Source organism: Halapricum salinum, from assembly GCF_004799665.1.
In the GTDB taxonomy this organism is placed as follows: domain Archaea; phylum Halobacteriota; class Halobacteria; order Halobacteriales; family Haloarculaceae; genus Halapricum; species Halapricum salinum.
In genome coordinates, this window is sequence record NZ_CP031310.1 from 1126476 (window position 1) to 1343007 (window position 216532).

Annotated in this window: 243 protein-coding genes, 3 tRNA genes, 1 other RNA gene and 1 pseudogene (2 of these 248 only partly in view); 116 read left to right on the forward strand and 132 right to left on the reverse strand. The window is 65.2% G+C overall.

All coding sequences use genetic code 11. The features are described 5' to 3' along the window. Window positions 1–559 carry the 5' portion of a TrmB family transcriptional regulator sugar-binding domain-containing protein gene (locus tag DV733_RS05585; RefSeq protein ID WP_049994196.1) on the reverse strand. It extends 182 nt beyond the left edge of the window, so only the first 559 of its 741 coding nucleotides appear in the window; the start codon lies at window positions 557–559; the stop codon falls past the left edge of the window. 166 nt (window positions 560–725) lie between these two features. On the opposite strand from DV733_RS05585, the gene DV733_RS05590 reads away from it, so the two are divergent. Next, window positions 726–2168: a methyl-accepting chemotaxis protein gene (locus DV733_RS05590; protein WP_049994197.1), complete on the forward strand. Its 1443-nt coding sequence runs from the start codon at window positions 726–728 to the stop codon at window positions 2166–2168. 69 nt (window positions 2169–2237) lie between these two features. Further along, window positions 2238–3623, forward strand: a complete 1386-nt coding sequence (locus DV733_RS05595) for a phosphoglucomutase/phosphomannomutase family protein (RefSeq protein ID WP_049994198.1) — start codon at window positions 2238–2240, stop codon at window positions 3621–3623. Between the two features lie 10 nt (window positions 3624–3633). Here the strand turns inward: DV733_RS05595 and DV733_RS05600 are convergent, their stop codons facing one another. From DV733_RS05600 to samp2, 3 genes are all read right to left on the reverse strand, one after another. Further along, complete coding sequence (locus DV733_RS05600) at window positions 3634–4014, reverse strand: GNAT family N-acetyltransferase (RefSeq protein ID WP_049994199.1); 381 nt, start codon at window positions 4012–4014, stop codon at window positions 3634–3636. Further along, window positions 4014–4505, reverse strand: a complete 492-nt coding sequence (locus DV733_RS05605) for a peroxiredoxin family protein (protein ID WP_049994200.1) — start codon at window positions 4503–4505, stop codon at window positions 4014–4016. The genes DV733_RS05600 and DV733_RS05605 overlap by 1 nt, the downstream gene beginning before the upstream one ends. 107 nt (window positions 4506–4612) lie before the next feature. Next, complete coding sequence (gene samp2 / locus DV733_RS05610; protein WP_049994201.1) at window positions 4613–4813, reverse strand: ubiquitin-like small modifier protein SAMP2; 201 nt, start codon at window positions 4811–4813, stop codon at window positions 4613–4615. Between the two features lie 385 nt (window positions 4814–5198). Here samp2 and DV733_RS17855 point away from each other — a divergent pair, with 385 nt between their 5' ends. Then, entirely contained in the window at window positions 5199–8279 is a 3081-nt protein-coding gene (locus DV733_RS17855) for a replication factor C small subunit (RefSeq protein WP_049994202.1), read from the forward strand. On the opposite strand, the gene DV733_RS05620 is transcribed toward DV733_RS17855, so the two are convergent. The 6 genes from DV733_RS05620 to DV733_RS05645 all read right to left on the reverse strand — a co-directional run bounded on the left by DV733_RS05620 (window position 8280) and on the right by DV733_RS05645 (window position 15173). Beyond that, a complete protein-coding gene (locus tag DV733_RS05620; RefSeq protein WP_079979439.1) occupies window positions 8280–8702 on the reverse strand; it encodes a type II toxin-antitoxin system VapC family toxin in 423 nt (140 codons plus the stop codon). Next, entirely contained in the window at window positions 8684–8935 is a 252-nt protein-coding gene (locus DV733_RS05625) for an AbrB/MazE/SpoVT family DNA-binding domain-containing protein (protein ID WP_049994204.1), read from the reverse strand. The genes DV733_RS05620 and DV733_RS05625 overlap by 19 nt, the downstream gene beginning before the upstream one ends. An 88-nt stretch (window positions 8936–9023) precedes the next feature. After that, entirely contained in the window at window positions 9024–11147 is a 2124-nt protein-coding gene (locus DV733_RS05630) for a hypothetical protein (protein WP_049994205.1), read from the reverse strand. A 68-nt stretch (window positions 11148–11215) separates the two neighbouring features. Further along, window positions 11216–13363 (reverse strand): alpha-amylase family glycosyl hydrolase, encoded by a 2148-nt coding sequence (locus DV733_RS05635; protein ID WP_049994206.1) that lies wholly within the window; start codon window positions 13361–13363, stop codon window positions 11216–11218. Between the two features lie 42 nt (window positions 13364–13405). Beyond that, window positions 13406–14005: a hypothetical protein gene (locus DV733_RS05640; RefSeq protein ID WP_049994207.1), complete on the reverse strand. Its 600-nt coding sequence runs from the start codon at window positions 14003–14005 to the stop codon at window positions 13406–13408. Then, window positions 13998–15173 (reverse strand): DUF3179 domain-containing protein, encoded by a 1176-nt coding sequence (locus DV733_RS05645; protein ID WP_049994208.1) that lies wholly within the window; start codon window positions 15171–15173, stop codon window positions 13998–14000. Before DV733_RS05645 ends, DV733_RS05640 begins: the two co-directional genes overlap by 8 nt. A gap of 149 nt (window positions 15174–15322) precedes the next feature. On the opposite strand from DV733_RS05645, the gene alaS reads away from it, so the two are divergent. Beyond that, the gene (gene alaS, locus DV733_RS05650; RefSeq protein WP_049994209.1) at window positions 15323–18160 is read left to right on the forward strand and encodes an alanine--tRNA ligase; all 2838 of its coding nucleotides are present in this window, start codon (window positions 15323–15325) and stop codon (window positions 18158–18160) included. Between the two features lie 55 nt (window positions 18161–18215). On the opposite strand, the gene DV733_RS05655 is transcribed toward alaS, so the two are convergent. Both DV733_RS05655 and DV733_RS05660 read right to left on the reverse strand, forming a co-directional pair. Beyond that, window positions 18216–18962, reverse strand: coding sequence for an MBL fold metallo-hydrolase (locus DV733_RS05655; RefSeq protein ID WP_049994210.1), 747 nt, complete (start codon window positions 18960–18962; stop codon window positions 18216–18218). 40 nt (window positions 18963–19002) lie between these two features. Further along, window positions 19003–19767: a histidine kinase gene (locus DV733_RS05660; protein ID WP_049994339.1), complete on the reverse strand. Its 765-nt coding sequence runs from the start codon at window positions 19765–19767 to the stop codon at window positions 19003–19005. A 98-nt stretch (window positions 19768–19865) separates the two neighbouring features. Here DV733_RS05660 and DV733_RS05665 point away from each other — a divergent pair, with 98 nt between their 5' ends. Further along, window positions 19866–20645, forward strand: coding sequence for an alpha/beta fold hydrolase (locus DV733_RS05665; RefSeq protein WP_049994211.1), 780 nt, complete (start codon window positions 19866–19868; stop codon window positions 20643–20645). A gap of 111 nt (window positions 20646–20756) precedes the next feature. After that, window positions 20757–21464: a type 1 glutamine amidotransferase gene (locus DV733_RS05670; protein WP_049994212.1), complete on the forward strand. Its 708-nt coding sequence runs from the start codon at window positions 20757–20759 to the stop codon at window positions 21462–21464. Between the two features lie 4 nt (window positions 21465–21468). Here the strand turns inward: DV733_RS05670 and DV733_RS17065 are convergent, their stop codons facing one another. Beyond that, window positions 21469–21609 carry a hypothetical protein gene (locus DV733_RS17065; RefSeq protein WP_154019529.1) on the reverse strand — a complete coding sequence of 47 codons (141 nt, stop codon included), beginning with the start codon at window positions 21607–21609 and terminating at the stop codon, window positions 21469–21471. 35 nt (window positions 21610–21644) lie between these two features. Then, the gene (locus DV733_RS05675; protein ID WP_049994213.1) at window positions 21645–22154 is read right to left on the reverse strand and encodes an HPP family protein; all 510 of its coding nucleotides are present in this window, start codon (window positions 22152–22154) and stop codon (window positions 21645–21647) included. Window positions 22155–22467: 313 nt separating this feature from the next. Between DV733_RS05675 and DV733_RS05680 the strand changes: the two genes are divergently transcribed. Both DV733_RS05680 and DV733_RS05685 read left to right on the forward strand, forming a co-directional pair. After that, the gene (locus DV733_RS05680) at window positions 22468–23328 is read left to right on the forward strand and encodes a hypothetical protein (RefSeq protein ID WP_049994214.1); all 861 of its coding nucleotides are present in this window, start codon (window positions 22468–22470) and stop codon (window positions 23326–23328) included. A 71-nt stretch (window positions 23329–23399) separates the two neighbouring features. Beyond that, complete coding sequence (locus tag DV733_RS05685; RefSeq protein ID WP_049994215.1) at window positions 23400–24572, forward strand: acyl-CoA dehydrogenase family protein; 1173 nt, start codon at window positions 23400–23402, stop codon at window positions 24570–24572. Window positions 24573–24587: 15 nt separating this feature from the next. On the opposite strand, the gene DV733_RS05690 is transcribed toward DV733_RS05685, so the two are convergent. Further along, window positions 24588–26348, reverse strand: a complete 1761-nt coding sequence (locus tag DV733_RS05690) for a glycoside hydrolase family 13 protein (protein ID WP_049994216.1) — start codon at window positions 26346–26348, stop codon at window positions 24588–24590. 123 nt (window positions 26349–26471) lie between these two features. Here DV733_RS05690 and DV733_RS05695 point away from each other — a divergent pair, with 123 nt between their 5' ends. Beyond that, window positions 26472–27215, forward strand: a complete 744-nt coding sequence (locus DV733_RS05695) for a creatininase family protein (RefSeq protein WP_049994217.1) — start codon at window positions 26472–26474, stop codon at window positions 27213–27215. Between the two features lie 31 nt (window positions 27216–27246). Here the strand turns inward: DV733_RS05695 and DV733_RS05700 are convergent, their stop codons facing one another. From DV733_RS05700 to engB, 5 genes are all read right to left on the reverse strand, one after another. Further along, window positions 27247–27651, reverse strand: a complete 405-nt coding sequence (locus tag DV733_RS05700) for a DUF5790 family protein (RefSeq protein WP_049994218.1) — start codon at window positions 27649–27651, stop codon at window positions 27247–27249. Between the two features lie 55 nt (window positions 27652–27706). Continuing rightward, entirely contained in the window at window positions 27707–28762 is a 1056-nt protein-coding gene (locus DV733_RS05705; RefSeq protein WP_049994219.1) for a DUF7544 domain-containing protein, read from the reverse strand. Between the two features lie 59 nt (window positions 28763–28821). Next, window positions 28822–29163 carry a dihydroneopterin aldolase family protein gene (locus tag DV733_RS05710; protein ID WP_049994220.1) on the reverse strand — a complete coding sequence of 114 codons (342 nt, stop codon included), beginning with the start codon at window positions 29161–29163 and terminating at the stop codon, window positions 28822–28824. A 39-nt stretch (window positions 29164–29202) separates the two neighbouring features. After that, window positions 29203–29571 (reverse strand): rhodanese-like domain-containing protein, encoded by a 369-nt coding sequence (locus DV733_RS05715; protein ID WP_049994221.1) that lies wholly within the window; start codon window positions 29569–29571, stop codon window positions 29203–29205. A 381-nt stretch (window positions 29572–29952) separates the two neighbouring features. Then, a complete protein-coding gene (gene engB, locus DV733_RS05720) occupies window positions 29953–30570 on the reverse strand; it encodes a GTP-binding protein EngB (protein WP_049994222.1) in 618 nt (205 codons plus the stop codon). Window positions 30571–30630: 60 nt separating this feature from the next. Between engB and DV733_RS05725 the strand changes: the two genes are divergently transcribed. Then, on the forward strand, window positions 30631–30936 hold the full coding sequence (locus DV733_RS05725) for a hypothetical protein (protein WP_049994223.1): 306 nt from the start codon (window positions 30631–30633) through the stop codon (window positions 30934–30936). 5 nt (window positions 30937–30941) lie between these two features. On the opposite strand, the gene DV733_RS05730 is transcribed toward DV733_RS05725, so the two are convergent. Then, window positions 30942–31967, reverse strand: coding sequence for a LamG domain-containing protein (locus DV733_RS05730; RefSeq protein WP_049994224.1), 1026 nt, complete (start codon window positions 31965–31967; stop codon window positions 30942–30944). An 86-nt stretch (window positions 31968–32053) separates the two neighbouring features. Here DV733_RS05730 and DV733_RS05735 point away from each other — a divergent pair, with 86 nt between their 5' ends. Then, window positions 32054–33337 (forward strand): TIGR00341 family protein, encoded by a 1284-nt coding sequence (locus DV733_RS05735; protein ID WP_049994225.1) that lies wholly within the window; start codon window positions 32054–32056, stop codon window positions 33335–33337. A 195-nt stretch (window positions 33338–33532) separates the two neighbouring features. On the opposite strand, the gene DV733_RS05740 is transcribed toward DV733_RS05735, so the two are convergent. Further along, a complete protein-coding gene (locus tag DV733_RS05740) occupies window positions 33533–34588 on the reverse strand; it encodes an NOG1 family protein (RefSeq protein ID WP_049994226.1) in 1056 nt (351 codons plus the stop codon). A 95-nt stretch (window positions 34589–34683) separates the two neighbouring features. On the opposite strand from DV733_RS05740, the gene DV733_RS05745 reads away from it, so the two are divergent. From DV733_RS05745 to DV733_RS05755, 3 genes are all read left to right on the forward strand, one after another. Next, window positions 34684–35013, forward strand: coding sequence for an ASCH domain-containing protein (locus tag DV733_RS05745; RefSeq protein ID WP_049994227.1), 330 nt, complete (start codon window positions 34684–34686; stop codon window positions 35011–35013). A gap of 71 nt (window positions 35014–35084) precedes the next feature. Next, a complete protein-coding gene (locus tag DV733_RS05750; protein ID WP_049994228.1) occupies window positions 35085–35279 on the forward strand; it encodes a cold-shock protein in 195 nt (64 codons plus the stop codon). A 128-nt stretch (window positions 35280–35407) separates the two neighbouring features. Further along, a complete protein-coding gene (locus DV733_RS05755) occupies window positions 35408–35722 on the forward strand; it encodes an ASCH domain-containing protein (RefSeq protein ID WP_049994229.1) in 315 nt (104 codons plus the stop codon). 89 nt (window positions 35723–35811) lie between these two features. On the opposite strand, the gene hisE is transcribed toward DV733_RS05755, so the two are convergent. Continuing rightward, on the reverse strand, window positions 35812–36102 hold the full coding sequence (gene hisE, locus DV733_RS05760; RefSeq protein WP_049994230.1) for a phosphoribosyl-ATP diphosphatase: 291 nt from the start codon (window positions 36100–36102) through the stop codon (window positions 35812–35814). Between the two features lie 88 nt (window positions 36103–36190). On the opposite strand from hisE, the gene DV733_RS05765 reads away from it, so the two are divergent. Continuing rightward, entirely contained in the window at window positions 36191–36856 is a 666-nt protein-coding gene (locus tag DV733_RS05765) for a hypothetical protein (RefSeq protein WP_136342289.1), read from the forward strand. Here the strand turns inward: DV733_RS05765 and pdxT are convergent. Both pdxT and DV733_RS17635 read right to left on the reverse strand, forming a co-directional pair. Continuing rightward, window positions 36832–37410: a pyridoxal 5'-phosphate synthase glutaminase subunit PdxT gene (gene pdxT / locus DV733_RS05770; RefSeq protein WP_049994232.1), complete on the reverse strand. Its 579-nt coding sequence runs from the start codon at window positions 37408–37410 to the stop codon at window positions 36832–36834. The two genes, DV733_RS05765 and pdxT, sit on opposite strands and share 25 nt — an antisense overlap. 103 nt (window positions 37411–37513) lie before the next feature. Further along, window positions 37514–37636, reverse strand: coding sequence for a hypothetical protein (locus DV733_RS17635; protein ID WP_257217575.1), 123 nt, complete (start codon window positions 37634–37636; stop codon window positions 37514–37516). A 113-nt stretch (window positions 37637–37749) separates the two neighbouring features. Between DV733_RS17635 and DV733_RS05775 the strand changes: the two genes are divergently transcribed. Next, entirely contained in the window at window positions 37750–38751 is a 1002-nt protein-coding gene (locus DV733_RS05775) for a PrsW family intramembrane metalloprotease (protein WP_049994233.1), read from the forward strand. 13 nt (window positions 38752–38764) lie between these two features. On the opposite strand, the gene DV733_RS05780 is transcribed toward DV733_RS05775, so the two are convergent. Beyond that, a complete protein-coding gene (locus DV733_RS05780) occupies window positions 38765–39388 on the reverse strand; it encodes a riboflavin synthase (protein WP_049994234.1) in 624 nt (207 codons plus the stop codon). Window positions 39389–39494: 106 nt separating this feature from the next. Between DV733_RS05780 and DV733_RS05785 the strand changes: the two genes are divergently transcribed. Next, window positions 39495–39740, forward strand: coding sequence for a DUF7533 family protein (locus DV733_RS05785; protein WP_049994235.1), 246 nt, complete (start codon window positions 39495–39497; stop codon window positions 39738–39740). Here DV733_RS05785 and DV733_RS05790 read toward each other — a convergent pair whose 3' ends face one another. From DV733_RS05790 to DV733_RS17640, 5 genes and pseudogenes are all read right to left on the reverse strand, one after another. Continuing rightward, window positions 39741–40169 carry an Hsp20/alpha crystallin family protein gene (locus tag DV733_RS05790; protein ID WP_049994236.1) on the reverse strand — a complete coding sequence of 143 codons (429 nt, stop codon included), beginning with the start codon at window positions 40167–40169 and terminating at the stop codon, window positions 39741–39743. Window positions 40170–40236: 67 nt separating this feature from the next. Continuing rightward, window positions 40237–41043: a prephenate dehydratase gene (gene pheA, locus DV733_RS05795; protein WP_049994237.1), complete on the reverse strand. Its 807-nt coding sequence runs from the start codon at window positions 41041–41043 to the stop codon at window positions 40237–40239. A gap of 41 nt (window positions 41044–41084) precedes the next feature. Further along, complete coding sequence (locus DV733_RS05800; RefSeq protein ID WP_049994238.1) at window positions 41085–41402, reverse strand: hypothetical protein; 318 nt, start codon at window positions 41400–41402, stop codon at window positions 41085–41087. A gap of 205 nt (window positions 41403–41607) precedes the next feature. After that, window positions 41608–42141, reverse strand: coding sequence for an HTH domain-containing protein (locus DV733_RS05805; RefSeq protein WP_049994239.1), 534 nt, complete (start codon window positions 42139–42141; stop codon window positions 41608–41610). 213 nt (window positions 42142–42354) lie between these two features. After that, window positions 42355–43375 (reverse strand): annotated as a pseudogene (locus tag DV733_RS17640) (cation:proton antiporter). Here DV733_RS17640 and DV733_RS05815 point away from each other — a divergent pair. Beyond that, window positions 43374–43751 carry a Rid family detoxifying hydrolase gene (locus tag DV733_RS05815; protein ID WP_049994242.1) on the forward strand — a complete coding sequence of 126 codons (378 nt, stop codon included), beginning with the start codon at window positions 43374–43376 and terminating at the stop codon, window positions 43749–43751. The pseudogene DV733_RS17640 and the gene DV733_RS05815 overlap by 2 nt on opposite strands. Next, window positions 43748–43945, forward strand: coding sequence for a hypothetical protein (locus tag DV733_RS05820; protein ID WP_049994243.1), 198 nt, complete (start codon window positions 43748–43750; stop codon window positions 43943–43945). The genes DV733_RS05815 and DV733_RS05820 overlap by 4 nt, the downstream gene beginning before the upstream one ends. Here DV733_RS05820 and DV733_RS05825 read toward each other — a convergent pair. Continuing rightward, window positions 43942–44751 carry a DUF4097 family beta strand repeat-containing protein gene (locus DV733_RS05825; protein ID WP_049994244.1) on the reverse strand — a complete coding sequence of 270 codons (810 nt, stop codon included), beginning with the start codon at window positions 44749–44751 and terminating at the stop codon, window positions 43942–43944. The two genes, DV733_RS05820 and DV733_RS05825, sit on opposite strands and share 4 nt — an antisense overlap. A gap of 74 nt (window positions 44752–44825) precedes the next feature. Then, entirely contained in the window at window positions 44826–46193 is a 1368-nt protein-coding gene (locus tag DV733_RS05830; protein ID WP_049994245.1) for a restriction endonuclease, read from the reverse strand. Between the two features lie 531 nt (window positions 46194–46724). On the opposite strand from DV733_RS05830, the gene DV733_RS05835 reads away from it, so the two are divergent. Then, window positions 46725–47213: a type II toxin-antitoxin system death-on-curing family toxin gene (locus DV733_RS05835; protein WP_049994246.1), complete on the forward strand. Its 489-nt coding sequence runs from the start codon at window positions 46725–46727 to the stop codon at window positions 47211–47213. A 25-nt stretch (window positions 47214–47238) separates the two neighbouring features. Beyond that, window positions 47239–47379, forward strand: coding sequence for a hypothetical protein (locus tag DV733_RS17270; protein WP_170178689.1), 141 nt, complete (start codon window positions 47239–47241; stop codon window positions 47377–47379). 361 nt (window positions 47380–47740) lie between these two features. Here DV733_RS17270 and DV733_RS05840 read toward each other — a convergent pair. Beyond that, a tRNA-Arg gene (locus DV733_RS05840) sits at window positions 47741–47815 on the reverse strand. Between the two features lie 88 nt (window positions 47816–47903). Between DV733_RS05840 and DV733_RS05845 the strand changes: the two genes are divergently transcribed. Then, the gene (locus DV733_RS05845) at window positions 47904–48314 is read left to right on the forward strand and encodes a CoA-binding protein (protein ID WP_049994247.1); all 411 of its coding nucleotides are present in this window, start codon (window positions 47904–47906) and stop codon (window positions 48312–48314) included. Here DV733_RS05845 and DV733_RS05850 read toward each other — a convergent pair whose 3' ends face one another. Next, window positions 48315–48611 (reverse strand): DUF5798 family protein, encoded by a 297-nt coding sequence (locus DV733_RS05850; protein WP_049994248.1) that lies wholly within the window; start codon window positions 48609–48611, stop codon window positions 48315–48317. A gap of 192 nt (window positions 48612–48803) precedes the next feature. Here DV733_RS05850 and DV733_RS05855 point away from each other — a divergent pair, with 192 nt between their 5' ends. The 3 genes from DV733_RS05855 (at window position 48804) to DV733_RS05865 (ending at window position 50017) form a co-directional block, all read left to right on the forward strand. Beyond that, a complete protein-coding gene (locus tag DV733_RS05855) occupies window positions 48804–49202 on the forward strand; it encodes a DUF7548 family protein (protein WP_049995637.1) in 399 nt (132 codons plus the stop codon). Between the two features lie 45 nt (window positions 49203–49247). Next, window positions 49248–49559: signal recognition particle sRNA (gene ffs / locus DV733_RS05860), an RNA gene on the forward strand. 221 nt (window positions 49560–49780) lie between these two features. Next, window positions 49781–50017, forward strand: a complete 237-nt coding sequence (locus tag DV733_RS05865; RefSeq protein WP_136342291.1) for a hypothetical protein — start codon at window positions 49781–49783, stop codon at window positions 50015–50017. Window positions 50018–50062: 45 nt separating this feature from the next. Here the strand turns inward: DV733_RS05865 and DV733_RS05870 are convergent, their stop codons facing one another. Beyond that, window positions 50063–50251 carry a hypothetical protein gene (locus DV733_RS05870; protein ID WP_136342292.1) on the reverse strand — a complete coding sequence of 63 codons (189 nt, stop codon included), beginning with the start codon at window positions 50249–50251 and terminating at the stop codon, window positions 50063–50065. 55 nt (window positions 50252–50306) lie between these two features. Here DV733_RS05870 and DV733_RS05875 point away from each other — a divergent pair, with 55 nt between their 5' ends. Next, window positions 50307–50690 carry a DCC1-like thiol-disulfide oxidoreductase family protein gene (locus tag DV733_RS05875; protein ID WP_049995634.1) on the forward strand — a complete coding sequence of 128 codons (384 nt, stop codon included), beginning with the start codon at window positions 50307–50309 and terminating at the stop codon, window positions 50688–50690. 15 nt (window positions 50691–50705) lie between these two features. Here DV733_RS05875 and DV733_RS05880 read toward each other — a convergent pair whose 3' ends face one another. Then, window positions 50706–50891 (reverse strand): DUF7836 family putative zinc-binding protein, encoded by a 186-nt coding sequence (locus tag DV733_RS05880; protein ID WP_049995633.1) that lies wholly within the window; start codon window positions 50889–50891, stop codon window positions 50706–50708. A 150-nt stretch (window positions 50892–51041) separates the two neighbouring features. Here DV733_RS05880 and DV733_RS05885 point away from each other — a divergent pair, with 150 nt between their 5' ends. Continuing rightward, on the forward strand, window positions 51042–51698 hold the full coding sequence (locus DV733_RS05885; protein ID WP_049995632.1) for a zinc ribbon domain-containing protein: 657 nt from the start codon (window positions 51042–51044) through the stop codon (window positions 51696–51698). Between the two features lie 28 nt (window positions 51699–51726). Here the strand turns inward: DV733_RS05885 and DV733_RS05890 are convergent, their stop codons facing one another. The 3 genes from DV733_RS05890 to DV733_RS05900 all read right to left on the reverse strand — a co-directional run bounded on the left by DV733_RS05890 (window position 51727) and on the right by DV733_RS05900 (window position 53231). Further along, the gene (locus DV733_RS05890) at window positions 51727–52623 is read right to left on the reverse strand and encodes a mechanosensitive ion channel family protein (protein WP_174876513.1); all 897 of its coding nucleotides are present in this window, start codon (window positions 52621–52623) and stop codon (window positions 51727–51729) included. Further along, a complete protein-coding gene (locus tag DV733_RS05895) occupies window positions 52620–52868 on the reverse strand; it encodes a YhbY family RNA-binding protein (RefSeq protein WP_049995659.1) in 249 nt (82 codons plus the stop codon). Before DV733_RS05895 ends, DV733_RS05890 begins: the two co-directional genes overlap by 4 nt. Before the next feature lie 75 nt (window positions 52869–52943). Further along, entirely contained in the window at window positions 52944–53231 is a 288-nt protein-coding gene (locus DV733_RS05900; protein ID WP_049995631.1) for a ribonuclease P protein component 4, read from the reverse strand. A 106-nt stretch (window positions 53232–53337) separates the two neighbouring features. Between DV733_RS05900 and DV733_RS05905 the strand changes: the two genes are divergently transcribed. Both DV733_RS05905 and DV733_RS05910 read left to right on the forward strand, forming a co-directional pair. Beyond that, on the forward strand, window positions 53338–54396 hold the full coding sequence (locus DV733_RS05905) for a glycosyltransferase family 4 protein (RefSeq protein ID WP_049995630.1): 1059 nt from the start codon (window positions 53338–53340) through the stop codon (window positions 54394–54396). Window positions 54397–54422: 26 nt separating this feature from the next. Further along, window positions 54423–55550, forward strand: coding sequence for a glycosyltransferase (locus tag DV733_RS05910; protein ID WP_049995629.1), 1128 nt, complete (start codon window positions 54423–54425; stop codon window positions 55548–55550). Between the two features lie 11 nt (window positions 55551–55561). Here the strand turns inward: DV733_RS05910 and DV733_RS05915 are convergent, their stop codons facing one another. Further along, window positions 55562–56719: a M48 family metallopeptidase gene (locus DV733_RS05915; protein ID WP_049995628.1), complete on the reverse strand. Its 1158-nt coding sequence runs from the start codon at window positions 56717–56719 to the stop codon at window positions 55562–55564. A 132-nt stretch (window positions 56720–56851) separates the two neighbouring features. Between DV733_RS05915 and DV733_RS05920 the strand changes: the two genes are divergently transcribed. The 3 genes from DV733_RS05920 to DV733_RS05930 all read left to right on the forward strand — a co-directional run bounded on the left by DV733_RS05920 (window position 56852) and on the right by DV733_RS05930 (window position 58706). Continuing rightward, entirely contained in the window at window positions 56852–57106 is a 255-nt protein-coding gene (locus DV733_RS05920; protein ID WP_049995627.1) for a hypothetical protein, read from the forward strand. 54 nt (window positions 57107–57160) lie between these two features. After that, on the forward strand, window positions 57161–57847 hold the full coding sequence (locus tag DV733_RS05925; protein ID WP_049995626.1) for a helix-turn-helix domain-containing protein: 687 nt from the start codon (window positions 57161–57163) through the stop codon (window positions 57845–57847). Window positions 57848–57914: 67 nt separating this feature from the next. Then, the gene (locus tag DV733_RS05930; RefSeq protein WP_049995625.1) at window positions 57915–58706 is read left to right on the forward strand and encodes an alpha/beta fold hydrolase; all 792 of its coding nucleotides are present in this window, start codon (window positions 57915–57917) and stop codon (window positions 58704–58706) included. Window positions 58707–58737: 31 nt separating this feature from the next. On the opposite strand, the gene DV733_RS05935 is transcribed toward DV733_RS05930, so the two are convergent. The 3 genes from DV733_RS05935 to gatC are packed head-to-tail and all read right to left on the reverse strand — an operon-like array spanning window position 58738 to window position 60975. Next, window positions 58738–59373 (reverse strand): hypothetical protein, encoded by a 636-nt coding sequence (locus DV733_RS05935; protein WP_049995624.1) that lies wholly within the window; start codon window positions 59371–59373, stop codon window positions 58738–58740. A gap of 42 nt (window positions 59374–59415) precedes the next feature. After that, window positions 59416–60696: an Asp-tRNA(Asn)/Glu-tRNA(Gln) amidotransferase subunit GatA gene (gene gatA / locus DV733_RS05940; RefSeq protein ID WP_049995623.1), complete on the reverse strand. Its 1281-nt coding sequence runs from the start codon at window positions 60694–60696 to the stop codon at window positions 59416–59418. After that, a complete protein-coding gene (gatC, locus tag DV733_RS05945; RefSeq protein WP_049995658.1) occupies window positions 60697–60975 on the reverse strand; it encodes an Asp-tRNA(Asn)/Glu-tRNA(Gln) amidotransferase subunit GatC in 279 nt (92 codons plus the stop codon). 260 nt (window positions 60976–61235) lie between these two features. Between gatC and DV733_RS05950 the strand changes: the two genes are divergently transcribed. Next, window positions 61236–62207: a transcription initiation factor IIB gene (locus DV733_RS05950; protein ID WP_049995622.1), complete on the forward strand. Its 972-nt coding sequence runs from the start codon at window positions 61236–61238 to the stop codon at window positions 62205–62207. A 34-nt stretch (window positions 62208–62241) separates the two neighbouring features. Further along, window positions 62242–62712, forward strand: coding sequence for an NUDIX hydrolase (locus tag DV733_RS05955; protein ID WP_049995621.1), 471 nt, complete (start codon window positions 62242–62244; stop codon window positions 62710–62712). Between the two features lie 20 nt (window positions 62713–62732). On the opposite strand, the gene DV733_RS05960 is transcribed toward DV733_RS05955, so the two are convergent. The 6 genes from DV733_RS05960 to DV733_RS05985 all read right to left on the reverse strand — a co-directional run bounded on the left by DV733_RS05960 (window position 62733) and on the right by DV733_RS05985 (window position 68125). Continuing rightward, window positions 62733–62912 (reverse strand): hypothetical protein, encoded by a 180-nt coding sequence (locus DV733_RS05960; RefSeq protein WP_049995620.1) that lies wholly within the window; start codon window positions 62910–62912, stop codon window positions 62733–62735. Between the two features lie 38 nt (window positions 62913–62950). Then, window positions 62951–64144 carry an iron-containing alcohol dehydrogenase family protein gene (locus tag DV733_RS05965; protein ID WP_049995619.1) on the reverse strand — a complete coding sequence of 398 codons (1194 nt, stop codon included), beginning with the start codon at window positions 64142–64144 and terminating at the stop codon, window positions 62951–62953. Further along, on the reverse strand, window positions 64141–65097 hold the full coding sequence (locus tag DV733_RS05970; RefSeq protein WP_049995618.1) for a ring-cleaving dioxygenase: 957 nt from the start codon (window positions 65095–65097) through the stop codon (window positions 64141–64143). The genes DV733_RS05965 and DV733_RS05970 overlap by 4 nt, the downstream gene beginning before the upstream one ends. Window positions 65098–65151: 54 nt before the next feature. After that, entirely contained in the window at window positions 65152–66021 is an 870-nt protein-coding gene (locus tag DV733_RS05975; protein ID WP_049995617.1) for a carbohydrate kinase family protein, read from the reverse strand. Next, window positions 66018–67010, reverse strand: coding sequence for a ribose 1,5-bisphosphate isomerase (locus DV733_RS05980; protein ID WP_049995616.1), 993 nt, complete (start codon window positions 67008–67010; stop codon window positions 66018–66020). Before DV733_RS05980 ends, DV733_RS05975 begins: the two co-directional genes overlap by 4 nt. A gap of 155 nt (window positions 67011–67165) precedes the next feature. Next, complete coding sequence (locus DV733_RS05985) at window positions 67166–68125, reverse strand: transcription initiation factor IIB (RefSeq protein ID WP_049995615.1); 960 nt, start codon at window positions 68123–68125, stop codon at window positions 67166–67168. Window positions 68126–68423: 298 nt separating this feature from the next. On the opposite strand from DV733_RS05985, the gene yjjX reads away from it, so the two are divergent. Continuing rightward, complete coding sequence (gene yjjX / locus DV733_RS05990) at window positions 68424–68936, forward strand: inosine/xanthosine triphosphatase (RefSeq protein ID WP_049995614.1); 513 nt, start codon at window positions 68424–68426, stop codon at window positions 68934–68936. On the opposite strand, the gene DV733_RS05995 is transcribed toward yjjX, so the two are convergent. Beyond that, window positions 68933–70801, reverse strand: coding sequence for a flippase-like domain-containing protein (locus DV733_RS05995; RefSeq protein ID WP_136342293.1), 1869 nt, complete (start codon window positions 70799–70801; stop codon window positions 68933–68935). The genes yjjX and DV733_RS05995 overlap by 4 nt on opposite strands. A gap of 115 nt (window positions 70802–70916) precedes the next feature. On the opposite strand from DV733_RS05995, the gene DV733_RS06000 reads away from it, so the two are divergent. The 4 genes from DV733_RS06000 to DV733_RS06010 are packed head-to-tail and all read left to right on the forward strand — an operon-like array spanning window position 70917 to window position 73645. Then, complete coding sequence (locus DV733_RS06000) at window positions 70917–72074, forward strand: DHH family phosphoesterase (RefSeq protein ID WP_049995612.1); 1158 nt, start codon at window positions 70917–70919, stop codon at window positions 72072–72074. 31 nt (window positions 72075–72105) lie between these two features. Beyond that, on the forward strand, window positions 72106–72297 hold the full coding sequence (locus DV733_RS06005) for a hypothetical protein (protein ID WP_049995611.1): 192 nt from the start codon (window positions 72106–72108) through the stop codon (window positions 72295–72297). A gap of 37 nt (window positions 72298–72334) precedes the next feature. Beyond that, window positions 72335–72502, forward strand: a complete 168-nt coding sequence (locus DV733_RS17275; protein ID WP_170178690.1) for a hypothetical protein — start codon at window positions 72335–72337, stop codon at window positions 72500–72502. A 54-nt stretch (window positions 72503–72556) separates the two neighbouring features. Next, entirely contained in the window at window positions 72557–73645 is a 1089-nt protein-coding gene (locus DV733_RS06010) for an aldo/keto reductase (protein WP_049995610.1), read from the forward strand. Between the two features lie 12 nt (window positions 73646–73657). On the opposite strand, the gene DV733_RS17280 is transcribed toward DV733_RS06010, so the two are convergent. After that, window positions 73658–73828 carry an HVO_0758 family zinc finger protein gene (locus tag DV733_RS17280; RefSeq protein WP_170178691.1) on the reverse strand — a complete coding sequence of 57 codons (171 nt, stop codon included), beginning with the start codon at window positions 73826–73828 and terminating at the stop codon, window positions 73658–73660. Window positions 73829–73940: 112 nt separating this feature from the next. Between DV733_RS17280 and DV733_RS06015 the strand changes: the two genes are divergently transcribed. Next, on the forward strand, window positions 73941–75113 hold the full coding sequence (locus DV733_RS06015) for an MFS transporter (RefSeq protein WP_049995609.1): 1173 nt from the start codon (window positions 73941–73943) through the stop codon (window positions 75111–75113). Between the two features lie 62 nt (window positions 75114–75175). Then, window positions 75176–76276 (forward strand): glycosyltransferase family protein, encoded by a 1101-nt coding sequence (locus DV733_RS06020; RefSeq protein WP_049995608.1) that lies wholly within the window; start codon window positions 75176–75178, stop codon window positions 76274–76276. Between the two features lie 4 nt (window positions 76277–76280). Here DV733_RS06020 and DV733_RS06025 read toward each other — a convergent pair whose 3' ends face one another. Then, entirely contained in the window at window positions 76281–76841 is a 561-nt protein-coding gene (locus tag DV733_RS06025; protein WP_049995607.1) for a DUF192 domain-containing protein, read from the reverse strand. 83 nt (window positions 76842–76924) lie between these two features. Between DV733_RS06025 and DV733_RS06030 the strand changes: the two genes are divergently transcribed. The 4 genes from DV733_RS06030 to DV733_RS06045 all read left to right on the forward strand — a co-directional run bounded on the left by DV733_RS06030 (window position 76925) and on the right by DV733_RS06045 (window position 79801). Beyond that, window positions 76925–77389, forward strand: coding sequence for a DUF7109 family protein (locus DV733_RS06030; protein ID WP_049995606.1), 465 nt, complete (start codon window positions 76925–76927; stop codon window positions 77387–77389). Window positions 77390–77456: 67 nt separating this feature from the next. Next, complete coding sequence (locus DV733_RS06035) at window positions 77457–78056, forward strand: NUDIX hydrolase (RefSeq protein WP_049995605.1); 600 nt, start codon at window positions 77457–77459, stop codon at window positions 78054–78056. A gap of 2 nt (window positions 78057–78058) precedes the next feature. Beyond that, window positions 78059–79162 carry an NAD(P)/FAD-dependent oxidoreductase gene (locus DV733_RS06040; RefSeq protein WP_049995604.1) on the forward strand — a complete coding sequence of 368 codons (1104 nt, stop codon included), beginning with the start codon at window positions 78059–78061 and terminating at the stop codon, window positions 79160–79162. Between the two features lie 99 nt (window positions 79163–79261). Then, window positions 79262–79801 (forward strand): metal-dependent hydrolase, encoded by a 540-nt coding sequence (locus tag DV733_RS06045; protein ID WP_049995603.1) that lies wholly within the window; start codon window positions 79262–79264, stop codon window positions 79799–79801. Window positions 79802–80023: 222 nt separating this feature from the next. On the opposite strand, the gene DV733_RS06050 is transcribed toward DV733_RS06045, so the two are convergent. The 3 genes from DV733_RS06050 to DV733_RS17285 all read right to left on the reverse strand — a co-directional run bounded on the left by DV733_RS06050 (window position 80024) and on the right by DV733_RS17285 (window position 81204). Next, entirely contained in the window at window positions 80024–80341 is a 318-nt protein-coding gene (locus DV733_RS06050) for an RPA12/RPB9/RPC11 RNA polymerase family protein (protein ID WP_049995602.1), read from the reverse strand. A gap of 193 nt (window positions 80342–80534) precedes the next feature. Further along, window positions 80535–80987: an Hsp20/alpha crystallin family protein gene (locus tag DV733_RS06055; RefSeq protein ID WP_049995601.1), complete on the reverse strand. Its 453-nt coding sequence runs from the start codon at window positions 80985–80987 to the stop codon at window positions 80535–80537. Window positions 80988–81045: 58 nt separating this feature from the next. Further along, a complete protein-coding gene (locus DV733_RS17285) occupies window positions 81046–81204 on the reverse strand; it encodes a DUF7559 family protein (RefSeq protein WP_170178692.1) in 159 nt (52 codons plus the stop codon). A 122-nt stretch (window positions 81205–81326) separates the two neighbouring features. Between DV733_RS17285 and DV733_RS06060 the strand changes: the two genes are divergently transcribed. The 4 genes from DV733_RS06060 to DV733_RS17290 all read left to right on the forward strand — a co-directional run bounded on the left by DV733_RS06060 (window position 81327) and on the right by DV733_RS17290 (window position 83992). Beyond that, entirely contained in the window at window positions 81327–82115 is a 789-nt protein-coding gene (locus tag DV733_RS06060) for a DUF429 domain-containing protein (RefSeq protein WP_049995600.1), read from the forward strand. A gap of 187 nt (window positions 82116–82302) precedes the next feature. Beyond that, window positions 82303–82437 carry an AbrB/MazE/SpoVT family DNA-binding domain-containing protein gene (locus DV733_RS06065; protein WP_004059453.1) on the forward strand — a complete coding sequence of 45 codons (135 nt, stop codon included), beginning with the start codon at window positions 82303–82305 and terminating at the stop codon, window positions 82435–82437. 5 nt (window positions 82438–82442) lie between these two features. Continuing rightward, window positions 82443–83786, forward strand: a complete 1344-nt coding sequence (locus tag DV733_RS06070) for an RNA-guided endonuclease InsQ/TnpB family protein (protein WP_049995599.1) — start codon at window positions 82443–82445, stop codon at window positions 83784–83786. Between the two features lie 59 nt (window positions 83787–83845). Then, the gene (locus DV733_RS17290; protein WP_170178693.1) at window positions 83846–83992 is read left to right on the forward strand and encodes a hypothetical protein; all 147 of its coding nucleotides are present in this window, start codon (window positions 83846–83848) and stop codon (window positions 83990–83992) included. 104 nt (window positions 83993–84096) lie between these two features. On the opposite strand, the gene DV733_RS06075 is transcribed toward DV733_RS17290, so the two are convergent. Beyond that, complete coding sequence (locus DV733_RS06075) at window positions 84097–85053, reverse strand: L-lactate dehydrogenase (RefSeq protein WP_049995598.1); 957 nt, start codon at window positions 85051–85053, stop codon at window positions 84097–84099. Window positions 85054–85119: 66 nt separating this feature from the next. Continuing rightward, window positions 85120–85263, reverse strand: a complete 144-nt coding sequence (locus DV733_RS17295) for a hypothetical protein (RefSeq protein WP_170178694.1) — start codon at window positions 85261–85263, stop codon at window positions 85120–85122. A gap of 107 nt (window positions 85264–85370) precedes the next feature. Here DV733_RS17295 and DV733_RS06080 point away from each other — a divergent pair, with 107 nt between their 5' ends. From DV733_RS06080 to DV733_RS06095, 4 genes are all read left to right on the forward strand, one after another. Beyond that, window positions 85371–85553 (forward strand): hypothetical protein, encoded by a 183-nt coding sequence (locus DV733_RS06080; protein WP_049995597.1) that lies wholly within the window; start codon window positions 85371–85373, stop codon window positions 85551–85553. Between the two features lie 70 nt (window positions 85554–85623). Next, window positions 85624–87309: a potassium channel family protein gene (locus DV733_RS06085; protein WP_049995596.1), complete on the forward strand. Its 1686-nt coding sequence runs from the start codon at window positions 85624–85626 to the stop codon at window positions 87307–87309. 57 nt (window positions 87310–87366) lie between these two features. Continuing rightward, on the forward strand, window positions 87367–88257 hold the full coding sequence (locus DV733_RS06090; RefSeq protein ID WP_049995595.1) for an NAD(P)H-binding protein: 891 nt from the start codon (window positions 87367–87369) through the stop codon (window positions 88255–88257). A gap of 29 nt (window positions 88258–88286) precedes the next feature. After that, a complete protein-coding gene (locus tag DV733_RS06095) occupies window positions 88287–88994 on the forward strand; it encodes a DUF7530 family protein (protein WP_049995657.1) in 708 nt (235 codons plus the stop codon). Window positions 88995–89000: 6 nt separating this feature from the next. On the opposite strand, the gene DV733_RS06100 is transcribed toward DV733_RS06095, so the two are convergent. Further along, the gene (locus DV733_RS06100) at window positions 89001–89348 is read right to left on the reverse strand and encodes a thioredoxin family protein (RefSeq protein WP_049995594.1); all 348 of its coding nucleotides are present in this window, start codon (window positions 89346–89348) and stop codon (window positions 89001–89003) included. Between the two features lie 97 nt (window positions 89349–89445). Here DV733_RS06100 and DV733_RS06105 point away from each other — a divergent pair, with 97 nt between their 5' ends. The 3 genes from DV733_RS06105 to DV733_RS06115 all read left to right on the forward strand — a co-directional run bounded on the left by DV733_RS06105 (window position 89446) and on the right by DV733_RS06115 (window position 94777). Further along, window positions 89446–90072 (forward strand): TetR/AcrR family transcriptional regulator, encoded by a 627-nt coding sequence (locus DV733_RS06105; RefSeq protein ID WP_049995593.1) that lies wholly within the window; start codon window positions 89446–89448, stop codon window positions 90070–90072. Between the two features lie 217 nt (window positions 90073–90289). Beyond that, window positions 90290–92596, forward strand: coding sequence for a hypothetical protein (locus tag DV733_RS06110; protein WP_049995592.1), 2307 nt, complete (start codon window positions 90290–90292; stop codon window positions 92594–92596). Window positions 92597–92740: 144 nt separating this feature from the next. Then, the gene (locus DV733_RS06115; RefSeq protein WP_049995591.1) at window positions 92741–94777 is read left to right on the forward strand and encodes a tail fiber domain-containing protein; all 2037 of its coding nucleotides are present in this window, start codon (window positions 92741–92743) and stop codon (window positions 94775–94777) included. Window positions 94778–94795: 18 nt separating this feature from the next. Here DV733_RS06115 and DV733_RS06120 read toward each other — a convergent pair whose 3' ends face one another. After that, window positions 94796–95671, reverse strand: a complete 876-nt coding sequence (locus DV733_RS06120; RefSeq protein ID WP_049995590.1) for a ZIP family metal transporter — start codon at window positions 95669–95671, stop codon at window positions 94796–94798. Window positions 95672–95869: 198 nt separating this feature from the next. Here DV733_RS06120 and DV733_RS06125 point away from each other — a divergent pair, with 198 nt between their 5' ends. Continuing rightward, window positions 95870–96922, forward strand: a complete 1053-nt coding sequence (locus DV733_RS06125) for an NAD(P)-dependent alcohol dehydrogenase (protein ID WP_049995589.1) — start codon at window positions 95870–95872, stop codon at window positions 96920–96922. Between the two features lie 133 nt (window positions 96923–97055). Then, on the forward strand, window positions 97056–97502 hold the full coding sequence (locus tag DV733_RS06130) for a pyridoxamine 5'-phosphate oxidase family protein (protein ID WP_049995588.1): 447 nt from the start codon (window positions 97056–97058) through the stop codon (window positions 97500–97502). Here DV733_RS06130 and DV733_RS06135 read toward each other — a convergent pair. Beyond that, entirely contained in the window at window positions 97489–98415 is a 927-nt protein-coding gene (locus DV733_RS06135) for a calcium/sodium antiporter (RefSeq protein ID WP_049995587.1), read from the reverse strand. The two genes, DV733_RS06130 and DV733_RS06135, sit on opposite strands and share 14 nt — an antisense overlap. An 88-nt stretch (window positions 98416–98503) precedes the next feature. Between DV733_RS06135 and DV733_RS06140 the strand changes: the two genes are divergently transcribed. The 6 genes from DV733_RS06140 to DV733_RS06165 all read left to right on the forward strand — a co-directional run bounded on the left by DV733_RS06140 (window position 98504) and on the right by DV733_RS06165 (window position 102910). Then, entirely contained in the window at window positions 98504–99370 is an 867-nt protein-coding gene (locus tag DV733_RS06140; RefSeq protein ID WP_202594331.1) for a DUF6159 family protein, read from the forward strand. 44 nt (window positions 99371–99414) lie between these two features. Further along, on the forward strand, window positions 99415–100056 hold the full coding sequence (thiE, locus tag DV733_RS06145; protein WP_049995586.1) for a thiamine phosphate synthase: 642 nt from the start codon (window positions 99415–99417) through the stop codon (window positions 100054–100056). A gap of 42 nt (window positions 100057–100098) precedes the next feature. Next, window positions 100099–100941: an RAD55 family ATPase gene (locus tag DV733_RS06150; RefSeq protein ID WP_049995585.1), complete on the forward strand. Its 843-nt coding sequence runs from the start codon at window positions 100099–100101 to the stop codon at window positions 100939–100941. A gap of 84 nt (window positions 100942–101025) precedes the next feature. After that, a complete protein-coding gene (locus DV733_RS06155) occupies window positions 101026–101970 on the forward strand; it encodes a hypothetical protein (protein ID WP_049995584.1) in 945 nt (314 codons plus the stop codon). Beyond that, window positions 101967–102551 carry a hypothetical protein gene (locus DV733_RS06160; protein WP_049995583.1) on the forward strand — a complete coding sequence of 195 codons (585 nt, stop codon included), beginning with the start codon at window positions 101967–101969 and terminating at the stop codon, window positions 102549–102551. The genes DV733_RS06155 and DV733_RS06160 overlap by 4 nt, the downstream gene beginning before the upstream one ends. A 35-nt stretch (window positions 102552–102586) precedes the next feature. Next, window positions 102587–102910 (forward strand): transcription factor S, encoded by a 324-nt coding sequence (locus tag DV733_RS06165; RefSeq protein ID WP_049995582.1) that lies wholly within the window; start codon window positions 102587–102589, stop codon window positions 102908–102910. On the opposite strand, the gene DV733_RS06170 is transcribed toward DV733_RS06165, so the two are convergent. Further along, complete coding sequence (locus tag DV733_RS06170; protein ID WP_049995581.1) at window positions 102911–103117, reverse strand: hypothetical protein; 207 nt, start codon at window positions 103115–103117, stop codon at window positions 102911–102913. Window positions 103118–103194: 77 nt separating this feature from the next. Continuing rightward, entirely contained in the window at window positions 103195–104460 is a 1266-nt protein-coding gene (locus tag DV733_RS06175; protein ID WP_049995580.1) for a magnesium transporter, read from the reverse strand. Window positions 104461–104559: 99 nt separating this feature from the next. On the opposite strand from DV733_RS06175, the gene DV733_RS06180 reads away from it, so the two are divergent. Further along, the gene (locus DV733_RS06180) at window positions 104560–105315 is read left to right on the forward strand and encodes a hypothetical protein (RefSeq protein ID WP_049995579.1); all 756 of its coding nucleotides are present in this window, start codon (window positions 104560–104562) and stop codon (window positions 105313–105315) included. Here DV733_RS06180 and DV733_RS06185 read toward each other — a convergent pair whose 3' ends face one another. Beyond that, window positions 105316–107553 carry an alpha-amylase family glycosyl hydrolase gene (locus DV733_RS06185; RefSeq protein WP_049995578.1) on the reverse strand — a complete coding sequence of 746 codons (2238 nt, stop codon included), beginning with the start codon at window positions 107551–107553 and terminating at the stop codon, window positions 105316–105318. Between the two features lie 78 nt (window positions 107554–107631). Beyond that, window positions 107632–108066 carry a hypothetical protein gene (locus DV733_RS06190; protein WP_049995577.1) on the reverse strand — a complete coding sequence of 145 codons (435 nt, stop codon included), beginning with the start codon at window positions 108064–108066 and terminating at the stop codon, window positions 107632–107634. A 95-nt stretch (window positions 108067–108161) separates the two neighbouring features. Here DV733_RS06190 and DV733_RS06195 point away from each other — a divergent pair, with 95 nt between their 5' ends. Further along, window positions 108162–108677, forward strand: a complete 516-nt coding sequence (locus DV733_RS06195) for a YkgJ family cysteine cluster protein (RefSeq protein WP_049995576.1) — start codon at window positions 108162–108164, stop codon at window positions 108675–108677. Between the two features lie 6 nt (window positions 108678–108683). On the opposite strand, the gene DV733_RS17495 is transcribed toward DV733_RS06195, so the two are convergent. Continuing rightward, complete coding sequence (locus tag DV733_RS17495; protein ID WP_049995575.1) at window positions 108684–109832, reverse strand: sensor histidine kinase; 1149 nt, start codon at window positions 109830–109832, stop codon at window positions 108684–108686. A 165-nt stretch (window positions 109833–109997) separates the two neighbouring features. On the opposite strand from DV733_RS17495, the gene DV733_RS06205 reads away from it, so the two are divergent. Both DV733_RS06205 and DV733_RS06210 read left to right on the forward strand, forming a co-directional pair. Further along, window positions 109998–112007, forward strand: coding sequence for a MutS-related protein (locus DV733_RS06205; RefSeq protein WP_049995574.1), 2010 nt, complete (start codon window positions 109998–110000; stop codon window positions 112005–112007). Between the two features lie 88 nt (window positions 112008–112095). Beyond that, complete coding sequence (locus tag DV733_RS06210) at window positions 112096–112500, forward strand: spore germination protein GerW family protein (protein ID WP_079979581.1); 405 nt, start codon at window positions 112096–112098, stop codon at window positions 112498–112500. A 39-nt stretch (window positions 112501–112539) separates the two neighbouring features. Here the strand turns inward: DV733_RS06210 and DV733_RS06215 are convergent, their stop codons facing one another. After that, on the reverse strand, window positions 112540–114762 hold the full coding sequence (locus DV733_RS06215; RefSeq protein WP_049995573.1) for an ATP-dependent DNA helicase: 2223 nt from the start codon (window positions 114760–114762) through the stop codon (window positions 112540–112542). 105 nt (window positions 114763–114867) lie between these two features. Between DV733_RS06215 and DV733_RS06220 the strand changes: the two genes are divergently transcribed. Further along, window positions 114868–116082, forward strand: a complete 1215-nt coding sequence (locus DV733_RS06220; protein ID WP_049995572.1) for a DUF7537 family lipoprotein — start codon at window positions 114868–114870, stop codon at window positions 116080–116082. A 21-nt stretch (window positions 116083–116103) separates the two neighbouring features. Here DV733_RS06220 and DV733_RS17645 read toward each other — a convergent pair whose 3' ends face one another. Together DV733_RS17645 and DV733_RS06230 are read right to left on the reverse strand one after the other, a co-directional pair. Further along, on the reverse strand, window positions 116104–120294 hold the full coding sequence (locus tag DV733_RS17645) for an intein-containing Cdc46/Mcm family DNA replicative helicase (RefSeq protein WP_049995571.1): 4191 nt from the start codon (window positions 120292–120294) through the stop codon (window positions 116104–116106). Between the two features lie 755 nt (window positions 120295–121049). Continuing rightward, window positions 121050–121685, reverse strand: coding sequence for a helix-turn-helix domain-containing protein (locus DV733_RS06230; protein WP_049995570.1), 636 nt, complete (start codon window positions 121683–121685; stop codon window positions 121050–121052). A gap of 176 nt (window positions 121686–121861) precedes the next feature. On the opposite strand from DV733_RS06230, the gene DV733_RS06235 reads away from it, so the two are divergent. Then, the gene (locus DV733_RS06235) at window positions 121862–122098 is read left to right on the forward strand and encodes a hypothetical protein (RefSeq protein ID WP_049995569.1); all 237 of its coding nucleotides are present in this window, start codon (window positions 121862–121864) and stop codon (window positions 122096–122098) included. A 24-nt stretch (window positions 122099–122122) separates the two neighbouring features. Here the strand turns inward: DV733_RS06235 and hemL are convergent, their stop codons facing one another. From hemL to DV733_RS06265, 6 genes are all read right to left on the reverse strand, one after another. Further along, entirely contained in the window at window positions 122123–123457 is a 1335-nt protein-coding gene (gene hemL / locus DV733_RS06240) for a glutamate-1-semialdehyde 2,1-aminomutase (protein WP_049995568.1), read from the reverse strand. A 379-nt stretch (window positions 123458–123836) separates the two neighbouring features. Further along, window positions 123837–123918, reverse strand: a tRNA-Ser gene (locus tag DV733_RS06245). Between the two features lie 122 nt (window positions 123919–124040). Then, window positions 124041–124940, reverse strand: a complete 900-nt coding sequence (locus DV733_RS06250) for an acyltransferase (RefSeq protein ID WP_049995567.1) — start codon at window positions 124938–124940, stop codon at window positions 124041–124043. A gap of 73 nt (window positions 124941–125013) precedes the next feature. Continuing rightward, on the reverse strand, window positions 125014–126117 hold the full coding sequence (locus DV733_RS06255) for a DNA topoisomerase IV subunit A (RefSeq protein ID WP_049995566.1): 1104 nt from the start codon (window positions 126115–126117) through the stop codon (window positions 125014–125016). After that, the gene (locus DV733_RS06260) at window positions 126114–128537 is read right to left on the reverse strand and encodes a DNA topoisomerase VI subunit B (protein WP_049995565.1); all 2424 of its coding nucleotides are present in this window, start codon (window positions 128535–128537) and stop codon (window positions 126114–126116) included. Before DV733_RS06260 ends, DV733_RS06255 begins: the two co-directional genes overlap by 4 nt. Window positions 128538–128609: 72 nt before the next feature. Next, entirely contained in the window at window positions 128610–129920 is a 1311-nt protein-coding gene (locus DV733_RS06265) for an amidohydrolase family protein (protein WP_079979580.1), read from the reverse strand. 301 nt (window positions 129921–130221) lie between these two features. Here DV733_RS06265 and DV733_RS06270 point away from each other — a divergent pair, with 301 nt between their 5' ends. Next, a complete protein-coding gene (locus DV733_RS06270) occupies window positions 130222–131409 on the forward strand; it encodes a sensor histidine kinase (RefSeq protein WP_049995563.1) in 1188 nt (395 codons plus the stop codon). Between the two features lie 73 nt (window positions 131410–131482). Continuing rightward, window positions 131483–132121 (forward strand): zinc ribbon domain-containing protein, encoded by a 639-nt coding sequence (locus DV733_RS06275; protein ID WP_049995562.1) that lies wholly within the window; start codon window positions 131483–131485, stop codon window positions 132119–132121. A 30-nt stretch (window positions 132122–132151) separates the two neighbouring features. Here DV733_RS06275 and DV733_RS06280 read toward each other — a convergent pair whose 3' ends face one another. Further along, complete coding sequence (locus DV733_RS06280; protein WP_049995561.1) at window positions 132152–133606, reverse strand: MATE family efflux transporter; 1455 nt, start codon at window positions 133604–133606, stop codon at window positions 132152–132154. 197 nt (window positions 133607–133803) lie between these two features. Here DV733_RS06280 and hjc point away from each other — a divergent pair, with 197 nt between their 5' ends. After that, window positions 133804–134331 carry a Holliday junction resolvase Hjc gene (hjc, locus tag DV733_RS06285; protein WP_049995560.1) on the forward strand — a complete coding sequence of 176 codons (528 nt, stop codon included), beginning with the start codon at window positions 133804–133806 and terminating at the stop codon, window positions 134329–134331. Between the two features lie 94 nt (window positions 134332–134425). On the opposite strand, the gene DV733_RS06290 is transcribed toward hjc, so the two are convergent. Then, on the reverse strand, window positions 134426–135061 hold the full coding sequence (locus DV733_RS06290) for an SWIM zinc finger family protein (protein WP_049995559.1): 636 nt from the start codon (window positions 135059–135061) through the stop codon (window positions 134426–134428). A gap of 157 nt (window positions 135062–135218) precedes the next feature. Here DV733_RS06290 and DV733_RS06295 point away from each other — a divergent pair, with 157 nt between their 5' ends. Further along, window positions 135219–135422, forward strand: coding sequence for a DUF7472 family protein (locus tag DV733_RS06295; RefSeq protein ID WP_079979579.1), 204 nt, complete (start codon window positions 135219–135221; stop codon window positions 135420–135422). A 9-nt stretch (window positions 135423–135431) separates the two neighbouring features. Here DV733_RS06295 and priL read toward each other — a convergent pair whose 3' ends face one another. From priL to DV733_RS06310, 3 genes are all read right to left on the reverse strand, one after another. Continuing rightward, on the reverse strand, window positions 135432–136511 hold the full coding sequence (gene priL, locus DV733_RS06300; RefSeq protein ID WP_049995558.1) for a DNA primase regulatory subunit PriL: 1080 nt from the start codon (window positions 136509–136511) through the stop codon (window positions 135432–135434). 84 nt (window positions 136512–136595) lie between these two features. Next, window positions 136596–137207, reverse strand: a complete 612-nt coding sequence (locus DV733_RS06305) for a DUF7139 domain-containing protein (protein ID WP_049995557.1) — start codon at window positions 137205–137207, stop codon at window positions 136596–136598. A 322-nt stretch (window positions 137208–137529) separates the two neighbouring features. Beyond that, window positions 137530–138414: a CBS domain-containing protein gene (locus DV733_RS06310; protein ID WP_049995654.1), complete on the reverse strand. Its 885-nt coding sequence runs from the start codon at window positions 138412–138414 to the stop codon at window positions 137530–137532. Between the two features lie 79 nt (window positions 138415–138493). Here DV733_RS06310 and DV733_RS06315 point away from each other — a divergent pair, with 79 nt between their 5' ends. Genes DV733_RS06315 through DV733_RS06325 form a run of 3 tightly spaced genes read left to right on the forward strand, consistent with a single transcriptional unit; the run spans window position 138494 to window position 141689 of the window. Further along, window positions 138494–139546 (forward strand): molybdopterin-dependent oxidoreductase, encoded by a 1053-nt coding sequence (locus tag DV733_RS06315; RefSeq protein WP_049995556.1) that lies wholly within the window; start codon window positions 138494–138496, stop codon window positions 139544–139546. A gap of 42 nt (window positions 139547–139588) precedes the next feature. Beyond that, on the forward strand, window positions 139589–140557 hold the full coding sequence (locus tag DV733_RS06320) for a carbohydrate kinase family protein (protein WP_049995555.1): 969 nt from the start codon (window positions 139589–139591) through the stop codon (window positions 140555–140557). Window positions 140558–140609: 52 nt separating this feature from the next. Next, window positions 140610–141689, forward strand: coding sequence for a hypothetical protein (locus tag DV733_RS06325; RefSeq protein WP_049995554.1), 1080 nt, complete (start codon window positions 140610–140612; stop codon window positions 141687–141689). A gap of 22 nt (window positions 141690–141711) precedes the next feature. On the opposite strand, the gene DV733_RS06330 is transcribed toward DV733_RS06325, so the two are convergent. The 4 genes from DV733_RS06330 to DV733_RS17300 all read right to left on the reverse strand — a co-directional run bounded on the left by DV733_RS06330 (window position 141712) and on the right by DV733_RS17300 (window position 143026). Beyond that, window positions 141712–141924 (reverse strand): hypothetical protein, encoded by a 213-nt coding sequence (locus DV733_RS06330; RefSeq protein WP_049995553.1) that lies wholly within the window; start codon window positions 141922–141924, stop codon window positions 141712–141714. Between the two features lie 122 nt (window positions 141925–142046). Next, window positions 142047–142120: transfer RNA gene (locus DV733_RS06335), tRNA-Lys, on the reverse strand. 34 nt (window positions 142121–142154) lie between these two features. Next, the gene (locus DV733_RS06340; RefSeq protein WP_049995552.1) at window positions 142155–142832 is read right to left on the reverse strand and encodes a DUF7119 family protein; all 678 of its coding nucleotides are present in this window, start codon (window positions 142830–142832) and stop codon (window positions 142155–142157) included. Between the two features lie 50 nt (window positions 142833–142882). Next, the gene (locus tag DV733_RS17300; protein WP_170178695.1) at window positions 142883–143026 is read right to left on the reverse strand and encodes a hypothetical protein; all 144 of its coding nucleotides are present in this window, start codon (window positions 143024–143026) and stop codon (window positions 142883–142885) included. Between the two features lie 310 nt (window positions 143027–143336). Between DV733_RS17300 and DV733_RS06345 the strand changes: the two genes are divergently transcribed. The 4 genes from DV733_RS06345 to DV733_RS06355 all read left to right on the forward strand — a co-directional run bounded on the left by DV733_RS06345 (window position 143337) and on the right by DV733_RS06355 (window position 146213). After that, window positions 143337–143675 carry a hypothetical protein gene (locus DV733_RS06345; RefSeq protein ID WP_049995551.1) on the forward strand — a complete coding sequence of 113 codons (339 nt, stop codon included), beginning with the start codon at window positions 143337–143339 and terminating at the stop codon, window positions 143673–143675. Between the two features lie 90 nt (window positions 143676–143765). Beyond that, entirely contained in the window at window positions 143766–145535 is a 1770-nt protein-coding gene (locus tag DV733_RS06350) for a nitrite/sulfite reductase (protein ID WP_049995550.1), read from the forward strand. A gap of 163 nt (window positions 145536–145698) precedes the next feature. Then, window positions 145699–145821 (forward strand): hypothetical protein, encoded by a 123-nt coding sequence (locus DV733_RS17650; RefSeq protein WP_257217576.1) that lies wholly within the window; start codon window positions 145699–145701, stop codon window positions 145819–145821. Further along, window positions 145821–146213 (forward strand): hypothetical protein, encoded by a 393-nt coding sequence (locus tag DV733_RS06355; protein WP_049995549.1) that lies wholly within the window; start codon window positions 145821–145823, stop codon window positions 146211–146213. The genes DV733_RS17650 and DV733_RS06355 overlap by 1 nt, the downstream gene beginning before the upstream one ends. Window positions 146214–146217: 4 nt before the next feature. On the opposite strand, the gene DV733_RS06360 is transcribed toward DV733_RS06355, so the two are convergent. Further along, on the reverse strand, window positions 146218–146589 hold the full coding sequence (locus tag DV733_RS06360) for a hypothetical protein (protein ID WP_049995548.1): 372 nt from the start codon (window positions 146587–146589) through the stop codon (window positions 146218–146220). A 243-nt stretch (window positions 146590–146832) separates the two neighbouring features. On the opposite strand from DV733_RS06360, the gene rpl18a reads away from it, so the two are divergent. From rpl18a to DV733_RS06380, 4 genes are all read left to right on the forward strand, one after another. Beyond that, complete coding sequence (gene rpl18a / locus DV733_RS06365; protein WP_049995547.1) at window positions 146833–147006, forward strand: 50S ribosomal protein L18Ae; 174 nt, start codon at window positions 146833–146835, stop codon at window positions 147004–147006. Further along, the gene (gene pfdA, locus DV733_RS06370) at window positions 147003–147482 is read left to right on the forward strand and encodes a prefoldin subunit alpha (RefSeq protein WP_394346230.1); all 480 of its coding nucleotides are present in this window, start codon (window positions 147003–147005) and stop codon (window positions 147480–147482) included. The genes rpl18a and pfdA overlap by 4 nt, the downstream gene beginning before the upstream one ends. 7 nt (window positions 147483–147489) lie before the next feature. After that, on the forward strand, window positions 147490–148779 hold the full coding sequence (gene ftsY, locus DV733_RS06375; RefSeq protein ID WP_049995546.1) for a signal recognition particle-docking protein FtsY: 1290 nt from the start codon (window positions 147490–147492) through the stop codon (window positions 148777–148779). A gap of 322 nt (window positions 148780–149101) precedes the next feature. Further along, window positions 149102–150106 carry an arsenic resistance protein gene (locus DV733_RS06380; RefSeq protein ID WP_049995545.1) on the forward strand — a complete coding sequence of 335 codons (1005 nt, stop codon included), beginning with the start codon at window positions 149102–149104 and terminating at the stop codon, window positions 150104–150106. Window positions 150107–150358: 252 nt separating this feature from the next. On the opposite strand, the gene DV733_RS06385 is transcribed toward DV733_RS06380, so the two are convergent. The 3 genes from DV733_RS06385 to DV733_RS06395 form a co-directional block, all read right to left on the reverse strand. After that, complete coding sequence (locus tag DV733_RS06385; protein ID WP_049995544.1) at window positions 150359–150994, reverse strand: bifunctional 4-hydroxy-2-oxoglutarate aldolase/2-dehydro-3-deoxy-phosphogluconate aldolase; 636 nt, start codon at window positions 150992–150994, stop codon at window positions 150359–150361. A gap of 35 nt (window positions 150995–151029) precedes the next feature. Next, window positions 151030–151881, reverse strand: coding sequence for a hypothetical protein (locus tag DV733_RS06390; RefSeq protein ID WP_049995543.1), 852 nt, complete (start codon window positions 151879–151881; stop codon window positions 151030–151032). Between the two features lie 83 nt (window positions 151882–151964). Continuing rightward, on the reverse strand, window positions 151965–152339 hold the full coding sequence (locus tag DV733_RS06395) for a cupin domain-containing protein (protein WP_049995542.1): 375 nt from the start codon (window positions 152337–152339) through the stop codon (window positions 151965–151967). A gap of 61 nt (window positions 152340–152400) precedes the next feature. On the opposite strand from DV733_RS06395, the gene DV733_RS06400 reads away from it, so the two are divergent. Then, the gene (locus DV733_RS06400) at window positions 152401–153807 is read left to right on the forward strand and encodes a signal recognition particle protein Srp54 (protein WP_049995541.1); all 1407 of its coding nucleotides are present in this window, start codon (window positions 152401–152403) and stop codon (window positions 153805–153807) included. 78 nt (window positions 153808–153885) lie between these two features. Next, window positions 153886–154398: a GNAT family N-acetyltransferase gene (locus DV733_RS06405; RefSeq protein ID WP_049995540.1), complete on the forward strand. Its 513-nt coding sequence runs from the start codon at window positions 153886–153888 to the stop codon at window positions 154396–154398. An 87-nt stretch (window positions 154399–154485) separates the two neighbouring features. On the opposite strand, the gene DV733_RS06410 is transcribed toward DV733_RS06405, so the two are convergent. Genes DV733_RS06410 through DV733_RS06420 form a run of 3 tightly spaced genes read right to left on the reverse strand, consistent with a single transcriptional unit; the run spans window position 154486 to window position 157465 of the window. Further along, window positions 154486–155232, reverse strand: coding sequence for a universal stress protein (locus DV733_RS06410; protein WP_049995539.1), 747 nt, complete (start codon window positions 155230–155232; stop codon window positions 154486–154488). A gap of 2 nt (window positions 155233–155234) precedes the next feature. Next, window positions 155235–156674, reverse strand: coding sequence for an APC family permease (locus tag DV733_RS06415; RefSeq protein WP_049995538.1), 1440 nt, complete (start codon window positions 156672–156674; stop codon window positions 155235–155237). Window positions 156675–156733: 59 nt separating this feature from the next. After that, complete coding sequence (locus tag DV733_RS06420; protein WP_049995537.1) at window positions 156734–157465, reverse strand: FAD-dependent oxidoreductase; 732 nt, start codon at window positions 157463–157465, stop codon at window positions 156734–156736. A gap of 182 nt (window positions 157466–157647) precedes the next feature. Between DV733_RS06420 and DV733_RS06425 the strand changes: the two genes are divergently transcribed. Then, the gene (locus DV733_RS06425; protein ID WP_136342294.1) at window positions 157648–157992 is read left to right on the forward strand and encodes a hypothetical protein; all 345 of its coding nucleotides are present in this window, start codon (window positions 157648–157650) and stop codon (window positions 157990–157992) included. Between the two features lie 46 nt (window positions 157993–158038). Here the strand turns inward: DV733_RS06425 and DV733_RS06430 are convergent, their stop codons facing one another. The 4 genes from DV733_RS06430 to DV733_RS06445 are packed head-to-tail and all read right to left on the reverse strand — an operon-like array spanning window position 158039 to window position 160507. Next, window positions 158039–158668, reverse strand: a complete 630-nt coding sequence (locus DV733_RS06430) for a DUF1641 domain-containing protein (RefSeq protein ID WP_136342295.1) — start codon at window positions 158666–158668, stop codon at window positions 158039–158041. A gap of 2 nt (window positions 158669–158670) precedes the next feature. Next, a complete protein-coding gene (locus tag DV733_RS06435) occupies window positions 158671–159813 on the reverse strand; it encodes an NAD(P)/FAD-dependent oxidoreductase (RefSeq protein WP_049995534.1) in 1143 nt (380 codons plus the stop codon). A gap of 39 nt (window positions 159814–159852) precedes the next feature. After that, window positions 159853–160095, reverse strand: a complete 243-nt coding sequence (locus DV733_RS06440) for a sulfurtransferase TusA family protein (RefSeq protein WP_049995652.1) — start codon at window positions 160093–160095, stop codon at window positions 159853–159855. A gap of 10 nt (window positions 160096–160105) precedes the next feature. Then, window positions 160106–160507 (reverse strand): DsrE family protein, encoded by a 402-nt coding sequence (locus tag DV733_RS06445; RefSeq protein ID WP_049995533.1) that lies wholly within the window; start codon window positions 160505–160507, stop codon window positions 160106–160108. 139 nt (window positions 160508–160646) lie between these two features. On the opposite strand from DV733_RS06445, the gene DV733_RS06450 reads away from it, so the two are divergent. Together DV733_RS06450 and DV733_RS06455 are read left to right on the forward strand one after the other, a co-directional pair. Continuing rightward, window positions 160647–161225, forward strand: coding sequence for a magnesium transporter (locus DV733_RS06450; protein WP_049995532.1), 579 nt, complete (start codon window positions 160647–160649; stop codon window positions 161223–161225). Between the two features lies 1 nt (window position 161226). Beyond that, on the forward strand, window positions 161227–161790 hold the full coding sequence (locus DV733_RS06455) for a magnesium transporter (RefSeq protein ID WP_049995531.1): 564 nt from the start codon (window positions 161227–161229) through the stop codon (window positions 161788–161790). A 3-nt stretch (window positions 161791–161793) separates the two neighbouring features. Here DV733_RS06455 and DV733_RS06460 read toward each other — a convergent pair whose 3' ends face one another. The 3 genes from DV733_RS06460 to DV733_RS06470 form a co-directional block, all read right to left on the reverse strand. Then, window positions 161794–162135, reverse strand: coding sequence for a hypothetical protein (locus DV733_RS06460; RefSeq protein WP_049995530.1), 342 nt, complete (start codon window positions 162133–162135; stop codon window positions 161794–161796). 165 nt (window positions 162136–162300) lie between these two features. Beyond that, window positions 162301–163044, reverse strand: a complete 744-nt coding sequence (locus DV733_RS06465; protein WP_049995529.1) for a DNA polymerase sliding clamp — start codon at window positions 163042–163044, stop codon at window positions 162301–162303. A gap of 44 nt (window positions 163045–163088) precedes the next feature. Continuing rightward, window positions 163089–164156 (reverse strand): lysylphosphatidylglycerol synthase transmembrane domain-containing protein, encoded by a 1068-nt coding sequence (locus tag DV733_RS06470; protein WP_049995528.1) that lies wholly within the window; start codon window positions 164154–164156, stop codon window positions 163089–163091. Window positions 164157–164244: 88 nt separating this feature from the next. Between DV733_RS06470 and DV733_RS06475 the strand changes: the two genes are divergently transcribed. Continuing rightward, complete coding sequence (locus tag DV733_RS06475; RefSeq protein ID WP_049995527.1) at window positions 164245–165582, forward strand: sulfatase family protein; 1338 nt, start codon at window positions 164245–164247, stop codon at window positions 165580–165582. Window positions 165583–165597: 15 nt separating this feature from the next. Here DV733_RS06475 and DV733_RS06480 read toward each other — a convergent pair whose 3' ends face one another. The 3 genes from DV733_RS06480 to DV733_RS06490 form a co-directional block, all read right to left on the reverse strand. Then, on the reverse strand, window positions 165598–165921 hold the full coding sequence (locus DV733_RS06480; protein ID WP_136342296.1) for a hypothetical protein: 324 nt from the start codon (window positions 165919–165921) through the stop codon (window positions 165598–165600). 734 nt (window positions 165922–166655) lie between these two features. Next, window positions 166656–167168: a hypothetical protein gene (locus tag DV733_RS06485; RefSeq protein ID WP_049995525.1), complete on the reverse strand. Its 513-nt coding sequence runs from the start codon at window positions 167166–167168 to the stop codon at window positions 166656–166658. Further along, window positions 167161–167841, reverse strand: a complete 681-nt coding sequence (locus tag DV733_RS06490; protein ID WP_049995524.1) for a nucleotidyltransferase domain-containing protein — start codon at window positions 167839–167841, stop codon at window positions 167161–167163. Before DV733_RS06490 ends, DV733_RS06485 begins: the two co-directional genes overlap by 8 nt. Before the next feature lie 168 nt (window positions 167842–168009). Here DV733_RS06490 and DV733_RS06495 point away from each other — a divergent pair, with 168 nt between their 5' ends. Beyond that, on the forward strand, window positions 168010–168801 hold the full coding sequence (locus tag DV733_RS06495) for a 23S rRNA (uridine(2552)-2'-O)-methyltransferase (protein WP_049995523.1): 792 nt from the start codon (window positions 168010–168012) through the stop codon (window positions 168799–168801). Window positions 168802–168845: 44 nt separating this feature from the next. Beyond that, complete coding sequence (locus DV733_RS06500; protein ID WP_049995522.1) at window positions 168846–169391, forward strand: type IV pilin; 546 nt, start codon at window positions 168846–168848, stop codon at window positions 169389–169391. Window positions 169392–169394: 3 nt separating this feature from the next. Here DV733_RS06500 and DV733_RS06505 read toward each other — a convergent pair whose 3' ends face one another. The 5 genes from DV733_RS06505 to DV733_RS06525 all read right to left on the reverse strand — a co-directional run bounded on the left by DV733_RS06505 (window position 169395) and on the right by DV733_RS06525 (window position 174086). After that, window positions 169395–170243: a ribose-phosphate diphosphokinase gene (locus tag DV733_RS06505; RefSeq protein ID WP_049995521.1), complete on the reverse strand. Its 849-nt coding sequence runs from the start codon at window positions 170241–170243 to the stop codon at window positions 169395–169397. Between the two features lie 63 nt (window positions 170244–170306). Further along, window positions 170307–171497, reverse strand: coding sequence for an MFS transporter (locus tag DV733_RS06510; RefSeq protein WP_049995520.1), 1191 nt, complete (start codon window positions 171495–171497; stop codon window positions 170307–170309). Window positions 171498–171548: 51 nt separating this feature from the next. After that, the gene (locus DV733_RS06515) at window positions 171549–172361 is read right to left on the reverse strand and encodes an HVO_0234 family beta-propeller protein (protein ID WP_049995519.1); all 813 of its coding nucleotides are present in this window, start codon (window positions 172359–172361) and stop codon (window positions 171549–171551) included. Window positions 172362–172453: 92 nt separating this feature from the next. Continuing rightward, on the reverse strand, window positions 172454–172927 hold the full coding sequence (locus DV733_RS06520; protein WP_049995518.1) for a GNAT family N-acetyltransferase: 474 nt from the start codon (window positions 172925–172927) through the stop codon (window positions 172454–172456). 145 nt (window positions 172928–173072) lie between these two features. After that, the gene (locus tag DV733_RS06525; RefSeq protein ID WP_049995517.1) at window positions 173073–174086 is read right to left on the reverse strand and encodes a phosphotransferase family protein; all 1014 of its coding nucleotides are present in this window, start codon (window positions 174084–174086) and stop codon (window positions 173073–173075) included. 177 nt (window positions 174087–174263) lie between these two features. Here DV733_RS06525 and DV733_RS06530 point away from each other — a divergent pair, with 177 nt between their 5' ends. After that, window positions 174264–174413, forward strand: a complete 150-nt coding sequence (locus DV733_RS06530) for a 50S ribosomal protein L40e (RefSeq protein WP_079979578.1) — start codon at window positions 174264–174266, stop codon at window positions 174411–174413. Here the strand turns inward: DV733_RS06530 and DV733_RS06535 are convergent. From DV733_RS06535 to DV733_RS06545, 3 genes are all read right to left on the reverse strand, one after another. Beyond that, window positions 174410–175744 carry an FG-GAP repeat protein gene (locus DV733_RS06535; RefSeq protein WP_049995516.1) on the reverse strand — a complete coding sequence of 445 codons (1335 nt, stop codon included), beginning with the start codon at window positions 175742–175744 and terminating at the stop codon, window positions 174410–174412. The two genes, DV733_RS06530 and DV733_RS06535, sit on opposite strands and share 4 nt — an antisense overlap. Window positions 175745–175810: 66 nt before the next feature. Beyond that, the gene (locus DV733_RS06540) at window positions 175811–176683 is read right to left on the reverse strand and encodes a CheF family chemotaxis protein (RefSeq protein ID WP_049995515.1); all 873 of its coding nucleotides are present in this window, start codon (window positions 176681–176683) and stop codon (window positions 175811–175813) included. Window positions 176684–176736: 53 nt separating this feature from the next. Continuing rightward, complete coding sequence (locus DV733_RS06545; protein WP_049995514.1) at window positions 176737–177348, reverse strand: MBL fold metallo-hydrolase; 612 nt, start codon at window positions 177346–177348, stop codon at window positions 176737–176739. A 116-nt stretch (window positions 177349–177464) separates the two neighbouring features. On the opposite strand from DV733_RS06545, the gene DV733_RS06550 reads away from it, so the two are divergent. The 4 genes from DV733_RS06550 to DV733_RS06565 all read left to right on the forward strand — a co-directional run bounded on the left by DV733_RS06550 (window position 177465) and on the right by DV733_RS06565 (window position 180315). After that, window positions 177465–177644: a DUF5786 family protein gene (locus DV733_RS06550; RefSeq protein WP_049995513.1), complete on the forward strand. Its 180-nt coding sequence runs from the start codon at window positions 177465–177467 to the stop codon at window positions 177642–177644. A 1-nt stretch (window position 177645) separates the two neighbouring features. Continuing rightward, on the forward strand, window positions 177646–178200 hold the full coding sequence (locus DV733_RS06555; RefSeq protein WP_049995512.1) for an endonuclease dU: 555 nt from the start codon (window positions 177646–177648) through the stop codon (window positions 178198–178200). A gap of 39 nt (window positions 178201–178239) precedes the next feature. Further along, entirely contained in the window at window positions 178240–178818 is a 579-nt protein-coding gene (locus DV733_RS06560; RefSeq protein ID WP_049995511.1) for a uracil-DNA glycosylase, read from the forward strand. A gap of 411 nt (window positions 178819–179229) precedes the next feature. Then, entirely contained in the window at window positions 179230–180315 is a 1086-nt protein-coding gene (locus DV733_RS06565; protein ID WP_049995510.1) for a geranylgeranyl reductase family protein, read from the forward strand. Window positions 180316–180357: 42 nt separating this feature from the next. On the opposite strand, the gene DV733_RS06570 is transcribed toward DV733_RS06565, so the two are convergent. Genes DV733_RS06570 through phnG form a run of 9 tightly spaced genes read right to left on the reverse strand, consistent with a single transcriptional unit; the run spans window position 180358 to window position 187838 of the window. Continuing rightward, the gene (locus tag DV733_RS06570; protein WP_136342297.1) at window positions 180358–181026 is read right to left on the reverse strand and encodes an HAD family hydrolase; all 669 of its coding nucleotides are present in this window, start codon (window positions 181024–181026) and stop codon (window positions 180358–180360) included. Next, a complete protein-coding gene (locus DV733_RS06575; protein WP_237560540.1) occupies window positions 181023–181856 on the reverse strand; it encodes a sugar phosphate isomerase/epimerase family protein in 834 nt (277 codons plus the stop codon). Before DV733_RS06575 ends, DV733_RS06570 begins: the two co-directional genes overlap by 4 nt. Beyond that, window positions 181853–183022: an alpha-D-ribose 1-methylphosphonate 5-triphosphate diphosphatase gene (locus tag DV733_RS06580; RefSeq protein ID WP_049995509.1), complete on the reverse strand. Its 1170-nt coding sequence runs from the start codon at window positions 183020–183022 to the stop codon at window positions 181853–181855. The genes DV733_RS06575 and DV733_RS06580 overlap by 4 nt, the downstream gene beginning before the upstream one ends. Further along, window positions 183019–183756, reverse strand: a complete 738-nt coding sequence (locus tag DV733_RS06585) for a phosphonate C-P lyase system protein PhnL (RefSeq protein WP_079979577.1) — start codon at window positions 183754–183756, stop codon at window positions 183019–183021. Before DV733_RS06585 ends, DV733_RS06580 begins: the two co-directional genes overlap by 4 nt. Then, window positions 183757–184578 (reverse strand): ATP-binding cassette domain-containing protein, encoded by an 822-nt coding sequence (locus tag DV733_RS06590; protein WP_049995508.1) that lies wholly within the window; start codon window positions 184576–184578, stop codon window positions 183757–183759. Continuing rightward, window positions 184575–185717, reverse strand: a complete 1143-nt coding sequence (locus DV733_RS06595; RefSeq protein WP_237560539.1) for an alpha-D-ribose 1-methylphosphonate 5-phosphate C-P-lyase PhnJ — start codon at window positions 185715–185717, stop codon at window positions 184575–184577. The genes DV733_RS06590 and DV733_RS06595 overlap by 4 nt, the downstream gene beginning before the upstream one ends. Then, on the reverse strand, window positions 185710–186825 hold the full coding sequence (locus tag DV733_RS06600; protein WP_049995507.1) for a carbon-phosphorus lyase complex subunit PhnI: 1116 nt from the start codon (window positions 186823–186825) through the stop codon (window positions 185710–185712). The genes DV733_RS06595 and DV733_RS06600 overlap by 8 nt, the downstream gene beginning before the upstream one ends. Next, window positions 186826–187398, reverse strand: a complete 573-nt coding sequence (gene phnH / locus DV733_RS06605; protein WP_049995506.1) for a phosphonate C-P lyase system protein PhnH — start codon at window positions 187396–187398, stop codon at window positions 186826–186828. Further along, window positions 187395–187838, reverse strand: coding sequence for a phosphonate C-P lyase system protein PhnG (gene phnG, locus DV733_RS06610; RefSeq protein WP_049995505.1), 444 nt, complete (start codon window positions 187836–187838; stop codon window positions 187395–187397). The genes phnH and phnG overlap by 4 nt, the downstream gene beginning before the upstream one ends. 277 nt (window positions 187839–188115) lie before the next feature. Here phnG and DV733_RS06615 point away from each other — a divergent pair, with 277 nt between their 5' ends. From DV733_RS06615 to DV733_RS06630, 4 genes are read left to right on the forward strand one after another with little or no spacing between them, the layout of a single operon-like run. Further along, window positions 188116–189126 carry a PhnD/SsuA/transferrin family substrate-binding protein gene (locus DV733_RS06615; protein WP_049995504.1) on the forward strand — a complete coding sequence of 337 codons (1011 nt, stop codon included), beginning with the start codon at window positions 188116–188118 and terminating at the stop codon, window positions 189124–189126. A 27-nt stretch (window positions 189127–189153) separates the two neighbouring features. Next, a complete protein-coding gene (locus tag DV733_RS06620) occupies window positions 189154–189963 on the forward strand; it encodes a phosphonate ABC transporter ATP-binding protein (RefSeq protein ID WP_049995503.1) in 810 nt (269 codons plus the stop codon). Then, window positions 189960–191057 (forward strand): PhnE/PtxC family ABC transporter permease, encoded by a 1098-nt coding sequence (locus DV733_RS06625; protein WP_237560538.1) that lies wholly within the window; start codon window positions 189960–189962, stop codon window positions 191055–191057. The genes DV733_RS06620 and DV733_RS06625 overlap by 4 nt, the downstream gene beginning before the upstream one ends. A gap of 2 nt (window positions 191058–191059) precedes the next feature. After that, a complete protein-coding gene (locus DV733_RS06630; RefSeq protein ID WP_049995502.1) occupies window positions 191060–191725 on the forward strand; it encodes a DapH/DapD/GlmU-related protein in 666 nt (221 codons plus the stop codon). Window positions 191726–191839: 114 nt separating this feature from the next. On the opposite strand, the gene DV733_RS06635 is transcribed toward DV733_RS06630, so the two are convergent. Next, window positions 191840–192340, reverse strand: a complete 501-nt coding sequence (locus DV733_RS06635; protein ID WP_202594330.1) for an arsenate-mycothiol transferase ArsC — start codon at window positions 192338–192340, stop codon at window positions 191840–191842. 203 nt (window positions 192341–192543) lie between these two features. Here DV733_RS06635 and DV733_RS06640 point away from each other — a divergent pair, with 203 nt between their 5' ends. Together DV733_RS06640 and DV733_RS06645 are read left to right on the forward strand one after the other, a co-directional pair. Then, a complete protein-coding gene (locus DV733_RS06640; protein ID WP_049995500.1) occupies window positions 192544–192918 on the forward strand; it encodes an ArsR/SmtB family transcription factor in 375 nt (124 codons plus the stop codon). Further along, the gene (locus tag DV733_RS06645) at window positions 192918–194144 is read left to right on the forward strand and encodes an MFS transporter (RefSeq protein ID WP_079979576.1); all 1227 of its coding nucleotides are present in this window, start codon (window positions 192918–192920) and stop codon (window positions 194142–194144) included. The genes DV733_RS06640 and DV733_RS06645 overlap by 1 nt, the downstream gene beginning before the upstream one ends. A 39-nt stretch (window positions 194145–194183) precedes the next feature. On the opposite strand, the gene DV733_RS06650 is transcribed toward DV733_RS06645, so the two are convergent. The 3 genes from DV733_RS06650 to DV733_RS06660 all read right to left on the reverse strand — a co-directional run bounded on the left by DV733_RS06650 (window position 194184) and on the right by DV733_RS06660 (window position 196358). Then, window positions 194184–195299: an aminotransferase class V-fold PLP-dependent enzyme gene (locus DV733_RS06650; protein WP_049995499.1), complete on the reverse strand. Its 1116-nt coding sequence runs from the start codon at window positions 195297–195299 to the stop codon at window positions 194184–194186. Between the two features lie 141 nt (window positions 195300–195440). Then, window positions 195441–195866 carry a low molecular weight phosphatase family protein gene (locus DV733_RS06655; RefSeq protein WP_049995498.1) on the reverse strand — a complete coding sequence of 142 codons (426 nt, stop codon included), beginning with the start codon at window positions 195864–195866 and terminating at the stop codon, window positions 195441–195443. 102 nt (window positions 195867–195968) lie between these two features. Then, complete coding sequence (locus tag DV733_RS06660) at window positions 195969–196358, reverse strand: ArsR/SmtB family transcription factor (RefSeq protein ID WP_049995497.1); 390 nt, start codon at window positions 196356–196358, stop codon at window positions 195969–195971. 341 nt (window positions 196359–196699) lie between these two features. Between DV733_RS06660 and arsD the strand changes: the two genes are divergently transcribed. From arsD to DV733_RS06690, 6 genes are all read left to right on the forward strand, one after another. Continuing rightward, entirely contained in the window at window positions 196700–197026 is a 327-nt protein-coding gene (arsD, locus tag DV733_RS06665; RefSeq protein ID WP_049995496.1) for an arsenite efflux transporter metallochaperone ArsD, read from the forward strand. Further along, window positions 197027–198952 carry an arsenical pump-driving ATPase gene (arsA, locus tag DV733_RS06670; RefSeq protein ID WP_049995495.1) on the forward strand — a complete coding sequence of 642 codons (1926 nt, stop codon included), beginning with the start codon at window positions 197027–197029 and terminating at the stop codon, window positions 198950–198952. Further along, window positions 198949–199317, forward strand: coding sequence for a halo-CC-star protein HcsL (gene hcsL, locus DV733_RS06675; RefSeq protein WP_049995494.1), 369 nt, complete (start codon window positions 198949–198951; stop codon window positions 199315–199317). Before arsA ends, hcsL begins: the two co-directional genes overlap by 4 nt. Beyond that, window positions 199308–199496: a halo-CC-star protein HcsS gene (gene hcsS / locus DV733_RS06680; protein WP_049995493.1), complete on the forward strand. Its 189-nt coding sequence runs from the start codon at window positions 199308–199310 to the stop codon at window positions 199494–199496. The genes hcsL and hcsS overlap by 10 nt, the downstream gene beginning before the upstream one ends. A 225-nt stretch (window positions 199497–199721) precedes the next feature. After that, on the forward strand, window positions 199722–200411 hold the full coding sequence (locus DV733_RS06685) for a hypothetical protein (RefSeq protein WP_049995492.1): 690 nt from the start codon (window positions 199722–199724) through the stop codon (window positions 200409–200411). 106 nt (window positions 200412–200517) lie between these two features. After that, on the forward strand, window positions 200518–200742 hold the full coding sequence (locus DV733_RS06690; RefSeq protein ID WP_202594328.1) for a hypothetical protein: 225 nt from the start codon (window positions 200518–200520) through the stop codon (window positions 200740–200742). A gap of 17 nt (window positions 200743–200759) precedes the next feature. Here the strand turns inward: DV733_RS06690 and DV733_RS06695 are convergent, their stop codons facing one another. Then, entirely contained in the window at window positions 200760–201617 is an 858-nt protein-coding gene (locus tag DV733_RS06695) for a PhoU family transcriptional regulator (RefSeq protein ID WP_049995490.1), read from the reverse strand. Window positions 201618–201761: 144 nt separating this feature from the next. Here DV733_RS06695 and DV733_RS06700 point away from each other — a divergent pair, with 144 nt between their 5' ends. Next, window positions 201762–202775, forward strand: coding sequence for a phosphate uptake regulator PhoU (locus tag DV733_RS06700; RefSeq protein WP_049995489.1), 1014 nt, complete (start codon window positions 201762–201764; stop codon window positions 202773–202775). Here DV733_RS06700 and DV733_RS06705 read toward each other — a convergent pair. Both DV733_RS06705 and DV733_RS06710 read right to left on the reverse strand, forming a co-directional pair. Beyond that, window positions 202748–203743 carry a glycine cleavage T C-terminal barrel domain-containing protein gene (locus DV733_RS06705; protein WP_049995488.1) on the reverse strand — a complete coding sequence of 332 codons (996 nt, stop codon included), beginning with the start codon at window positions 203741–203743 and terminating at the stop codon, window positions 202748–202750. The two genes, DV733_RS06700 and DV733_RS06705, sit on opposite strands and share 28 nt — an antisense overlap. Window positions 203744–203803: 60 nt before the next feature. Continuing rightward, a complete protein-coding gene (locus DV733_RS06710; RefSeq protein ID WP_049995487.1) occupies window positions 203804–204073 on the reverse strand; it encodes a DUF7553 family protein in 270 nt (89 codons plus the stop codon). A 107-nt stretch (window positions 204074–204180) separates the two neighbouring features. Here DV733_RS06710 and DV733_RS06715 point away from each other — a divergent pair, with 107 nt between their 5' ends. Then, window positions 204181–205488, forward strand: a complete 1308-nt coding sequence (locus DV733_RS06715; protein ID WP_049995486.1) for a phosphoribosylamine--glycine ligase — start codon at window positions 204181–204183, stop codon at window positions 205486–205488. Here the strand turns inward: DV733_RS06715 and DV733_RS06720 are convergent, their stop codons facing one another. Both DV733_RS06720 and DV733_RS06730 read right to left on the reverse strand, forming a co-directional pair. Continuing rightward, the gene (locus DV733_RS06720; RefSeq protein ID WP_049995485.1) at window positions 205489–206862 is read right to left on the reverse strand and encodes an ATP-binding protein; all 1374 of its coding nucleotides are present in this window, start codon (window positions 206860–206862) and stop codon (window positions 205489–205491) included. Window positions 206863–207035: 173 nt separating this feature from the next. Next, window positions 207036–207332, reverse strand: a complete 297-nt coding sequence (locus DV733_RS06730; RefSeq protein ID WP_049995484.1) for a hypothetical protein — start codon at window positions 207330–207332, stop codon at window positions 207036–207038. 181 nt (window positions 207333–207513) lie between these two features. On the opposite strand from DV733_RS06730, the gene DV733_RS06735 reads away from it, so the two are divergent. Together DV733_RS06735 and DV733_RS06740 are read left to right on the forward strand one after the other, a co-directional pair. After that, window positions 207514–209316 carry an L-aspartate oxidase gene (locus DV733_RS06735; protein WP_049995483.1) on the forward strand — a complete coding sequence of 601 codons (1803 nt, stop codon included), beginning with the start codon at window positions 207514–207516 and terminating at the stop codon, window positions 209314–209316. A 118-nt stretch (window positions 209317–209434) separates the two neighbouring features. Beyond that, window positions 209435–209704 carry a DUF7571 family protein gene (locus tag DV733_RS06740; RefSeq protein ID WP_049995482.1) on the forward strand — a complete coding sequence of 90 codons (270 nt, stop codon included), beginning with the start codon at window positions 209435–209437 and terminating at the stop codon, window positions 209702–209704. Window positions 209705–209760: 56 nt separating this feature from the next. On the opposite strand, the gene DV733_RS06745 is transcribed toward DV733_RS06740, so the two are convergent. Genes DV733_RS06745 through DV733_RS06760 form a run of 4 tightly spaced genes read right to left on the reverse strand, consistent with a single transcriptional unit; the run spans window position 209761 to window position 214268 of the window. Further along, window positions 209761–210846, reverse strand: a complete 1086-nt coding sequence (locus DV733_RS06745) for an NADH:flavin oxidoreductase/NADH oxidase (RefSeq protein ID WP_049995646.1) — start codon at window positions 210844–210846, stop codon at window positions 209761–209763. A gap of 43 nt (window positions 210847–210889) precedes the next feature. After that, window positions 210890–211780: a bisanhydrobacterioruberin hydratase gene (gene cruF, locus DV733_RS06750; protein ID WP_049995481.1), complete on the reverse strand. Its 891-nt coding sequence runs from the start codon at window positions 211778–211780 to the stop codon at window positions 210890–210892. Further along, window positions 211773–212657 (reverse strand): prenyltransferase, encoded by an 885-nt coding sequence (locus DV733_RS06755; protein WP_049995480.1) that lies wholly within the window; start codon window positions 212655–212657, stop codon window positions 211773–211775. Before DV733_RS06755 ends, cruF begins: the two co-directional genes overlap by 8 nt. A gap of 57 nt (window positions 212658–212714) precedes the next feature. Next, complete coding sequence (locus DV733_RS06760; RefSeq protein WP_049995479.1) at window positions 212715–214268, reverse strand: phytoene desaturase family protein; 1554 nt, start codon at window positions 214266–214268, stop codon at window positions 212715–212717. 133 nt (window positions 214269–214401) lie between these two features. On the opposite strand from DV733_RS06760, the gene DV733_RS06765 reads away from it, so the two are divergent. After that, window positions 214402–215259 carry a ZIP family metal transporter gene (locus DV733_RS06765; RefSeq protein WP_049995478.1) on the forward strand — a complete coding sequence of 286 codons (858 nt, stop codon included), beginning with the start codon at window positions 214402–214404 and terminating at the stop codon, window positions 215257–215259. Window positions 215260–215874: 615 nt separating this feature from the next. Here the strand turns inward: DV733_RS06765 and DV733_RS06770 are convergent. Continuing rightward, the gene (locus DV733_RS06770; RefSeq protein ID WP_049995477.1) at window positions 215875–216348 is read right to left on the reverse strand and encodes a DUF7384 family protein; all 474 of its coding nucleotides are present in this window, start codon (window positions 216346–216348) and stop codon (window positions 215875–215877) included. Between the two features lie 165 nt (window positions 216349–216513). On the opposite strand from DV733_RS06770, the gene thiD reads away from it, so the two are divergent. Next, window positions 216514–216532: the start of a bifunctional hydroxymethylpyrimidine kinase/phosphomethylpyrimidine kinase gene (thiD, locus tag DV733_RS06775; RefSeq protein WP_049995476.1), read on the forward strand. 1289 nt of this gene lie beyond the right edge of the window; 19 of the gene's 1308 nt are visible here — the first part of the coding sequence; the start codon lies at window positions 216514–216516; its stop codon lies off the right edge, out of view.

Sequence of the window (216532 nt, forward strand, 5' to 3'; positions counted from 1 at the left end):
CCCAGGTGTCGTCTTCCTCGGCAGGTGCTTCTCGAACGTCCGCATCGAAACCAATCTTGTTCTCTTCGCGGAGATGCAGCGTCGCGTTCAGAGCCGCATCCCGGAGATTGGCACACTCGTAGGGTAGGTCTCGCGCGGGCGTGACGTAGACTTCCTCGCCGTTGTCCCACTGCTGGGACATGAACTGCAACATCGCCATCCCGTAGAGACGCTCGGTATCGTACTCCAGGCCGACGACGTCTTCCTCCTCGTCGGGCTCTAACAGCTGGCCGACGACGCCGCGCTCGTGGTCGACGCTGACCATAGTATCGAGTTCCTGCTCCCACGCCCGGACCAGCGTCGCCGTGGTCTCGTAGTCGTACTCGGCAGCCGCCTCGGGGTCGCTATACAGACAGAGCGCGATGAACGTGCCGCTCTGATAGCACTGTTCGAGGCTGTCCTCGATCCGCTCTAACATCTTCGGCTGGGTCGCGATCAACACCTCGCTGTTGGCCGACTCCAGCTGTTCGCGGACACTGCGCACCAGCGCGTCGTTCGTCGTGAGTTGGTCGACTTTCATTCCGCGGATACGCTCGCCTTCTCCGAGCGAACGAATAAGCGTTGCCGTGCCAGTATCGATTCTGGTTCCCGCCCCGGTGCTGACCGGCCGACAATCAACGACCACCGCCGATCAGACCTGATAATCACGGACACGCTTTATGTATGGTGGCGTGCAACGTCCGCCAATGGCCGCGAGCACTGGACGGGTTCTGGTCGTCTGCCGACCGGACAACGAACGGGAGGTCCTCGAGACGATCGAACCGGCGACGGGCACGGTTCCGGTCGAGACCGTCTCGTCGATCCCCGAGGCCGAATCGGCTCTCGAAACGGGACAGGTCACCTGTATCGTCTCCTTCATCGAAGTCAGAGACGAGCGGGGCAACGAGTGGATCAGCGGGATCAAATTCTACGAACGGGTCGCCGACCGCGAAGAGAACGTCCCGTTCGTCCTCATCTCCGAGACGGGCAACGAAGACATCGTCGAGACCGCTCTCGACGCGGGAGTTTCGAACCTCGTCCGGCCCTGGCCGGGCGAGCGCGCCGAGCGCGACCTCACCGAGGCCGTCGAGCAGATCGTCACCCGGCGGCGGATCTTTACGACTGTAGACGCCGTCACGCAGGGCAACCTCGACGTCCGCGTCGACGCCTCGGATCTGGAAGGGGACTTCCGGGAGATCGCGATGGGGATCAACCGGATGATCGACTCCATCCAGGCAGACGTCAACCGCCGCGAGGACGTCGCACACGATCTGGAAGGGTCGATCCAGGAGCTTCGCTCGCGATCTGAACAGGTGGCCGACAGCTCCGCGGAGATCACCGACGCGACCGAGGACATGACCACGCGGATCGAACAGGCCAACGACGAGGTCTCGACGCTGTCGGCGACCGTCGAAGAGATCGCCTCGACCTCCGACGAGGTCGCGAAGACCAGCGAACAGGCCGTCGACGCCGCCGACACCGGCCAGGAGTCCGCCGAGAGCGCCATGGACGCCATGGAGAACATCGACGAAGCCGCCACCGAAGTCGCGGAAGACGTCCGCAGCCTCCAGCAGCGCGTCGACGAGATCGACGAGATCGTCGAGTTGATCAACGACATCGCCGACCAGACCAACATCCTCGCGCTGAACGCCAACATCGAGGCCGCACGCGCCGGCGAGGCCGGCTCCGGGTTCGCCGTCGTCGCCAACGAGGTCAAGAACCTCGCGATGGAGGCCCAGGACCACGCCGAGACGATCGAGCGGATGCTCGACGGCGTCCAAGAAGACACCGAGACCACCGTCGAGAGCCTCGAAGAGGCGACCGACGAGATCGAGACGGGCGTCGAAGAGGTCGAGTCGACGATGGACGCCCTCGACGAGATCGCCGAGACCATCAGGGACGCGACCACCGGGATCGAAGAGGTCGCGAGCGCGACCGACGACCAGGCGGCTTCGGCCGCGGAGGTCGCCTCGATGATGGACGACATCGCCGAGATGGCCGACGAGACGGCCGACGAGATCCGCGAGATCGCCGACGCAAACGGCGAACAGGTCCAGGAGATCGGCCAGATCGAACAGTCCATGCGACGGCTCGTCGAGGACGAGCAGGCGGAGAGCGAAGCCCGCGTCAGTGCGGGAACGACGGATTAGGCGGCAGGTGGGGGTGGGTCACGGGCCAGTGACGGCAGCTTTTTGCTCGCGGACGGAGCACGTCTGAGTATGGGAGACGACGCTGACGCGATCACGTTCGGGACCGACGGCTGGCGGGCGACACTGGACGTCTTCACCGAACCGCGGGTCCGGATGGTGGGACAGGCCGTCGCGACGTACCTCGAAGAGACGGGTCAGGACGCGCCCGTCGCCGTCGGCTACGACGCACGCGAAACCTCGCGCGGCTTCGCCGAGGAACTCGCGCGAACGCTGGCGGGAAATGGCTTCGATGTCCTGTTGAGCGCCGAGGACTGCCCGACGCCCGTGGTAGGCTGGACCGTCCGCGATCGGGACCTCGCGGGCGCGCTGATGGTCACGGCCAGTCACAACCCACCGGAGTACAACGGCGTGAAGTTCGTGCCTGACGAGGGCGCACCCGCCCTGCCCGAGGACACCGATCGGTTGGAAGACCTGCTGGCCGAACCCGATCCCGTCGACGAATCGGAGTACGGCACGATCACCGAGGAGGATCTGGTCGAACCCTATCTCGAACACGCTCTCGAGTACGTCGATACCGACCTCTCGGGGCTCACAGTCGCCTACGACGCCATGCACGGCAGCGGCCGCGAGGCGACCCCGGACCTGCTCGAACGCGCCGGTGCCGAAGTCACCGAACTTCGCTGTTCGCTCGACCCCGAGTTCGGCGGGACGCCGCCCGAACCCGAGGCCGAACGCCTCGAAGAACTGATCGACACAGTCCAAGCCGGCGAGGCCGATCTGGGGATCGCCAACGACGGCGACGCAGACCGGATCGCCGTCGTCACCCCCGAGGCGGGATTCCTCGACCCGAGCCTCCAGTACGCAGTACTGTACGACTACCTGCTCGAAGACGACTCGGGACCCGCAGTCCGAACGGTCTCGACGTCCAGTATCATCGACAAGGTCGCGCGCGCCCACGGCGAGGAAATCGTCGAGACCGCCGTCGGCTTCAAGTGGGTCGCCCAGGCCATGAAAGAGCACGACGCCCTGATGGGCGGGGAAGAATCGGGTGGATTCGGCCTGACCGACCACCTGCGAAACAAAGACGGCGTCCTGATCGGGCTGCTGGCCGCTGCCGCGGAGGCCGAACAGTCCTTCGACGACCGGATCGCCGCGATCCACGACGACCATGGAAAAGTCCACCAGGACCGCATCAGCGTCGCGTGCCCGGACGATCGCAAGCAGCCCGTTCTGGACGAGCTCGACGGCTCGCTGCCCGAGATCGTCGCCGGCGCGGAGGTGGACCGGATCAACACCGTCGACGGCTTCAAGATCACCTTCGTCGACGACAACTGGCTGCTCATCCGACCCAGTGGTACGGAACCCAAACTCCGGGTCTACGCCGAGGCCGACTCACTCGACCGCGTCGAAGAACTGCTCGAAGCAGGGCGCGAACTGGTCGAGCCGCTGGTCTGATTCGGTTCTGTTATTCGACTATCCATACGCCTCGGTAGCGCTCGGCAGTCACGGGTTCAATCTCGAATCCCAGCGACTCGTAGAACGGCCGCACGCGATCACCAAACTCGGCGACTGCGCGGTCGTTGCGGTTCAGCAGTGCCTCGACCAGCGCCGTGCCGATCCCCTGGGCCTGCCGGCGCTTGCGCACGGCGATCGCTTCTATTCGAACGCCCGACTCCGCGGGTACGCAGACCGCAGCCCCCAGCAGTCGTCTCTCCTCGACGGCGACGACCGCGCAACCACTCGCGACGCTCTCGCGGGCCAGCTCACGGTCGGTTTCGAGTGCAGCGGCGTCGAGCACCTGCAAGACGTCGTCGATATCGTCGCGAGTCGCCGTCCGGGTCTGCATTACTGTGCCTCGTCGATTCGGTCCAGAAAGTCGTCGATACTCGGTCGGTCGAACGTCGAGCGACCGCTGTGGGTCCAGACGATCTCAGGGTCGTCGCGAACGTCGAGCAGGACGGCCTCGGGCATCCGGCCCAGGAAGTCACTCCACTTGCCCAGGATACCGAATCGGACGGGCTGATCGTAGGCGTCGCCGACGGTCGCCTCGGGATCGGCCAGCAACGGGAAGGGGAGGTCGTACTGAGCCTGCCAGGTCGCGACCTCCTCGGGGGAGTCGGGGACGATCGAGACGACGGCCGCATTTCGAGATCGAAACTCCTCGTAACGATCCCGGACCTGCCGGACCTGCTTGCGGCAGTTCGTACAGTAGTAGTCGCGCTGGAGCAACACGAGCAGGAAGTCGAGGTTCTCCGCGGCGACGAACTCGCCGAAGGTGAACGGATCGGGGCCCGAACCGACGTTCGGGAGGCTCACGTCGGGAAGTGGGGGCGACATCGGCTTTCTCTAGCGGCCCCGGATACAAGATCCTTAGCCGCCCTGGACCAGTCGCACCAGTGCGGCTGCCTTAGCCGCCCTGGACCAGTCGCACCAGTGCGGCTGCCTTAGCCGCCCTGGACCAGTCGCACGACCCGGACTTCCTCGACCTCGACCGGCTGGTCCTCGGGGACTGGACGGCCGTCGACCATGAACGACACCTGGTGCTGGCTGTAGTCGGTCGGCTCCAGCAGGTCGGCGTAGGTCGCCTCGTCGTCGACCTCGATCTCGTAGGTCGTGTCTCCGATCACGTCGACGGTCACGCGCATGGATAGACGGTACGCACGAGCAGGTATGAGCGTGTCGCTGGCTCGCGGATCGTCCCTCCCCGCTCGCCCGTTTCGAGACGCTCCCTCTGGTCGCGTCTCGCTACCTCGCGGGTCGTCCCTCCCCGCTCGCACGTTTCGAGACGCTCCCTCTGGTCGCGTCTCGCTACCTCGCGGGTCGTCCCTCCCCGCTCGCACGTTTCGAGACGCTCCCTCTGGTCGCGTCTCGCTACCTCGCGGGTCGTCCCTCCCCGCTCGCACGTTTCGAGACGCTCCCTCTGGTCGCGTCTCGCTACCTCGCGGATCGTCCCTCCCCGCTCGCTCGCCCCGAGGACTCCCTGCGGTCGTCCTCGCGGGCTTTATACCCAACCGGGGCCTCACCTCGACCATGAGCGAGGCCGACTCTGAGTCGCGGGCGGGCCGGGAGGAAGTCTGGATCGAGAAGTACCGCCCCCAGCGACTGGCAGACGTCGCAGGCCACGAAGGAATTATCGAGCGCCTGCAAAGCTACGTCGACCGCAACGACCTGAGCCACATGTTATTTTCAGGTCCAGCAGGTACTGGAAAGTGTATCAAAGGTGAAACGCCAGTACTGACGAGTACAGGACTTTCGCGAATCGAGGACGTCGTCGGCGATTCCGACGGTTTCGAGTCTGCCCCATCGTCTCTTCGTGTCCTCTCACTCAGAGACGACGGCGAGTTCGAATACACATCACCCTCTCACGTCTACAGTGACTCGACTGAGACTAGTATCAAAATCACCAGCAGAGACGGTGCGGACGTCACCACTACTCCCGAGCATCGGTATCTGGTACTCGACAACGACGGCCTCTCGTGGCGTCAGGCCGCCGACCTCGACGAGGGTGATCGGATCGTCCGCCCGCTTCGAGCGCCACTCCCCGAACCGAAATCGGAGCTCGATTGGATCTCTGCAATGGACGGTGAACGGACACTCATCCACCTCACAGAGGAGTTCGCACAACAATACGAGATTCCGCCCGAAGAACAGTTCGTCGGCCAGAAGAAAACGATCGTCCGAGGACTGCGATCCGGACAGGAGCCAGCGACGATCGCAGCCGGCTCGGAGATAACCCGCAAGTATGCCACCGCGGTCCGGCGTCGGGTCGACTCGTCAGTGTTCGACGCACAGAACACTATCTGTTCGCTGTCGTATCTCCGCGATCTCGACGTCTCGCGCTCGGATCTCGAATCCAACGTCGTCGCGATCCAGCGTGTCTCGCCGTCGAACGGCGAGCGATCGCCGCCGGTCGCTCCAGTCTGGGAGGTGACGCCCGAACTCGGGGAGTTCCTCGGACTCGCAGTGAGTGAAGCTCGGATCGAGAGCGGGCGCATCAAGTTCTACAACACGGACGATCGACTGCTCGACCGCTTCGAGTCACACGCGGAGACACTCTTCGATCTGGAACCGAAGCGGGGAACACAGAAAGAGGTCCCGTACGTCAGCGTCAACACACGGTCGCTCACGGCGTTCCTCGAATCGTGTTTTGACGTCTTCGCTTCGAAAATGGGTACCCAGGACGCTATCGGAAGCCGATTTCTCCGTGCGGACGCAGAGACGAGAGCGGCCTTTCTCCGCGCAGTGTTCGATTCCGAGGCATACGTATCCAGCAATGGGATCATCGAACTCACGCAGAAAGACGGCGACCTGATCACGCTACTGTCGTACTTGCTTTCCGGGTTCGGGATTCCGAGCCGTCGGAAATCCGAACACAAGCGTGCCACCAACGGATCCAATACCGACCGCGAATACGAGACGTTGCTCGTGTCCGGTGCGTCGCATCTCGCGCGGTTTGAAGACGAGATTGGGTTCTCTATCGACGAAAAACGTGAGACGCTGGCCCACCACGCGTCAAAATCCGGGAACCCGAACCACGACACGATGCCGGTCCAGACAGCGGTCGAGGAACTATGTGCAGAACTCAACCTGTCGAAATCGGAATTGGTCCCGAAGTCGCTGAACCCGGAAACGCCCGGCCGGGAGCTGTATCGAGAGGTTCTCGACGATGTCGTCGACGCCGCCTCAGAACGACTCGAAGCCGCACAGGAAGTCAAACGCTCACTTGCCGCGGTGCGGTCGGAGGTTCAGCGTGTCTCTGCAGTTCCAGCGCAGTGGTCGCAGTCACGAACGGGGCTCACAAGCGAGTCGACGAAGTCGGTCGTGGCCGAGTCCACAGGTGTCAGTGCGTATCGGCTCGGAGAATACGGTGCGGGTGAACGGACTCCGTACGCGAATCGAACACTCAGTCTCCTCGACGAACTCGAAGCGGCAGCAGTTCCGGATATCGAGCGAGTAAAACAGACGCTTCGAGAGGCAGTCGAGTCACTCTCGATAGAATACAACACAATCGCTGAGGGGACCCACTTCCGTGGGACGGACGTCATCAACCTCCTCAATAACGACGATCACGCGGTGAAATCTCTCACCCGGTTCGAGACCGTCGCAACCCGAATCGACGAGGTTGCGTCCGAGATGTTGTCGACGAAGGGGATCGAATTACTCTCGGTGCTCGATACACTCGCGACATCCGAACTGTACTTCGACGAAGTGACCGACGTGGAGATCGTGGAGGAATCGACGCAGGTCTACGACCTCACGGTGCCCGATCATCGTAACTACATCGCTGGAGCAGTCCCGACGGTCATGCACAACACGACCTCCGCCATGGCCATCGCCAAGGAACTCTACGGCGAGGACTGGCAGGACAACTTCCTCGAACTGAACGCCTCCGACCAGCGCGGGATCGACGTCGTCCGGGATCGGGTCAAGAGCTTCGCCCGCACGTCGTTTGGCGGCTACGAGTACCGAATTATCTTCCTCGACGAGGCAGACGCGCTTACGTCTGATGCGCAAGCAGCGCTCCGCCGGACGATGGAGCAGTTCTCGAACAACGTCCGCTTTATCCTCTCGTGTAACTACTCCAGTCAGATCATCGATCCCATCCAGTCGCGCTGTGCCGTCTTCCGGTTCTCGCCGCTGGGCGACGAGGCGATAGAGGAACAGGTCCGCCGGATCGCAGAGGCCGAAGACATCGAAGTGACCGAGGACGGCGTCGACGCGCTGGTCTACGTCGCCGGTGGCGACATGCGCAAGGCGATCAACGGCCTGCAAGCGGCGTCGGTGACGGGATCGATCGTCGACGAGGACGCCGTCTTCGAGATTACCTCGACCGCACGCCCGGAAGAGATCACCGCGATGGTCGAGAAGGCCATCGATGGCGACTTTACCGCCGCGCGCTCGGATCTCGACACGCTCCTCACCGACCAGGGAATCGCCGGCGGGGACGTGCTCGACCAGATCCACCGCTCTGTCTGGGAGTTCGACGTCGACGATCGGGCCGCCGTCCGGATTCTGGACCGCGTCGGCGAGGCCGACTACCGGATCACCGAAGGTGCGAACGAGCGCATCCAGTTAGAAGCACTGTTAGCGTCGCTAGCGCTGGACGAGTGATCAGTGGACGACTGTCTCGATTTCCTGAACGGATTCGAAATCAGCGTCGCCCGTGTGGAGTGCAGTGCAGTCGAGTAACCCGGCTGTGGCGATGTGGATCGCGTCAGCATAGGAGAGTTCGTTGTCGCGGCGCTCGTAGTATTTTGATCGAAGCCGGGACGCGTACAACGAAATCTCTGCGGACACGGGGACGATGTGGATCGCATCGAAGTCTTCGATCGCACTCGTGACAAGATCCGCAGTCGTTCGGTCGACCTCTCGGCTGAGGATGTAGTCGATCTCCGTCAGTGCGATCGTCGACACTGCACCACCATCGGCCAGTGCGTCGTCGATGCTCTTGCGCGCACCTGTCCACTGGTCACCCCGAAGTCCATACTCCAGCCAGACCCACGAGTCGAGATAGATCACGGGAGACGCTTCCACTGTTCTCGCTCTCGTTCGATCAACTCCTGGGCGTTTAGTTCGAGCGACGCCGCACGCTGCTGTGCCGCATCGAGTCGATCCATCGGCTCAGCCGGCACACCGACGAGACGCACACCCCCCTCCTCGTCGAAGCGGAACAGGACTTTCTCGCCCGGCTCGATGTCGAGCTGCTCGCGAACCTCTTTGGGAATCGTGAGTTGTCCCTTGCTCGTGACGGTTGCTTCGTATGACATTCGCCAATTCTCCTTACGAAAAATTTTCTCGCATTCTATATAAACCCTCGCTGGCGGTCTGCAGTAGAGCTATCGGCGGGACTGCTCGTCACTCGCAATCGCCAACGCCGTCCCTGGTGCTCAGCAGCGCGGCGGCCAACCAGATGGCGAGTCCCGCGGCCCCAGCACCCAGACCCGGGCCGCTCCCCTGCCCGCTCGGACCCGTCGTCCTCGGTTCGGAGAACGTCTCAGTGGGCGTAGTGGTCGACGTGACCGTGCCGACCCGTACTGCCGTCCTCGTCTCACCGACGCCGACTTCGGAGCTACCCGCCGCGTCCAGCGTGACGGTCGTCGTGACCTCGGTTGTGGAGTCGCTGCCGAGGACGACGATCACCGTACCGACCCGGCGACCGTCGACGGTGATCGGCATGGTCGCCCTGGCTGGCCGCTCGGCCGGATTGTTGATCGTCGCAGTGACCGACACCGTCGCGCCCGGATCGACCGACTGTGGCGTCACGGAGACGGACTCGACGGTCACGTTCCGGACGGGCTCGACGACCGCGACGGACAACTGTGCGGTCGGATTGTTGCCGAAGACGGCGACGAATCGATTCGTCGACCCGACGGAGACGTCGAACGGATGGGTCCACGTCCACCCAGCCGGGAGATATCCCGAGACGCGCCGTCTGTCCGCCGCCTCGCGAGGCGTCGTCCGGAAGGTGACGTCGTACTCGCCAGGTGCGTCGCCGTCGTTGCGGACGACCCCGTCGACGACCAGTCGCTCGCCGGGGAGCAACTGCAGCGGCGATCCCTCGGCGGTGAGATTCCGCGTCCAGTTCGGGCCGACGGCCCGTGGATTCCGAAATTCGTACTCGAACCGGGCCGTCTCGTAGCCGAAGCGGCGTTCGTGGACAGACTGTGTCCACGGCTCCGGAGTCGCTGTCGTCGTGACGTACCGTCGGGCCGCCTCGCCCACGCCGGGTGAACTCACGTTCGCGACCGCCCGGGCGAACGTCTCAGCGTCGACAGTGCCGTCGTGTCGCTGCAATCGTCGAATCGCGTCGGCGAGCGTGTGGTCGCCGTCGCTGGCGGCGCGGATCCGCAGGTCGAGTCTCCCCAGTACGAGCGCGCCCTTCTGGTAGTCCGACTCGTAGTTCCAGGTGCTTCGATTGGCGAGCCGGACGCTGGTGTGGGTGGTCCCCTGTTCGAGCGTCGACCGGAACTCGTCGAAACCGATCAGCCGCTGGCGAAGCGAGGCCTCGGCCGCGTAGTAGGTCGCCAGCGCCTCGGTGAGCCAGGCCATGCTCCGGCCTGTGGCGATCGACTCGCGGGTGTGGACGTACTCGTGGATCCAGACGTTGCCGGCCGTCCGGACTCGCGCGCTGTCCCGGACCCAGAACGTCCGCGGCCCGGTCGCCGTCCCCGATATCGCCCAGTCTACTGTCGAGGGTGCGACCAGCCCCGTGACAGTCTCGTCTCGGCCGCCGATCCTGATCTCCCGGGAAGCGTTAGTCAGCGTCTCGAGCACGCGTCGCGGATCGTCGGCCATTGCCGCCGCCAGCGGGACGACCAGCCGGATGGTCTGGTCGCCAGCCCACGTCTCGTAACTGCGGTACGGCCCGAGATAGACGAAGCCGTCTGTCACGACACCCTCGCCCGCGACTGTGTAGGACTCGACGACAGCCGTCTGTCCGTGTCTGATGCGCGTGACGCCGGGTGCGTAGCTCACGGGCGCACGCGGCGGCGAGAGAATCGCCCACTCGCCCGTGTCTGCCGCCGTGACGCCCGCCCCGAGGAACGCGTCAGTCGACTCGTTGACAGCCAGATGATAGGTGAAACTCGGCCGGTCGGTCCGGCCGTCCCAGCGGTACTCGTCGCCGCGCCGTTCGAACCCCTCGGTCTCCAGCACCGTCACCGCCTCACGGGAGTCGATCCCGAGTAATACCACGTCGTCGGGATTCCTGACGGTCGCCTCGACAGTGATAGTGCCGGTGTTGTCGGGCGCGACTGAGAGCTCCATCTCGACGTGGAGTTCGTTCTCGGCCTGACCCGTCGTCGCGACAGGTGACGACCACTGTCGATCCGCCGCCGCTGTCGCCGGGGGCTGCTGGTCGACACCCGACAGCGGTTGCTCGGACGGCCGGATCGCTGCCCCGGCTGGCAGGGCCGCGCTCGCGAGTATCCCTACGACGAAGACGGCCAACAGGACGCGACTACCCGGACGCCGCTCCATAGCCTCACGATACCGGGCCGGCTGCCATCAACCTCTCGGTGGCCTCACTGGCGAAGCGACCCACGCGCTCACGCCGCCAGGACGACCGCGTTTGCGACCGAAATCGTCGTCCCCTCGGCGACCGGCTCGCCGGTGACGAGGTCGGTTTCGCCGACGGGCCCGGAGAGTTCGACCTCGGCCGTTCCCTCGCCGAAGTGCAGGACGACGACGAGTCGCTGCTCGCCGTCGTCGCGGGCAAACGCCGTCACGCGCTCGTCGTCGCCCACACTGACGTCGCAGTCGACGGCTTCGACCGACCCGTCGACCAGCGCCGCCGTCGACGCCCGGAGGTCGATCAGCGACTTAACTCGCCGCGAGAGTGCGCGGTCGCCGTTCACCCAGTTCATGTCCGCTCTCGTCTCCCGGAGACCGGTCTCCTGGCCGTAGTAGACCATCGGAACGCCCGGGAGCGCGAACGTCGCCGTCACCGCGGCGACGAGTGCGTCGCGGCCGCACTCCTCGACGTAGCGGTCCTCGTCGTGATTGTCGACGTAGCGCATGGGGACGTAGTCCTCTCGGATTCCGTCGACAGCGGGGCTCTCCGCAACGTCGAGCAAATCGTCGGCGGGCCGCTCGCCGCGGCCAATCTCCCGCAGCCCGTAGTAGTGGCCGGTGTCGTAGTGCAGGTCGAACTCCAGTTCGCCGTAGTGAGGGTCCCGCGGGACGGTTTCGTCCAGCAACAGAAAGTCGCCATCGACGGCGCTGTGTTCGGTCTTGACGCGCTGGCGGACCTCTTTCCAGAAACCGTGAGGGACGCCCCAGGCGACGTCACACCGGAAGCCGTCGACCGTGTCGGCCCACTCGTCGACGATGTCGAGAACGTGCTCGCGGACGGCCAGGGAGTCGTAGTTCAGGTTGGGGAGCGTCCACCAGTCGAAGTAGTGGTCGTAGACCCGTTCGACATCGCCGGTCGACTGCTCGCGTACGTCCTCAGAGACGAACGCATCGTCGGCGTCGACCCAGGTGAACCAGTCATCGTACTCGGCCACGCCACGGGCGCTCTGCTGGAAAGCCGGGTGCTCGCGGGAGGTGTGGTTGATCACCAGATCGAACAGGACGTGAATTCCCGCGTCGTGACACGAGTCGACGAACGACTCGAAGTCCGCCCGGGTCCCGAGATCAGGCGCAACGTCGAAGTAGTCGACGATGTCGTAGCCGTGCGGGCCGTGCTCGGCGTCCTCGCCCTGGGCCGCGCTCCGGGATTCGAGGATGGGCGTCAGCCAGAGCACGTCGATCCCCAGCCACTCCAGATAGGGGACCCGTTCTTCGAGGCGCTCGAACGTGACGCCCGAATCGCCGACGAACGAGCGGACGTAGATCTCGTACATCGTCGCGCCGTCGAGCCACTCTGGCGGTTCGTTCGGCCGGGCGACACTGCCATCGGATTCGATCCGGACGGTGTCGCTGACGCCGGGGCGCTCGCCGACTGTCACGGCGTGGACTCGCAACTGATCGTCGACGGCGTCGAGCGAGCAGCGTGCCTCGTGGCCGTCGACTGTGAGGCCGTCGCCGGACGCCTCACTCGCGCTGGCCGAGGCGCATAGCGCCTCGCGATCCCGGTCGTCCACGTAGAACTCGACGTCCAGATCCTCGGGGTCGGCGTCGCTGTGCGGTCCCGGCATGGCATCGGCCTCGATCACGATCTCCTCGTCGTCGGCGCTCGATTCGACCCTCGCGTCGAGTCGAACCCGGGGTCGTTCGGGACCGTCGACGACGATGCTCCCCCAGTCCCCACCCATGAAGTCGTCGCCGACGGTGATCGCGTAGTTGTATCGGCCCGGCGACACGTCGTCCTCGTAGACGTAGGTGTCGTCGATCAGTTCGGGCTCGAGTTCGCCCACCCGAAAGTCGTTGAACGTCGTCGTCACCCACACGTCCCCTGGATCGTGCTCGGGCAATTCGGCGGCGTCGTATTCCAGACGAAACGGGCGGGTGACGTCTTCGAACGCCCGAACGGTGAGTTCGTGCGTGCCGTCCGGAGCGCCGAGTTCGAGGCGATAGACGCCGGGTTCGTCGGGCACGAGGTGTTCGACCGCGCTATTGCCGACGGTCGCCTCGCTGTCGTCGGGGCGCTCGGCGATCGACCAGGCGAAGTCGGCGTCGGACTCGGGTCGTCGGGGCGCGAGTTCCACGTCGTCGCCGACGGTGACGAACCGCGGGGGGCCGGGATGGTGCATATCCGTAGCTGTCCCCTCGGACACTTACCTTTTCCTCGACGATCAGCCGGCCGGGTTCGGCTCGAACTGCCGGCCGACCAGCACGAGACTGCCGAGCAACAGCAGGACCGACAGCGGAAGCAGGAACTCGAACAGCGTCAGCATGGTACTGGAGGCCTGAATCCCGAACGCGAGGAAGACGACCGGGCCACAGCAGGCGCTGCCCGACAGGAGCGCCGGCACCGACGCGACCAGCGGCGTCGAGCGCTCGCCGATCCCACAGGAAGCGGGCTGGCGCCAGACGAGCGTCGTCAGCGCCATGTTCAAGCCGACGAGGACGGCGACGCCCAGTCCGATGACGGTGTTGAACGAGAACAGGTAGGTGAGCGGACCCAGTCGGACGCGCGCGACCGGCCGATAGGACAGCGGCCCCAGCGCCGGCTCGAAGAACTTCGAGAGCGGGTCCGCGACGACGAAGACATCCCAGCCGCCCAGGCCCGGCGCGAGGTGGCCGAGCGCGTAGAGATACGCCAGCAGGTAGCCGACGGAGGTCACCACCAGCACAGCGAGCCCGTCCCGCCTCCCTAGTGCTGCGCCGAGACCGGCCCGCGTCCGCGAGAGTGCGCCGGGCACGGCGCTCGGGGGAAGGGCGTGCTCAGGCATAGACGGTGGTCCAGGGGTAGAAGCCGCTCCAGGCGAACCACATCGCGTCGAAGGTGTGGATGCGTTCGAGCGGCAGCGCGTCCGGGTCGTACGCTTCGCCATCCCCGGCTCCCGTCTCTCGAACCGTCTCGCCCGCGTGCTCGAATGACAGTTCCTCGGGGTTTCGATAGACGTAGCCCGTGTCGAGTCGCGGGTCTGAGACCGCGAGAACGGGCGTCTCACAGAGCCGTCCCTCCATCAGTCGCTCGTCGAGCAACCGTTCCTTGCGGAACGCGACGGCCCCGCGGGGCGTTCGAGCACCCAGGAAGACCTCTTTCGGGTGGAAGCGGTCGTTCTCGTTGAGCTCGGGAAAGAGCGTGTTCTCGCGCACGTAGTACCCATTCTTGGGGTTGTACGCGCCATAGGGATCCTGGGCGTAGTTGCGCGCGGAGCCCGTCTCGGTCGTGAGCACGCGCGTGTCTGGATACGCGCTCCGCCACTGCTCCCAGGTCGTCCAGACCACGCGGAACTCCCGCAGCGAAACGGCCGGCGGGTCCTCGTTCCAGGGTCCCGGAATCGCCGTCGCCAGAACCTGCGGCCACCACGCCTCGCTCGCCCGATCGTACATGATCAGGTTGTTGTTGATCAGCCGGCCCGAGACGCCGAAGGTCGTCTCACCGCGTTCGAACCCCAGTACCGTGCCAGTCAGCGGGCAGTAGGTAACCGCGACCGGATTCCCGGCGATCCGGTCGTTGACGATCTCGTGATGGACGAGGATGTTCTGCGGATAGGCCTTCGCCTCGCCGTCTCGTGCGAGTCCGAAGACCGGATCGCCGTCATCGAGGAAGTCGATCCCGTCGACGCCCGCAAACTGGGGGTCGTCGATCGCGGGGATGCCGTCCTTCGAGGGGCCGCCGTGAGTGGCCTCCGACCGCAGTGCCGACGGGTCGAGTGGCAACGGAAGGGGATCGGTGGCTGTCGGGACTGCCACGTCGCTGGCAGCGCCGACCGTTCTGGGCTCGACACAGCCGTTCTCGTCGCTCGCCGTCGGCCCGTCGCCGTTCCCCCCGCCGTTCCCGTTCTCCCCGCCGGGGTCGTAGTTGCCCCCGCCGCTGTCGCCGGTCCCGCAGCCGGCGAGTGCGCCAGCCCCGGCGACCGCGAGGTACCGCCGTCGCGTGAGTCGGTTCATCGTCTGTACTGAGGGCGAGCGCGAACCTAAGCGTTCAGCGGCCGTGCGAACGTGACACACGATCACAGGCACACGAGAGCGCGCCAACGGGGCACACGCGAGCGCGCCAACGGAACTGATTTAGGCGCGGGCGGGGCAAGAATACGCTAATGAGCGACCTCAGCGAGGAATACCGGCTCGACTATTTCGAGGAGCACGGGTTCCGACGCGCCGAGTGTCCGGAGTGTGGGGATCACTTCTGGACGCTCGACCCCGAGCGTGAGACCTGCGGCGAACCGCCCTGTGAGGAGTACAGTTTCATCGACGACCCCGGCTTCGAGGAGGACTTCGAACTGGGCGAGATGCGCGAGGCGTTCCTCAGCTACTTCGAGGACCGCGATCACACCCGTATCGACCCCTACCCCGTCGCCGCGAATCGCTGGCGCGACGACGTCCTGCTCACGCAGGCGTCGATCTACGACTTCCAGCCGCTGGTCACGAGCGGGACGACTCCGCCGCCGGCCAACCCCCTCTGTATCAGCCAGCCCTGCATCCGGATGCAGGACATCGACAACGTGGGTAAGACGGGCCGGCACACCATGGCCTTCGAGATGATGGCCCACCACGCGTTCAACGCCAAAGAGGAGGTCGGCGACGAGTACGCCTACGAGGGCGAGGTCTACTGGAAAGAAGAGTGTGTCCAGTACTGTATCGAGTTGTTCGAGGAGCTGGGTGCCGACCCCGCCGACGTGACGCTGATCGAGGACCCGTGGGTCGGCGGCGGCAACGCCGGGCCGGCCTTCGAGGTCATCTACAAGGGCGCCGAACTGGCGACGCTCGTGTTCATGCAGTTCGAAGAGGATCCCGACGGCGACTACGAGATCAAGGGTGACACCTACTCCGAGATGGACACCTACATCGTCGACACCGGCTACGGCCTCGAACGCTGGACCTGGGTCTCCCAGGGCACTCCTACTGTGTACGAGGCGGTCTACCCCGATATGATCGACTTCCTCACCGACAACGCCGGGGTCGATCTGAGCGACGAAGAGGAAGCCATCGTCCACGACGCCGCCCGTCTGTCCGGCAATCTCGACATCGACGACGTCGACGACGTCGAAGCTGCGCGCGGCGACATCGCCGACGAACTCGGCGTCGAGGTCGAGTCCCTGCGTGACCTCGTCGAACCGCTCGAAGACGTCTACGCCATCGCGGATCACTGCCGCACGCTGGCGTACATGCTCGGGGACGGCATCGTCCCGAGCAACGTCGGGTCGGGCTATCTGGCGCGGATGGTCCTCCGCCGGACCAAGCGGCTGGTCGACAACGTCGGCGTGGACGCACCGCTTGACGAACTGGTCGACATGCAGGCCGAACGGCTTGGCTACACCAACCGCGACACGATCCGTGACATGGTTCGGACGGAAGTCGAGAAGTACAGGGAAACCCTCGACCGCGGGAGCCGCCGCGTCCGCCAGCTGGCCGAGGAGTACGCCGAGAAAGGTGAGCCGATTCCCGTCCGTGAGCTGATCGAGCTGTACGACTCCCACGGCATCCAGCCGGACATGGTCGAAGAGATCGCCGCAGAGCACGCCGTCGCCGTCGAGACGCCGGACGACTTCTACTCGCTCGTGGCCGAGCGACACGGCGGTGGGCAGGCCTTCGAGGAGGAGGACGGACTCGGGTACGCCGACCGCATCGCCGAACTCCCCGAGACTGACAAGCTCTACTACGACGACCAGCAGCGCACCGACTTCGAGGCAGTCGTCCTCGAAGTGTTCGAGCGTGACGACGAGACCTTCGACGTCGTGCTCGACCAGACGATGTTCTACCCCGAGGGCGGTGGCCAACCCCCGGACCACGGGACCCTCTCGACGGACGACGTCACCGCCGAAGTGAGCGACGTCCAGATCTACGACGGCGTAGTCGTTCACACCACCGACGAAGACCCCGGCAAGGGCGAGTTCGTCCGCGGGCAGATCGACGCGACGCGACGCCGTCGCCTGATGCGACACCACACCGCCACGCACGTCGTCATCCACAGCGCCCGGCAGATCCTCGGCGAGCACATCCGGCAGGCCGGCGCCCAGAAGGGCACCGAGTCGGCGAGAATCGACGTCAGCCACTACGAGTCGATCACGCGCGAGGAGGTCAAAGCGATCGAACACCGCGCCAACGACCTCGTCATGGACAACATTCCCGTCAACCAGTCGTGGCCCCACCGCCACGAGGCCGAGGAGGAACACGGCTTCGACCTCTACCAGGGCGGGATCCCGCCGGGCGAACAGATCCGCCTCATCCAGGTCGGCGAGGACGTGCAGGCCTGCGGTGGCACGCACGTCGCCCGCACTGGTGACATCGGCGCGATCAAGATTCTCAATACGGAGCGCGTCCAGGACGGCGTCATCCGGATCACCTTCGCCGCGGGCGACGCCGCTGTCGACGCGACCCAGCGGACCGAAGACGCCCTTTACGAGGCCGCCGAGACGCTCGACGTCAGTCCCGAGGAAGTCCCCGAAACCGCCGAACGGTTCTTCGAGGAGTGGAAGGCCCGCGGCAAGGAGATCGACGACCTCAAAGAACAGCTCGCGGAAGCCCGCGCCAGCGGCGGCGCGGACGCCGAAGAAGTCGAGGTGGCGGGGACGACGGCAGTGATCCAGCGGATCGACGCCGACATGGACGAACTCCGCGCACAGGCCAACGCCATCGTCGAACAGGGATCGATCGCCGTGCTCGGCGGCGTTGCGCGCAGCGCAACGGGCAGTGCGAGCGGGACGGAGTCCGGCGAGCAGGAGGGTGCGGACGGCGCGACGTTCGTCGTGGCGGTGCCCGACGGCGTCGAGGTCAACGCCGGCCAGGTCGTCGGCGAACTCGCGGGGCGGGTGGGCGGCGGCGGTGGCGGCCCGCCCGATTTCGCCCAGGGTGGCGGCCCCGACGCCGAGAAGCTCGACGACGCGCTGGCCGAGGCGGGAGAGATTCTGCAGGGACTGACCGCCTCCGAAGAGTAGCGGGATTCTGAGCGCCGCGCGGAACCTCGAAGCGAAGAGCCTCCGAGAGAACGGTCTACTGCTCGTCCAGCACTACGGGCACTCCGGACGACGCCACGTCGGCCGCGAAGGCCTTCGAATCGATCTCCTGGGTCGAGAAGGTGTTGTAGTGCACAGGCAAGACGAGCCGCGGATCGATCGTCGCCGCGAGTTTCGCAGCCTCGTGGCGGTCCATCGTGAAGCGCTGGCCGATCGGCGGACAGAACAGCGAGCAGTCGATCGTTCGATGGCCGGGCAGGACATCGGTATCGCCGGGGTAGAGCACCCGCGTCCCGTCGACGTTCAGAACGTAGCCACAGCCGAAGCCCTCCGGATGATAGGGCGTGCCGTCGGGACGCGTGTTCGGCCCGTCCTCGACGTTGTAGGCGGGGATCGACCACACTGTCACGTCGCCCACTTCGAGCGAATCTTTCGTGCCGACTCGGCGAATCTCGTAGGGCAGTTCTTCGAGCGTCGGGAGGTCTCGACCCGGGGCCTGGGCGTCGATACCCTCGTAGGCAACGATCGTCGCGTCCTCGCTGGCGACACGTTCGATGCCGTCGGGGTCGTAGTGGTGGATGTGCGTGACGACGACGACGTCGCCGTCCTGGGCGCGGTAGTCGCGACTCGGTGGGTGGCGAATGTCTTCTGAGTCGGGTTCCCACTCGCCGGTGAGGACGCCGTAGCGGCCAGGATCGATGTAGACGACGACGTCCTCGGCAGCGAGTCGCAAGGTGGCGTAGCCGAGCCAGTCGACGGTGAGACCCTCGTGTCGGACCGTCATTGTACACGATACAGGCTCGCAATCACATAAGTCGGCTGTTTCACTCGACGTACGTCCGGTCGATGTATGCCAGCACGTCGTCGACGACGGCCGCCTCGAAGGTCCAGAACCCCTCGTACTCGTTGTCCCCGGTCTCGACGGCGACCAGTGCGGCCTTGCGATCGTCGTCGCCGTCACCGTCGTGGACGACGAACCACGTGTTGGGTATCTCGCCGTCATCACGAGCGTGGATAGTCACGTCCTGGCCGAAGGGATCGTCCCAGTCACCGTGGCCGTAGACGTGGACGTCGACGCCACGATCGACTAGCTGGCGGTAGGCTTCGGTCGTGCCGCGCTCGTCGGTGATCCGGGAGAGTTCCTGAAAGCCGGTGTGGAGGACGCCACCGCCGGTCTCGTGAGCCATCGCCTCGACGTGGCGGGAGATGTGGATCAACAGGAACTTGCGCTTGCCGGCGACCGAGAAGGTGACCTCGTCGAGATTGGCGACCACGTCGGGCGTGTCGATGTCCTCCAGCGTACGGGTGCCGGTGACGTACAGATCGGAGTTGACCATCAGCAGCGACCGTTCGACGTCCTGCAGCGGCGAGGTCGCGATCGCCGGCTGCTGCTCGTCGTGAAGGAGCATCACGTCGGCCGGCCCGGCCGGATCGCCGCTCGTCTCGGTGACCTCGACCGAGTCGGCGTCGAACATCGACTCGACCATCCGCTGGATCGGGTCGACCTCCGCGCGATTGATCACCGTGAGAGACTTCTCACGGTCCTCGACCCGGTCGACGAACCTGGCGAAACTGTCCGCACGAACCATGCGCGAGTAGGTCGACGACTCGGCCATAAATATCTTCGCCGCCGAATCTCGCTTACGAAACCGGAATTCACAGGGTCGCCGCCCATCTATCGCCAGACATGCCGACCGCACACAACGGCGACGTCGCGCTCCACTACGCGACCGCCGGCGATGGCGAGCCGATCGTCTGCTGTGGAGCCGCCGGCCTCGGAGCCTGGCAGTGGAGCTATCTCACGACGCCGCTGGCCCGCGAACACGAAGTCGTGGTGTGGGACTACCGCGGGACAGGCGACTCCGACGCGCCCGGCGGCGAGTACACCTTCGAGGACCTCGTGGGCGATCTGGACGCCGTCTGCAGCGACCACGGCGCCCGATCGATCCACCTCCTCGGCGCCGGACTGGGCGGGATGGTCGCCGTCGAGTACGCCCGCCGGTCGGGCCGGGTCGAGTCCCTCGGGCTGGTCGGGACGCCGATCTCGGGCGCAAACGTCGATCGCGACGCGCTCGAACGCTTGCGGGCACCCCGGGACGACTCCGACGCCCTCCGCGAGTCGCTCCGAGCCGGACTCACGCCCGAGACGATCGACGCCTATCCCGAGGAGATCGACCGGATCGTGGGCTGGCGACGCGAGGACGACGCCTCACAGGTGGGGTGGGACGGCCAGGTGGCGGCCATGCTTGCCGGCGACCTCGACGATCTGTACGAAGTGACGACGCCGGCGCTGGTCTTCGAGGGCGTCGCGGATCGGATCGTCGACCCCGGAACCGGCGAGCGACTCGCGAACGAACTCCCGCGCGGGGAGTACCGCCCGGTCGAGAGCGGCCATCTCGTCCACGTCGAGGAGCCACAGGTCGTCGCCGACGAACTGCTTTCGTGGCTCGACGCCCAGCGAGAGTGAGCACTGGCCGGCCCGCACGACTGCGGGCGTTCTCGGCGTCGCATCCGAGAGCACGGCAGGTACTGCCGCCGGCTGGAGGGTTTTTCAGTGGGGAAGACATTGCAGTGAGTGATGAGTCGCCCGCGAATCGCGTTGCTCAACGCCGCCCACGACGGGGCCGACAACAGCCGGAACTTCCGGCGGGAACTCGACGCCGAGGTCGTCGAGTTCGACGTCGTTTCCGGTGAGCTTCCCGACGGCTTCGGCTTCGACGCCGGGGTCGTCACGGGCTCGCGAGCCTCCGTCTACTGGGACGAACCGTGGATCGCCGACCTGCAATCGTGGGTCGGCGAGGCGATCGACCGCGATCTATCCTTCCTGGGCGTGTGTTTCGGCCACCAGTTGCTTGCGGACGTCTGTGGCGGCACTGTCGAGGCGATGGGCGAGTACGAGATCGGCTACCGGACCGTCGAACACCGCGGCTCGCGGCTGTTCGAGGGGGTCGATTCGGAGTTTACGGTCTTTACGACCCATTCGGACAGTGTGGTCGAACTCCCGCCTGGCGCGGAACTGCTGGCCGAAAACGACTACGGCGTCCACGGCTTTCGCAAGGGCGAGGTGTACGGGGTCCAGTTCCACCCCGAGTACGACACCGCCACTGCCGAATCAGTGACCCGTGGCAAGGACCTCGATCCCGAGCGCAAACAGCGCGTGCTCGAGGGAATCGATCCCGCGACCTACCGACGGGCCTGTGCGGCCAAGCGGTTGTTCGAGAACTTCGTCACGATCGTCGACGAGCGGACGGTGACCGCTGCGCCTCGTGCTGCGGCCGACGATTGAGGGCCTACCGGTTGTAGATCGCGAACGCGAACGGGAGCGACGCGAACAGCGTGATGATCCCGAAGATCGGTGAGAGCAGTAGCACGAAGAGGTTCATCACGGCGACGATCCCCAGCGCGAGGAGTTTCTGGCCGAGCGAGAGCATACGTCCAGACCCACGAGACAGTCAGATGAAACTTTCTATTCTCCCGGCTGGACTCGCGTGCCGAGCGGCCGAAGTGGCTGGGTGAGCCTGTGTGCCACCAGCAACGACGCGACGGCGAGGACGATGACCACACCCTCGATCGGGGTGGTGAGCAGGCCGAGCGAGACGATCAACGTCGTCGCACAGGCGGGCGGATGTCGGGTGTCGGTCGCGACCATCCCGACAGCGGTCAGCACGAGTGCGAGCGAACCGCTGGCGACCAGCGCGAGCGCGGCCGTCGACCCGCCGACCCTCGTCGCGACGGCCCCGTCGGCCAGCAGGTGGTAGGTCGCCATCCCGGCCAGCACGCCGATCGCGTGCCCGCCGAGGACGCGCCGTGGCGCCGCCGTCGCCGAGTCGGGAGACATCGCGAGGACGAACGCCGACGGGCCGAGACTCGGGAACAGAAACGGCAACCCCGTCAGATAGACGAACGCACCGGGGACGACCAGGAGTGCACCACTGGTCGCTCCGACCGACAACGACGCGGACAGTCGCTCGTTCATCACTCCTGGTCTGTCGAGTCCGACCGAAAAGCCCGTCGGATCGGATCGGGACGAGTTCTCTCAAACGACCGATTTCGGGCCGCCACAGCCCGCTATCTCGCCCTTCCGATTCGATCAGTCGGTCGGATAGACGACCAGGAGACTGCCCTTCGACAACTCGTTTCGACGCCTCTCCCACGGATGGTCGACGATCAACGCCGAAGACGTGAGATCGACAACCGCCCCTCGAAGGGGACACGTCGTTTCGGCTCGACGTCCCTCTCGGCCAGCAAACTTACTTTACTGATGCCCGAGACGTCATGCACGAACGATCATGAGCGACGAGGACGAGACAACCCATCCTTTCGAGGAGGCGGCGGGAGACACAGACGACAGTGACGACACCGATCCGATCGGGAGCGCCACGGTCGAATCCGACGACGAGACCGATCCGATCGACGACACCGACATGACAGACGACGGGGAGACCGGGGGAATACAGACGAAATCCGACAGCGACGACGACCGCGAACGCGAACTCGAAAAGTGGGAGGACCGGCTCGATCAGCGTGAAGAAGGGCTGGATCTCCGGGCCGAGAAGCTCAAAGACCGGGCCGAGGAGCTAGACCAGCGCGAGGCCGACATCGAGACCGAGCGTGCGAACCTCGAAGACTGGCGCGCTGACCTCGACGACTGGGAAGCCCAGCTCGAACAGCGCGAACAGGATCTGGACGACCGAGAGGCGGCGATCCGCGAACGCGAGACTGAACTGGCCGAGCGTGCGGCCGACCTCGACGAGAAAGAACAGACGCTACACACCTACGTCAGTGACAATCTCGGCGACGTCGACGCGAAGATAACCGACGCCGTCCGTGAGTCGATCGGCCGGGCCATGCAGGACATCGAACCCGGCAAAGCCGAGGTCGACCAGGAGTCGGTCGATCAAACTGTCTCCTCGGCGATCGACTCGGCGATGGCCGACCACAAGAAGGGGCGGTTCGGTACCCCCGGCAACGTCGTCTTCGGGCTGCTCGGGCTGGCGCTGGTCGCCGGTGGCGTCTCGGTCGTCTTCCTGGCCGAGTCCGCGAACCTCACTTCGCTGTTCGCGGAACCGATGTACAACTACGGGGCTGCCGCCGCGCTCGTGCTCGTCGGACTCGCCGTCAACATCACCGCTGCCGCCGGCCGTCTGTGAGGACGTGACTACCAGTGGGTGACCGTCGCTGCCGGCGGGACAGTTTTGGTCCGTGATACCCATGTACAGGTATGCTCGACTACCTCGACCTGCAGGCCGATCTCTCGGGCGAAGATCAGATGATCCGCCACACCGCCCGGGAGTTCGTCGCCGAGCACGTCACCCCCGATATCGGGGCGCTCTTCGAGGACGGTCGATTCCCCGAGACGCTCGTCACACGGATGGGCGAGTTAGACTTCTACGGCCCGAACCTGGACTGGGGCGACCTCCCGAACGTCTCCGAGACCGCGTATGGACTCCTGTTACAGGAACTCGAAGCCGGTGACTCGGGCGTGCGCTCGATGGCCAGCGTCCAGGGCGCGCTCGTGATGTATCCCATCCACGAGTACGGCAGCGAGGCCCAGCGCGAACGCTGGCTCCCGGATCTCGCGTCGGGAGAGGCCGTCGGCTGTTTCGGCCTGACCGAACCCGAGCACGGCTCTGATCCGGCCAGCATGGAGACCACGGCGACGCCGGACGGTGACGGCTTCCGGCTATCGGGAACCAAGACCTGGATCACCAATTCGCCGATCGCGGACGTGGCGCTCGTTTGGGGGCGGATCGACGACGACGCAGATCGAGACGACGCCGGCGAGATCCGCGGCTTCCTCGTCGAGACCGATCTCGATGGTGTGGAGACGCCCGCGATCGATGGCAAGCTCTCGATGCGCGTCTCCGAGACCGGTCAGATTCACCTCCAGGACGTGTTCGTTCCCGCTGAGGCGATGCTGCCGGACGTGCAGGGGATGAAGGGGCCGCTATCCTGCCTGACGCAGGCCCGCTACGGCATCGCCTGGGGCGCAGTCGGGGTCATGCGCGACTGCTTCGAGACCGCTCGCGAGTACGCGACCGACCGCGAGCAGTTCGACCGCCCGATCGCCGCGACGCAACTCCAGCAGGAGAAGCTGGCGGAGATGGCGACCAAGATCACGACGAGCCAGACGCTCGTGTTCCGTCTCGCGGAATTGAAAGAACGGGGCGACCTCCGGCCACAGCAGGTGTCGATGGCCAAACGCCAGAACGTCCGGGCCGCACGCGAGGTCGCCCGGACGGCCCGCGAGATGCTCGGCGGCAACGGCATCACGACCGACTACTCGCCGATGCGCCACCTCGCGAACGTCGAAACAGTGTACACCTACGAAGGGACTCACGACATCCACTCGCTGATCCTCGGCGAGGATCTCACCGGGTTCTCGGCGTTCTGATGGGGCTTCGGGCGGCTACTGGGTCCGGTAGACTCGGGCTTCCCAGGGATCGAGCTCCAGTGGCTCCGCGTGGCCGTCGCCGTTGGTCCTGTCGTGGGTGTCGAGGACAAGTGAGGGCTCGGGTCCGAGATCCAGCCCGCCGACCGTCGCCGACTCGCTCGACCAGTTGAGCACCACGACGGCACGCTGCTCGCCGAGGGTACGCTCGTAGGCCCACACTCTGTCGTGGTGAGGGACCAGCAGGCCGTACTCGCCGTAGACCAGCAGGTCCGAGTCGCTCCGGAGGTCGATCAGGTCGCGGTAGTGATGCCACACGGAGTCGGGATCCTCTCGGGCGGCTTCGACGTTGATCTCGGTGTGGTTGGGGTTGACCGCGAGCCACGGCTCACCGTCGGTGAAGCCCGCCTGCGCGTCGTCGCTCCACTGCACGGGTGTCCGAGCGTTGTCCCGACAGCGGTAGCGGACGATGTCTTTCACGCGCTGGAACCCCTCATCTTCCAGGGCGACCCGTTCGAGTTCGGTCAGCGACCGCGAGCGAGCGTCGTCGAGGATGAACCGGATTCGCCCTCGTGTCTCGGCGTCGCGGATCTGGTCGATCCGCTCGAAGGGAAAGTTCGTCATCCCGATCTCGTCGCCCTGCAGGAGGTAGGGGGTCCCCTGCAACGTGAACAGAAAGGTCGCGAGCAGTTTCGCGGATTCGCGGCGATAGTGCTGGGCGTCGCCCCAGCGAGAGACGATCCGAGGCCAGTCGTGGGTCCCGAGGAAGATCGTGTTCCAGGCCTCGCTATCTTCGAGTTCGCGCTGCCAGCGCGAGATGACGTCCCGCAAGTCCCCGACCGACCAGTCGCCGACCTCCCACCAGCCGCCGTCCGAGCGGAAGTCGAGCATCATGTGCTCGTAGTGAAAGACCATGCTCATCCCGCCGTTGTCGGGGTGGCAGAATCGCTTTGCTCGTTCTGGGTCGGCGTCGATACACTCCCCGACGGTCATGGCGTCGTAGTTGCCGTAGGTCTCGTCGTGGAGTTCGTCGAGGTAGTCGTGGACTCGCGGCCCGTTGGTATGGTGTTCCATGCCCGTCCAGCCGCCGGGGTGGCCGTCGGGCAACTCGGGATTCTTCGAGATGAGGTTGATCACGTCCATCCGGAAGCCGTCGATACCCTTCGAGAGCCACCAGTCGACCATGTCGTAGACGTCTCCTCTGACCTCCGGATTCTCCCAGTTGAGGTCGGGCTGTTTCGAGTGAAAGAGGTGCAGGTAGTACTGCCCGCGGTCGACGTCGTAGGTCCAGGCCGGCCCGCCGAAACTGGAGGTCCAGTTGTTCGGGAGGCCCCCGCCCGTGGAGCGCCACCAGTAGTAGTCGTCGTAACCGTCTTCGCCGCGCTTCGACTTGGCGAACCACTCGTGTTCGTCGGAGGTGTGGTTCACGACGAGGTCCATGATGAGGCGCATGTCGCGGTCGTGCATCCCCTCCAGCAGTTCTTCCCAGTCGTCCATGCAGCCGTATTCGTCGTGGATGGCCCGGTAGTCACGGATGTCGTAGCCGCCGTCGACCTGCGGGGAGTCGTAGACAGGGTTGAGCCAGACGACGTCGACACCGAGGTCGTCAAGGTAGTCCAGTTTCTGGATGATACCGCGGATGTCGCCGATCCCGTCGCCGTTCGAATCGTTGAAACTCCGGGGGTAGATCTGGTAGACGAATCCTTCTTTCCACCAGGCGCGTTCCTCCTCGGGGACGAGGTCGGTCGGTCGCGTGCCCGAATCGGGCTCGGTCGCCATACACTCGTCACGCAGAGCAGCGGTAAATATGGTCGGCTTACTGTCGATAGTTCGATCCTACCGCTCGTCGAAGACACGGTCGGAACCGGCCGGACTTTTGTCGGCGGCCCCGGTAGCACGACCATGCACCTCGCGGAGGCCACCTGGACCGACGCCGACGACCTGGAGACCGACCTCGCGCTCCTTCCAACTGGGAGCACCGAACAGCACGGCCCTCACGCCCCGATGGGGACCGACGCACTCAGTGCCGAGACGATCGCGAGCGAGGCCGCCGCCCGATTCGACGGCGAGGTCGTCGTCGCGCCGACCGTTGCCGTGGGCGTCTCCGAGGAACACCGCCACTTCACGGGCTCGCTGTGGGTCAGCGAGGACACCTTTCGATCCTACATCCGCGACACCGTCGCCAGCCTCGCCAGTCACGGCTGGGAGCGCGTGGTCGTCGTCAACGGCCACGGCGGCAACACCGACGCGCTCCGGGAGGTCTGCGGGGCGATCACCCGGCAGGACGACGCCTACGCCGTTCCCTGGACGTGGTTCGACGCGCTCGACTTCGAGGAGTATGGAGTCGACCTCGGCCACGGTGGCCCGGCCGAGACGGCGTTCGTCCAGGCTGTGCGGTCCGACCTCGTGCGAGAAGAGCGGTTCGACGAGGCCGCCACGGGCGCGGGCGACGCCTTCGGGGAGTTCGAGCAGGGGTCGAATCTGGCCTACGACTTCGCGGAGTTTTCCGAGACCGGCAACATCGGCGATCCGTCCGATGGCGACGCACAGCTGGGCGAGCAGTTGCTCGCGGACGCGACCGAGTCGCTGGTCGCGCTGCTGGAAACCGTCAGCGAGCGCGATCTGACGCGGCCGGCCCACCGCTGAGTTGGGCGCTGTCCAGTCGTCGCGGCGAGGATCAGTCCTCGTCGTCGTCCGCGGCGTCTTCGAGGGCGCTCTTGATCGCCGGGATCGTCCCCGTGAGGTCGCCGACGGCCTCGTGAGCGTCCTCGATGTCTTCGATCAGGTCTTCGACCTCGGCGATTGCGTCCTCGAGGTCGTCGGCGTCCTCGAAAGCGTCGGCACGCTTGCCCATGGTGTACCACTTCTTGGCGTCGCGCAGGGCGCCTTCTGCGTCACCGACGTCCAGGGCGTTCTTCAGGCCGTTGAGCACGCCCAGCGTGTTGTCGGCGTCGGTCTCCCAGACCGAATCGGCGTCCGGGAGCGCGTCACGCGCTTCGTCGAGGCTGTCCTCGACGTCGGCTCGCATGTCGCTCGCGGCCTCGTCGAACAGTTCGTCGTCGTCGAGCGTCGCCTGGCTCATACTGTGCGATTCGACACCACGCACCCTAAAGGATTGCCCGAAAGTGAAAGTGAAATCAACCCGATGGGGTGCTGTCGAATTCGTCCTCGATCGGGGGTCGGATCTCGCCCAGCACGTCGAAGTCGGACTCGACGTCGCCGACGAACAGCAGCGCGAAGTAGCGGTGGAACGACTGGATCGGGACGTACACGAGCGCGCTGACCAGCGCGACGGCGAGGAAGAACACCAGTGCGAGCACGACGATCCCGGCGACGACGGGAGCGGTGAGCGTTCCGTTGAGGATCGCACCCAGCCCGAACAGAAGGCCGACGATGACGAACGGGATAGCCAGCACGACCGCGACGATGGCGATGGCGATGCCCCCGGCGATCGACGTGGCGATCCGCAGGCCAAAGGCGAGAATCACGTAGACGGCGTACTGCTTCCACTCGGCTTTGATCGTCGGCCAGAGGTGGCTCCAGCCCGCGAGGACGCCACACTCCCGGGCCAGCATGACCGGCACGACGAACTCGGTGGTGAAGCCGTGGATCAACACCAGCGGGATGCCGAAGACGATCCCCGCGAGTACGAGCAGGCCGATCCCGACCGCGATCTGTGAGCCGGTGATCGTCGGATCGCCCCCATCAAGAAGGGTCGTGATCGGCTCCCAGAACAACGCCAGTGCGAGCCCGACGAAGACGGCGAGCACGACGAACAACAGCGCGAGTCGGAACGACAGCAACCGGAGTCCGCGGCCCCTGTGCCGGCCGAAACCGCGGCGGATCGAGAGCGACTGCTCGCCCAGCGCTTCGACGAACACGAACTCCATGGTCGAACCGATCCAGGCGAAGACGAGCCACACCAGAAACAGTACCACGGCGATACCGGCCAGGAGGGCGATGATTTCGCCGGGGATCGACGGCACGTCGACGGAGGTGCCGGTGCCGGGGACCGACGCAGCCGTCGAGGGACCGTTCGAGACCGACGTGCCGACGTTGCCGCCGCCCGAACCCAGGCCGAGGAAGAACACGACGACGGCCAGCCGTGCCCACAGCCCGAACTCGAAGGGAAACAGCAGCGATCGCGTCAGCGAGACGGCGTCGTCGATCCGCTCGATTGCATACCACGCCATATTGGTCCTGCGAGCGCCTGCCTAAAAAAGACCGACCGCGAGTTTCCCGGTGTGAAACGCTACTCGACCCGGTCGAGCGCCATCAGCGGATACCCATCGTCCATCTCCATCCGTGCGACGACCTCGCTGTCCTCGTAGTCGACGACGATCTCCACCTCGGCGAACCGGCCCGTGAACTCGGTGTAGTCTGCCGGTCCCTCCGAGAGGGCGGCTTCGAGTTCCTCGCGCCGGATCTCGACCGTGACGGCCTCGCAGTAGGGCTGGTTCTCGATGGCTTCTTCCATCGCGGTCGCCAGCGAGTCCGCACTGTCGAGACTGATCGGCGTGCCGGCGAACTGGTGGTAGAGCGATCCGAACTTGATCCCGGCCTCGAAACAGGCCTGCTCGGCGTCGGTGGGCATACCGTCTCTCTGTCGGCGGCGTCTAATATGTGTGCCGTCCTACCGGAGCTTCCAGAGCAGCGATCTGAGTTTGTAGCTCAGTGATCCGTTCTGGTAGCCGCGCCAGCCGCTCATCCCCCCGCGAAGCGTGGCCGCGTCGTAGCCCTCACCGTCGAGCAGCCGCGTGGCTCGCTTCGCGACGATTCCCATCTTGCAGACGACGACCACGTCTCGGTCGCCCGGGATCTCGTCCAACCGCGCTCGCAACGTGGACTCGTCGCCGCTCCGCAGGTCGTCGTAGACGGGGACGTTGCTGCTCCCCTCGATCGCACCGGCCCGATAGTTCGATTCGGGGCGGATGTCCAGCACGAACGGGTCCTCTCCCGAAGCGAGACGGTCGTCGAGTTCGTCCGGACGGAGTTTGCTCATCAGTTCGATGTTGGAACGGACGGGCAAAACCGCGGTGGTTCGGCACTGGTCCAGAGAAGTGGCGCACGCTGTCGGCTGTCCGGGCAGCCGACAGCAGCGTGCGAGGGATGAGTCCACAACCATAGGGAGTGGACGAATCGGCTGGGGAGGCGTGTGGCGGTCGCGGTGCTGTAGCGGTGCGGGAGTCGCCAGCGTACGCGCCGCAGGCGCGTTTTTCCGTCAGAGCGAAGCTCTGACGACGTTCACGTCGTTGCACTCCGTGAACCCCCGGAATCGCCCTGAGAAGGCGATTCCGGCCTTTTTCCCCAAGTTTTTCGGCCGATGGGTTCCCGCAGCGAGCGTCGTGGCGCTCGCGAGGAAACCCGAGGCCGAAAAAGTGGTTCAGAAGAACTTGAACAGATCGTCCCGATTCGCTTCGTGCAAGTGTTCACGAACGGCCTCGTTCAGGGCCGCGATGTTGCCGCGCTTGGCCGAGATGGGTGCGATGGTGTCTTGCCACTGCTTCCAGGGGGGATACATGCCGAGTCGCTCGGCGAGGTCGTTCAGCCGGTCGTCCTCGTCGTCGACCTTGTCCATCTTGTTGACGGCGACCACAGGAGAAACGCCGACGTCCTGCAAGAAGTGGAACATCTCGACGTCGTGGGGGATCTCGTCCTCGCCCGAGTGGCGGTCGATGATGTCGATCACACTTTTTCCGTCGACGACGAGAATCCCCACCAGAATCTTCTCGGCGTTCGATTCGACGTAGCGTACCACGTCGGTCTTGATATCTTCGCGGACGTCCTCGGGGACGCCTTTCATGAAGCCAAAGCCCGGCAGGTCGGTCAGGACGAAGTCCTCGCTGGTCCAGTCGTAGTGGTTGGGCGACCGGGTCACGCCGGGGCGCTGACCCGTATTAAAGGTGTGGCCAGTGAGTTCGCGCATCAGGGTGGACTTGCCGACGTTCGACCGCCCGAGGAGGACGACTTCGGCGTCGCGGTCCGGCCGCGTCTCGAACATACCCATCCTAACCCGTCGAGAGCGAAAAGACTGTCTTGTTGGGCTTCGAGGCCCGAGACGATGTCGCTCGGTCGGACCATCGGCTACGGCCTGCTCGCGCTCGTCGACGCAGTCGTCGCGACGGTCGTCGCGGTCTTTCTCAGCGGGTTCGGCCTTCTCGGTGTCGCACCCAGCGCCGAGTCTGCGGTCACGATCGCTCTGGGGATCGGTGCGGCGACGTTCGTGGCGACGCTGCTGGCGAGCACGATCAGCCACTACCGCGGGGGCAAACCCTTCGCGTTCACCCGACTCTCGAAAGTCGTCGTGAAGTACACCCTCTTCTATTCGCCGTGGGTGGTCTGGCGGCGCCGCAATCAACGTCGCTGACCCGCTTACTCCATCGCCGTCGTCAGCACCCGGACTTCCTCGTCGTCGAAGGCAGTGTAGTAGAGTCTGATCTCGTCGATCTCGCCGTCGAGATAATCGCCGTCGAACTCGACGTCCTTGCCGATCGTCAGGTCGCCCATGCTGATCTCGCCGCTGTAGTCGCCGGTGCTCGCCTTCTCGCCGTCGACGTAGAGGGTGTGTTCGCTCCCGTCGAACGTCCCGACGAGGACCTGGCGCGTCCCCGCTTGCGTTCCGGTCCCAAAGATCTGTTCGTCCTGATTGCCACCCGCTTTGTCGACGCTGAAGACGGGACTGTAGTCGTCGCCGGCGGAACAGGTCCCGCTCGGGACCTGTGCGTTCGAGCACGGTTTCAACTCGACCAGCCAGTTGTCGTCGGCGCTCTTGTGCTCGAGCAGTTCCTGTTTCTGGCTCCCGTCGTCGGTCCGGTAGGTGACGGCGACGGTAAACTGATCGACGCTGTCGACCGGTGTATCGAAGTCGTCGACGGCCACGTAGTCGCCCGACCCATCGAACGCGAGTGAACGTGCCTGCCACGCGGGATCGCCCTGCAGCGCGCCGTCGTTGCCGTTGCCCGAGCGATCGACCAGAGTCGGCCCGCTCCCGGCCCCGAACGTGTAGTACGCGATGAAGTTGCCGATCTCTTCGCGGTCGTCGATCGCTCTGTCGACCAGCACCGACTGCTCGCCGTCTCGCGAGACGACAGCGAGGCGGTCGCCGGGGGCGGTCGGGACCAGGACGGATTTCCCCGCAGATCCCTCGTCGAAGGTCGCGACCGGGCGGCCGTTCAACTGCACGGAAACGTCAGTCCCGATAGCCGTCGCGGTCATGCGGAGGCCGACCGGCGTCTGTTCGTACTCGAACGACGCCTCCGCGGTGGGTGCGCCGACACCGTCGAGAAACGTCAGCGACAGCGTTACCAGGACGACGCCGATGACGATCGCGACGCCGACGAGCAGGACGTTGCCCACTACTGGGGTCACGGCTCGATCGTCACCGGTGGCGAGAGTCATCGACTCGTCAGTATGCGCTCCGATCGAATAAAGACTCTCTCCACTGACCCGTCGGTTATTTGCCCGCGCCGGCCGATCCAAAAGGCGTGCGACTCCTGCAGGTGACCATCCCCGCGGGCAAGCGCCAGGCCATCGAGCGGGCGCTCGACGACGAGGGCGTCGACTACGTGCTGACCGAGGAGACCAGCAACCGGGAGTACACCGCCGTCGCGTACGTCCCGGTCCCGACCGCTGCCGTCGAGCCGGTGCTGGAGCGGTTGCGCGAGGCCGGGCTGGACGACCAGGCCTACACCGTCATCGTCGAGGCCAACACAGTCATCTCCCAGCACTTCGAGGAACTCCAGGACCGCTACGCCGAGGAGGAAGACGAAGAGCGGATCGCTCGCGAGGAACTCCGCTCGAAAGCCGGGGAACTGGTCCCCAGCAGGGTCAACTACGTCCTGTTGACGATGGTCAGCGCGATCATCGCGACGGCCGGCCTGCTGCTGGACTCGCCGGCGGTCATCGTCGGCTCGATGGTAATCGCGCCGCTGATCGGCCCGGCAATGGCCGCCAGCGTCGGCACCGTCCTCGACGAACACGACCTGTTCACGCAGGGGACGATCCTGCAGGTCGGCGGGCTCGTCCTGGCGGTCGCCAGCGCCGCCGTGTTCGCGTTTCTGGTCCGGACTGGACTGTTGATTCCACCGGGTACTGAAATTACGGCGATCCCCTCGATCCGCGAGCGTCTCCTGCCGGATTTCCTCTCACTGGCGGTCGCGCTCGGGGCGGGAATCGCCGGCGTCGTCAGCCTGACAGCGGGCGTCTCGACGGCACTGGTCGGCGTCATGATCGCCGTGGCGCTCATCCCGCCGGCCGCCACGGTCGGAATCGGGATCGCCTGGGGCCAGCCGATGGTCAGCCTCGGTGCGGGGATCCTGACGCTAGTCAACGTCCTCTCGATCAATCTGGCGGCCATCGCGCTGCTGTGGTATCGCGGCTACCAGCCCAGCGAGTGGTTCAAGATTCGTGGTGTGCGCCAGACGGCGCTGCGCCGCGCGGCCTTTCTCGTCGCCTCGATCGCGCTGCTGTCGGTCTTTCTTGGTGTCGTCACCTACGACTCCTACCAGCAGGCGACGACCGAGCAGACCATCGACGACACCGTCGCCCAGACGCTCGCCGAGTACGATGACGCGAGCTACGAGTCGCTCCGAATCGACTACTCCGAGGGCGTCGTCCTCCGTGAGCCACGGCAGGTCGTCGTCACCGTCGGGCTCCCGCCGGACGGCACGCCACCGGATCTCGCCAGCAAGCTCGACGCGCGGATCGAAGCCGCGATCGACGCCGAAATCACGACAGACGTCCACTACGTCACCGTCCAGTCGGCGTGAACTACCCCACCCTACTTCGCTCACCGCAGACGCGGTTCGCTCGTTGAGGGTAGCGTGGGACCTCGGTCCCACGGACCATGCGAACGGGCCTGCGGCCCGTGAGCAGATGGGGCTTTGATGTGGACTCCCGGCGATTAGTCAGCAGGCTCCACCTCGAAAACGCTGAAAATCGATTCGGTGCAGCTATTCTGACCGCTACTCTTCGAAAGGAAGTTCGGGCTCGTAGTCGATGGCGTCGACTGCGGCGTGCAGCACGGTCTGGACGTTCTCGTCTTCGGTGACGCTCATGTAGTAGTCGGCCTCGACTTCACGCGAGCGGTCGGCCTTGTTGCAGACCGTCAGCACGGGCGCCTCGTCGAACTGCTTGACGAGCGCGTCGCGGAGTTCGAGTTGGACTTCGATGGGGTAGCCACACTCCCCGCTGGCGTCGACGAGGACCAGCACGCAGTCGGCCAGGTGCTCCAGTGCACTCACGGCCTGGCTCTCGATCTGGTTGCGATCCTCCGGCGGGCGGTCGAGCAGCCCTGGCGTGTCCACGAGCTGATAGCGAACGTGGTCGCGCATCGCGGACCGGTCGGTCCGCGCTGATTCGGCGGACAGGTCCGCCCCCTCGAAGTGCCCGACGTTGATCTCGGTAGTAGTAAAGGGGTAGGAGTTGATCTCGTTGCTCGCGCGCGTCACGCTGTTGACGAACGACGATTTCCCGACGTTGGGGTAGCCCGCGACGACGATGGTCGGCTCGTCCGGTTTGATGTCCGGGAGGTCACGCAGGGCCTCGCGCGCCGCCGCGATAGCCAGCAGCGAGTCTTCGACCTGTTCGACGACGTCCGCGAGTCGTGCGAAGGCCTGCTTGCGGAGTTTGCGTGCGTGATCGACGTCGTTGGCGTTGCGGAGCTTGGAGTGATATTCGCCGCGGATGTCGGCACACTTCCGGGAGGCCCAGGTGACCTCCGAGAGGTGCTGGCGGAGTGCGCCCGTTCCACGCTTTTCCTCGTTGCCGATGGCCGTCTCCCCGGCGATGACGGCGTCGGCGAGATCGGTATAGAAGGGGTCCAGATCGTCGAAGTCCGGCCACTCGGTGACGACGTTTTCCAGATTATCCGAAAGGATGTTGGCGGCGGTCTGGAGCATCGACGACTGGGCGTCGAAGCCCTCCTTGGCCCGCCCGGCACGGGAGGCCCGCGAGAAGGCTTTGTCGACGAGTTCCGACGATCGCGGGGTCGTCGGGAGGTTCTCGAACGGTTGGCTCATTGGCCACTCCTACCGGGCCAGGCCGGAAAAGGACCGCGAAACGGGCGCGCGAGCGGACAGAAACGATTTTTCCCCCGCGCCGGTAACGCCCGGACATGGCTCAGCACGACGTCGACGATATCGTCCCGCCCGGGCTAGTACAGCGACGCGTCATGATGGGGCGAGTCAGCCAGGTCCATCGCCCCGACCGGCCTGCCGAGGAAGGCGACATCTTCGAGATCAACGGCGCGACCTACGAGATCACCGACGTCACCGAACGGACAGTCTCGGATGTCGGGATGGGTGACGCCCGGACGGAGGCGGCCAGTTCGCTCGGGGAATTCCGCGAGCGAATGGTGATGATCGACTCCGACTTCGAGTGGGTCCCCGACAGCGTCCTGTATCGCTACCAGTTCAAACGGAAGCTCCCGAGCGACGAGGACTAGGCCGGTCCGGTGGTCGTGGTAACGCGACACTCGCAAGCCTTACATATCCCCCGCTCTTCCAGACAAAGGCAATGGCAACCGGTACGGTTGATTTCTTCAACGACACAGGCGGTTACGGTTTCATCGAGACTGAAGACGCGGACGAAGACGTTTTCTTCCACATGGAGGACGTTGGCGGTCCGGACCTCGAAGAAGGACAGGAGATCGAATTCGACATCGAGCAGGCCCCCAAGGGTCCGCGCGCGACTAACGTCGTCCGACAGTAGATTCGCACTATCGCTTCACGGCGATTCCGTTTTTATCGACGCCACAGGTGAGAGCGACAGCGCTGTCCACCCGGACGGTCGCTGCCGCGGAGCCATCGCTTTTGTCGACGCGGCCCGAACAATCGGCCATGACTCACCGAGACGCGACCGAGATTCTCCCTGGCGAGCACCTGATCGAGAAGGTCCACAGCGGCGAGATCACGCAGATGCACCGCGGGCAGGCCTACGCCGAGGAGGGCGACACTTTCGACATCGACGGCGATACCTTCGAAGTGACCGACGTGACCGAGCGGACGCTGGGCGATCTCACCGACGAAGACGCACAGCGCGAGGGGTCGCCTGATCTCGAGCACTACAAGAAACGTCTCCAGCACGCCCACGACACGTTCGAGTGGGACGACGACAGCGAGGTCGTTCGGCATCGGTTCGAGCGAGTGGAGTGAGACCACTTTTTACTCCTCGGGTGGCCTCGCTCCCGTCCGGTGAAACGTCCCGCTTTTCGAGATTCCTCGCTCTGCTCGGAATCTCGTTATCACCGTCGCTCAGCCAACTCCGCCCGCAGATCCTCCAGATCCATGTCCTTCATCGACAGCAACACCAGCATGTGATAGACGATGTCGGCACTCTCGTAGGCGATCTCCTCGCGGTCGTCGTCTTTGGCGGCGAGGACGAGTTCGGTCATCTCCTCACCCAGTTTTTCGAGGACCGCGTTCTCGCCTTTCTCGTGGGTGAACAGCGAGGTCGTATAGGAGTCTTCAGGGAGGTTCTCCTTGCGGTCCTCGATCACCGCGAACACCTCGTCGAGCACGTCTGCGTCAGTCATACCCGGGGCGAGGTGGCGGGTGGACAAAAACCCCGTCAGTCCGTGATTCCACAAAGAATTTAGCCGTGCTTGTCGGCCCGTGAACACGATGGCTCCGAGTCGCTCCCGTCTCGTGCTGGCATGTGGAGTGCTGGTACTCCTGACTTCGGTGGGGGCCGCCGCCGTCGACGGCCAGGCCAACGCGTACGGGTTTCGAGCGCAGCCGGACACGACTGTCAGTCACTCGGAGGCGTCCCAGCCAGTCGAGACGTATTCGTTCGAGTCACTCTCCCCGGAGACACAGGCGGTGGTCCGGCAGGCCATCGGAGACGATTCATACACACTCGTCACCGTCTCGGATCCTCCATCGGAGTTTACCTATCTCACTGATTACAGTTCGTCTGAGCGCGGCGACTACCACATCCGCTATCAGGGGCAGGTGTACCATCTGACCGCCAGCAACTACGGCAGTCTGTTTCGGTTCTTCCGCTCTCTCATTACTATTCTCGTCCCCGGTGTCGTGGTCGGACTCCTGCTGGTCGGTCTCAGAGGGTTGACGAAGGGAGCGACGCACTCACTGGTCATCGAAGGCGGTGCGATCGGTCTCGGACTCGTCGTGTCCGTCCTCAACGTTCGGTGGGTGGTCTCGCTGACTCGCGTCGACCCACTTCCAGAGCCCGCGCTCTGGGAGAGTCACCTCGTCGCAGCGTTGCTGCTCTCGCTCGGAGTCTGCTGGATTCTACTTCGCGCTCACTCGAAGAAAGCCAGATCGTGAATCCGCGAGTCGCCCGTCAGTTCGGGGTGGAAGGAAGTCCCGAGAACGGGCCCGTCCCGAACGGCGACCGGGCGGCCGTCCCACGAGGCCAGCACGTCAGCGTCGCCCACCTCGTCGATGACGGGCGCGCGGATGAACACCGCGTGGAAGGGGTCGTCCAGTCCGTCGACATCCAGGTTCGCCTCGAAGCTGTCCTTCTGCCGGCCGAAGGCGTTGCGCTTGACGCTCACGTCGAGCAGATCCAGGGTATCGACGCGGTCGTCGTTGGCGTCGCTCGAACAGACGATCAGGCCCGCACACGTGGCCAGAATCGGCTTGCCGGCCTCGACGTGCTCCTGGATCTCGGGGGCGATCCCCTCCCGATGAAGGAGCCGCGAGATGGTCGTCGACTCGCCGCCCGGGATCGCCAGCAGATCACAGTCCGGGACGATCCCCGACTGGCGGATCTCGACGACCTCGGCCGTCTCGCCGTGTGACTGTGCGGCCGATTCGATCGCCCCGGCGTGCTCGCTGACGTCGCCCTGTACGGCCACGACGCCGGCTGTGAGACTCATTGGCGGCCCTAGCCGACCGACTGCGAAAAATGGCTCGTTCCGCTCTGTCCGCCCCGCGGGGTCGAGACTGCTACTCGTCCGGCTGAATTGCCGACCGAGACTTCTAGTCGTCTGCCGCGGTCGGTTCGCCCGACGCAGCCGTCTCGATCGCCGCCTCGTCCTCGTCGTCTTCGGGCCCCGGCGGTGCCGAGTACATCATTCCGCGACTGGCGCTGTAGCGTGTCATTGCCTCCACTGGGCCCGTCACGTCACATAAACCCACCCCTGAAATACATAATGTTCTTTAGCCACATACTAGGGCGGGCAAAGTCATTAGGGTCGAGGGTCCGTGGTCGGTACATGGACAGACGGCGGGATCCGGTCCAGGCGCGAAACGACGAGGGGCTCGATCTGTACGACGTCGTCGACTGGGAGCAGCGGACGGCACTTGACTCGCTCGCGGTCGCGCTCCACCGGGCGATTCTCTACACGGCGCGGGCGTTCGTCGTCGTGCTCGCGCTGTTCATCCTGCTCGGCGAGGTCGCGCTGGGGACGCTCGGGAGTCTGACCGAGCCCTGGATCGGGACGCTCGTGGTGCTGTCGGCCGTCCCCGCGCTCGGATTGGCGGTGTTCGTCTGGCGGACCGACATCACGACACCAGAACCGCTGTCGCTGCTCGTCGGGACCTTCCTGCTCGGCGTGCTCTTTGCGGGCTTCGCCGGCGTGCTCAACTCGATACTGCCGGACATCTTCGCCTCGTTCGGGGTCGAACTCACGCTCGTCGCCTTCTTCTTCCTGGTCGTCGGGCCCGTCGAGGAGTTCGTGAAGCTCCTGGCCGTCCGGCTCTATCCCTTCAGAGACGACCGCTTCGACGCCGTCATCGACGGTGCGGTCTACGGTGCGGTCGCCGGACTCGGCTTCGCGACGATCGAGAACGCGATCTACATCACGCGTAACATCGCGGCAGCGGGCGGGGCTCAGAACGTCATACTGGCCGGGACCGGAATCTCTACCGTGCGCGCGATGGCCGGGCCGGGCCACGTCATCTACTCCGCGTTCGCGGGCTACTACCTCGGGCTCGCGAAGTTCAACCCCGACGACGCCGGCCCGATCGTCCTCAAGGGACTGCTGATCGCTGCGGTCCTGCACGCCAGTTACAACACGATGACGCTGTTCGCGCCGGATCTGTTCGCCGACCTCGCGGGAACGAACTGGTTCGGCGGCTTCCTGCTGTTCGTGATCGTCTTCGACGGCGTCTTCGGCTACCTGCTCTACCGGAAACTCCAGGCCTACCGGCTGGCGTACAAACGCGTCCACGACCAGCTCCAACCCCGGTCCGAGCCGACCGAGTTCGACGCCTGACTCGACTTCCGCGCTATTCCTCAGCCGCGCGCTCGACCCAGCCCGGCTGCTGGTCGTCGGCTTGCAACATCCGCTCGACGTACTTGGCCATCACGTCGACCTCGACGTGGACCGGATCGCCGACCGACTTCTCGCCCAGCGTCGTCACGTCGTAGGTCTCGGGGATGATCGCCACCTCGATCGAGTCGTCGTTGCGGGCGGCGATCGTCAGCGAGATGCCGTCGATCGCGATCGACCCCTTCTCGACGAGGTACCGGTCCTGTCCGTCGGGAACCGAGAAGGTAAAACGCCAGTCGTCGCCCACTTCCTCGATGGCGAGAATCTCGGCCGTCGCGTCGACGTGACCCTGCACGAAGTGGCCGTCGAAGCGCCCGTCAGCCGGGAGCGCACGTTCGAGATTGACGCCGTCACCCTCCGAGATCGTCCCGAAATACGTCCGGTCGAGCGTCTCCTCGGCCAGGAACACCGAGAACCAGCCCTCGCCGAAGTCTTCGACAGTGAGACACGCGCCCTCGACGGCGATCGACTGTCCTTCAGTCAGTCCCTCGAACGGCGCGTCGATCCGGAGGCGGCGGCCGCCTGCCTGATCGTCGATTGCCGATACCGTGCCCGTCGTCTCGACGATACCTGTGAACATGTCCGCTCCTTCGAACCGCTGGGGCGAAAGGGTTCCCGTTCGATCCCGGAGAGTGAGAACGGCTCACGACGCTGGGCTTTTGTCCCTCGGTGGCCAACTCCGGGCGATGGCGCAGGGAATCTTCGATACGTTCCAGCAGATGGGCGCGATCTTCATCGCAGTTATGCTCGCGCTCCCGGGAGTGGACTTTCTGCTGTTGCAGGGCGAGCCAGCCACCGGAGCGGCGCTGCTCGGACTCGCTGCCGTCGTCCTGCTGGTCTCGAAGTACGTCTCGACGCCCGGCGACGCGGCCGGCGGGCTCGGCCAGCGGATCGTCGGCTGGGTCGTGAAACCGCCCGAAGACGACGACTAGCTACTCGACCGGGATCGACCGACTGTCCTCGTCGGGCGTCTGTTTTGGCAGCGTCACAGTGAGGACGCCGTTGTCGTAGCCGGCGCTCGTCTCCCCGTCTTCGACCGCGTCGGGCAGTGAAATCGTCCGTTCGATCGACTCCTGCGTTCGCTCACGCCGGACGTAGACCCCTTCTTCTGTCTCTTCAGTTTCGCTCTCGCGCTCTGCGTAGAGGTGGAGCGTCCGCTCGTCGTTCAGCGTCACCTCGATATCGTCTGTCTCGTAGCCCGGCAGGTCGGCGACGACGACGATCGCGTCGCCCTCGTCGCGAACGTCGACGGCGATGGCCCCCATACTCCCGAGTTCGACCGGGTCGAACTCGGCGAACTGGTCGCTCAGACGGTCGAACATCCGCTCGATGTCGTCGAAGGGATTGGATCTAGATGTCATACCTGGGTGACAGTACGACGGCCCGGAACTTACTGTTTGTGGCGAGAGGACAGAATTCGGGTGTCGACTACGAGACGACGTGTTCGGTGTCGTACGATCCCAGCCGCTTGACCCAGCCGTCTTCGGCCAGGGCTTCGATCTCTGCGAGTGCGCCCTGGGTCCGATCCTCGTAGAGCCCAGCTTGAAAGTCGACGTGGAAGACGTAGTCGCCGAGACGCTCGCCGCTCGGACGAGATTCGAGTCGCGAGAGGTTGATGTCACGCTCGGCGAACGGCTCCAGCAGTTTGAGCAGGAGACCGGGATAGTCGGAGTTGGGATAGATGACGATCGAGGTCTTCCCACCGGCCTCCGAGCGGTCGCTGGCGGGGCCGATCGCGACGAAGCGGGTCGCGTTGGAGGTCTGATCCTGGATGTCCTCGGCGAGTACCTGGAGGTCACCCTGGACGTTGTCGGGGTGGGCGATCGCGGCAATCGAGGGGTCGTCGAGCGCGCGCTGGACTCCGCGAGCAGTGGAGGCGACAGCTTCGAGTTCGACGTCGGGGTAGTGTTCGTCGAGGTAGCCCCGGCACTGCGCGAGCGCCTGGGCGTGGCTGGCGATCGTCTCGAAACTCTGGTCGTGAGCCAGCAGCGCGTGGCGGATCGGCGTGATGATCTCGCGGACGACCGCGACGTCGTACTCGGCGAGGGCGTCGAGGCTCTCGGTGACGCTGCCCTCGATGCTGTTCTCGATGGGGATGACCCCGCGGTCGTACTCGCCGTTGGCGACCGCCTGGACGATCTTGGTGACCGACTCGGTGAAGGCGATGTCCTCGGAGACGGCCGTCGCCGCGCGGTGTGAGTAGGTCCCGCTCGGCCCGAGCGTGAGCGTCTGCATACCCCTCGATACCTCGGCTCACGTGAAAAACCACCCGGTGTCTACGCGGTGAGCAACACGATCCCCGCGAGTGTCATGTAGAGACCGACGAGCCCCCCGACGAGTCCGATCACCAGCAGCACTCTCTCGGAGAGATCCGGCGTCGACAGCCGATCGGAGTCAGTCACGACGAGTCCGCCGATCGCGACCAGCGTCGTCCCCATGACGAGCTGGATCAGCGACAGCGTCGGGAGCTGCGAGCCGTTGACGAACTGTCCCAGGCCGTAGCAGACGTTTCCGACACCCAGAACGAACACGCCAGCACCGTAGACGAACCGCGGCGAGAATCGATCGGAGAGTCGCCCGTCCGGGAGTGCCATATCTGCGGATGTCGCGGGCCAATCATAAATCCCGACTGTTCCAGTTCGCCTCCGCGCTCACTCGACGGCGTAGCCCCCTCTGGCAGAGCGGCCGTCGATCAGGGGTTGCCAGTGGCTACCGGACGGCAGGCGCGCGGAAAAGTGCTGTCTCGTCGTTCGAGACTGGTGGAGCCGGCCCAGTGTTCGGTTCTCAGTGTTCGGGTTCTCAGTGTTCGGGTTCTTCGACCGGCGCGCGCATGTCGTCGATGACCAGCACGAGCACGTTGTTCGTCTCGTCTTTGCCGTCGATCGTGCCGATGATCTGCAGCTTCGACGATGGGGTCGGACCGGCAGTGATCGTATCGCCCGGCTCGAACTCCGCCATCGACCCGCGGAGGTAGATCTCCGCGCGGCACTTCTCGGGGTGGTGGACGCTCGTGAGATTGATCTCGGTCACGTTGGCGTCTTCGACGTACTCGTTGTTGTGATAGAGCGCGACTTCGGCAGCCTTCTCGATATCCTGGATCTCCAGGGCGTCGTAGGCTTTGGCGGTCGGCTTGTAGCCGCCTTTCGGACCGGGGACGCCTTCGACCAGCTGCAGCGCCTTGAGGCTCTGCATCTGGTTGCGGATCGTCCCCGCACTGCGACCGATCTCGTCGGCGATCTTCTCGCCTTTGACCGCGCTGTCGCTCTCGCGGTAGCTGTTGACCAGTTCCTGCAGGATCGTCTGCTGACTCGTGGTGAGTTCGATTCCCGACATGGTTGGTAGTTCCTAGCTCCAGACCGACGGCCTAAACTGTTGTCGTCTCCAGGCGAGCGTCCCGACACGACCTGCGTGGTGCTATTCGAACCCCTGATCGTTGTCTCGCTACACTCGATAAATTGCTATTCGCGATATAGAATCATCGACGACAGAACAGTAGCGTCGAAACCGAGTCTGCACTCCGCACGAGTATCGTCCCGAGGATGCTCGTCACCAGCACGTACCTGACCGTGAACGCGGGGATTGTCTCCAAGAGAGCGGGGGGTCGTCCCAGCAGTGGCAAGGAACGCCGCGATGACGAGCGAGAACTCGCCTCGCGGTGTGAGCGCACAGCCGAAGCGAATCGATCGGTGCCTGTCCAGTCCGTAGGCGCGGCCAGCGAGGAATCCACTCCCCCAGTTGTCCCGACGTGGTCACGACGCTGGCGACGAGCACGAACCCGAGTACGTCGGCCACTACTCCGGGATTGGTCTGCAAGCCGACCACGAGAAAGAACATCGCGGCGAAGAGGTCCCGGACGGGGACGGCGAGTCGTTCGGTGTGGCTGGTTCGACCGAAGGCCGTTCCGACCAGAAACGCGGCGACGGCCTCGCTCACGCCGACCGTCAGCCCAGCGCCGGCGACGACAGCACCGACACCGAGCAAGAAGAGCTCGGCCGAGTCCGTGGTGAACAGCCGCCCCAGCACACCAGAGCCATAGTACGCCGCAGCGAGCAGTACCACCAAAAAGAGGACCGACTGGGCGATCGAGAACGCGACCGCCGACGAGAAAGACCGACAACACCGCGAACCCCAGGGCCGTCAGGATGTCTTCGATGACGATCACGCCGAGGATCTCGTCGCTCTCGGGGTTGGCGATCAACTCGAGATCGATGAGTGACTTCGCGATGCTGACCGTCGAGGAGTTGAACACGATGAGAGCGATGAACGCGGCCTCCAACCACGTGAAACCGAACGCCAACCCCAGTGCGAAACCGACCGGCAAGCTGATCCCGACATCCATCGCGCCGGCGCGGGCGAACCCGACGCGGTTCGAGAACAGCTGGTCGAGACTCAACTCCAGCCCGACGAAAAACAGCAGCAGGACGACGCACAGATCAGCCAGCACCTGAACGAGACCAGCGTTCTCGACGACAGGCACATTGTATATCGCAAATATTGATTTATCGAAGGTGTGCGTGCGTTCGAGGGGACAGAGTTTTATATCGCTGCCGGACGCCCTGTAGGGCATGAAACGGATCGTTTCGACCGACGACGCACCGGCCGCGGTCGGCGCGTACAGCCAGGCGACCGAAACTGACGACCTGATCTTTACCGCGGGGCAGATCCCGCTGACGCCCGACGGCGACCTGCTCGACCACACCGACGTCGACGTCCAGACCGAGCAGGCGCTGGAAAACGTCCAGGCTATCCTTTCGGAGGCAGGCGCGGGCATGGACGACGTCCTGAAGGTCACCGTCTACATGACCGACGTCGAGAAGTTCGAGGCGATGAACCAGACCTACGAGACGTTCTTCGAGAGCGAGCCGCCGGCCCGCAGTGCGGTCGAAGTGGCGGCTCTCCCGAAGGAGGTCGACATCGAGATCGAGGCCGTCGCGACGAAATGACGCCCGACCGAAAGCGAGCGTTGCTGTGGGGCGTGATCGGGGCGCTGGCGTTTCTCGTCCTGTTGCAGGGCTACGAGCTGTTGGCCGACCGCCGGGTCGACTGGCTCGTGAAGTTTGGGGTCGCGCTGGTCGTCGGCGTCCTCGCCACCGGGACGACCCGGCTGTTGCAGGGTCGGGTCCCCACGCAGTCCTAGAGCGGGCGCACTCTGACGTCGCCGTTAGTCGAGACGGCGGTGAGTTCGTCGCCGCCCGATCCGAGCGTCCCCCGGATGCGCCTGGAGCGATCGACCGACCGTTCGAAGTCCAGGCCGCTGACGCCCACGTCGCCGTTGGTGGTCCGAAGCTCGACCACCGCGTCGAGGTCCTCGGGGACGGCGACCCGGACGTCGCCGTTCGTGGTCTCGATTCGCGTGTCCCCGCGGATCGACGGGATAGCGACGTCGATGTCGCCGTTGATCGTCCGCGCCCCATCGAGTCCAGTGATCGAGCGAGTGGTGAGGTCGCCGTTGCCCGAGTGAAGCGTGAGGAAGCCGTCGACGCCGTCGGCGCGGACGTCGCCGTTGGTCGTCCGAAGCGTGGCATCGCCCGAGATATCGACGACCTGGACGTCGCCGTTGTCGGTGCGGACGCTGTCGACGGGCACGTCCGCGGGCAGATACAGTGTCAGGTCGACGCTGACGCTCTGGCCGGGCGGCGTGTCGTCGATCGTCTCGACGTGAAACTGTTCGTCTTCGACGCCCGTTCGGACCGTGACTTGGTCGAACAGGTCGGCCCCGTAGCGGGTCGACTTGCGGATCTCCAGGGTCGCGGTGTCGCCGCCACCGTCTTCGATCCTGACGTCGCCGTTGCGGTTCGTGACCCGAAGCGGCGCCCCTGCGGGGATCGATACCTCGTCGCTCGTCTGCTCAGATTCCAGGACGCCCGGGAAGGCACAGCCAGCGAGCCCGGTCGCGGCGGCTCCGCAGGCGAAGAGGACGTGTCGGCGATCGGGATCGACCATGGTGGCGGTTCGTCTGAAGTGGTCAAAGGTGTTGTCCTGGGGGTCGTAGACGGCCGAACAGTAGTCGCTCCGTACTACACGAGCCCGACTTGCATGAGGACGAACAGCAACACGAGCACTACCGCGACAGCACTGCCCGCCACGAGCGGCGGGTTCTCCATCGCCTTCTCGTGGGCGGCCATCTGTTCGTACTCGCGGCGGAACTGCTCGCGATTCCGTTCGTCGTAAAAGTACTTCCGTTTCAGCGCGAAGCGCTCGGTCACCGCACAGCCCGTACAGATCGGCTCCTGCTCGACACGCTCGGTCTTGGTGTGGCTCTCGCAGTTGATCGACCCGCAGTTCTCACAGAAGGTGTAGGTTTCACCCTGATCGCTCGTCTCACACTGCACACACTCCCTGATCCCGTCTTCGATCGTCGTGTGCGACGGGCCGGCGACGTAGCACTCGTAGGGGTAGCGGTACTCCCCGAGCTGGGCTTCGATAGACACCTTCGGGACGTATACCGGATCGATCGACTGGACCGAGATATCCGACTGTTTGGGCTCGCAGATCTTCTCGTAGTCGACGTTGTTGTCACCCGTGTAGTGGACCGTGTTGGTGTATCGATCCCGTAGCTCGTCGACTACCCAGTCCTTGTATTCTGTTTCAGTCCTGTCGAAGTGCTCGACGTCGACTCTGTCGAACCGCTGCTCGAACGCCTCGGCGTCCATGTCCACGGCCTGGGCTCGGTTGTTGCGGACGAGACGATCCACCGACGAGGAGAGGGTGGTCGGTCGACCGCGATCACCGGCGATCGAGATGTCCGCCGTCGTGTCGATGTCGTGGATCACGCCGACGCTCGTCTCGAAGGTGGCGTCGACCGCCGCCGAGACCTCCAGCGTCGGTTTGAACACCGCCTCGCAGTGCGTGTCGCCGATCTGCTGTGGATCGAGGTTGTCGATCTCGCGGAACGCCTCGAGAGCCGGTTTGTCCCGCGGGCCGGTCGGATGAGTCGGGCGGAGCGTCTCCTCGCAGATCACTTCGATCCGGCCGTTGTAGAGGTCGAGTCCGATCTCCTCGCCGATCTCCCGCAGGTCCGTCCCGTCGAGCAGTTCGATACTCCCGTCGTCACCGCCACGCTGGAGGTCTGCGGCGTATTCTGTGGCCGGATTGGTGAACGTGCCAGTGGTCACGACGATGCCGCGGCGCGGCCCGTCGTAGTCGAACGTCGACACGGCCGAGTGGAGTTTCTGGATCACTGGCCGGCCGACCCGCGTGGTGTGTTTACACTCGACGACGACCGCGCGCGTCTGCCCGTCGACGTGCTCTTCCATGATGATGTCCCGGCCTTCGTCGGCCGTCTTCGAGGCCTGGCGGACGTTTTGATAGCCGAGATTCCGAAAGACGTCCTCCATCAGATCCTCGAATTCGAAGCCCGAGAGGTCGTCCAGCAGTTGCGCCATCGCTATCGCACCTCAGTTCCGCAAAGTGAGATTGATCGGCCAGTACCGCAGTTGGGGGGAACGCCAGCCATACTGCGTGATCGTATGAGGCTGTCGACATAACTGTGCAGGAGCGATTTCTCGAACTGAAAGACCGCGTGGGGGCGTCGTCTTCGTCCCTGCCGTTTGCCGGATCTGCGGGAGTTCGACGTCGAAATTGTATCAACGGAATCGCCAGAAGCCGCAGTTTGGGACGACCTTGTGTCAGTCTCAGCGGCCCGTCGCCGAAATCCTGTATCATCCGAATCTGTGAACAACAGCACTTCTACTGGACAAACAGGATTGTAACCGATTCGGGCTGCAAGGAAATGGCGCTGGAGGATTTGCGAGCGACAGAACATGGGCGCTGGAGACTCTGGTTCGCGACGCGAACGAACTGACCTCTGAGACGTGAGGCGGTCACATTCGGAAGGTCTGAAAATCGGGATTCGACGTGGTTTCTGCGTCGTTCATAGCAAAGACTACACCGGTCCGGTATCGATAATAAGTTGCATGGCAGACTCGTTGTGGTATCCGTCAGTTGAAGACGTTCTCACCATCCACGACGACATCGTTTCGGAGTATCCCGATACTCATCCCGGCGTGGCGAACCGCGGGGACATCGAATTCGCGCTGGACTACATCGAGGAGGGGAGCTTCGATGCGGCACCGGAGACGATTCACGAGAAGGCATTTCATCTTCTTCGGCTCCTCGTTGCGAATCATCCTTTCGTCGATGCGAACAAACGTACCGCGCTCAACACTGCGGCCGTGTTCTATTTCCTCAATGGCTATCGGTTCGAGTACGACGACGAAATCAGAGAGATTCTGAAACGACTCGGTATCGACGAGGCGACCGTCGATGAGAAAAGAACTATCGAGTATCTTCGGTCTCATACAAAAGAGCTGGACCTGATAGGCGAAATCGAAGACTGGCGCGAGGACCTCATTCAGTACGGACTAGAACAGTTGAACGACGATCTGTCGGACCCGAACGATTAACCGCGCTCAGGACATCTACTCGGATATGGCCACTGAAGAAGGGGCAGAGTCCGCTTCTCCGCTCGACGAAGTGATGGAGGACATCCGTCGGGAGTTAGTTCGGCGTATCGCAACGGCCGATCGAGAGTCGAACCGAGACATCTACGACGCGCTCGAAAACGAGTAACTCGTACCCTTCGACCTGTATCTCCATCCTCTCTCGTGGCTTCTGCCTCAACTGCCTCTATTGACTCGATAGTCGCCACGAAGAGCTTCAATCGACGGTTGATTTTCTCCGATCAGACCAGTTTGGCTGTACGCGAACCCAGGTGGAACCCACTCGGAGATTCGACGATCGAACGAAAGCAACCCCATTGCGGTCTCGACGAGATCCGCGCCGCCGCTGTATTGCGGTTTGTGGGGCAAAAAGCCGATATGGGCGCTGGAGGATTGTGAACCCTACTGCGAGACTCGCTAGCGCTCGTCTCGCGTGGTTCAAATCCTCGCGGTATACTTCTCGCTCCTCACGTTCGTTCGTTGCAGAGAAGTGGGCGCTGGAGGATTTGAACCCCCGACAGCTTGGTCCGAAGCCAAGTACTCTGTCCAGACTGAGCTAAGCGCCCTGCACTCCTTTGTTACCCACGTTCCGGTTTAAACAACTCGGTTCGATCCGGCAGCATCTTTTTGCACTCGCTGGCCGTTTCTTTGGGTATGCCTGTCACAGACGACGAAGGACTGAGAGAGATCCTCGACAGCGACACCATCGCCGTCGTCGGCTGCTCGACCTCACCCGGGAAAGCCGCCCACGACATCCCGAAGTACCTGCTGGAGCACGGCTACGACGTCATTCCAGTCAACCCCTTCGCCGACGAGATCTTCGGCCGCGAGGCCTACGACTCACTGGCGGACGTTCCCGACGAGATCGACATCGTCGACGTGTTCCGGCCGAGCGAAGAGGTCCCCGGAATCGTCGACGCCGTACTCGAACGCGAGGACGTCGAGACGGTGTGGCTCCAGTTGGACATCACCGACGACGAATCGGGCGAGCGCGTCGAGGAGAGCGGCCGGACGTTCGTTCAGGATCGCTGCATGAAAGTCGAACACCAGCGTCTTCGCGGGTAGTTACTCGGCGGTCGCGGTCCCGTCGCTGGCGCTCTCATTCTCGTCAGCAGCGATATCCTCGATGTTGGCGTCGGCGATGATCGAGTCGACGTCGAGGTCCTGTTGTTCGGCCAGTGCTTCCAGCAGCGCACGCTGTTCGGCCAGATCGCGCTCGATGCCGTCGACTTGCTTGCTCGTCGACTCGACCTCGTTGCGGAGCTGAGAGAGCTGTTCGCGCAGCTCGTTCATCTTCTGGTAGCTGTCTTCGGCGAGCGAGGCGACCTTCTGGAGCTTTTTCGCAGTGCCTCCGAGTCCCATAGGCGAGTATTGACGGTGGGGTGTTGTGGGCGTTGCGGTGTCGGCCGCGACTGAACGAGCGGTGCGAATACGGCGGACTCGCCGGGAGTGAGCAAACCCGGAAGGGTTTGCGATGGTCGGCGAGGCCGCGACTGAACGAAGTGAAGGAGCGGACTCGCCGGGATTAAGACCCACGCCGCCCGAGCACCGACTATGGAACGCTCGCGTCGGATCGCGCCGCTTGTCGGGATCGTGGCCTGTCTGCTCGTCCTCGGCGTGCTGGCAGTGCCGTACGCGCTAGCGGACGCGGCGACGGTCAGACTGTACTACGATTCGGGGATGTTGCACCCGCTCGTGGCAGGCCTGCTCGCGACAGTCTCGATCATCGTCTTCGCTGCTGGCCGCCAGGAGCGGACCGATCCCGAACTCGCGGCGGGCGTGACGCTGACGTTCGGGCTGTTCACGGTCTTTCTGGCGCTCGCGTGGGCGCTGACCGTCCGCGTCGACGTCGCGGGGCCGGAACTCGCAGAGCATCGATGGGCGCTGGTCGCCGTTGCCCTCGGGGTCCCCGGGGCTGCGGCGTGGTACGCGCGCTCGCTCGGTCTGCTTTGAGTCGGGTCGTGCCGAAAGACCCTTACGTTGCACCCGGCTACGAGAGGATGGACTAGGTCGGGCGGTTAGGCCCCGCTCGTACTCCCGCACTATGGTCTTTAGCGGGGGCCGAACCCGGGGGCGTCCGGTCTGACGGGCGCGGACCCCGCAAGCTAACGTGGAAGCCTCGTCCGACGGGGGTAGCGGTCCACGGGAGTTCACCTGCAGGGGTGATCTGCCGTGGTTTACCGCGGGCAATCCGCCAGGCGCGGAAGCGAGCAGCGGACCCGCGGACACCTGCCGCTCGTCGGGTCGCGGGGTGGAGGAGGCGCGCGGGACTATCCGTGCTCGAACGCCGGGCAATCCCGTTGTCCACCCATTCATACTGATTCGCGAGACGCCGAGCGTAGCGAGGGGTCTCGGATGTGCGAGCGGCGATGGAAGAGCCGCGAGATAGCGTGATTCCGAACAGCGTGAGGAATCTCGGAAATCGAACGGTGAGCGACAGCGACCCGTGAGCAGCGACACGAGAGGCACAGCTGCCCGAATAGCAGTTTTTTTGATAGAGAACCGTGTATACAGGAGTGGCAGGGGGTACCATGAAACAGTACATCTCGTATCAATTAACAGGGGTAGTGTCGTTCCTGGTGGTGTCGATCATAGCGTTCGCCGCCAGCGGCGTCTTCGGGAGTGGGTACACCGCGGGGCTGGTCTTCGGCTTCGCGATCGGGCTGGCAGTCGCGCTGTTCGAGTACGGCGTCGTCGTCGAGACGGAAGTCCGATCGAGCGGTTATCCCGACGCGATCAAGCGGAAGATCGATCAGGTGTTTGAGTAGTGACGTGGTTCCGAACGAAGTGAGCGTCTCGGAAAGAGCGCTCGCTCATCCACGTACGCGCCAGCCGGCGTAGCACAGGCCGGCGAAGCCGTGGACGGCGACCAGTGCGCCGAACAGCCAGGCAGTGCTCCCGAGGGTGAACAGCGTCGAGAGCCACAGCCCAGCGACGAGCAGGCAAGCGCTCGCGACGAGGAGCAGGGCGTGGCGGTTCACACGCAGTGGTGGGACGGCCATCGACACGGGTGTTGCGGTCGAAGGGTTAGTGATGGGTGGGTTCTTAGGGACGGGTATGAGCGAGGCTACGCTCGTCTACGATGACGACTGCGGGTTCTGCACGTGGTGGGCGGACTACATCGCCGAGCGATCGGACGTCGAACTGGTCGGCTTCTCGGAGCTGACCGAGGAGTTGCTCGCGCAACTGCCCGAGGACTACGAGGAGTGTGCCCATCTGGTCGTCGACGACGAGGTCTACTCCTGTGGCGAGTCGATCGAACAGGCGCTCGGCCGGTCCGATCTCGGAGTCGACTTCGAGCCGCTGTTTCAGTTCTGCCGGCAGTTCGACGAGTACTCGCGGTTCCGTGAGTGGGCCTACCGCGAGGTCGCAGACCGCCGAAGCCTCTGGGGAAAGATCATCTCGAAGGACCCGCCGGCCCGGTCGAACAGCCGGGAGTGACCGACAGCCAGGCAATCAGGACTCGTAGAAGTCCCGGAGTATCTCTAGCCCGCGTGCGGTTTTGGTGAATTCGGCAGTCGGACGGACAGCGTCACAGTGGTCACAGACGAACGACTCGTCCGGTTCGGGGAGGTCGGCCGGCGTCGCTTCCCACGACTCGTTACATTCGGGACACTGCAGTGGAATCCACGACTCCTGCATGCGTGAGCGTCGTGGGCCACGCCGCATGAAGATTGGGGCTACAGTCTTTGGCACTCCCTCGTACGTCCCTCACTGGTCCACGGACGCTGGCGTACTCGACACAGCGACCGTCTTTATGTGTCGTGGGGGGGAATCACACACTAGCGTGCCATGAGCATCGACGAGGCGGACCCGCGCTGCCCGGAGTGTGGCGAGCCCATCGGACAGACGGCGACCTACTGCATGCACTGCTCGGCCGACCTGACCGACTACCAGGAGACGGTCGAGGACGACGAGCTGTCGTGGGACGGCACCGACGGCGAGTCGGGCGACGATGGGACGACGACCACGGACGCTGTCACCGAGAGCGCCAGCGGCGTCGCCGACGCAGCGGGCATCGGGACCGAGGACGGACAGATTCTCGATCCCGATGGGTTCGTCGACAACACGCTCACGGTGATCGTCGGGATCCTCGGCGGGATCGTCGTCGGGTTCGTCGGGACGATCGTGTTGGTCGCGCTCACCGAGAGCGGCTGGGCGCTGCTGTTCGGACTGATCGCGTGGCTCGGGTCGACGGCCTATCTCGTCCGGCGGCGGACGGTTCAGGGTGCGGTCTCGAAGACCGGCTACGCGGTCGCGCTCGTGCTGTTGCTCGTCCCGGTGATCGCACTCAGTCCGGTGTTACAGATCGACGGCGGGCTCGAAAGACGGGGCGAGTTCTTCGGAGCGATGTTGCTGTTCGTGCTGATTCCGGCGCTGTTTTCGACCGGTATCGGGTGGGTCGCCGGGAAGTTCGTGCCCGAGAATCGCGGGGGCAGTGAAGGCTGAAAAACGGTCTCGAAAAACGACGGCGCGATCAGTCGTCTGCCTGGGCGACGGCCTCGTAGCCCTCGATATCCAGCGAACCGCCGATCGTGCGGTTCGGGTAGGGGATGTTGATGTCTTCGGCGTCGAAGCGCTCTTTGACCGACTTGACGTACTCGGCTTTCGTCTTCACGAAGTCCGACCGCGAGGGATTGTCGATCCAGATGCGCGATTTGAGACCGACCGACGAATCGCCGAGCTCGGTCAGTCGAACGGACGGCGCGGGGTCGTCGAGGATGTCCTCGTGCTTTTCGGCTTCCTCGATGATGATGTCGGTCGCTTTGTCGATGTCGTCGTCGTAGCCGATGCCGAACAGGAACTGCAGCCGAAGCTGATCCTTCGCGACGGGGTTTTTGATGACCCCGCTGGTGAGGTTGGAGTTCGGAACCGTCAGCAGTTCGTTGTCGAAGGTTCGGACACGAGTGACACGAAGGCTGATGTCCTCGACGACGCCGGAGTTGCCGTCCCACTCGATCCAGTCGCCGAGACGGAACGGTTTGTCCGTGTAGATGAACACGCCAGCGACGAAGTTGGCGATGACGTCCTGCATGGCGAACCCGATCGCCAACGTGGCGGCGGCGGCGATGGTCGCCAGCGACGTGAGGAAGTTGCCGTACCCGGCCACGCCGAAGGCGACTGCGATCGCCGCGAAGACGATCAGGATCGATGTCACCTTGCGGATCGGCGTCCGGGCGTGTTCGTCGAGTCCGCGCCGTTTGAGCACGCGACTGACCAGCGGGAGGACGATCGCTTTCCCGGCGAGATACAACACGAAGAAGGCGATGACGAACGTGATCGCCGAGCCCAGTGGGTTCGCGATTCCCACGTCCAGGCCGGCGTCGACGAGTGCGTCGGCGACGGGGCCGTTGGTGACCTGCAGCGGTATCATCGCTTGAACACTCCCGTGTGGCCGCGCGTCTGGACGACCTCGGCGTTGGCGAGGTCGGCGAGTTCCTCGGCCAGTTCCTCGGTCGTCGTCCCGCCACGCGATGACCGCAGGAACTTGACTTTCACCAGATCAGTGTTGTCGAGCTGGTCGGACAGTTCGTCGGCGACGGATTCGACGCCGCCTTTACCGACCCGGAGTGTCGCGTCCAGGTCGTGAATCTTGCGCTGTTGATCAGCGTCTGTCATGTACTCGTTCATCTCTCGGGGACGGTTTAGAGTCTTCGGCCCAAAGAGTTAGGGCGATTTCTTTACTCCTACTGTTCAGTCGTACCGATAGCGAGCCTGCGCGCCGCAGTCACACGTCACGACGACGTGACCGTCCTGAGTGCGGATGCGGGCGTTCTTTCCCGGGATGAAATAGGCGTCGCAGGCGTCGCAGGTGAACCGATCGAATTTTTTGGGGAGCGAGAGCCGGTTGCGCTCGGCGACCCGCCGGGCGCGACGGACGTACTCGCGAGCGCGGTCGTGGTTGCCCTCGCGCGCAGCAGCCGCTGCACGCTCGTGGAGGACCTCGATCCGCTCGCGCGCGATCGTCTCGCTCGATCCCATCTACCCGACCGTTCTCGACCGGACGGGTTAGACGTGTCGTTCGGATATCGCTCGCTCTGCCCGAGATTCCGACAGCACTAATTTCCCGGGTGGCGAGCCACAGAGTGTGCGCGTCCTGAACTATCTGGAACTCGAAGGTCGACTCGACCGAAGTGGGATCAGCACGTCGGTCGACCACCAGCGCGCCGCGCTGGAACAGTCAGAAGCGGACGTGACCTATCTGACGACGCCGTGGTACGGCGGCGACATGAAGCTGGCGGCGATCAACCGTGTCGCCCACGGCCAGGGTCTGGCGAGCTTCGACATCGCTCACTGCAACATGATCGGGCCGGGCAGCGCCCTCGTCGCCCGCCAGGCTCGCAAAAAAGACATCCCGCTCGTCCTGCACGCTCACGTCACCAGCGAGGACTTCGCCGAGAGCTTCCGCGGGTCGAACCTGCTGGCGAAACCGTTGCGGCGCTATCTGCGGTGGTTCTACTCGAAGGCCGATCTGGTGCTCTGTCCCAGCGAGTACACCAAAGAGACGCTGGAAGCCTATCCGATCGACGCGCCGATCCGGCCGATCACCAACGGGATCGACCTCGAATCGGTGGCGGGCCACGAGCAGTTCCGCGAGGAGTATCGCGAGCGCTACGACCTCTCGGGGATGGTCGTCTTCGCGGTCGGCAGCGTCTTCGAGCGCAAGGGCCTGACGACGTTCTGTGAACTCGCCCAGCAGACCGACTACGACTTCGCGTGGTTCGGCGAGTACGACGGGAGCCTCCTGGGCTCGCGCACGGTCCGCAAGTGGACGAAGAACCCGCCGGCAAACGTCACGTTCACGGGCTGGGTCGAGGACAAGCGTGGAGCGTTCGCCGCCGGCGACGTCTTCTGTTTCCCCTCGAAAGTCGAGAATCAGGGACTCGTCGTTCTGGAGGCGATGGCCTGCGGGAAGGCAGTCGTTCTGCGGGACATCCCCGTGTTCCGGGAGTACTACGAGGACGGCCACGACTGCCTGCTCTGTTCGAGCGAGGCGGAGTTCCGCGATGCGCTCCAGCGACTCGAATCGAACCCCGACTTGCGCGAGCGCCTGGGAAAGAACGCCCGGGAGACGGCCGAGAACCACAGTTTAGAGCGTGTCGGCGAGGAACTGATCGACGCCTACGAAGAAGTCGCAACAACTTAAGTACCGCTCGTTCAATCGTTGGACGAATGGGGACACCAACGGTCGCCGCGTTCACGGACACCTATCTGCCGACGGTCAACGGCGTGACCTATACCGTCAAGTCCTGGCGGGAGTGTTGGGAGAAACGTGGCCACGAGATGGACGTCGTCTACCCGGGCGGTGACGAGTACGATCCGAGTGACGGCGAGTATCCGGTCCGGAGCGTTCCGTTTCCGTTCTACGAGGGGTTTCGAATCGGCGTCCCACAGGTTCCGGACGCGGTCGAAGACGCCGACATCGTCCACTCACACACGCCCTTCGGCGTCGGGTTGAGCGGGTTGCGTCTCTCCCGCTCGGAGGACGTGCCGCTGGTCGCCTCTTATCACACGCCGACGAGCGAGTACGCCGAGTACATCTCGTTCAACGGCGCGATCGAGCGCACTGTCAGGCGGTGTGCCGAATCCTACGAACGGTGGTTCCTCGAACAGACGGATCTGGTCGTCGCCCCGAGCGAGCGCACGCGCCGGCACGTCGTGCAGGAGGTCGGCGTCGACACGCGCGTCGCGGTCGTCCCGAACGGCGTCGACATCGACCGCTTTCAGCCGGTCGACACTGCCGCGTTCCGCGACCGGTACGACCTCGGCGACGGCCCGCTGGTCGGCTACACCGGCCGCCACGGCTACGAGAAGTGCCTGCCCGACATCGTCGCCGCGACCGAAGACATGGACGTGACGGTCGTCTTCGGCGGGGACGGGCCCGCGCGTGAGGATCTGGAGGCTCGCGCACGCAAAGCCGACCTCGATATCCGGTTCCTCGGCTTTCTCGACCGCGAAGAGTTGCCGGCGTTCTACTCGGTGCTCGACGTCTTCGCGTTTCCCAGTCCCGTCGAGACACAGGGGCTGGTCGCGCTGGAGGCCAACGCCTGTGGGACGCCCGTCGTCGGCGTCGACAGCGGCGCGCTCTCGGATACGATCGAAGACGACGCGACGGGCTATCACTACCCCCGTGGCGACATCGACGCCTTCGGTGAGGCGATCCAGCGGGCACTGGACGACCGCGAACGGCTCAGCGGGACCTGTCTCGACAGCCGCGAGCAGCTCAGCGTCGAACACTCGGTCGATCGGCTCGAAGAGCTCTACGACTCCGTGCTCGAACGGACGGCAATCGCCCCGTAGCGGCCCGTTTCTCAGCGTTCCATCCGCGACTGCCGCTCACGTAGCGCCGCGATCCGCTCGTCGGGCGCGGGATGTGAGCCCGGCAAGAGTCGATCACACAATCGGTCCCACCGTCGCTGGAGTCGGCCGAGACGGTCGTCCGGGAGGTCCTCGTCGGTCGCATCGAAGGCGTACGGAAGGACACACAGTTCTCGCACGCCCGTCTGGGCGGCCCGGAGGTCCGTCTCGGGCCGCGGGTCGGTCGTCAGCGTTTCGAGTGCATTCGCCAGTGCCGCTGGCGAGCCGCTGATCGCGACGCCGCCGGCGTCGGCAGCGTACTCGCGGATTCGCGAGAGCAACCGGTAGCAGGCCGTGCTGGCGAGATAGAGAGTAGCTGCGATCGGTACGGCGACGACCGCAAACACCAGCAGCGGGAGCTCAACCTGTGGCGCGCCGTAGGTCTCCTCGGCGTCGAGATCCCAGAGCCAGTTGAGGAGCATCGAATGGCGGAGCGAGCGGCCCATGCGGGCGATGAACTGTTCGCTCACCGTCGGCAGGAACGCCGCCGCGGTCATCACGAAGGCGTCGCCGTTCTTCAGATGGGCGAGTTCGTGCGCCAGGACCGCGTCCAACTGCTCGCCGTCGAGAGTATCGAGCAATCCTGTCGTTACGAACAACGTCCGCTCGCCGGGCCGACTCGCGACGTAGCTGTTGGGCGTGTCGGTGTGGACCAGCCGAATCGTCGGCGGTGCGAGGTCTGCGGTCTGGGACAGACGCGCCACGCGCTCGCGGACGGGATGGTCCGCAGACGGTTCGGTCACCTCGACCGTCTCGCTCTCGTCGTCCTCGTCGTCGCTGCGGTCGGCCAGCACGACGTTCTTCAGCGACTTCTCCGGGCCGATGTTCCCCTCGGTGACGTCCCGTAGCGTCAGCCGGTAGCCGAACACCGACTGGACGACCAGCGTCAGCGGCGTCCCGACCGCCAGCACGAGCCACAGCGGGACCAGGTCGAACTGTAGCGACCACAACCCGAAGTGGGCGAACTGAAAACTCACCAGCGGCAACAGCCAGACGGCTACGTGCCCGAGGACGTACACCGCCGCGACGAAGACCACGTCGAACGCCAGCAACACCGCCGCGAGTGCGACGATTCGCAGACGATGCCGGAGAGTGGAGGGCTGGAACGACATCGTGTGAACTGTCTCACGACGAAATCAAAAACGTGTCGGATATCGTGATCGTAGACGGTGGTGGAGAGACAGCAGCCACGTCACAGGGTGGAACCGGGAAACTCATACCAGTTGGTGTCGATAGCGTGACGTATGGAGGGTGGCCCGAACGCGCTGACCCGGGTCGGGGCCTGGGGACAACTCGCCGCGATCACGCTCGCAAGTGTCGGCTGGGTCGTCGGCTCGACAGCAGTGCTCTATCTGGCCTGCGGCGGGTTTCTCCTCGTCACAGTCGCCGGAATCGCCGGGATCGTCGAGGCCGAGTCGATTCCGGTCCACGGGCCGGTCATCTATCCGTTCGTGGTTCCGGGGTTCGTCCCGCTCTATCACTTCGCGATGCAACTGTAGGTCGCCGTCTCGGCGACCAGAACTTCCAAGCATGGGGGCAAAAATGACGAACACATGGGACTGGTCGCCGAGTTCGCCATCCACTGCCCGGCACTGCCGCTGACCGAGATTGCGGCCGCCGTCCCCGGGGCAGACGTCGTCGTGGAGCTGCAGTACAACCACGGGCGACGCCCGCTGTTCGTCACGCACGTCACCCACGACGACCCCGCCCCGGTCGAAGCGGCCTTCGACTCCAGTGAGTTCGTCGCCGAGTACGTCCTCGTCGGCCGGGCCGGCGAGACGCGGCGCTACCAGATCGAACCCGCGCTCTCGCTGGCGGAAACGCTGGGCGACGCCCTCGAGGATCTGGACGGCCTGCGGGCGCTCGCCACGGCCGAAGCCTCGATCGACCGCATCCAGGTCACTCCGGAGGGGTGGATCCAGTCGGGCTGGTTCGCCGACCGCGCGGCGTTCGACGACTTCCGGGCGTTCTGGCAGGCCGAGGCCGGTTTTACGTTGCGGCGACTTACCCGCGACGGCGACCCCGAACCCCCGGGCGAGGGCCTGACCGACCGCCAGCAGGAAGCGCTGCGGACGGCCTACGAGATGGGGTACTTCGAGATCCCCCGAACCGCGTCGCTGGAGGCGGTCGCCGCCGAACTCGACATCTCGGCGTCGTCGCTCTCGGAACGGCTCCGGCGAGCCCAGACGCAGATCATCGAGACGAGCGTGGCCTCGACGTGGCCGCCGTTGCCCGACTAGTACTTAAGCGGCCGGACGACTGAGAGACAGTCGAATCCCGGCGGCCGTCCAACTCAGAGATCCAGTCATGCAGACAGTCACTGCCGCAGACGGCACACGTACCGCATACGAGACACACGGCGACGGCCCACCCCTCGTACTCCTCTATGGCGGGGGCGGCCGGCGCTTCTGGGACCCGATCGTCCCTGCTTTCACCGACGAGTACACCGTCGTCGTCCCGGATCGGCGAGAACACGACGAGGGCGCGCCAACGGAGGGGTACATCCAGCGCGAAGTTTCGGACGTCGAGGCCGTCATCGACGCCGTCGACGGGTCGCCCGTGCTGTTCGGCCACTCCTTCGGCGGCCTCAAAGCGATCGAGACCGCCCGCGTCGCCGACGTCCGGGCGGCTGTCGCCTACGAGCCCGCCTACCTCGTCGGAGAGTACCGCCAGCAGGCCGACCTCGCGGCGCGAATGCAGGAACACCTCGACGCGGGCGAGCCCCGCGAGGCGATGAAACTCCACCTGAAGGAGGTCATCCACGGCGGCGACATCGCGGACTTCGATTCGTGGCTCGAAGCCTGGGACGGCTGGCCCGAGGCCGCCCGGAACGCCGAGCACGCCGTCCGGATGGACCGCGCACTCGAACAACACGAGCTGGCCGATCCGCTGGACGTCGACGCCCCGGCGCTGTTGCTCGCCGGCAGCGAGGGACCGTCACACCTCCGAGACAGCGTCCGGACAGTCCACGACCGCCTGGCGCACAGCCGGTTCGTCGAGTTCGACGGGCTGGGCCACCTCGGGCCGGTGACAGGGGCAGAGCGCGTCATCGCGGCAGTCGAGTCGTTCCTCGGAACGAGTCCAGACCTGACGAAGTAGCGACCGGACTCGTGGCGTCGCTGCCCGGCCCTCAGCTGTCGATCTTTCCGTCGAGGTACTGGAGTTGTCGGGCCAGCACGTCCACTTTGTCGGCGTTCGCCCCCCAGGCCCCGTAGAACCAGACCCGGTAGAGGTGCAGCGTCAACCCGTCGACCTCTGTCGTCGTCAGTTGCAGTTCGTGGGGACCGCCTTCGGACTCACCACCGAAGTACTCCAGCGCACCCTGATAGGTCTTCACGCCGAAACAGACGACGTGATACGCGGGCTGGTCGAGCAACGCCAACTGTGACAGCAGCAGGTCGGCGTCATCGTCGGTAACCGTCACTGTGTCGGCGTTCGGTTCGACCTCGTCGACGAGGTCGGTCATGTACCCGCCCCAGAGCCGGCCCAGTTCGGCGTCCTGGACGAACTCCTTGAGCCGATAGTCGTAGTGCTGGCGCGTCGGTGCGTGGAAGTTCTGGAAAGGCGCGTCGAGGTCCGCTGACCGGTTCAGGCCCACGAAGACGACGTCCGGCGTCAACGCGGCTCGGTGGATCTCGAAAAACGACAGCAGGTCTTCAGGCGTCGCCTCGACACACTCCTCCTCGGGGAAGCGGTCGTCCCAGAGAGCCCAGCTGGCCCACGGATAGGACTCGGCGATCCGACCCAGGGTCTCGCTGTCGATCATACGTCACTCTTGACCGCGAGATGCCGTAGTAGTTGGCCGTCCTCAGGCCAGCGCACTCCCCGCCCGGATAATCTCTCTCTCGCCGAACGCCGGCCCGACGATCTGCAATCCAACTGGGAGACCGTCGTCGGTTTCACCTGCGGGCACCGAGATCGCCGGGAGGTTCGCGAGGTTGACGGGAGTAGTATTGGCGTCCGCGAGATACATCGTCAGCGGATCGTCCAGACTCTCGCCGCGTTTCATCGGCGGGACGGGCATCGTCGGCGACGCGAGGACGTCGGCCTCCCCTAGTGCCTCGTCGAAGTCCTGTTTGATCCACGCGCGGGCGTCCTGGGCCTGTTTGTAGTACTTGTCGTGATAGCCCGCAGAGAGGGCATACGTGCCCAGGAGAATCCGGCGTTTGACCTCCTCGCCGAAGCCTTCTTCGCGCACTTTCGCGAACTCCTCGTTCCAGTTGCCCTCGTACTCGGGCGTCGGTCCGTAGCGCACGCCGTCGAACCGCGCGAGATTCGAGGAGGCCTCGGACATGGCGATCACGTAGTAGGCCTCGACGGCGTGCTCCAGGGATTCCATCGACACCTCGTGATAACTCGCACCCTGGGCTTCGAGGTCGGCGATGGCGTCCCAGAACGTCTCGACGACCGCCTCGTCAGCCCCGTCGAGCAGTTCCGTCGGGACACCGATGTCGAGTCCGTCGACGTCGCCGTCGGCGGCCTCGGCCAGACCCGTGCCGACATGTTCGTCGAAGTCCCGAGTGGTCGCGTCGTGATCGTCCTGTCCGGCGATCACGTCCAGCAGCTCGGCGGCCGCCTCGACGGAGGTTGCGATGGGGCCGATCTGCTCCAGGCTGTTGGCGTAGGCGATCAGGCCGTATCGGGAGACGAGCCCGTAGGTCGGTTTGATCCCGACCACGCCGCAGAAGGCGGCCGGACAGCGGATCGACCCGCCCGTGTCGGTCCCGAGCGCGAGGTCTGCTTCGCCCGCGGCGACTGCTGCGGCCGACCCCCCCGACGAACCACCGGGGACGTGCCCTTCGGCGGCAGGATTCTCGGTCGGGCCGAACGCGGAGGTCTCGGTCGTGGTCCCCATCCCGAACTCGTCCATGTTGGTCTTGCCGGGGATGGTCGCGCCGGCCTGTTTCAGGCGCTGGACGACCGTCGCGTCGTAGGGCGGGACGTAGTCTTCGAGCATCGCCGACCCGCAGGTCGTCCGCACGCCCGCAGTGGAGATGTTGTCCTTGACGGCGACGGTCTTCCCTGCGAGGGGGCCCTCGCCGCTTCCCTCGATGGCCTCTCGCGTGACGAAGGCGTTGTAGGCGCTCATCTACGACACCTTGGGCCCTTTGAAGTAGCCCTCTTCGCTCTCGGGGGCGTTCTGGAGGGCCTCCTCCTGGCTGAGACAGTCGTGCGTCTCGTCGGGGCGCATCACGTTCACGAGGTCGGCCTCGCTCTCGACTTCGGGCACTTCTTCGAGGGCCTCGAAGGCCGCGAGGATCTCGCCGAACTGGTCGGTGAACCGCTCGACTTCCTCCTCGTCGAGGTCGACCCGCGCGAGATCGGCGACGTGGCGGACCTCCTCGGGATCGACGGCGGATTCGCTCATGTCTGTCGCGAAGGCAGGCCCAGCGGTAAGGATTTCGATGCCGCCCGTGTCAGCTTTCGATCGGTCGTGCAGAATCGACACACAAACACCGATCTTCGACTTGCGTTCCTGACGAACGAGATCCATCGAACGGAACATCGATTTCCGAAAGTGGAAATGACTTTTTGGCTAGCCAAAGATTTAAGTCGCCGGGTCCACAACACAATTACGAAGTCAGGTAATTCTTCGGGCGCGTGCCCGTTGCGTACCCTCCAAAACCAATGACAGACACGACCATCAGACGTCACGAGCGCACCAGCGAGCGAGAGGAGTCCACCGACGAGCAGGCGAACGAGGAGTTGGTCTGCCCGGAGTGTGGTGGCAAGCTTGCAAGCGACTCCGAGCGCGGCGAGACAGTCTGTACCGAGTGTGGTCTCGTCGTCGAGGAAGACGAGATCGATCCCGGGCCGGAGTGGCGTGCGTTCGATTCGAAGGAGAAAGACCAGAAGTCCCGTGTCGGTGCACCCACCACGAACATGATGCACGACAAGGGGCTGTCGACCAACATCGGCTGGCAGGACAAAGACGCCTACGGCAACTCACTGTCCAGCCGCCAGCGCGAGAAGATGCAGCGGCTGCGCACCTGGAACGAGCGTTTCCGCACGCGCGACAGCAAAGAACGGAATCTCAAGCAGGCACTGGGGGAGATCGACCGCATGGCCTCGGCGCTCGGTCTCCCGGAGAGCGTCCGCGAGACGGCCTCGGTCATCTATCGCCGCGCGCTCGACGAGAATCTGCTCCCCGGGCGCTCGATCGAGGGTGTCGCCACGTCGTCGCTGTACGCCGCCGCCCGTCAGGCCGGAACCCCCCGGAGCCTGGACGAGATCAACGGTGTCTCCCGGGTCGAGAAAGACGAGATCGCTCGGACGTATCGCTACGTGGTTCGGGAACTCGGGCTGGAAGTGGCACCCGCCGATCCCGAGAGCTACGTGCCGCGCTTTGCGAGTGATCTCGAACTGAGCGAGGAGGTCGAGCGCCGCGCTCGCGAACTCCTGAGCACGGCCAAGCGCCAGGGTGTCCACTCGGGCAAGTCCCCGGTCGGACTGGCCGCTGCGGCGGTCTACGCCGCCTCGCTGCTGTCCAACGAGAAGGTGACTCAGAACGAGGTCAGCGAGGTCGCCAACATCTCGGAAGTGACGATCCGCAACCGCTACCACGAGCTGCTCGAAGCCGAGGACGACGTCCCCGCCTAGGAACGTTTTTGCCGCCGCAAGCGCAGGCCGCGGTATGGAGACGACTCGGCACTTCGTCGCGACAGTGTACGTCGTCAGCGACGGCGCCGTCGCGCTACACGACCACGACAAACTCGACATGTGGCTGCCGCCCGGCGGCCACATCGACCGCGACGAACTCCCCCACGTCGCCGCCAGACGCGAAGTCCGCGAGGAGATCGGCCAGGACGTCGACCTGTTGGCACCCGAGGGTGACCTCTCCTCGCCGACCGTCGAATCGATCCCCGAGCCACAGCACTTCCTGCTCGAAGACATCAACACCTGTGACGGCGAGGTCGGCCACCAGCACATCGATTTCGTCTTCTATGGCCGCGCCGAGAGCCAGGAGATCGATCCCGGGCCCGGCGAAGCGCCACCGGAAGCGTGGGAGTGGTTCAGTCCTGCGGAGTTGCGGGACAGTCGCGACCGACTCGAACCGGACGTCGTCGAGATCGGCCAGCGCGCGATCGAAGCCGTCTCGGAGTGAGGCAGTGGGCGCGACTTCGACTAGCTGTCCATCACGAGGATTCGACCGAAGATCGCGACGCTGGCCATGAACAGCCCGCCGAAGATGACGTACAGCAGTACTTTCAGCGCGAACGGCAGCGGCATGAAGAACGTCGCCAGTGCCATCAGCAGCGCTGCCACCCCAGCCGCGGCCCCGAAGACGACGATACGCGGTGCCATCTGCTCGTGAGTGTGCGGGCTGGGCGTATCAATCTATCTCAATAGGCGTTTTCGAGCACGCCCGCAATCTCCTCGACTGTGGGTTCGAATCCCGGCGGCGCGTTCGCCGCAAACGAGTCAGCCAGGATCGATCGCGCGACCCCCTCGAACTCCTCCGGTTCGGGTCCCTCGACGTCCCGAAGTCGGGTCGGCAATCCGAGCGCGTCCCGAATCTCGATCACGCGCTCGACCACCGCCGTGGCCAGCTCGGCGGCATCGCCCACACCCAGACTCTCGGCCAGTAAGCCACGGCGGGCATCGACCTGTGCAAAGAGGTATTCGAGGACGTGCGGCGCGATGACGGCGTGGGCCGCGCCCTGCTGGACCGGGTAGGTGCGGGTCAGCCCGTGACCGAAGGCGTGGATGAGAGACATCTTCACGCCGTCTGGTCGCCAGATGCCGTACTGGACGAGCAGCAGGCCCTCGACCACGGGTTCGAGTGCGGCGGCGTCGACTGCCCCGTCTTCGAACGCCTGCAGACCGTGGGCCAGCAGTTCGAGCCCGCGCCCGGCGGTCGCGTCGGTGATCGGCGTGGCGTTCGCGGCGTAGAGGGTCTCGATGCCCTTGTCGAAGCCGTTCATCGCCGAGGCAGCCAGTATCGATTTCGGGGTCGTCGCGACCAGTTCGGGGTCGGCCAGGACGGCCCGCGGCATCAGTTTCGGGTCGGAGATCCCGCCGCTCGCGGCCGAATCGACCAGCCCCGAGGCGGGATCGGCCGTGACACCCGCGCCCTGTGAGAGGTCTGCTCCCGCCAGCGTCGTCGGGACGGCCACGACCGGGGCGGGGTCGTCGGGAACGCTGATCGTCCCCGTCTCCACGAGTTCGTCGGCCACCGTCTGGATCGCGCGGTCGTCGCCGGCCAGGATAGCCGTGAGCTTCGCGACGTCCAGACTGGAGCCGCCGCCCAGACCGACGAGCACGTCGGCATCGTGTGTGCGATAGGATTCGACCGCGGCCGCGGCCGTAGCCAGCCGTTTCTCGGGCGTCGTCTCCGCGAAGACGCCCGCGAGTCGCTCACCCAGGCCCTCCGTGACGGGATCGATCACTGTCGGTGTCGAGCCGACGGTCGAGCCACAGACCACCAGCGCGCGCTCGAAGCCCTGGCTGGCGAGTTCGGCTTCGAGATCGCCGATACAGCCCCGGCCGGCACGAATCACGCCCGGCTCGTACGCGAAGCGAAAGCGCTCACTCATGAGCGCTCAGTACCCCGGGGCGGATCGAACGGCGGGAGTTGGGCTTCGATCTCTCCGCGTTCGTCTTCGAGCCAGTCGGGCAAGACGAGCCGCGATCCCAGTTCGGCGACGTCCTCGTCAGCGGTAAATCCGGGGTCGGGCGTCGCGAGTTCGAAGAGGATACCGCCGGGTTCGCGGCAGTAGACCGACTGGAAGTAGGTGCGGTCGATGACGCGACTCGACCGGAGGTCGTGGTCGGCGAAGTCGCCGCGCCACTCCGCTTCGGCGTCAGTATCGGGCGCTTCGAAGGCGACGTGGTGGACCGTCCCGACGCCCATCCGACCGCGTGGCTGGTTCGTCTCGACGAGGTCCAGCGGTTGGCTGCCGGCGGGCGTCCGGTAGCGCCGCCGGTCCCCAGCCTCGGCGTCGAGTCCGTATCCCAGTACCTCGGTGAGAATCTCGTGGGTCGGCTCGAAGGTCTCCACTGCGAGGGTCACGCTGTGGAAGCCGCGCAGTTGATGCTCGGCCGGGACAGGGCTGTCCTCCCAGGCGACGGTGTCGGCGTCGAGTGCCGACTCACTGGCGATCAGTTCGAGACCGATCCCGTCCGTGTCCGCGAACGCAAGCACCGGCTCGTCGAATCTGGTCGTCTCCTCGACGTCGACGCCGCGTTCGTCGAGGCGGTCGCGCCAGTACACCAGTGACTCGGGTCGAATACGGTAGGCAGTCGCGGCGGTCTGGCCCGCGCCGAACTCGCCCTGACGGCCCGTCTCGCCCCAGGGAAAGAACGTGATGTTCGTTCCGGGTGTGCCAACACCGTCACCGAAATAGAGGTGGTAGGTCCCGGTGTCGTCGTGATTGACAGTCCGTTTCACCAGGCGCAACCCGAGCGTCTCGACGTAGAAATCGGCGTTTCGCTGGGGATCGCCCGCGATCGCCGTCACGTGATGGAGGCCAGAGGTCGTGGGAGACATACTCGGCCTTCGCGTTCCAGCGTGGAATGGTTTGGCTGTCGTGGCCGCACGCGGTCACTCCTGGTCGACCGAAAGCATCGCCTCGACGTCGTCCCAGGAGAGGTACAGCCGCGCGCCCAGTGTCCGGGCCGCAAGCGCGCCGCAGGCGTTGGCGACCGCCAGTGCCTGCGCTGTCGTGCGGTCCTCCCGAGCGGCCAGAAACCCGGCAGCGAAGGCGTCGCCCGCACCCGTGGTGTCGACCGGCTCGACCGGAAAACCGAGGTGAGAGACGGTCGTGGCGCCTTCGCGGACCTCCGCACCGTCGGCTCCGTGTTTGACCACGACCGTCCGGACGCCATCGAGGAGTCCCTCGCTCTCGACAAGGTCGGCCTCGCGGTCGTTCACGAAGAGACAGTCGGTCAGTTCGACGACGGGATCGTAGGCACGATCTGCGATCCGTCGCCCGGGATCGAAACTCACCGACACGCCGGCTTCGACCGCTGTCTCGGCCAGTTCCAGCGCCGTGGCCGGCCGCTGATTCGTGAGGTGGAGATGATCGGCCCCGCGGATCGCCGCGACGTCGACGTCGTCCACGGAGTAGTGTTCGTTCGCGCCCTCGTTTCCCAGCACCATCACCTCGCCGCCCCGGTCGACGACGAGGTATTTTACTGTCGTCTCGCCTTCGGCCACCTCGACGAGGGCTGTCTCGACGCCGAGGGCGTCCATCTCCCGGCGGACGAGGTGGCCGTGCTCGTCGACGCCGACACTGCCGATCAGCGTCGTCTCGACGTCGAGCCCTGCCAGCACGGCCGCGGCGTTCGAGGCGCTGCCGCCGCCGGCCTGGCGCTGGCCCGTGATCCGGGCCTCGCCGTCGGCCTCGGGCAGGCGGTCGACCTGCAACGTGACGTCCCAGTTGACGTGGCCGGCACAGACGATCCGGGTCACGGATCGGTCCCCGCATCGGATCCAGTAGACCGTCGATCCGCTGGTTCGGCCCAGGGCTCGGTCGTCCCCTCGCCGAAGAGTTCGCGCATGAGCGTGACGATACTCTCGGGCGGGAACTGCCCGTGCTCGGTGACGATCGCGTCCAGATAGCGCGGCGGCGTCACGTCGAAGGCGGGATTGTCGACGGCGATCTCGCCGATTGCCCCGCGCTGTTCCTGACTGATCACCTCCGATTCGTCGCGCAGCTCGATCTCGACGGTGTGGCCCGTGAGCGTGTCGGGGTGGAGTTTGATCGTCTGAGCGGCGACGACGATCGGCGTCCCGCGGTCGCGGGCGTTGACCGCCAGCCCGGACGTCCCGATCTTGTTGACGACGCTGCCGTCGGCGGCGATAGCGTCCGCGCCCACCATGACGTGATCGACGTCGTTGAGGTAGCGACGCGCCGCCGAGTCGACGATCAGCGTCACGGGCACGTCCAGGTCCCGGAGGCGCTCGGCAGTGATGTGACCCTGATTGCGAGGGCGGGTCTCCTTGACCACGGCGGTCAGTTCTTTGCCCTGCTCGCGGGCGGCTTCGACACACGCCAGGACGTCCGTCGAGTGGCAGTGAGTCATGATACAGTCGCCGTCGCGCAGTCGATTCGCCCCGACCTGCCCGAGGTCGTCCTGCGCGCGATCGAGTTGCGAGCAGAAGGCGTCGGCGGCGGCGAGCGTCGATTGCCGGAGTGCCTCGACGGTCTCGCCCTCGACCCGCCGGAGGACGTACCGGAGGGCGTTGGGCAGCGAGACGGCCGTCGGGCGCGTATCCAGCAGGTGTCGAGCCGCGGCCCGGAGTTCGGCCCGAAACGCTGCGGGCGTCTCGGCGTCGCTCTCGCGGGCCTGGGCCCGGAGCGCGTCGGCGGCCGCGTCGGCGATGGGTGCTGCGCCGCGTGTCTCCATCGCCGCGATGTCGGCGGCGACCGCCTCGACCGTCGGATGCACGTCTGCCATGCCAGTCACGTAGGGGACCGACTGGCAAAAGTGTGTGACTGATAGTGATTACTGTAGGTCTGTTCCGGATTGGCCACACACCTTCGTGCGGTCATACCGGTAAATCGCTACAGTAAGCACTATGAATCGCTGTGACAGGCGGAAAAACAGCGGGGTCAGGCCATCGCGATGCCCTGCTCGGCTTCGAGCAGTTCGTGATAGCGATTGCGGATGGTGACCTCGGAGATGTCGGCGACCTCCGAGACGGCGGCCTGCGTGGTCTTCTCGTTGGTGAGCAGCGAGGCGGCGTAGACCGCCGCGGCTGCGAGACCGACCGGGGATTTCCCCGAGTGGACGCCCTTCTCTTTGGCGTTGGTCAGCAGTTCGCGAGCGCGGTGCTCGGCCTCCTCGCTCAGTTCGAGATCACTCGCGAAGCGCGGGACGTAGCTCTCGGGATCGGCCGGCTTGACTTCCAGCCCGAGTTCGCGGACGACGTAGCGGTAGGTGCGGGCGATCTCGTCTTTTTCGACGCGGGAGACCTCGGTAATCTCGTCCAGCGACCGGGGAACGCCGGCCTGGCGCGCGGCGGCATAGACGGCGGAAGTCGAGACGCCCTCGATCGAGCGACCCGGCAAGAGGTCCTCGTCGAGCGCGCGACGGTAGATGACCGAGGCCGTCTCGCGGACGTTCTCGGGCAGCCCGAGCGCCGAGGCCATGCGGTCGATCTCCCCCAGTGCCTGCTTGAGGTTGCGCTCTTTGCTGTCGCGCGTGCGGAAACGCTCGTTCCACTTGCGCAGGCGCTGCATCTTCTCGCGCTGGTTCGACGACAGGGAGTTGCCGTAGGCGTCCTTGTCACGCCAGTCGATGTTCGTACTGAGTCCCTTGTCGTGCATCATGTTCGTGGTGGGTGCACCGACGCGGCTTTTCTCGTCTTTCTCCTTCGAATCGAACGCACGCCATTCGGGGCCGCGGTCGATCTCGTCGGCGTCGACGACCAGTCCGCAGTCGTCACAGACCGTCTCGCCGCGCGCGTCGTCGGTGATCAGCCGGCCGCTGCACTCCGGACAGCTGAGGTCGTTCTGTTCGTCTGTCTCCTCTTCTACGTTTCGTGCTCGGGTTCGTGTTGTTTCGCTCATGGTGGTGGCTCCGAGGGCGGACGCTATCCGGGCAGGAATTCCCTGGAAAAACCCGGACGCTCGTTGGCTGACCAATCGGTTAGTCGCAACCCTATAAATCAGTTTCGGTATCTACAGCTGTAGTGGTGCTCTCGGCCGTTATCGTGATGTTTGGTGTCGGGTAACATGCTATTGAAATAGGAGCCTAATTATAGAGCCGGGGGCTGATAGTGGTTACTGTCGGTCTGTTCCACAGCGACCGCCCGACTCCGGACGGTCGTAGCGGTAAATCGCCACAGTAATCACTATGAGACGGAGTATGGAGGTCGCAGTCGGGAGCACGAATCCGGTGAAGGAGCGGGCAGTCGAGCGCGCGCTCGCCGGCAGGGCAGCGAGCGTGCAGGCTCTCGCCGTCGAGTCGGGCGTCGCCGAGCAACCCCGGGGTCGGGCGGAGACGATCGCGGGCGCGGACAACCGGGCGCGGCGTGCGCTGGCGACGGTCGAGGCCGACCTGGGCGTCGGCATCGAAGGCGGCGTCGCGACCGTCGAGGCGGTGGACGGGCACTTCCTGATCATGTGGGCGAGCGTCACCGACGGAGAACGACTCGAACGCGGTGGCGGTCCCTCCATCAGACTCCCCGAGTCGATCGCCGACCGAATCCGCGCGGGCGAGGAACTCGGCCCCGTACTCGACGACGTGCTCGACACCAGCGGTGTTGCGACCGAGCAGGGCGCAGCCGGCGTGCTGACTGATCGAATCGTCGATCGGGAGTCGTCGCTGGTCCACGCTGTGGCGGGTGCGCTCGGTCCGTTTCTCACCGAACAGTACTAGTCCTGCCCGGCGGCGGCCTCGACCTCACTGGCGTCGCGGCTCTCTTCTACCGCAGTAGTGAGCGAAACGTTGAGCCAGGCCATCGAAACGAGGCCGCCGGCCAGCGTCACGAGGTTCTTGACGGCGTGGTCGACGATGGCGACGCTGATCGCCAGCGCGCCACCGAGCGGCGTCAGCCCGACGACGATGATCGCGAACGCGCCCTCGTACAGCCCGAGACCTGCAGGCGTGAGCGGCAGCACCTTCGCGAGGTTGCCGACGCTGACCGCGAAGAAGGCCACACCGAGCAGGAACGGCGTGAGTTCGACGCCGAAGGCGGCGAGCACGACGACCGCAGTGAGGACGTCGATAGTCCAGATCAGCAGGCTCGTCGCCCCGACCAGCGCGAACGCCCGGCGGTCGCTGGCCACCGTCTGCACGTCGCCGGTGAAGCGTTCGATCACGCCCGCCACGTAGTCGGCGTAGGCGTCCGAACTCAGCCGGGAGACGGTCGCCCGGACGTAGTTGCGCTCGCTACGCGCGCTGAGGACGATCACGACCGTCGCGAGCACGGCGGCGACGCCGACGCCCGCCGCGACCAGCATCGCCGTCTGCCCGGCGGCGACGCCGACGCCCGCCGCGACCAGCATCGCCGTCTGCCCGGCGGCTTCCTGGCCGCCAGCCAGTTCCGCACCACCGATCGCCGACTGAATCTCCGCCGGTGACATCGTGATTGCCATGCCGACGACGACAGCGCCCGCGAGAAACGCGATCGTCAGCAGATCGAAGACGCGTTCGATCGCCAGCGACGCGAAGCCCGATGGATAGGGGACTGACCGACGTGCTTTCACCACGTACGCGCGAACGGCGTCGCCGAGCCGTGCCGGGAAGACGAGGTTGCCGGTCTGACTGATGAATATCGCACCCGTCAGGAACGCAGGGTCGGAGCGATACCCGAGTTTCGAGAGGATGTCCCGGTAGCGAAGTCCGCGAAGCGGCCAGGAGGTGACGTAGACGACTGCGGCGAGCGCGACCAGCGCGAGATCCGCGTCCTGCATGTAGCCCCAGACCTCGCCCGGATCGAGGTAGGTCGTCATGAGCAGGAGGGCGACGAACACCAGCAGGGTGCCGGCGGCGATGCTCACCCGGCGGTCGATCCGCGGGCTGACCGCCACCTGCCACCAGGTGCGGACGATCTGGCTGCCCATCCCGAAGACGTCCCGGACGAGATCGACTTTCGAGTCGCCCTTGGGCGCCCACTCGACGGGGAACTCCCTGACGTCGTAGCCCGCCCGCTGGGCGCGCACGAGCACCTCGGTGTCCCAGAACCAGTGGTCGTCCTCGACATCGTCGAGGAGGGAGAGTAGCGCGTCGCGGTCGAAGGCCTTGAAGCCACACTGGTGATCCTGGAGGTCCGAGCGCAGGAAGAGTCGGACGAGCGTGTTGAACCCCTTGCTCGGGATGTCGCGTTTGGCCGGCCGATCGGCGGCCTCGCCGGGGAGCAGGCGCGACCCCGTCGCGACGTCGTACCCCTCGGTGCGGACGCTCTCGACGAGTTCTTCGAGATGTCGCATATCGGTGGCGAGATCCGTGTCGAAGTAGACCAGCGTCTCGCCGCGGGCCTGGTGGAAGGCGTATTCGAGCGCGCCGCCGCGGCCGAGGCGCTCGTCGCTGTGGACGTGGCGGACGCGGTCGTCCGCCTCGGCCATCCGGCTCGCGATCTCGGGTGTGCGGTCGTCACAGCCGTCCTCGGCGACGATCACCTCGAACGAGCCTGCGGGGAGAAAGGTGGCGAGCGTCTCGAGCGTGATATCGACAGTTCGCTCGATGGTGTCCTCCTCGTTGTACGCCGGGAGGACGACGCTCACCTCGACCGCACGGGTCATGACACCTACTAGCGGCGACGCGAGGTAAGAAGTTTCTGTTTGGTCAAAACGGAGTTTGATCGGCTGCGCCTGCACAGGGGAACCTTCTTTGTGATCCGGGAATCACCTACAGCGTATGTCAGTTCGGGCCGCCGGTAGCGTCGTCGTTCAGATCGACGCTATCGGGGGATTCGTCGGCGAGCAGCCCCTTGTCGTCGCGGCCGCCCTCCTCGCAGTCGCCCTCCTGGCTGGCGTGGGCGTGTGGGGACTCAGTCGACTGCGCCGGTCGGCCGGCGAGCGCTTCCAGCGGCTACTGGGTGCCCACGACGCGGTCACGGTGTTGATGCACCCGAATCCGGACCCCGACGCGATGGCCTCGGCGATGGCCGCCTCGGCGCTGGCCGAAGACGCCGGCGTGACGACGACCATCCAGTATCCGGGGCAGATCCGCCACCAGGAGAACCGCGCGTTTCAAACTGTGCTCGACCAGAACTTCGAACAGATCGAGACCGCGGGCGACCTCGCCGATGGGGCAGTCGTCCTGGTCGATCACAACGAGGCCAGAGGATTCCCCGGCGCCGACGGGATCGATCCGATCGCCGTCGTCGATCACCACCCGGGCGAGGGAGAAGGCGAGTCGTTCACCGACGTCCGCGACGACTACGGCGCGTGTGCGACGATTTTCAGCGAGTACTTCGACGACCTCGGCTGGGAGCCCAGCCACGACGAGCGGAAGCTGACGCCGATCCTGGCGACGGGGATGCTCTACGGAATCCAGTCGGACACCAACCACCTGACGAACGGGTGCTCGCGCGCGGAGTTTCAGGCCGCGGCGTACCTCTACGGCGGGATCGACGAGGACGTCCTCGACCGGGTCGCAAACCCCGAGGTCGACGCCGAAGTCCTGGAAGTCAAAGCCCGGGCGATCACCAACCGCGAGGTACGCAATCCCTTCGCCGTCAGCGACGTCGGTGAGGTCGGCAACGTCGACGCGATCCCGCAGGCTGCCGACGAACTGCTCCGTCTGGAGGGAGTGACGGCGATCGTCGTCACCGGTACCTGCGACGGGACGATCCATCTCTCGGGCCGGTCGCGTGACGACCGGGTCCACATGGGCAAGGCGCTGAAGGCCGCGACCGAGGGAATTCCGATGGCCGAAGCGGGCGGTCACGCCCGGATGGGTGGCGGTCAGCTCTCGGTGGATCACATGGAGGGGATCGGGCCCGGCGACGGCGTCTCCTTCGAGGAGTTCACCGAGCGGCTGTTCGAGGCGATGACCGGCGAGTTGCAGTAAGGATTTTGTGTCACCCCGCCGGAACGACAGTATGGTCCACTGCCCTGAATGTGACGCGACCTTCCAGACCCCCGAGGACGTCGTGTTCGTCGACACTGACTCTTCGCTGGGATTCATCTCGGCCTCGAAGCGCTACTACACGATGGAGTGTGCCCACTGCGGCGCGGTCATCGGCAGCGGCGTCGCCGGCGCGAAGTCCAACGCCGGCGGCGGCGCGACCTGACCAAAAACATTTCAATCCACCGACCACACCACCGCATATGGCACACTGCCCTGAATGTGACGCGACCTTCCAGGCCCCCGAAGACGTCGCGTTCGTCGACATGGAATCGGAGACGAAGATTTTCGGCGCCTCGAAGCGATTCTACATAGTCGCCTGCGACCACTGCGGCGCGGCCATCGGCGGCGGCGTCGCCGGCGCGATGTAACCGAATCTCGACTCGATAACACGTCCTTTTCCCCTCCGCGCGCCAACGAGGAGTATGGCGACCTACGAGGGAACCTGGGCCTATCGCGACCGCTTTCACGAGGACTTCGCCCGCACCTACTTCCGACCGTTCGGCGACTTCGCGCTGTCGAGTATCGGCGTCGGCACCTATCTGGGCGACCCCACAGACGAAGCCGACGAGCAGTATCACGAGGCCATCGTGACGGCCCTCGAATCGGGCGTGAACGTCATCGACACGGCGATCAACTACCGCTGTCAGCGCAGCGAGCGCGTCGTCGGCGCGGCCATCGCGGACAGCGAGAGTCAGCGCGACGAGGTGTTCGTCGCGACCAAGGGCGGGTTTCTGCCCTTCGACGGCTCACAGCCCGACGATCCCGGGCGCTACCTCCACGAGAAGTTCGTCGACTCCGGGCTCGTCGACCGTGACGACCTCGCGATGGGCCAGCACTGCATCGCGCCCGACTACATCGACGCGATGGTCGACCGCTCGCTGGACAACCTCGGCCTCGACAGCGTGGATCTGTACTACGTCCACAACCCCGAGACACAGTTGGAGGTGCGCTCTCGTGAAGCGGTCTACGACCAGCTCGAAGCCACCTTCGAGGTGCTCGAACGCCGCGCGAACGACGGCGATCTGGGGGCCTACGGCCTGGCGACGTGGGAGGCGTTTCGAGTTCCCGAGGGCGACGATAGTTATCTCTCGCTGCCCGAAATTCTCACGCGAGCCGAGCAGGCGGCCGCGACGGTCGGCAACGAGGAGTCACACTTCGAAGCGATCCAGTTGCCGTTCAACGTCTACATGGCCGACGCGTTCACGACCCCATCCCACGACACCGACGCGGGGCCGAAGAGTGTCCTCGAAGTCGCCCACGAGGCCGACCTGCACGTCTTCACCTCGGCGAGTCTCATGCAGGGCAGACTCACCAGTGAAATGCCGGATCGTGTCGAGGCCGAGTTATCGGGCGAGACCCGCGCCCAGCGCGCGATCAACTTCGCCCGGAGCGCGCCGGGCGTGACCTGCGCGCTCGTGGGGATGGGATCGTCCGAACACGTCGACGAGAACGTCGCTGCCGGGACATTCGAGCCACTCGGGGCGGGTGCGTTCGACGCTATTTTCGAGTAAAACAGATCCTCGCTAGCCAACCTCTTTCCACTCGCGACCACACTCCGGACACAGCCGAACAGTGCCGATCTCGTCGGGGTCGTTCTGGGACTTCAGGACCTCGCCGCACTCGACACAGGAGAGTCGCTCGTAGGTGTCTTTCTCGAGGTCGCCCGAGCGCAGCCCCTTCCTGACAGATTCCATATCGAGGGGTATGCGAGCAATTGCCAAAAAGGCCGGGGCAAGAGACGACAGTCGGCGGACAGCACGGCCGGAGAGGCGCAAGCCTTGACACCCTCCCGTTCCAAGCGCGCTCGTGTCTCGTCGCCGACTGTTCGGGTCGCTGTGTACGCTGGTGTTCCTGGTCAATCTCGCCCGGGTCGTCTTCGCGCCGCTGGTCGAGCCGCTGCAGAGCGCGTTCGGCACCTCCAACGCGACCATCGGACTGACGGTGACGCTGGCGTGGGTCGGCAGCGCCCTCCCGCGGATCCCGACGGGCTATCTGCTGACCCGAGTCCCTCGCCACTACGTCGTCGGCGCGACCGGCCTCGTCCTGACGGCGGCCTCGGTGTTCATCGCCGCGGCCGACAGCGTCGCGCTGGTGATGGTCGGCGCGCTCGCGATGGGGCTGGCCAGCGGCGCGTACTTCATCGCCGCCAACCCGCTGGTGAGCGAACTCTTTCCCGAGCGCGTCGGGAGTGCGCTCGGGATCCACGGCATGTCCAGTCAGATCGGCGCGGCCGTGGCCTCACTGCTGGTCTCGGCCGCCCTGGTGGTCGGCGACTGGCGAACCACCTTCCACGCCATCGGGGCCGCTGCGCTGCTCTCGACTGGGGTGTTCGTCCTCGTCACCCGCCGGAGCACGCTCCCCGAGGCCGGCGGCGAGGACCGTGATCTACTGGCGGCCGTCCGCCACCAGTGGCGGATCGTCCTCGCAGGCGTGCTCATCATCAGCGCCAGCGGCTTCGTCTGGCAGGGCGTGTTCAACTTCCTCGATAGCTACCTCCGGACCCGCGGCTTTTCCGGCGGGGACGCCCGACTCCTGCTGACTGGCGTGTTCGCCGCCGGGATCCCCGCGTTCGCGGTCACGGGCTGGCTCGCAGATCGGGTGGCGATCGTCCCTCTCTTGCTGTCGATCCTGGCTGGCTTCTCGCTGTGCGTGCTCGCGCTGACGCTCCCGTTCGGGACGGGATGGGTTGTGGGCGTCTGTCTGGTGCTGGGCTACGTGGTTCACAGCCTGTTCCCGGCGATGGACACCTACCTGCTCGGGTCGCTGCCCGACCGCCACCGCGCCAGCGCCTACGCCGTCTACAGCGGGACGATGATGCTCATCCAGGCGACCGGAAGCTGGTCGGTGGGACTGCTCACCGATTCGGGCCTCAGTTTTACGCTGGTCTATCGCGGCTTCGCCGCCGGGCTGGCGGTCGTCCTCGTCGGGCTAGTCGCTGCGCATCTGGCCGGGCGGTTGCCCGCTGGCGCGCGGGCGTGACTCGGGTTGCACCCCACCCGTAGTCCGTGTCCTTATTTTCCTGCCGTCCTGAGTTCCGCACGATGGAGTACGTCCAGGAGCGGATCACCACGCTCCACGACTTCGGCGGGGCCGCCCCCGACGCCCCGACCGACCGGGCGACGGTCGTCGTCCCGATGACCGAGCGCGACCACGCGAGTCTCGCGGCCGAGCGAGTCTTTGCCACCCTCGAATCGGTCGCTCCCGCACAGGTGCTCGTGGCGCTACGGGCCGACCCCGAGCAAGTCCGAGAGGTCCGGGCGTGGCTCGACGGCTTCGACCTGCCGATCGAGGTCCTGTGGTGTGACGCGCCGCCGCTGGTCGAGAAACTCGCTGCGGCCGGCCTCGAGGGGAAACGTGGCAAAGGCCGAGACGTCTGGCTGGCGCTGGGCGTGGCCGCCAGCGACACGGAGTTCGTCGTCGTCCACGACGCCGACGCCAGCAGCTACGCCGAAACGCACGTCCCGCGGCTGCTCTTTCCACTCGACCACGGTTTCACGTTCTCGAAGGGGTACTACGCTCGCGTCGAGAACGGGCGGCTGTACGGGCGGCTGAACCGCCTGCTGTACGTCCCGCTGCTCCGCGCGCTGGACGAGGCCCACGACGATCCGATCGTGGACTATCTGAGTGCGTTCCGGTACTCCCTCGCTGGCGAGTTCGCGATGACCAGCGACCTCGTGCGGAAGGTCCGGGTCCCGCGGTCGTGGGGGCTCGAAGTTGGAACGCTCGGCGCGGCCTTCCGGCTGGCGGGCTTCGAGGGAACCGCGCAAGTCGACCTGGGCCAGCACGAACACGACCATCGCTCGGTCAGCGGTCCCGAGGGGTTGAGCGACATGAGTCGGTCGGTCGTCCGGGCGCTGTGCTGGGTGCTCGAGGAGTCGGGGGTCGACCCGGACTTCGAGACGCTGCCGGATCGCTACCGGGAGTGGGCCGAGCGACTGATCGAGCAGTACGCCGCCGACGCCGCGTTCAACGAGCTGGAGTACGACCGTGCCAGCGAGCACGACCAGGTCGAGGCCTACGCCGCGACGATCACTCCTCCCAGCGCGGACACTCGGCTGCCGGCGTGGGCCGAGGCACCGATCTCGCCCGAGACAGTCAGAGAGTGCTCACGCGAAGGATTAGCCGAGCACGCGCGGCGCTGACCAGCTACGCCGGGAGTGCGAATTCCAGCGAATCGCCCTCGCTGACCCCGTGTTCTGTCGTCCACTCGTAGGGTACTTCGAGAACGTACTGGCCGCGGCCGGGATAGCGCTGGTCGTTGCCGTCCTCTCCGGGGCCCGGCTCTGGGGCGTGGTAAATCGCGGTGATCCGGCGGTCGCTGTCGGCGTAGACGATGTCGATCCCGAAGTCCATCCGGCGCATGACGTAGACGTGATCACTGACAGTCCCGTAGACGAACAGCATGCCGCGATCCGGCGGGAGCCGCTCGGTGTCGCTCAGCCCGGTGCCGCGAAGCGATCGCGTGTCTGCGATGGCGGCCGTCACTGACCCGAGTGACTCCCCGGCCGCCGAGACGGCCCGGACGGTCGTCGTCTCGTAGTCGGCGTGGATGGGCGTGGTCTCGCCCACCGTCAACGTTCGCGAGTGCGTGGCTTCGTCGCCGCGGGTCGGCGTTCGAGACGATGTCGGCCCGCTATCGTTGGTACTGCAGCCAGCGAGCGCCGCAGCCGCTGCGCCCGCCGCGGCCAGGTACGTCCGCCGGTTCATCGTCAGTCACTGGGGTCCGACGACGCTTAAACACAGCCACGGCAGCCGACAGCCTGAAGCCGGAGGCCGCCGCTCGCTTTCGTATGATGTTCACGCCGGACGAACTCGCGGGGACCGTCGACCTCTTCGGCGCGCTCGACCGCCCGGCACTCCGGCAGGCCTGCGTCGAACTCGCGTTCAAAGAGGGCGACGACCGCGAGCCCGAGAGCTTCGACGACGCCATCGACGACGCCGTCGAGAGCTATCACCTCCTCGCCATCGCGGACGAGGGTTCGGAGGTGCTCGTCCCAGGCCCGGTCGCGTTCCCGACGCTCCCGGAGGGGGCACAGGATCTCCCGCACATCCTCGACGTCGAGGAGCGAACAGTGCCCAGAGAACGGCTGGCCGAGGCCGCCGAGCGACGCTTCCGGGACGACGCCGCCGACGCCATCGCCGCGCGCGACCGCGAGCGGATCGCGGACCTGCTGGACGTCAGCTACGAACTGGACGTGTGGGCCCCGGTCGAACTCAGCGGGACCAGAACCCGGCTGGACGAGGCCCTGGAGTAGCACGTTACGTCGCGGACGGTGTCCGTCTAGCGGGCAAGTTATTACCACACAGCCGCTCAGTCAGGGTATGGATCTGGGACCGATCCGCGCCCACGACCCCGCGGTCGTCGACGGCGACGCACGGGAGGCGTCGGTACTGGTCCCGATCGTCGACCGTGCGAGCGGTCCCCACATTCTGTTTACCAAGCGCGCCGACCACCTCAGCGACCACCCCGGACAGATGAGTTTCCCCGGCGGCGGCCGCGAACCCGAAGACCCAGACCGGACCGCAACGGCACTCCGGGAGGCCAACGAGGAGATCGGTCTCCGACCCGAAGAGGTCGAGATGCACGGCCGGCTGGACGACTTCGAGACGATCACCGACTACGCCGTCCGCCCGTTCGTCGCGTCGATCCCGGATCGCGAGTACACGCCCTGTGACGCCGAAGTCGCCGAGATCACCGTGCTCCCGCTGTCGGCGCTGATCGACCCCGAGAACTACGAGAGCGAGCAGCGCGACCACCCCCGCTACGGGCGGATCCGACTGCACTTTTTCCACGTCGAGGGCTACACCGTCTGGGGCGCGACCGCCGAGATGCTCGTGCAGTTTCTCGAACTGGCGACTGACTGGAAACTGCCGCCCGAACCCGACCGCGTCGTCGACGCAGACGCGGATCTTCCCTCGTAGCGATGCCTGCAATCGACCGAGTCGCTGTGATCGGCGGCGGCGCGATCGGGACGACGCTAGCCGGCGATCTCGCGACGCGGGACGTGGACGTGACCCTGTTCGAGCGCGAGTCGGTCGCATCGGGAGCCAGCGGCCGCGCGGCCGGGATCTGCTACGACGCCTACACCGAGCGCCGTGATATCGCCATCGCCGGGCGAGCCATCGAGCGCTTTCGCGAGTTCGCCGACTCCTTTCGACCCGTGCCCTACGTCCTGCTGGCTCGCGAGGGCGACCGCGAACAGGCCAGCGCGATCGAGTCACTGGCCGAGCGGATGCAGGGCCGGGGCGTCGACGTCGACCTCGTCGATGGCGCGACGCTCGGGTGGGAGTTCCCAGCCCTCGTGACCGACGACGTCGAGCGGGCCGCGGTCGCGAGAAACGCCGGCGTGCTCGACCCCGAATCGTTCACCGAGACGATGGCCGAGCGGGCGCGCGAGGCGGGTGCGACCGTCCAGACAGGAACGGAAGCGACGCTTGCGGACCCACGGACGGTCCGCGCCGGCGGCACGAGCGAACGCTTCGACGCCGTCGTGGTCGCCGCCGGCCCGTCCACGAAACAGATCGTCGCCGAGGTCGGCGTCGACCTCGCACTCGAGTGCTACAGGGCGCAGGCACTCGTGACCCGACTCGATATCGACGTCCCGACCGTCTTCGACGCGACAAACCACTACTACTTGCGACCCCGCGGATCTGGAATCCTGCTGGGCGATGGCGTCGACATCGACGTCGGCCCCGACGACGATCACGGCGAGGCCGACGCGGCGTTCGTCGAGTCGGGTCGCGAGCACCTCGACACCGCACTCGGCGTCGAGGCGTCGGTCGAGCGGGCCTGGAGCGGACTCTGTACCGCCACGCCGGATCGGGACCCGCTGGTCGGCCCTGTCGAGGCGGGACTGTTCGTGGCGACGGGGTGGCACGGCCACGGACTGATGCGCGCGCCAGCGGTCGCTGAGCGTCTCGCAACGCAGGTGCTCGGTGGCGATGGAATCCCAGGCTTCGAACCGACGCGCTTTGCGGGAGACGAGCAGTTCGAGCCGGTCGAAGGGGTGAGCCTCGACGATTCGTGATCGACGGACTGAGCGCCCGCGGTGAAGATACGTAGGCGCCACTTTTTATGTCCATTCACGGTGCGATCTAGACACTCAGCGCAACGGAGTGATCGACCCATGGTTGATGTCCTCGGTCACCTCGCGGTCGGGCTGCTGTGTACCGTCCCGGCGTGGGTGTACTGGAGAGAAGAGGTTGCGTTCACCTTCGTCGCCGTCGTGCTCGGGGCCGTGATCGTCCCGGATATCGACCTCTACCTCCCGTGGGTCCGCCACCACGGCCCGACCCACACCGTGCTCTTCGCCACCATCGTCGCCATCGTCGGTGGGACGGTGTTCGCCCGAGTCGCACCCCGGTTACTCCGGGTCGAACTACGGGACGACCTCCGGCGAGCGGTCCCACTCGGGTTGTTCGGCTTCGCAGCCAGCGCACTCCTCGTCGGCGGGGCGGGGCACGTGGTCGTCGACTCGCTCTCGACGTCGACCGCCGGCCAGCCGGTCAGACCACTCTGGCCGCTGGTCGAGCGGAGTTCCAGCGTCCACGTCCTCCGGCGCTTCAGCGCGCCGCTCTGGAACGGAATCCCCTTCGCGCTGGGGCTGTCGCTGCACGTCGGCGTCCTGCTGCCGTCGGTTCCACGGTCGATGCTGCTCGACGTGTAGGGGGGTGATGGGTTTCGGAAGGGTGTAGGGTGCGCTGGGTTGCGAGACGGAGCGATTCAACACAGCACGGTTGTGTCTTTGCTTTCGTGTCGGAGACGTTGAACCGGCCGCTCACCGAGCTGTGGTTCCTGAGCTGCGGCATCGTACTGCTGACTGTACCAAATCGAACGGATCCGCTACTCCGGGGTGGCGAATGTCTGTCGGAACGTAGAGTCAGCACTATCAGGACTCGCGCCACTTGTGGCCGCACTCGACGCAGGTGAACAACCGAACCTCGTAGGAGCCGCCCGGCTTCGGCAGCATCTCGTAGTAGGCCCGGTCGCTGTCGCAGTCGCCCGCCGGACAGGGCTCCTGCATCGTCTCGGTGGAGTCCGTGGTCGCGTCGGCCACGTCGGGTGCCCCGTCGTCCCGCTGTCCATCCCGGGTCGCCATCGCCGCTTCTGCTTGCGAGTTCCGCGGCTCCTCGTTCTCACAGGAGCGACACACCCACGTGTCGCCTTCCGTATGCATCATCGACCCACACTCGCCACAGAATTGCATATACAGTACGAATACAGGGTTGTCAGATATATGTGTTAACTTCCGATCCGTCTCGGAGTGTAGTGCTCCGGGTCGCGGTGTACGACGTGCTGCAGACGCGCTCTCTCTTCACCAGCGCCTTCGAAACCCAGAACCGATCGGGTGATGCAGCAAAACCACAGTCGCATCCCGCGAATCCGATCCGCAACCGATCTCAGGAGTCGTCGCTCGCGTCGTCGTCAGTCTCGATATCGACCTCTTCGTCGCTCGCCTCGTCGGCGTCTTCGGCCTCGACTTTCGGAATCTCGACGTGGAGCGAGCCGTTGTCGTGCAGCGTCGCCGTGGCTGCGTCGGGATCGACGGACGCGCCTTCCGGCAGCGTGACCGAACCGTCAAGCGACAGTCCGCGGCCGGGAACGAGCATCTCGAAGTCCTCGTAGAACTCCCGGAAGCGGTCGACGCGAACCTCGACCGTCCGATCGGTGAAGCGGACCTGCACGTCGCTGCTGGTCGCGCCGGGGGCGTCGAAGACCGCCAGATAGGCGTCGTCGCTCTCCAGCAGGTCGACCGGCAGCGGCGTCCGCTCCTGGGCCCGGCTCATCGCCCGGCCGACGTTCTCCAGTACGACGTTACTGAGGGACTTCCCGACGTCGCGTAGCGAGGTCATACGCGCCTTTCGTGTGGTAGCGTCTTAGGGGTTGTGCCCCACGGCAGGCGACAGAACCCTACAGCTCGATCTCCTCGAGACAGTCCGTCCCGCCACAGACCGGACACTGGAGGTCGGTGACGCCGTGCTCTTCGGGGACGTCGTAGGTATAGTGATTCTCGAACATGTCCAGAAAGCAGTCCTCGTCAGTACACTTGATCTCCTTCGTGGGTGGCATACCAGCGCCTAGTGTCGGGGTCGGGAAACGGCTTTCGCCACCGTGTGAGGCCCACCGAGGAGGCGAATATGTCGACAAGCCTTCCATAGGGCTAAAAGTGCGGGTGGTGCGTACGGCGGGGTGTGGAGCAGATCCTCGGGGTCGACTTCAGCGGTGCACGCGACGCTGGCCAGAAAATATGGTTGACCGTCTGCATCGAGCGCGACGGCGCGCTGCACGTGAAATCGTCCGTCCCGGCAGCGGCGCAGTTCGACGCCGACTCCCGGGCGGCGTGCCTCCGCGGCGTTCGTGCGGCGATCGAGCGGGCCGACGTCGTCGGGTTAGACGTCCCGTTCGGATTGCCAGCGGCGGTCCACGATCGTGAGTCGTGGACCGACGTCGTGTCGCTGATCGCCGGGATCGACGATCCCGAGACGTTCCGGTCGAGGTGCGTCGCCCGTGCGAGCGAGGTGACTGGCGGCGACCAGCAGTACCTCCGGCGGGAGACCGACGCGGACCGCGGGGCGCTCTCACCCTATCACTGGATTCGCGCCGCCCAGACCTACTACGGGATTCGTGAAGTGCTCCAGCCGCTGGTCGGCGAGGACGCCGTCGCGATCAAACCCCTTCATGACGGTCCAGCGACGCCGGTCTGTGAGACCCACCCCGCGGCGACACTGCGGGACATCGGACTGCCGACTCGCGGGTACAAAGACGACACCGACCGCTCGCGAGATCGCCGCAAGACCATCGTCGAAGGCCTGCAGATGACGCCGCTGTCGATGCACGGAATCGAGGAGTACCTGCTCGACGACGTCGGCGGCGACGCTATCGACAGTCTGCTGACGGCGCTCGCGGCCTGGCGGGCCAGCCGCAACGAGTTCAGTCCCGAGGGCGCGTTCGACCCCGTCGAAGGCCACATCTACAGATAAACAAGGCGAGTGCCTCGGGGTTGTTCGGAAATCGTAGATTTCCGTGATGACGAGACGCGTCGCGTCTCGAACTATTTGACCCCGAGGGTGAAGCCGACAGTGGCCGACCAGCCGCCGGGTTGTCTCTCCCGGCCCACAGGCCCACGGTATCGAAACACTTACTCCGAGTGAATCAGAACAGATATGTATGGGTCAGACTGAGATGGAATGTTACCCGACTGTCCGTGACCGAGGACAGGTCACGATTCCCGAAGATGTGCGCGAACCGCTTGGTATCGAACCGGGCGACCGTATCAAACTCACTGTCGAACGGCTGGACTAACACAGATGGACATAACGCTTCGCTGTCGCGCGTATCCCGACGAGGAAACCGCCAGCGAAGCGTGGCGACACATCGAAATCCACCGGCAGATACGGAACCACGCCATCCGCGACTACTACTCACACGACTACGGAAACCGGCCAACCGCCTACGACCAGCACCGCAAACTCACCGACTGGAAACAGCGGTGGCCGCTCTTTTCGGACGTCTCGGCACACGCCGCCCAGCAGACCGTTTCAGAGATACACAAGAACGTCGAGACGCAGAAGGGTCGGCGGGAAAACGGCCACAAGGCAGGCCGGTTGAAGTGGCAGGGAAGCGGCGAACGTCGGTCAGTCGCGTATCAGTCCGAAGGCTTCAACGTGAATCACACCACGGGCCAAGACGGGTACGCCACTGTTCGACTCTCAAAAATCGGTCACATCCCGATTCGAGCGCACCGAGAGCTTCCCGCGACCGAGCAAATCAAGCGCGTCGTGTTGAAGAAAGAACGAACCGGCGATTGGTTCGTCTCTCTGGTCACGGAACAGGCCGACGACGACCTTCCCGAGAAGCCCAGTCCAGATACGCTCGACCCTGCCGACTGCGTGGGCGTGGACCTCGGGATTCTCTCGTACATCCACACCAGCGACGATACGGCGGTGGATATGCTCGACCTGTCCGACGAGTACGACCGCTACGGGCGCGAACAGCGGAAACTCGACCGGAAAGAACACGGGTCGAACAACTGGGAGAAACAACGGCAGAGAGTCGCCACGGCGAAGCGCCAAATCAAGCGGAAAGTGCTGGACTACCAGCACAAACTCACGACGTGGCTGGTTCAAGAGTACGACTTGGTAGCTGTCGAAGATTTGGACGTAAAGCCGATGCTGGAAACCAGCCAGAACGCCAAGAACAAGCAGGACGCGGCATGGTCGCGGTTTCTGGACCTCTTGGAGTATAAGGGCGACCTGTATGGTACTCACGTCGTTCGAGTCGAACCAGCAGGAACAACCAAAGAGTGTTCGGAGTGCGGTGTGGAAACGTCAAAACCACTCTGGATTCGAGAACATTCCTGTCCGGCGTGCGGTCACACCGAGGACAGGGACCTGAACGCGGCGAAGAACATCCTTTCTCGCGGTCGTAAACAGATAGGGGCGGGACGCTCCGAATCAACGTCCCCAGAAACCGAAGATTTCTGGTGTGAGAACGAATCGCAGAGCGATTCGTTAACGCCTGTGCAGACTGCGCTCCCTACGGGAACCATCTCGGTTCCTGCAAAGCGCGTCGTGGAAGCAGGAAGCCCCGAGGTCGTTCGGAAGACAGAGTCTTCCGTGATGACGAGAGACGAAGCCTCTCGAACCACTTGACCTCGGGGTGGGTTCACGTCTGAGAAACACACAAATACCGCGGGGCGCTCGTGGGGTGTATGGCGAAGGTCTACTACGTGACGATCAACGGCGAGCAGGTCAAGGGCCCCTTCGACACCCGGGCGGAGGCCAAAGCCGTCGCCGACGACATGAACACCCACGAGGTCAACATGGAGTATCGCGTCGAGGGCGTTCGGCAAAACTGAAACCGGGGACTGCGCGCCGTCCCATAGTGATTACTGTCGGTCTGTTCCACATCGACCGCCCGAAGTCGGGCGGTCGTAGTGGTTAATCGCTGCAGTAATCACTATCAGAGGCCGAGCTGTTCGATCTTGTCGCGAAGCGTCTCGGCGGAGGTGGTGAGCTGCTCGCGTTCGTCGTCGGCGAGGTTGAGTTCGAGGACGTTCCGGACGCCGCGACGGTTCACGACACAGGGCAGGCTGATGTAGAGGTCTTCGAGGTCGTGCTGGCCCTGCATCAGCGTCGAGACGGTCATGATAGTGTCCTCGTCGCGGATCAGCGCGTCGATGATGTCCGTCGTCGCCATCCCGATAGCGTAGTAGGTCGCGCCCTTCTTCTCGATGATCTCGTAGGCCGCCCCGCGGACCTGCTCGGCGATGTCGGTTTTGAGTTCGTCGTCGTGAGAGCGAGCCGTGAGTTCACAGTACTCGTCGAAGGGGATCCCCGCGAGGTGGGCCGTGCTCCACAGCGGGACCTCGCTGTCGCCGTGCTCGCCGATGACGTAGGCGTGGACGTTCTTCGTGGCGACGTCACAGTGCTCGCCCAGCACCTGCTTGAAGCGGGCGGTGTCCAGCGTCGTCCCAGAGCCGATGACGCGCTCGTAGGGCAGATCCGAGACCTTCCAGGTCACGTACGAGAGGATGTCGACCGGGTTCGTGACGACGAGCAACACGGTTTCGGGCGCGATCCGCTCGGTGATCTTCGGGACCATGTCCTTGAAGATCTCGACGTTGCGTTCCAGAAGTTCCAGTCGGGTCTCGCCGGGCTTCTGGCTCGCGCCCGCGGTGATGACGACCACGTCGGCGTCCCAGCAGTCCTCCCAGTCGCCGACGTAGACGTCGACGGGCTTGACGAAGCCGACCCCGTGAGAGAGGTCCATCGCCTCACCCTCTGCCTTTTCGCGGTCGATGTCGATGAGTGCGATCTCGGAGACGGTGCCGCTGTTCATCAGTGCGAACGCCGTCGTCGCACCGACGTCGCCCGTCCCGACGATCGCGACCTTGCCTTTGATGCGTCCAGTTGACATTCGTATGCGGTGGTTCCGACCACGCAGCTATAAAAGTGCGGTCCGATCCCGGAACGGGAGAATCGACTACGAACGCCACTCGTGACCGCACCGCGCACACTCGAAGTACCGCCAGTCCGTCCCGCCCGGGACGCGCTCGCGCCCCGTCGTCTGTCGGTCGCTACTTCCACACACTGGACAGGCCATCAGTGCCTCGCTACTGAGGGACATACCTGGGGATACGGAGTGCTGGTATATATTTTTTCGGTAGTGAGTAAAGACTTTCACGCAGGTCGAGAAGCGAAACACCGAGGGTGGTGGCAGGGCTAGACGGGAATATGACCCGCACGACCTACACCTGCGACGGGTGCGGGGCACGGCTGGACAACGAGAAAGACCTGCGAAAGCTCGACGGGACGAAACGCCCGCAGTGGCAGTGTCGTATCTGTCAGACGACCGTTCCGTCGGTCGTGGCAGAGCGGCTCAGCCACCAGAAGCAGAACGCCCAGGAGCAACGCTGACCGTCGAGAAGACGACCGACGGGCACCGGGACGCTTTTTTCGACCCGGCTTGAAGCCGTTGGCAATCGACATGGTATCACTCCCGGGATCGGTCGGCGACGTGAACCTCACTCGCCGGGACCGACTCGTCGTCTACTACCTCGTCGGACTGACCGTGCTCGTGCTCACCTACACGGGCGTGTACAACCTGGCGATGGCGCGGATCGAAGGCGTCGATCAGTCGATCTTCGCCTCCTTCGAGTTCGTCGTCCAGACGATGACGACGACGGGCTACGGCCAGGATTCGGGCTACTGGAACCATCCCCTGATGTTCCTCTACGTCGCTGGGGTGCAGATCTCCGGGATCGGGATCGGTTTCTTCACGCTGCGGCTGATCATCATCCCGCTGTTCTCCAGCGCGGACGTCAACCTCGACAACCGCCTCACCCCGAAACGCGACCACGTCGTCGTCTGTGAGTACCGCCGGGACTCGGAGGTCCTGCTCGAAGAACTCGAAGAACTCGGGATCGAGTACGTCCTCATCTCCTCGGACGAAGACGAGGCCAGACGACTCTCCGACGACGGCTACGCGGCGATCGACGGCTCGCCACAGGACGCCGAGGCGTACCGACGAGCCAGCATCGACAGCGCCCGGGCGGTCATCACCGACGCGGGCGAGGCCAACGTCGACACGATTCTGACGATTCGCTCGGTCAGACCGGACATCGACGTCATCGCGCTCACCGACGACAGCAGTCTCGAAGACGTCCTCTACGAGACGGGAGCCGACAGCGTCCTCTCGCCGCACAGCGTCCTGGGCCATCGGCTGGCAGAGAAGGTCGTCGCCTCGTTCGATACGGAACTGGGCGACGCCGTCGAACTCGGCGAGGACATCGAACTGACTGAAGTCTCCGTCGAACGCGGGAGCTCGCTGGATGGGGTCCGGATCCGCGAGTCCGGAATCCGAGAACGGACCGGGGCGAACGTCGTCGGGGCCTGGATCGACGGCGAACTCCAGATGCCGCCCGACCCCGATTCGGTCATCCAAGAGAACACCGTCTTGCTGGTCGCTGGCGAACACGAGGCGCTCGAAGAACTGAGCGAATTTACCCGCTCGGCCGACCCATTCGGCCGACCGGACAGGGTCGTTCTTGCGGGCACGGGTGAAGTCGGGAGCGCGGCCGAGCGAGTGCTCGACGAGGAAGGGATCGAGACGGTCACCATCGACCGCAACGAATCGACCGGGGCCGATATCATCGGGGACGCCGGTGAGCGCGAGGTCCTCCGCGAGGCCGGAGTCGAAGACGCCGGGATGCTCCTCGTCTGTGTCCCCGACGACTCACAGGCGCTGCTGACGACGGTTCAGGCACAGGCGATCAACCCCGACATCGAGGTACTGGTGCGGGCCAACGAGATGGCGACAGTCTCGAAGGCGTTCCGGGCCGGCGCGGACTACGTGCTGGCAGTGCCGCAGGTCAGCGCGCGGATGGTCGCTCGGGATCTCCGCGGTGAGGACGTCCTCGAACCTGCGAGTCAGATCCGGGTGATACGCGTCCCGGCGACCCCCTTCGCGGGCGAGACGCTCGCGACCGCCGGCATCACCGAGCAGACGGGGTGTCGGGTGATCGCGATCGACGACGAATCGGGCCTGACCACGCGGATCGATCCGCAACGAGAACTCCACGCCGACGACCGACTCGTCCTCGTCGGCAGCGACGCCGCCGTTCAGGAGTTCCTCAAGCGCTTCGACGTCTCCCCGGCAGCTAAGGGGAACTGACCGCCCCGATCCGCAGACGCCCCGCGGTTTTTTGCGCTGGCGGCCCACAGCAAGGGTATGCGAGTACTCGTCACGGGCGCGACTGGGTTCGTCGGGAGCAACCTCGTCCCGGCACTGCTCGATGCGGGCCACGACGTCGTCGCGATGACCCGCGACGCCGGCCGATACGAACCACCCGAAGGCGTCGAAGTCGTCGAGGGAGACCTCCTCGAACCCGAGACGCTGGCCGGTGACTTCGACGGCGTCGACGCGGCCTACTATCTGGTCCACTCGCTGCAGACCGGCGGCGACTTCGAGGAGCGCGACCGGGAGGCCGCGACGAACTTCTCGGCGGCCGCCAGCGCCGCCGGCGTCGAGCGAGTGCTCTACCTCGGCGGACTGGGCGAGACTGGCGACGACCTCTCGCCACACCTGCGGTCACGCCAGGAAGTCGAGACCCTGCTCGCCAGAGGTTCGTACGATCTGACGACGCTGCGGGCGGCGATCATCGTCGGCGCGGGCAGCGTCAGCTTCCAGATGGTCCGCCAACTGGTCACCAAGCTCCCCGTGATGATCGCCCCGAAGTGGGTCTACACCTACTGCCAGCCCATCGCGATCAGCGACGTCGTCTCGTATCTCGTGGGGGTGCTGGACGCACCCGAGACGGCCGGCGGGACCTACGAGATCGGTGGTCCGGAAGTACTCACCTACAAGGAGATGCTCGTCCGCACGGGCGAGGCGATGGGCAAGCGACGACTGATCGTCCCAGTCCCGGTGTTGAGTCCGCGACTGTCGTCGTACTGGGTCGATCTCGTGACGGACATCCCGCGATCGATCTCTCACCCGCTGATCCTCGGTCTCAAGAACCCCGTCATCGTCACCGACGACAGTATCGAACAGCACGTCCGCGTCGACCGGACGCCGTTTCAGGAAGCCGTCGAGCGAGCACTGACGGAGGTCGACGAGTGACTGACGACAGTGGGACCACCACCCCGTCGATGGCGACAGCGACCGAGGGCGAAGATCGGTGGGTCTACGAGAGTATCGTGGGCGCGATCCCGGGTGTCCACTTCTCACGGGCGCAGGCGGTGGCGATTCAGCTGGGGCTGTTCGGGCTGGGCGTCGTCGTGCTCGCGGCGCTGACCGACCGCTGGGAGGGGCTCGCGCCGGGGCTGGCGGCCGTGCTCGTCGTCTCGGCCGGGAGCGTGCTCATGCTGACGATCGGCCGGCGAATCCGACGGCTGGACGTCCCCCAGATCTACACGCACACCCTCTTTGGCTCCCAGATCGAGATCGTCCTCGGCGTCCTCTCCTTTGTCGGGCTGGTGACCTACCTGTTCGTCGCCGACCCGCGTCAGGCGGGCGAGCCGCTGATCCAGCGGTTGCTCGGTCCCGAGCCGTCGCTGCTGTCGGTGTACTTCATGCTGCTGGTACTCTGGGACGTCTGCTATCGCATCGGAACCGGCTGGTGGGCCAGTCTCGTCGGGCTGTGGCGGTCGGTGTTGTTTGCCGACCAGTTCGATCCCGACACCCGAGCGGCACTGATCGAAGTCGATCTGGTCACGATCGGCTTCGCCGCCGTACAGGTCGTCCTCCTGCCGTTTCTCGGAGCGCAGCCGCTGTTGCTCGTGCTCGTCTCGGGCCACGTCGCCGCAGTGGCGACCGTCTCGGGGCTCTCGATCCTGCTGCTGTGGCGACGCGGCTGAGACATATCACGTGGTCGCGAAATCCTGTAACTCCTCGCTCGGGACGAACCCGTCCGAGAGGCGGTCGACCGGCTCGCCGTCGACGAACAGCACGAACGTCGGGACGCTCGCGATGTCGAACTGGTCGATCAGCGGCGGATCGTTCCGGGGATTGATCGTTCCGACGACGACACCCGACCGGGCGAGCCCGCCGAGGATGGGCTCCATCGAGGCACAGATCCCACAGCCATCTGTATAGAACTCGACGAGCACGCGCGGATACGTCTCGACCAGCGAATCGAGCGCCTCGCTGTCGGCCAGATCGACGGGTCGCTCCGGCGGCTGATCGGGATCGAACGATGGAGTCGAAGACATATCGATGAATACGGCCCCGAAAGGGGTTAACGCAACGGTTCCAGCCGGGGACAACCGGAAGGTTCTTCCCTGTCATTAACTAACTGGTCAGTCAGGAATGGACGTTGCGAACGGGGATCCGGAGTGGGAGCCGAACGAGACGCGGATCGAGTTGCTGGAGGCAGCCCGGGAAGCGATGTGCAAGCACGGCTTCGCGGATCTGACGATGCAGTCGATCGCCGACGAGTCCGAGAAGAGTAAGGCAGCGCTTCACTATCACTTCGACACGAAAGCCGAATTGTTGGCCGAGACGCTGGCGTATCTGCTGGCGGAGTTTCTCTCGGAGGTCGACATCGGCGAGGAGGGCGATCCGGAACAGCGACTGCGGGCGCTCGTCGAGGCGATGCTGTTCGGGCCGAACGGCCGCGACGGCGACTCCAGCGGCCACTGGGAGTTTCACACGGCGCTGCTGGAGGTCCAGTCACACGCACCCCACGACGAGACGTTCCAGGCGCAGTTCACCGACAACTACGACCACGTTCGACACCTCGTGACCGACATCATCGACAACGGGATCGAGCAGGGCGTCTTCCGCGAGGTCGACGCCGACCGGACGGCGGCACACATCATGGCCGCGATCAAAGGTGCGCGAGTCAACCAGGTCGCGACCACCCGCGAGGACATCGCCGCGACCGTCCACGACTCGTTGCTGGAGCAGGTCATCGATCCGCTGGTCGTCGAGTAGCTCTCTGTCTCGGTCTCATCGATCGGGTTTCGACCCCCGTATCGGTCAGGGAAACCCGTGAAGTGGCACCTCGGTCGGGAGCAACGAGCCGGTCGTGACCGGAAAAAGCCCGGAACCGACGAGCTGTGACTGGTGTCAGTTGAGTTTGATTACCACTGGTTTTTTCAATATGCCAATCGATCCGTGTTACGTGCTATCAAGCGTCAGGTGATCGAAGATGTCCAACTCAGACGAGACGAACACTCCCGACTCGACCGAGAAGAACGACACATCTGCGACGGCGTCGCCGTCGTCGAACTACAAGACACGTGGCAAACAGGATGCGCCGGATGGCACTGGTGTGCTGGGATACAATACATCCCCAACTGGCGCTGCCCACGGCGTCGAGGGTATCGTCGAATCGGACGTCGGCAACTCTGCGGGCGTGCGAGGAGACGCGTTGAACGGCAGCGGCGTGTACGGATCTTCCACGGACGGCGATGGGCTCAAGGGGACGTCCAACTCCGGGCGGGGGATGTACGCGCGGTCCGAGCAGTCCTTCGGCGCGGCGCTGTACACGAACAACGGCGATGCCTCCGGTGTGTTCGTGCAGAACCTGGCCGGAACCAACGTAAGTGACGAGGGATACGGCGTCGAGGCGCGCACGCAGGCCACCGGCGCGGGCTCGGCGGGCATCTACGGCGAGGCCACGCAGGGAAACGGGGTGACCTACGGCGTCAACGGCGTCACCGCGTCCGCCGACAATCGTGCTGCGGGCATCAACGGTGGGACGACAGACGCCAACGGATCGGCCGACGGCGTCCGGGGATTGGCGGTCGGCGACGGGGACGGCGTCTACGGCGAGTCGCGGAGTGGCGGCACCGGTGTGCGGGGCGCCGCGACCGATACCGGTACCCTGGCCTACGGTATCGAGGGGACCACGCAGTCGTCGGTGACTGACGCCGCCGGCGTTCGAGGTGAAGCCACCCAGGGGAGCGGCCAGACCTACGGCGTCTACGGGACGACACAGTCTGACGCCACGGCCGCTGCAGCAGTCCGTGCCGACGCCGCGGAGGGCCGAGGCGTCTACTCGACGACCACGGGCGGTGACGCGTTCTTCGGACTGGCGGAAACCGGGATTGGGATTGTCTGTCAGTCGTCGGACAGCCGGGGTGCTCAGTTCACGACTCTCGACGCAGGCCGGGCCGCCGTCTGGGCGCGCTCGTCGAACATCAACAACCCGAGTGGCGCCGGCTACGGTGTCGAGGGCCGGGCCCGGGGCTCGGGCACTGGTACGGCGGGTGTGTACGGCGAGGCCGAGAACGGGACCGGTCAGAATTACGGCGTCGACGGCGTCACGGTGTCGTCGGGTACAGACGCGGCCGGTGTCCGTGGGCGTGCGACCGAGAACAGCGGGCAGACATACGGGGTCTACGGGGAGACGCAGTCGGACGATTTCCAGGCTGCCGGGATCAAAGCCCTCGGGACCGACACCCACGGCATCCGCGCCGAGACTACCGGCCAAACCCGCAACGGCGTGTACGGAATCGCCTCCTCCGGGTCGGGGTTCAATTTCGGTGTCCGCGCTGATTGCAATTCGACCGATCCCGGTGCACGGGGTCTCAAGGCAAAACTGACAAACTCCAGTGCGACCGGTGTCGCCGTCGAGGGCGTGGTCGACACGTCGTCGGCCCACGCAGCCGTCCAGGGGGACGCACCGGACGATGTCCCGGCGGTCGAGGCCCTCGGTCGCCTGACTGCCTCGGCGACCGTCAGTGGCGGGGCGAACACTCTCACGGACCACGTCGCTGCGATCAGCAACACGGAGCCGAGCGACGGCTTCAATCACGTCATGGCACTGGAGATGCCGAACATCAGCGGGCCTGCGGAAGGAAATAATTTCCTCACGTTTCTCGACAGTACGGGGCCGATCGGCGCGATCGAGGGCAGCAGCGGCGGCATCAAACTGGACACCGCCGCTGGTGACTTCGCGGAGTACTTCCCGCTCGCCGATCCCGAGACCGACACCGAGGCGGGGACAGTCCTCGGCCTAGAGTCAGGTGAACTCGTCGCCGACGCAGACGGTGCGGAGGCGGCTCTGGTCGTCACCCGGGACGCCGCGATCACGGGCAAGAACCCGGACGCGGGCGAAGGGTCACCCGACGACCACGAATGCGTGGCCTTGCTGGGCCAGGTTCCGGTGAAGGTGGCAGGCGCTGTCGATGCCGGCAATCTCCTGGTGGCTGCCGGCGACGGTCGTGCCGAGTCCGCCTCGGGCGCGGATCCCAGTGCTGCCGACGCGCCGGTCGTCGGCCGGGCGCTCGAATCGGTCGCGGCGACCGACAGCGGCTCCAGGACAGTCGAAGCGTTCGTGGGTCGGGCGTCGACGGCCGGAAGCGACGACGAGAACGTCGAGCAACTGCGGGCCGAGCTCGCTCGGAAAGAGGAGACAATCGAACAGTTAGAGGACCGACTGGACGACCTCGAAGCGGCCGTCGAGCAACTGGCCAGTGGGAACCCGCGACCTGCCTCGGCGGACGATTAGGGCTGCAACCACCGGGTGGGCGGCGAATTACCGGCTATGAGGGACAGAACCAGCTATTTTCGACCCTTCCCGGATTTTTATTGGGTAGAAAACATCATTTAGTGTCATTCGGCACCCAGCGACGGGCGGTCGAGGAGCTTTACAATGTCAGAGGCACCCGATTCAGAGAACGTGGATTCGACCGAGGCGACTGAGTCGCTGGCGACGATGGCGGTCGTCTCGAACTACAAGGTTCTGGGGCAGTTCACCGACTACCAGGGCGCCGGCGTGCTGGGACGGAACGACGCCGGGAGCGGGACGCCCATCGGCGTGCAGGGGGCAGTGCCGAACAGTAGCAGTGGGTACGGGCTGGCGACGCCAGACGATATGCGGCTGGCGGGGATCCTCGACACCGACGAGACCGACTTCAGGGTGCAGGCGGGGACGACATCAACCAAGGAAGGACAGAACGTGATCCTTGGGCACGCGAGTAACCACGTCGCGGACGCCGTGGTTGGCGCGACGATCGGTGGCGGCGGGTGGGACGACGGAGCCGTCGCGTTCACCAATGAAGTGTACGATAACTACAACACGATCGCAGGCGGCCAGCGAAACGTCACTGGATCGCCGAACGACGACGATCCGACCACATCGGAGTACGCGACGATTGGTGGGGGCTACAATAACGAGGCGGCCGGTGAAGCTTCGACAGTCGCTGGCGGGGATAAGAACCAGGCGAGCGGATACGCCGCGACCATCGCAGGTGGGTCCAATAACAGTATACATTCGATGGCCACCGAGGCGACGATCGGTGGGGGCGGTAGCAATTCCGCAGAGAGGGGCCGAGCCACCGTCGCAGGCGGCGGGGGGAACGCAGCGAGGGGAGAGAAATCGACGATCGGCGGGGGCTTCGGCAACGAGGCCACGCTGACCGCTGCGACTGTCGGCGGCGGTGATTCCAACAGGGCCTATGCACAGTACGCGACGGTTGGCGGCGGACAGAACAACGAGGGCAGCGGCAAAAACGCGACAGTTAGCGGCGGCGATTCGAACCTCGCCTTTGGCGAGTGGTCGGTCGTCGGTGGTGGCCAGTACAACGACGTGATGGCGAGCCACGCGACGATCGCCGGCGGCGGCAGCACCGACGGCACCGACGCGACGGGCAACGCGGTCTACGACGACTACGGTACAGTGGGCGGCGGCGGGAACAACCAGGCTGGGATGGACGACAGTACCTCCAATGCCATCTACGCCGTCGTCGGTGGCGGCCAGGACAACACGGCCTCGGCCGCTCGCACGACTGTCGGAGGTGGAGAGGCTAACACCGCCAGTGCCCAGCACGCGACCGTCAGCGGCGGGACGAGCAACAGTGTGACTGCCGCGAAAGGGACGGTCGCCGGCGGGGAGAAAAACCAGGTCCAGGAGACCCAGGCCGTCGTCGTCGGGGGGGTCGAGAACATCGCATCCGGGACACAGTCGGTGGTCGCTGGCGGCTTCGACAACGAAATCAAGTCTGGTGCACTCCAGGCAGCCGTTGGCGGTGGGTACTTCAACATCGCCGATGGCGACCGCGCGACGATCCCCGGTGGGAGAGGAAACAAGGCGACCGGGAAGGTCAGTTTCGCCGCCGGCTACCGCGCTCAGGCCGTCGACGATGGCGCATTCGTCTGGGCCGATGACCAGGGTGCCACGAATTTCAGTTCTTCCGGTCAGGTCGGTACCTCCGATCCCACCGGTGCAAATACGTTCAGCGCTCGCGCCTACGGTGGGGTTCGGTTCGCCACGGGGTCGAGCAAAGTGACCTACATCTCTTCGGGGTCGACGGGCTGGTCGACCTCCTCTTCGCGAGCGGTCAAGACCAACGTCAGCCCCTTCGAACCCGACGCCGCACTCTCCGGTGTCGAAGAGATGGACGTCTGCACCTGGGAGTACGAAGACGAGGACGGCGAGGGTGCAGGCGTGACCCACGTCGGGCCGATGGCCGAGGACTTCCACGAGGCCTTCGAGGCCGACCTGGGTGATAGCGACGAGCACATCAACTCCATAAACGCCGACGGGTTGGCCTTCGCCGCCATCCAGGGCCTCTCGGAGCGGCTCGAGCGGAAGGAAGAGCGGATCGACGAATTGGAGGCCGAGAACGAACAGTTGCGCGAGCGCCTGGAAGAGATCGAGGCACACGTCGGACTGGACAACGGGACCTGATCCTCGCCAGCATCGCGATCACCCGGCCAGTGCGATATCGAGATACAGCATGACAACGACCCCGAGCATGAGCCCGAGCGTCGCGACGCGTTCGTGGCCGCGGGTGTGGGTCTCGGGGACGATCTCGTCGCTGATGACGAAGAGCATCGCGCCCGCGGCAAAGCCCATCGCCCACGGCAGCAGTGGCTCGAAGATCACGACGGCCACCGCGCCCGCCACGGCCAGCGGGATCTCGACGACGCCGGCCCGGACGCCAGCGAACAGCGCGTACATCTTCCGATCGAAGCCGGCGTTGATCGCCGCGACGGACACCGCGAGTCCCTCGGGGACGTTCTGGATGCCGATGGCGAGCATGAGCGCGAGCGCCTCGCCGACGCCCGCCGTTTCTCCGCCGGCGGCCCCGAAGCCGACGCCGACCGCGAGGCCCTCGGGCATGTTGTGCAGCGTGATCGCGAGGATGAACAGCACGACCGAGGCGACCCGCGGATCGTCGACCGACGGAACCGAATCGCCGGGGTTGGCGGCGTCAGAGCGTTTCCGACCCGTCAGCAGGTAGTGGGCGTGCGGGACGATCACGTCACCGCGGTCGAGCGCGAGCGCCCCGAGGAGGACGCCAGCGAGGACGGGCACGGGCTGGAGGAATCCCGTCGCCCACCCGACGGCCTCGGGGGTCAACTCGATCCCGGGGATGATGAGGCTCGTGAACGCCGCGGCCATCATCACGCCCGCGGCGAACCCGAGTGCGGCGTCCAGCATGCGCTCGCTGGGATCCTTCCAGACGAGTACCAGCGACGCACCGAGCAGATTCAGCGACGCGATGAACAGCCCGCCGACGAGGCCGTGTATCAGCGGATCGCTGCCGAACACCTCGACGAACTGGTCGGCGACCGCCACTACCGACCCCTCCCAACTCGGGCCGGTCGAACCTGTCTCATGGTTCCGGTCGTCTCTCGGCTACAGTATGAATCTACGGGCCTGCGCCTGCCCCAGTGTCGTACCCCGTCCGCGAGCCGACCACCATTTCCCAGCCAGAGCTATTCTGGGTATTCTTTTATCATAGTTCCCGGCGAAGCTAGTAGTGGTGTAGACCAAATGAAAGCTTTCGTCATGCAAGGGATCGGGGAGACGGCGATCGTCGAGAAAGAGCGGCCAGAGCCGGGACCGATGGACGCCATCCTCAAACCAACAGTCGGGTTGATCTGTACGTCGGATTGCCACACCGTCCACGGTGCGATCGGCGACCGGGACAACCTCACGCTCGGCCACGAGGTCGTCGGGATCGTCGACGAAGTGGGATCGGAAGTCGAGGACTTCATGGCGGGCGACCGGGTCGCGGTCGGCGCGATCACACCCGACTGGAACGCAGAGGCCGCCCAGGAGGGCCATCCCTCTCAATCGAACGGCGCGCTCGGCGGCTGGAAGTTCGCCAACGTCAAGGACGGGACGTTCGCCGAGTACGTCCACGTCAACGACGCCGACGGCAACCTCGCGCCCATCCCGAAAGGCGTCACCGACCACCAGGCCGTCTACACGGCCGACATGCTCTCGACGGGATTCGCCGGCGCGGAGAACGCCGACATCCCGATGGGCGGCACAGTCGCAATCTTCGCGCAGGGCCCGGTCGGGCTGATGGCCACGAAGGGGGCCGCCCTCCAGGGAGCCGGCCAGATCATCGCCGTCGAGACCCGTGAGAACCGCAAAGAGCTGGCCCGGGTGTACGGCGCGACAGACATCGTCGACTTCCAGGACGGGGACCCGGTCGCACAGATCATGGACCTCACGAACGACAGGGGCGTCGACGCCGCCATCGAGGCGCTCGGGGCCGACGAGACGCTCCAGAACTGTATCGAGGTCACCAAACCCGGCGGGACAGTCTCGAACGTCGGCTACCATGGTGAGGGCGAGTTCCGCCACATCCCGCGCGAGGAGTGGGGCGTCGGGATGTCCGAGATCTCGATCGTCAACGACCTCTGTCCCGGCGGCCGCGTCCGGATCAGCCGTCTCCTGCGCCTGCTCCAGGCTGGCAAGGTCGACCCGAGGAAGATGACGACTCACGAGTTCTCCTTCGACGAGATCGAGACGGCCTTCGAAATGATGGACGACAAGCGAGACGACATCATCAAGCCGCTGATCCGGTTCGACTGATACTGCCGGCTGTAACTATTTGAAGATACTCGGCACCCCGGGGTGCCGAGATTCGTTATTGATTTACAGCCGGTAGTATGAGCAACGCGCGTAGCGAGCATAACTATTCCTCGCTCGCCGTTCTCGACCCGGCATGGGCACTCGACAGTACAGCGACCTCAGCGACGACGAACGCGACGAGGTGCTCGGACGGAACGAAGAGGGCGTGCTCGCGCTGGCCAGCGGTGACGACCCCTACGCGATCCCCGTCTCCTATGGATACGACGGAGTCGAGCACCGGTTTTACTTCCAGCTGGTGAGCAACGACGACAGCGAGAAGCAGCGCTTTCTCGGCGCGACGACGCCGGCCCGGCTGGTCGTGACCGAGCAACGCGACGGGGGCTACACCAGCGTGGTCGCCGACGGCACGCTGACGAGGCTCTTCCGGGACGAACTCTCGGTCGAAGAGATCTACCAGTACGGCGGCTCGAAGCGGCCGCTCCTGGAGGCCTGGGGCGAAGACGAGGACGTCGAGCTGTACGAACTCGACCCCGAAACGCTGACGGGTCGGCGATTCGAGATCGATCTCAGACGAGATTGATCGCCCAGCGGATCCCGGCGAGGACGAGCAACGCCGCCCCCTCCAGCCGGGTCAACTGCCGGCCAGTCCACAGCAGCGCGACGACCAGCAGGACGGTCCCGAGCAACCAGACCACGCTCCAGGTCGCCTCCGAGGAGACGGCGAGCGGCTGTAGCAAGCCCGCCAGCCCGAGGACGCCGAGGACGTTGAACAGGTCGCTGCCGAGGAGACTCCCGACCGACAGCCCCGACTGGCCGCGTCGCGCGGCCACGAGCGCCGTCACCAGTTCCGGCGTCGACGTCCCGGCGGCGACGACCGTGACCCCGATCGCCCACTCGGAGATTCCCGCCGCGGCCGCGATGGTCGAGGCGCTGTCGATCAACAGTCGGGCACTGACGACGACGAACACGAGCCCGCCGGCCAGTCGGGCGGCGTCGACGGCCGGATTCGTGGGGTCGGCGGGCTCGGCGACAGTCGCGATCGCGCCGCTACGGACGAGCACGAGCAGGTACGCGACCAATCCGGCCATGAACACGCCGCCTTCGAGCCGCGAGAGCTGGCCGTCCCAGAGGACGACGAGAAGGGCGATCGAGGCGAGCACGAGAACGAATCCGTCGCGGTGGACCAGCCGCCGCGTCCGATCGAGCGTCCCGAGCAGCGCCGTTATCCCGAGAACGAACCCGAGGTTGAACACGTTCGAGCCGACGACGTTACCGACGGCGATGTCCCCGCGCCCGGCGAGGGCGGCCTCGGTCGTCACCGCAAATTCGGGCATCGACGTACCGAAAGCGACGACGGTCAACCCGATCACGAGCCGGCTGACGCCGAGCCGGGCGGCCAGCGCGGACGCGCCGTCGACGAGCAACCGCGCGCCGAGCCAGAGCCCGCCGATCGTCGCGAGCACGATTACGGTCTCGAGCGCGAGCGGTGCCATGGCCCGGGCTTGGGCCGGCGCCGCCGAAAAGACCACTGGTCGGGTATCGGATACTTTGAAGGCCCCTGCTGGCGAACGCCCGATAGAGATGTTCGGGATATTCAGACGGCTGAAGATCGGGTTCGGCATGGCTCGCCGGAGCGGGCGCGTCCTGCGGGCGCATCCGAACCTCCTGATCCTGCCGTTGCTCGGGGGAATCGCAGGCATCGCGTTCATGGCCACGCTGTTCGGCGGGCTGTTCGTCGGGGGTTTCTACGAGAGCCCAGGGCCGGTCCTGTACGGCGCGCTGTTCGTCGCCTACGTGATCGAGACGTTCATCGCCTCCTTCTTCGCGGCGGCGCTGGTCGCCGCGACACGGGAGGCCTTCCACGGCGAGACGCCGACCGTCGGCGGGGCGATGCGGGCCGCCTGGGACCACAAGTGGCCGCTGCTGGCGTGGTCGGTGATCGCGGCGATCATCGGCGTGATCATCCAGGCCATCGAGTCACAGGACAACCTCCTCGCCCGCATTCTGGCGGGGCTGTTCGCCGTCGCCTGGTCGGTGATGACCTACTTCATCGTCCCGGTGATCGTCTTCGAGGACGAGTCTATCTCGGGGATGTTCACAGAGAGCGCGCGGACGTTCAAGAACACCTGGGGCGAGTCCATCGGCGCGATGGGTGCGATCAACATCGTCACCTTCCTGCTCGTGCTCGTCGGCGTGCTCCTCGGGGCCGCGACGTTCCTCGTCGTCCCCGGCACAGTCGGCATCCTCGCGGCAATCGCGATCGGCTTCACCGGGATCATCTTCGGCCTGCTGATCGGCAAGTCCCTCACTGGAATCGCAAAGACCGCACTGTACGTCTACGCGACCGAGAACACTGCCCCCGAGTTCTTCGAGGACATGGACTTCTCGGCGCTGGGCGGTGAGGATAGCGGGTCGAGCAGTTCGCGGATGAGCGGCGGCCGGATCTGAACACGACCGCAAGGCCCACTATTTCGACCGCAGTACCACCGCCAATGACCGACTGGAACGTCTACCTCGTCACCCAGCAGCGCCACTCGAAGGGGCGAGACACCCGCGAGATCGTCCGGGCTGCCATCGCTGGCGGCGTCAACGTCGTGCAGTTGCGTGAGAAGGACGTGCCCGCCAGAGAGCGCTACGAACTCGGGCTCGATCTTCGGGAACTGACCCGCGATTCCGGTGTCCCCCTGATCGTCAACGACCGCGTGGATATCGCGCAGGCCATCGACGCCGACGGCGTCCATCTGGGCGACGAGGACCTGCCGGTCGAGGTGGCCCGCGACCTGCTGGGCGAGGACGCCATCGTCGGCCGATCGGTGTCGTTCGTCGAGGACGCTCGCGAGGCCGAACGGGCGGGCGCGGACTACCTCGGCGTGGGTGCGATCTACGCGACCGGATCGAAGGACGACATCGACGACGAGGAGCACGCGATCGGTCTCGACCGCCTGGAATCGATCTGTGAGGCCGTCTCGATCCCGGTCGTCGGGATCGGCGGCGTCGACGCGAGCAACGCAGCCATGGTCGCAGCCACAGGAGCGGACGGCGTCGCCGTCATCACGGCGATCACGGGAGCCACAGACCCGGAAGCGGCGACGCGGGCGCTGGGCGACGCGGTCGAAACGGGGCGACGGCGCTGACCCGCCGTAACGCACAAGCCCCGTGCCTCGAAACAGAGGGGCATGGTCCGAATCCCGTTCGGGATCCGCCAGCTCGACACGACGATCGGCGGCGGCGCACCCCCGGGCAGCGTCGTCCTGCTCTCGGGCGAAGCCGGCGCTGGCGCTCGCGAGTTCATGTACACCAGCCCGATGATCACCGGACTCGCCATGGCCGATCCCAATCTGTTCGACCTCTACTACGGCGACCTCCCGACCGAGGCCGAACTGCCCGAGGAGGTTCACTACGTCTCGCTGACTGCCGACGAGTCACAGTTTCGCGACGAGGCCGGCCGTGCCTTCGACGACGAGATCGTCGACGCCGGCATGGAAGCCATCGAGTATCACGACCTCTCGACGACGTACTTCCACGTCAGTCCGGTTCCACGAGCCTGGTACGCCGAGCGCGCCCCGTCGATCAAAGATATTCGGACCCGGGACGACCGCGAGGGGCTCCTGACTGTGCTCGGCGATCTGCTGAACGAGCACGCCGCCGGGAACCTCGTCGTGATCGACTCGCTGGGCGACGTCGTCAGCGCCATCGGCGACCGCGCCGAGATCGAGTGGGCCGACGTCGCCTACCTGCTCAAGGGCCTCCAGAAAGCCGCCCACGAGTGGGACGGGCTCATCCTCGCGCACGTCAACTTCGAGACGCTCAGCGACACCCGCCACGGCCAGCTCGTCGACGCCGCCACGGGAACCCTCAAGTTCGAGTGGGCAAGCGGCGGCTCGACGCTGGCCCGGACGATGGTCGTCAAGCAGTTCCGGGGCGTCCTCAGCCAGCTCGAATCGGAGAACATCGTCCGCTTCGAGACGGAGTTCACCGACGCCGGCTTCGACATCAGCGACGTCCGGAAGATCCGGTGAGCGGCCGCGTGGCGCGGCTTCCCAGTATTCACGGATGGAAATGGGTGGCAAACCCTTAACTACGTTCTCGCAGATATCCCGGTAATGGCGAGCGAGTCGCGGGACGACGTGACGATCTCTCTGCCCCCCGATCTGGAGTCGTGGCTCGACCAGCAAGCCGCCGAGTTAGGGGTCGACCGCGAGGCCGTGCTGGTCCAGCTGCTCGCGTCCTACCGCGCCGCCGACGAACTCGACGATGTCGCAGTCTCCGATTCTGACCTCGACGCAGCCGTCCAGTCGGCCGTCAGCGACCGCCTCCCGGAAGTCGCCGACGCGGTCGAACAGCGGATCCAGGTCCCCGATGTCGACGCGCTCGAAGAACGAATCGACGACGTCGAGAACGAGTTCCAGGGCAAACTCGACGACGTCCGCCAGCGCGTCATCCAGGTCAAGCGCGAGGCCGACTCGAAAGTCGACGCCGAGCGCGCTGACGCGATCGAACAGCGTCTGGGCGACCTCGAATCGGCTGTCGATCGTGTGGACGAACTCGAACGACGGCTCGACGGACTGGACGACGGCGACCGTCTCGACGATGTCGAGACGGAGCTGGACGGCGTCGAGTCCCGGCTTACAGCACTGCAGGGACGCCTCGACGAGCAGGACGACGTCGACGAACGCGTCGAGGGTCTCGCAGACCGACTCGACGACGTTCAGGACAAGCTCAAGACCGTGGCGTGGGTCGTCCGAGATCTGCGCGAGGAGCGAGCGAGAGCGGGCGCGACCGTCGAGGCGATCAAACGTGAGGCCGCGACACACGACCTCTCGCGAGCGCGGTGTGAAAACTGCGGGGAAGGCGTCGAGATCGGGCTGTTGACCGAGCCCTCCTGTCCGCACTGTGACGCTGCACTCGACGGGATCGAACCGTCGAGTCGGATGTTCGGGCTCGGCAGCGCGAAACTGACCGTCGCCGCACAGATCGAGTCCGGGGCCGACGAGCAGGGTGACGAGATGGACGACATCGACACCGAAGCGCCGGGTGATCGCCGGTGACCGACGAAGACGAGCAGGACGACACCCCGGCGGAGCGCGATCCGTTCGAGGAACTCGGCCCCGGGATCGACGACCGCGAGGGCGACCCCTTCGAGTCGCTGGACGACACCTCGACCGAAGGGGGCGATTCCGACGGCGACGACCCGGCGGTCGCGACCGACTCGGAGGACCTTCGGCTGGACGATCATCCGTTCAGTGACCCCGAGGCGGGTGCGCGAAAGCGACGGCTCGATCCTGACGAAGACGACCCGTTCGCTGGCATGGACGTCGTGCCCGGCGAGGACCCCTTTGAGAGCGGCGACTGGGGAGCCGGCGGCGACGACGAGTCGGTCTGGGAAGACCTCTCCGAACCGGTCGAACCCGAGACAACAACGACCGAAGAGGGCGGCCGCCGGCTCTCGGAGGTCAACAAACACAGCTTCTGCGAGCAGTGTGAGCACTTCACCGGACCGCCCGAGATTGCCTGTACCAACGAGGGCACGGAGATCCTGGAGTTTCTCGACATGGAGACCGTCCGCGTCGCCGACTGTCCGATCGTCGAGGAACGCGAACGCCTCGAAGAGGCCGGGACGCAGGGGTAGGGCTTTTGTGCGGTTCGGCGTGAAATAGGGGTACGATGCAATTCTGCGAAGAGTGCGGCTCGATGATGAAGACAGAGGGCGACGTGTGGGTCTGTGGCTCGTGTGGGCACGAACAGCCCAAGGGCGACAGCGACGCCGAGCAGTTCGTCTCGACGGAGAAACAGAGCGACGACGACGTCATCGAAACGGAGGAAGGCGCGAACTTCGAAGGCAAACCGACGGCCAAGGACGTCGTCTGTGACGAGTGCGGCCACACCGAAGCCTGGTACACGATCAAACAGACCGGCTCTGCGGACGAACCGCCCACTCGATTCTTCAAGTGCCAGGAGTGCGGCCACCGCTGGCGCGAGTACAACTGATCACTCCCCAGCCACCCGTTCGAAACTGCGAACCAACACGAGAAATCGCCACAGCAGATACAGCGACGCGGCGGCGACGAGCGGGCCGAGGACACCGAGGAGGAGCGTGCCGGCGTACAGCACCGAATAGGCGACGAGCAGGACGTAGACGACGCCGAGCGCGGCTAGCCACCTACGCGAGAGCGGCATCGGAAGCCAGTCGGTCATATTCCCACCATCGTCCCAGTCGAATAAAAACCATCTCATCGAGTGACAAGTAGGGCAGCCAGGACCGGCGACAGCACCTACAGCAACACGACCTGGGCCAGTCCGAGGAAGACCAGGAAGCCGAGCACGTCCGTCGCGGTCGTGATGAAGATGGTCGCCGACGTCGCCGGGTCCTGGCCGGCGCGATCCAGAACGAGGGGGATGAGCGCGCCGAAAAAGCCCGCGATGACGAGGTTGGCGACCATCGAGACGCCGATGACCGCGCCCAGCAGGACGCCGAATTCCGCCGAGGAGAAGGCGGTCGCGATGACGGCCACGAGTGCTCCAGTGATGAGTCCGTTGACGGCCCCGGCGAGGACCTCGTTGAAGATCACGCGCTTGCCCGTGGCGAGCGTCACCTGGCCCTGGGAGATCCCGCGGACGGTGACGGCCATCGCCTGCGTGCCGGCGTTGCCACCCATCCCGGCGACAATGGGCATGTACGCCGCCAGCACGGCGATACTCGCGATGGTCGCCTCGAAGAGGCCGACCACTGCCGCGGCGAGAAAGCCTGTCCCGAGGTTGAGTATCAGCCACTTGTAGCGGTGGCCGACCTTCGCCAGCGGGCCGTCCAGCGCGCTCTCCTCCTCGTCGACGCCGGTGAACTCGTAGAGGGTTTCGCCGGCGGCCTCCTCGACGACGGTGAGGAGGTCGTCGGCGTGGATGACGCCCACGATCTCCTCGTCCTCGTCCAGCACCGCGACGGTGCGGTCGCGGTTCTCCCGAAAGACTTCGAGCACGTCCTCGTCCTCGCGATCGTAGCGGATGGACGGAATCTCCTCGACGTAGTCGACGAGTCGTTCGGAGTCGCGTTCGGTCATCGCCAGCGTCGCGCCCTTGAGTTCGCCGAGCAGTTCCCGGCCGTCGAGGACGAAGATCGTGGGGAAGCGCCCGGTCCGGCGCTCGAAGCGCTGGACGCGGTCGGCGACCGCCTGAAACGAGTCCTCGGCGTCGACGGTCACGTAGTCGACGTCCATCAGCCCTGCGGCGCTCTCGGGATCGAACGACAGGAGGTAGCTCACCTTCTCGCGGCGGTTCGCGTCGAGGTGCGAGAGAACGTCCTCGCGGACGGCCTCGGGAGCGTAGCCCAGCACGTCGGTCGCCTCGTCGGGGTCGAGATTGCCGACGAACCGCCGGAGCTGCTCGCGGTCCATGTCTGCGACGAGGTCTTCCCGGACGGGTTCGGGCAGGGTGAAGAAGACGTCGCGCTGTCGGCTTCGCGAGAGCGTCGCGAATTCGTCGGCAGGGGCGGGAGAGAGCGCCAGTGTCTGCTGGAGATCGACGGCGGCTTCGGCCTCGGCCATATCGCGTATGCTTGGTGAAGGATCAAAACGCTGTGCCTCTCTCGTTTCACCCAACCGATCGGCACAAGATACTTGCCGGGCGTTCGTGTCGGCAAGCATATGAGACGCAGACAGATCCTCGCGTTCGGCGGGTCGGCCCTCCTCGGCACGGCAGGCTGTCTCGGTGACGCCCGGAGCGACGACCAACCGACCAGTACTGTCGGATCACTCGAAATAACGGTGTCGAGCGTTCAGCGAGGGATCGTGACATACACGACGCCCGACTCGATCAGCGTCGTCGACACCGACCGCCGCCACGTCCTCTTCGGGGTCAACGCCGCAGATTGCGACGAACCGCCCGAACCCGACGCGTTCACGCTCCAGTTCGACGGCCGGGAGTTCGACGCGACCACAGAGAAACGGGGACACCAGCTGTACCGGTTCCCGGGATCGTTCTACACCGCCGAGTCGGAGAGTGGACACCTGCTGTTCGACCTCCCACTGACGGGCACAGCAGCGGACGCCGCCCTCGTCTGGGACAGCGGCGAGTGGCCGCTGCCCGAGTCGATCCGGCGTCGACTCGAAGTCGCTCCCGAGTTCTCGGTGTCGTTCGACGACGAACCGACGAACGGTAGCTGTACGCTGACCGCGACCAACGAGGGTGATCGCCCGCAGCGCTTTCTCGCAGCCGTCAATCAAGAAGGCGGGACCAGTGCGTACAGACCGATCGGCGTTCGAACGGCGGTGCTGGAGGGGGGAGCGAGCAGAGAGTACGATATCGTGGCCCCGCCGGGCGGTACGGGTGGCCAGACGGCGACGCCGGGCGGGCGACGGATCGTCGCCTGGGCCGGCGGTCGCGGAAGTTGCAGCCGCTGATCAAGGCCGGTGGCTCGGCCCGAGCACGCCGGGCGTCTCGAAGATGCCCAGCGTCTCGACCTCGACGCGCGTGACGTGATCGGGACCGTCCGTCTCACAGTTCTCGCCCGTGAAGTGATTGCAGGGGTCGACGGCGTTCCGAAGGTCGACTGCCGCCGTCCCGTCGCCGAAGTTGATCACGACAACGACCGACTGGTCGTCGCTCTCGCGGCCGAACACCAGCACGTCGTCGGGATCGCCGCCCTGCGAGGGGGCCTGCGCGAGGTCGGCCGAGGGGTGCAGGACGTCCAGTTCGTGGTAGGTGTCGATCAGGCGCTCGTAGAACGCGAAGTGGTCCTCGGGATACTCCTTCCAGTTCATGAACGCACGCTTGTAGGGGTCGACCCTGACGTCGTCGTCAGTACGTGGGTCGTCCTCGTCGAAGGCGCTCTCGCGGGGGGTACCGTGCTCGCCGACGAGTCGCTCCTGCCCGTAGAGGATGAAGGGGACGCCGGGCAGCGTGAACGCGGCGGCGACCGCGGCGCGCTGGGCTTTGGCGACGTTCTCGCGGTGGCCCTCGGTCTCGGCCTCGTAGTAGAGGCGGCGCTCGTCGTGGTTCTCGGTGGTATTGAGAATCCGCGTGAACGTGGGGAAGCCGTCGATGTAGCGCTTCTCGATCGCCCGGACGAGGTCGCTGGCGGGCCGATCCCCGCGAGCGACGGCGTGGGCCGAGTGCATGAACCCGGTCGTGTCGAAGTGGGCGTCGAACTCCGATTCGGCAAACGAGGGGAGCCGAGGGATGGTCTCGTCGAGCAGCATGAACTCGGTGTCCTCGGCGCGGACGCGACGGCGGACTTCCTTCCAGAAGCTGTGGGGGACGCCCCAGGCGATGTCACAGCGGAAGGCGTCGACCTTGGGAGCCCAGTACTCGACGGCGGCCATGACGTGCTCGCGCAGCGCCATGTTGCCGTAGTTGAGGTTGGGCTGGAGACGCGTCCCGAAGAAGTACGTCGCGGCGGGCGCGGCGTCGGTGTCAGTCGCGTCCGCGCGGCGGTCGAACCAGTCGAAGTATTTCGACTCCGTGTCCCACGCCTCGACGTTCGGCAGGACGTACTCGTCGCCGGTGTCCTCGCCCAGCTCGGCGATCGTGTCCTGGAACTGTTCGTTCGTCCAGCCGGCGTGGTTGATCACCAGGTCGAAACACACCCTGATGTCGTGGTCGTGGCAGGTCTCGACGAAGCGCTCGTACTCCTCGATCGTCCCCAGGTCGGACGCGACCTCGAAGTAGTCCTCCGTGGAGTAGGCGTGGGGGCCGCCGGGGGCGTTGTCGATCTGGGCCGACCAGGCGGGGACGATGGGGGTCAGCCACACCACGTCGATCCCCAGGTCGTCGAGGTAGGGCACTTTCGAAGTCAGGAAGTCGAAGTCCGTTCCCCCGGGTGTACCCTCGAACGAGCGCGTGAAGATCTCGTATATCACGGCGTCGTCGAGCCACTCCGGGGGCCGGTTCGGGAGATCGGTGGTTTCGGTTTCCGGGTCGAGGACCACCTCGTCGACGTTGCCCAGCACCTGCCCGTCGTAGGGCGCGGCGAACAGCCGCGTGGGACCGTCGAGTGCGTCGGCGGGGACGCGGAGTCGGTGGCCGGTGAGCACGCGGTCGTCCGTGCCTTCGTCGGCGAGATTCGATTCCTCGACCGTCACGTCGGTCGGATCGAGCCCCGAGTCGTCCTCGGGGAGCCACTCGACGCGCAGGTCCTCGCGGAAGGCGTTGCTCGTCGGTGATCGCTCGGCGTCGGCGTCGAGGACGAATTCCTCACTCTCGGCGTCGTAGTGGCCCTCGATCGCGAGTCGTGGCGGCCCGCCGGCGTCGTCGGGTGCTTCCGGGAGCGCGCGGACGGTCTGGTGGTGGGTTCCGTCCGGGGCGTCCAGTTCGAAGACGTACGTCCCGGGCACGTCGGGCTGGAACTCGGCGGTGTGGTGGTCGCCGTGGTCGTACTGGGCGACGTCGTCGTAGGGTTTCGGGGCGAACTCGACTGTCGCCTCGCTGCCCTCGGGTGACTCGACGAGCGACCACGTGAAGGCGTCGGCGTCGTAGGGATCGGGATCACGTCGCGGCTCGCCAGCGAGCGACGGCGCGAGGTTGTCACGGTCGAGGCCGTGGTGGCCGTCGACGAAGATCGGATCGACGATCTGCTCGTCGACGTGGACGAACCGGGGCGGACCTGGATGGTGGCCCCCGGCGGGGTCTGGAGTGGGCATCCTTGGTTCGGCTCTCCAATAGCTCCGCGTATATCTTTTGTGTTGTGGATACACCGAGGAAACAATCGTGTAAGAGCGTTACAGCCGGAACGGTTCCAGCACTCGCGCACCCAACGCCCGCAAGATGCCCGTGAGCGGGCCGCCGTCGTGGCTGTACAGAACGGAGAGGTCGTCCCGGGTTTCGCCGTGGCGGAGGTGCTGAACGCCGTCGAAACACAGCCAGCCGCCAACCGGGACACCGACGACGAGCGCCGGCGGAAACCCGGCCACGGCCAGATACCCGGTGAACGCGAGCGTGAGCGAGCCGAGTACGACGTTATCGGCGTAGTCACCGACCACAGCCGTCGCAGCGTCCATCGAGAGATTGAGCACCACGAGCGCGACGACGGTGATGATCGCGAATCGGAGTGAGCTACCGAGGAGGTACAGAACGACGCCCGGGACAATAGCTTCCCTGAGTAACGTTCGGGCGTGCTCACGTGCCGACAGGGACGTCGGGGAGCCGCCAGTCATTATCGGTCGGCGCGTCCGGGACCGCAAAAAACGCTGTGAAACGTCACGAAACCTGGTCCAGAAGCCCTTTGCTCGTGAAACCCCTACCCGCTACTGTGAGCGCCGACAGCCCACGCCGCGTGACGATCCACGGCGACAAGGAGGTCGTCGTGGACTTCCCGCCCGACCTCACCTTCGAGTGCGTCGACGACTGCACTTGGTGTTGTTATCACGGCGTGTTGCTGTACGAGCAGGACTTTTTCGAACTCGCGAATCACGCCAGCCTCGGCGATTCGACCATCGAGCGCAAGGGCAAGGACTTCATCAAGCGCGAGGAGAAGGATCGCGAGGAACACGTCGACGTCGACGGCCAGGCCTGCTACTTCCTCCGGGAGGACGGCCTCTGTGAACTCCACGCCGAACACGACTGGAAGCCCGCTCGCTGTTCGACCTTCCCCCTCGAGATCACCGTCGAAGACGGCGACATCCACGTCGGCATCCGCGAGAAGGCCCACGAACACTGCGAGGGACTGGACGTCAGCGAGCGCCGGGTGATCGACAACCTCGAAGCCTTTATTCCCGAGGTGCTGTGGGAACTGGACGATCCGACGACCCGGAAGAAACTCGGCTGAGAGTGCTCAGCAATCGTCTCCGGTCGGCGGTCGCTCGAAAGCCGTGTCCTCGATCGAGGATCGGTCGACACCGTCATCGTCGGCGGGTGGGCGCTCGACTCCCGTGATCTCGAAACACGCACCGCCGGGCCGGGCGGGATAGTCCATCTCGGCCAGTCGAACCTCCCAGCCGTGAGCACTGGCGATCGACCGGACGATAGAGAGTCCGAAGCCGGTCCCGTCCTCGCTTGAGGTGTGCCCGTGCTCGAAGACGGAGTCGCGCTCGTCCTGGGGAACGCCAGGGCCGTCATCGGCGACGAAAAACCCGTCCGGGAGCCGACCGACAGTGACGGTCACGTCCGGGCCGGCGTGGACCACTGCGTTCGAAAAGAGGTTCGCCAACAGGCTCCGGAGGCGACCGGGGTCGGCGACGACACAACCCGGGTCGTGACACGCCAGTGTGGCCTCGGCGGTGTCGATCTGGGCCCAGGCGTTCCGCGCCGCCGCGTCGAGCGCGACTGCTTCGGGATCGCCGACGATCGTCCCCTGGCTGGCGAGATCGAGCAGATCGTCGAGAAACGTCTCCATGCGATCTGCGGTCTCGACGATCGCCTCCAGGTGGGAGTCGTCGCCGGTCTCGCGGGCCAGTTCGGCCCGGCTACTGACGACCTGCAGCGGGTTCCGCAGGTCGTGAGAGATGATCTCGGTAAATTCCTTGAGACGGTGGTTCTGCCGTTCGAGCAAGCGCTCGTACTGCGCACGCGAATCGGCCGCTGTCTCCGCGTCCGGCGACATCTGCGAGCGGAGCCAGGCGTCGAGTCGCTCCAGCCAGTCGCCGCGGCGCTCGACGACCGTCGCCTCGTCGGGAGCCGACTGGCGATCCTCGGGGTCGACGACGGCCACTGTCGTCGTCTCGGCCACGAGTTCGGACGGATAGGTCGTGTCGACCGCCGAGAGATCGGGACAGTCGAGGACCACGACGTCGACGTTCGCGACCCCAACGGCCTCGACCGTCACGGTCAGATCCGAGAGGGCACTGACCGAGAGTGAATCGAAGCGCTCTGTGAGCTGTGAGGAGAGCGCCTCCACCTCGGGCGGCCGACCACCGACGATCAGCAGCGTCGTCTCTCGCGGTCCCGCGGCGATCGAACCCACGGCGGCGACCAGCTTCCCCATACGAGAGGGTTTCGCCCCCGGTTTGATAACACTGTTCGTTTAGTTGACATTGTGTCCGAGCGGAAAATTCGGAAGTGCCAGGAGGGACGCAGCCTGCTCACGTATCTCGGCAGTAGCGGCGCGTCGAAGTAGCAGTTTTGTGGGTCCCCCTGCAAGAGAGGGGTAATGGAGCTGGAGTCGGTCCCCGGCGTCGGGGCGAAGACCGCCGACGCGCTGTCGCAGATCGACGACGCCGAGCGCGCACTGCAAGAGGGTGACGTCGCCGCACTCGCACGGGCCCCGGGAATCAGCGACGGCCGCGCGGCTCGCATCGCCCGGGCGGCCATCCGCGAGCGCCACGACGACCCCGGCGACTTCCTGGCGACGTCCCGAACGAGAGAGATCTACCAGGAGGCCCTGTCACTCCTCGAAACGCGGACCGTCACCGACGACGCCGCCGCGCGCCTGGAGACGCTCTATCCCAGCGCCGCCGAGAGCCGTATCCGTGAAGTCCGGGAGTTCACCGAGGAGGCCCTCAAGCGCGATCCGGGCCCCGACGTGCTGGACGCGCTGGAAGGGGTCAAACCCCTCTCGACGCCGAGTGACGTCCGGGTCCGGGATCGCTGTCTCGCCACGAGCGACGCCGAGCGGTACGCCCAGGCCAAAGAGGCGATCCCCGAGGTCAGCGTCGAGGTCGTCGACGATACCCGACAGGTGGCGGAGTTGGCCCGCAGTTACGCGACCGTGATCGTGCTGGACGAGCAGTTCGCGGGCGTCGACGTCGAGGGCGACGTCCGGGTCGAACCCGACGCGCTCGACAACCCCGCGGAGGTCGTCCCCGAGCGCGCACTCGCCTTCTTCGCCGCCAACCGCCAACCCCTGCAGGCCGCCGTTGCCGTCCACCGAGCCGCCGACCTCGATCCGGCCTGCGACCTCGATACGCTCGAAGACGCGCTCGAGAAACTGGCCGCGGACGGCACGCCCCGGGGCGACGACGAACTCGACCGGCTCGTCACCGCCGTCGACGACCTCGACGCGGCCGTCGCCACTGCCGAATCCGTCGCCAACGATCACCTCAGGGAGGCCATCGAGGAGCGGGACGTCACCATCGAGGGCACGGATCTCCTCTCGCTGGTCGAGCGCGGCGCGGGCGTGGACTCGTTGCTCTCGCGGGAGCTGGCCGACGAGTACGACGCAGCCATCGAAGCCGCTCGCGAGCACCTGATCGACGCCCTCCGACTCGAGGATACGGAGGCCATCGCCCGGCGGACGTTCCCCGAAGAACCGACCTATCCCGTCGAACATACAGAAGAGGTCGTCTCGCGACTGCGCGAGGAGTTGACGACCGCGCGCGACCGACGCGCGACGCGCCTGAAACGCGATCTGGCGAGCGATCTGGCGGACCTCCGCGAGGACGCCGCGTCGCTGGTCGACGCCGCGCTCGAACTGGACATGGAACTCGCAGTGGCGCGCTTCGCCGCCGACTTCGACTGCACGCTGCCCGGCGTCGGATCGATCGAAGGAGCTGACGACCGGGCTGCCGGCGAGGGTGTCGCCATCGAGGGCGGGCGCTCACCCCTCCTAGACGTTTCCTTCGCCGAAGTCGAACCGATCGACTACCACGTCGACGGGGTCGCGCTGCTCTCGGGGGTCAACAGCGGCGGGAAGACCTCGACGCTGGATCTCATCGCGCTCGTTGTCGTCCTCGCGCACATGGGCCTGCCCGTGCCCGCCGACGCCGCACGGGTCCAGCGGATCGACGAGTGTCACTACTACGCCAAGACTCAGGGGACGCTCGACGCCGGAGCCTTCGAGGCGACGATTCGGGACTTCGGCGACCTCGTGACCGGCGTCGCCGCCGATCGGGAGACGCTCGTCCTCGTCGACGAACTCGAAAGTATCACCGAGCCGGGCGCGAGCGCCAACATCATCGCTGGCATCCTCGAAGCCCTCCACGAGCGCGGCGCGACCGCGGTCTTCGTCTCCCATCTCGCTGGCGAGATTCGCGACGTCTCGAGCGTCGGTCTCGCTGTGGACGGGATCGAGGCCGTCGGACTCGAAGACGGGGAGTTGATCGTCGATCGCTCGCCAGTCAAGGGCAAGCTCGCCCGCTCGACGCCCGAACTGATCGTCGAGAAGCTCGCCGAGGACGGCGACGGATTCTATCACCGACTGCTGGAAAAATTCGAGTCGTAGTCGGATCCGAGCCACTACATTCGAGGCGTAGCACGGCTCACTCTACAGTTATGCTCTCAGCGAGCGTATGTAGAGTGGTGAAAAACCGATGTCGATAGTCCAATCGTTCGACGCCATTACAGACCGCCTCCAGCACAGCGCCGGCAGCAACGCCGTCTTCGGTGAACCGATCGTCGCCGAGGGCAAGACGATCATCCCCGTCGCACGCATCCGCTACGGCTTCGGCGGTGGGTTCGGTGCCGCCGAAACGGCGACTGAGATCGACGTGTTCGACGAGGAGTTCGGTGAGGAAGAACACGACGGCGACGAGCGACCGACCGGAGAAGGTGGCGGGATGGGCGGTGGCGTCGACGCCAGTCCCGTCGGGGTGGTCGAGATCACCGAAACCGAGACGCGATTCGTCCGCTTCGCCGACCGACGACGGCTCGCAGCGGTGTTCTTCGGCGGGCTCGTCCTCGGTGGATTGCTGGCCCGCCGCGGCCGTGAGGAGTGACGCGGTCGACTGCTGATCGGCGCTGTCGACTACCGACACTCAGGGCCTCGGCGGGTCGCCGTCGTAGGCCTCGAGATCGTTGTAGAAGTTCAGCAGGCCGAATTTCAGTTTCTGAGGGTCCATATCGATCATCTCGGCGCGTTCCTCGGGCGGGAAGGTCCCGCGGACGGCGTAGTCGTGCATCTCGATCTCGGCGGCCTGTGTGTAGCGTTTGTCCACGAGAATCCGCGCGCCGAAGTCCGTCGGCGAGCGCACCACGCGGCCGAGGGCCTGCCGGGTCTTCCTGATCGTTGGAATCTCGACGGCGTAGCGCCAGCCCGCCTCGTCGTCGGCGTCCTCGCCCTCGCCGCCGAAGGCGGCCTGATAGGACTGCTGGACGGCGTCCATCCGGTCGTCGAGATGGGGGTACGGGACGCCGACCACGGCTACCGTCCGGGCGTCGTCGCCGTCGTAGCTGACGCCCTCGGTGAGCGTGCCCCACAGCGAGGAGAAGAGGACGGCGTGCTCGGAGTCTGTAAACTCCTCGCGGAGGTCGTGGGCTGGCGTTCCGGGTTCGTCGAGATAGGTCGTCGCATTCGTTTCGACGCGGTGGTAGTAGCGCTCGGCTTCGGCGTAACTCGGGAAGAACGCGAGCGTATTTCCTGGCGTGAAGCGGATCGCGTCTTCGAGCGCCTGGGTGATCGCGTCCTGGGTCGCCGGGTCGTCGCGCTCGCTGGCGAACAGTGCGGGCGCTTCGACGGCGTAGGTGCGGCGGCGCTCCTCGGGGAACTGCGCACCGTAGGCCATCGTCTCCGGGTCGTCCAGCCCGAGGACGTCCTCGGTCACGTCGAACGGTCGCAGCGTCGCGCTCATCAGGACCGCGGCGTGAAGATCGTCGAACAGCGACCGAGTCACGCGCTCGGGAATGCAGGTGTAGAGTTCGGCGCGGCCGTAGATCTCGCCCGCACTGCCGCCACCGAGTGCATCCTGCTCGCCGTCCTCCTCTCTCCGCCGAACACTCACCACGGGATACATCCCCTCGGCGTCGCCCTCGTCGAACCACGCCGTGAGGAACTGGGCGACCTGCAGGGTCTGACACTCCTTGCGGACTGTGGTCTCGCCATCCTTGTAGGCCTCCTCGTAGCGCTGATCGAGCGTCTGTCCGAGTTCGAGGGCGAAATCGAGTTCCTCGCGAAACCCGGGGCCGGTGTAGGCCTGCAGGAAGGAGAGGGTCACGTCGTCCCGGCGGTCGTCGTTGGCGATCGACAGATCTGACCAGTGTTCGTCGACCTCGTTCTCGCGGACGGTCCCCGGTCCCATCGCCTCACGATAGCCCTCTCGAAGCGCGGTCAGGTAGGTCTCGAAGACGTTCCGGGCCGCCTCGACCCGCGGGTCCTCGACCTCGCTCAGTTCGTCGAGTGCCTGATCGACAGTCCGCTCGCTGAGCGTCCGGCGGGCGTGGTCACGGGCGGCGTCCTCGACGTTGTGGGCCTCGTCGAAGACGGCGATCACGTCCTCGGGGTCGCGACCGAGCCACCGGAAGAACTGCTCGCGGATCAGGGGATCCAGCAGGTGGTGATAGTTCGCCACGACCAGATCGACCCCCTCCATGCCTTCCTTCAGCAGTTCGTACCCGCACATTCCCTGCTGCTCGGCGAATTGGTAGATGTCGTCGGGCGTCCGCACGTCGTCGTACAGCCACGCGTAGAAGTCGTCGGTGTCCGCGGTGAGGTTCCGGTAGTAGTGCTCGCAGGTCGCGCGGTCCTCGAACTCATCCAGTTCGTCCTCGACCGCATCGAGTTCGTCCATGACGGCCGAGCGGGCCTCGGTCGCCTCGCTCTCGCCGGCCTGACTCGCATCCAGCAGTTCGCGCTGGCGCTGCTCTAATTCGGCGCGCTCGCCCTCCAGATCGACGAGTTCGCGCGTCGTATCCCGCAGGGCCTGACACTCCTCGTAGCCGACCTCGATGTGACACATCGAGGATTTCCCGCGGAAGACCACGGCTCGGAGATCCTCGGTCTGGGCGATGGCGCTGGCCTCCTCGACGAACTGGCGCATCTGCTGGTGGACGTTGGTCGTGATGACGACGGTCTTGTTCGACTCGCGGGCGTACTTCAGGGCGGGCGCGAGCGACGCCAGCGTTTTCCCTGTGCCGCAGGCCCCCTCGAAGAGGACGTCTGTTCCGTCGCCGAGCGCGTCGTAGATCCGGCCCATCGCCTCCCGCTGGTGGTCGTAGGGCTCCTCGTAGGGAAAGAATCGGAGATACGACGGCTCGGTTGACACACCAGGGGATTGGCCGTAATCGGGCAAAAGAGTTCGCCAACCGTGGCGGAAGTAGTCGTCGCCGACGCAGAAGGTATTTGCCCCCTGGCGGCGGAGGGGCCGGACGTGAAACGCCTCAGTACCCTCTGTCTCGTCGCCCTCGTCGCGCTAGCCGGCTGTACCGGCGGTGGCGGCGGCGGGACACCGACCGAGACGGGAACGCTCGACGACGCGCCACCGGGCGTCTCTGCGTCGGGCGTCGACGCCGACGCGCTCGTCGCGGCTCACGAAGACGCGCTCGCCGATCGGAGCTACACGCTGGCGGTCGACCAGCAGACCACCGGCGGTGAGTTGACGATCGACGCGAAAACCGACAGTGACGGCCTCCCCGCGATCATCGAACTCTCGACGGGAAGCGCCGACCGCGAGACCTACCTCACTGCGAACGGCAGCTACGAGATCAGGCGCGGCGGCGGCGAACAGATCGTCCGTCACGTCGACACCGACGCCTCGGCAGTCCCGACGGGCGGCCCGTACGTCCGTGACGTGCTCGACGACGCACAGTTCACCTACGACGGGACCGTCCAGCGCGACGGGCGGACGCTCCACCGACTGTCCGCCGACCAGGCCGACCTCCAGCGCCAGTTCCAGAACGCGACAGTCACCTCCTACGAGGCGGAACTGCTCGTGAGCAGCGACGGACTCGTCCACAACACCACCTACCAACTCACGCTCGCAGAGAACGGGACTGAAGAGACGTTCACGACGCGAATCCAGCTGACCGACGTCGGCTCGACGACGGTCGCGGAACCGGCGTGGCTCGGACTGGTCAGCGACGACCCGGAGACGACGACGAGACAGGTCCAGAACGCAAGTCTCGGCACGTCCGTCACCGTCTCTGGAGAGCTCGACAACGTGACAGCGGTCTCCGTCTCGAACGCCTCCGATCTCTTCTACCAGAGTTCCGTCGTCGAACCCTCGCGCGTCTCGCCGATCGTCGCCATGCAGACGAACCGCTCGGTCTCTGTGGACTCGGTCGAGATGGAATACGACCTCGAGGCGGTCCCCGACGCCGAGGCCAGCGGCCTGTTCGTGTTCGCTTACCGCCCAGCCTACGGCTCACTGCTCCCGATGGAAACGTCGTTCGACCCGACCAACGAGACGGTTCGAGCGACGCAGTTCGACCCCGACATCACGCTCAATACCACCGACGGCGAACAGTTCTCCCCGACGCTCGACGGACTGCGCGGGAACGTCGTGTTCGTCACGATGGACGCCCAGACCTACCGCGAGGCGCTCGAAGAAGCGAACGAGCAACAGGCGAGCGATCAGTCGAACTAGACCGCCCGGCGCGAATCGATCTCAGGCCGTCCGCAAGTGATCGGTCCGGGGCTCGTAGACCTCGCCTTTCTGCTTGAGTTTCTCGATCTCGTGTTCGGCCTTCGACTCGTCGATTCCCACCTCTTCGGCCCGCTCGATAACGACATCGATCGGCGCACCGTCGTCGTACTCCGCTTCGATATCGCCGATGATCCCCTTGATGTTCTGGATGCGGTCGCGCTGGCTCTTCGAAGTTCCCGTCTCGACGACGTCGGCGTCTAGCTCGCCAGTCTCGGGATCGACACCGATGTCCTGCAGGCACGAGCGGACGATTTCGACCGACCGCTCGGCGTCGCGCTTCTCGACGGTATCCGAGAGGCGCACTCGTGCGGAGGCTTCTGCGAGTCGAATGAGCGCCTCGATCTTCCGGGCCGTGACGGGGACGGCGGCGTCCTCGTCCTGGCCCTTCGAGCGCAGGTCGACGTAGAACTGCTCGATCTCGTCTTTGGCCTCCTCGGTCATCGTCGGGTAGCAGTTGCGTTTCGAGTAGGCGATGTACTTCCGCAGGAGTTCGGGATCGATCGCCGGGTCGACCTGCTCGGTGACCGTCTCGACCTCCTCGGCCGAGAAGTCCGGCGTCGCGTTGTTCTGACGGTGAGTGTGCAGTTCCCCTGCGTAGTTGGTCTTGAGGATGTGTCCGGCCAGCTCGCGGTCTTTCTCCTCGTTGGGGTCGTCCGTGACGGTGAAGATCAGGTCGAACCGCGAGATCAGCGCGGGTTCCAGATCGATCTGCTCGCCGATCGGCTCGTACTGGTCGAACCGCCCGTACTTCGGATTGGCCGCCCCGAGCAGCGAACAGCGTGATTTGAGGGTGGCGTTGATTCCCGCCTTGGAGATGCTGATGGAGTTGTGCAGAACGACTCCCTGGCTGACGAACGTGTTCGTCGGTTCGACGGTCACGTCGTAGACCCAGTCGGTCGCGTACTCACCGTCGTTAGGCACCGTTTCGACGTCCGTGACTTCGTAGTAGCGGAGGTCACAGCGCGCTTCGAGTGCGTCGATCCGTTCCTCGGCTTCCGCGAGGGCGTCTTCGACAGCCTCGCGCGCCGACTCGGTGAGCGCAGCACGTCGCTGCTCGTCGTAGCCGCCGTCTTCGGCGTAGTGGACTGCGCTCGTCGTTTCGTTCTCGAGGTGTTCGGCGAGTTCGCGGCCGGACCAACCGACAGCCGCCCTGAGTTCTCCGAGCGTGTCCGCTTCGGTGACTGCCTCTCGCACCATCGAAACGCGCCCACGCAACGTCGCGAGTTCGTCCGTGACGGTCTCGATCTGGACCCCGTAGCTCTCGTCCAGGTTCGGTCGATATCGGCCGGTCAACGACAACCCGAGAAGCTTCCGTAGCGCTCGGAGTTCTTCTGCCGCACTCGGCGGTAACACGTCGTGGTGACGCGGTGTGTCGACGCTTCGATCGGCAAACGCGACGGCGTCGTCGTACCGCTCGTCCGCAGGATCGAGGACTGCATCCACGAACCGCGCTGTCGAGTCACCCATCACGTACACTTTCCAGGAGTCTTCCGCGATATCGTAGTGGATGCGAGACGCGACACCGATCTTCGAGAGGGCATCGGCGTAGTCCTCGGCCAGCCCCTCTGACGCCGTCGCGTACGCCATCGCCTCGCTCTCGACACCGCCGTCCCCCGCGAAAGCACCCACGAGGAACCGCCGGATCGATTCCTCGGAAGCGCCCAGAACGGCCGCTGGAATCCGCTTTTCCCGTGCGGTGTGCATCACTTCGGGGAAATTCCGTTCGAACCACCGGTACAGTTTCGTCGACACCCATCGCTGGGTCACTGTCCCGGCCGCGTTCGTCACGTCGGTGCTCTCCATCCCGAACACACGCGTCATGAGTGTGTCCATCCGGTCCAGGAGCCGCTCGTCCTGGTTCGAGAAGCCGATCTCGTGTGCCGATCCGGCGTAGCTGTGGCCCTCTGCCGTGAGGAAGCCGAGAATCTCGGCCAGATCGGGCGACAGAGCCTCCGGAAGCGAGACGTCTTTCTCCTTGCCGAGATGGGCTTCGTCCTCCAGTTCGACTGCTGCGCTGCTATTGGGGAGTTTCCGCGGTGCGGGGACGTACGCTCCCTCGGTGATCTCCTCGGCGGCCACCGTCCGGATCTCGCCGCCGACGTCCACGAACATCGGATGTTCGGGCGTCACGAGCACGTCTCGACCGTTCGAGAAAGTGACGCGGACGAACTCCTCGGGCGCCTCGTGGCGGCTCACCCGATCGACCGACGTCTTCCGAACCTCGTTGCTCTCCAGGTCGACTGTGTGGACGCCGGCGTCTTCGATCGGGAGGATCTCGCAGTCGACGCCGTCGACGACCTCGTCCGAGTTGGCTTCCATTCGACTGTCGACAAACTCGCCGAGCTCGACCCGCCGGCCGTCTGCGAGTAGCACCTCTGAATCCGGATGGTAGGACTGCTGCTCTAGGGCCTCGTGCATTGCCGACCGGTCGTCAGAGTTGTGGACGACCATCCCGTTTGCAACGAAATTGTGGGTCCCTTCGACGGTCAAATCGTACACGTGTTCGAAACCGTGGTCGGTTAGTTGTTCGACGTCAGTTACTCCTGCTACCGCTGTTTCGGTTTTGTGCCCCTTTGCCTGGGCGGGTCCGCCATCTGTCGCGATCGTCGTTTCCGGGACGTACACACGGTCCTCCGTCGTGACGGTGGCGGCAGGCTTCTCGTCCTGACCCGCTTCTGTTTCGACGATGAAGGGGTGATCCGGTGTCGCGACGAGTTCCTCTCCAGTATCGAGTGTGACTCGCGTCACTGTCTCCGGCGCGTCGTACTCGTGGATCGCGGTAACTGATCGCGTGACGATTCGTTCCTCGTCGGTCATCGTCCAGACGCGGAGATCGACATCTCGAATGATCCGCCCGTTCGAGAGTGGTTCTATCTCGCCAGTGCTGGCTGCATCGTGGGCGAGATCACGAATCCGGCAAACTCCATTTTCGAGGTGGACCAGGGTATCCCCAGTCACGCAACTCATCTTGTCTAGCTCGTCGACCGCGGCGATCCCTTGATCGGCCAAAACGAGTGCGCCAGCCTCCAGCGTCCACTGTTGGCCGTCTCCGAAGTCATCTCTAACAGCTGCAGCCGTAAGGCCGGCGGCCGATGAGCCTTTCCCCGACGTATAGACAGATCTCGGGGCAATCTGTTGGATGTATGAAATCATCTGACTCTTCCCAGTACCAGGGTCGCCGATCAGAAGCATATGCAGGTCGCCCCGGATCCGTGAGCCGTCTGGCAGCGACTTCGAGACGCCCGAAAACAGTTGCAGAGCCATCGCGAGTTTCTCCTGATCGTAGCCGTAGATCGAGGGGGCGATCGCGCCGACCATCTGCTCGTAGATGTCTGGTTCGTTCGAAAGTTCGACGATCTCTTTTTTGTCCTCGTCGGTAATTTCCATGTCCTCGAACTGCTCGTCCTCGATGACGACGCTGAGACCGTGCATGTAAGTGTCGAACATGGGCGTCTTCTCGTTGCCCTGCTCGCGCTGGTCGAGTTTGAGCACGCCCGTCACGCGGACGTGGTCGCCCGCGGTGACGTTACCCGTGATGTCGTCCTCGATGTTGACGTCGATCGACTGGGGCGTCTCCCCGCCGCGGAGGCCCTCGGGAGACTCCTGAACGCGGATTTTCTGGGCGTCGATAAATTCGGATTGGTCGAAGTTGATCCGGAATGGGCCCTGGCGTTCACAGCCCTGGCACTCGTGAGGTTCCTGGAAGTCACCGGTCGATTGAGGAATCCGAGAGAGGGTCCCACAGCGCTGGCACTCGAAGGCCGCCGTCGTGACTTTCGGGCGGACTTCGGTGGCCTTGCGGACGATACCCTGGACGCTGATGAGCGAGCCGCGGTGGTCGGCACGGATGTCGCGGATGTCTGTCGCGTCGGGCAGATTTTTGATTCGGACGTGGGCCTGCCCTAACTTGACGTCCACGGGCAGATCGTACAGTCTGAGGGCTTCCTCGGCGTACTCCTGCAGTTGCTCGGGCTGGCTCCGGAAGTCGTCGGCCAGATCCGGATCGAACCGGTAGAGGTCCTGCCAGTCGACGAACAGGGATTTCTTGTCCGACGGGTACTTCTGGGCGAGTTCGCCGATCTCGTTCCGGTAGTAGTTCCGGTAGAACTCCTCGAAGCTGTCGATGAGTTCGGTGTTGTCCGCGGTGGCCATTCAGTGGAGACAGAGTTGGACGTACTCACTCAAGAACCTTAGCAAACCTCGGCGGAAGTGTCGGTAGCGCGATGGTGTCCCGATGCAGCCGTGCGGTTTTATCCGGAACCGAAGGGGTGGGTGCGGTCTTTTTCCCCATGTTTTTGCGCGAGCGACCAGCGGGAGTGAGCGGAAAAAGTGGTTACGCAAACCTCGGCGGAAGTGTCGGTAGCGCGATGGTGTCCCGATGCAGCCGTGCGGTTTTATCCGGAACCGAAGGGGTGGGTGCGGTCTTTTTCCCCATGTTTTTGCGCGAGCGACCAGCGGGAGTGAGCGGAGCCGGCGCGTCAGCGCCGCAAGCGAGAACCGCGGATGCGAACGAGGAACGGCGTGACTCGTGAGCGGGAGTGAGCCAAAAAAGTGGGTATGCGAATTTGGACCACAGTGAAAGTAGAACGGGAGGGAAAAAACCGACAGACAAAAACCGGGTTGCTCACGAAGCGAGGGGGTTGAAACGAGATGATCGGTGCAGTCGCTGTCGAGCGCGCAGTATCGAAAGCTACGAGACGACAGACACACAGGCCTGTCACTCGTGTTTTCACACCGCATCAAAGGGGGCTGATGACGGGCGTTGGAGGCGCTTGTCGGAACCTCCAGCGTCTGTGTGAGTGGTCCTCGCCAGCAGTACAACTGCCGACGGAGACGCACCACGGCGGTATATTGACCCCCCAGCGTACTGAAAGTAACCCCGCCGAACGGCGGCCATTTATATGGACCTACGTGACGCCAAGCTGTGCTTCGACGAGGTGATGTTGGGCACGTCGAAGTCGTTCGGAAAACGACGAGCGGGAGATGCCGAGTTCCGTGGCCACTTCGTCCTGAGTCACGCGCTCTGACTCGTCGAAATAGCCCATCTCGTAGGCCGTCACCAGCGCCTCGAACTGGGGTTCAGTCAGGCGGCCGGTGTCCTCCTTGGCAGTCCCGTGGCTGAGCCGGAGCACCTCGACGCTGATCTCGTTCGAGCGGAGGAACTTCCAGAGTCCCGTGAGCACGTTTCGGCCGGAGACGTGACCGACCAGACGCAAACAGTTAGGTCGGACCTGCCCGCTGACGAGCGCACCGTCGAGCAGGACGTCGGCCGGTACGTCGTCGACTTTTCCTGCCATCGTCACACGGTAGAGACGGCGGTTCGTCCCACCGCTGACCAGTCCGACGTCGAGGGCGCTCGGCAGCGCTTCGAACGCCTGGGTCACGCGATCGAGCCGTTCACCGCTGGCCCAGAGAAACCAGTGGATCGTGCCGTCGTCCCACCGAAAGCGCTCGATTTCGATGTCGACGGCCGGATACTCGGTCGAGACGGCCGTCAGCTCGATCGGTGGGCCACTGACTTCGATCTCGGCGACCAGACTCATCGCACACCCCTCGCGCTGTCGGCCCCGCCCGCCGTCGACGCCTCGCCAATCGAAACCGTTTCTGCCCCCATTGATAACCACTCCAGTGGTCGTTCAGAGTGATTTCTCTAAAATGTGTCGCTCGGATCGTCGGTTCAGCCCCAAGACTGAAATACCATATTACGTAAATTAGGCATATGGTAGAGCTTGGCGAGGTGGCAGTGTTCGGGTCGGACGAGAACAGTCAGCAGCGGTCGATCCTGTTCGCGATCGTGATCGCGGCCGGGTTTCTGGCGGTCGCGGCCGGTGCGGGGACTCTCGCGGTCGGGAGCAACGCGCTGGTCGGGGCGGTACTGCTGGCCGTCGGCGTGCTCACGCTGGCCGGTGGTGCGATGATCGCGACAGGCAACGCCGACGAGTATCTGTTCGAGTGAGGGTCGGGGAACACCGGCGCTCGCCTACAGGGCGTCCTTGTAGGCTTCCAGGGCCGTCTCGATGTCCGTGTCTGTGTGGGCGGCCGAGAGGAACTGCGATTCGAACTGGTTAGGCGTGAGGAACACGCCCTGCTCTTTCATCGCGGGCCAGAACAGCCGTTCCCAGCGCTCGGTCTCGGCCTGCTTGACGTCCATCCCGTTTTTGGGACAGTGCTCGTAGCGCGGGCAGGTCGGGTTCTGCGTACAGCCGGCCTCGCAGTGGCCCTCGCCGAACTCGCCCTCACGGGTGAAGATCACCTTGAACATCGAGTCCGTGCCGACCACGGTATACTGGGGCGCCTGGTCTTCGAGGATGTCGGCGATTCCCGAACGCATGCGCTCGCCCAGTTCGTTCACGTGGTCGTAGACGTCGTTCTCGGCGGCGTATCTGAGTGTTTCCAGCCCGGCGGCCATCGTCACGGGGTGGCCAGAGAAGGTGCCGGACTGGAAGACCTCGCCCGCGGGTGTGAACTGCTCGATGATCTCGCTCTTGCCTCCGATTGCACCCACGGGGAAGCCGCCGCCGACGATCTTGCCGAACGTCGTGATGTCGGGATCGATCCCGAACTTGCCCTGGGCACACTGGAGGCCACCGACGCGAAAGCCGGTGATGACCTCGTCGAAGATGAGTAGCGAACCGTGCTCGTCACAGAGCTGGCGCAGCTGTTCGTGGTAGCCCTCGACGGGGTGGACGATCCCGTAGTTGCCGAGGATCGGTTCCGTGAGGACGGCGGCGATGTCCTCGCCGTGCTCCTCGAACACTCGCTCGACGGCCTCGGTGTCGTTGAACGGCACAGTCAGCGTGTGCTCGGCGAAGCTCTCGGGGATGCCCGGGCTGGAGGGGTGGGTGTGCTCGCCGTGACCCTCGACGAGCGTCGACTCCTGGGCGCCGTGGTAGCCGCCCTGCATGACGACGATCTTGTCCCGGCCGGTGTAGCCGCGGGCGAGCCGGACGGCCGAGACGGTGGCCTCGGTCCCGCTGTTGACGAACCGGACCATCTCGACGCCGGGAACGTGCCGCGTCACGAATTCCGCGAGTTCGACCTCGACTTCGGTGGGCGCGCCGTACATCGGGCCTTCGCTGGCGCGCTGCTGGATCGCGGCCTGGACCTGCTCGGGCAGGTCGTGTCCCAGCAGGAGCGGGCCGTAGCCCATCACGAAGTCGACGTAGCGGTTGCCGTCGGCGTCGACGACGTGGCCGCCGTCGCCCTTCTGGACGAAGAAGGGGTAGGGCTGAATCGCCCGGACAGAGGAGTTGACGCCGCCCGGCATCACGGAGAGAGCGCGGTCGTACAGGTCGCGTGACTGCTCGTGGTTCATGGGCGGGGATTTGGACGGCAGTCGAAAGTAGTTGACGACGGCCGGCTCGGCTGCGCGTTTATGCGCAGCCAGTTCAGCCGGGAGTCGTATGTTGACGACGGCCGGCTCGCGAGTTTGTACGCGGCAAAAAGCGCCAGGACTGGGATTTGAACCACGCGAAGGCGGTCGTCTCGCTTCGCTCGACGCTGCGACTCCCCTCATTCAAATCCCTGTCTATATCGAATTTGCCGCTCGCGAGTTTGCTCGCGGCAAAAGTACGCCAGGGCTGGGATTTGAACCGATGGCGAGACGGTCACCTCGCTCCGCTCGGTGCTGCGACTCGCGTGCTCAAATCCCAGCCGAGCCGCTTCGCTCCTCGCGTATTGCTCGGAGCAGAAGACGCCAGGACTGGGATTTGAACCCAGAATCCCGAAAGGGAACACGCTTTCCAGGCGTGCGCCTTACCGTTCGGCCATCCTGGCTCACTCGATTTGTCGGCCGCGGTTGCGTTTAGGTGTTACGTTGTCGTCTCGCCGTCGGGCGGCCGAAATCACCGATCCGGCGGTCACGCGAACAAGTGAGTGTGGCCTCGGAGTGACGGATATCACTCCGGCGACTGCAGATCCCGCTGAAACTCGTCGAAGACGCGCACGTCGTCGGGAACCTCGTACTCGAGCTGGCGCTCCGCACGTCGATCCACGTTGGCGTCCGCAAGCGGGTCGGCGACCGACTCCCACCCGTCTTTGATCGCGATGGATTTCGCGGGCGTGCCAGCGGCGATGTGATGGGCGGGGATGTCCTTGCCGGCGATGGACTTGGCGGCGAGGATGGCGTTCTCGCCCACTCGGACGCCGGCACGAACCATCGAGTCGTAGGTGATCCGCACGTCGTCCTCGACGACCGTGTGGTAGTTGTCGACGTGGGTCTGGTCGACGGCGTCGTGGTCGTGACTGTAGAGGTGGGCGTCGTCGGAGATGGAGACCCGATCGCCGATGGTCAGCTTCCCGCGGTCGTCCAGATGGACGTCGTCGTGGATGACCACGTTGTCGCCGACCTCGATGTTGTGACCGTAGGTAAAGGAGATGTTCTTGAAGAAGCGGCAGTTCTCCCCGCAGGACTCGAAGAGGTGGTCGGCGAGCATCCGCCGGAAGCGCAGCGCGAACTCGACGTTGTCGGCCATGGGCGTGGCGTCGAACTGCCGCCAGAGCCACTGGAGGTATTTTGATTCGGTAAAGCGGTCCTCGTCTTTCTCGGCGTAGTACTCGCTCTCGAGGGTGGCGTTGCAGGGATCGTAGCCCTGCAGGCGGACCCGTTCTGCGGGGCTGACCGACTCGCCGCTCTGCCAGCGCTCGTAGGCCTCCCGATCACCGTGCAGATCGATCAGGACGTCCTCGACGACGTCGCAGGTGTCCTCGTCGCTGCTGAGACGGTCGTCGACCTCGGAGATGAATTCGCGTAACCCCTGCTCGGCGTAGGTGGGCAACGAAACGTGCCGCTTTGTCATACCGGCCGAAAGGGGGCTGGCCACATATGGATTCGGTTGTGCGCGGCCGCGTCCAGCCGCCGTGGTCGCGCCCTCACAGAATGTCCATCGCTTCGAGACGTTCGGGCAGGTACGTGTCGGTCACGAAGTCCAGACCGTGCGATGCGAGGGCCTGCTGTTCGGACTTCTTCTCGATGTCCAGCTGGAGTTCGATCTGCTCCTCCCAGTAGTCGGTCTGGAAGCGCGGGTCTTCCAGTTCAGACTCCAGGGCGTTGATGTCCGAGTCGCTGAGGGGATCGGTCGGCAGGTCGTACTCGACGATGTCCTCGGGCTGGACGCCGATGAACCGGGCCTGGGGCGTCGCGAGGTACTCCGAGAGGTGCGCGGACTTGATCGACCCGTACGCCACGGAGCCGTAGATCCGATACGACCAGGGGTCACCGTCAGTGAACACCGTCACCGGCAAGTCGAGTTCGTCGTGCAGGCGCTTGGTGATCCGCCGCGTGGCACGAGCGGGCTGGCCCTTCAGGTGAACGACCATCGCGTTGTGTTCCTCGTCGAAGCCGTTCTCGACCAGCCGATCTCGCATACCACCCGTCTCCACCGCGAGGACGAAGTCGGCGTCACACTCCAGAAATTCGATCTGGTCGGGATTGTTCGGGATCTGGTAGCCCCCCTCTCCGACGTCCTCCTGGCAGTGAATCTCGCGCTCGCCGCGGCGGGTCTGCTCGCGCAGCAGGAGCGGGCCCATCAGGGTCGCACCCGACTCCTCGGGGCGCATGTGGAAGTCCTCGCGGGTCGCTCCCGAGACGATTTCGAGATCCTCGACGAGCTGGTTCGACTCGTCCTGATCGTTGAACTGGGCCTCGTCCAGATCCCAGGACTCGCTGAGGTAGTACAGTTCACGCAGCGTCGAGGAGCGGTCTTCGTCGAGTTGCTGGGCGAGGAAGTCGATCGTATAGGTCGCTTTCAGGAGCTTCTGGGCGCCCGAGACGGTCTTTGCGCTCCGGGTGGAGTGGCGGTCGCCGTAGACCCAGACGTCGCTGTCCTCGTCGTACTCGATGTTGCTCTTCGTTCTGGTCGGGACCTGCAACTGCGGGACGTCGCCCGTCTCGAACTGCTCGTAGAACTGTTCGGCCAGCGCGAGCAGGCGCTCGCGGGCGTCGCCTTCGCCGTAGTTGATGTCGTCTGCGCTCATGTTTGCACCGTGAGTTTCTCGTCTTCGATTCCGTCGACGGAGATCTCCGAGGGAGCCGTCGTATCGACACGATATTCGAGTTCGGCGGTCTCCCCGCTGGAGACCGAGGGCGACCACTTGATGAACCACTCGCCGTCCATCTCGACGACGTTCGCGCCGTTGACGTCCTGGGGTTCCGCGCCGACGATCTCCGTGAGTTCGAGGTCGGCGCTTCGATCGGAGTTGTTCTCGACGGTGATCGTCGCGGTGTCACCGTCGACCTCGCGATCGACCAGGACGTTGTTCATGATCCGGGCCATCGCCTCGTCGATGTTCGGTTTCTCGTTGCCCGTCACCGAGGCCAACTTTTCGGCCATCTCCGGCAGGATCGTCGCGAGTTTGTTCTGCTTCTTGCGGCGCTGCTGCATCGAGCGGCGCTTGTTGAGGTAGCTCTTGAGGTCCCGCGCCGCTTCGCGGATCGCGAGTTCGATCTCGCTTTCGATCTCCGGGACGTTCGCGACGGCGTCCTTCGATTCGCTGGTGAAGGGGACGTTCGTCGAGGCGACGTGGACCATGACCACTGCGGGGCCGTTCGGAATCCCGCTGCCGCCCGGCTGGTCCAGGCCGTAGTTGCGCCAGTTGATCGACTTGACGACGTCGGTGGTCGCACACGCCCCGCGCTGGTAGACCAGCGGGACGCGGTTGGCGAAGCGCATCACGTCGACCGTGCCGCCGTCTTCGAGATCGCCACCGTAGGCGATCCCGGCCTCGACGATGAACGGGTCGCCGCCGTGAACCGAGGCGTCCCGCGTCGCAGCGGCGTAGAAGTCGGCGTCGAACTCCTTTTTGAGGCCGGAGAGCACCAGTTCGTCGGTGATCGGCGCGAGACACCCAGTTGGGGGAGACATGATGTCGGTCGCCCGCATCGCCTCCAGGAGTTCGGAGGCGGCGTCCCGATCGTCGGCGATCGAACTGACGGTGGGCGGGTCGTCCGGCACCGTCGCCATGACTCCCCAGATCGCCTCGACGACGTTCTCTCTGGCCGTGTCGCCGAAGGTCGCGTCGTCGTACTCCTCGGTGGCGTCGGCCGCCCGGGCCACGTAGTCGCCGAGGTCCTCGCGCGTAAGTCGGTGGCGCTGGTCGTCGCTGTTGACGAACTTCGCGGCCAGCCGCTCGGAGAGGCCCTGGAGTACAGCGTCGTCTTTCCGAGTGCTCGTGGCCTCGTCGACCAGCGGGTAGAGGTCCGACGTGAGCGCCTCCTTGCGGTCGGCGTCGGTCTCGCCGTCGCCCAGTAGCTGGACCCAGGCAGCCTCGGTGGCCTTCTCTCTGACCGTGGAGCCGAAGGTCGTCCCGAACTCGTCCTCGACGGCGTCGGCCTCCGAATCGACGATTTCACGGACCTCGTGGTGGGCGACGCGGTCGCAGTCGTCGATGGAGTCGGATACTGCGCCGGCGAAGGTCTTGGTCGCCTCCTTGCCCTTGTTCGAGACCGCCGCGCGGACCGCGGCCGCGACGTCAGCCTCTTCGTGTACCTGCGGGGGCCGCCAGGCCATCCCGCGGCCGAAGTGCCGATCCCGGAAGCGGTCGATGACGCTGTCGGCGGTCTTCTGGCCGACTCGCGTAAACTCCTCCTGCAGAAAGCCAGAGATCGAATAGGAGTCGGTCGCCTCCAGCATCTTCAGCAGGGTACCCAGTTCGACGCCGTGGGGGTGAGGCCGAATCTCCTCGGTCTCGGCGGGGAGTTCGGCGTTCTCGGCGCGCTCGAACTTGAGTGGCGAGTCGAGGTTCGGCTCGGCGAACTCGATCCGGGCGTGGGGGTTGACGACCGCGGTCTCCGCGATGTACTCGTGGAGGCTCTGGCGAGCGCGCATGTTGGCCTCCATCTCCAGTTCGATCCGCGTCCCGTGGGGACGTTCCCAGGTCGTCGTCTCCTCGACGTCGATCTCTGGTTCGTTCGTATCCGTATCGATGATCAACTCGAAGTACTGGGCCTCGCTCGATCCCTTCGTCCGGGAGGTGATCTTCGCGGGCTTGCCGCTGGTGAGTTGTGAGTAGAGGACGGCGGCAGAGATCCCGATCCCCTGCTGGCCGCGATTCTGCTCACGCTTGTGAAACCGGGACCCATAGAGGAGTTTCCCGAACACTTTCGGAATCTGCTCTTTCGTGATCCCGGGGCCGTTGTCCTCGATGACCAGCGTGTAGTAGTCACGGTTCTCCGATATTTCGACGTAAATATCAGGGAGAATATCTGCTTCCTCGCAGGCGTCGAGAGAGTTGTCGACGCCTTCTTTTACTGCCGTGACGAGCGCCCGGGCCCCCGAGTCGAACCCGAGCATGTGCTTGTTCTTCTCGAAGAACTCGGCGATGGAGATCTGGCGCTGGCTCTCGGCCAGTTCCTCGGCGATCCCCGACTCGCCCAGTGTGGACTGCATCGATGGCATTCGTTAGGGGAAACCACTCCTGCGTGGCTTAAAGCCTTCTCGGTGGCAGGGTGAAAGTGAAACCAGCGCGAGCTAGTAGAGGACCGTCCGCTCGACGTCCCGGGCCGTCGCTCGCCGGACGATACCGGCGATCGGGTCGACGACGTTCTGCAACTCGTAGTCGGTGCTGAAGACGGCGAGGCGGGCGCGTTTGCCTTCCTCGATCGAGCCGATCTCCTCGTCGCGCTTGATGAGGCGTGCGCCGTTAATCGTGGCCATCTGTAACACCTCCGTCACCGTGACGTCGAACAGTTTGCTCGTGAACTCCATCTCCCGCAGCATCGACGAGGAGTTGAGCATCACGTTGTCAGTCGCGAGCGCGACCGTCGTCGCCTCGTGGAGTCGTTCGAGCGGCGGGAGTTCGTCCAGGATCACGAGGTTCGACCGTGGCAGACAGACGACTCCGATGTCGTCGTCCGAGAGCGTCTGGTAGTCCTGCTCGCGGGTGTGAACCATGTGAGAGGTGTAGTCGGGGTTCAGCGCGAGGCTGGCGTCGATGTCGTCGGCGTTGGGCTCGCCCGAGTGGAGTGCGAACACCTTCCCGAGATCGGCACAGATCTCGCGTGCTCGCTCGGCCTGCTCGCCATAGGGTGCGTAGGTGTTGTAGCCGTCTGCGTTTTCGATTTCAGCCTGGAGGTCTGCAGACTCGTCGATCGCCCCGGTCAACAGGCCGACTGCCTCGACGGCGGTCTGTTCGTCGGCCATGTTGAGGTCCTCGATTCCCGTGACCCCTTCCTCCTTGAAGTCGGCGAACGTCCCGGTCCCGGACGCACGCATGAACTCCATCGTCTCGATCATCGCCTGGCGTTTCTCCGCTCGAGTCGCGTTGCCGTTGATCTCACTCTTCAGACCGGGATCGATGAACAGCTCGTACCAGGAGTAGTTCCGGGCGCGTTCACCGTCTTTGGCGGTCGAATCAGTGATGTGGGTATGCGGATTGACGAACGCCGGCACGATGATGTCGTCCGACTCGACGCCTTCCTCGGTGATCGAGACGATCTCGCCGTCTTCGATCCGGACGGTCCCCTCGGTGACGGACATCTCCTCGCCGACGACGAGCGTCCCCGAGAGCGTTTCGACGCCGTCTTCGGTAGCAGTCGCGGTCGTCCCAGGCGGCTCGGCTGTCGTCTCGGTCGGATCGGCCGTCGTATTCGTCGCGCCGTCGGAGGTCGTACAGCCGGCGAGCACGCCAGCCGCGCCGACGCCCGCCAGCGCTTTGAGAAACTGCCGACGACCGGGCAGTTCCTCCGGACCGTAGACCTGCCGCATCCGCTCTCTGATCGCCGACGTGTCGGCTCCGGCAGGTGGGTTACAGCAACCGCAGGACGAGCCGTGATCGCTCATCGGTGCCCTCCAGTCCCCAGCCGCGACGTAATGATAGCAATTCGTCCAGGTATTCGAGTATATCTGCGTGATTCGTTCACTTTTCTACAGAAAAATAGAATTGTCGGGTAGGTATAAGCGCTTCTTAGGTCGAGATGCAGGTATATTACCCACCTGGGTCGATATACAGTATATTGGAGTGTACTAGCGATTCTGATCAAATATCTAACAGTAGTTGCCAGTCACGTTGCCCACATCTGTCCCGATAAAAGATAGTACACTGATAGAAATGACTATCTGTGCGGTCCTCACATGAGAACGCATGGCAGACGGGGGCGACGGTGATGTCGGTGTCGGGTCACGTGGACAACACCTCGCGAGCGTCGGCGTCATCGTAGGGACCGGTGCAGTTCTGAGCGGGATCCATCTGCTGAGCATCGCTGGATCGAAGGCGAACGTCCTGACGGTGCTTTCGGGAGGAGTTACGTCGCTGGTGTTCTCGGCGGCAGTGGTCGGAATCGGGCTCTGGGCCGGACAATCGTGGGAAGCGTCCTCGACGACGCGGCTGGCCGTCTGGTGTGGCGGCGGCACGGCGAGTTTCCTCCTGCTGGCGTTTCTGGCACGGATCCTCGTCGAGAGCCAGGGCGGCACGCTCCCGCTCGGGCCGCGGTGGTTCGCGGGCGCGAGTTCGACCGGCGCACTCCTGGGCAGCGTCCTCGGGATCTACGACGTCCGACACGTCCGCGCGCGCCAGCGCTGGCGGACGGCGAAAGACCAGACCGAACGGCTGAACAATCGCCTCCGGCGCTCGAACGAACGGCTGATGGTCATGAATCGCGTCCTCCGGCACAACGTTCGCAACGACCTCAACGTCGTCCAGGGCCGGGCCGAACTCATCGCCAGCCGCAACACGGGCGTCGACGCCAGAGACGCCGAAACCATCGCCGACGTGGCCCAGAGTCTGGTTGCTCAGAGTGACAAAGCCCGGACGCTGGAGTCGCTGATGGGAGCCGAGGGCGACCACCAGAGCATCGATCTCGCGACCGTGGTAGAGCGGGAACTGGCCGCACTCGGGCAGACCTACCCCGGCGTCCAGGTAGCTATCGAGATGCCCGAACAGGTCCCCGTCGAGGCCGCACCGTCGCTCGATACGGCAGTCGCGAACCTGCTGGAGAACGCCGCCAAGCACAACGACGCCGACGAGCCGCGGGTCAGAGTCACCGTCGACTGGAATCCAATCGAGACCGAGCTCGTGATCGCGGACAACGGTCCCGGCGTCCCCGAACACGAACTGGACGTCCTCGACGAAGGCTCGGAGACGAAACTCAGACACACCAGTGGCCTCGGCCTGTGGACGACCGTCTGGGTCGTCGAACACTCCGACGGCGAGCTCGAATTCGAGGACAACGATCCTCGAGGGACGGTCGTCAGGATGCGCCTGCCCAGCGCCGATGCGGCCGAGGTCGACGGCTTCGATCGGGTCGGTCTGACGACGACCATGCCAGCCTGATCGACAGACGATCCAGGGGGACGGAACGTCACAGCCCGAGAGCTTTTTGTTCGCTGACTCGAATTCCGCCAGCATGAATACGTGCCCGAGTTGTGGTGCGGCGGTCGATACCCGGGACGCCCACTGTCGCTACTGTGGCGCCGAGCTGTACAGCGAGACAGTACCCCAGCAGACAGCCCACCGAGACGATCGCCACGCAGCCGGGCAGTCGACGCAGGGCCCGCCAACAGCGGCCAGTCAGCAACCCCCACCGCGACAGCAGCGAACGCGGCCCCACGAGACGGGGACGGACCGACGGACGCTGCTGGCCGGTGGTGGTGCCGTAGTTGCCCTCGGGGTAGGGGCGTTCCTCGTACTCGGTGACAACACCGAAGACGACACCGCAACTCAGCCCGACACCGAACAAGTGAGAGATGTCCCAGCGGCCGCGTTCGGTTTCGATTTCGACGCGGCCTCCCAGGGTGGGCAGCTCACGATCACGTGTCAAAGTACCGCCGACGAGATATGGGCAACGAACCTGTACGTTCGAGGAACGGACCTCGCCCGAACCGGAGAGTGGAACGGGTCCACAAACGACGACGGCACGATCACTGCTGGCGACAGTTGGCGGATTCCAGTCGATAGCAGCGCCTACGAGGTCAGGGTCGTCTGGGAACCCGCGGATGGGGGCCAGCCGTCGGTGCTAGACAGCAGTGCGGGCCCCGACGCCTGAGCAGGTGTCTGGCCGGCGTCGACGCCGGAGTCAGTCGTCGGTCGGTTCGGGATCGGGGCCCACGTCGACGCCGAAGAAGTCGTCGGTGGCGTCACCGCGCTTCCAGCCGCCGCGGCGGAACCACGCCCAGGCGAGCCCCGCGCCGACGACGTTCGAGACGGCGAACGCCGCCCAGACGCCCTCTTGACCGATCGAGCCGGCGCCGAACCAGGCGATCGGCAGGCGGACGACCCACAGCATGACGACCGTGATCGCCGCCGCGGTGAGCGTCCCGCCCGTCCCGCGGAAGCCGCCGATATACGCCCGCATGATTCCGATGAATCCGAACGAGGGTGCGGCGTAGCGCAGGAACGTCGCGCCGGGCTCGATCACCTTCGGATCGCTGGTGAAGACGCCGATGATCGACTCGGCGAACAGGAAGGCGAACACACCCATCGCTGCCAGCACGGCAAAGAGAATCTTCGCGGCGAAGTTGTTGGTTCGCTCCGCCCGGTCCAGCCGATCCGCACCGACGTTCTGGCCAGTCATCGTCTCCACACCCTGAGAGACGGCGATGGCGGGCAGGAAGACGATCGAGTTCACGCGGGCGACGACGCCGAAGCCGGCGACGACCTCGTTGGCGAACTGCCCGACGATGAACAGCATGACCGTGACCGACAGCGCGCGGCCCGTCACCTCGACGGAACCGGGGACGCCGATCCGCAGGAGCTTGCCCCAGTACGCGAAGTCAGGACGCATCTGGGAGAGGTGGATCTCGACGCCGTAGCTGCCACGGAACATGATCGCCAGCCCGACGACCATCGCCAGCGCCCGGGAGAAGACGGTCGCGATGGCCGCGCCGGTGATCCCGAGTTGCGGGAACGGGCCCCAGCCGAAGATGAGAAACGGGTCGATCGCGATGTTGAGCACGACCGACCCCAGCATGACGAGCATCGGCGTGACAGTGTCACCGTAGCCCCGCATCAGCGAGATGAACACCGCGAAGCCGAACATGAACGGCATGCCGAGCGCGATCACGCGCATGTAATCGGCCGCCAGCACCTGCACGGCGGCGTCGGCGCCCAGGAGACCCAGGACCGGCTCGACGACGGCGTAGCCCGCCAACCCCAGACCGAGCGAGACGGTCAGCGAGAACACCACCGTCTGGGAGGCCGCGAACTGGGCCTGTGACTCGTCGTCTGCACCGATGTTCTGGGCGACGAGAACGCTCCCGGCGATCGCCAGCCCCATCGCCATCGCGAACATCAGGAAGACCAGCGGGAACGAGAACGTGATCGCCGTCAGCGCGGTCGTACTGAAGCGACCGACCCAGAAGGTGTCGGCGAGGTTGTAGGCCGTCTGCAGCAGGTTCGTGACGACGATCGGCAGCGACAGGTAGAACAGCGGCCAGCCGATCCCGCCGCTGGTGAGATCCAGCTCGTCGGGGTCTTTGAGCAGCTGGCCGACGCGATCGCGGAACCCACCGAGTCTGGTCGCGACGCTCATCCTGACACCTCCACGCTCGCTCGCGCGGTCGCGCGAGTCACGACTCCGGGGACCATCACTGAACGTATCGATACTGACTGACCAGTTAGTCAAATAGCTTCTGGTCGCACGGCACGATGGCACACACCCACTCACACGGACGGGGTCTGGGGGCGAGGGAGTAGCCCTTAACACGCGGGCATGCCGACTGGAGAGTAATGGTAGTCTCGAACGAGAAGGGCGACCGACGCGAGCGCGAACTCGTCAACGCGCTGGACGAGGCGGGCTTCGCGGTAATGCGTGCACCTGCAAGCGGCAGCGCGACCGAGCGCGAACTGCCGGACGTACTGGCCGGTGACGGCGGGGACTTCTACGCGATCGAAGCCAAGTCCAGTAGCGGCGACCCCATCTATCTCTCGGGCGAGGAGATCGAAGCGCTCGTGTACTTCTCGCAGAATTTCGGTGCAAAACCCCGTGTTGGCGTCCGCTTCGACCGGGAGGACTGGTACTTCTTCCACCCCGGCGACCTCTACACGACCGACGGCGGGAACTACCGCGTCAAGAAAGAGACCGCCCTCGCGGACGGCGTCGACTTCGAAGAGTTCGTCGGCCACTCCGAAAAAGTGACCCTGAACGACCTCGAAGAGGACGAGGACGATGGCCCCGACCAGAGCGTCCTGGACGTGCTCTCGGCGTTCGAACGCGGCGATCTGGACATCGACGAGGCCGCCGCTATGCTGGAGTGACCGGCAGTAGCGACGCAGTCGTTTAAGTGCTTCTCGTCGCAATGGCTGATAGTGAGCCTTTTCGGGGACCCAGTTCTGTAGCCGTGGCTCTGGATCAGGCGTCCAGTAGTTGCTGGTCGGTCCCGGCCAGCCGCGAGTGGGGGAACGCGTAGACGCGCGGCGTCTCCCGGCGGACCGTCTCACCGAGGTAGCTCGCCTCGACGACGAGGTCCTCGTCCGGGTAGCCGGCGTTGGTCTCGTACTCTGAAACTGTGCAGTCGGCGCTCTCGACGACGTACTCGTCGGCGCGAACAGTCGTGACGCGGGCGACGGCGAGTCGGTCGCCAGTCTCGCGGTCCAGGACCACGTCACCGGGCTCGAATGTACACGCGCCACAGAGCGCGGGTTCGCCCGACGCTTCGGGGACGAACATCTCGACGCCACACTGCGCGCAGGTCGCCCGTCGTTTCCCGGGTGGGGGAACGCGGTGGCTGGTCACCTCGATGGCGACTCTGCGGAGGTGTTTACACCGCTCGCCGCGGATTTCGTGATCCGGGCAGGTACAGCGCCCATGGAGAAGGTCGACGACGTAGGTCGCGCCGCTCTGGCTGTCGACGGCGTAACGACCGGCACCGAGCGGGCGGACGGCCATCCGTTCGGTCCAGGCGCGGGCCGCCCGCTCGTCCATCGTCCGGGGGTCGGGTGCGAGTGCGGTCTTTCTACTGGAGGGGGTCGGGAGTGGATCGGGCATAACACATCTGACGCGGCTGGTTTCACGACTGCGTCCAGTCGAAACGTAGGTCCTGTAGATAGGTAAATCACTCGGTCAGAGGGGTACAATCGCACGACAGCGCGGCGACCAGCCGGTTCGACACGCTTTTCCGGGGGCGCGTCGGAATCTCCCGGTAATGGAGCGTTCAGACGTCGTCGAGATCGCGATCGCTGTCGGATCTGTCGGAGTGTTCGTCGGCGCGCTCGCGGTCGTCGGCTCGATGTACGGCACCGACAACAGCATCGCTGCCGACGGTGCGCTGCCGCTGGTCGGGGCGCTCGTACTGTTCGTCGTCGTGATGGCGCTCGCCGGCCTCTATCTGGCAGGTCAGGACTCCTGAGACGTATTCCTACCCTTCCTGGGCCTCGCGCCAGTCGGTGACGTCCTCTTCGTCGGCCTCGTCCAAGGCGTCCTCGTAGTAGGCCATCGGATGGGAGATCCGCTCACAGCGGTCGTCCATATTGACACAGTCGCCGTAGGACTGCATGGTGGCACACGACGGCGTCGAATATTCGGTGGGGCTAGACTCGCCGCGGATGTGATCGGTCTGATACCGGGTCATCTCCTCGCCGAAGCCGGGATTGATCTCGTAGAGTTCGACGATCTCGTCGGTGCTCATCCCGATCGACGTCAGGAAGGCCGTGATCGCAAAGCGCGAGTGGTGTTCGAGGTGTTCGCCCTTCTGGATCTTGTCCAGCAGCGCGCGCATACACGGCGGGAACAGGTCGGGCACGACGGTATCGATGTCCCGCGTGAGATCGAGTTCCGCCAGCGTCTCCCGTAGCTGGGCGACCTCCTCCTCCAGAGGATCGGCGATCGCATCGGGTACGTTCAGGGGGAGCCCCGACTCGACGCGGCGCTCGACGGCCCGCCGGCAGAGCACCAGTAGTTCGTCGTGGTCGACCGGGACTTCGCCACCTGTGAGCGTGCGATTGACCAGTCGCCACTCGTCACCCCACTGTCCCGCGGCGAGTTCGAGATACGCCCCCACCTCGACCCGGTACTCCTCTGCCTCTTCGAGCGGGCCGTCTTCGGCGCGAACGTGACCCAGCAGGTCGAACTCGGCAAGCAGATCACGCAGACCCAACGAGTCACCGCTGGTCGATTTTAATTCTGTGGTCGAGGCTAACTCCTCGGTAAATCGATCGTGAGCACTCGCGGCCTCCGCACGGGCGTACGACCGCGTCAACACCGCTTCGTCGACGATCGAGACGAGCACGCGAGCGACCGGATACGAGAGGAGTTCCACGCGGGACTGCCGGGCTGGCTCCCCGACCGTCCCGTCTTCGAGGGCGGCCTCGACGCGGGCGAGGCCCCGCTCGACGGCCGGATCGCCGCGCTGGACGACCGCCGCCAGATCGATCTCGGCGGCGTCGACGGCATCTCGGGCCGCCTGCATGAACGGGTAGCGCGCGTGCAGCGGCTTCATCGGTGCTCGGTTGCGTGCGCGCTCGAATAAACCCGACGGTCGCGACAGTACGACAGTCCCACCAGCCGATCCAAACGGAGGCGACTACTCGTTGAACTTCGACTCGATCTCTTTGATAACCTGGGTCTGTTCGCCGCCGTCGCCGCGCATCGCCTGCTTGTACTGGCGGTACTGATCCCGCGAGACCTTGACTGTCTTCGTCTCGCCCTGGCGTTGCAGTTCCATCCGAACCGTTCCCTGCGGATTGTTCCGCACGCGGTAACTGGCGACCGTCGAAAAGACCGATCCGAACGCCAGCACGGCACCAGCGAAATAGGTCATCGACGTCTCGAAGGCCATCGACGGCTCGGCGGGCGGCCACATCCAGGGGTAGGCATGCTGAAAGAGCGCGACGCCCGCCAGACAGCACAGTGCGCCGAGGACGACCCCGACGCCCTGTCGGCGACTCGACGGCAGGACGGCGACCACGCCGAGCAACATCGCGGGCACGCCCAGTCCGGCGAGGATCCCGGCCGGTTCGCGGGCCTCGTAGGTTCCGGTGAGTCCGAGGGCGTCGCCGAACGACGTCGCGACGATCGCGATGGCCAGCACGATGGCGACGACGCCGGCGACGAACGCCCCCGCGCCGATCGCGATCCAGCGCGGGTCCCGGCCGTTCCAGCGGTCGTCGCCGTAGGCCTCCCCGAGACTCGTCATGCCCGGAAGCACGGGCGCTTCCTACAAAATCACCCGTCAGACGAGCGCATGACAGCCACTTTTTCCTCTTCGGGTGTCCTCGCGAGCGCATAAAAGCGCTCGCTGCGGGCACCCTCATCGCAAAAACTTGGGGAAAAAGGCCGGAATCGCCTTGCGAGGGCGATTCCGGGGAAACGGCGACTGCGTCGCCGTATGCTCGTCACGACCGCACAGCACCGCCTCCACAACCGCATCGCTTCCGCAACCGCACTGCAACCGCACAACAGGCCTGCCCTTCCCCGGGTCAGGCGATGAAACGCCTTCCCGGCCACCGCCGCCGCAGTCAGCTTTCCTCGGGCAACGGATCGGCCAGCACCGTCGCCTGCCCCTCGACGACGGTCTCGCCGGCGTCGGTCTCCACGCTGGTTTCGAGTCGATAGCGACTCCGACCCAGATCCTCGACCACGGTACAGTGAGCGGTCACGCACTCGCCCAGTGAGACGGGGCCACGAAAAGTCACCTGCTGGGAGAGATAGATGATCAATCCGGGAAGACGGGCCAGCGCAGCGCTGATGAGCCCGCTCACGAGCGTCCCGTGGGCGATCCGCTCGCCGAAGCGGGTCTTCGCGGCGAAGTCGGCTTCGAGGTGGACGCGGTTGGTGTCACCGCTGGCGTCCGCGAAGGCCTGGACGTCCTCGTCGGTGATCGTCTTCGCGAAGGTGGCTCGATCACCGACCCCCAGCCCGTCCTCGGTCCCGTAACTCTGGAAGTACCAGTCCTCGCATTCGTAGGCGGTGTCCGGCCGGTAGCGGTGGCGCTGGGGTTCGACCGACGCTGTGGGCTCCATCGCGCCCGTCGAGACGTAATCCGCGAGGTCCGTCGTCGTGACGATCCCGACGAGTTCCCCGTCCTCGACGACCGGCAGCTTCGATACGTCGTGTTCGGACAGCGTCTCGGCGGCGACGGTGACGGTCGCGTCCGGTCCGATCGTCACCGGGTTCTCGCTCATCATCTCCCCGACGGAGAGGGTATCGCCGTCGCTGCCGGCCGCGAACAGCGCGACGACGTCGGTTCGCGTCACGATCCCAACCGGCCGCCCGTCTTCGACGACGACCAGCGATCCGATATCGCGGTCGCGAAGCCGTGTCGCCGCCTCGCGCGCGCTCACAGCGGCCGTGACCGTCTCGACGGGCCCGGACATGACCTCCCGGACGAGTGGGACGAACATACCGGGAAGTTCGGCGGCCTCGAAAAAGAACGTGTCCTCGACCCTGCCAGTCAAGCACATGGAGTCCCAAACGGGAGCGATGGGACGACTCGACGCCGTGACGCCGCCCGCGCGGGTGGTCGACCTGGGCATCCTCGTGTCCATTCTCGTCCTCCTGGCGACGGGCGTCGCGAGCATGTTCGCCGCGACGCCGAGCACCGCCTGGGTGTACGTCACCCACGGCGTCGTCGGCGTCACGCTCGTCGGCCTCGTCGCGCTGAAGCTCTGGCGCGTCCGCCGCCGCGTCCGCGCGAGACCGACCGGCGTCTGGACGTCGATCGCACTGGCTGTCCTCGCACTCGCCGCACTCGCGACTGGGATCGCGTGGGTGTTCGGGCTCGAACTCGATCTGGGATTCTGGGGGCTGCTCAACGTCCACATCGCGCTGGGGCTGCTCGTGGTGCCGGTTCTCCTCGTCCACCTCCGACGACGTTTCGCGCTCCCCGACCGGGAGACGGTGACCGACCGCCGGACGGCTCTGCAGATGAGTGGGCTGCTCGTCGGCGGTGCGGTCGTCTGGCGCGCCCAGCAGTCGCTCAATCGCGTGCTCGACACCGCGGGTGCACGCCGGCGATTCACGGGGTCGCGCCCGGTCGAGGGCGAGTCGGGCAACGACTTTCCGGTGACGATGTGGGTCGCCGACGATCCCGATCGGGTCGACCTCGACACCTGGTCGCTCCGTGTGCGAGGGCGAGTCGACGAACCGTTCTCGCTCGACGCCGAGGACCTCGCTCCCGAGAGCGAGACGCGCGCACTGCTCGATTGCACCAGCGGCTGGTACGCCGAGCGCGACTGGCAGGGCCTCTCTGTCGGCGATCTGCTCGAGGCGGCCGACGTCCGGGGCGACGCCGGCTGGGTCCAGTTCCGCTCGGTGACGGGCTACAAGTGGAGCCTCCCGATCGAGGAAGCACGCGAGGCGCTGCTGGCGACCCACGTCGACGGCGAGCGCCTCACCCACGGCCACGGCTTTCCCCTCCGACTCGTCGCGCCCGACCGGCGGGGCTACCAGTGGGTCAAGTGGGTCGAGGAAGTGCGAGTGAGTCGGAGCCGCGATCTGAGTGAGTCGGTCGCGATCTTCGTCAGCGGACTGTAGTGCAAGGGCAAGGTCTATTGATCGAATCCTCGAAGCACGGGTATGAACGACTCGCGCGTACTCGTCGCCGGTGAGGCACTGATCGACCTGTTTCCTACGAGTGAGGGCCCGATCGCAGAGGCCGAGACGCTGAAACGGGAAGCTGGCGGCGCACCGGCCAACGTCGCCGTCGCACTGTCGCGGCTGGGCCATCCCCCATTTCTGTGGACCCGACTCGGCGACGATCCCTTCGGCGAGCACCTCGCGTCGGTCCTGACCGCAGAAGACGTCCGCGAAGATTTTCTGGAGCGGGACGACGACCGAAAGACGGCCCACACCCTCGTGGGAGAAGACGAAACTGGCGACCAGTCGTTTACCTTCTTCGCCGACGAGACGGCCACCTTCGCGATGGAGCCCGACACCGTCGACGACGAGACACTGGCCGAAGTCGAATGGGTCCACGCCGGCGGCGTCTCACTCTTCACCGAACCCGCACGAACGGCGACGCTGGACCTGCTCGAACGAGCGAACGAGCACGGCTGTACGGTCTCGTTCGACCCGAACACGCGACCGGATCTCTGGCCAGACGAGACGGTGCTGGTCGAGACGCTCGAACGGGCGCTCGGCATCGCTGACGTGGTCAAGACCGACCAGGAGGACCTGTCGGTGCTGGTCGAGGCGGCCGACGAAGACGCGGTCGCGGAGGCCGTCCTCGACATGGGGCCACACACCGTCTTGCTCACGCGCGGCGGCGAGGGCGCGATGGCGCGTGCGACAGCGGACGCGCCGTGGGGTCCGGCCGAAGCCGAGTTCAAAGGCTACGACGTCGACGTCGTCGAGACGACGGGCGCAGGCGACGCCTTCGTCGCGGGGACGATCACCGCGCTGGGCCTCCAACAGGTCGGGCTGGCAGAGGCGCTCCGGTACGCCAGTGCCGTGGGCGGCCTCGCGACGACGGCGACCGGCGCGATGGCAGGGTTGCCGACGGCAGCGGACGTCGAGGCGCTCGTGGCAGGCGACCACGGGGAGTAATTTCAGTACCGAAAGGTAACGGTTATAGGCCGGCGCTTCCGACGACACGAACATGCAACGACGCGCTGCGGCGGCCTATTTCGTCCTCTTCATGGTCATCAGCGCGGGTGCGTACGCCTATCTCGGGATGGCAGAGCAGCCCCAGATCGACGTACCCGGCGAGACCTACGCGGTCGACGACGAACTCACCGTCGGTGACCAGACCTACACGGTCGACTCGATCAGCAACGGCTCCGGCAGTCTGACGTGGGGTACCTCCGACGCGAGATACACGGCGACGCTCGCGAACAACTCGACGGTCTCCTGGCAGGCCGTCTCCTGGGAGGATCAGCGAATCGATTCGACGACGCTCGAAAACGGCACGACTGTCGAATTCGACGGGAGCGACCACCAGGTGCTGACGAACGTCAGTGCCGATCCGCCGACGATGCGACTGGTGAACACGACCAACCGCTCGATGGTCTCGACCGTCGAACGCGGCGGGACGGTCACGTTGGCAGTCGACGGACAACCCTATCTCGACGCCACGCTCACCGACGTCACCGCCCAGGACGCGACTCTGCGATGGGGCAGTGACTATCTCGTGACGATTCCCAACGAGACCGGCGTCGATCCAACCACGGCGTCGCTGATCCAGCAGCAGAACGTCACGCGGATTCTCGGGATGGACACCGACGTCCGAGGCACGCTCGGGACGAACCCCGACGGTTCGCAGTTCGTCGAGTTCGAAAACGGCACGCAGGTCCTGCTCAGCGAGTACCTGCCCGATCCCGAAGTCGAGACGCTCGAAGAAGGCGGGACGCTCCAGTATCAGGGCAACGAGACGACGATCGGCAACATCACGACCGCCGAAGTACCCCTCGAGTGGCGGGGACCGAAAACGTTTACCAGAAGCCTCTCGGAAGGTAGCTCGGTCGAGCTGAACAACGAGACGTACTTCGTGCACTTCCCGAGCGACTCGACGGTGAAGATCCTCGAAAACACCACCGAGAACTACGAGGCCTACCAGTCCGATCAGAACAAGATCGACAAGTACAACGAGCGCAAGGCCGGCCTCTGGGCGGTCGTCATCATCAGTCTGCTCGCGGGCCTGATCCTGCTCGCGACGGCGTATCTGCCAGTCAGAGACTGAATTGCTCCGCGGAACGCGCTTTTTATTCTGTTTGTCGACTCAGCCAGATCAGTCCGGCACCGACACCCATCGTCGCCAAGACCCCGAGTATCTGGACGGCCGACGCCGCCAGGTCGCCGTTGGTCGCCCACGGCATCCCGACGAGGGTCCCGAGTCCCATCAGGACGAGTAGCCCGCCAACGGCCGTCCCGAGCGGTTCGAGTGTGTCCGCGAATCGTGATTCGGTGTTGCTCATACCTGCGTTCTCGACACACGAACCCCTAAAGGAACCGGTTTGTCACCCATGAGAATCTTCTAGGAAGACCACTACGGGCCGGTCGGGAGTGAGCGCTCACGATTTGTGAGCGCCAGAGTGAGCGGGCCGGATGGGAATTGAACCCATGACCGTCTGGTTAAAAGCCAGACGCTCTGCCTAACTGAGCTACCGGCCCTCACCTACGAGTCGGACGGTCACCGCTTAAGACCTTACGATCGGTCGTCGACCGACTGCAAGGCCTCGGCGACGATCTCCCCGGGGGCCGTGTCCTCGGTCGACGACTGCCGTCGTAACTCTAGATACGTGGTCGGCGGCAAATCGAGCGTGAGTCGACCCAGCGTCTCGCCGGTGAGATCCCTGAGCGCGCGCTCGACGCTGTCGCCCTCGTTGACGCGGCTGGCGACCGATCGTACCTGCCGGACGGTCAACTCGTGATCGAGCGCCGCCCAGGCGAGCAAGAATCGTGACTCGCCAGCGACGCGAGCGATGTGTTTGGCCGCCGTGGGAGCGATCTCACCGCGGGCGACGTGCCGGCGAATCGACCGCGGCAGGTCGTGCACCCGCGACCACTTGCGGATGAACGCGACTGTGGCCTCGCCGCCGGCGCGCTCGGCGGCCGCCTTGTACGATCCCTCGCCGCGAACCAGCGCCGCACAGGCGGCCGCCCCGCGGAGCATGTAGACGTTGTCTGCGTCACCGGCGGTGTTCTCGGCGAACGCCCGCACCGTGTCAGCGGCCTCGGCGACGCTGTCGGGATCGTCGGGGTCGAATCGGACGGCCTCGTCGGGTTGCTGGCCGGTGATGCGCGGATCACCGCGGATCACGGGCTGTCCGACTGGTGACTCGCGGTCGGCCGGCGGCAGATCGTCTGGCCCCTCAGCAGGCATTACTCGTGGTATGGCGTTGGCTGACCAAAAGTACCTCGCCGTGTACTCGATCAGTCGTCCGCGGCTTCACGGTTCTCCGAGAGGTGCTCCCAGATCTCCGTGCAGCCGCATCCGTCCTCGACGTCTTCGAGGTGTTCGTCTACTTGTTCGTCCCGGGTCTGGGCCTCGTCGTGGACCTGTGTGTTCTCGCTCATCTTGTTCCTCCACCAATCGAGCACGGCGGACCGCAACGCCGAGAGAGGCCGGCGCACACTCCGTCGCTGTCTCGATCTGCTGTCACTCCCCCATACAGGCCTCCCCATCTTAAGGCCGCCTTCCCCCGTAATCCTGTCCCCGACTCCCTCTTCGGGGAGGGTATTGCCGGTACCGGTGACTGTGCGAGAGAATCGCGCGGTCCGTGCTAATCCATCTCATACACCGCACGACGGAGAGCGAGTCGAAACGATCCGGCGAAACGTGGGCAGGTCGAAGGACTCACCTGCCCGGAGGATCTAATGAGATGTAATGACGACGGACGTTCACCAGCTCGACGACGGGGCCTGGATCAGCGTCAACGACTCGCGGGAGGTGAACGTCAGCGACCTCTGGCTGCTGGCGCGAAGCGACTTCTGCGGGTGTGAACCGACTGATTTCCTCGCCGAAGGGTTCGTCGAAGTCGGGATCGACTACCCGAACATCGAAGCGCGAATCGCTGGCATGTGTATCTCGTGTGGGACGAGCGGCGTCAGCGACTGGCTGACCGTCGGACGTGTCATCGACCCCGAAACCGGTGAATTCCATCCAGTCACCTTCGAGAGCGCCCACGTACCGCGAAAGCGGACCCGACTGGCCGACGCAGAGTAGCGGCAACATATGTCTCCTTCGGCGAGAGGTGGGGAGGATTGACGCCAAGACGGGTGGTATATGGGTGGGGTTCTAGAAGCGGTAATACGAATGCCAACGAAGGTCGAGAAATGGAAAGACGAGGTGTACGGCAACGAGATCCGTGATCACCTCATGCGGTTTGCCGAGGAGGGTTGGGACGCGATTCCGGACGAGGAGCAGGACGCGTGGTTCGAGCGCTTCAAGTGGTGGGGCCTGTATCACCAGCGCTCCGGGCAGGAATCGTACTTCATGATGCGCATCGGGACACCGAACGGTGTCATCGAGCCGGGGCAGCTCCGTGTTATCGGCGAGGTTGCAAAGGAGTACGCCACCGGGCCAGCCGACAACCCCGAGTTCGGCGACGCCTACTGTGACTGGACAACCCGACAGTCGATCCAGCTCCACTGGATCAAGCTGGAGGACATCCCGGAGATATTCGACAAGCTCGAATCCGCGGGACTGTCGACCCAGCAGGCCTGCGGTGACTCCTGGCGAAATATCGTCGGCTGTCCCGTCGCCGGCAAGGACAAACACGAGCACGTCGATTCGTGGGACGTCGCCGAGAACCTGCACAACACTTTCAAAGGCGACGACGACCACGTGAACCTCCCGCGAAAGTGGAAGGTTGCCGTCGCCGGCTGTGACGAGGGCTGTGCGCAGGGCGACATCAACGACCTGGCCTTCGAGCCCGCCGAGAAAGACGGTGAGATCGGCTTCAACGTCCGTGTCGGCGGTGGCCTCGCACGGAAAGAGCCGCGCTTCGCCCGGGATATCGACGTCTGGGTGCCCAAAGAGAAGACCGCCGAGGTCGCCGGCGGCCTCTCGGCGCTCTTCCGTGATTACGGCGACCGGGACGACCGCTTCAACGCCCGGATCAAGTTCCTCGTCGACGAGTGGGGCCCCGAGAAGGTTCGGAAAACCCTCCAGGAGGAGTACGTCGACTTCGAACTCCCGACCGCAGGCGAGGACATGCGTGACGAGTACACCTACAACACCGGGACGCAGGACGGCCACAACGACCACGTCGGCGTCCACGAGCAGAACGACGGCAACTACTACGTGGGCCTGAACGTCCTCGTCGGTCGGCAGGGTGCCGACGACGTGCTGGAACTGGCCGATCTCGCAGAGGAGTACGGTTCCGGTGAGGTCCGGCTGACCCAGCGTCAGAACATCATCGTCACGGACATCCCCGAGGAGAACCTCGATGCGTTCCTCGAAGAGGATCTGCTGGAGGACTACTCCCCGGACCCGAGTCCCTTCATGCGTGGTTCGATCGCCTGCACCGGGACGGAGTACTGCTCGCTGTCGATCGTCGAGACGAAGAATCGGCAGGTTCGCTACGCCCGCTGGCTGCGCGACAACGTCGAGCTTCCCGAGGACCACGAGGAGTTCCACATCCACCTCTCGGGCTGTACGGCCTCCTGCGCCCAGCCCCAGATCGCCGACGTCTCCCTGCGCGGCATGAAGACCCGCAAGGACGGCGAGCCGGTCGAAGCCCTCGACATCGGCCTGGGCGGCGGCCTCGGCGACGAGCCCCGGTTTGCGGACTGGGTCGAGATGCGCGTGCCCGCCGACGAGGTCCCCGGCGCGATCAAGAACCTGCTCGCGAACTTCGAGGCTGAGCGCTCCGAGGACGAGACCTTCCGTGACTTCGTCGCGCGTCACGACGAAGACGAGCTGTCGGAATTCATCGAGCCCGAGGAGACCAGCTACGAGGACCCGTACATGCACAACACCAAGCAGACGTGGTACCCCTACGCCGAAGGCGACGACTCCATGGACGCCTCGCCCGCGCCGACCGACGGCGAGGGCAAGCCGCTGAAGCCCGCCGACGACTAAACCAGAAAGCCCTCGCGAACCGCTGGCGCGGTTCGCTCGCCCTTTGCATGTCCTCCAGAACCGCCAGCGCACGCGCCGCGGTCGCGGCGCGGCCCATAAGGGCAACGCCAGCGCTTTCTGTAGTCGGGCGCGGTTTGCGCCCGACGATTCCCCACACCTCCCCATGCGCGCAGGATGGAACCTGCGCGCTGGCTTCCTGACCGCGGCCGCACTGACCGCCCCGACCGCGTTCGGCTGTCCCCACCGTCACAAGACCAAAGTAACTTCCGAGGAACACATCTCCTGATGGCAGACGATAGACGGTCGATCCACTCGATAGTGGTCCAGAGCGGGCTGCTCGTCGGATTACTCGCGGCCAGTACCGCGACCGTGACAGCCCAGATGCAACAGACCGAACCGCCCGCGGTCGAGGTGCCGATGGAGACGATGGTGCTGGTCGGTGTAATCGCCGCGGTCGGGGCCTTCGTCGGTGCGTTCCTCGCGAACTGGTACTGGCGCGGGAAGGGCACTAGCGGACGACAGACACGACAGTCCGCGCCACAGCGAACCGCGCGGGGCCAGCAACCACCACAGCAACGCCAGCAGGCGAACAGACAACCATCGCAGACGGGTCAGCAAGCCCAGAGACAGCAAAGTGGCAGTGGACAACCGGACGGCAGTCAGCAATCCGGGCCCTAAGACGTCACTCGACAGTGGCGCGATACCCGGAGAGAAGCGCTCGGCCGACGCCGACGAGCCACGCGGCGACGACACCCACCAGAAGCAGTCCCATAAAGACGTTCAGTCGGGGCGTCAACAGCGAGTCCCAAACGAAGCCATAGCCGAGCGCGCCGACGCCACCACAGAACGCGAGCCCCGCGACGATCCAGCGTGGCCGAGACTGATTCTTTCGGGCGAGGATCGCCTGTGGAATAGCGACGCCGACGATAGCGAAAATCGCCGTCTCGACAGGTGTCAACCCGGTAAGTGCCGGCCCCCGGACAGCAACCATCACAGCCCCGGACAGGACGATCGCGGCGGCGATCCCGCCAGGAATTACTCGACTTCTATTCATGAAATAAAGTTTTCAGGGACCTCTCATAAACGCTTCTGCCTTCTCAGCTGCCGAAACAGAAACGCAGCCACCAGCGTACGCGGCGCTTGAGCCGCGTTTCACGGGACCGAGCGGCTTCGCCGCGAGGTCCCGCTTTTTCGCCCACGTTTTTGCCGGGGATCGAGCGATCGCGGAGCGAGCGCGACGCCCCCGGGAAAAAGGTGGATGGGAAGATTCTTCCCGCTCGTGCTCCACCGTCCGGACATGAGCACGTTCACTGTTCGCGGCTCGTTCCAGGCGCGGGACGGCCCGCAGCCCTTCGAGAAGGAGATCGAAGCACCGAACGAAAACGTCGCGACCGAGCACACGCTCGCCGAGTTCGGCTCGAAGCACGGGCTGAAGCGTACACAGGTCGAAATCGACGAGGTGGAAGCATGATGGGCGGTGGCGGCGGTGGCGGTGGCGGCGGCCAGATGCAGGAGATCCAGCAGGCGATGCAGGCGCTCGAAGAGGAGAAAGAAGAACTCGAAGGCGAGGTTCAGGACCTCCAGACCGAGAAAGCCGAGACCGACGAGGCAATCGAGGCCATCGAGACGCTCGAGACCGGCTCGACCGTCCAGGTCCCGATCGGCGGCGGCGCGTACGTCCGCGCGGAGATCGAGGACATCGACGAGATCATCGTCGGGCTCGGGGCCGACTACGCGGCCGAGCAGGAGCAGGACGACGCCATCGACACCCTCGAGACGAAGAAGGAAGCCATAGACGAGCGCATCGAGGGCGTCCAGGAAGAGATCGCCGAGATCGAATCCGAGAGCGAGCAACTCGAAGAGCGCGCCCAGCAGATGCAACAGCAGCAGATGCAGCAGATGATGCAGCAGCAACAGCAGGCCGAAGAGGAAGGCGGCGACGAGTAGAGCGCCGATGTTCGACGGACTGAAGGAGAAACTCGGCCGCTTCAGCAAGGACGTCGAGGAAGACGTCGACGAAGAGGCGGTCGAAGAAGCCGAGGCTGAACCCACCGACGCGGAAGCGCCGCAAGCCGCTGCTGCCGACGCCGGGCCACAGGAAGAGGCTGCCGCCGAGTCGACTGCCGACGCGGAGCCCGGTACGGATACGAAACCGGCCGCGGCGACTGCCGAATCGGAGGGCGGAACCGAGACTGCCACGGAAGAGCAGGCGGGCGAACCAGTGGCCGAATCTGGGCCCGGGGCCGAATCGGTCCCTGCCGAGGCGGAGTCGGTCGAAGCGTCCACGAGCGTCGAACCGGATGCGGAATCTGCCGCGCAAGCCGACGAAGAGTCAGCCGAGGACGCCGACGAAGACGATGATCGAGGTCTCGCAGAGAAGGCCAAACTGTTCGCGACCGGCAAGACCGTCATCGACGAGGACGACCTCCAGAAGCATCTGGACGACCTCGAACTCGCGTTACTGCAGAGCGACGTCGAGATGGGCGTCGCCCAGGAGATTCTCGACGGCGTCGAGCAAAATCTGACCGGCCAGACCCGGCGGCGACTCTCCTCAACGGGCAATCTCGTCCGGGACGCGCTTCGGGAAGCGCTGTACGACGTGATCAGCGTCGGACAGTTCGACTTCGAAGAGCGAATCGCACAGGCAGACAAGCCGGTCGTGATCATCTTTACCGGCGTCAACGGCGTCGGGAAGACGACCTCGATCGCGAAACTGTCACACTACCTCGACCAGTGCGGGTACTCCTCGGTGCTGGCAAACGGCGACACCTACCGCGCCGGGGCCAACGAGCAGTTGCAGAAACACGCCGAGAATCTCGACCGGAAGTTCATCTCCCACGAGCAGGGCAGCGACCCGACGGCGGTCATCTACGACGCCGTCGAGTACGCCGAGGCCAACGGCGTCGACGTCGTGTTGGGAGACACCGCAGGTCGACTGCACACCAACGAGGGCCTGATGGACCAGTTGGAGAAGATCGATCGCGTCATCGGCCCGGACATGACGCTATTCGTCGACGAAGCGGTAGCGGGCCAGGACGCCGTCAACCGCGCTCGGGAGTTCGACGAGGCCGCCGAGATCGACGGCTCGATCCTCACCAAGGCCGACGCCGATCCCCAGGGTGGGGCGGCGATCTCGATCGCCTACGTCACCGGCAAGCCGATCCTCTTTCTGGGGACCGGCCAGGACTACCCCGACCTCGAACGGTTCGACCCCGAGGCGATCGTCGACCAGTTGCTGGCATAACGCGGCTGCAGTCGAGATCCCGCCCAGCTTCTGTGTGTAGATAATACATTTCCGGTTGTCAGTGGGTGCCGCAACTCGATCCAGTCGTTTCAGCGCCTTTCGAATCCAGACCGTTCTTCGCCTGTCTTTCCGTGGAGTCACGACTCGAATCTGCCCCTCCAAACCGGTGTAGTTTTGTGCAATAGGCCCAATTCTACAATAACATGGGAACCCTCAGTCGAGTGCGGCAGTCGGACGGTGTCGAGCCAGCGGGCCGACGGGCCCGGAGGCGTGACTCACGGCGGACCGGCGCCCCGGCAGGGACGCCGGGGGGAGAGGACCGATGATCCGGGGCGTACTGACGGGTTTCAAGCGGAATCTGCTCTACGTCGTCATCGGGTCGCTGGTTGCCGGGCTCGTCTTCGGGCAGTTCGCCGGGGCCGAGACGAAAGCGGGGCTCCAGCTGGCCGTTGTCCCCGTATTGTTCCTGATGGTGTACCCGATGATGATCAACATCGATCTGCAGGAGGTGCTACACGCCCGCAGACACGCGCGGATCGTCGGGTTGAGTCTCCTGCTCAACTTCGGGTTCGCGCCGCTGGTCGCTGTCGGTCTCTCGCGAGTGTTCTTCGCCGGTGACGTCGGCTACGCGATCGGGTTGTACTTCATCGCGCTGATCCCGACCTCCGGGATGACGGCCGCCTGGACGGGACTGGCCGGCGGGGACCTGGAAGCGGCACTCGTGGCGATGGCGGTCAACCTGCTGGCGGCAATCGTACTCTTGCCGGCGTACCTGTCGGTGCTGATCCCCGGGAACGTGGGCTTCGATCCGACGGTGCTGTACCGACAACTCGCCCAGGTCGTCGTCGTCCCGATGGTCGCGGGGACACTTACCCGGCGCGGACTGATCAGACGATACGGTGGCGAGGGATTCAAACAGTTGAAGCCGATCTTCGGCGGCCTCAGTTCGCTCGGTGTGATGCTCATCGTCTTCATCGCGATGACGATGCGGTCGACCGCGATCCTGGCCGATCCCCTCGCGTCGGCTGGGACGACCGTGCCGCTCGTGGCCTTTTACGTACTCGTGCTCGGCGGGGGCGCGGCGCTGGGCCGGTTGTTGCTGGACACCGAACGCGGTGTCACACTGGTGTACGCGACCAGTATGCGCAACCTCTCGATCGCCCTCGCGATCGTCGTCGCCGCCGACACGCTGCCGACGAGTGCCGTGCTCCCGATCGCGCTCGCGTACGTCATCCAGCCACCGCTTGGCGCATTCTACATGCACTACAGGCGGGACGTCGTCGATCGCGGACTGTCGCTCCGTGACGCAGCCAGGCAACTGGGATGACATCCTCCACGCCGGGTTGCGGGACCGAACCCAGCGCTCGCGAGGCAGACCACTGGCCGCAGAGCCGGCAATAGTTGATCGAAGACGTGACGGGTGGCGGTATTCGCCGTGAGAGGGTGCTTGAAGAGAGCGGGAAATAGACACACAGTTATGGAACGACGATCGGACAGACAGATCGACACCGACCCGGAACTGGTCGAGGACGGGCCCGAGACCGACGACGCCGTCGACCCCGAGCAACTGACAGCCTGATTACTCGCGAGCGTCCTCGACGGCGTCGACGAACTCGCGTGCATGCGCTTCGACGGCCTCGTAGTCGCCGCGTTCGACGGCGTCGTAGTCGATCAGAGCGCTGCCGGCACCGACGACCGCCGCGCCCGATTCGAAGAAGGCCTCGACGTTGTCGGGGCCGATCCCCCCGGTCGGCATGATCGGGACGTCTCCGAGGGGACCGGCGATCGCACCCAGATGGCCGGGGCCAACAGTCGACGCGGGGAAGATCTTGAGCAGGTCCGCGCCGGCCGCCATCGCGTCGGCGGCCTCGGTCGGCGTCATCACGCCGGGGCCGACGACGACGCCGCGACGGTTTGCAGTACGGACGACCTCGGGGTCGAGATGGGGCGAGACGACGAACGCCGCGCCGGCCTCGATGACGCGGGAGGCGGTCGCGGGGTCCATGACCGTGCCGGCACCGACGAGTACGTCGTCGTCGACGGTGGGAGCGAGTTCGGCGATAGTCCCGCTGGCGTCGTGAGCGTCGGCGGTGACTTCGAGTGCTGTCACGCCGCCGGCCTGGAGCGCGGCGGCGACCTCGGGCATGGCTTCGGGGTCGATGTCACGCAGGACCGCGACGACGCCACTGTCGAGCAGCCGGTCGAGTGTTCGCATGGCTGGTGCTGGGAGCGACCGTCCAATAAAACCCCCTACGAATCGAGCGAGGTGTTCCCACGAGCGAGCGTTCGTTCGACCCAGGACGGCCGCGGGAGCGTCTCGACGTCGGTCGTGACCGAGTAGCGGTAGGCCGTCCGGAAATTGCCGGCGCGCGTGAGCAACGTAAACTCCAGTCGGAGATCGGTCACCAGCCCGTCCGGGCGAATCGTCGCGACGAGCGTCCCGTTGGTCACGCCGTTGTGTGTCCGCTCGGCACTCGACCCGAGCAGGCCGCGGTCGTCGCTGGTCGCCCTGACGCGATAGCGGACGCCCTTGGCCGTCTCGGTCCGGTCGATCGCCTGGACCTGGCTGTTATTGAACCAGACCCCGAGTGTCGAGGTCCTGGCCAGGTCGAGCGGTTCGTCGGGGCGCGACGACGAGGGAGAGACAGTCCGGGCGATCCCCTCGGGGACGTCGGCGAACTCGACGGTGTGGGTCCCGTTCGACCAGGTTCCGTACGTGTACCCGACCGAGTCGTTGGTGTAGCGAGAGAACACCGTCGGCTCCCCGGTCCGGACGACGGTCTCGGTGGCGAGTCGCTCCTCACTGGAGATCGGTTCGCCCCGTGACTGGAACCCGTAACTCCGGTTGGCGACCTGCCAGCGGCGGGCTTCGAATCGAACCGCTGCGCTTCCGTTGTCGAGGGCGCGCTCGTGGGCCGCGACGAGCGCCACCGGGTCGAGAACGTCCCGCTGGTGATCGACTCCGGGCGGTCCGTCGAAGCCGGACGGAACGGACGCCGGTGTGACCGTCTCGACCCCGTCGCCGCCGCTGTCGGCGTCGAACGGCGTCGTACAGCCGCTTAGCACGACCAGGACGGCCAGCCCGAGTACGGCCCGGCGCATACCCACCGTAGAGGGAGCGATCGACAAAGCCGTGTTGGTGGCTGGCACGGGTGGTACCAGATCGCGAGACACGAGCGTCGGAGTCAGTCGTCGGGATCGAAGGGGATCGCCGGGTCCGACCGCGGTGCGCCGACGCCGAGGACGGTCACCGGCTCCTCGGCACGCGCGGGGTTGTACGCCCGGTGGGGGCTGTCGGGTTCGGCGACCAACACCGACTCGGACTCGACGACGTACTCCGTCTCTGGCGTCTCGACATGCAGCGTCCCCTCGAGGACGTAGAACGCTTCCTCGCGGAGTTCGTGGTAGTGGTACTCCCGGGCGAGTTGCTCGCCCGGAGCCATCGTGTAGCGGGCGAGATGGAGGTTCGCCAGCCCGGACGCGCCGGTGATCGAGCGCCGATCGCAGTGGTAGTCCTCGGTCGGTTCGAGTTCGTCGGGGTCGACGACGCTGTAGCCCATATCCGTTCCAGCGACGCCGACAAAAAGGCTTTACCGGCCCAGTCGCGTACCACGTAGCAACATGGTACTCGACGATCTCGGAAAATCTCTCCGCGGGGCCCTGGACGATCTCCGGGGCAAGTCCCGCATCGACGAGGAAGACGTCGACGCCGTCGTCAAGGAGATCCAGCGATCGCTCCTGCAGGCCGACGTCGACGTCGACCTCGTCATGTCCCTCTCGGACAGCATCAAGTCCCGCGCCCTCGACGAAGAACCACCGCAGGGCACCTCTGCCCGTGACTGGGTCCTCCGTATCGTCTACGAGGAACTGGTCGAACTCGTCGGGGAGTCGACGGACCTCCCCTTAGAGAACCAGACGATCATGCTCGCCGGCCTCTACGGGTCGGGGAAGACGACCACGGCTGCGAAGATGGCCTGGTGGTTCTCGACGAAAGGCCTGCGGCCAGCGATCATCCAGACCGACACCGACCGACCAGGCGCGTACGACCAGTCCAAGGAGATGGCCGACCGCGCCGAGGTCGACTTCTACGGCGATCCCGACGAGGACGACCCCGTCAAGATCGCCCGCGAGGGTCTGGAAGCCACCGAGAGCGCCGACGTTCGGATCGTCGACACGGCCGGTCGAGACGGCCTCAACGAGGAACTGATCGCCCAGATCGAGCGCATCGAGCAGGAAGTGAACCCCGATCGCAATCTCCTGGTGCTGGACGCCGCGATGGGCCAGAGTGCGAAGAGTCAGGCGCGGGACTTCCAGGAGGCCATCGGCATCGAGGGCGTCGTCATCACCAAGCTGGACGGCACAGCCAAAGGTGGGGGCGCACTCGCCGCCGTCGACGAGACCGACTCGACCATCGCGTTCCTCGGGACCGGCGAGACGGTGCAAGATATCGAGCGCTTCGAGCCGGACGGCTTCATCTCCCGGTTGCTCGGGATGGGCGACCTCAAACAGCTGACCGAGCGCGTCGAGCGCGCGATGGAGGCGACTCAGGACGAGGACGAGGACTGGGATCCCGAGGACATGATGGAGGGGGAGTTCACCCTCTACGACATGCAAAAGCAGATGGAGGCGATGAACAACATGGGACCGCTCAGTCAGGTCATGGACATGATCCCCGGGATGGGCGGCGGGATCATGGATCAACTCCCGGACAACGCCATGGACGTCACCGAAGAGCGCATGCGTGACTTCCAGGTCATCATGGACTCGATGACCGAGGGAGAGATGGAGAATCCGAGAGTTGTGGGCAAATCACGCATCGAGCGCATCGCCCGCGGCTCCGGGAAACCGGAAGAGCGAATCCGTGAGTTGCTCGAACAGCACAAGATGATGGAGCGCACCCTGAAGCAGTTCCAGGGCATGGGCGACGCCGACATGGAACGCATGATGAAACAGATGCAGCAGGGCGGCGGCGGCGGTGGCGGCATGGGCGGCATGGGCGGCGGTCCTGGTGGGCCGTTCGGGGACTGAAATCCCCGTTTTGACGGATCGGAGCCCGCAGGTACGGGGTACGCAAATTTTTACGGACAGTCCCGTCCCAGTCGAGATATGACGAATGGAGAACTCGCTATCAGGCGGTTTAGTCCCGGTGACGGTGAGCGGATTCAGGAGTTGAACGAACGTGCGATGGCTGAGACGCCGGAGTACGTCACTGGCGCACCTGAGGACGACTTGCAAGCTGTTCCGAGCCACTATCTGGACGGATCGGGCGAGTTTCTTGTTGGCACTGTCTCGGGGACTCTTGTCGCCATGGGCGCGTACACGACTCTGGACGGGTGGAAAACGTCGTTTTTCGACAGCGAGAGAACCGCCGAACTCACTCGGATGCGTGTGGACCCGGAATGGCAGGGTAAAGGGGTCGGAACTGCCGTCTACTGCGAGTTACAGCGGCGCGCACGGACTGACGGATACCACCGATTCGTCCTTGACACGGGTTCGGCGAACGAACGCGCACGACTGTTCTACGAACACCACGGTTTCGAGTGTATCTCCGAGGAAGCTGTCGAGTTCGGGGACCTGACGCTCGACCTCGCGCTGTACGAGAATCGATTCGTCGATTGAGTGGGGAAAATTCTCACCTCGGCCACGCTCAGACGCCGTTCAGGTGATCGAGATTCAGCCGATTACCTGACGGCAGACGACGATTTTTCACTCCGCAGCTCCGTCCTCTTCCCCGCCTTCCGGTGGCTCCCGCTGGACGACGAACACGGGACCCAGAAACTGCTCGGCGATCTGGTCTGCGGGGAGTCCGAAGACGAACGTGGCGAGCGTGGGGTCGGATTCGCCCATCACGAGCGCGTCGAAGTCGACCGTCGCGTCGATGATCGCGTCCAGCGGGTCCTGCTCGCTCTCGATCCGCGTCTCGATGCGGGCATCGTCGAACCCGCGGTCGACCAGCCTGTCGGCCAGGCCGTCCAGCAGTGTCTGGGCGTCGGCGTCGCTCTCACCCTCGCGGGCGACGTGATACAGCGTCATCGTCGCCCCGAAGCCGGCGAAGACGCCGGCCACGACCCGTGCCAGGCGGTCGATACCGACGGTTCCGCGGACGGCAACGAGGACGTCGTCCAGGTCGCCGACTGTGGCGGGGAGGAGGGTGGCCAGACAGTTCTCCTCGTGGCCGAGGCGGTTGAGCGTCTGCTGGGCGTTGTGCGTGAACACGAGCCGTCGCTCGACGGTCGCTCCGGCGTTCTCGAACAGGGCTTCGAGTTCGTCCATCCGGGCGGTCGCGCGCTCCTCGAACTGCATCCGGGCCTGCCCGGGTGCGGTCTGTTCGGGGATGACGTGATAGCCCAGCAGGACGACGTTCGTATCGGCCAGCAGTTTCGGGACGCCGTCGGGGATCGATTCACCCTCCAGGATGCGGATCGGGACGAGTATGGATGGTCTGTCTGTCATGGTTAGACGTCACCTCTGAGTTGCACGTCGGCCGCGTAGTAGCGAAACCACAGATAGGACCCCGCCATGATCGCAGCGCCGATCACGATCGAAGCGCGGTTCATGAAGGCGATCAGGCCGGCGCTGGCGAGGGCGCCCAGGATCGGTATCACTGGGTAGCCGGGGATCCGAAAGTCTGGATCGTACCACGCCGGATCCCGGCGGCGCAGGACGAGCAACGCCACGCAGATCAGCGCGTACATCACCAGGTGCAAGAACGAGGCCACTTCCGCGAGGATCTCGACCTGGTCGGTGGCGACGAGGACGAGGATCGGCCCGCCGGCCATCCCCAGGGCGATGTGGGGCGTGCCGTAGCGGAGATTGATCCGGCTGGCCCACCGCGGGAGCAGCGCGTCGCGGCTCAGCGCGTACACCGAGCGCGAGGCGCTGAGGACCGAAGCGTTCGCACTCGAAAACGTGGCCAGCAGCCCCGCGAACAGAATCAGTACGGCGCCTGGTTGGCCCAGGAGATCGCGCGCGACCTCGACCATCGCTGTCTCGCCGAACCCGCCCAGTCGTTCGGCCCCAAAGGAACTGGTCGCGACGAAGATAGTCACCACGTAGAACAGGGTGACGACGATCACCGAGCCGACCATCGCCAGGGGGAGGTTCCGACTGGGTCTCTTGATCTCGCCGGCGACCGTTGCGACCTGAGCGAACCCGAGATAGGAAGTGAACACCAGTGCCGCGGTCGTCAACACGGGCAGTTGGCCCTGGGAGAAGAACTCCTCGGGGACGGTCTGGTCGCCGAACACGCCGGCAGCGTCGAGGACGCCGTAGGTCAGAAAGCCCGTGAGGATAGCCAGCAAGACGACCACGATTACGTTCTGCAGTTTCGCGGTGTTCTCGGTTCCGCCGACGCTCAGCCCAGTCAGTGCGACAGCGAAGAGCAGCCCGAGCAGGACGTGCGGGGGTACCGGGAGCCCGGCCAACGAGATGCCGACTTCCGCGAGGACGGCCACGATGTAGTGGCCCAGGCCGACCAGGTAAAAGGCCGACGCGAAGACCAGGCCGAGCCACAATCCGAGGCCCACGATGGCGCCGTAGGACGTCCCCATGCTCCGGGAGACGAAGTAGTAGCCGCCGCCGCTCCTGGGCATCGCCGTCGCCAGTTCGGAGGTCGGCAGCGCGACCAGGAGCGCGATGACGCCGCCGATGGCAAAGGAGAGCGCGGCCGCGGGCCCGGCCTCGGTGGCCGCCAGCCCCGGAAAGACGAAGATCCCCGCCCCGATCATGGTCCCGATCCCGATCGCCAGCCCGCCGACGAGCCCGATGGTCCGTTCTAACTCGACGTCGTCCTCGTAGACGGTCGTCTCGTCGGTGACGGACTCGGGCTCGTCGGCGGGTGTCTCGCCTGCGACGTTTTCGCCGACGGGGCCACCATCGGCAGCCGGATCGGCCATAGCTAGGCCGTCACACGGAACGAATAAAAAGCGAGTGGCGGACCCGGGGTCGGCCCGGATCACTCTTCCTCGACCACGCTCGGATGCTGTTCCGGCCGTTCGAGATCCGGGGTAGCCAGTCGCTCACGCATCGCCTCCAGCGACTGCTGCTCACGGCGCACCCACTCTGCCTCGTCGATCTCCTCACACCCTGGCGGAACGTCACGCCCACGGCCGGTGAAGTACCCCTCAGGCGCGACCCAGTCGTGGTAGAAGCCGACCTCGGCATCTTCGAGCAGCGTGACCGCCACCTCCGCGCCGTGACCGGCACAGACCGCGGCCTGGTGTGGTTTCTCTGCCAGTCGGCCCGCCGCAAAGAGACCCTCGACGCCTGTGCGCCCGCGTTCGTCGACGTCGACGTAGTCCTTCCCGCGGTCGATTACGCCCACGCCCTCGACATCGAGATACGAGACGTCGTTCTTGCTCGCGAGGACGACCCACTTGGCAGTGACCACCTCGTCGTCGGTCTCGACCCGAAACACATCCCTCTCGGTGTCGGTCACGCTAGTCACTTCGGCCTCGATGATCGTCGCGCCAGCCTCGGTGGCCTGCTCGACGAGCAGGTCGAGCCAGAGGCGGGCGTTGATTCCTGCTGGGAAGCCGGGGACGTTTTCGAGGTGGGCGTTTCGCCGGAGGATCGACTCGCCGGTGTCGAACACCAGTGTCTCGAAGTCGTGGCGAGCGGTGTAGGTCGCGGCCATCAGGCCGGCGACGCCGCCGCCGACGACGACGACGTCTGCGTCTGTACTCATATCTGGGCGGTCGATCCCATCCCTTAGGAGTCGTTCGGTCCAGTTCCGGATCGAAGACGACTTACTCGGGGCTGAAGATACAGAGCGTATCAGGGTGGCTGACAGTGGGGAACGAGAACCGACGCGAACGGTGGGACCCGCCGACAGGGACGAACGAGAAGCCATTAGCCGAGCAGGATGTAGTGCCGGGCGGAATATACCTCATCGCAACAGTCGCAATTCTCGTGACGGGGGTCGGCCTCCTGCAGACGGTCGGGACGATCGCAAACAGTGGCATCGGCATCATCAGCGCCGTCCTCGTCACAGTCGGGACTATCGAGATCGCCGCGATGATCGGGCTCGTCCGTGGTAGCTCGACGGCCTGGACGCTCGTCGTCGTGCTGTACGCGTTCTCGACACTCGCCAACGTGCTCGCGTTCGGCCTCCTCTGGGGTGTGGTACCAGGCCTCGTGACGGCCTACGTCTACTCCAAGCGACGATACTTCGTCAGCCCTTTCGACGACACCAGCCCCGACAGACATCGGTAGCGATCGGGACGCACCCGGACAAGTCGGGGCGACGGCGACACGTCCCTCAGGTACCGGTCGCAACGTTCCGGCCGAGCCCCTTCAGGAGCGCGAGCGCGACGCCCAGCCCGGCCTTGACCTCGGGATCGCGCATCGCTTTAGCGAGACCGATCGCGCCGACGGGCTCGACCTCCTCGCTGGTGGCGTCGCCGACGGCGTGCAGCACCGATTCCAGTCCGCGAGAGACGTCTTCTTCGGCGGCCGTGTCGGCCACGCCGCCCAGTTGCGAGCCGAGATTCGAGAGGCTCATCACCATCTCGTCGTCCATCGCCGCCGTCAGCAACGAGGCGACCTCCGCAAGCGCGAGCAGATCGTCCAGCGTCCCGGTCCGCTGGAGGCGAGCCAGCCCCTCCAGCCCCTCCGCGAGGTCGTCGGCGTTCTCGCCGACGGCGTCGCCCAGCCGGACCAGTTCGTCAGTCGCCATCCCGTCGGCGGCCATTCCGAGATTGGTGGTCGTCTCGGTCACCGACTGGACCATCTCGTCGTCGGCCGCGGCGGTCAGCAACGAGGCGACGTCGAGCAGTTCGTTGACCTCGTCGAGGCGTTCGAGCAAGCGGGCCGCCTCCTCGGGGTTCTCGGCCACGAGCGACTGGAAGTCGACGTCTTCGGGCGTCGGTTCCTGCTGGGCTTCGCTCATGGTCAGATCAGCCCCCGGGCAGTCAGCCAGTACGACTCGTTGTAGCCCAGTTTCGCCCAGTGGATCGGTTTCGAGGGCTCGCGCATCGTCGGCTCGTCGCCGTAAGCGAACTCGACGAAGGTGGCCTCGTCCATCCCGGTCTCGATGAAGCAGACCGTCTTGCCGTCGAAGGTCGCGGTCGGAGTCTGGCCGCGGACCCGGCTACTGATCCGATCGGCCACGGTCCCGGCCTCGTAGTGGGCGACGCTCCCTGCTTTGGAGGTCGGCACGTCTGCGACGTCACCGATAGCGTAGACGTCCGCGGCGTGTTCTGCTTCCAGGGTGTGTCTGTCGACTTCGACCCAGCCGTCTTCGCCAAGACCGGCCTCACGCACGAGGTCGCTGCCGTCGTGGGGCGGGATCGCCACGAGCAGGTCGTAGTCCAGCTCCTTGCCCTCCATCGTCTCCAGCACCTGAGCGTCGGGATCGACTGTTTCGGCGTTGAAGAACGTCTCCAGTTCGATCCCGCGTTCCTCGAAAATGGGCGTGACCCACTCGGCCACCGACTGGAGGCCGTGGGCGCGCTGGATCGGGTAGGTGTAGGTCAACTCGACGTCTTCGCGCAGCCCACGCTGTCGCAGCCAGTCGTCGACCATCAGCACGAACTCGACGGGCGCAGCCGGGCACATGTGCGGGACACCGATCACGCTCAACACGAGGTGGCCCTCACGGAAGTCGGCCAGTTCCTCGCGCAGTGCCTCGGCTCCCTCCGGGCTGTAGAAGTGGTGGCCACCGTCGACGAGGCCGGGCACTTCCTCGGGCACGAGATTCGCGCCCGTCGCCAGTACGAGATGGTCGTAGGACAGCCCACGTCGGTTATCGAGGACGACGCGCTGGGCGTCGGTGTCGACCTCAGTCACCCGTGCGTTCCAGAACTCGACGCTCCGGGGGAGCAAGTCGGTGAGGGGTTTCGTGGCCTCAGAGACATCCTTCTTCCCGAAGGGGACGTACAGGTACGCCGGCTTGTAGTACTGGTTCTCGCCGTCGTTGACCAGCACGACCTCGACGTCTCCACGATCCAGTTCGGGTTCGAGGCGGTCTGTCAGTCGGTTCGCGAGCACCGTCCCGCCGGTCCCGCCACCGACGATCACGATCCGTTCGGTCATTTCCGATCACCCGTGTAGAAATGTGCATTCATTACACGATCACTCGGTCGTTCTGACGTAGAGACTCCAGTAGTCGTCGTGTTCGACGACGTCGAGCATCTCGTGGCCGGCTTCGTCGGTCCACTCGGGCACGTCGCTTCGGGAGCCGTTGTCACTGGTCTGGAGTTCGATCACGGTGTCGGCGTCGACTTTCTTGATCTTGCCGATCAGGTCCATCAGCGGACCCGGGCAGGTCGCGCCACGGGAGTCGACCACGACGTCTGGGGAGATGGATTCACTCATCATGATCACCTCAGACGAACAGCACCTGCTTGTCCTTCGCTTTCTGGAGGAAGCCGGAGACACCCAGTACGCCGTCGAAGACGTCGACGTAGTCGTCGATGCCGTTGCCCATGAGGTCCATCACCATCTCGCAGGCGTACACTTCGAGGGGACCCAGTTCCTTGGCCTGGGTCAGCTGCTCGGTGAACAGCGGGACCTGGTCGCCCTCGGACTGCAACATCGCGTAGCCGGCCTCGCCAGCCACGTCGAAGTCACCGCTCTCGACGGTCTCGCGTTCGAAGGCCGTCAGCCCGTTCATCGTCGCGAAGACCTGAACGGGGACGTCCGAGGCCGCCGCGATCGAGCCGATCATGCTCACTGCCTGTACGCGCTCTAGCTCGCCGGAGGCGAGAACGATTGCATAGCCAGTCATCTGTCGCTCACACCTGAATGAAGACAGTATGTAGTTATAGTATTGTGCTATATTTCCAAGATAGTGAGAACAGGCGGAAGCGGAGCACGCGGTGACATCGCGAACGGTTTTTTGCCCCTCGCGGTACTCACCCCGGACGATGACGCGCCGGTCGGTCGCCGTTGAGGCCTACAAAGAGGGGGTGCCCGCGCTATCGGCGAGTCTCGTCGGCGGCCTGTTGGCAGGAGTCGTGCTCGGCGGGATGCGGAGCGATCTCCAGACGATCGACGGCCTGCTGGTGCTCGTGCCCGCGTTGCTGGCGACCCGGGGGAACGTCTACGGCTCGCTCGGCGCGCGGATCGCCACCGCCCTCCACCAAGGGTTGCTCGAACCCCGGGTAAGCGAGGCCGACGACGCCCTCCTCCGGGCGGTCGCCGCCGCGATCTCGAACGGACTCCTGGCGAGCGTCTTCGCCGCCGTCGTCGCGACGCTGGCGCTGCTCTCGCTGGGACGGCCGAGCGCCGGTCTCTTCACTTTCGCGGCCATCTCCATTGTCGCCGGCCTCCTGTCGGGGATCGCGCTGGCGACGACGGTCGTCTTCGTGGTATTCGCCGGCTATCGCCGCGGCTACAACCCTGACACGCTCGTCGGCCCGCTGGTCACGACTGCAGGCGATGTCTTCGGCATGGCCGCGCTACTGCTCGCGGTCCGGGTCGTCATCCTGCTGGGAGGTGGCTGAGATGGCGACGACCGACTGGACGGTGCGGGCGATCACGCGCGCCATGCTGCCCGTATTGCTCGTGCTCACCGTCATCGAGATCGGGAGTGGGCTCGTCCTCGGAACCTTCGAGGGCGATCTCCTCCGCTATCCCTCACTCCTCATTCTCGTCCCGGTGACGATCGGCACGGCCGGCAATCTCGGCTCGATCCTCGCCGCCCGGCTCTCGACGGCGTTTCACCTCGGGACCCTCTCGTTTGCGCCCGACGACGACATGCTCGCCGGCAACGCACTCGCGACCGTCGCGCTCGCGTTGACGGTCTTCCCGATAATCGGCGTGGGGGCGTGGGGACTGGCCGTGGTGACTGGTGGTGCGAGACTCACAGCAGGGACGGTCGTCCTCGTAGCTGTTTCGAGTGGTGCGATCCTGGCAGTGCTGGCAGTCGTCGTCACGGCGATCGCGACCTACGCGGCCTACCGGCGCGGGCTCGACCCCGACGACGTGGTCATTCCCGTAGTCACGAACACCTGTGACGTGCTGGGCGTGGTCGTGCTCTTTGCGGTCGTGCGGATCGTGATCGGCTGAGACTCAGACCGCGACGGCCGCGATGACGAGGGTGTTCCAGACGACCACGACTACGCCGACGAGCACGATCGCGAGTGGAACGCCGACGCGATGTGGTTCCGGCAGACGAGTCCAGAGGGCGAACAGCGTACCGAACACGAGCACTTTCAACCCGACCAGTCCGGTGAAGCCGTGCTGTCGGAGAAACAGTTCCGGGACGGGACTAGACTCGGCGATTCTGGGGTGTGAGAGGTCGACGCCGGTCGTGAGGAGATCGCCGACACCGAAAGTAGCCACCGCTGCGAGCCACAGCCGCGGCGTTCCGTCTCGACCCCCCGCAAGCGACCCACGCGATCGGGACTCCATACGCCGGCTTCGGCGGCACCCGGTATTGTTAGCGCCACTGAAAGAGAGGGACAAAAAGCCCTAGGAGAGCCTCACCAGGAGATTCTACCGTCGTGTGTCGACCGATACGAGCGGAAACCGACCGGTACTCGGAATGGGAGCGGACGTGAGACCGACGGGAGCTAGTCAGTCGCTCTGGACGCGCGGGGCGAGCATGTACGTGACTTGTCCCTGGCCCTCGGCGATCTCGAAGTGAAGCTTGACGGGGAACTCCTCGCCGAGTTCGATCGTGACCTCGGCGTCTTTCGGGATGGCCTTGTTCATGTCCTTGAGGTAGTCCAGCGAGAACAGCGAACTGGCCTCCCCAGCGGTAAGGTCGATCAGATCTTCCACTGTGAGTTCGAGATGGACGTCGTCGGTGTCGCCCTCGGCGTCGACGTAGAAGACTTCCTCAGTGTCGTCGACGCCTAGCTCGATGTGGTCGCTCACCATGTCCGAGGCCTTGACCGCGCGGTCGATATCCCGGCCTTCGAGGACGATCCGGGCAGGCAGATCCAGATCCGGCAGATCGGGCTCCTGGCGGATCGAATCGGGGTTGATCAGCGCGAGGGTGTACTCCAGGCCGTCGATAGCGATGTGGAGTTTGCGGGTCTCCTCGTCGAGTTCGAGGTGGATCAACTGGTCGGAGTCGGCCATCCCGGCGATATCTTCGAGCCGGGAGAGATTGACGCCGATGAGTCCGCCGTCGGTCTCGTAGGATTCGAAGGCGGCGGCACTCAGCGAGAGATCGACCATCCCGACGTTTGCGGGGTCGACGGCCCGGATCTCAAGCCCGTCGTCCTCCAGGTGAATCTTGCATTCGTCGACCAGCACGCTGACGGAGTCGAGCGTCGACTGCAGCGTGTCAGCACTGACGATCGCGTTGAACATCTTGGTCGCGGCTACGACCGCATCATTTAAAAAGACTTCAATTGTCATCGCGCGCGCTTGGCGCGGTCCCAGCCGACCGTCCACAACCACGTGAACACCAGCCCGCTGGCCACCAGCGGCAGCCAGTACGTGCAGAGCCGATAGAGCAGGACGACCGCCGCGGCCGTAGTCAGCCCCAGTCCGCCGAGGTGGATCAGCAGTGCCGTCAGCGCGACTTCGACGCCGCCCAGCGCACCGGGCAGCGGCAGGAACCCGAGCAGGCCGACCGGCGGGACGACGAACAGCGCCAGCGGGAGCGACACCGACACGCCGACCGCACTCGCGGTGAGTACCAGCGCAGACGCCGTCGCCACCCATCCGAGCGTCGTGAGACCGACTGCGCGGACCAGCAGCCGTGGATCGTCCGCGAGATCGGCCGCTGTCTCGTAGTAGTGGGTGACGCTCGTGTCGACGCGCTCGGGAGCAAGTGCGCGCCGAAGCCGTTCCGAGACCCGGCCTAGCGTCACTCGAAGGAGTGCCGCGGCACCGAGGATCCATTCCCGGATCGAGGCCCGGCGATACCACAGCAGTGCCGCTACGAACGTCCCACTGGCGAGGACGATCACCAGCCCGATCTGGAGCACGCGAACCTGCTGGACTGGAGCGCTGGTTCCGAACACGAGCAGTCCGCCGGTGATCGCCAGCAGCGCCGACAGCAGGTGGGTGGTCGCCTCACCGATCGAAGTGGGCGCGAGATCGGCGCTGTAGGAGCGGTCGGTGTGGCGCCCGACGAGATAGACGAACACGACCGGGCCAAGCGACTGGCCTACGGGGACGATCAGCCGGACGAACGTGGCGGCGCCGTACGAGCCGAGACACGCTCGGACAGAGAGATCGGCCCCCGAGGCCAGAAAGAGCGCCCTGAGCGCCTCGCTCCAGACGAGATAGGCCAACAGGGCAACACTGGCCGCGATCGCGACCGGCAGCGTCTCGGCTCGCGAGACGACCCGCAGGATCGCGGCCCAGTCGACCGCGAGCGCCAGGGTCGCGAAGACGGCGATCGCACCCGCGAACCCGAGGGCGATCCGCACTCGTGGCAGGCCGAGCGGGGACTGGCGGCTGGCCGGCGTCACGTGCCTGGATGGTCAGGCGAGCGGGAAAACCCTACCGGCGCGAGCGGGCAGCCGCCAGAATTAGGCTCCTGGCGGCCGCGCTGTGGGTATGCTCACGCTCGTCGTCGACATCGACTCGCTGCGGCCGGACCACGTCGGAGCCTACGGCTATTCGGAGCCGACGACGCCGAACATCGACCGGCTGGCCGAGGACGCCGTCCGCTTCGACCGCGCCTACGCCGCTAACTCACCCTGTATGCCCGCCCGGGCCGGCTTCCTCTCTGGTCGCTACGGCATCGCCAACGGCGTCGCTACCCACGAAGCCCGCGCTCAGACGCTGGCTGGCCCGGCGGCCTGGGAGGGCTTCGACGGCGAGGACAGCGACTACTGGACGCTCCCCGAGACGCTCTTTCAGGATCGGACGCGGGCCTGTGCGGTGTCGTCGTTCCCGCGTCATCCCGCTCCCTGGTTCTACCACCTCTGGGACGAGTTTCACCAGCCACGAGAGCCCGCGGGTGAGGGCGAGTACTTTCAGACGCCCCGCGCCGAGACGGTCGCCGACCGCGCCATCGACTGTCTGGATCGCCACACCGAGGAGGATCTCTTTCTGTACGCCCAGTTCTGGAACCCGCACACGCCGTACAACCGTAGCGACGAAGAGATCGCCCAGTTCGACCCGCCGCGTCCCGAGTATCCGACCGACGAGCAGATCGCCAGCCAGCAGGCAGACGATCACTGGCGGTGTGCCAGCCAGCAGGGGATCGAAGACGCCGCGGACTTGCTGGAGACGCTGGCCCACTACGACGCCGAGATTCACTACTGCGACCGCCACGTCGGGCGGCTACTGGACGCCCTGCGCGAGCGCAATGTCTACGAGGAAGCGCTGATCGTCCTGCTGGCCGACCACGGCGAGGAGTTCGGCGAGCACGGCCTGTACAGCGAACACTGGAGCACCCACGAAGGGACACAGCGGATCCCGCTGCTCGTGAAACCACCCGGCGGAGCCCGACAGGGGACGAGCGACGCGCTCGTGACGAACGTCGACCTCGCGCCGACGATCCTGGACTACGCCGGCCTCGACCGGCCGGCCGCCTGGCAGGGCCGATCTCTCCGGCCGCTGCTCACCGGCGAATCGACACGATGGCGCGAGCGCGTCGTCCTCGACCACGGCCTCTACACGGCCCAGCGCGCGGTCCGCACCGACCGCTGGAAGTTCGTCCGAACCTACCACGACGGCGTCTGGGACCTGCCGGAGCGACAGCTGTTCGATCTCGACGCCGATCCCCACGAACAGACCGACGTCGCCGACGCACATCCCGACGTGGTCACGGAGCTCGAACGGGCGATGGCCTGCTGGGCGGAGACACACGTCGGGCGCGAGGAAGACGCCCTCCACGCCGTGGCGAGGGGGGGACCAGCAGGCCTTGCGTGGGCCGACGAGGAGTGAACGCAGCCGGGAAGGTCAGCGCCTGTCGACCCTGGCGATGGCCTGGGCTACCGCCTCGTCGTCGGCGCCATCCGCGGCCGTCGACCGCTGGCCCGACCGTCGATCGGCGGCGTGCGCCGCTCGGCCACCGCCTTCGCGAGCGGCGACCGCGGCAGCGACGGTCTCGTCGTCGGCACCGCGGGGCTCAGCATCGATCCCGTGGTCGTCGGCGTCATCCTCGGTTTCCGAATCAGCCGCGACCCACGTGAGCGAACGAGAGGGCGGTCGCTCGCTTCGAGACTCCGTGGCCGCCGCACGGAGATCATCTTGCAGGGACTCCACCCACGTCTCGAACGGCATCAGCTGCACCCCCCGACAGGGAGTCGCCGAGCCGGTCGGAAGCGGTACTCGATCGGCGTCGTTCGATTGCAGTTGCGTTTGCTCACACCCACCAGTCCCCCAGGGCGGGGACAGGTGAACAGACGGCCCCAGAGCCCCTATCCTCACTGCCTGAACTACCCGCTCACGGTGTGAAGACCCGATTAGATCGTGAGAGTCAGTCGGACCGCTGCCGGACAGGTCCACCAGCGACGCCGCGTTCGACGCGAAAAGGGGCACAGAGGGGGAGACTGGGACGTAGCAGGAGCGTCACCAGCCACTGCGTCGGCATGGGCACCGTCCCACCGGAGCCACGGGCGCGACGGCCCGAGATCGATGGGGGTGGCCGCACGGCCGGACCGCGGACGTATGGATGACAGTGTCGGGGAACACTCGGGGGGTCCTGGCACACGGCGACCGGCTCGCGCGGATCGTTCCACCCACCGTCGCTCCAGCGACGGCACCAGACGAACCGTGGGTTCGTTCGCCCCTAATCTCACCGCCTGACACCCCCACTCACGGCGTGAGCGAGACGTGCGACGAGGGGTGGCTGGCGGCCGTGCTGGCACGGACCAGTGGCGTGAGCACGCGTGGTGCAGTCGAAACGAAGGTCGTATGCCACTCGCCGCTCTAGCCGTGCCAATCAGATGTCGCGGAAAGACGACTACTACAACTACCCCTAACGACCTGTTTGGCCTACTGGTTCCAACTCGTCGTCAGCGACGACACTGGCATTCGTGTGAGAGCCGTGCAAAGTTCTTCACGTAATCGTGGATAGCCACAGCAAGATCGAACATCGCGTCGGCCTGTTGTGCGGCCGCAACCGTATCGCGGTAGTACGCCGCTGCCCGGTTGTCCCGGTACAATTGCGTTAGACGTCGTGCAGTCTCCGCCGTCACGAGACCGAGATCGGCACCACGGTCGTATGCGCGGTTGTGGCCCTCTCGAAAGTCGTCGATAGTGTCGTTTGACGCAGTCAGCGCGTAGAATTCGAAGGTACGCTCGATTGCAGCGAAGGACATCTCGATCACGCTCGTGTGGTAGCCGTCGTGCTCGCGCAGGAGGCGACAGGCGTCGAGGAGACGGCAGGCTTTCCGGAGCTGAATCACGTCGGCATCGTGTGTGTTCGGATCGAGACCCTCCTCGTAGTCCGGACGCCCGAGATGGCCGCCGAACGCGTCCTCGGCTCGGGAGACAACGTCGTCGAGGTCGTCGGGTTCGTCAGGCATCGCTCAGCACCTCCTGCTTGAGTTCCCTGAGTGCGTCGCTGTCGACCAGTGTAATCGCGTCTGCGAACACCTCTTCGAGGCGATCGCCGTGACCGCGTGACGACTCCGGTGTCTCGACGAGAATCTGGAACTCGTAGCGGTCGCCGTCGAACCGCTCCTGTCCGAGTTCTTTCGCGAGCTCGTTCGCGCGGTGCTGATCGGCGCGGTCGTCGGCAAGTACCCAGAGATCGATGTCGCTCTGGCGGTCAGCCCGACCGCGGGCGACGCTCCCGAACACGAGGACGCCGTGAATGTCTCCCAGTTCGTCGCGGATGCGGTCGAGCGCCGCGCGGACAGGTCGGTGGAACTCTAGCTGGGGAATGCGCAGGACGGGATCTTCGGGCTTTGTCATCCGGGTTCGGTTGATGCCGACGAGCCGCCGGTTGCCCTCAGTCTCGACGACCACTAGCCCGTTCGATTCGAGGACGTCGACGGCCCGCTTGACCGACTGGGCTGCGTTGTCGGTGAGTCGGCCTAGTTCGCGGATCGTGAACTGTTCGTACGGATTGTCGAACAACAGCCGGAGGAGGTCGTCGGTGGCCTTGTGGCGGAACAGGTCGGGATCGGGTGCCGGTATCGGGAGCCCGACCGTGGCTTGCTCCGTCTCGTCGAGCCTTGCGTCTTGTCTCGCCATACGTTATGCGTATCGCCTAACGGAACAATAATCTTCGGGCGGAGGTGCAGTTCGGCTGTCGCTCCGGACGGCTCCCGATCCGGCATCCCTTTCAGCGTCGACGGCCTGAAGTGGGTATGACCGGACGTTCGCGCGGCTCTCGCGCTCGAAGTGCGTCACGAGGTACGTATGTCAGGGAAAGATAAATACTACAACAGGGCCAAACAGGAGGGCTATCGCGCCCGGTCGGCCTACAAGCTCAAGCAGTTAGACGAGACAGCGGGGTTGTTCGGCCCGGGCAACACTGTGATCGACCTCGGAGCCGCGCCCGGTGGGTGGCTGCAGGTCGCCGCCGAGCGCGTCGGTTCCGAGGGGACGGTCGTCGGCGTCGACCGCCAGCGGATCGACGACCTCGAGGATCCCGAGGCCACAGTTGAATACGTCCGCGGGGACATGACCGAAGACAGCACGAAAGCCGAGATCCGCGAGCTCGTGGGTACGGGAGAGGAGACCGGCGGCCCGGCCGACGTCGTGATCTCGGACATGGCACCGAACGTCACCGGCGAGTACGAACTCGACCACGCCCGGTCGGTCCACCTCGCCCGCCAGGCCTTCGAGGTCGCGCTCGACCTGCTGGACTCGGGCGGGGACTTCGCGGCCAAGGTCTTCGACGGCCAGGATCTGGACGGCTTCGAGGCCGACGTCGAGCAGGAGTTCGAGTACGTCCGGCGGGTCCGCCCGGACGCCACGCGCGACGAGTCCTCGGAGGTCTATCTCGTCGCGAAAGGACGACTCACGGCCCCAGTTCGGGAGGGCGACACCCGCGAAGTCGAGATCGTCGACGTGGGCCGGGACGGCGACGGGATCGCCAAGATCGAGGGCTTCACGATCTTCGTCTCGGGCGTCGAAGAAGGTGACGTGGTCGAGATTCGCGTCGACGACGTGAAGCCGCGGTACGCGTTCGGCCAGCCGGTCGAGTGATCTCAACGGTTTTGTCCGTTCAGTCCGAACAGTGAGAAGAGTCGATGTCCAGAGCCGTCGCACCGGTCGTCTCGACGATTCTCATGGTCGCTGTCGTGGTGATTCTGGCGGCCGTGCTCTCGGTATTCGCACTCGGGTTCACTGAGGACACTGGCGGTGAGGCACCCATCGTCGGCCAATCCAGCGGGGCCTTCGAGGCGTTCGAGGACGGCTCGGACGAACAGATCGTGACGATCCGCCACGTCGCGGGCGATACGATCCCTACCGAGGAGATGGAAGTGGCAGTCAGTGCGACCTGCAAAGGGGGGACAAAACGGGGACGGCTGGTCGAACTGCCGGTCGACGGTTACTACGGTAACGCCATCGGAGAGCAAAACGTCGAGGGTTCGGACATCTTCGATGGATCGTACGGACAGTTCTATGGTGACGTCGGTGCGCTTGACGACGACACGTTCACCGCTGGCGAAATGATCCAGTTCCGGATCGGGAAGGGCGACTGCGAGGTGCCCGACTCAGGCACAGTCACCGTCCGGGTGATCCACGTTCCGACGAACGCCGTCGTGATTACCCAGGAACTGACCGCACGATAGTGATCACAGCGCGTCGGCGATCGCCGGCGCGACGCTGACCTCGCTGACGGCGCGTTCGAGCGTGTCGGTCCCGAAGATCGAATCGACGCCCGCAGCGGAGAGTTTGAGGACGGCGTTGCGCGCGAGCATCGGGTGGACGCAGGTGACGAACACGCGCGCTGCGCCCAGTTTCTGCAGTACGCCGACTGACTCGGACATCGTCGAGCCAGTGGCGATGATGTCGTCGGTCAAGACCACGTCTCGACCCTCGACGACGGCGTCCCGCGGCTCGATCTCGACCTCCGTACTGGAGTGGCGAGTCTTCTCGAAGAAGTCGATCGCGCCGCGGCCGTAGGCCTCGCTGACGGTCTCTGCGATGTCGACCGCGCCCTCGTCCGGCGAGATAAAGACTGGGTCGGTCAGGTCGCCGGGCAGCGGCTCTGCGAGGCGGCCGGCGGCGTCGACCGACTCGGCGGGCACGTCGAAGCAGTCGGCGACGGCGGGCTCGTGGGGATTCACGGTGAGCACGCGGTCTGTTCCGGTCGAGATGGCACGGGCCATCGCACGGGCCGAGACGGGTTCGCCCGTCTCGAACGCGCGGTCCTGGCGGCCGTAGCCCATGTACGGCAGGACGGTGGTGATCTCGGAGACGCCGGCTTCACGGAGGGCGTCCTGGAGTTGCAGGAGTTCGACGTGGGCGTCACTGCTTGGCGTGGCGGCGACGACGACCGCGCGCTCGGCGGCCGGGTCGGGCACGCGCACGTGCAGTTCGCCGTCGGGAAAGCGGTCGTACTCGACGCGGGCCAGCGATTGGCCGGTGACGGCTGCGAGTTCGGCCGCCAAAACTTGCGACTGGGAGCCGCTGACGATCATGTGCGGTCGCAAGCGGCCGGGCATAAACCCGTTTTCGGTCTGGTCAGCGTATGCGACTGCCAGTCACTGGACAGCCTCGATCGCGCCGGCGTCGAACTCGATCGACCGGACGGCTGGCGCAGCCACGACCGCGATGGCGAGTTCGAGGCCGCCGACCAGGACGAACGCCGGGAGATACCCCCAGACGTCGGCGGCGACCCCGCCGACCAGAAAGCCCGAGAGGAAGCCGAGGCTGCCGAAGACGTTGAACCCGCCCATGGCCGTCCCCGACTCCTCGGGATCGGCCAGATCCGAGACCAGCGCCATCGTCGTCGGCGAGACGAGCGCGCCGAAGACACCGACGACGACCATCAGCACGGCCGCCAGCGGGTAGACCGGCGCGAGCCCGACTGCGACGATTCCGAGGCCGTAGGCGATCGACCCGCCGACCACGGGGAGAAAGCGGCCGATCCGGTCGGACCACGATCCGAAGGGATACTGCAACAGGGCGAAAGGAACGAAAAACAGCGCGAGCGTCAGCCCGACCGCGCCCGCGTCGAGGCCGAACGCTTCCCGGAAGTAGAAGACGCCGACGAGCGAGAAGAAGCCGGCCGTCATCCGGTCGACGAACCCGAACGCGTAGGGGATCGCCAGTCGGCGACGGGCGCGGAGGCGAGTGAGCAAACCTGTTGCACGCCGAGCAGAGCCGACCGCGCGGTCGGGGACCGTCGCGACGACGCCAGCGGCGAGGGCCAACACCGCGGCGCTGGCGAGTAGTGGTGCGAGCGGATTCACAGTCGAAAGCTGGCCCCCGACGACCGAGCCCAGCGCGGCCCCGAGACCGATCGCGATCCCGGCCGCACCCATGTTCCGCCCGTGGCTCGCAGAGAGGTCCATCAGCATCGTGATCGACAGCGAGAACGCGCCGATGGTCAGCGCCCCGCCGAGTACCCTGACGGCGAGGACGGCGTCGAATCCCAGCCCGAGCGACGGAAACAGCGTCAGTGAGACGTAACAGCCCGCGCCGCCGAGCGCGCCGAGGACGATCCAGGGCGTCCGCCGCCCCGAGGCGTCGCTGAGCGCGCCCCAGACGACTGCACAGGTGATGAACGCCGCGAACTCCGCGACGAGAAACCACATCCCGGCCTGAATATCCCCCGGCGCACCGAGTGCGACGATCAGGTCTTCGAGGCCGGGATAGAGGAACGTCTGGGAGACCAGCACGCTCCAGACGACGACCGCGAGGCGGGCGCGCTCGCTCACGGGGACGTCCATACCCGTCGTTCGGCCCGATCCCGATAAAACGCGTCGATCACGCGGCAGAGACTACTGCTCGGGGACGGCCAGCGCGGCCGTCTCGGGCAGTCCCAGCGAGCGCGAACGCCACCCGCTCGCGCCGTCTTTCGCTGCCACAGGATCGACCAGACACGTGCCCGACTTCGTGATTCCAACGACGCCCCCATCTTTGACGTAGCCGACGTCGACGATCGGTTCGTCCGTCGGAACGTCACGCTCGCGCCAGGAACCGCCCTCACGGGTGTACAGCGCGTCGGCAGTCGCGGCGTGGGCCTGCTCGCCGGCAGCGCTCACGACCCGAAAGTCACCCTCTAGATCACGGGTCCAGCCCGGGCCGAGGCGGTAGAGGCCCTCGCTCGTCGCCGCGTAGGGCGTCTCGCGCCCGACGACGTCGAAGGCGTCGTCTAATCCGACGTGTTCCAGCGTCTCGTCGACCCGAAACACGCCCTCGAAACTCGCCACGAGGTCGCCGTCGATCGCTCGCACCGACGCGACGGTGCCCAGCGGTTCCCAGTCGTCGGTGAGCGCGTAGACCGTGCCGTCGGGGGCTGCGGCCAGCGGCGCGTCAGCGACCCCCACTGCGACGGCCGGGCCAAAGTCCAGGGGCTCGACAGGCAGGTCCGGGCCGCCGGTCTCGATGGCGAGGACGTCCTCGTCAGTGGCGACGAGCACGCGCGTGCCGTCGGCAGCCACGTCGTGCGCCTCACAGCGATGTGCGAGGCTGAACTGGCCGATGCGGTCGTTCGAGACCGACACCGCCGCGACGCCCAGGCCGGTCGCGACGTACAGGTCGGTCTTCCCTAGCGTGTCGGCGTAGATGCGGTCCTCCTCGATGTCACCCATACGCGAACGCGGGCGGCCGAGCGTCGAAAGCGTGTCGACATCCAGCGCTCAACGTCCCGAATACGTTCGGTTTCGGCCGTGAAAACGGGGTATCAGGCGATCGTCTTTCGGTAGGAGACCAGTTCAGTCCCCAGGTGGACGTCCCGGTCGGCCACCTCGTAGCCGTGGGACTCGAGGAACGCCTGAGCGGACTCGTTGAGGCCCATCTCGTCGATGATGGTCGCCTCGTAGCCGGCCTCGTCGGCGCGTTCTTCGAGTGCGTCGAGGATCTTCGTTCCGTATCCCTCGCGCTGATAGGCCGGATCGACGCGGATCCGACGGAGAACCGCCGTCTCGTCGTCCAGGCGCTCGAACGCCCCGGTCGCGACCAGATGGCCGTCGTCGAGTCCGACGAGGAACTCCCCACCGTCTTCGAGATACTCGTCCTCGACGTCGTCGAGGTCGGCGTACATGTTGGGGTGCTCAGACTCGGGGTGTTCGACGTCCCACGACCACTTGTCGTGAAGGTTGCGCACGTCTTCGGCGTCGTCAGCCTCGTAGCGACGAACCGTGAAATCGCTCGACATGGGAATCACCCACACTATGTGACCGGGGGCCTTTAAAACATCGTAATCCGCGATCGTTACAGTTCGGTGAGGAGTATGGGCCGACCATTACAACTATCGAGAAACCGAATCGGTGTTTCCCGGCCGTGAGCGCCGCTCGCGCCGGTCAGTCGGGGAGTGCGGAGACGAGCCGTTCGAACTGTTCGCGATAGTAGGCTTTCGCCCGGGCTTCGGCGAGGCCGCCGGCGTCGCTGAACGCGCGCTCGAAGCCGGCCATCCGCCACAGTAGCGTCGAGAGCTGATAGAGGGGCCGGCGACGCTCGTAGCCGTCGTCGATGGGGAACTCGTGGAACTCCCGGTAGCCGTCGTGGAGTTGCTCACGGAGGCTCGCACGCACTTCGGGATCGCGGAACACCGAATCGATAAAGAGGAACTCAGTCTGGGCGACGTTGTACTCGGGATGGCCGGCCAGGGCGTTCTGCCAGTCGAGGACGGCCGTGATGGGCTGATCGGCCTCGTCGTTGTACATCAGGTTCGCGGGCCGGAAGTCGTCGTGGACCAGCCGCGGCGTTGCGGTCGTCGGGATGGAGTCGATCGCGCCGTCGATGGCCTGCCCGGCCGTCTTCGAGAGGTCCGCAAACGGCGTCGACTCGAGACGGTCGAGGTGGCCGCGGGTCAGATCGTCGAAGAACTCCCGCCAGTCCCAGGTGAGGTTCTCGACGACGAGCCGGTCGTTCTGCAGGCCGAAGTAGCCGAAGCCCTCGAAAGCGATGTTCGAGTGGAGTTCGCCCAAGATTTCGCCGACCTGGGTCATGATCCGCGAGCGGAGATCGGCGTCGAGTCCGTCGAACTTATCGGAGAGGCTGTCGCCCTCCATGCGCTCGGTGACGAAGTAGGGCGGGACGTTCTGTTCGGGATCCTGCTTGAACACCAGGATCCGCGGGACCGGGATCTCGGTTCGGTCGGCGACGTACTCGTGGAGATACGGTTCGAGTGCGAAGTTGACGCCGTTGGGCGGCTGGAACTTCACGACGACCTCGTAGGTCTCCCCGCGGTAGTTCAGCGTCACCAGATAGACGTCAGTCTGACTCCCGCCGGTCGGCTGTTCGTAGCTGAAGTCCTCGTAGTCCGGCCCGGACTCCTCCAGCACAGCCTCGATGTTGGTCGCGGGAGATGACACGTGGCTACATACGCGGACCCCCCAAGTGAATGTTACCCTGCCGGACCGTCCCGAATTCGGTGGTCGACCGGCCGTATTGCCGGTCGGTACGTAGTAGTCGTCGGCTGTCCTACCGATCGACACGGGATCCGTCGACTCGCAAAAGTTAAACGCGCCCATCCGGAAGGACAGCACACCATGGCCAGTTTCGAGAAAGCCGAGGGTCGAATCCTCGACAAGCAGATCTGCATGCGCTGTAACGCTCGCAACCCCAAGCGCGCCGATAGCTGTCGCAAGTGCGGCTATCACAACCTCCGTCCGAAGGCCAAAGAGCCCCGGACCGCTTAACGCTCGAGGACGAACGCCGAACCCGGAACTTCCGGGTCGTCGTCCGCGCCGGGCGCACCGACGACTGCGAGTCCCGATCCGAGTTCGACCGCCACGCCGAAGCGACCGTTCTCGGTTGGCGTCGCCGCGCTGTAGCTATTGCTCTCGGTCCATTCGGTGCCGTCCTGTCGGAAGACGACGGCGGAGCCGGCGCCGTCGACGTCGTCGACGTCGTGATTCGGCGCGCCGACCAGCGCCGTCCCGCCGTCGAGTGCGACCGCGAGCCCGAAGGCGTCGTTCGGTTCGCTCGACTCGGCCGCGAGTTTCGCCTGCTGTCGCCACCGCCCATCGCGGCGCTCGAAGACGTAGGCCGATCCCGCACCCTCGAAACGGCCGTCACCGACCGGATCTTCGTCTCCATAGGCCCCGACCAGCGCCGTCTCGCCGTCGAGCGCGACGGCCTCGCCGAAGCGGTCCCAGGTGTCGGTATCGTGCGGCCAGAATTTCTGCTGCTGACTCCAGGTCTCTCCGCTGCGTTCGAAGACGTACGCAGCCCCGGCTTTCTCGCCGCCGAGTAGCGTCGTCGCCCGTCGCGCACCGATCAGTGCTCGATCGCCGTCGAGGTCGACCGACCGCCCGAAGTAGTCCTGTTCGTCGCCGTCCTCGGCGGTGAGTTTCGCCTGCTGGCTCCAGCTCCCCCCTGTGCGTTCGAAGACGTACGCCGCGCCGGCGGAGTCGCCGTGCGGATCCTCGTCGTTGAACGCGCCGATCAGGGCGGTCCCGTCATCGAGCGCCAGCGAGTAGCCGAAGCGATCGTATGCGTCGCCGTCGTCCGGCACGAGTCGGGTCTGCTCGGCCCACTCGCCGCCCGCTCGCTCGAAGACGTACGCCGCGCCGGCCGCGTCGGTGTCGGGGCCGTCGCTTCCGGGCGCCCAGCCGTACGCGCCGACGAGTAGCGTGTCGCCGTCGACTGCCAGCGCCGAGCCGAACCGGTCGCCGGTCTCGCCGTCGGACGGGCCGAGCGTCGCCACGCCGGTCCAGTCGGCCCCGTTCCACTCGAAGGCGTCGAGGCGACCGCCCCCGTCGGAGCCAGCGCCCGGCGCACCGACGAAGACTGCGTCGTCGACCGCGACCGCGCTACCGAAGCCATCGCCGGGAATCCCGTTGGAGGCGCTGAGCGTCCCCCCACCGGGCGGGTCGGGTGTCGACGTCGGTGTGGGGTCCGCGGTCGGGCTGTCTGTCGGTGGTGGGTCGGTCGGCTCACCGTCACCTTCACAGCCGGCGAGTGCGCCGGCGAGGCCGACACCGAGCAATCCGAGCAGGTCGCGTCGCGAGCGTCGGAGGGCGTCCATCACCCGGGACAACCCGGCAGGCCGGCAAATGTCTTTCCCCAGGTCGTCTGTCGGGTCGCGACGCGGTCAGCTATTTACTCGTTCGAGATACTGATTGACGACGATCTGCCCCTTCGCGGTGAGGACGGGAGCGTTCTCGCCGGACTCGATCAGCCCCTTCTGGTGGAGTGCGTGGAGAATCCGCTTGACCGTCTGGGGGCCCTCATCGAGAACGCTCGTCAGCGAGACGTCCATGTCGCCAGCCGAGTACAGCGTCGCCAGCGTCTCGGTCTCGGGTTCCGAGAGGGAGAGCTGCTGGAGGGATTCGAGAACCGTGTCGTAGGTCTGTCGCAGGTATCGGCCGAGGATAGACAGTTTTCGCGGGGAGTCGGTCGCCGCCAGCGTCGTCAGCGCCTCGCCAGTGTCCACGTGGCTGACGACCAGCACCGGCCGGTCGGTCCCGTCGACCGCCCTCGTCTCGCGGTCGAAGTCGACGATCGACGACAGGGGAATCGTCACCGGTCCCTCGTCAGTGTCGAAGACCACGCCGCCGGATTTGAGCGTGAGCAGGCCGCCCTTGAACGCCGTGTCGAGGACGCGCCCGCCGACTTTTGCCGGGTGTTGCAGCGTCACGCGCGTCCCGTTGAGCAGCGCCTTGAACAGCACCGTGGTGAACTTGCCGATCGTGGCCTCCTCGGCCGCGACGACGGCGGTCGTCCGGCTCGTCTCGTTCTCGTAGGCGACGGTGACGGGCGTCCCGGGGATGGCGTCGAGCATCGCGGCCTCGTTGCCCGAAACGACGTCGAACACCGCCGACAGGGGAATCGTGACTCGATCGTCCTCGCTGGCCGCGAGCACGAGGCGGTCTTCACCGAGGACGATCCGCCCCTCTGCCGGGCCGTCACGCTCGGAGCCAGCGACGCTGAACCGGCCGGGGAAATCCGCGAGGACCGACGACATTGAGACTCGTCAGTGAGTTCGCCAGTGTACTATTGAAATTTTGGTTCCGGTTCTCACTCGGAATACTTCGGCTCGCGCTTCTCCGCGCGTTCGAGCGCCGTCGCGACGACGTCCCGGACGTCGCCGTGGAAGACGCCGCCGTGGCCAGAGTACATGTGCTCGACGCCGTCGGGCATTCGCTCAAGGAGGCGCTGGATGCTCTCGATCAACTGCTCGCGGGACTGGCCCGGGCGATCGGTCCGGCCGAAACTGCCGTACTCGAACGCGCCGTCGTCGTGGACCACGACGTCACCGCTGAACAGGGAGGCGTCGCCCACGAGCGAGACGTGGTCGTCGGCGTGGCCCGGCGTGTAGACGACCTCACACACCTCGTCGCCGATGGTGATCGTGTCCCCATCGGCGAGTTCGTGCGTCCGGCGTGGGTGGTCGGCGTAGGCGTAACAGTCGGCATCGAAGGCGTCGAGGACGGCGTCGAGTTCCGCGACGTGGTCGCCGTGCTGGTGAGTCAGGACGACCGCGTCGAGTTCGTCGGTATGCTCACGGATCGCCTCGACGACGCCCGGCATGGCACCGGCGTCGACCAGCGTCGCCCGGTCGTCTGCGACTGCGAGATAGACGTTGGCGGTGAACGTCTCCGCGTCGGCTGTGACGGTGTGGACTTCCATGTCCGAGCGGTCGCTCGCAACCGGCTTCAGTCTGGTGGACGGCGTCGTTTCACCCAACGTGTGAAGGGAATTTTCAGCGAGCTTTTTGTACACGAATCCTAATGTTCTAGACGAGCATGGGGTTCGGGAGCTACGACGAGTCCGAGCAAGAAAACCAGGAGTACGACACAGACTTCGAGGACGACGACGGCGTCTCCGCCGAGGAGAACACCCACGACGGCGACGTCGAGTACGAGTTCACCGCCTCGAACGACGAACTGATCGACCAGCTCTCGGAGATCAAGGAGAACACCTAGCGTGAAGTCGGGGGTTCGCGCCCTCGGCGTGGCCGAGTCCTTCCGCGAGGACCGGAGCACGCTCGCCGGTGTCGTCTGTCGAGTCGACCGTAGCGTCGACGGCTTCGTTTTCGGCCAGTGCACTGTCGGCGGCAGCGACGCCACCGCCACCGTGATCGAGATGATCGAGCGGCTGGACCGTCCGGACGTCAGCTATCTTCTCCTTGCGGGGATCGCGCCCGCCTGGTTCAACGTCCTCGATCTCGCCGCCATCGCCGACGCTGCCGACCGACCCGCCATCTCGATCAGCTTCGAGGCAAGTGCGGGCCTGGAATCTGCGCTCCGAGAGGCCTTCGAAGGCGACGCGCTGGAATGGCGACTCGAAACCTACCGCGCCCAGCCCGAGCGCCACGCGGTCGCGGTCGGCGACGAGACGGTCTTCGTCCGGGCCGAGGGCTGTCCGCGCGAGGAGGCCGTCCAAACTGTGCGGGCGTTCACACCGGAGGGCGGGCGGCCCGAGCCACTCAGGGTGGCGCGGCAGGCTGCGCGGGCGGTCGCGGCGTTCGATCGGCGCTGACCCGGCGGATTCTTGCCGACGCGGGTTCGATTCGAGACCATGGACGAGCAGTTGTGCGTGTCGGAGTGTTCGCGCTGTCCCGCACTGGTCGACTCCCGCAGCCGAATCGTCAACGGCGTCGGCCCGGTTGAGGCCGACCTGTTGTTCGTCGGCGAGGCCCCGGGCGCACAGGAGGACGAGCAGGGCGAGCCGTTCGTCGGGCGCAGCGGCGACGTGCTCGACGACGCGCTCCGGGACGCCGGCCTCTCGCGGGCGGACGTGCGGATCACCAACTGCGTGCGCTGTCGCCCGCCCGACAACCGCGATCCCAAAAGCGCGGAGCTTGAGAACTGTCGTGGCTACCTGGACGAAGAGATCGACCGCGTCGATCCGGACGTGATCGTCACGCTCGGGAAAGTGCCGAGTCAGCACCTCCTGGAGCGGGACGTGGCCGTGACGAGCGAAGCAGGCGAGATCTTCGAGGTCGCTATTTCGGGTGCGTCGCGGCGTGTGATCGTGTCTGTCCACCCCGCGGCGACGCTGTACGACCGCAGCCAGGAGTCGACCTTTCAGCAGACGATCGAGCGCGCCGGTGAGTTCGTCGACGACGGCGGGCAATCTCGACTTGGAGAATTTTGAGTTAGCAGTTGTTCACTCGGTTTTCTAAACAACTCTGGAACAAAAACGACCTCTCGAAAGCCCTCACCACGCTCGCTAGCAATCACAACCACGTGAGACAACAACTCCTCGAAAGCCCTCTCCACGCTCGCGCCGAAGGAGAGTCGCTGAGCAGGCCCTATCGATCGAACGGAGTGAGCGAGATATCCTGCTCAGCGGCCGCCAGCGAGTCGAGGGCTTTCCCTGCTTGGTAGCGTTGTTGTCACCGTTTCCTAGCCAGCGAGTCGAGGGCTTTCCCTGCCTAGTAGCGTTGCAGTCTCCGATTCCTAGCCAGCGAGGCGAGGGCGTTCCCTGCTCGTTCGCGAGTGAATCACCAGTTCCAGCGAGCAAGATTCGAGAAGGTATTTATCCACCAACGAGTTTGACACAAGTATGCGCGATTTCGTCGTCGTCGGCGCTGGCCCCGCAGGCTCGCGCTTCGCCCGCCGGGCGGCCGAGGCGGGCTACGACGTGCTGGCGTTCGAGGCCGGCAGCGTCGGCGAGCCACTGGCGTGTTCGGGCCACGTCTCGACGGACATCTGGGACTTCACGCCCGAGGGCGCTCGCGAGGCCCTCCTGCAGAACGAGATCTACGGCGCTCGCTTCCGACTGGGCGGCCCCGAGAGCAAACCCTACAAATTCTACAAGGACACGACGATCTCGCACGTCATCGACCGCGTCGGCCTCGACCGCTGGCTCGCGGACGCGGCCCGCGACGCCGGCGCTGACCTCCGCGAGAACCACACCGTCACGGGCGTCGAGGAACACCCGGACCACGTCGCGGTCACAGTGAGGGGTCCCGAGGGTGTCGAGACCCACGAAGCGAAGATGGTCGCCGGGGCGGACGGGCCGCGCTCGAAAGTCCGCAGCGAGGTCGGCCTGCCCGAACCCGACGAACTGCTCCACGGTGTCCTGGGCTTCGACGAGACGCCCGACGACCAGGACTTCGTGGACGTCCATCTGACTGTGCCGGGATTCTTCGCGTGGCGCATCCCCCGCGGCGAGGCGGGCGTCGAGTACGGACTCGCGGCCCGACCCGGAACCGAGGTCCGCGAGTGGTTCGACACCTTCACCGAGAGCTACGACGCCGACACCACCAATCGCTGCTCGGGGCTCATCCCGATCGGCCCGCCCGACACTGTGACCTCGCGGCGGGCGTTCCTGCTGGGCGACGCCGCGGGCCAGACCAAGCCGTTCACCGGCGGGGGCATTCGCTACGGCATGTTCGCGGCCGATCACGCCGTCGAGACGATCGATCCCCGAAATCCGATGACACTCGACGACTACGAGACGGCCTGGCGTGACGATCTGGGTCGGGAGATCAAGCTCGGATCGTGGGTCCGGCGCTGTTACTCGCTGCCTCGCGGCGTCCAACGTGTGGGACTGTCGCTGTTTTCGGGCAAGATCGGCGTCCACATGGACAAGCCCTCGACGCTCTTCTCGCGCGAACAGCTGAAGGCGATGTTCTCGCGATCCTGAGCGGGCACTGCTGATCTACTTCGGCCACAGGTCCTGCCACGGCTACCGTAGCGGACCAGCGGCTGTCGACCGATCGACCAACTCCCGAAGGCTGGAGATTTCGACGGTCGGTTCGACGGAGAGGTCGACGTCCGCGACGTGCTCACGGCGGAGAAACGCCGAATCGATCCCGGCCGCGTGGGCAGCCACGACGTCTTTCTCGGAATCGCCGACGTACAGCGCCTCCTCGACGCCGAGGTCGGCCAGCGCGCGCTCGATGTAGTCCGGTTCGGGCTTTCGCCGTGCCGCGCCAGTGAGCGTCGGTTGTCGGCCGTAGGCCGTCTCGAACGCGGGCAGATCGTGGTAGGCGAGCAGGAACTCGATCGTCGCGTGCTGGTTGTTGCTGACCACGCCCAGCGGCACGTCGAGCTCGTCGAGCACAACCACGTCGTCGTACACCGGCTTCCCGCCCTCGCGGACGTGGGCCTGCTGGGCGAGACTCGCGGTCAACTCCCGGTGGTGCCAGAGCGCCTCCGGATCGATCCCGTGCTCTTCGGCCGCCTCGACCGGGACGGCGTCCTTCTCGACCGTCCGACGCGCGAGCGAGCGGTCGATGTCAACGTCGAACGCCCGGAAAGACTCGACGACGGCGTCGACGAGGACCGCGCGGTCGGTCGGTTCGACCAGCACGCCGTCGTTGTCGAAGACGACGGCCTCGTAGCGATCAATCACCCGCCGACACCCCCCGATTCGAGCGGCGCGACGTCTGCACCGATACTCCTCGCCACGTCCGAGACGGATTTCATCTCGAAGACGAAGTAGCTCGCCGGGACCGACTCGACGACGGACTCGTAGCCGGGGAACGGCTCGTGCTGGTCGGCAGTGGCGTCGTTGTCGTGGAGGTGGACGACCTCGATCCGGTCGCCGAACCGCTCGGCGAAGTCGCGCCAGTCGACGCCGTTGACCTTCGCGTGGCCGACGTCGAGCGTGATCTTCAGAACCTCGGGGGAAGCGTTGACGGAATCGAGCATCGCCGCGAGGTCGTCGGGCGTTGTGGTGTGGCGCTCGTCGCTGTCGCTCTCGGGCTGATTTTCGAGACACAACGGGACGCCGACGTCGGCCGCGTGGTCGGCACACGCCTGCAGCGACTGGCGAGCGTTCTCGCGGGCCGTCTCGCGGACCCACTCGGGGTACCGCCGCGGGACAGCCCCGCCGTGGACCACGACCGCGCCCGCCTCGGCAATGGCGGCGTCGGTCAGCGTCTGTGTGACCATCCCCACTGACGCCCGACGGACCGACTCGTTGAAGCTGCCGAGATTCCAGTCTCGAAAGGGTGCGTGCAGCGTGAGCGAGCAGTCGAAGGCCTCGCTGAGCCGACGCAGTTCGGCAGGCGTGGGCGTCTCGGGATGGCCCGCCAGATACTCGGCCTTCAGTTCGACGTGGTCCAGTCCCCACTGCTGGCACTGCTCGGCGAACTCCCCAACGGTGTCGGCAAAGCGGACGTCCATCGCCGCGCCGAGGTGCTGGTCCGGGTCGAGCGCTTCCGCGGGCGCGTCGGTCACCGCGCCCCCTCCCGGTAGACCTCCTCGCCGGCGACGAACGCGCGCTCGACCGTCGGCGTCGGCTCTCGATCCACGACGAGCAGGTCCGCACGAGCGCCCTCGTCGATCCGGCCGCGATCGGCGAGTCCGACCGCTTCTGCAGGGTTGAGCGTCACCCGAGCCACGCGTTCGTGCAGCGGTTCGCCCGTGTCGACGAACGGCGCAGCAAGCAGCGACGGCGGGTGATAGTCCGCACAGAGGACGTCCACGACGTCTGCCGCGATGGCCTCGGCAGTGCCCAGATTACCCCACTGGCTTCCCCCGCGGACGAGGTTCGGCGCGCCCATCGCCGTGGTCATCCCCAGTTCCGTGGCGCGTTCCGCCGCCGCCAGCGTCACGGGATACTCGCTGATCTCGATTCCCCGGTCATGGAGGCGTTCGACTTCGAGAGCCGTCTCGTCGTCGTGCGACGCCAGCGCGACACCCGCCTCCCGTGCCCGTTCGACGATCGTCGCGATCCGGTCGTTCAGCGTCTCCTGGTCGACGCTGGTCCGCTGGGCGATCAACTCGTCGACGCGCTCCTCGCTGATGTCGCGGTTGTCCAGATACCACTGCTTGAACGCCTCCGGGCTGCCGAACTGCCCCTTCCCGGGGATGTGGGCCATCACCGAGGCGAGTTTCACCGCCGGCATCTCCAGAATGCCTTCGACGGCATCGACGCAGTCAGGGTCGGTCAACTCACAGCGGGCGTGGACGTGGTGGTCGGCCAGGAGGTGGTCGGCCTCGTGGATCGACTCGACCATCTCGATGGCGATCTCGGCCGAGCGGTGGTCGTCCGGTGCGTCCTGGAAGGCGATCGCGTGGAACTTCGTCGTCACGCCCGCAGAGAGATTGGTTCGATCCACAGTCCGGAAGGCGATGTCCTCGTCGACGGGTGACCCTCGCGGAAAGCGGTGGCGCTCGATGTCGTCGCCATGGATGTCGATCAGTCCCGGGATGAGAAGCTTCCCGCTGGCGTCGACGGTCCGGTCGGCCCGCTGGCCGCTCGCCGGATCAGACTCGACCGCAACGATCCGGTCACCCTCGATCAGAATACTTCCTTCGAAGGAATTGATTGGTGTGACGACCGTCGCGTTCTCGACGAGGGTCCGTTCGACCTCGATCGGATCGACCTCGGGGTGGCTCATGCCGTCACCTCCTCGCGGTAGGCCGAACAGTCGAGGACGCGCTGGACGCGGGCGTCGTCCATCTCGACGACGCGGTCGGCGATCCGCTCGACGACGTCGCGGTTGTGGAAGACGCCGACGACCGTCGTCCCCGAGTCGAGATACGATTCGAGCAGATCGAGGGCGTGCTCGCGTGTCTCGGGATCGAGCGCACTCGTCGGTTCGTCGAGCAGGAGCAGTCGGGGTCGAGGGGCAATCGCCCGCGCGAGGTTGACGCGCTGTCGCTCGCCGCCGCTGAACGTCGCCGGGTAGGCCTCGAACAGTTCCTCGGGCAACTGCAGGGTCTCCAGCAGGTCGCGGGCAATCTCTCGGGCAGTCTCGGGTGACTTGCCCTGTTCGCGCAGCGGGCGGGCGACGACATCTACGGCGGGGACGCGGGGAATCTCGTGGAGGAACTGTGAAGCGTAGCCGATCTCCGCGCCGCGAAGTGCGAGGACTGTTCGTTCGTCGCAGGTCGCCAGATCCACAGTTTGGTCGCCCTTGTGGTACGCCACCGTGCCGCTCGTAGGTTCGTAGGTGCGGTGGATGCACTTCAACAGCGAGGACTTGCCGCTGCCGGATTCGCCGACGACCGCGAGGAACTCGCCGTCGCGGACGTCGAACGTGACGTCTTCGAGGCCGGCCACCTCCCGGCCATCGATCACGTGCATCTCGAAGCGTTTCGTCAGGCCGTCGATGGTGAGGATGTCGCTCATTTAGATCACCGAGTTGATCAGCGTCTGTGTGTACTCGTGATGGGGATCCTCCATCACGCGGTCCGTCAGGCCCCGCTCGACGATCCGACCCTGGCGCATGACGAGGGTACGGTCGGCGAGCAGTCGAATCACACCGAGGTCGTGGCTGACGACGATGGTCGCCAGGCCCTGCTCGCGCTGGATCTCGCGGAACATGTCCAGCACGCGTGCCTGGACGCTGACGTCCAGGCCAGTCGTGGGTTCGTCGAGCACGACCAGCGACGGGTCGTTGGCGATGGCTTTGGCGATCTGGACGCGCCGTTGCATCCCGCCGGAGTAGGTGTCGGTCGCGTCGTCCATCCGGTCGGTCGGGACCTCCGTGTCCTCGAACAGTTCTCGTACTCTGTCGCGGATATCTCCGTAGTCGCGCCAGCCCGCAGAGAGCAACTTCTCGGCGACGTTGCCGCCGCCAGAGAAGTCCAGATTCAGGCCGTCTCGGACGTGCTGGTGGACCATCCCGACGTGGAAGTCCTGTAACTCGCGGCGCTGCTGGTAGTCGGTCTCGAGGAGGTCGCCGTCGATCGCGTGGTAGTCGACGCTTCCACCTGTGGCTTCGAGATCCAGCGAGAGCATCTCGGCGACGCTGGATTTGCCGCTGCCGGACTCGCCGACGATTCCCAGGACCTCGCCCTGGAAGACCTCGAAGTCGACGTCGGCACAGGCGACGACGCTGCCACACTCGGGACACTGATTGCGCCCCATCTCCGGACCGGTCAAGTCGAGACAGTCGGGGCAGCCCTCGCCGTAAATTTTGGTGAGGTTCGAGACGTCGAGGACGGTCATTGGTCGTCACCTCCCTCGACTCCAGCGACGCCATCCGCGTCGACGTGCCCGCTGGCGGCCTCGACGCCGCCCGTGGCCGGTCCCCACGTCACGCCCTCGCAGTCGAGGTGGTGATCCTTGGCGAGATCAGGGTCGGCCTCGCGTTTCTCGCAGAAACTGGTGTCGTTGCAGACGACCAACCGATCGCCGTCGTCGGTCTCGATCTCGGTGCGATAGGTGTCCTCGCTCCCGCAGTGGGCACACGGCTCGTCGAAGCGTTCGACCTGGAAGGACTTGTCCGCGAAGGCCAGCGGTTCGACGTCGGTGTGGGGCGGGACGGCGTAGATCCGGGCTTCTCGACCCGCAGCGAAGACGTAGAGGTTGTCGGCGTCGTGGAGTTTCGGGACGTCCCAGCGCGGGATCGGCGAGGGGTCCATGAGGTAGCGGCCGGCGACCATCACTGGATAGCGAGAGCCGACGTTGATCTCGCCCCACTCGACGACGTTCTCGTAGAGGGCGACCCACATCTTCGCGTAGTCCTTGTGGGCGTGGCGGCGACGGTTGGCGTCGTCGCTCGGGTCGACCCGTCGAAGCGGGTCCGTGATCGGCACCTGCAGGACGAGGATCTGGTCGTCGTCGAGGACCTCCTCGGGGATGCGGTGGCGGGTCTGGATGATCGACGCCTTCGTCGTGTCGGTCGTGCCGTCGACGTCGGCCGTGGTCTTCGCGAGCCGTCGGATGTTGGCGGCGTTGACGCTCTCGTCACTACCCTGATCGATCACCTTGAACGTGTCTTCGGGACCCAGCAGCGACATCGAGGCCTGGATGCCGCCGGTCCCCCAGCCGCGGGCCAGCGGCATCGCCCGGGAGGCATAGGGGACCTGATGGCCCGGGATCGCGATCGCCGACAGGGTAGCGCGGCGGACCTCGCGTTTGGTGTGCTCGTCGAGGTAGGCGTAGTTGTACCCCGTCATGCCCGAATCCTCGGTGTCGAGCAGATCGTCGACCGAGTCCGGATCGGCGGCAGCGGCGCCTGCTGCAGTCGGCCCGCCGTCCGAGCAGAGATCCTCGTCCTGCTCGTCAGCGTCTGTGTCGGTTCCACAAGCAGTGTCGTCGCTACTCGCACCTTTCGGGGCCCAGCGCGGCAGTTCCTCAATCATCGCCGCTCACCTCCCCGGCCGGCGCGGCGTCGTCTGTGACGGGGCTGCCTCGCTGCTTGCGTTCTCGGATCGACCGGATGCGGTCGAGGATGCTCTGGAAGGTCACGTAGTGTGGGAGTTTGAGGTGTTCGATGAAGCCGAAGGCGTCGAGGCCGTCGATCGTATCGAGGACGAACTCGGCGTCTTCGGCGGGCGCGTCGCCGTCGAGCTGGATGGCGGCATCGAGCATCGCCATCCCGATCGCCTTGCGCTCGGTCCGGCCGAACACGAGGCCGTAGCCGAAGGCGAACTGCGGGTCGTCGCGCTTCTCGTAAACCGGGACGACGCCGCCCGCCTCGGTGACCTGGGTCGTCGTCACCGTCGCCTCCTCGCCGGTGTAGGGGTGTTCGATCACGACCGGAAGCGCACCAGTACGGACCTCCGAGAGCGTCGGGTGGACCTGGCCGTAACCCCGGAGCACGCTATACGAGAGGCCCGTCACCGACCCCGTCTCGCCGCGGGCGAGTTCCTGCAGGACCGCCGAGCGCGGTGCGGGATGTGTCACGGGCGTGCGCGTCGTGTCGTGGGGCTCGTCCTCGGGCGGCTCGTCGGGCGGGTCGGCCACGAGTCCCTCCTCGCGGAGGACGTCCAGCACGTTGCGTAGCGACTCGGGTTCCTCGATATCGAGATCCCACTCCGCTGTGGGGTCCTCGGGGTCGCTCTCACCATCGAGGTCGAAGTCGAGCAGGCGCTGGGTGTAGTCGTTGGTCGCGCCGAGCAACTGCCCGCCGGGGACGTCCTTGTAGGCGGGCGAGACACGGCGGCGAGCGAACATATCGGCGGTGTCGACCGGGACGCTGTAGTCCCACAGTTCCAGGGTCGAGCGATAGGCTCGCAGGAGGAAGGCGGCCTCCATCGTGTCGCCCTGGGCCTGTTTGACCGCGAGCGCCGCGAGTCGTGGCGCGTAGAGGCCGGCTTCGCTCATGGCCTGGCCTGTGAGCCGGCCGAACTGGTCGTCGATCGCCTCGACGTCGATCGACTCGCTCTCGCCTTCGATCCGCCCTCTCTCGAACAGCTCCTCGGCCTTTCGGATCGTCTCCTCGCCGGCTTCGACTGCGACGTACCCCATTCAGACCACCTCCAGGTCGATCGAGCGGGGCAGTGCGGCCAGTCGATCCTCGGTCGTGAGGACGACGTCGACGCCGCGGGGGAACGTCGACTGTGCCTGGGCGATCGCCTCGAACTCACTCGCCGGGAGGGCGGCGGTCAGCGTCCGTCGGTCGGGAACGCCCGGCCCCTCGATTGCGACAGTCGTGCCGTCGTAGGCGTCGTCGAGTGTGACGTCGCCGGCGGCGAGCGTGGGGATACGGTAGACGACCGTCGCGCCCTGGCTCGGTTCTTTGAGTGAGCCACGCGGTGCCTCTGCGACGCCGCCGTCGGTCGACCCGTGGCTGTGGACGATCGTCGCCTCATCGAGGTCGGCGGCGTCGAGTCGGCCCTGGCTGGCCAGCGCTTCGCACAGCGCGTCGTCGGGTGAGTACAGCCGCGTCTCACCGTCGACCAGCGTCGCGAGGACGGCCCGATCGACCGGTGTCGTGATATCGTCGAGTGGCTGGATCGTGCCCGGGCGGCTGTAGGCGTCGACCAGGCGGCGATAGCAGTTCCGGGTGTCGTGAACGGGGTCCATGCCGAGGGCGTTCACGTGTCTTCCTCCATCGCGTCGAATTCGACGGCCGTCTCGCGGGTGTGGGCCCACTGCTCTCGGCGCTCGGCCGCCTGCTCGTCGGCGGCCTCCCGAAGCTGGGATTCGATCTCGGACCGACACTCGTGGTCGGCGGCGACCGCGGCGTCGACGATGGCACCCGAGAGCGCACGGCGTTCGTCCTTGCCGGGGACCATCGCGAAGCCCTTCGCGCCGTCGACCAGCACCTCGGCGACGGTGACGACGACCTCGCCGAGGTTGAACGGCTGGCCCTCGACGGGCTCGACGGCTCGTTGCATCACGAGCTGTGCGGTCGGCTCCTGGCGGATCGACAGTTCACAGCCAGCCGAGAGGACGCTATCGGCGAGCGTGCCGAGGCGATCCCCGTCGCTGACGGCGATCAGTTCGAACCGGTCTGTTCGATCTTCGACTGTGTGCATCGTTTTCGGACGAACCCTTCCGCGAATCCCGCAAAAGGATTCGCTGTATACTCTCCAGTCCGTCCAGTGAGTAGGGGATCGAACACCCGACTAGAAAGGCGAGTACGGACCGGTCTGGACGCAGAGCACTGATCAGAGACGGACGTGCAGCCATCGAGACAGAGAACGGAGAATCCGAACTAGTCTCGACCGCTCGGGGGGAAAACCCGGCCCCACATATTCGGCCGTACTGTACCCAGACAACGCTTAGGGGAGGTTGTCTGTTCTCCCCGAGTGCATGGATTCGAACTCGCGATCGGACCGGAGTGGGATCGACGGGACAACGACGCGCCGACGCTTCCTGCTCGGTGGGGGTGCGACGGCCGTAACCGCAGGACTGGCCGGCTGTGGCTCCGTCCTCGGTGGCGGCAGCAGTTCCAAAGAACAGATCACGATGTTGTTGACACCGGGGACACCGGGTGACCTCCGGCCCCGGTACAAGCCGGTCGTCGACATGCTCAACGACAAGGTCGACGGTGTCGACATCGAAATGAAGGTTCCGCAGAACTACTCGGCGATCAAGCCCGCACTCGAGAGCGAACAGGCCGAGATCGGGATGGACGACGTGACGCTCATCTCCAATCCCGACCTCATGGACGTCTACGGCACGAACGTCACTGACGGGTCGGCGTTCTACTTCTCGGTAATGCTCGTCCCGCCGGAGTCTGACATTCAGGGCCGTACGGACGTCGAGGGCAAGACCTGGGCGTTCGCCGACCGCCTGAGCACCAGCGGCTCGATCTTCGCACTGTACACGCTCCAGCAGGCCGGCCTCGACATCGGCGAGGCTCCGACTGGTCCACCTGGCGATTTCGAGGGGAGCTGGACCGACCACAACCAGGCGATCCAGCGCGTCGCCAACGACGAGGCCGACGGCGCGACGACCTGGGGTGGCAACGGTATCCCGCATATCGGGGCCGAGTACGAGTCGGACTTCCCGCAGCGAGTCAAGGACAAGAGCTCCTTCCTCGGGAACATCGGCACGGAGACGCCGACACTTCGCCCCATCTGGTGGTCGTTCCCGATTCCGAAACAGCCGTGGTACGCCCGCAAGAGCTGGGACTCCGAGAAGAAACAGGAGATCGGCGAGGTACTGCGAAACTCCAGCGAGGAGAAACTCTCGGAGTACTACCCCGACGATTACAACACGGACAGTCCCGCGTTCACCACGCTGCGTGACACCTCGATGGAGACCTATCAACCAGTGATCGAGCGGATGAACGCCGTCGGCATCGACCCCGCGGCCTGATCGGGTGAGGACCTACGATTTTCCACCATGAGTACACTCAAAGTAGAAAATTTGACGAAAGAATACGGCGACGTCATCGCCCTGGACGAGGTATCCTTCGAGATCGAAGACGAGTTCGCGGTGCTGCTCGGCGAGTCCGGTGCGGGCAAGTCGACGCTGTTACGCTGTGCCAACGGCCTGACCGACCCCACCGAAGGCGCGATCTATCTCGACGACGAGGAGATCACCGGCTCACAATCGGACGTGGGAATGATCTTCCAGCAACACAACCTCGTCGACGGCGTCTCGGCGTACCTGAACGCACTGACCGGTTCGCTCGACCACGTCTCGCTGGTCCGAAGTCTCTTCCAGTGGCAGCCCCGCGAGGACAAGCTCCGCGCACTGGAGGCGCTGGAAACCGTGGGCCTGCTGGACGAAGCTCACCAGCGGGTCAGCCAGATGTCCGGCGGCCAGCAACAGCGCGTCGGCATCGCCCGGGCACTGGTACAGGACCCCCGACTGCTGCTGGCTGACGAACCCGTCGCGAGCCTCGACCCCGCAAGCGCCGAGACCGTGATGGGCTACCTCCGGAAGGCCGCGATGGAGCACAACGTCACCGCGCTGGTGAGCCTCCATCAGGTCAACATCGCCGCACACTTCGGCGACCGATTCATCGGCCTCCGGGACGGCGAGAAACTGTTCGACGTCGGCCGTGACGAACTGACACCCGAGTTGATCGACGAACTGTACGGCAGCGTCGAGACAGTCGGGCTGGCCGAGACAGACGATGGGGGCGCTCCCGAGGAAGCCGACGCTGTCGAAGAACTGCTCGAAGAAAGCCGGAGGGTCGAAGCGTGAGCACCGATTCCACCGGTGGCTGGCGACCCACCGAGTACTTCGGGTTCGCCGAGATTGGCGACAGCCCCGCCGAGCAGAAGCTTCAGGACATGAAGCGGCGCAAGACCAAGCGCCGTCTCTGGACGCTGGCGGGTGTGATCGGTGGCGGGATTCTCTTTTACTTCAGCCTGCTTCTCATCGAGTTCGACCTGCTGATGCTCTACGAACAGCTCCCGTTCTTCATCGACGCCCTCTACGGACAGAACGACTACTTCCCGCCGGCGGAACTGTTCGGACTGCCGTTCATCGACTTCGGGCAGTACTGGTCGTTCATGATGGAGGAGAACCTGATCCTGCTGGTGGAGTCCTCGCCGATCGTCTTCGAGTTCGTCTCCGACTGGGTCCCCTATCCCGTCTGGACCGGTGACCCGCTCGTCATCGAATGGGGCGCGATGTTCGTCACGCTGGGCGTCGCGTTCGCCGGCTCGGTCCTGGGCCTGCCCGCCGCGCTGTTCTTCGGCGTGATGGCCAGCGAACGTGTCGTCCCCTACCCCTTTAACTTCGTCTTCCGGGCGACGATGAGCCTCATCCGCGCGATCCCGGGGCTGGTGTGGTTCCTCATCCTGATCCCGCTGGGTGGCGTCGGGGCGTTCACCGCGGCGCTGGCGATCATGATCGACACCACGGGCTACGCCGGCCGGTTGTTCACCGACGAACTCGAAGAGATCGCCGACGGCCCCATCGAGGGAATCCGCTCGACCGGTGCGAGCCGCTCGCAGGTGGTCTCCTTTGGGATGCTCAGTCAGGTCTTCCGGCAGTTCATCGCCTGGATCGCCTTCGACCTCGAACACAACGTCCGGGCGGCGATCGGGCTGGGCCTCATCGGCGGGGGCGGCCTGGGGCTGGAACTGTACATCCAGCGCCAGACGTTCCACTACACCGAGATGATGGCCTGTATCATCCTGATATTCCTGCTGGCCGGGTCGGTCGAGCTGGTCAGCCAGCGGGTCCGGTCCTATCTCCGGGAGGACGATGACACCGAGAAGACCGGGTTCCTCGAAGCGATCGCGAACGTGCCCCGAAAGATCGTCGGCTCGACGATGGGACGACGCTGACCATGCCCTACTTCGAATCGCACGGCCCCGACCGGACGCGGACGCTCGGCCCCGAGCCGACGTTGCACGAGCCCGTCGAGATCCGCAAGTCCGAGGTGGGCGCGTGGACCGAACTCCGCGAGCACACCAGGGTCAACGTCTCGGAGATCGGCGACTACACGTACCTGATGGAGCGCGTTCAGCTCGACTTCACCACGATAGGGAAGTTCGGCAACGTCGCCAGCGACGCCCGTCTGGGGCCGACGAACCACCCGATCGATCGCCCGACCGCCCACCACTTCACCTACCGCGCGGGGATGTACGACCTGGGGCCCGACGACGACTCGGTGTTCGAGTGGCGGGCCGACCAGCCGGTCGCGATCGGCCACGACGTCTGGATCGGCCACGGCGCGATCGTCCTCCCGGGCGTGACGATCGGCAACGGCGCGGTCGTCGGTGCCGGTGCGGTCGTCGCCGAGGACGTCGACCCCTACACCATCGTCGCGGGCGTGCCCGCCGAACCGGTCCGGCGACGGTTCGACCCCGAGACCGCCGCCCGGATCGAGGCCACCAAGTGGTGGCACTGGGATCACGAGACGCTGGCCGAGCGACTGGCGGCGTTTCGCGATCTGGATCGGTTCCTCGACGAGTACGCGCCCGAGCCGGCCGACGCAGCGGCGATGGACTGAGTGGCGTCGTTCTCGTTCAGAGCTGGATTTTTACGAATACCACGATCAGTCACAGAGTTCGAGTAGCTAGCGGGGGCGCTTCTGGATACCGAGGACGCACCGCCTACCAACCAATCACTTGAAAATATCAGAAATGGTGTCTGATACACGCTGGGGAAGTGACTGTGACTCCGTCCGGCCAGTTGCGATCTCTTCGATTTCATCGAACAACGCTCCGACGCGAGTTTCGATTTCGTCACGGACCTCACGGACGGTTTCCATGTCTTCCCCGTCCGGGTTCGTGAGATTCCATTCGCGAGACTCGACACCGTAGTGTTCGGGATTGAACTCCGCGACGGTGCAGCCCATCGTAATGACGAAGTGACTCGTTTCGAGGGCTTCCGGCACGACGTAGGTCGGCGATCGGTCGGAGACGTCGATATCGACTTCAGCCATCGCCTCGACGACTTCGTCGTGGACGCTTTCTGCCGGTCTCGTTCCTGACGAGTGGACCTCGACCACCCGTTCAAGTTCACGATCAGCCCGCTCTCGTTCGGCAAACGCCGCCGCCATCTGGCTTCGGCCGGCGTTTTGCGGACAGATGAAGTCCACTCGAATCGAGTCAGAGTTTGCCATGTAATGTACTACCATTCAATGCCTCAAAGCTTCAGCTATGTTGACTATGTACGTCCCTATAGCTACGAGACACGCAGCCACGCCGATACCATCACCCACCGTCCGGACCAAGGAAAACGGCGACACCGAGGGAGGAGACTGGCGTTCGGTGTCCGAAGTCTCGGTACCGAGCAAATTTCCGTCCGATATCGAACGGATTCGATATGGATGAGAACGTCGACGGTCAGGTTCGTGACCGGCTCTCGAAACTGGACGACGAACCGACCGACCGTATCGAGCGTCTGGTTCGATCACAGACGGACGACGACCGAGCCGAAGCGCGCTACCAGATAGTGGCAGCCCTTTCGAACGCCGAGCGGCTACGAATGCTCTCGCTGCTGGTCGAGTGTGAGTGTTGCACCTGTGAGCTGCGAGCGGCCCTCGATCTCCCCCAGTCGACCGTCTCGACACATCTGTCGCAGTTGTTCGACGCCGGACTCGTTCACCGACGGCGCGAGGGGCGGTGGCGGTATTACCGGGCCGCCGAAGGCGTGGAGAAGCTGTTCGCAGCGCTCGATATCGTCTGCGAGGGTGAGTGATGGTCGCCCGACGGTGGCGGAATCTGATCGGGGCAAGCGGCGCACTGGCGCTCGCTGCGATGCTCTGGTTCAATTACTCGGCCGTACTGCCGCTCATCATCGACGACTGGGGACTCTCGGGGTTCGACGCAGGACTCGTCTACAGTGCGTTCCAGGTGGGATATCTCCTGCTCGTCGTTCCCGTGGGCATGGTCAGTGACCGATACGATCCGAGATACGTAATCGCCTCCGGCGCGACGGTCGCTGCGCTCTCGAGCATCGGGTTCGCGCTGTTCGCAGCCGGAACTCTCTCGGGGTCAGTACTGCGCTTCGTCGCCGGAGTCGGGGTGGCCGGTGTGTACGTCCCCGGGATGAGATACGTGAGTGCCTCCTTCGACGCTGATCGCGGCCGGGCGATGGGCATCTACGTCGGGACGTTCTCGGCGGCCAGCGGCGCGTCGTTCGTCCTGGCGTCGTGGGTGGGATCGACGTCGGGGTGGCCGGTCGCGATCGGCGTCACCAGTCTACTGGCACTGCTGGCCCCAGCGGTCATCTTGCTCGTGGGACGCCCGCCAGTCTCTGCAGATGATGAGCGCGATGCCGACCCAGAGCCCCGTCGAGAGGGGATCGACTTGCGTATCCTTTCGAACCCCAGGTATCTGCTGACCGTCTCGACGTATTCGGCGCACAACTGGGAGCTCTACGGCGTCCGGAACTGGCTGCCAGCGTTTCTCGCATCGACTGCTGCGGTCGCTGGCACTGCCAACCCGGCAGCCACGGCCGGCCTGCTCGCAGGAGCGATGACTGCGGTCGGTGCGGTCGGCAACGTTTTCGGTGGCACCCTGTCCGACCGGATCGGCCGACCGACCGTCATCGCGGCAGGATTGACGCTCAGCGGGACGGTGAGCCTCTTGATCAGCGGTCTCCGGTGGCTCCCGCTCTGGGCGCTCACGGGCGTCGTGCTGGTCTACGGCATCGTCATCACCGTCGACAGTGCCCCGACATCGACGATGATCACCGAGGTCGTCGACGACGGTCGTGTCGGGTCCGCGCTGGCGATTCAGGCGTTCGTCGGGACGCTCCCCGGCATCGTCGCACCGGTGCTTTTCGGGGCGGCTGTCGACCACAGCGGATACGGTCTCGCCTTCCAGACACTGGGTGTCGCCGCCTTCGTCGGTGTCGGAACGGTCGTTCTCGTACGGTCGCAGTTCGATATTGAAACAAATGCCATGGCGAGTTCCGACTAGGAGGGAAACCGTCAGTCTAGGTGCCCCAACACGTGACACTCAGTTACACTCTCTGTACACCGAGAGGAACCGCCGGATGTCCGATTCGGTGTTGAATCCATGGACCGAGAGACGGATGCCATCCGGGTCGCTGATCGGTTTCACCTGGATATCGTGCTTTGCCAGGCGTTCGACGGTGCGCTCGGGCGTGTCGTCGGCGATAGCGACGAGGCCCGATTCGAACGACTGTGGCGATAGGGGCACCTCCGCCGGAAGTTCGTCTTTCAGGAGGCCAGTCAGCGACTCGATTCGGCGTTCGATCGTCGGGACACCGACCGACTTCGTTCGTTCGAGCGCCGTCCCGAGTCCGACGTAGGGCGCCGCCGATGTCGTCCCGATTTCGAGACGGCGAGCGTCGGGATAGCGGTCGAGCGTCGGCGACTCCCTGTCGACGCCTCGGTAGCTTACGTGGCGCGGGCGCAACTGTGGAACGACGTCCGAATCGACGTACAGAAAGCCCGCTCCCCAGGGGCCAACGAGCCACTTGTGGCTCGCCGCAGCGACGTAGTCCGCCCCCCAGTCGGTCACGTCGACAGGCACCTGCCCGACCGACTGAACGGCGTCGACGAGGACCGCCGCCCCCGCATCGTGGGCAACGTCCGTGATGTCGCTAATCGGCAGTCGCCGTCCGTATTTTCGTGAGATCGAGCTCACACAGACCAGCCGCGCGCCGTCGACGACGTCTTTCAATCGATCTAGGTCGACGTAACCAGCGTCCGTCTCGAAGACGTCCAGATGCAGGTCGTGCTCGCGTTCGAGGGCGTTCCAGGGAACGACAGACGTGGGATGTTCGAGGTCAGTTCGGACGACCGTGTCACCCCTCTCCCACTGGATCGCATTTGCGATCCGGCTCACCCCATCGCCGGTGCTCTGGGTGAGGGCAATCTCTTCCGGGCGAGCGTTCAGGAAGTCCGCAACGTCTCGCCGCGTCTCATCGAAAGTCTCGTAGACCGGTTGGTACATTCCCTCCGCTGTCGGTGACTCGTACCCGTGGTGTTCGAGGAACGCCTGCATCGATTCGACGACGTCGACGCTGCTCGGGCTACTCGAACCCGTATTCAGGTACGTTGCCTCGGTCGCCGCTGGGATGGTCGCTCTGAACTCGTCTAGGTCCATCGTTTCGATGTTGGGTGTATTCGAACAATCCGGGGATAGCTCAGTCTGTCAACCTCGAAGAGCAGTGCCGTCAACTCATCCACAGACGCCTTTCCTGCCACTCGCTGGGCGGCGACAATAGTCCATGGCCGATATGGACGATCAGTCTTCGGGATGGAACTCGTCGAACAGGGCGACGACGCGCTGTTCGATATCGTCTCGAATCTCCCGGACTCGGTCCATGTCTTTTCCATCTGGGTCGTCGAGTGCCCAGTCGCGGACATCGACCGACTCCGCATCGAGTTCGAGCGTCGAACAGCCCATTGTCGCGACAACGTCGCACGACTCGAGTTCGGCGGTCGAGACTTCACGCGGCGTCCGGTCAGAGAGGTCGAATCCCTCCTCACCCATCACGTCGACGACTTCCGCGTGAACGTGGTCGGCTGGATGAGTTCCACCGGTGAGGATCTCGACGCTGTCTTCGAGGTCACGTCGCTCTCGCTCCCGTTCCGCGAACGCCGTCGACATCTGGCTGCGGCCGGCGTTCTGGACGCACACGAACGCGAACGTTGTCGAATCAGTAGACATGGTTACTCGATTCAGTGTCGCAGTCTTTAGCGCTCGTATGTGTACTATAGGACCCACCGTATCTCTCAATAGAGCCGTCCGGGAGCCTCGCGTGGGGCCGCCTCATCTGCGGGACCCGTTGAGTGCGACGAGGAGTGCGTCGGCCCGCACAGTCGTCTGGTATTTTCGCCATTTCCCGTCTTTCCGACGTGTCACGAGTCCGGCGTCGGTGAGCTGCGAGAGCGCATGACTGATCGCGCTGTCGCTGACATCCAGAAGCGGCGAGAATTCACAGACACAGAGTTCTTCACCCGCTATGTGCAGGATACGGACTATCTTGTACCGCGTCTCGTTGGCCAGCGCGGACAATACACTTACGTCCGCCTCGAGCGCAGGCCCGCCAGCCGCGGCGTCTAGCTCTTCGAGTTCGTCCAGGCGTTGTGCCACCTCGTCGTCGCCACAGCCATCGCGCTCCTCTGTAAGATATCGCTGTAACCGCTCGGTTGACGACATGGGTTAGATTTGAGCATATGATAAAGTAAGTGTTGTGTACTGAGTCGTGGGCGCACGTGAGAGACTGCACGCTCGATTGCATAATATCCCCCACTCGTATGTATCGACGGACAACTGTCCCGCCGAGAAAGGTAGAAGCGATAACCGAGATACGGACGCAATCACGCTAATCAAGCTGTTGTAGGCAGCCCTACCCACGACACCCACAGATCCCATCGATCAAAGCACTTATACACATATGAACAGACAATAAAATGAGTTAGATCAGATCATCCTGGACACGACCGGGGATAGATTCGGCGTATCGCCAACTCAATTGAACAAACGCTATCAACTTACGAATGACTGAACTTACTCTGTACGAAGAAGCGATGTGCTGTTCCACAGGCGTCTGTGGACCGGATCCAGACGACGAACTCGTCGAGGTCAGTGCCGCCCTCGACCAACTCGAAGCGGAGTTCGATGTCGATGTGTCCCGAGCGAATATGCAACACAACATCGAGCAGTTCCTCGAAACCCAGCAAATCGCTGATCTGGTCGAGGAGCACGGCCCGTCGATTCTCCCGATTACCGTCGTCGACGACGAGATCGTCGCCAAAGAGGCGTATCTCTCCTACGACGAACTCGCATCGACTATCGAGCAGTCTGCCGACCCACAGGAGGCATAGATGTCCGGCGAACACACTGCAGCCAGCGAAATCGTCGACCCGGACGGCGACAACACCGAGTTCGTATTCTTCAGCGGGAAGGGTGGCGTCGGCAAGAGCACTGTTAGCTGTGCCACGGCGACGTGGCTGGCCGACAACGACTACGAGACACTGTTGGTAACGACAGATCCAGCCCCGAACCTCTCGGACATTTTCGCGCAGGAGATCGGTCACGAAGTAACCGAGATCGACGACATCGACAACCTCTCTGCCATCGAGATCGACCCCGACACGGCGGCTGAAGAGTACCGACAGGAGACCATCGAGCCGATGCGACAGCTGCTCGACGACGAGCAAATCGAGACAGTCGAAGAACAACTCAACAGCCCGTGTGTCGAAGAAATCGCGGCGTTCGACAACTTCGTCGACTTCATGGACAGCCCAGAGTACGACGTGGTCGTCTTCGACACGGCACCGACCGGCCACACGATCCGGCTGATGGAGCTCCCGTCGGACTGGAACGCCGAACTCGAGAAGGGGGGTTCGACCTGTATCGGTCCCGCCGCTTCCATGGAGGACAAGAAGGCCCAGTACGAGCGAGCCATCGACACCCTGCAGGACGAACAGCGGACGACCTTCGCGTTCGTCGGCAAGCCAGAGGACTCCTCACTCGAAGAGATCGAACGCAGCGCGTCGGACCTCGGCGAACTGGGCATCGAATCCCAGTTCCTCGTGATCAATGGCTACCTTCCCGAGTCGGTCTGTGAGGACCCCTTCTTCGAAGGGAAACGCGAGGACGAACAGGCAGTCATCGAGCGAGCACAAACCGAGTTCGACGCCGATGCGATGGCGACATATCCGCTTCAGCCCGGTGAAATCGCCGGTCTGGAGCTGCTGTCAGACGTCGGTGGTGTCATCTACGATGGCAACGAGCCTACCGTCGACGTGGGCGCGGCTACTGCTGTCGAATCAGGCCACGCCGTCGATATCGATACGCTCGCCGACCCGGAATCGGTCGCCGACCAACTCCAGCCGGAAGATGGCACGCGGTACCTGTTCTTCACTGGGAAAGGCGGTGTCGGCAAGAGTACCGTGGCCGCAACGTCGGCAACGAAACTCGCCGAAGCTGGCTACGAGACGCTGGTCGTGACGACTGACCCGGCTGCCCACCTGGAGGATATCTTCGGCGAAACTGTCGGTCACGAACCGACGTCGGTGAGCCAGCCGAACCTCGATGCGGCACGAATCGACCAGGAGAAAGCTCTCGAAGAGTACCGAACACAGGTACTGGACCACGTCCACGAGATGTACGAGGACAAGGAAGACACCGAGCTAGACGTCGAAGCCGCGATTGCGAACGTCGAGGAAGAGCTCGAATCGCCGTGCGCTGAGGAGATGGCCGCACTGGAGAAGTTCGTGAGCTACTTCCAGAAAGACGGCTACGATATCGTCGTCTTCGACACCGCTCCGACGGGCCACACGCTTCGCTTGCTGGAGTTGCCCTCCGACTGGAAGGGCTTCATGGATCTGGGCTCGCTGACGAAGGGGGCCGCACCGGCAAAGGGCGACCAGTACGACGAGGTCATCGAGACGATGCAAGACCCCGACCGGAGCTCCTTCGCGTTCGTGATGTATCCGGAGTTCACACCGATGATGGAGGCCTACCGAGCGGCCGAGGACCTCAAAGACCAGGTCGGTATCGAGACGGCCTTCGTCGTCGCGAACTATCTCTTACCCCAGGAGTACGGCGACAACGCCTTCTTCGCGAACCGCCGGACACAGCAGGAGAAATACCTCGGAGAGATCAAGGAGAAATTCGAGACACCGATGATGCTCGCACCGCTGCGTCGGGACGAGCCGGTCGGGCTGGACGAACTGCGCACCTTCGGTGAGGAGATTACCGGTCTCTCGGAACTCGCGAAGAAACAGGAGGTGACGATGTCATGAACGACCTCCAGTTCGAAGAGCAAGCCGTCGAAGACGAGCTTCGAACGTTCGTACAGACACTCACAGACTCTGAGACCTATCGCGAATTTGTCGAGGCAAGCGAAGCACTCGACGACGACTCGGAAGCGACAGCGTTACTCCGTGAGTTCGAGCAGAAACGACAACAGCTGCAACAGGACGAATTCGACCAATCGGTGATGAGCGAGCTGCAGGACATCAAATCGAAGATGACTGACAACGAGACTATCCAGCGACACTGCCAAGCACAAAAAGCGCTCGTCGACCTCTTGCAGGGGACAAACGACGTGATAAGCGACCAAATCGGTCGGACATTCGCCCAGTCAATCGGAGGTGGCTGCTGTTGAGCACTACTGACGAAGACGTGCTGGCGGCGGCCGAAGCACTGGGGGAGGAACTGACGCAGACGCAGTCAGAGGCGACCGAGTCCGAGTTCGAGACGATACTGGAGGAGTGTACCGAGGCGATCAGCGAGGAGATCGGAATCCGGTACGACGACGCCTGTGACACCGGCGGTTGCTGTTGAGAACTGGCGTCGATATCGATAGTTTCTCACACCGTATTTTGGCGGTCCCGACGCCAGCTCTACCCGGCTGCGGATGAAGCTCGGTAGTCAGTTACCCTCGCTGAACGACCACTCTCGAATGCCGCCTCACTTCGTGAGGGGTCCCAGCCAACACCGATCCACGGGTCCGGACTCTCCGTACTGATCATAGCAATCGTTTTTCACGTCTATCGAGGGTGTTTAGACGTGCCTTCGACGTTATCGAGCGAAGATCGACGCGTCCGGCGTCGCGCGGCCGTACTTGTCGTGCTCGGCCTCGCACTGCTTGCCAACGCGACGGTAGTCCACGCCCTGGATATCGGCGGCGCGCGCTACGAGTATCGGGCCGGGCCGCTCGACACGGGCGAGGGAGCACTGTACACCGAGATCGTGCCGGATCACTTCGACGGCGTCGACTGTCTGCGCGGCGATGAGGACGAACGGCTCTGTGCCATCGAGGCCTGGCTGCTCGAGGAGCGGGGAGTCAACGGGACGGTGACCGTCCAGCTCTCCGGATCCTCCGGCGTCAACGACGAGGAATACGCGTATCTCGGGGAGTTCTATCGCCGGATCTATCACAGCGACCTGGACAACGGGACGACCACGATCGGGCTCGAACGAGTCACGAGAGAGCGCGCACTCGACGACCTCGCGGTCGATCGCGACTCGCTGTCCGATCCCGCGAAGCGAGCCCTCGAAGACGGGTCGGCCGTGGCACGGTTCGAGCGCGACGAGGGGAAAGTCGTCGAGACCGACGACGGCTACGTCGCGATCGCCGTCTACCAGGAGGTGTGGCCGGACCCGCTCCTGCAGGTGGCGAGTTTCCTCGTCCAGTTCGGACTCGGGATCGGACTGGTCGGCGTCGGCTGGGCCAGGGTTCGATCGGTCCCCGGGTAGTTCGTCTCGACCCCGGACGACGAAGTGACTGCGATCGGGAAAGGGCGACGGCTTCGGCGATCCCGAACCACAAATGCTTCGTAGCGTCGCCGTGACACCCCCGAGTGTGCCCCCCGCAATCTTCCAGCTGATGGCCCTCCTGATCGCAGTGCTCGGACTCGTGACTGCAGCGTTCCCCCGGCAGATGGGGCGGTGGCGAATGCGCGGATCCGTCGGCACTGCCCAGATCGAACCCGGAAAAGCCAGGTTGCTCGTGACACGGGTGATGGGCATCGTCGTCGCGGGCCTCGCGCTGGTGATGGCGTTCGGTGATCCGACGATGTTGCTGTAGCGGCCGGACGAGACCGCTCAGATCTCGACGTGACCGGGGTCGACGCCGCTGTGGATCCGGGTCGCGGTCTCGGCGGCGCTGACCCAGTAGTGGATGATCCGTTCGAGCGTCCGAGTGACAGTCACGAGATAGCCGTAGGTGTCTGGATCGTAGGCGGTGACGAGTTCGAACAGTTCCTGCAAATCTCGGTGGACGGTCTTCTCGGTGTCGTGCAGCGCCTCCATCGCGTCGAGGTCCCCCTCGAAGAGGACCGATTCGACGTGCCCGTTGATGCGCTCGCCGGCCTCGAAGATGTCGACGACGCGTTCGTGGACAGCCCCAGTGGGCTCGGCCTCGGCATGGGCGACGGCGTCGGCGATCAGGCAGGCCCGGTCGCCGGCGATCTCGAAGTTGACGGCGATCGTCGCGAGCGCTGCCGAAATACGGTTGCCCGGCCAGTCGGTCGTGATCGTGAACGACTTGATCTCGCGCAGGACTGCACCGTAGCGCTCGTTGGCCAGCGGTTCGAGCGTGTCGGCGCTCTCGGTGACGTTCTCGCCGCGGAACGCCGCCGCCGCGGCCTGATACTGTTCGAGCGTGACGTCGTTGAGGCGTTCGAGACAGGCAAAGAGCGTCTCGAACTGGTCGCCCTCGCAGTTCCACCGGCTCGCGACCTCTTCGACCTGTTCGAAGATCGCGTCGTCGTCGACGACGTAGGCCTTGCGCACCATCCCCTTGTGTTTCAGCTCCTGGAGGACTTCCGAGAGGTAGTTCTGTGAGAGACCGACCGTCTCGGCCAGTTCGGCTTTCGTCTCGGGGGCCTCGGTGTCGATTGCCTCGATGACCGTCGCCAGCGTCCGTTCGCGACTGTGGAGATTGCCGCCGGAGTGTGCCATCCGTATCTACTCCCCAGAAGCACGCGACATAGGTCTACGCTCCGGACACGACGGCCGTCTATTGGGTTCTATTGACTCGTCCATACGGCTACGACCACCACATACAAACGACTACACTCACCCCTTTCGACCCCCAGGACAGGGATGGAAACACGGAAAGTACAGCTCTCGGGTGGAACGACATACACCGTCTCGCTCCCCAAGTTCTGGGCCGAGGATCACGACATCACCGCCGGCTCGCTACTGTATCTGTACCCCAACGACGACGGCTCACTGCTCGTCGAGGCAGCCGAGACGGAGGGTGATACTAGCCGCGCTGTCGTCGAGGTCGGCGACTTCGACGACGGCGAGTTGCGCGAGACGCTGACGGCGCTGTATCTGATCGGCGTCGACGAGGTGTGTCTGCGCGACCGGACCGACGGCGTGAGCGAGCGCGAACGCGCGCTCCGGTCGGTCGTCGCCGATCTGACCGGCTTCGAGATCCTGCAGGCCGACGAGTGCGACCTCGTCGTCCGCAACCTGATGGACGCCGACAACGTCTCGATCCGCAAGAGCACCATCCGGCTCCGGCTCATCGCCGACGCGATGCACGAGGACGCGGTCAGGGCCGTCGTCGAGGACGACGCGACGCTCGCTCAGGACGTCATCGACCGCGACGCCGAGGCCGACAAGCTGTTCCGGCTCGTCAATCGGTACTTCCAGCGGACGCTGACCGATCTCGGCGAGGTACAGAAGCTCGCGTTCTCCCGGGCCGAACTGTTCGCGTACTACTATCTCGCGAGACAGCTCGAGCGGATCGCCGATCACGCCGAGAAGATCGCCCGCGTCGCCATCGAACAGCCCCACGCCCCCGACGACGACCTCGGTCGCGAGGCCGGGTCGATCGGCCGGGACGCCCGGTCGCTGATCTGGGACGCGACCGAGCCGATCCTCTCGAACACTGACGTGAGTCTCGCCTACGACGCCCTTGCCGAACGCGAGGCGATCACGCAGGCCATCGAGGACCTCGACCGCGCGCTCTACGAGAGCGATCACGCCCCGGAAGCCTACCGCTGGGGACTCCTGCTCGACAGTCTCGAACGCTCGGCGGAGTACGGCGCGAACATCGCCGAACTCGCCATCCAGCAACACTATCGCGGACACCGACCCGAGCGCTGACTCCCCTCGACGAACGGCAGCGCCGCGTGACTCGCCGGGACCTCTCCGTCGTCGGTCAGTACGGCGTCGGGTTCTCCGTCGGCCAGCGCGAACGCGATCGGCTCGCCCAGGGTCGGACTGGCGACCGCTCGCGTGACGCGCCCGATCTCTTCGCCCGCTTTCTGGACGGCTGCGCCCCGCTCGGGGACGCCCTCGCAGGTCAGCCCGAGGAGTCGCTGGCCGTTGGTGTCCCCGCCATCGAGGACGCCTGGTTCGTGGCCCGCCAGTTCGGTGTCGAACAGCGGCGTCCCCGCTTCCAGCGTCAGCGACTCCCAGGTACGGTAGCCGAAGGGCGTCGCATTGAGCCCCCGGTTCACGAGGGTGTCGAAGACCCGTTCGGCCTCCTCGACTGCGCAGACGACCTCGTAGCCCTCCTCGCCAGTGGGTGCGTCGCTGGCGATGACTGTCACGCCCTCGTCACCCATCGACCCGCGCATGAAGGCGTGGGCCGGTTCGGGCGCGCCCCCGCCCGTCGAGAGGACGCTCGCGATCTTCTCGGTCGCGCTCGCGCCGTGGACGCCGAAGACGGCGAGGTCGGCCGTCACGTCAGTGCTCTCGACGCCCTTACCAGCGAGCGCGTCGTCCAGCACTGGTCCGCGGCCGGGCGGCAGAAAGACGAGGAGTCGGTCGCCCGCAGCGGCGTTGTAGACGGTCGCTTCGGCGACGATCCGCCCGGACTCGAGCACGAGTCCGTAACAGCCCTCGCCATCCGATTCGGGAACGTCGGCAGTCACGACCGAATCGACGGCCGTCACTCGTTCGGGCCCGGTCACCTCGCGGACGTCGTAGCCCATCTCGATCACGCCGGCGACGTTGCGGACGGCGCGGTGGGTTCGCTCGGAGCGGCCGTACTCTTCGACGACGCGGCGGCCGTCGAGGTCGCGAAACGTCGCGCCGTGATCGGCGTGGACGGCCTCGATGACACTCATTAACGGGAGGAAGAGCGCTGGCGAAAAGAACCTCCCGATCGGACGACTGCTTCGACGCGATCAGACGCCGTCGACGGTCGAGCGGTAGGCGACGATCGCGTCGAGCGCTTCCTCGATAGTCTCGCCCGTGGCCTCGTCGACGTCGGCTTTGACCTCGCCGAGAGCGTTCTGCCAGCGGGCGAGTCGGCCGTGGTCGGGACCGCGATCCGCGGTCGCGAGGCGTTCGATCTGGGACGCAATCTCGGTGAGGCGGTCCGCAGCGTCGCCGCTTGTGGTCTCTGCTGCCGATTCGAGCAGATCGCTCGCGTTCGCGAGTTCGTCGCGTGTCATACGTTATAGCGGACGACATAGGTGCAAAGTAATTCCGATGGTGGCCGGTCCTGCACAGACCTATGACGCGGGCTAGGTTCTTGCGCTCGGCGGGCGTCGACTGGGATATGACCGCGAACTTTCTGTTCGTCTCGGCCGACGCCGCCCTGATCACCGACATCGCGTGGCAGGTCCATCAGGAAGGCCACGACGTGCAGTACTACGTCGAGGCCGAGAGCGACCGCGAGATCGGCGACGGCTTCGTCCCGAAGACAGACGACTGGGAGGCCGAGGTCGCGTGGGCCGACGTCATCGTATTCGACGACATCTGGATCGGAGACGAAATCGGAACCGGGGAACTGGCCCAGGAGCTTCGTGAGCAGGGAAAAGCGGTCGTCGGCGGGACGCCGAACACCGATCGTCTGGAGGAGGATCGCGGCTACGCCATGGAGATCCTCGAAGAGCACGGCGTGAACACGATCGACCATCAGGTATTTCGCGACTTCGACGACGGGGTCGAGTTCGTCCAGCAGAACCCCGCGCCCTACGTCATCAAGCCGCTCGGCGAGGTCCAGAACGTCAAGCGCTTGCTATACGTCGGCAACGAGGACGACGGCAGCGACGTGATCGACGTCCTGCAGGCCTACAAGAAGGCGTGGGGCCACCGGATGAAAGGGTTTCAATTGCAGCGAAAAGTCGAAGGGGTCGAGGTCGCCATCTGCGGATTCTTCAACGGGAAGGAGTTCGTCGACCAGGTCAATCTCAACTTCGAGCACAAGAAACTCTTCCCCGGGAATATCGGGCCGTCGACCGGCGAGATGGGCACGTCGATGTTCTGGACGAACCACAATCGACTCTTTCAGGAGACGCTCGGCAAACTCGAAGACTGGCTCGCCGAAGAAGGGTACGTCGGCAGTATCGATCTGAACTGTATCGTCAACGGTACCGGCATATATCCCCTGGAGTTTACGCCGCGATTCGGCTACCCGACCCTCTCGATCCAGGAAGAGGGCTTCGAGACGCCGACTGGCGAGTTCTTCCTCGACCTCGCCAACGGTCGTGATCCCGGTCTGGCGGTGCACCGGGGCTACCAGATCGGGATCCGAATCGTCCTGCCGCCGTTTCCCTTCGACGACGAGCAGACCTACGACGAGAATTCGCGGAACGCGGCCGTGGTATTTGAAACAGACTCGCGAGAGGGCGTTCACATCGAGGATTGCAAGAACGTCGACGGACAGTGGCGCGCCGCGGGCGAGAGCGGGATGCCACTCGTGGTCACGGGCAAAGGAGAGACGATGCAGGAAGCGCGCGAGCGGTGTTACGCTCGGGTCGACGATATCGTGATGCCCAATCTGTACTACCGGGACGACATCGGCGAGCGCTGGATCGAGGGCGACGGCGACCGCTTGCTGGCGTGGGGGTATCTGGGCCCGTGATCAATAGGCAGCGAGAATCTCGGAGAGGCCGAACAGTCGCACGTCGTCGCGAGCCTCGGCGACAGCGCTGAGATCGGCAGTGTACCCGGACCGACTGAACAGGACGTATAGCGTCTCTCCGTCCGCTGGCTCGGCCGACCACCGAACGTCCGACGCTGTGCGTTCCAGATCGGCGAGCACGCCCTCGCCCACCGGCCGAGACGTGAACTTACATTCACCCGCGACGAGTCCGTCATCGGCGAGGCCGAGGACGTCCAGTTCGTGTTCTTTGAACCACCACTGTCCGACGTCGCGGAACTGTCGATCGACGAGTTCGGGGAGCGCGCGCTGGCAGAGTCGTTCGAACAGCGGACTCACGTAGTCCGGTAACTCGGGCGCGACGACTTCCTCGTAGGCGTCATCGCCGAGCATCCGAAGCTGGTCCTGATTCCCGTAGACGAACCGAAACCAGAACCGGAACAGGGGCGCAACGATACGGTAGCGGCCGCGTTTCGAGGCTGTCGACGATTCCGTCACGGGGATGTGGCGCTCGACGAGCCGAATTCGGCGGAGTTTCTGGAGGTACGTACTGAGAGAGCCCGACTCCACGCCGGCCATGCCTGCAATCTCGTTCGGGGTTCGGCGCCCGTGGGCGAGCGCCCGGAGAATACTGAAATACGTGTTCGGCTGTCGGAGTTCGGTTCGGAGCAGAAACTCGGGTTCGGAGTACAGGAGCCCGCGCTCGGACAGAATCGCCTGCTGAACGTTCGTTGCTAACGGCTCGTCAGGAGCGACTGTCTGGAGATAATAGGGCGTGCCACCGTAGATCGACCACGTGGTGATCGCCGTCTCGGGGTCGTACGCCGGGAAGAACTGGTGTGCGTTGGCCACCGAAAGCGGGCCGAGATCGATCGTCGCCGTCCGTCGCCCGTACAGCGGCGCGCTCCCGGAGAGGACCTTGTCTTCCATGACGCTGATCGAGGAGCCGACGAGAACGAGTGTCATTTCCGTCTCCTGGAGTTCCAGGTCCCAGACACGCTGCATGCGGGACGGGAGTGACTCGTCTTCCTCGATGAGGAACGGAAACTCGTCGACGACGACGATTGCGTCTTCCTCGCCGAGGGCTTCGAGAATCGCTTCCCAGTCTCGGCGAACGTTCTCCAGCGAGGGAAACTGTGCGGTCGCTACGTCGACGAACTGTTCGAGCTGGTTCTGCGCCGTCGACTCGACTGCCTGGTAGTAGACGGCGTCGTCCCGATCGGCGATCGACTGACGAACGAGCTCGCTCTTGCCGAGGCGACGCCGCCCGTATATCACGACGAAGTCTGCCGTTTCGGAGTCGTAGCAGTCGCCGAGTTGATCGATCTCTTCCTCCCGGTCGACGAATTGCGCCATGTCACGAGTCGTTCCTCGATAGTGATAGAAATTGCGATTTCGGAAATCGTGATTTCGGAAATCGTGATTTCTATATTGGGCCCACAGCCCGAAACTGCTGCAGGACGACATCGGCGAGCGCTGGGTCGAGGGTGATCGGTTGCTCGCGTGGGGCTATCTGGGCCCGCCCGCACTCACACGCGTTGCAGGCGTTCGGCGAGTTCTGCGGCGGCCGAGACGTGTTCGTCCGCTGCGGGCGCGCCGGTGTCGTCGACTTCCGCCAGCAGGTCGACGATGTGGCTCGCACGCGTGCGGATCAGCTCGGGGTCGTTCGGGGCGTCGACGAGGTCGGCCGCGACCGCTTCTGCCTCGCCGATCCATCGATTCGCCGTGCGTTCGATCGGGAGTTCCGCCGTCGCGGCAAGGTGGTCGTGGAGCTCGACGACGGCGGCACGGCGCTCGTCGTCGGTCTCGATCGGCGTGGTTGTCATCACCCCTACTAGGCGGTCACGATAGAAAAGGACTGACAGCGTGCCGGCGACGTGGAACGGACGTACGGCAGCCACTGCGAGGCGTCGGTGAACGCCTGATCGGGAGATTCGGGCGGTATGCTGGAAGTACAAAACCGCACCGGCAGCCGTTTATGCTCGTCTGGCACGTAGGAATACTGTTATGAGCGACCGGAGCAGTGCCCGGCGAGAGATCGGTGACCGAGACGTCGAGTACCGCCGGGTCCGGGCGCTGGTGATCGGCGCCGGCGCTGCCGGGGCCAGGGCGGCGATCGAGCTCGTCGAGCAGGGGGTCGATCCCGCGGACGTCCTGGTGCTCGGCAAACGCGACCACGGCGACGCGCACACGACCTGGGCTCGTGGGGGGGTCAACGGCGCTCTCGGGACCCACGATCCCGAAGACGACTGGACGATCCACGCCGCAGACACGCTGAACGAAGGACACTTCCTGAACGAGCCCGCGAAGGTCGAGACCGTCGCCCGAGAGATGCCCGACCGACTGCGCGAACTCGACGACTGGGGGATGGCGTTCTCCCGGACCGAGGCGGGCGAGATCGATCAGCGCTACTTCGGGGCGCAGTCGTTTCGCCGAACCGCCTTCGCCGGTGATCACACCGGCGAGTCCATGCTGGAGACACTGATCGAGCAGGCCCAGCAGCGGAGTGTTCCCTACCGAGACCAGGTGATGATCACGCGGTTGCTGACCGAGGACGACCGCGTCCTCGGGGCCGCTGGCTACGACCAGGACAGTGGCGAGTTCCTGCTGTTCGAGGCCGAACAGGTGATCCTCGCGGCCGGCGGCTATCCCGGAATCTACGAGCGTCACTCCTCGCGAGACGACGAGAACACCGGTGACGGGCCCGCGCTGGCGCTGGAGGCCGGCGCGCGGCTGATGGACATGGAGTTCGTCCAGTTCCACCCGACGGGGATGGCCGTAGACGAATCGGACCCCGAGTGGGAACCGTGGCGGGGTCGTCTGGTCACCGAGGCCGTCCGCGGCGAGGGCGGGCGCCTCTACAACGCTCAGGGAGAACGATTCATGGAGCGGTACTCGCCCGATCAGATGGAACTCGACGCGCGGGACGTCGTCGCCCGCGCCATCGCTCAGGAGATCCGCGAGGGTCGCGGGACCGACAACGGCGGCGCCTACCTCGACATCTCACACAGGTCCAGAGAGTTCATCGCGGAACGGCTGCCCCGGATGTACGAGCGCTTTCAGTCACTGGGCGTCGACATGGCCGAGGATCCCGTCGAAGTTGCGCCGACAGCGCACTACGGGATGGGCGGCGTACTGGTCGACGACCGCGGTGAGACCGACGTCGAAGGCCTGTTCGCTATCGGCGAGGCGATGGGCGGGGTCCACGGCGCGAACCGACTCGGTGGGAACTCCCTGGCCGAGACGGTCGCGTTCGGGCGTGTTACCGGCGAAAGCGTCGCCAAGCGACTCCAGGCGGGCGCCCAGCACCACGAATCCGGCCGCATCGAGACGCTGGCAGCGTCACACTTCGCCGACCTCGAGGCGACGACCGATCGAGACGGCTCGGACAGCCCCGACTCGGTGATGGCCGATCTCCGGGCACTCATGTGGGACCACGCCGGAATCCTGCGGTCGGCCGAGCGGCTTCAGGAGGGTCTCGACCGTCTCCAGACGCTCCGCGCACGGACGGCGGATCTGACCACTGGTGACCGAAGGAGTCGATCGTTCGCGGCCGCGCTGGAAGTCGGGTTCGCGATCACCGTCGCCGAGACCGTCCTGCAGGGGGCACTGGAGCGTCGCGAATCCCGCGGCGCCCACTACCGCACCGACGCACTCGAACCCGACCCCCAGCAGCAGGAGACCATCGTCGCCGATCTGGACACGTTCGGCGGGATCAGGCTGTCGAGGCGCGAACTCGACGATCCCAGCCCCGCGGTCCAGCGTGCGCTCGACGCCGGCTACGAACTGGACTATCACCAGCTAGAGTGAGCCAACTAGTCTGGCGTCGTTCTGAGCCTCACTGTCGCTGCTCGCTGGCATCGCGACTCCTCGATCCTCGTGGGGGCAACTATTTGTGTGGTGATCACATGGGCCAATACGCATCGCTATGCAACCGTGCCAACGCTGTCAGGCGGTCATCGACGAGTATACATTGGACAAACAACTCGAACCCCTGCGAGACCTCACGGTCGACGACTTCAACGTGTGTGCGGATTGCGTGACAATCGTCGCGGATGCGTGCGTGGAGTGCGGCGGCGCGGTCTACGTCCCCCGGAGCGAGTCCGACGCGCCCGACTACTGTCCAGCGTGTCGGTCCGACCTGATCGAACAGACCGGTCAGGACCCCGGCTGGCGGTGCGAATCGGTGTCGAGCTGATCGACACACTCCGGGTTGCTGTTCCTCGTGTGACTGCTATCGAGCGTAGCGACTGCTCAGAAGCCGAACGCCCGCCGGTACTGTGGCGGACTCTCGACTTCCTCAGTCGCATCGAGGGTCTCCGCGGCGTGCAGCGCGAAGTAGGGGTCCCGGAGGTGTTCGCGCCCGACAATCGCCAGGTCCGCGCGCTCGTTTGCGAGCAGCGCCTCGGCCTGTTCGGGCGTGGTGATCCCGCCGACGGCCCCCACCTGAAGATCCGTCTCCTCGCGGATGCGCTCGGCATAGCGAACTTGATAGTTCGGGCCGGCCTGCTCGGGACGGGAGTCGGGATGGATGCCGCCGCCGCTGACGTCGAGCAGATCGACACCGAGACGATCGGCCAGCCTGACGGAGTCGTCGAGGGTCCACGACTCTCGATCCGGGAGCCAGTCGGTCGCGGAGATGCGGACGAACACGGGCTTCTCGTCGGGCCAGACATCCCGCACAGTCTGGGTTACCTCCCGGAGGAGTCGCGTCCGTCCCTCGAAGTCGCCGCCGTAGTCGTCCTCGCGGGTGTTAGTCACCGGCGACAGAAACTCGTGGAGGAGATAGCCGTGGGCGGCGTGGACCTCGGTGACCTCGAAGCCGGCGTTCAGCGCGCGCTCGGCCGCGGTGCGGAAGGAGTCGATCACTGACTCGATCTCCTCGACGCTGAGGCGCTCGGTCGGCGGGGCCTCGCCCTCGTAGGGCCAGGGCTCGTCGGTCGGGCCGACGACCGCCCAGCCGCCCTCGTCGGGACCCAGTGGGTCGTGGCCGTCCCAGGGCCGGGACGTGGCGGCCTTGCGCCCGGCGTGGGCCAGCTGGATAGCCGGGACCGAGCCCTGCTCGCGGACGAACTCGGTGATCGGCCGGAGGGCGTCGGCGTGTTCGTCCGACCAGATCCCCAGATCCTCCGGGGAGATCCGGCCGCGCGGCTCGACCGCAGTCGCTTCGGTCATCACGAGACCGGCCCCGCCGACGGCTCGGGAACCGAGGTGCGTGCGGTGCCAGTCGGTGGCCAGCCCGTCCCGCTGTTCGCAGGAGTACTGACACATCGGCGAGACCATCACGCGGTTGGGGATCGTGGTGTCGCGCAGGTCGAGCGGCGAGAACAGCCGTGTCATCAGCGGACCTTGGACGCTGGCCGGAAAACGCGTTCGATCGGCCTCAGCGGTCGCCCCCGGCACGGGCGCGCAGCCACGCGGCCCCGGGGATCGTCTCGCGGACGTCGAAGTCGAAGCGGTCGGTCGCGAGCAGGCCCGCGCCGAAACCGACAGCGATCAACAGCGGGATCCAGTTGCCGAAGGCGGCGTTGATCGCTCCCCAGAGGATGACGAAACTCACCAGGTCGTCCAGCATGAACCTACAGGATCGCAGGCGGGAAAGTAGTCGCTTGCCGTCGAAGGCAATATCAAACAGTCCCACTGAGATCGTCGCCGAGAGCACCCAGCCGGCGTAGTTCGACCAGGGGACGCCATAGTACCATCCCCCGGCGTCGTAGATCCAGAAGCCCAGCGAGACGGCGGCGGGATCGAGGACGAGATCCATCGCGAGGACGAGTGCGATCACGGCGGGCAGTCGGATCGCAGCCGAGCGGGCGCGATCGCCGAGCAACAGGAGTCCGAGGAGGTAGCTGTTGAGCACGAGTGGGAAGAAGAACACCGGCAGGCCGATCGGCACCTTGTCCAGCAGCATCGGGCCGAGGTCGATCCCGTACTCGAAGGCGCCGTAGGGCCAGCCAGTCGTGACGCCCAGCAGTTCGATCCCGAAGGCATAGATCGTCAGGAGTCCGATCGCGAGGGCGGCCCGGCGGTCGAACAGGGGTGCGAGCCCAGCCACGAGCGGCAGGCGCATGACGAGCACGCCCGCGAGGATGAACCAGGGGTTGAACGCGAGTGGATCGGGGAGCCAGCCGCGCGCGGAGGCGTACAGCGAGACCGCGCCCACGAGAGGGAAGACCACGGCGATCGTGAATCGATTCTCGGTCACCAACTGATCGAGCCACGCCTCTATGGCCTGGCGACCGTCTCCCAGCGGCGGCAACGGGGAGTCAGGCATAGAGCATCACCCAGAGGGCCGCCATGGTCAAGATCGCGCCGACGACGGTGTTGATCGCGGGATACCACCAGTAGGCCCGGTCGACCGGGACGTCAGCGCCCGCAATCGCGACCACGAGCAGCGGATAGATCGCGAGGACGCCGCCCAGGAAGGGGTGGACGAGCGCGAACGCGACCGCGGCGGCCGCCCAGACCAGCGCGCAGTAGGCGTAGGTTCGCTGCTGGCCGAGGAGGGTCGCCGTCGTCCGGATGCCGGCCTCGCGGTCGGGTTCGATGTCGGGGATGGCGCTGAAGGTGTGCATCGCCATCGTCCACAGCCACGCCCCGGCGATCGCCGCCACGGGGGGATACGCGCCTTCGATCGCACCGTAGGCGGCGATCCCGGGTAGCGCATAGAGTCCGTTCGAGAGCGAGTCGAGTATCGGCGTGGTCTTGAACCGGAGGGGTGGGGCGCTGTACTCGGTCGCCAGGAGGTAGAACAGGCCCAGCGGGAAGAGCGCGGCAGCATCGAGGAAGGGGATCAGCGCGAGCCCGACGGCGGCACAGCCGAAGACCGCGGCGATGACCAGCGGGCCGCCCTCGTAGCGGACCTCCTTGTCGTCTTTCTTGGGGTTGGCCTGGTCGATGTCGGCGTCGAAGACGTCGTTGATCCCGTAGAGAAAGACGTTCGCGGGAACCAGAAAGTACGCGAACAGCGCGATCGCCAGCGGCGAGAACAGCTCGCTGGGAGAGTCGGCAGCGTAGGCGACGCCGACGACGACCGGGCCGGCGAGATACAGCCAGAACCGGGGGCGAGAGAGCCAGAACAGATACCCCAGCGTCGACTCCTCGGAGGGGAGCAGTGAGTCGAGTCGCGTTCTGAGGCCGGTGTCACTCATCACTGCTGGGACGTTCGGACTCGCCGGTCTTTGGGGCGTCGATAACGCATCGCTGCGTTAGCGATCTTTCAAGAGCGCCTCGGCCGTGTGCTCGCCGCTGATGAGACACATCGGGACGCCGATTCCTGGGGTCGTGAACGAGCCCGTGAAGTACAGCCCGTCGACCGCCGAGGAGGCGTTGTTCGGCCGCAGCAGCGCGGTCTGTCTGAGGGTGTGGGCGAGTCCGAGCGCCGTCCCCTCGGTGGCGTTGTAGCGATCGACGAAATCGTCGACGCAGAACTGTTCCTCGACGACGATCCGGTCTCGAAGGGCGACGCCGGTGTTGTCAGCGATGTCGTCGAGGACGCGCTCGCGATAGCGCTCGCGCAGGGCCTCCGTATCGCGGAGGCCGGGGGCGATCGGGACAAGCACGAACAGGTTCGAATGGCCCTCGGGCGCGACGTCGTCGTCGGTCTTGGAGGGGACACACAGATAGTAGGCGGGCTCGTCCGGCCACGCGGGCTGGTTGAAGATCTGCTGGAAGTGTGGGTCCCAGTCTTCTGGCAGGACGAGCGTGTGGTGGGCCAGTTCCTCGACGTCGCCCTCGACGCCCATGTACATGAGGAACGCCGAGGGCGCGTAGGTGCGCTTGTCCCAGTAGTCGGCGTCGTACTGGCGTTCGTGCTCGGGGAGCAGTTCCTGTTCGGCGTGGCGGTAGTCGGCGTTGACCACAACGCGGTCGGGCCGATAGATCTCCTCGTCGACTGTTTCGACGTGGAAGCCCTCCTTGCGGCGGGTGATCTCTTCGACCTCGCTGTCGGTCTCGAAGGTGACGCCCAGTTCCTCGCCCAACTCGACGACGCTGTCGACGACGACGCCGATCCCGCCCGGCCCTTCGCGGTCTTTGGGAACGGGGTAGTAGACGCCGAGGTTGAAGTCGACGTGGCTCATCATGTTGTACAGCGCGGGCGTGTTCCGCGGCGAGCCCCCGAGAAAGACGAGGGTGTACTGCATGATCTGCTGGAGCTTCGGGTGCTCGAAGTAGTCCGAGACGTGGCCCTGCATCGACCCGATCAACTGGAGACCGATCGGCGCCGCGCGCATGACATCCAGATCGATCCAGTCGCGCAGGCGCGAGCGATCCTCGTAGACGAACTTCTCCATCGCCGTCTCGTAGTGGGTCTGACTCGTATCGAGATACTCCTCGAAGGCCTCGCCGCCGCCGTCCTCGATCGACGCGAACAGCTCGCGATTTTCGGCCCGGTCCGGGCTGATGTCGACCACCGTGTTGTCTCGCGGCTCCGCCGCTCGATCTCCCGAGGCGCGTGGCGCCTCGCCGTCTTTGAAGAAGATCCGATAGTGCGGATCGAGCCGCTGGAGATCGTAGTAGTCGCCCGGCTCACGGTCGAAGTGCCCGAAGAAGCGCTCGAAGACGTCGGGCATGAGGTACCACGACGGGCCCATGTCGAAGACGAACCCATCGCGTTCGAGGCGGCTCGCCCGGCCGCCCAATTGCTCGTTTTTCTCCAGTAGCGTCACGTCACAACCCGCGTCGGCGAGATAGCAGGCCGATGAGAGTCCACCGAAGCCACCGCCGACGACCACGACTCGCTGTCCCGAAGGCATTCCCATTGGTTGACATAGCGGCCCGAACCGCTATAAGTACCGTGCCCAACTGCTGGGGTCGACCCCCATCGAAGCCTTTATTCGATCTCTTGAGAGAGGTGAGTGTACATGTATAACAACGAAGTCCGAGGAATTAATAATGGAGACTAACTCAGATACAAAGATTAACAAACTAGTCGACGGCGAGACGGTTCTGGGGATCGGGTCGGTCGTGGCGTTTCTGGTCGTCACGGCGCTTGGCGTCGTGGCTGAGGAGTGGAAACTGTTGTCGATTTCGTGGGTCGCGTTCGCGGCGATGGCAGGCGGTGCGGTACTGGGTGCGCGCACGCAGTCGCGTCATGCGACGCGGCTGGTCTGGGGCTACGGGCTGGCAAGCGGCGCGATGGTGACGAGCGCGGCGGTGTTTCTGGTCCCGCAGGCGATCGGCCAGCACGCCAAGATCGGTGGGTTCGGGATCGCCGCGGGCGTCCTGTTGGGGTACAACGCCCACACGATCGGGCACCGACTGACCCATCTGGATCTGCCGATGAACACGACCGCGGCCGCGCTGGCCGCCCACGCTCTCTCGGCGGGGTTGATCATCGGCGTCATCTACACCGCGATGCCCGAACTCGGCCTCCTGCTGGGGCTGGCGATCGTCTCGCACAAGGGACCCGCTGGGTACGCTGCGGCGCGACGCTCGAATCTGGCCGGCGAGTCCGCCCTGCCGATCCTGCTGCCCGCCGCTGGTGTGGGGCTGACCGCGATTCCGGTCGCGACGGTCGCGCTCCCGACGGGCGCGGCGTTCAACGCCGCCGTCTTCGGCTTCGCCGCCGGCGTGTTCCTCCACGTCGCGATGGACTTCCTGCCCGCGTGTGAAGTGGGCGGCGAGATCCAGGAAGTCGCCGGGATCGAGGAGCACTCGCACGGCCTGCTCGACCGACTCCGAACGCACGCGCTCGTCTCGACGTCGCTGGGCGGCCTGGTCGTCTTCGCCGCCTGGTATCTGATCGCCTAGGCGGCGTCTCTGGCTCGTTTTCGACTCATTTGCTAGGAAACTGAGTCGCTACCGCAGCTACTTCCTCGAAAGCCCTCACCTCGCTCGTTGGCAACTGGAACTACCGTAGCAACACACTCCTCGAAAGCCCTCACCACGATCACGGTCGCTCTGCCGGATATCCTCACTTCGTTCGGATAGTGCCGGTCAGAGCGACTACATGAACGCGATCGTGGTTCGCCCTTTCATCCACCAGGACCGCAACCGCATTGTTGTGGCCCCACTCCTCCCCGGTCGCTCGTCGTTCGACGAGCGACACGCTTCCTGATCGCTCCGCGGTGGCCGGGAGCGGCTTTCATGCCGCGACCCGGGGAAAGGCAGGCCTTCGGTCGCGGTGCTGTCCCCTGGCGGATTGAAAGGGCGAGACTCGCCTCGGGCCGAACGAAGTGAGGAGCGTCGCTGTGCAGGCTCTATCTGAGCGAAGCGAAGATATCCTGCACAGCGGCCCCGAGCGAGTCGAGGGCTTTCCTGAGTCGTTGGTGGCAGTGCTGTCTCTGTCTCCTAGCCAGCGAGTCGAGGGCTTTCCATGCTTGTTGCCGTTGCAATCACCGGTTCCTAGCCAGCGAGCAGAGAGTCCTAGCCACGGGGATCAGCGTCAGGCCCGGGATACGCCCCCTCCTCAACAACCAGATCGTAGACACTGGCCGGATCGAACAATCGAGCGAAGGCGTCGGGCGGCCGGATACTCAACGCAGCGTGCGGCTGCATCGACAGCCCCATCTTTGCCGACCCCAGACGCTCGTCGTAACTCAGCAGGTGGGCCGCCCCACCACGATAGGCCGTCGCCAGCCCGGGATGATCACCGTCTGGATGGTCGACGCGCTCGCACATCGCTTCGAGGCGCTCGCGATGGGTTGTGGCCACCTCCGGGTCAGCCAGGTCGGCCACCACGGCCTCGGTGTCGTCGAGCAGCGCCTCGCTCGCGAGCAGGGTCAGCCAGGAGTGCCGCCGGACGTGATCGAGCGCCGCGCGAGCGTCGCCACCGACCAGCAGGTCCGCCGCGAGCACGTCGGCGTCGGCGACGATCCGATCGGGAGAGGCCTCAGTCATCCCGACTCCGGTGAGCAGCGAGCGTCTCTCGAATGTCCGCGACGCTGGTCTCGTACTCGCTCGCCCGTTCGAAGAGGTCCGCCCAGGTGTGCATACCCGAGCTACGATTGCGGGACTCAAAAGTCCACCAGCACCGATTTGTACGAGACGCGAATACCCTCGCGCATGCCCAGACAGGACGCTC

Excerpts from the sequence above, each read along its gene's own strand:
- DV733_RS05590 (WP_049994197.1), top strand. The coding sequence starts at position 726 with ATGGCCGCGAGCACTGGACGGGTTCTGGTCGTCTGCCGACCGGACAAC.
- DV733_RS05595 (WP_049994198.1), top strand. The coding sequence starts at position 2,238 with ATGGGAGACGACGCTGACGCGATCACGTTCGGGACCGACGGCTGGCGG.
- DV733_RS05600 (WP_049994199.1), bottom strand. The coding sequence starts at position 4,014 with ATGCAGACCCGGACGGCGACTCGCGACGATATCGACGACGTCTTGCAG.
- DV733_RS05605 (WP_049994200.1), bottom strand. The coding sequence starts at position 4,505 with ATGTCGCCCCCACTTCCCGACGTGAGCCTCCCGAACGTCGGTTCGGGC.
- samp2 (WP_049994201.1), bottom strand. The coding sequence starts at position 4,813 with ATGCGCGTGACCGTCGACGTGATCGGAGACACGACCTACGAGATCGAG.
- DV733_RS17855 (WP_049994202.1), top strand. The coding sequence starts at position 5,199 with ATGAGCGAGGCCGACTCTGAGTCGCGGGCGGGCCGGGAGGAAGTCTGG.
- DV733_RS05625 (WP_049994204.1), bottom strand. The coding sequence starts at position 8,935 with ATGTCATACGAAGCAACCGTCACGAGCAAGGGACAACTCACGATTCCC.
- DV733_RS05630 (WP_049994205.1), bottom strand. The coding sequence starts at position 11,147 with ATGGAGCGGCGTCCGGGTAGTCGCGTCCTGTTGGCCGTCTTCGTCGTA.
- DV733_RS05635 (WP_049994206.1), bottom strand. The coding sequence starts at position 13,363 with ATGCACCATCCCGGCCCCCCGCGGTTCGTCACCGTCGGCGACGACGTG.
- DV733_RS05640 (WP_049994207.1), bottom strand. The coding sequence starts at position 14,005 with ATGCCTGAGCACGCCCTTCCCCCGAGCGCCGTGCCCGGCGCACTCTCG.
- DV733_RS05645 (WP_049994208.1), bottom strand. The coding sequence starts at position 15,173 with ATGAACCGACTCACGCGACGGCGGTACCTCGCGGTCGCCGGGGCTGGC.
- alaS (WP_049994209.1), top strand. The coding sequence starts at position 15,323 with ATGAGCGACCTCAGCGAGGAATACCGGCTCGACTATTTCGAGGAGCAC.
- DV733_RS05655 (WP_049994210.1), bottom strand. The coding sequence starts at position 18,962 with ATGACGGTCCGACACGAGGGTCTCACCGTCGACTGGCTCGGCTACGCC.
- DV733_RS05660 (WP_049994339.1), bottom strand. The coding sequence starts at position 19,767 with ATGGTTCGTGCGGACAGTTTCGCCAGGTTCGTCGACCGGGTCGAGGAC.
- DV733_RS05665 (WP_049994211.1), top strand. The coding sequence starts at position 19,866 with ATGCCGACCGCACACAACGGCGACGTCGCGCTCCACTACGCGACCGCC.
- DV733_RS05670 (WP_049994212.1), top strand. The coding sequence starts at position 20,757 with ATGAGTCGCCCGCGAATCGCGTTGCTCAACGCCGCCCACGACGGGGCC.
- DV733_RS17065 (WP_154019529.1), bottom strand. The coding sequence starts at position 21,609 with ATGCTCTCGCTCGGCCAGAAACTCCTCGCGCTGGGGATCGTCGCCGTG.
- DV733_RS05675 (WP_049994213.1), bottom strand. The coding sequence starts at position 22,154 with ATGAACGAGCGACTGTCCGCGTCGTTGTCGGTCGGAGCGACCAGTGGT.
- DV733_RS05680 (WP_049994214.1), top strand. The coding sequence starts at position 22,468 with ATGAGCGACGAGGACGAGACAACCCATCCTTTCGAGGAGGCGGCGGGA.
- DV733_RS05685 (WP_049994215.1), top strand. The coding sequence starts at position 23,400 with ATGCTCGACTACCTCGACCTGCAGGCCGATCTCTCGGGCGAAGATCAG.
- DV733_RS05690 (WP_049994216.1), bottom strand. The coding sequence starts at position 26,348 with ATGGCGACCGAGCCCGATTCGGGCACGCGACCGACCGACCTCGTCCCC.
- DV733_RS05695 (WP_049994217.1), top strand. The coding sequence starts at position 26,472 with ATGCACCTCGCGGAGGCCACCTGGACCGACGCCGACGACCTGGAGACC.
- DV733_RS05700 (WP_049994218.1), bottom strand. The coding sequence starts at position 27,651 with ATGAGCCAGGCGACGCTCGACGACGACGAACTGTTCGACGAGGCCGCG.
- DV733_RS05705 (WP_049994219.1), bottom strand. The coding sequence starts at position 28,762 with ATGGCGTGGTATGCAATCGAGCGGATCGACGACGCCGTCTCGCTGACG.
- DV733_RS05710 (WP_049994220.1), bottom strand. The coding sequence starts at position 29,163 with ATGCCCACCGACGCCGAGCAGGCCTGTTTCGAGGCCGGGATCAAGTTC.
- DV733_RS05715 (WP_049994221.1), bottom strand. The coding sequence starts at position 29,571 with ATGAGCAAACTCCGTCCGGACGAACTCGACGACCGTCTCGCTTCGGGA.
- engB (WP_049994222.1), bottom strand. The coding sequence starts at position 30,570 with ATGTTCGAGACGCGGCCGGACCGCGACGCCGAAGTCGTCCTCCTCGGG.
- DV733_RS05725 (WP_049994223.1), top strand. The coding sequence starts at position 30,631 with ATGTCGCTCGGTCGGACCATCGGCTACGGCCTGCTCGCGCTCGTCGAC.
- DV733_RS05730 (WP_049994224.1), bottom strand. The coding sequence starts at position 31,967 with ATGACTCTCGCCACCGGTGACGATCGAGCCGTGACCCCAGTAGTGGGC.
- DV733_RS05740 (WP_049994226.1), bottom strand. The coding sequence starts at position 34,588 with ATGAGCCAACCGTTCGAGAACCTCCCGACGACCCCGCGATCGTCGGAA.
- DV733_RS05745 (WP_049994227.1), top strand. The coding sequence starts at position 34,684 with ATGGCTCAGCACGACGTCGACGATATCGTCCCGCCCGGGCTAGTACAG.
- DV733_RS05750 (WP_049994228.1), top strand. The coding sequence starts at position 35,085 with ATGGCAACCGGTACGGTTGATTTCTTCAACGACACAGGCGGTTACGGT.
- DV733_RS05755 (WP_049994229.1), top strand. The coding sequence starts at position 35,408 with ATGACTCACCGAGACGCGACCGAGATTCTCCCTGGCGAGCACCTGATC.
- hisE (WP_049994230.1), bottom strand. The coding sequence starts at position 36,102 with ATGACTGACGCAGACGTGCTCGACGAGGTGTTCGCGGTGATCGAGGAC.
- DV733_RS05765 (WP_136342289.1), top strand. The coding sequence starts at position 36,191 with ATGGCTCCGAGTCGCTCCCGTCTCGTGCTGGCATGTGGAGTGCTGGTA.
- pdxT (WP_049994232.1), bottom strand. The coding sequence starts at position 37,410 with ATGAGTCTCACAGCCGGCGTCGTGGCCGTACAGGGCGACGTCAGCGAG.
- DV733_RS17635 (WP_257217575.1), bottom strand. The coding sequence starts at position 37,636 with ATGACACGCTACAGCGCCAGTCGCGGAATGATGTACTCGGCACCGCCG.
- DV733_RS05775 (WP_049994233.1), top strand. The coding sequence starts at position 37,750 with ATGGACAGACGGCGGGATCCGGTCCAGGCGCGAAACGACGAGGGGCTC.
- DV733_RS05780 (WP_049994234.1), bottom strand. The coding sequence starts at position 39,388 with ATGTTCACAGGTATCGTCGAGACGACGGGCACGGTATCGGCAATCGAC.
- DV733_RS05785 (WP_049994235.1), top strand. The coding sequence starts at position 39,495 with ATGGCGCAGGGAATCTTCGATACGTTCCAGCAGATGGGCGCGATCTTC.
- DV733_RS05790 (WP_049994236.1), bottom strand. The coding sequence starts at position 40,169 with ATGACATCTAGATCCAATCCCTTCGACGACATCGAGCGGATGTTCGAC.
- pheA (WP_049994237.1), bottom strand. The coding sequence starts at position 41,043 with ATGCAGACGCTCACGCTCGGGCCGAGCGGGACCTACTCACACCGCGCG.
- DV733_RS05800 (WP_049994238.1), bottom strand. The coding sequence starts at position 41,402 with ATGGCACTCCCGGACGGGCGACTCTCCGATCGATTCTCGCCGCGGTTC.
- DV733_RS05805 (WP_049994239.1), bottom strand. The coding sequence starts at position 42,141 with ATGTCGGGAATCGAACTCACCACGAGTCAGCAGACGATCCTGCAGGAA.
- DV733_RS05815 (WP_049994242.1), top strand. The coding sequence starts at position 43,374 with ATGAAACGGATCGTTTCGACCGACGACGCACCGGCCGCGGTCGGCGCG.
- DV733_RS05820 (WP_049994243.1), top strand. The coding sequence starts at position 43,748 with ATGACGCCCGACCGAAAGCGAGCGTTGCTGTGGGGCGTGATCGGGGCG.
- DV733_RS05825 (WP_049994244.1), bottom strand. The coding sequence starts at position 44,751 with ATGGTCGATCCCGATCGCCGACACGTCCTCTTCGCCTGCGGAGCCGCC.
- DV733_RS05830 (WP_049994245.1), bottom strand. The coding sequence starts at position 46,193 with ATGGCGCAACTGCTGGACGACCTCTCGGGCTTCGAATTCGAGGATCTG.
- DV733_RS05835 (WP_049994246.1), top strand. The coding sequence starts at position 46,725 with ATGGCAGACTCGTTGTGGTATCCGTCAGTTGAAGACGTTCTCACCATC.
- DV733_RS17270 (WP_170178689.1), top strand. The coding sequence starts at position 47,239 with ATGGCCACTGAAGAAGGGGCAGAGTCCGCTTCTCCGCTCGACGAAGTG.
- DV733_RS05845 (WP_049994247.1), top strand. The coding sequence starts at position 47,904 with ATGCCTGTCACAGACGACGAAGGACTGAGAGAGATCCTCGACAGCGAC.
- DV733_RS05850 (WP_049994248.1), bottom strand. The coding sequence starts at position 48,611 with ATGGGACTCGGAGGCACTGCGAAAAAGCTCCAGAAGGTCGCCTCGCTC.
- DV733_RS05855 (WP_049995637.1), top strand. The coding sequence starts at position 48,804 with ATGGAACGCTCGCGTCGGATCGCGCCGCTTGTCGGGATCGTGGCCTGT.
- DV733_RS05865 (WP_136342291.1), top strand. The coding sequence starts at position 49,781 with ATGAAACAGTACATCTCGTATCAATTAACAGGGGTAGTGTCGTTCCTG.
- DV733_RS05870 (WP_136342292.1), bottom strand. The coding sequence starts at position 50,251 with ATGGCCGTCCCACCACTGCGTGTGAACCGCCACGCCCTGCTCCTCGTC.
- DV733_RS05875 (WP_049995634.1), top strand. The coding sequence starts at position 50,307 with ATGAGCGAGGCTACGCTCGTCTACGATGACGACTGCGGGTTCTGCACG.
- DV733_RS05880 (WP_049995633.1), bottom strand. The coding sequence starts at position 50,891 with ATGCAGGAGTCGTGGATTCCACTGCAGTGTCCCGAATGTAACGAGTCG.
- DV733_RS05885 (WP_049995632.1), top strand. The coding sequence starts at position 51,042 with ATGAGCATCGACGAGGCGGACCCGCGCTGCCCGGAGTGTGGCGAGCCC.
- DV733_RS05890 (WP_174876513.1), bottom strand. The coding sequence starts at position 52,623 with ATGATACCGCTGCAGGTCACCAACGGCCCCGTCGCCGACGCACTCGTC.
- DV733_RS05895 (WP_049995659.1), bottom strand. The coding sequence starts at position 52,868 with ATGACAGACGCTGATCAACAGCGCAAGATTCACGACCTGGACGCGACA.
- DV733_RS05900 (WP_049995631.1), bottom strand. The coding sequence starts at position 53,231 with ATGGGATCGAGCGAGACGATCGCGCGCGAGCGGATCGAGGTCCTCCAC.
- DV733_RS05910 (WP_049995629.1), top strand. The coding sequence starts at position 54,423 with ATGGGGACACCAACGGTCGCCGCGTTCACGGACACCTATCTGCCGACG.
- DV733_RS05915 (WP_049995628.1), bottom strand. The coding sequence starts at position 56,719 with ATGTCGTTCCAGCCCTCCACTCTCCGGCATCGTCTGCGAATCGTCGCA.
- DV733_RS05920 (WP_049995627.1), top strand. The coding sequence starts at position 56,852 with ATGGAGGGTGGCCCGAACGCGCTGACCCGGGTCGGGGCCTGGGGACAA.
- DV733_RS05925 (WP_049995626.1), top strand. The coding sequence starts at position 57,161 with ATGGGACTGGTCGCCGAGTTCGCCATCCACTGCCCGGCACTGCCGCTG.
- DV733_RS05930 (WP_049995625.1), top strand. The coding sequence starts at position 57,915 with ATGCAGACAGTCACTGCCGCAGACGGCACACGTACCGCATACGAGACA.
- DV733_RS05935 (WP_049995624.1), bottom strand. The coding sequence starts at position 59,373 with ATGATCGACAGCGAGACCCTGGGTCGGATCGCCGAGTCCTATCCGTGG.
- gatA (WP_049995623.1), bottom strand. The coding sequence starts at position 60,696 with ATGAGCGCCTACAACGCCTTCGTCACGCGAGAGGCCATCGAGGGAAGC.
- gatC (WP_049995658.1), bottom strand. The coding sequence starts at position 60,975 with ATGAGCGAATCCGCCGTCGATCCCGAGGAGGTCCGCCACGTCGCCGAT.
- DV733_RS05950 (WP_049995622.1), top strand. The coding sequence starts at position 61,236 with ATGACAGACACGACCATCAGACGTCACGAGCGCACCAGCGAGCGAGAG.
- DV733_RS05955 (WP_049995621.1), top strand. The coding sequence starts at position 62,242 with ATGGAGACGACTCGGCACTTCGTCGCGACAGTGTACGTCGTCAGCGAC.
- DV733_RS05960 (WP_049995620.1), bottom strand. The coding sequence starts at position 62,912 with ATGGCACCGCGTATCGTCGTCTTCGGGGCCGCGGCTGGGGTGGCAGCG.
- DV733_RS05965 (WP_049995619.1), bottom strand. The coding sequence starts at position 64,144 with ATGAGTGAGCGCTTTCGCTTCGCGTACGAGCCGGGCGTGATTCGTGCC.
- DV733_RS05970 (WP_049995618.1), bottom strand. The coding sequence starts at position 65,097 with ATGTCTCCCACGACCTCTGGCCTCCATCACGTGACGGCGATCGCGGGC.
- DV733_RS05980 (WP_049995616.1), bottom strand. The coding sequence starts at position 67,010 with ATGGCAGACGTGCATCCGACGGTCGAGGCGGTCGCCGCCGACATCGCG.
- DV733_RS05985 (WP_049995615.1), bottom strand. The coding sequence starts at position 68,125 with ATGAGCGAAACAACACGAACCCGAGCACGAAACGTAGAAGAGGAGACA.
- yjjX (WP_049995614.1), top strand. The coding sequence starts at position 68,424 with ATGGAGGTCGCAGTCGGGAGCACGAATCCGGTGAAGGAGCGGGCAGTC.
- DV733_RS05995 (WP_136342293.1), bottom strand. The coding sequence starts at position 70,801 with ATGACCCGTGCGGTCGAGGTGAGCGTCGTCCTCCCGGCGTACAACGAG.
- DV733_RS06000 (WP_049995612.1), top strand. The coding sequence starts at position 70,917 with ATGTCAGTTCGGGCCGCCGGTAGCGTCGTCGTTCAGATCGACGCTATC.
- DV733_RS06005 (WP_049995611.1), top strand. The coding sequence starts at position 72,106 with ATGGTCCACTGCCCTGAATGTGACGCGACCTTCCAGACCCCCGAGGAC.
- DV733_RS17275 (WP_170178690.1), top strand. The coding sequence starts at position 72,335 with ATGGCACACTGCCCTGAATGTGACGCGACCTTCCAGGCCCCCGAAGAC.
- DV733_RS06010 (WP_049995610.1), top strand. The coding sequence starts at position 72,557 with ATGGCGACCTACGAGGGAACCTGGGCCTATCGCGACCGCTTTCACGAG.
- DV733_RS17280 (WP_170178691.1), bottom strand. The coding sequence starts at position 73,828 with ATGGAATCTGTCAGGAAGGGGCTGCGCTCGGGCGACCTCGAGAAAGAC.
- DV733_RS06020 (WP_049995608.1), top strand. The coding sequence starts at position 75,176 with ATGGAGTACGTCCAGGAGCGGATCACCACGCTCCACGACTTCGGCGGG.
- DV733_RS06025 (WP_049995607.1), bottom strand. The coding sequence starts at position 76,841 with ATGAACCGGCGGACGTACCTGGCCGCGGCGGGCGCAGCGGCTGCGGCG.
- DV733_RS06030 (WP_049995606.1), top strand. The coding sequence starts at position 76,925 with ATGATGTTCACGCCGGACGAACTCGCGGGGACCGTCGACCTCTTCGGC.
- DV733_RS06035 (WP_049995605.1), top strand. The coding sequence starts at position 77,457 with ATGGATCTGGGACCGATCCGCGCCCACGACCCCGCGGTCGTCGACGGC.
- DV733_RS06040 (WP_049995604.1), top strand. The coding sequence starts at position 78,059 with ATGCCTGCAATCGACCGAGTCGCTGTGATCGGCGGCGGCGCGATCGGG.
- DV733_RS06045 (WP_049995603.1), top strand. The coding sequence starts at position 79,262 with ATGGTTGATGTCCTCGGTCACCTCGCGGTCGGGCTGCTGTGTACCGTC.
- DV733_RS06050 (WP_049995602.1), bottom strand. The coding sequence starts at position 80,341 with ATGCAATTCTGTGGCGAGTGTGGGTCGATGATGCATACGGAAGGCGAC.
- DV733_RS06055 (WP_049995601.1), bottom strand. The coding sequence starts at position 80,987 with ATGACCTCGCTACGCGACGTCGGGAAGTCCCTCAGTAACGTCGTACTG.
- DV733_RS17285 (WP_170178692.1), bottom strand. The coding sequence starts at position 81,204 with ATGCCACCCACGAAGGAGATCAAGTGTACTGACGAGGACTGCTTTCTG.
- DV733_RS06065 (WP_004059453.1), top strand. The coding sequence starts at position 82,303 with ATGGGTCAGACTGAGATGGAATGTTACCCGACTGTCCGTGACCGAGGA.
- DV733_RS06070 (WP_049995599.1), top strand. The coding sequence starts at position 82,443 with ATGGACATAACGCTTCGCTGTCGCGCGTATCCCGACGAGGAAACCGCC.
- DV733_RS17290 (WP_170178693.1), top strand. The coding sequence starts at position 83,846 with ATGGCGAAGGTCTACTACGTGACGATCAACGGCGAGCAGGTCAAGGGC.
- DV733_RS06075 (WP_049995598.1), bottom strand. The coding sequence starts at position 85,053 with ATGTCAACTGGACGCATCAAAGGCAAGGTCGCGATCGTCGGGACGGGC.
- DV733_RS17295 (WP_170178694.1), bottom strand. The coding sequence starts at position 85,263 with ATGTCCCTCAGTAGCGAGGCACTGATGGCCTGTCCAGTGTGTGGAAGT.
- DV733_RS06080 (WP_049995597.1), top strand. The coding sequence starts at position 85,371 with ATGACCCGCACGACCTACACCTGCGACGGGTGCGGGGCACGGCTGGAC.
- DV733_RS06085 (WP_049995596.1), top strand. The coding sequence starts at position 85,624 with ATGGTATCACTCCCGGGATCGGTCGGCGACGTGAACCTCACTCGCCGG.
- DV733_RS06090 (WP_049995595.1), top strand. The coding sequence starts at position 87,367 with ATGCGAGTACTCGTCACGGGCGCGACTGGGTTCGTCGGGAGCAACCTC.
- DV733_RS06095 (WP_049995657.1), top strand. The coding sequence starts at position 88,287 with ATGGCGACAGCGACCGAGGGCGAAGATCGGTGGGTCTACGAGAGTATC.
- DV733_RS06100 (WP_049995594.1), bottom strand. The coding sequence starts at position 89,348 with ATGTCTTCGACTCCATCGTTCGATCCCGATCAGCCGCCGGAGCGACCC.
- DV733_RS06105 (WP_049995593.1), top strand. The coding sequence starts at position 89,446 with ATGGACGTTGCGAACGGGGATCCGGAGTGGGAGCCGAACGAGACGCGG.
- DV733_RS06110 (WP_049995592.1), top strand. The coding sequence starts at position 90,290 with ATGTCCAACTCAGACGAGACGAACACTCCCGACTCGACCGAGAAGAAC.
- DV733_RS06115 (WP_049995591.1), top strand. The coding sequence starts at position 92,741 with ATGTCAGAGGCACCCGATTCAGAGAACGTGGATTCGACCGAGGCGACT.
- DV733_RS06125 (WP_049995589.1), top strand. The coding sequence starts at position 95,870 with ATGAAAGCTTTCGTCATGCAAGGGATCGGGGAGACGGCGATCGTCGAG.
- DV733_RS06130 (WP_049995588.1), top strand. The coding sequence starts at position 97,056 with ATGGGCACTCGACAGTACAGCGACCTCAGCGACGACGAACGCGACGAG.
- DV733_RS06135 (WP_049995587.1), bottom strand. The coding sequence starts at position 98,415 with ATGGCACCGCTCGCGCTCGAGACCGTAATCGTGCTCGCGACGATCGGC.
- DV733_RS06140 (WP_202594331.1), top strand. The coding sequence starts at position 98,504 with ATGTTCGGGATATTCAGACGGCTGAAGATCGGGTTCGGCATGGCTCGC.
- thiE (WP_049995586.1), top strand. The coding sequence starts at position 99,415 with ATGACCGACTGGAACGTCTACCTCGTCACCCAGCAGCGCCACTCGAAG.
- DV733_RS06150 (WP_049995585.1), top strand. The coding sequence starts at position 100,099 with ATGGTCCGAATCCCGTTCGGGATCCGCCAGCTCGACACGACGATCGGC.
- DV733_RS06155 (WP_049995584.1), top strand. The coding sequence starts at position 101,026 with ATGGCGAGCGAGTCGCGGGACGACGTGACGATCTCTCTGCCCCCCGAT.
- DV733_RS06165 (WP_049995582.1), top strand. The coding sequence starts at position 102,587 with ATGCAATTCTGCGAAGAGTGCGGCTCGATGATGAAGACAGAGGGCGAC.
- DV733_RS06170 (WP_049995581.1), bottom strand. The coding sequence starts at position 103,117 with ATGACCGACTGGCTTCCGATGCCGCTCTCGCGTAGGTGGCTAGCCGCG.
- DV733_RS06175 (WP_049995580.1), bottom strand. The coding sequence starts at position 104,460 with ATGGCCGAGGCCGAAGCCGCCGTCGATCTCCAGCAGACACTGGCGCTC.
- DV733_RS06180 (WP_049995579.1), top strand. The coding sequence starts at position 104,560 with ATGAGACGCAGACAGATCCTCGCGTTCGGCGGGTCGGCCCTCCTCGGC.
- DV733_RS06185 (WP_049995578.1), bottom strand. The coding sequence starts at position 107,553 with ATGCCCACTCCAGACCCCGCCGGGGGCCACCATCCAGGTCCGCCCCGG.
- DV733_RS06190 (WP_049995577.1), bottom strand. The coding sequence starts at position 108,066 with ATGACTGGCGGCTCCCCGACGTCCCTGTCGGCACGTGAGCACGCCCGA.
- DV733_RS17495 (WP_049995575.1), bottom strand. The coding sequence starts at position 109,832 with ATGGGGAAGCTGGTCGCCGCCGTGGGTTCGATCGCCGCGGGACCGCGA.
- DV733_RS06205 (WP_049995574.1), top strand. The coding sequence starts at position 109,998 with ATGGAGCTGGAGTCGGTCCCCGGCGTCGGGGCGAAGACCGCCGACGCG.
- DV733_RS06210 (WP_079979581.1), top strand. The coding sequence starts at position 112,096 with ATGTCGATAGTCCAATCGTTCGACGCCATTACAGACCGCCTCCAGCAC.
- DV733_RS17645 (WP_049995571.1), bottom strand. The coding sequence starts at position 120,294 with ATGGCCACCGCGGACAACACCGAACTCATCGACAGCTTCGAGGAGTTC.
- DV733_RS06230 (WP_049995570.1), bottom strand. The coding sequence starts at position 121,685 with ATGAGTCTGGTCGCCGAGATCGAAGTCAGTGGCCCACCGATCGAGCTG.
- DV733_RS06235 (WP_049995569.1), top strand. The coding sequence starts at position 121,862 with ATGGTAGAGCTTGGCGAGGTGGCAGTGTTCGGGTCGGACGAGAACAGT.
- hemL (WP_049995568.1), bottom strand. The coding sequence starts at position 123,457 with ATGAACCACGAGCAGTCACGCGACCTGTACGACCGCGCTCTCTCCGTG.
- DV733_RS06250 (WP_049995567.1), bottom strand. The coding sequence starts at position 124,940 with ATGACAAAGCGGCACGTTTCGTTGCCCACCTACGCCGAGCAGGGGTTA.
- DV733_RS06255 (WP_049995566.1), bottom strand. The coding sequence starts at position 126,117 with ATGAGCGCAGACGACATCAACTACGGCGAAGGCGACGCCCGCGAGCGC.
- DV733_RS06260 (WP_049995565.1), bottom strand. The coding sequence starts at position 128,537 with ATGCCATCGATGCAGTCCACACTGGGCGAGTCGGGGATCGCCGAGGAA.
- DV733_RS06265 (WP_079979580.1), bottom strand. The coding sequence starts at position 129,920 with ATGAGCGATCACGGCTCGTCCTGCGGTTGCTGTAACCCACCTGCCGGA.
- DV733_RS06270 (WP_049995563.1), top strand. The coding sequence starts at position 130,222 with ATGGCAGACGGGGGCGACGGTGATGTCGGTGTCGGGTCACGTGGACAA.
- DV733_RS06275 (WP_049995562.1), top strand. The coding sequence starts at position 131,483 with ATGAATACGTGCCCGAGTTGTGGTGCGGCGGTCGATACCCGGGACGCC.
- DV733_RS06280 (WP_049995561.1), bottom strand. The coding sequence starts at position 133,606 with ATGAGCGTCGCGACCAGACTCGGTGGGTTCCGCGATCGCGTCGGCCAG.
- hjc (WP_049995560.1), top strand. The coding sequence starts at position 133,804 with ATGGTAGTCTCGAACGAGAAGGGCGACCGACGCGAGCGCGAACTCGTC.
- DV733_RS06290 (WP_049995559.1), bottom strand. The coding sequence starts at position 135,061 with ATGCCCGATCCACTCCCGACCCCCTCCAGTAGAAAGACCGCACTCGCA.
- DV733_RS06295 (WP_079979579.1), top strand. The coding sequence starts at position 135,219 with ATGGAGCGTTCAGACGTCGTCGAGATCGCGATCGCTGTCGGATCTGTC.
- priL (WP_049995558.1), bottom strand. The coding sequence starts at position 136,511 with ATGAAGCCGCTGCACGCGCGCTACCCGTTCATGCAGGCGGCCCGAGAT.
- DV733_RS06305 (WP_049995557.1), bottom strand. The coding sequence starts at position 137,207 with ATGACGAGTCTCGGGGAGGCCTACGGCGACGACCGCTGGAACGGCCGG.
- DV733_RS06310 (WP_049995654.1), bottom strand. The coding sequence starts at position 138,414 with ATGTTCGTCCCACTCGTCCGGGAGGTCATGTCCGGGCCCGTCGAGACG.
- DV733_RS06315 (WP_049995556.1), top strand. The coding sequence starts at position 138,494 with ATGGGACGACTCGACGCCGTGACGCCGCCCGCGCGGGTGGTCGACCTG.
- DV733_RS06320 (WP_049995555.1), top strand. The coding sequence starts at position 139,589 with ATGAACGACTCGCGCGTACTCGTCGCCGGTGAGGCACTGATCGACCTG.
- DV733_RS06325 (WP_049995554.1), top strand. The coding sequence starts at position 140,610 with ATGCAACGACGCGCTGCGGCGGCCTATTTCGTCCTCTTCATGGTCATC.
- DV733_RS06330 (WP_049995553.1), bottom strand. The coding sequence starts at position 141,924 with ATGAGCAACACCGAATCACGATTCGCGGACACACTCGAACCGCTCGGG.
- DV733_RS06340 (WP_049995552.1), bottom strand. The coding sequence starts at position 142,832 with ATGCCTGCTGAGGGGCCAGACGATCTGCCGCCGGCCGACCGCGAGTCA.
- DV733_RS17300 (WP_170178695.1), bottom strand. The coding sequence starts at position 143,026 with ATGAGCGAGAACACACAGGTCCACGACGAGGCCCAGACCCGGGACGAA.
- DV733_RS06345 (WP_049995551.1), top strand. The coding sequence starts at position 143,337 with ATGACGACGGACGTTCACCAGCTCGACGACGGGGCCTGGATCAGCGTC.
- DV733_RS06350 (WP_049995550.1), top strand. The coding sequence starts at position 143,766 with ATGCCAACGAAGGTCGAGAAATGGAAAGACGAGGTGTACGGCAACGAG.
- DV733_RS17650 (WP_257217576.1), top strand. The coding sequence starts at position 145,699 with ATGCGCGCAGGATGGAACCTGCGCGCTGGCTTCCTGACCGCGGCCGCA.
- DV733_RS06355 (WP_049995549.1), top strand. The coding sequence starts at position 145,821 with ATGGCAGACGATAGACGGTCGATCCACTCGATAGTGGTCCAGAGCGGG.
- DV733_RS06360 (WP_049995548.1), bottom strand. The coding sequence starts at position 146,589 with ATGAATAGAAGTCGAGTAATTCCTGGCGGGATCGCCGCCGCGATCGTC.
- rpl18a (WP_049995547.1), top strand. The coding sequence starts at position 146,833 with ATGAGCACGTTCACTGTTCGCGGCTCGTTCCAGGCGCGGGACGGCCCG.
- pfdA (WP_394346230.1), top strand. The coding sequence starts at position 147,003 with ATGATGGGCGGTGGCGGCGGTGGCGGTGGCGGCGGCCAGATGCAGGAG.
- ftsY (WP_049995546.1), top strand. The coding sequence starts at position 147,490 with ATGTTCGACGGACTGAAGGAGAAACTCGGCCGCTTCAGCAAGGACGTC.
- DV733_RS06380 (WP_049995545.1), top strand. The coding sequence starts at position 149,102 with ATGATCCGGGGCGTACTGACGGGTTTCAAGCGGAATCTGCTCTACGTC.
- DV733_RS06385 (WP_049995544.1), bottom strand. The coding sequence starts at position 150,994 with ATGCGAACACTCGACCGGCTGCTCGACAGTGGCGTCGTCGCGGTCCTG.
- DV733_RS06390 (WP_049995543.1), bottom strand. The coding sequence starts at position 151,881 with ATGCGCCGGGCCGTACTCGGGCTGGCCGTCCTGGTCGTGCTAAGCGGC.
- DV733_RS06395 (WP_049995542.1), bottom strand. The coding sequence starts at position 152,339 with ATGGGCTACAGCGTCGTCGACCCCGACGAACTCGAACCGACCGAGGAC.
- DV733_RS06400 (WP_049995541.1), top strand. The coding sequence starts at position 152,401 with ATGGTACTCGACGATCTCGGAAAATCTCTCCGCGGGGCCCTGGACGAT.
- DV733_RS06405 (WP_049995540.1), top strand. The coding sequence starts at position 153,886 with ATGACGAATGGAGAACTCGCTATCAGGCGGTTTAGTCCCGGTGACGGT.
- DV733_RS06410 (WP_049995539.1), bottom strand. The coding sequence starts at position 155,232 with ATGACAGACAGACCATCCATACTCGTCCCGATCCGCATCCTGGAGGGT.
- DV733_RS06415 (WP_049995538.1), bottom strand. The coding sequence starts at position 156,674 with ATGGCCGATCCGGCTGCCGATGGTGGCCCCGTCGGCGAAAACGTCGCA.
- DV733_RS06420 (WP_049995537.1), bottom strand. The coding sequence starts at position 157,465 with ATGAGTACAGACGCAGACGTCGTCGTCGTCGGCGGCGGCGTCGCCGGC.
- DV733_RS06430 (WP_136342295.1), bottom strand. The coding sequence starts at position 158,668 with ATGAGCGAAGCCCAGCAGGAACCGACGCCCGAAGACGTCGACTTCCAG.
- DV733_RS06435 (WP_049995534.1), bottom strand. The coding sequence starts at position 159,813 with ATGACCGAACGGATCGTGATCGTCGGTGGCGGGACCGGCGGGACGGTG.
- DV733_RS06440 (WP_049995652.1), bottom strand. The coding sequence starts at position 160,095 with ATGAGTGAATCCATCTCCCCAGACGTCGTGGTCGACTCCCGTGGCGCG.
- DV733_RS06445 (WP_049995533.1), bottom strand. The coding sequence starts at position 160,507 with ATGACTGGCTATGCAATCGTTCTCGCCTCCGGCGAGCTAGAGCGCGTA.
- DV733_RS06450 (WP_049995532.1), top strand. The coding sequence starts at position 160,647 with ATGACGCGCCGGTCGGTCGCCGTTGAGGCCTACAAAGAGGGGGTGCCC.
- DV733_RS06455 (WP_049995531.1), top strand. The coding sequence starts at position 161,227 with ATGGCGACGACCGACTGGACGGTGCGGGCGATCACGCGCGCCATGCTG.
- DV733_RS06460 (WP_049995530.1), bottom strand. The coding sequence starts at position 162,135 with ATGGAGTCCCGATCGCGTGGGTCGCTTGCGGGGGGTCGAGACGGAACG.
- DV733_RS06465 (WP_049995529.1), bottom strand. The coding sequence starts at position 163,044 with ATGTTCAACGCGATCGTCAGTGCTGACACGCTGCAGTCGACGCTCGAC.
- DV733_RS06475 (WP_049995527.1), top strand. The coding sequence starts at position 164,245 with ATGCTCACGCTCGTCGTCGACATCGACTCGCTGCGGCCGGACCACGTC.
- DV733_RS06480 (WP_136342296.1), bottom strand. The coding sequence starts at position 165,921 with ATGCCGTTCGAGACGTGGGTGGAGTCCCTGCAAGATGATCTCCGTGCG.
- DV733_RS06485 (WP_049995525.1), bottom strand. The coding sequence starts at position 167,168 with ATGCCTGACGAACCCGACGACCTCGACGACGTTGTCTCCCGAGCCGAG.
- DV733_RS06490 (WP_049995524.1), bottom strand. The coding sequence starts at position 167,841 with ATGGCGAGACAAGACGCAAGGCTCGACGAGACGGAGCAAGCCACGGTC.
- DV733_RS06495 (WP_049995523.1), top strand. The coding sequence starts at position 168,010 with ATGTCAGGGAAAGATAAATACTACAACAGGGCCAAACAGGAGGGCTAT.
- DV733_RS06500 (WP_049995522.1), top strand. The coding sequence starts at position 168,846 with ATGTCCAGAGCCGTCGCACCGGTCGTCTCGACGATTCTCATGGTCGCT.
- DV733_RS06505 (WP_049995521.1), bottom strand. The coding sequence starts at position 170,243 with ATGATCGTCAGCGGCTCCCAGTCGCAAGTTTTGGCGGCCGAACTCGCA.
- DV733_RS06510 (WP_049995520.1), bottom strand. The coding sequence starts at position 171,497 with ATGGACGTCCCCGTGAGCGAGCGCGCCCGCCTCGCGGTCGTCGTCTGG.
- DV733_RS06515 (WP_049995519.1), bottom strand. The coding sequence starts at position 172,361 with ATGGGTGACATCGAGGAGGACCGCATCTACGCCGACACGCTAGGGAAG.
- DV733_RS06520 (WP_049995518.1), bottom strand. The coding sequence starts at position 172,927 with ATGTCGAGCGATTTCACGGTTCGTCGCTACGAGGCTGACGACGCCGAA.
- DV733_RS06530 (WP_079979578.1), top strand. The coding sequence starts at position 174,264 with ATGGCCAGTTTCGAGAAAGCCGAGGGTCGAATCCTCGACAAGCAGATC.
- DV733_RS06535 (WP_049995516.1), bottom strand. The coding sequence starts at position 175,744 with ATGGACGCCCTCCGACGCTCGCGACGCGACCTGCTCGGATTGCTCGGT.
- DV733_RS06540 (WP_049995515.1), bottom strand. The coding sequence starts at position 176,683 with ATGTCGTCGGTCCTCGCGGATTTCCCCGGCCGGTTCAGCGTCGCTGGC.
- DV733_RS06545 (WP_049995514.1), bottom strand. The coding sequence starts at position 177,348 with ATGGAAGTCCACACCGTCACAGCCGACGCGGAGACGTTCACCGCCAAC.
- DV733_RS06550 (WP_049995513.1), top strand. The coding sequence starts at position 177,465 with ATGGGGTTCGGGAGCTACGACGAGTCCGAGCAAGAAAACCAGGAGTAC.
- DV733_RS06560 (WP_049995511.1), top strand. The coding sequence starts at position 178,240 with ATGGACGAGCAGTTGTGCGTGTCGGAGTGTTCGCGCTGTCCCGCACTG.
- DV733_RS06565 (WP_049995510.1), top strand. The coding sequence starts at position 179,230 with ATGCGCGATTTCGTCGTCGTCGGCGCTGGCCCCGCAGGCTCGCGCTTC.
- DV733_RS06580 (WP_049995509.1), bottom strand. The coding sequence starts at position 183,022 with ATGAGCCACCCCGAGGTCGATCCGATCGAGGTCGAACGGACCCTCGTC.
- DV733_RS06585 (WP_079979577.1), bottom strand. The coding sequence starts at position 183,756 with ATGAGCGACATCCTCACCATCGACGGCCTGACGAAACGCTTCGAGATG.
- DV733_RS06590 (WP_049995508.1), bottom strand. The coding sequence starts at position 184,578 with ATGACCGTCCTCGACGTCTCGAACCTCACCAAAATTTACGGCGAGGGC.
- DV733_RS06595 (WP_237560539.1), bottom strand. The coding sequence starts at position 185,717 with ATGATTGAGGAACTGCCGCGCTGGGCCCCGAAAGGTGCGAGTAGCGAC.
- DV733_RS06600 (WP_049995507.1), bottom strand. The coding sequence starts at position 186,825 with ATGGGGTACGTCGCAGTCGAAGCCGGCGAGGAGACGATCCGAAAGGCC.
- phnG (WP_049995505.1), bottom strand. The coding sequence starts at position 187,838 with ATGCACACAGTCGAAGATCGAACAGACCGGTTCGAACTGATCGCCGTC.
- DV733_RS06615 (WP_049995504.1), top strand. The coding sequence starts at position 188,116 with ATGGATTCGAACTCGCGATCGGACCGGAGTGGGATCGACGGGACAACG.
- DV733_RS06620 (WP_049995503.1), top strand. The coding sequence starts at position 189,154 with ATGAGTACACTCAAAGTAGAAAATTTGACGAAAGAATACGGCGACGTC.
- DV733_RS06630 (WP_049995502.1), top strand. The coding sequence starts at position 191,060 with ATGCCCTACTTCGAATCGCACGGCCCCGACCGGACGCGGACGCTCGGC.
- DV733_RS06635 (WP_202594330.1), bottom strand. The coding sequence starts at position 192,340 with ATGGCAAACTCTGACTCGATTCGAGTGGACTTCATCTGTCCGCAAAAC.
- DV733_RS06640 (WP_049995500.1), top strand. The coding sequence starts at position 192,544 with ATGGATGAGAACGTCGACGGTCAGGTTCGTGACCGGCTCTCGAAACTG.
- DV733_RS06645 (WP_079979576.1), top strand. The coding sequence starts at position 192,918 with ATGGTCGCCCGACGGTGGCGGAATCTGATCGGGGCAAGCGGCGCACTG.
- DV733_RS06650 (WP_049995499.1), bottom strand. The coding sequence starts at position 195,299 with ATGGACCTAGACGAGTTCAGAGCGACCATCCCAGCGGCGACCGAGGCA.
- DV733_RS06655 (WP_049995498.1), bottom strand. The coding sequence starts at position 195,866 with ATGTCTACTGATTCGACAACGTTCGCGTTCGTGTGCGTCCAGAACGCC.
- DV733_RS06660 (WP_049995497.1), bottom strand. The coding sequence starts at position 196,358 with ATGTCGTCAACCGAGCGGTTACAGCGATATCTTACAGAGGAGCGCGAT.
- arsD (WP_049995496.1), top strand. The coding sequence starts at position 196,700 with ATGACTGAACTTACTCTGTACGAAGAAGCGATGTGCTGTTCCACAGGC.
- arsA (WP_049995495.1), top strand. The coding sequence starts at position 197,027 with ATGTCCGGCGAACACACTGCAGCCAGCGAAATCGTCGACCCGGACGGC.
- hcsL (WP_049995494.1), top strand. The coding sequence starts at position 198,949 with ATGAACGACCTCCAGTTCGAAGAGCAAGCCGTCGAAGACGAGCTTCGA.
- DV733_RS06695 (WP_049995490.1), bottom strand. The coding sequence starts at position 201,617 with ATGGCACACTCCGGCGGCAATCTCCACAGTCGCGAACGGACGCTGGCG.
- DV733_RS06700 (WP_049995489.1), top strand. The coding sequence starts at position 201,762 with ATGGAAACACGGAAAGTACAGCTCTCGGGTGGAACGACATACACCGTC.
- DV733_RS06705 (WP_049995488.1), bottom strand. The coding sequence starts at position 203,743 with ATGAGTGTCATCGAGGCCGTCCACGCCGATCACGGCGCGACGTTTCGC.
- DV733_RS06710 (WP_049995487.1), bottom strand. The coding sequence starts at position 204,073 with ATGACACGCGACGAACTCGCGAACGCGAGCGATCTGCTCGAATCGGCA.
- DV733_RS06715 (WP_049995486.1), top strand. The coding sequence starts at position 204,181 with ATGACCGCGAACTTTCTGTTCGTCTCGGCCGACGCCGCCCTGATCACC.
- DV733_RS06720 (WP_049995485.1), bottom strand. The coding sequence starts at position 206,862 with ATGGCGCAATTCGTCGACCGGGAGGAAGAGATCGATCAACTCGGCGAC.
- DV733_RS06730 (WP_049995484.1), bottom strand. The coding sequence starts at position 207,332 with ATGACAACCACGCCGATCGAGACCGACGACGAGCGCCGTGCCGCCGTC.
- DV733_RS06735 (WP_049995483.1), top strand. The coding sequence starts at position 207,514 with ATGAGCGACCGGAGCAGTGCCCGGCGAGAGATCGGTGACCGAGACGTC.
- DV733_RS06740 (WP_049995482.1), top strand. The coding sequence starts at position 209,435 with ATGCAACCGTGCCAACGCTGTCAGGCGGTCATCGACGAGTATACATTG.
- DV733_RS06745 (WP_049995646.1), bottom strand. The coding sequence starts at position 210,846 with ATGACACGGCTGTTCTCGCCGCTCGACCTGCGCGACACCACGATCCCC.
- cruF (WP_049995481.1), bottom strand. The coding sequence starts at position 211,780 with ATGCCTGACTCCCCGTTGCCGCCGCTGGGAGACGGTCGCCAGGCCATA.
- DV733_RS06755 (WP_049995480.1), bottom strand. The coding sequence starts at position 212,657 with ATGAGTGACACCGGCCTCAGAACGCGACTCGACTCACTGCTCCCCTCC.
- DV733_RS06760 (WP_049995479.1), bottom strand. The coding sequence starts at position 214,268 with ATGGGAATGCCTTCGGGACAGCGAGTCGTGGTCGTCGGCGGTGGCTTC.
- DV733_RS06765 (WP_049995478.1), top strand. The coding sequence starts at position 214,402 with ATGGAGACTAACTCAGATACAAAGATTAACAAACTAGTCGACGGCGAG.
- DV733_RS06770 (WP_049995477.1), bottom strand. The coding sequence starts at position 216,348 with ATGACTGAGGCCTCTCCCGATCGGATCGTCGCCGACGCCGACGTGCTC.